This is a genomic window from Elioraea sp. (assembly GCF_022842375.1).
Classification (GTDB): Bacteria; Pseudomonadota; Alphaproteobacteria; order Acetobacterales; family Acetobacteraceae; genus Elioraea_A.
The window spans coordinates 57,672-264,582 of record NZ_JALHPR010000004.1 but is presented as its reverse complement, the minus strand read 5'-3'; the positions used below and the strand labels follow the sequence as shown (position 1 = coordinate 264,582).

The 206,911-nt window shown below is 69.8% G+C and carries 183 protein-coding genes, 3 tRNA genes and 2 pseudogenes (1 of these 188 running past the window's edge); 97 read left to right on the top strand and 91 right to left on the bottom strand.

The genetic code is table 11. From position 1 onward, the window contains the following. Nucleotides 1-84 (top strand): VPLPA-CTERM sorting domain-containing protein, encoded by an 84-nt coding sequence (locus Q0C38_RS23240; protein WP_366937241.1) that lies wholly within the window; start codon nucleotides 1-3, stop codon nucleotides 82-84. Nucleotides 85-135: 51 nt separating this feature from the next. Here the strand turns inward: Q0C38_RS23240 and Q0C38_RS06070 are convergent, their stop codons facing one another. After that, on the bottom strand, nucleotides 136-327 hold the full coding sequence (locus tag Q0C38_RS06070; protein WP_291296170.1) for a hypothetical protein: 192 nt from the start codon (nucleotides 325-327) through the stop codon (nucleotides 136-138). Nucleotides 328-481: 154 nt separating this feature from the next. Between Q0C38_RS06070 and Q0C38_RS06065 the strand changes: the two genes are divergently transcribed. Next, a complete protein-coding gene (locus tag Q0C38_RS06065) occupies nucleotides 482-1,099 on the top strand; it encodes a VPLPA-CTERM sorting domain-containing protein (protein ID WP_291296169.1) in 618 nt (205 codons plus the stop codon). A 51-nt stretch (nucleotides 1,100-1,150) separates the two neighbouring features. Here the strand turns inward: Q0C38_RS06065 and Q0C38_RS06060 are convergent, their stop codons facing one another. Then, nucleotides 1,151-2,266, bottom strand: a complete 1,116-nt coding sequence (locus Q0C38_RS06060; protein WP_291296168.1) for an NADH:flavin oxidoreductase/NADH oxidase — start codon at nucleotides 2,264-2,266, stop codon at nucleotides 1,151-1,153. A 70-nt stretch (nucleotides 2,267-2,336) separates the two neighbouring features. Here Q0C38_RS06060 and Q0C38_RS06055 point away from each other — a divergent pair, with 70 nt between their 5' ends. Then, entirely contained in the window at nucleotides 2,337-3,140 is an 804-nt protein-coding gene (locus Q0C38_RS06055; protein WP_291296167.1) for a putative hydro-lyase, read from the top strand. 456 nt (nucleotides 3,141-3,596) lie between these two features. On the opposite strand, the gene Q0C38_RS06050 is transcribed toward Q0C38_RS06055, so the two are convergent. The 6 genes from Q0C38_RS06050 to Q0C38_RS06025 form a co-directional block, all read right to left on the bottom strand. Next, entirely contained in the window at nucleotides 3,597-4,259 is a 663-nt protein-coding gene (locus Q0C38_RS06050) for an ABC transporter ATP-binding protein (protein ID WP_291296166.1), read from the bottom strand. Continuing rightward, entirely contained in the window at nucleotides 4,246-5,028 is a 783-nt protein-coding gene (locus tag Q0C38_RS06045; RefSeq protein WP_291296165.1) for an ABC transporter ATP-binding protein, read from the bottom strand. The genes Q0C38_RS06050 and Q0C38_RS06045 overlap by 14 nt, the downstream gene beginning before the upstream one ends. Beyond that, nucleotides 5,025-5,966 carry a branched-chain amino acid ABC transporter permease gene (locus Q0C38_RS06040; protein ID WP_291296164.1) on the bottom strand — a complete coding sequence of 314 codons (942 nt, stop codon included), beginning with the start codon at nucleotides 5,964-5,966 and terminating at the stop codon, nucleotides 5,025-5,027. The genes Q0C38_RS06045 and Q0C38_RS06040 overlap by 4 nt, the downstream gene beginning before the upstream one ends. Continuing rightward, nucleotides 5,966-6,868, bottom strand: coding sequence for a branched-chain amino acid ABC transporter permease (locus Q0C38_RS06035; protein WP_291296163.1), 903 nt, complete (start codon nucleotides 6,866-6,868; stop codon nucleotides 5,966-5,968). The genes Q0C38_RS06040 and Q0C38_RS06035 overlap by 1 nt, the downstream gene beginning before the upstream one ends. 58 nt (nucleotides 6,869-6,926) lie before the next feature. After that, nucleotides 6,927-8,246 carry an ABC transporter substrate-binding protein gene (locus Q0C38_RS06030; RefSeq protein ID WP_291296162.1) on the bottom strand — a complete coding sequence of 440 codons (1,320 nt, stop codon included), beginning with the start codon at nucleotides 8,244-8,246 and terminating at the stop codon, nucleotides 6,927-6,929. A gap of 159 nt (nucleotides 8,247-8,405) precedes the next feature. Next, nucleotides 8,406-11,096, bottom strand: a complete 2,691-nt coding sequence (locus Q0C38_RS06025) for an HAD-IC family P-type ATPase (protein ID WP_291296161.1) — start codon at nucleotides 11,094-11,096, stop codon at nucleotides 8,406-8,408. Nucleotides 11,097-11,240: 144 nt separating this feature from the next. On the opposite strand from Q0C38_RS06025, the gene Q0C38_RS06020 reads away from it, so the two are divergent. The 3 genes from Q0C38_RS06020 to Q0C38_RS06010 all read left to right on the top strand — a co-directional run bounded on the left by Q0C38_RS06020 (nucleotide 11,241) and on the right by Q0C38_RS06010 (nucleotide 15,363). Then, complete coding sequence (locus tag Q0C38_RS06020) at nucleotides 11,241-12,242, top strand: TAXI family TRAP transporter solute-binding subunit (RefSeq protein ID WP_291296160.1); 1,002 nt, start codon at nucleotides 11,241-11,243, stop codon at nucleotides 12,240-12,242. An 80-nt stretch (nucleotides 12,243-12,322) separates the two neighbouring features. Further along, on the top strand, nucleotides 12,323-14,248 hold the full coding sequence (locus Q0C38_RS06015; RefSeq protein ID WP_291296159.1) for a TRAP transporter fused permease subunit: 1,926 nt from the start codon (nucleotides 12,323-12,325) through the stop codon (nucleotides 14,246-14,248). Then, on the top strand, nucleotides 14,245-15,363 hold the full coding sequence (locus tag Q0C38_RS06010) for an enolase C-terminal domain-like protein (RefSeq protein WP_291296158.1): 1,119 nt from the start codon (nucleotides 14,245-14,247) through the stop codon (nucleotides 15,361-15,363). The genes Q0C38_RS06015 and Q0C38_RS06010 overlap by 4 nt, the downstream gene beginning before the upstream one ends. Before the next feature lie 34 nt (nucleotides 15,364-15,397). Here the strand turns inward: Q0C38_RS06010 and Q0C38_RS06005 are convergent, their stop codons facing one another. Next, a complete protein-coding gene (locus Q0C38_RS06005) occupies nucleotides 15,398-16,555 on the bottom strand; it encodes a hypothetical protein (RefSeq protein ID WP_291296157.1) in 1,158 nt (385 codons plus the stop codon). A 226-nt stretch (nucleotides 16,556-16,781) separates the two neighbouring features. Next, entirely contained in the window at nucleotides 16,782-18,350 is a 1,569-nt protein-coding gene (locus Q0C38_RS06000) for an ABC transporter substrate-binding protein (protein WP_291296156.1), read from the bottom strand. Nucleotides 18,351-18,431: 81 nt separating this feature from the next. Here Q0C38_RS06000 and Q0C38_RS05995 point away from each other — a divergent pair, with 81 nt between their 5' ends. Together Q0C38_RS05995 and Q0C38_RS05990 are read left to right on the top strand one after the other, a co-directional pair. Beyond that, the gene (locus Q0C38_RS05995; RefSeq protein WP_291296155.1) at nucleotides 18,432-19,964 is read left to right on the top strand and encodes a M81 family metallopeptidase; all 1,533 of its coding nucleotides are present in this window, start codon (nucleotides 18,432-18,434) and stop codon (nucleotides 19,962-19,964) included. After that, the gene (locus Q0C38_RS05990; protein ID WP_291296154.1) at nucleotides 19,957-22,308 is read left to right on the top strand and encodes a xanthine dehydrogenase family protein molybdopterin-binding subunit; all 2,352 of its coding nucleotides are present in this window, start codon (nucleotides 19,957-19,959) and stop codon (nucleotides 22,306-22,308) included. The genes Q0C38_RS05995 and Q0C38_RS05990 overlap by 8 nt, the downstream gene beginning before the upstream one ends. Here Q0C38_RS05990 and Q0C38_RS05985 read toward each other — a convergent pair. Beyond that, entirely contained in the window at nucleotides 22,305-23,273 is a 969-nt protein-coding gene (locus Q0C38_RS05985; RefSeq protein WP_291296153.1) for a tripartite tricarboxylate transporter substrate binding protein, read from the bottom strand. The genes Q0C38_RS05990 and Q0C38_RS05985 overlap by 4 nt on opposite strands. Nucleotides 23,274-23,389: 116 nt before the next feature. Between Q0C38_RS05985 and ltnD the strand changes: the two genes are divergently transcribed. From ltnD to Q0C38_RS05970, 3 genes are all read left to right on the top strand, one after another. Beyond that, nucleotides 23,390-24,289: an L-threonate dehydrogenase gene (gene ltnD, locus Q0C38_RS05980; protein WP_291296152.1), complete on the top strand. Its 900-nt coding sequence runs from the start codon at nucleotides 23,390-23,392 to the stop codon at nucleotides 24,287-24,289. A 5-nt stretch (nucleotides 24,290-24,294) separates the two neighbouring features. Beyond that, a complete protein-coding gene (locus tag Q0C38_RS05975; protein WP_291296151.1) occupies nucleotides 24,295-25,371 on the top strand; it encodes a tartrate dehydrogenase in 1,077 nt (358 codons plus the stop codon). Between the two features lie 144 nt (nucleotides 25,372-25,515). Then, the gene (locus Q0C38_RS05970; protein WP_291296150.1) at nucleotides 25,516-27,354 is read left to right on the top strand and encodes a hypothetical protein; all 1,839 of its coding nucleotides are present in this window, start codon (nucleotides 25,516-25,518) and stop codon (nucleotides 27,352-27,354) included. A gap of 7 nt (nucleotides 27,355-27,361) precedes the next feature. Here Q0C38_RS05970 and Q0C38_RS05965 read toward each other — a convergent pair whose 3' ends face one another. From Q0C38_RS05965 to Q0C38_RS05955, 3 genes are read right to left on the bottom strand one after another with little or no spacing between them, the layout of a single operon-like run. After that, nucleotides 27,362-30,664 (bottom strand): error-prone DNA polymerase, encoded by a 3,303-nt coding sequence (locus tag Q0C38_RS05965; protein WP_291296149.1) that lies wholly within the window; start codon nucleotides 30,662-30,664, stop codon nucleotides 27,362-27,364. Beyond that, nucleotides 30,661-32,154, bottom strand: a complete 1,494-nt coding sequence (locus Q0C38_RS05960) for a DNA polymerase Y family protein (protein WP_291296148.1) — start codon at nucleotides 32,152-32,154, stop codon at nucleotides 30,661-30,663. Before Q0C38_RS05960 ends, Q0C38_RS05965 begins: the two co-directional genes overlap by 4 nt. Continuing rightward, nucleotides 32,147-32,860, bottom strand: a complete 714-nt coding sequence (locus Q0C38_RS05955) for an ImuA family protein (protein WP_291296147.1) — start codon at nucleotides 32,858-32,860, stop codon at nucleotides 32,147-32,149. The genes Q0C38_RS05960 and Q0C38_RS05955 overlap by 8 nt, the downstream gene beginning before the upstream one ends. Nucleotides 32,861-33,284: 424 nt before the next feature. Between Q0C38_RS05955 and Q0C38_RS05950 the strand changes: the two genes are divergently transcribed. The 4 genes from Q0C38_RS05950 (at nucleotide 33,285) to Q0C38_RS05935 (ending at nucleotide 37,352) form a co-directional block, all read left to right on the top strand. Next, nucleotides 33,285-33,710 (top strand): hypothetical protein, encoded by a 426-nt coding sequence (locus Q0C38_RS05950; protein WP_291296146.1) that lies wholly within the window; start codon nucleotides 33,285-33,287, stop codon nucleotides 33,708-33,710. Between the two features lie 65 nt (nucleotides 33,711-33,775). Continuing rightward, a complete protein-coding gene (locus Q0C38_RS05945) occupies nucleotides 33,776-34,810 on the top strand; it encodes an amino acid ABC transporter substrate-binding protein (RefSeq protein WP_291296145.1) in 1,035 nt (344 codons plus the stop codon). A 401-nt stretch (nucleotides 34,811-35,211) separates the two neighbouring features. Then, nucleotides 35,212-36,225: a hypothetical protein gene (locus tag Q0C38_RS05940; protein ID WP_291296144.1), complete on the top strand. Its 1,014-nt coding sequence runs from the start codon at nucleotides 35,212-35,214 to the stop codon at nucleotides 36,223-36,225. Then, nucleotides 36,225-37,352 (top strand): hypothetical protein, encoded by a 1,128-nt coding sequence (locus tag Q0C38_RS05935; RefSeq protein WP_291296143.1) that lies wholly within the window; start codon nucleotides 36,225-36,227, stop codon nucleotides 37,350-37,352. Before Q0C38_RS05940 ends, Q0C38_RS05935 begins: the two co-directional genes overlap by 1 nt. Nucleotides 37,353-37,498: 146 nt before the next feature. Here the strand turns inward: Q0C38_RS05935 and puuE are convergent, their stop codons facing one another. From puuE to Q0C38_RS05920, 3 genes are read right to left on the bottom strand one after another with little or no spacing between them, the layout of a single operon-like run. Next, on the bottom strand, nucleotides 37,499-38,437 hold the full coding sequence (gene puuE / locus Q0C38_RS05930) for an allantoinase PuuE (RefSeq protein WP_291296142.1): 939 nt from the start codon (nucleotides 38,435-38,437) through the stop codon (nucleotides 37,499-37,501). Further along, nucleotides 38,434-39,285 carry a pyridoxal kinase PdxY gene (gene pdxY / locus Q0C38_RS05925; protein WP_291296141.1) on the bottom strand — a complete coding sequence of 284 codons (852 nt, stop codon included), beginning with the start codon at nucleotides 39,283-39,285 and terminating at the stop codon, nucleotides 38,434-38,436. Before pdxY ends, puuE begins: the two co-directional genes overlap by 4 nt. 2 nt (nucleotides 39,286-39,287) lie before the next feature. After that, nucleotides 39,288-40,556: a M20 family metallo-hydrolase gene (locus Q0C38_RS05920; protein WP_291296140.1), complete on the bottom strand. Its 1,269-nt coding sequence runs from the start codon at nucleotides 40,554-40,556 to the stop codon at nucleotides 39,288-39,290. Between the two features lie 102 nt (nucleotides 40,557-40,658). Between Q0C38_RS05920 and uraH the strand changes: the two genes are divergently transcribed. Beyond that, entirely contained in the window at nucleotides 40,659-41,024 is a 366-nt protein-coding gene (gene uraH / locus Q0C38_RS05915) for a hydroxyisourate hydrolase (RefSeq protein ID WP_291296139.1), read from the top strand. Between the two features lie 6 nt (nucleotides 41,025-41,030). Here the strand turns inward: uraH and Q0C38_RS05910 are convergent, their stop codons facing one another. The 6 genes from Q0C38_RS05910 to ppk2 all read right to left on the bottom strand — a co-directional run bounded on the left by Q0C38_RS05910 (nucleotide 41,031) and on the right by ppk2 (nucleotide 49,103). Next, entirely contained in the window at nucleotides 41,031-42,113 is a 1,083-nt protein-coding gene (locus Q0C38_RS05910; RefSeq protein ID WP_291296138.1) for an ABC transporter ATP-binding protein, read from the bottom strand. Then, nucleotides 42,110-44,302, bottom strand: coding sequence for an iron ABC transporter permease (locus tag Q0C38_RS05905; RefSeq protein WP_291296137.1), 2,193 nt, complete (start codon nucleotides 44,300-44,302; stop codon nucleotides 42,110-42,112). Before Q0C38_RS05905 ends, Q0C38_RS05910 begins: the two co-directional genes overlap by 4 nt. A gap of 28 nt (nucleotides 44,303-44,330) precedes the next feature. Beyond that, entirely contained in the window at nucleotides 44,331-45,356 is a 1,026-nt protein-coding gene (locus Q0C38_RS05900; protein WP_291296136.1) for an ABC transporter substrate-binding protein, read from the bottom strand. A 108-nt stretch (nucleotides 45,357-45,464) separates the two neighbouring features. After that, nucleotides 45,465-46,682, bottom strand: coding sequence for a DUF1501 domain-containing protein (locus Q0C38_RS05895; RefSeq protein ID WP_291296135.1), 1,218 nt, complete (start codon nucleotides 46,680-46,682; stop codon nucleotides 45,465-45,467). Between the two features lie 2 nt (nucleotides 46,683-46,684). After that, nucleotides 46,685-47,986: a DUF1800 family protein gene (locus tag Q0C38_RS05890; RefSeq protein WP_291296134.1), complete on the bottom strand. Its 1,302-nt coding sequence runs from the start codon at nucleotides 47,984-47,986 to the stop codon at nucleotides 46,685-46,687. 127 nt (nucleotides 47,987-48,113) lie between these two features. Continuing rightward, the gene (gene ppk2 / locus Q0C38_RS05885) at nucleotides 48,114-49,103 is read right to left on the bottom strand and encodes a polyphosphate kinase 2 (protein ID WP_291296133.1); all 990 of its coding nucleotides are present in this window, start codon (nucleotides 49,101-49,103) and stop codon (nucleotides 48,114-48,116) included. 266 nt (nucleotides 49,104-49,369) lie between these two features. On the opposite strand from ppk2, the gene Q0C38_RS05880 reads away from it, so the two are divergent. From Q0C38_RS05880 to fusA, 5 genes are all read left to right on the top strand, one after another. Beyond that, entirely contained in the window at nucleotides 49,370-50,929 is a 1,560-nt protein-coding gene (locus tag Q0C38_RS05880) for an ABC transporter substrate-binding protein (protein WP_291296132.1), read from the top strand. Between the two features lie 6 nt (nucleotides 50,930-50,935). Beyond that, a complete protein-coding gene (locus Q0C38_RS05875; RefSeq protein WP_291296131.1) occupies nucleotides 50,936-51,811 on the top strand; it encodes an ABC transporter permease in 876 nt (291 codons plus the stop codon). Then, complete coding sequence (locus Q0C38_RS05870) at nucleotides 51,811-52,725, top strand: ABC transporter permease (RefSeq protein ID WP_291296130.1); 915 nt, start codon at nucleotides 51,811-51,813, stop codon at nucleotides 52,723-52,725. The genes Q0C38_RS05875 and Q0C38_RS05870 overlap by 1 nt, the downstream gene beginning before the upstream one ends. Nucleotides 52,726-52,885: 160 nt before the next feature. Further along, nucleotides 52,886-55,213, top strand: coding sequence for a methyl-accepting chemotaxis protein (locus Q0C38_RS05865; protein ID WP_291296129.1), 2,328 nt, complete (start codon nucleotides 52,886-52,888; stop codon nucleotides 55,211-55,213). Nucleotides 55,214-55,460: 247 nt separating this feature from the next. Further along, entirely contained in the window at nucleotides 55,461-57,539 is a 2,079-nt protein-coding gene (fusA, locus tag Q0C38_RS05860; RefSeq protein ID WP_291296128.1) for an elongation factor G, read from the top strand. A gap of 158 nt (nucleotides 57,540-57,697) precedes the next feature. On the opposite strand, the gene Q0C38_RS05855 is transcribed toward fusA, so the two are convergent. The 3 genes from Q0C38_RS05855 to Q0C38_RS05845 all read right to left on the bottom strand — a co-directional run bounded on the left by Q0C38_RS05855 (nucleotide 57,698) and on the right by Q0C38_RS05845 (nucleotide 59,291). Continuing rightward, nucleotides 57,698-58,210, bottom strand: a complete 513-nt coding sequence (locus Q0C38_RS05855; protein WP_291296127.1) for a DUF305 domain-containing protein — start codon at nucleotides 58,208-58,210, stop codon at nucleotides 57,698-57,700. Nucleotides 58,211-58,305: 95 nt separating this feature from the next. Further along, nucleotides 58,306-58,782 carry a DUF3429 domain-containing protein gene (locus tag Q0C38_RS05850; protein ID WP_291296126.1) on the bottom strand — a complete coding sequence of 159 codons (477 nt, stop codon included), beginning with the start codon at nucleotides 58,780-58,782 and terminating at the stop codon, nucleotides 58,306-58,308. Continuing rightward, a complete protein-coding gene (locus Q0C38_RS05845; RefSeq protein WP_291296125.1) occupies nucleotides 58,782-59,291 on the bottom strand; it encodes a flavin reductase family protein in 510 nt (169 codons plus the stop codon). Before Q0C38_RS05845 ends, Q0C38_RS05850 begins: the two co-directional genes overlap by 1 nt. 106 nt (nucleotides 59,292-59,397) lie before the next feature. On the opposite strand from Q0C38_RS05845, the gene Q0C38_RS05840 reads away from it, so the two are divergent. The 4 genes from Q0C38_RS05840 to Q0C38_RS05825 all read left to right on the top strand — a co-directional run bounded on the left by Q0C38_RS05840 (nucleotide 59,398) and on the right by Q0C38_RS05825 (nucleotide 61,665). Beyond that, entirely contained in the window at nucleotides 59,398-59,739 is a 342-nt protein-coding gene (locus Q0C38_RS05840; RefSeq protein WP_291296124.1) for a hypothetical protein, read from the top strand. A 90-nt stretch (nucleotides 59,740-59,829) separates the two neighbouring features. After that, on the top strand, nucleotides 59,830-60,288 hold the full coding sequence (locus tag Q0C38_RS05835; protein WP_291296123.1) for a host attachment protein: 459 nt from the start codon (nucleotides 59,830-59,832) through the stop codon (nucleotides 60,286-60,288). Between the two features lie 124 nt (nucleotides 60,289-60,412). After that, the gene (locus tag Q0C38_RS05830; RefSeq protein ID WP_291296122.1) at nucleotides 60,413-60,844 is read left to right on the top strand and encodes a DoxX family protein; all 432 of its coding nucleotides are present in this window, start codon (nucleotides 60,413-60,415) and stop codon (nucleotides 60,842-60,844) included. 14 nt (nucleotides 60,845-60,858) lie between these two features. Then, nucleotides 60,859-61,665: a class III extradiol ring-cleavage dioxygenase gene (locus tag Q0C38_RS05825; RefSeq protein ID WP_291296121.1), complete on the top strand. Its 807-nt coding sequence runs from the start codon at nucleotides 60,859-60,861 to the stop codon at nucleotides 61,663-61,665. Between the two features lie 12 nt (nucleotides 61,666-61,677). Here the strand turns inward: Q0C38_RS05825 and Q0C38_RS05820 are convergent, their stop codons facing one another. The 3 genes and pseudogenes from Q0C38_RS05820 to Q0C38_RS05810 all read right to left on the bottom strand — a co-directional run bounded on the left by Q0C38_RS05820 (nucleotide 61,678) and on the right by Q0C38_RS05810 (nucleotide 66,519). Next, a complete protein-coding gene (locus Q0C38_RS05820; protein ID WP_291296120.1) occupies nucleotides 61,678-63,276 on the bottom strand; it encodes an ABC transporter substrate-binding protein in 1,599 nt (532 codons plus the stop codon). 38 nt (nucleotides 63,277-63,314) lie between these two features. Next, complete coding sequence (locus tag Q0C38_RS05815; protein ID WP_291296119.1) at nucleotides 63,315-64,865, bottom strand: amidohydrolase family protein; 1,551 nt, start codon at nucleotides 64,863-64,865, stop codon at nucleotides 63,315-63,317. Nucleotides 64,866-64,927: 62 nt separating this feature from the next. Further along, nucleotides 64,928-66,519: pseudogene (locus Q0C38_RS05810) on the bottom strand (ABC transporter substrate-binding protein). Between the two features lie 167 nt (nucleotides 66,520-66,686). Between Q0C38_RS05810 and Q0C38_RS05805 the strand changes: the two are divergent. Then, on the top strand, nucleotides 66,687-67,175 hold the full coding sequence (locus Q0C38_RS05805; RefSeq protein ID WP_291296118.1) for a MarR family winged helix-turn-helix transcriptional regulator: 489 nt from the start codon (nucleotides 66,687-66,689) through the stop codon (nucleotides 67,173-67,175). A 7-nt stretch (nucleotides 67,176-67,182) separates the two neighbouring features. Here the strand turns inward: Q0C38_RS05805 and Q0C38_RS05800 are convergent, their stop codons facing one another. Together Q0C38_RS05800 and Q0C38_RS05795 are read right to left on the bottom strand one after the other, a co-directional pair. Further along, nucleotides 67,183-68,199, bottom strand: a complete 1,017-nt coding sequence (locus Q0C38_RS05800) for an LLM class flavin-dependent oxidoreductase (protein ID WP_291296117.1) — start codon at nucleotides 68,197-68,199, stop codon at nucleotides 67,183-67,185. Nucleotides 68,200-68,234: 35 nt separating this feature from the next. Then, entirely contained in the window at nucleotides 68,235-69,551 is a 1,317-nt protein-coding gene (locus Q0C38_RS05795) for a DUF445 domain-containing protein (protein WP_291296116.1), read from the bottom strand. A gap of 189 nt (nucleotides 69,552-69,740) precedes the next feature. Here Q0C38_RS05795 and Q0C38_RS05790 point away from each other — a divergent pair, with 189 nt between their 5' ends. From Q0C38_RS05790 to Q0C38_RS05780, 3 genes are read left to right on the top strand one after another with little or no spacing between them, the layout of a single operon-like run. After that, entirely contained in the window at nucleotides 69,741-70,499 is a 759-nt protein-coding gene (locus tag Q0C38_RS05790) for a metal ABC transporter ATP-binding protein (RefSeq protein WP_291296115.1), read from the top strand. Between the two features lie 18 nt (nucleotides 70,500-70,517). Then, entirely contained in the window at nucleotides 70,518-71,375 is an 858-nt protein-coding gene (locus tag Q0C38_RS05785; RefSeq protein WP_291296114.1) for a metal ABC transporter permease, read from the top strand. 11 nt (nucleotides 71,376-71,386) lie between these two features. Then, nucleotides 71,387-72,319 carry a metal ABC transporter solute-binding protein, Zn/Mn family gene (locus tag Q0C38_RS05780; protein ID WP_291296113.1) on the top strand — a complete coding sequence of 311 codons (933 nt, stop codon included), beginning with the start codon at nucleotides 71,387-71,389 and terminating at the stop codon, nucleotides 72,317-72,319. Between the two features lie 3 nt (nucleotides 72,320-72,322). On the opposite strand, the gene Q0C38_RS05775 is transcribed toward Q0C38_RS05780, so the two are convergent. After that, the gene (locus Q0C38_RS05775) at nucleotides 72,323-73,576 is read right to left on the bottom strand and encodes a DUF4010 domain-containing protein (RefSeq protein WP_291296112.1); all 1,254 of its coding nucleotides are present in this window, start codon (nucleotides 73,574-73,576) and stop codon (nucleotides 72,323-72,325) included. Between the two features lie 45 nt (nucleotides 73,577-73,621). On the opposite strand from Q0C38_RS05775, the gene Q0C38_RS05770 reads away from it, so the two are divergent. Then, the gene (locus Q0C38_RS05770; RefSeq protein ID WP_291296111.1) at nucleotides 73,622-73,975 is read left to right on the top strand and encodes a RidA family protein; all 354 of its coding nucleotides are present in this window, start codon (nucleotides 73,622-73,624) and stop codon (nucleotides 73,973-73,975) included. On the opposite strand, the gene Q0C38_RS05765 is transcribed toward Q0C38_RS05770, so the two are convergent. The 3 genes from Q0C38_RS05765 to Q0C38_RS05755 are packed head-to-tail and all read right to left on the bottom strand — an operon-like array spanning nucleotide 73,976 to nucleotide 77,795. Then, entirely contained in the window at nucleotides 73,976-74,506 is a 531-nt protein-coding gene (locus Q0C38_RS05765) for a TIGR00645 family protein (RefSeq protein WP_291296110.1), read from the bottom strand. Between the two features lie 17 nt (nucleotides 74,507-74,523). Next, on the bottom strand, nucleotides 74,524-75,144 hold the full coding sequence (locus Q0C38_RS05760) for an HAD family phosphatase (RefSeq protein WP_291296109.1): 621 nt from the start codon (nucleotides 75,142-75,144) through the stop codon (nucleotides 74,524-74,526). A gap of 50 nt (nucleotides 75,145-75,194) precedes the next feature. Further along, complete coding sequence (locus tag Q0C38_RS05755) at nucleotides 75,195-77,795, bottom strand: AMP-binding protein (protein ID WP_291296108.1); 2,601 nt, start codon at nucleotides 77,793-77,795, stop codon at nucleotides 75,195-75,197. A 107-nt stretch (nucleotides 77,796-77,902) separates the two neighbouring features. On the opposite strand from Q0C38_RS05755, the gene Q0C38_RS05750 reads away from it, so the two are divergent. The 7 genes from Q0C38_RS05750 to Q0C38_RS05720 all read left to right on the top strand — a co-directional run bounded on the left by Q0C38_RS05750 (nucleotide 77,903) and on the right by Q0C38_RS05720 (nucleotide 87,518). Further along, nucleotides 77,903-78,826 carry a potassium channel family protein gene (locus Q0C38_RS05750; RefSeq protein ID WP_291296107.1) on the top strand — a complete coding sequence of 308 codons (924 nt, stop codon included), beginning with the start codon at nucleotides 77,903-77,905 and terminating at the stop codon, nucleotides 78,824-78,826. A 17-nt stretch (nucleotides 78,827-78,843) separates the two neighbouring features. Then, the gene (locus Q0C38_RS05745) at nucleotides 78,844-80,523 is read left to right on the top strand and encodes a cation:proton antiporter (RefSeq protein ID WP_291296106.1); all 1,680 of its coding nucleotides are present in this window, start codon (nucleotides 78,844-78,846) and stop codon (nucleotides 80,521-80,523) included. 43 nt (nucleotides 80,524-80,566) lie between these two features. Then, on the top strand, nucleotides 80,567-81,622 hold the full coding sequence (rfbB, locus tag Q0C38_RS05740) for a dTDP-glucose 4,6-dehydratase (protein WP_291296105.1): 1,056 nt from the start codon (nucleotides 80,567-80,569) through the stop codon (nucleotides 81,620-81,622). Between the two features lie 2 nt (nucleotides 81,623-81,624). Then, a complete protein-coding gene (gene rfbA, locus Q0C38_RS05735) occupies nucleotides 81,625-82,494 on the top strand; it encodes a glucose-1-phosphate thymidylyltransferase RfbA (protein ID WP_291296104.1) in 870 nt (289 codons plus the stop codon). A 13-nt stretch (nucleotides 82,495-82,507) separates the two neighbouring features. Then, nucleotides 82,508-83,470 (top strand): NAD-dependent epimerase/dehydratase family protein, encoded by a 963-nt coding sequence (locus Q0C38_RS05730; protein ID WP_291296103.1) that lies wholly within the window; start codon nucleotides 82,508-82,510, stop codon nucleotides 83,468-83,470. Between the two features lie 9 nt (nucleotides 83,471-83,479). Next, nucleotides 83,480-84,625: a DegT/DnrJ/EryC1/StrS aminotransferase family protein gene (locus tag Q0C38_RS05725; protein ID WP_291296102.1), complete on the top strand. Its 1,146-nt coding sequence runs from the start codon at nucleotides 83,480-83,482 to the stop codon at nucleotides 84,623-84,625. 64 nt (nucleotides 84,626-84,689) lie between these two features. Further along, nucleotides 84,690-87,518, top strand: a complete 2,829-nt coding sequence (locus Q0C38_RS05720) for a phosphoenolpyruvate carboxylase (RefSeq protein ID WP_291296101.1) — start codon at nucleotides 84,690-84,692, stop codon at nucleotides 87,516-87,518. 73 nt (nucleotides 87,519-87,591) lie between these two features. On the opposite strand, the gene Q0C38_RS05715 is transcribed toward Q0C38_RS05720, so the two are convergent. After that, the gene (locus Q0C38_RS05715) at nucleotides 87,592-88,254 is read right to left on the bottom strand and encodes a PEP-CTERM sorting domain-containing protein (protein ID WP_291296100.1); all 663 of its coding nucleotides are present in this window, start codon (nucleotides 88,252-88,254) and stop codon (nucleotides 87,592-87,594) included. Nucleotides 88,255-88,556: 302 nt separating this feature from the next. Further along, nucleotides 88,557-88,655, bottom strand: a pseudogene (locus Q0C38_RS23315) (PEP-CTERM sorting domain-containing protein); the annotation flags it as partial. 1,036 nt (nucleotides 88,656-89,691) lie between these two features. Here Q0C38_RS23315 and Q0C38_RS05705 point away from each other — a divergent pair. Then, nucleotides 89,692-91,674: an Ig-like domain-containing protein gene (locus tag Q0C38_RS05705; protein WP_291296098.1), complete on the top strand. Its 1,983-nt coding sequence runs from the start codon at nucleotides 89,692-89,694 to the stop codon at nucleotides 91,672-91,674. Between the two features lie 8 nt (nucleotides 91,675-91,682). Here the strand turns inward: Q0C38_RS05705 and Q0C38_RS05700 are convergent, their stop codons facing one another. The 3 genes from Q0C38_RS05700 to Q0C38_RS05690 are packed head-to-tail and all read right to left on the bottom strand — an operon-like array spanning nucleotide 91,683 to nucleotide 93,836. Then, nucleotides 91,683-92,018 (bottom strand): EamA family transporter, encoded by a 336-nt coding sequence (locus Q0C38_RS05700; protein ID WP_291296097.1) that lies wholly within the window; start codon nucleotides 92,016-92,018, stop codon nucleotides 91,683-91,685. After that, entirely contained in the window at nucleotides 92,015-93,025 is a 1,011-nt protein-coding gene (locus tag Q0C38_RS05695) for a glycosyltransferase family 2 protein (protein WP_291296096.1), read from the bottom strand. The genes Q0C38_RS05700 and Q0C38_RS05695 overlap by 4 nt, the downstream gene beginning before the upstream one ends. A gap of 19 nt (nucleotides 93,026-93,044) precedes the next feature. Further along, the gene (locus Q0C38_RS05690) at nucleotides 93,045-93,836 is read right to left on the bottom strand and encodes a class I SAM-dependent methyltransferase (RefSeq protein ID WP_291296095.1); all 792 of its coding nucleotides are present in this window, start codon (nucleotides 93,834-93,836) and stop codon (nucleotides 93,045-93,047) included. Between the two features lie 160 nt (nucleotides 93,837-93,996). Between Q0C38_RS05690 and Q0C38_RS05685 the strand changes: the two genes are divergently transcribed. The 3 genes from Q0C38_RS05685 (at nucleotide 93,997) to Q0C38_RS05675 (ending at nucleotide 97,784) form a co-directional block, all read left to right on the top strand. Further along, entirely contained in the window at nucleotides 93,997-94,836 is an 840-nt protein-coding gene (locus Q0C38_RS05685; protein ID WP_291296094.1) for a MaoC family dehydratase N-terminal domain-containing protein, read from the top strand. Between the two features lie 124 nt (nucleotides 94,837-94,960). After that, nucleotides 94,961-95,905, top strand: a complete 945-nt coding sequence (locus Q0C38_RS05680) for a TAXI family TRAP transporter solute-binding subunit (protein WP_291296093.1) — start codon at nucleotides 94,961-94,963, stop codon at nucleotides 95,903-95,905. 31 nt (nucleotides 95,906-95,936) lie between these two features. Then, the gene (locus tag Q0C38_RS05675; RefSeq protein ID WP_291296092.1) at nucleotides 95,937-97,784 is read left to right on the top strand and encodes a TRAP transporter permease; all 1,848 of its coding nucleotides are present in this window, start codon (nucleotides 95,937-95,939) and stop codon (nucleotides 97,782-97,784) included. Here the strand turns inward: Q0C38_RS05675 and Q0C38_RS05670 are convergent. The 5 genes from Q0C38_RS05670 to Q0C38_RS05650 all read right to left on the bottom strand — a co-directional run bounded on the left by Q0C38_RS05670 (nucleotide 97,781) and on the right by Q0C38_RS05650 (nucleotide 106,106). Then, nucleotides 97,781-99,790, bottom strand: coding sequence for an acetate--CoA ligase family protein (locus Q0C38_RS05670; RefSeq protein ID WP_291296091.1), 2,010 nt, complete (start codon nucleotides 99,788-99,790; stop codon nucleotides 97,781-97,783). The two genes, Q0C38_RS05675 and Q0C38_RS05670, sit on opposite strands and share 4 nt — an antisense overlap. Next, nucleotides 99,787-100,944 carry an acyl-CoA dehydrogenase family protein gene (locus Q0C38_RS05665; protein ID WP_291296090.1) on the bottom strand — a complete coding sequence of 386 codons (1,158 nt, stop codon included), beginning with the start codon at nucleotides 100,942-100,944 and terminating at the stop codon, nucleotides 99,787-99,789. Before Q0C38_RS05665 ends, Q0C38_RS05670 begins: the two co-directional genes overlap by 4 nt. A 1-nt stretch (nucleotide 100,945) precedes the next feature. Next, entirely contained in the window at nucleotides 100,946-101,854 is a 909-nt protein-coding gene (locus Q0C38_RS05660) for an SDR family oxidoreductase (protein ID WP_291296089.1), read from the bottom strand. An 85-nt stretch (nucleotides 101,855-101,939) separates the two neighbouring features. Beyond that, the gene (locus Q0C38_RS05655; protein ID WP_291296088.1) at nucleotides 101,940-104,972 is read right to left on the bottom strand and encodes an AAA family ATPase; all 3,033 of its coding nucleotides are present in this window, start codon (nucleotides 104,970-104,972) and stop codon (nucleotides 101,940-101,942) included. A 3-nt stretch (nucleotides 104,973-104,975) separates the two neighbouring features. Then, nucleotides 104,976-106,106 carry an exonuclease SbcCD subunit D C-terminal domain-containing protein gene (locus tag Q0C38_RS05650; RefSeq protein ID WP_291296087.1) on the bottom strand — a complete coding sequence of 377 codons (1,131 nt, stop codon included), beginning with the start codon at nucleotides 106,104-106,106 and terminating at the stop codon, nucleotides 104,976-104,978. Between the two features lie 252 nt (nucleotides 106,107-106,358). Here Q0C38_RS05650 and Q0C38_RS05645 point away from each other — a divergent pair, with 252 nt between their 5' ends. The 16 genes from Q0C38_RS05645 (at nucleotide 106,359) to Q0C38_RS05570 (ending at nucleotide 119,971) form a co-directional block, all read left to right on the top strand. Continuing rightward, a complete protein-coding gene (locus Q0C38_RS05645) occupies nucleotides 106,359-106,832 on the top strand; it encodes an SUF system Fe-S cluster assembly regulator (protein ID WP_291296086.1) in 474 nt (157 codons plus the stop codon). Between the two features lie 81 nt (nucleotides 106,833-106,913). Then, nucleotides 106,914-108,368 carry a Fe-S cluster assembly protein SufB gene (sufB, locus tag Q0C38_RS05640; protein WP_291296085.1) on the top strand — a complete coding sequence of 485 codons (1,455 nt, stop codon included), beginning with the start codon at nucleotides 106,914-106,916 and terminating at the stop codon, nucleotides 108,366-108,368. Nucleotides 108,369-108,403: 35 nt separating this feature from the next. Next, a complete protein-coding gene (gene sufC, locus Q0C38_RS05635; RefSeq protein WP_291296179.1) occupies nucleotides 108,404-109,150 on the top strand; it encodes a Fe-S cluster assembly ATPase SufC in 747 nt (248 codons plus the stop codon). 1 nt (nucleotide 109,151) lies between these two features. After that, nucleotides 109,152-110,516, top strand: a complete 1,365-nt coding sequence (gene sufD / locus Q0C38_RS05630) for a Fe-S cluster assembly protein SufD (protein ID WP_291296084.1) — start codon at nucleotides 109,152-109,154, stop codon at nucleotides 110,514-110,516. Beyond that, nucleotides 110,513-111,766 carry an aminotransferase class V-fold PLP-dependent enzyme gene (locus Q0C38_RS05625; RefSeq protein ID WP_291296083.1) on the top strand — a complete coding sequence of 418 codons (1,254 nt, stop codon included), beginning with the start codon at nucleotides 110,513-110,515 and terminating at the stop codon, nucleotides 111,764-111,766. The genes sufD and Q0C38_RS05625 overlap by 4 nt, the downstream gene beginning before the upstream one ends. A 5-nt stretch (nucleotides 111,767-111,771) precedes the next feature. Further along, nucleotides 111,772-112,266: a Fe-S cluster assembly sulfur transfer protein SufU gene (sufU, locus tag Q0C38_RS05620; protein ID WP_291296082.1), complete on the top strand. Its 495-nt coding sequence runs from the start codon at nucleotides 111,772-111,774 to the stop codon at nucleotides 112,264-112,266. Further along, nucleotides 112,263-112,640: an SUF system Fe-S cluster assembly protein gene (locus tag Q0C38_RS05615; RefSeq protein ID WP_291296081.1), complete on the top strand. Its 378-nt coding sequence runs from the start codon at nucleotides 112,263-112,265 to the stop codon at nucleotides 112,638-112,640. The genes sufU and Q0C38_RS05615 overlap by 4 nt, the downstream gene beginning before the upstream one ends. 20 nt (nucleotides 112,641-112,660) lie before the next feature. Then, nucleotides 112,661-113,026, top strand: coding sequence for an iron-sulfur cluster assembly accessory protein (locus Q0C38_RS05610; RefSeq protein WP_291296080.1), 366 nt, complete (start codon nucleotides 112,661-112,663; stop codon nucleotides 113,024-113,026). A gap of 24 nt (nucleotides 113,027-113,050) precedes the next feature. Continuing rightward, the gene (locus tag Q0C38_RS05605; protein ID WP_291296079.1) at nucleotides 113,051-113,284 is read left to right on the top strand and encodes a DUF2798 domain-containing protein; all 234 of its coding nucleotides are present in this window, start codon (nucleotides 113,051-113,053) and stop codon (nucleotides 113,282-113,284) included. Between the two features lie 47 nt (nucleotides 113,285-113,331). After that, a complete protein-coding gene (locus Q0C38_RS05600; RefSeq protein WP_291296078.1) occupies nucleotides 113,332-113,925 on the top strand; it encodes a malonic semialdehyde reductase in 594 nt (197 codons plus the stop codon). A 188-nt stretch (nucleotides 113,926-114,113) separates the two neighbouring features. After that, on the top strand, nucleotides 114,114-115,253 hold the full coding sequence (locus tag Q0C38_RS05595) for a mandelate racemase/muconate lactonizing enzyme family protein (RefSeq protein ID WP_291296077.1): 1,140 nt from the start codon (nucleotides 114,114-114,116) through the stop codon (nucleotides 115,251-115,253). Beyond that, nucleotides 115,253-116,257: a hydroxyacid dehydrogenase gene (locus tag Q0C38_RS05590; protein ID WP_291296076.1), complete on the top strand. Its 1,005-nt coding sequence runs from the start codon at nucleotides 115,253-115,255 to the stop codon at nucleotides 116,255-116,257. Before Q0C38_RS05595 ends, Q0C38_RS05590 begins: the two co-directional genes overlap by 1 nt. After that, on the top strand, nucleotides 116,254-117,423 hold the full coding sequence (locus Q0C38_RS05585; protein ID WP_291296075.1) for a mandelate racemase/muconate lactonizing enzyme family protein: 1,170 nt from the start codon (nucleotides 116,254-116,256) through the stop codon (nucleotides 117,421-117,423). Before Q0C38_RS05590 ends, Q0C38_RS05585 begins: the two co-directional genes overlap by 4 nt. After that, nucleotides 117,420-118,559 carry a mandelate racemase/muconate lactonizing enzyme family protein gene (locus tag Q0C38_RS05580; protein WP_291296074.1) on the top strand — a complete coding sequence of 380 codons (1,140 nt, stop codon included), beginning with the start codon at nucleotides 117,420-117,422 and terminating at the stop codon, nucleotides 118,557-118,559. Before Q0C38_RS05585 ends, Q0C38_RS05580 begins: the two co-directional genes overlap by 4 nt. A 35-nt stretch (nucleotides 118,560-118,594) precedes the next feature. Then, a complete protein-coding gene (locus Q0C38_RS05575; RefSeq protein ID WP_291296073.1) occupies nucleotides 118,595-119,572 on the top strand; it encodes a tripartite tricarboxylate transporter substrate binding protein in 978 nt (325 codons plus the stop codon). A gap of 90 nt (nucleotides 119,573-119,662) precedes the next feature. Next, nucleotides 119,663-119,971, top strand: a complete 309-nt coding sequence (locus Q0C38_RS05570; RefSeq protein WP_291296072.1) for a helix-turn-helix transcriptional regulator — start codon at nucleotides 119,663-119,665, stop codon at nucleotides 119,969-119,971. Between the two features lie 3 nt (nucleotides 119,972-119,974). On the opposite strand, the gene Q0C38_RS05565 is transcribed toward Q0C38_RS05570, so the two are convergent. The 7 genes from Q0C38_RS05565 to Q0C38_RS05535 form a co-directional block, all read right to left on the bottom strand. Then, on the bottom strand, nucleotides 119,975-120,400 hold the full coding sequence (locus Q0C38_RS05565) for a GNAT family N-acetyltransferase (RefSeq protein WP_291296071.1): 426 nt from the start codon (nucleotides 120,398-120,400) through the stop codon (nucleotides 119,975-119,977). Continuing rightward, the gene (locus Q0C38_RS05560) at nucleotides 120,397-122,052 is read right to left on the bottom strand and encodes a molybdopterin-binding/glycosyltransferase family 2 protein (RefSeq protein WP_291296070.1); all 1,656 of its coding nucleotides are present in this window, start codon (nucleotides 122,050-122,052) and stop codon (nucleotides 120,397-120,399) included. The genes Q0C38_RS05565 and Q0C38_RS05560 overlap by 4 nt, the downstream gene beginning before the upstream one ends. Continuing rightward, the gene (locus Q0C38_RS05555) at nucleotides 122,049-122,771 is read right to left on the bottom strand and encodes an XdhC family protein (protein ID WP_291296069.1); all 723 of its coding nucleotides are present in this window, start codon (nucleotides 122,769-122,771) and stop codon (nucleotides 122,049-122,051) included. Before Q0C38_RS05555 ends, Q0C38_RS05560 begins: the two co-directional genes overlap by 4 nt. Beyond that, the gene (locus Q0C38_RS05550; RefSeq protein ID WP_408870007.1) at nucleotides 122,768-123,100 is read right to left on the bottom strand and encodes an XdhC family protein; all 333 of its coding nucleotides are present in this window, start codon (nucleotides 123,098-123,100) and stop codon (nucleotides 122,768-122,770) included. The genes Q0C38_RS05555 and Q0C38_RS05550 overlap by 4 nt, the downstream gene beginning before the upstream one ends. Beyond that, nucleotides 123,097-124,335 (bottom strand): vWA domain-containing protein, encoded by a 1,239-nt coding sequence (locus tag Q0C38_RS05545; RefSeq protein ID WP_408870006.1) that lies wholly within the window; start codon nucleotides 124,333-124,335, stop codon nucleotides 123,097-123,099. The genes Q0C38_RS05550 and Q0C38_RS05545 overlap by 4 nt, the downstream gene beginning before the upstream one ends. Then, nucleotides 124,335-125,261, bottom strand: a complete 927-nt coding sequence (locus tag Q0C38_RS05540) for an AAA family ATPase (protein WP_408870010.1) — start codon at nucleotides 125,259-125,261, stop codon at nucleotides 124,335-124,337. The genes Q0C38_RS05545 and Q0C38_RS05540 overlap by 1 nt, the downstream gene beginning before the upstream one ends. 138 nt (nucleotides 125,262-125,399) lie before the next feature. Beyond that, nucleotides 125,400-126,011, bottom strand: coding sequence for a carbon monoxide dehydrogenase subunit G (locus Q0C38_RS05535; RefSeq protein WP_291296067.1), 612 nt, complete (start codon nucleotides 126,009-126,011; stop codon nucleotides 125,400-125,402). A gap of 225 nt (nucleotides 126,012-126,236) precedes the next feature. Here Q0C38_RS05535 and Q0C38_RS05530 point away from each other — a divergent pair, with 225 nt between their 5' ends. Genes Q0C38_RS05530 through Q0C38_RS05515 form a run of 4 tightly spaced genes read left to right on the top strand, consistent with a single transcriptional unit; the run spans nucleotide 126,237 to nucleotide 130,224 of the window. Then, a complete protein-coding gene (locus tag Q0C38_RS05530; RefSeq protein WP_291296066.1) occupies nucleotides 126,237-127,652 on the top strand; it encodes a sodium:proton antiporter in 1,416 nt (471 codons plus the stop codon). A 28-nt stretch (nucleotides 127,653-127,680) separates the two neighbouring features. After that, complete coding sequence (gene prpB, locus Q0C38_RS05525; RefSeq protein WP_291296065.1) at nucleotides 127,681-128,610, top strand: methylisocitrate lyase; 930 nt, start codon at nucleotides 127,681-127,683, stop codon at nucleotides 128,608-128,610. Between the two features lie 10 nt (nucleotides 128,611-128,620). Beyond that, on the top strand, nucleotides 128,621-129,754 hold the full coding sequence (locus Q0C38_RS05520; RefSeq protein WP_291296064.1) for an acetoin utilization protein AcuC: 1,134 nt from the start codon (nucleotides 128,621-128,623) through the stop codon (nucleotides 129,752-129,754). Further along, nucleotides 129,751-130,224, top strand: a complete 474-nt coding sequence (locus Q0C38_RS05515; protein ID WP_291296063.1) for a DUF192 domain-containing protein — start codon at nucleotides 129,751-129,753, stop codon at nucleotides 130,222-130,224. The genes Q0C38_RS05520 and Q0C38_RS05515 overlap by 4 nt, the downstream gene beginning before the upstream one ends. 13 nt (nucleotides 130,225-130,237) lie before the next feature. Here Q0C38_RS05515 and Q0C38_RS05510 read toward each other — a convergent pair whose 3' ends face one another. Genes Q0C38_RS05510 through Q0C38_RS05480 form a run of 7 tightly spaced genes read right to left on the bottom strand, consistent with a single transcriptional unit; the run spans nucleotide 130,238 to nucleotide 136,509 of the window. Next, the gene (locus Q0C38_RS05510) at nucleotides 130,238-131,428 is read right to left on the bottom strand and encodes a Xaa-Pro peptidase family protein (protein ID WP_291296062.1); all 1,191 of its coding nucleotides are present in this window, start codon (nucleotides 131,426-131,428) and stop codon (nucleotides 130,238-130,240) included. A 14-nt stretch (nucleotides 131,429-131,442) separates the two neighbouring features. Continuing rightward, nucleotides 131,443-131,955: a GAF domain-containing protein gene (locus tag Q0C38_RS05505; protein ID WP_291296061.1), complete on the bottom strand. Its 513-nt coding sequence runs from the start codon at nucleotides 131,953-131,955 to the stop codon at nucleotides 131,443-131,445. After that, entirely contained in the window at nucleotides 131,952-132,869 is a 918-nt protein-coding gene (locus Q0C38_RS05500; RefSeq protein WP_291296060.1) for a branched-chain amino acid ABC transporter permease, read from the bottom strand. Before Q0C38_RS05500 ends, Q0C38_RS05505 begins: the two co-directional genes overlap by 4 nt. A 1-nt stretch (nucleotide 132,870) precedes the next feature. Beyond that, nucleotides 132,871-133,773 carry a branched-chain amino acid ABC transporter permease gene (locus tag Q0C38_RS05495; protein ID WP_291296059.1) on the bottom strand — a complete coding sequence of 301 codons (903 nt, stop codon included), beginning with the start codon at nucleotides 133,771-133,773 and terminating at the stop codon, nucleotides 132,871-132,873. A 7-nt stretch (nucleotides 133,774-133,780) separates the two neighbouring features. Then, nucleotides 133,781-134,977, bottom strand: a complete 1,197-nt coding sequence (locus tag Q0C38_RS05490; protein ID WP_291296058.1) for an ABC transporter substrate-binding protein — start codon at nucleotides 134,975-134,977, stop codon at nucleotides 133,781-133,783. A gap of 42 nt (nucleotides 134,978-135,019) precedes the next feature. After that, nucleotides 135,020-135,733, bottom strand: a complete 714-nt coding sequence (locus Q0C38_RS05485) for an ABC transporter ATP-binding protein (protein ID WP_291296057.1) — start codon at nucleotides 135,731-135,733, stop codon at nucleotides 135,020-135,022. Next, nucleotides 135,730-136,509: an ABC transporter ATP-binding protein gene (locus tag Q0C38_RS05480; protein WP_291296056.1), complete on the bottom strand. Its 780-nt coding sequence runs from the start codon at nucleotides 136,507-136,509 to the stop codon at nucleotides 135,730-135,732. The genes Q0C38_RS05485 and Q0C38_RS05480 overlap by 4 nt, the downstream gene beginning before the upstream one ends. Nucleotides 136,510-136,638: 129 nt before the next feature. On the opposite strand from Q0C38_RS05480, the gene Q0C38_RS05475 reads away from it, so the two are divergent. Genes Q0C38_RS05475 through Q0C38_RS05450 form a run of 6 tightly spaced genes read left to right on the top strand, consistent with a single transcriptional unit; the run spans nucleotide 136,639 to nucleotide 142,361 of the window. Next, nucleotides 136,639-137,856 carry an amidohydrolase family protein gene (locus Q0C38_RS05475; RefSeq protein ID WP_291296055.1) on the top strand — a complete coding sequence of 406 codons (1,218 nt, stop codon included), beginning with the start codon at nucleotides 136,639-136,641 and terminating at the stop codon, nucleotides 137,854-137,856. A gap of 26 nt (nucleotides 137,857-137,882) precedes the next feature. Continuing rightward, complete coding sequence (locus Q0C38_RS05470) at nucleotides 137,883-139,109, top strand: ABC transporter substrate-binding protein (RefSeq protein ID WP_291296054.1); 1,227 nt, start codon at nucleotides 137,883-137,885, stop codon at nucleotides 139,107-139,109. A 39-nt stretch (nucleotides 139,110-139,148) separates the two neighbouring features. Further along, the gene (locus tag Q0C38_RS05465; RefSeq protein ID WP_291296053.1) at nucleotides 139,149-140,015 is read left to right on the top strand and encodes a branched-chain amino acid ABC transporter permease; all 867 of its coding nucleotides are present in this window, start codon (nucleotides 139,149-139,151) and stop codon (nucleotides 140,013-140,015) included. Next, nucleotides 140,015-140,905 (top strand): branched-chain amino acid ABC transporter permease, encoded by an 891-nt coding sequence (locus tag Q0C38_RS05460; RefSeq protein WP_291296052.1) that lies wholly within the window; start codon nucleotides 140,015-140,017, stop codon nucleotides 140,903-140,905. The genes Q0C38_RS05465 and Q0C38_RS05460 overlap by 1 nt, the downstream gene beginning before the upstream one ends. After that, nucleotides 140,902-141,660: an ABC transporter ATP-binding protein gene (locus Q0C38_RS05455; RefSeq protein WP_291296051.1), complete on the top strand. Its 759-nt coding sequence runs from the start codon at nucleotides 140,902-140,904 to the stop codon at nucleotides 141,658-141,660. Before Q0C38_RS05460 ends, Q0C38_RS05455 begins: the two co-directional genes overlap by 4 nt. After that, nucleotides 141,657-142,361 (top strand): ABC transporter ATP-binding protein, encoded by a 705-nt coding sequence (locus Q0C38_RS05450; protein ID WP_291296050.1) that lies wholly within the window; start codon nucleotides 141,657-141,659, stop codon nucleotides 142,359-142,361. Before Q0C38_RS05455 ends, Q0C38_RS05450 begins: the two co-directional genes overlap by 4 nt. Here the strand turns inward: Q0C38_RS05450 and Q0C38_RS05445 are convergent. From Q0C38_RS05445 to glpD, 5 genes are all read right to left on the bottom strand, one after another. After that, complete coding sequence (locus Q0C38_RS05445; protein WP_291296049.1) at nucleotides 142,355-143,557, bottom strand: TIGR03862 family flavoprotein; 1,203 nt, start codon at nucleotides 143,555-143,557, stop codon at nucleotides 142,355-142,357. The genes Q0C38_RS05450 and Q0C38_RS05445 overlap by 7 nt on opposite strands. A 41-nt stretch (nucleotides 143,558-143,598) precedes the next feature. Further along, nucleotides 143,599-143,955, bottom strand: coding sequence for a cytochrome c (locus Q0C38_RS05440; protein WP_291296048.1), 357 nt, complete (start codon nucleotides 143,953-143,955; stop codon nucleotides 143,599-143,601). Continuing rightward, a complete protein-coding gene (locus Q0C38_RS05435; protein ID WP_291296047.1) occupies nucleotides 143,952-145,241 on the bottom strand; it encodes a sorbosone dehydrogenase family protein in 1,290 nt (429 codons plus the stop codon). The genes Q0C38_RS05440 and Q0C38_RS05435 overlap by 4 nt, the downstream gene beginning before the upstream one ends. 178 nt (nucleotides 145,242-145,419) lie before the next feature. After that, nucleotides 145,420-146,913: a glycerol kinase GlpK gene (gene glpK, locus Q0C38_RS05430; protein WP_291296046.1), complete on the bottom strand. Its 1,494-nt coding sequence runs from the start codon at nucleotides 146,911-146,913 to the stop codon at nucleotides 145,420-145,422. Beyond that, on the bottom strand, nucleotides 146,910-148,412 hold the full coding sequence (gene glpD / locus Q0C38_RS05425; RefSeq protein WP_291296176.1) for a glycerol-3-phosphate dehydrogenase: 1,503 nt from the start codon (nucleotides 148,410-148,412) through the stop codon (nucleotides 146,910-146,912). Before glpD ends, glpK begins: the two co-directional genes overlap by 4 nt. 132 nt (nucleotides 148,413-148,544) lie before the next feature. Between glpD and Q0C38_RS05420 the strand changes: the two genes are divergently transcribed. The 3 genes from Q0C38_RS05420 (at nucleotide 148,545) to chrA (ending at nucleotide 152,046) form a co-directional block, all read left to right on the top strand. Then, nucleotides 148,545-149,756: an aminotransferase gene (locus Q0C38_RS05420; protein ID WP_291296045.1), complete on the top strand. Its 1,212-nt coding sequence runs from the start codon at nucleotides 148,545-148,547 to the stop codon at nucleotides 149,754-149,756. Between the two features lie 119 nt (nucleotides 149,757-149,875). Next, nucleotides 149,876-150,703, top strand: coding sequence for a chromate resistance protein ChrB domain-containing protein (locus Q0C38_RS05415; protein WP_291296044.1), 828 nt, complete (start codon nucleotides 149,876-149,878; stop codon nucleotides 150,701-150,703). Next, a complete protein-coding gene (gene chrA, locus Q0C38_RS05410; protein ID WP_291296043.1) occupies nucleotides 150,700-152,046 on the top strand; it encodes a chromate efflux transporter in 1,347 nt (448 codons plus the stop codon). The genes Q0C38_RS05415 and chrA overlap by 4 nt, the downstream gene beginning before the upstream one ends. On the opposite strand, the gene opgC (Q0C38_RS05405) is transcribed toward chrA, so the two are convergent. Next, the gene (opgC, locus tag Q0C38_RS05405; RefSeq protein ID WP_291296042.1) at nucleotides 152,043-153,113 is read right to left on the bottom strand and encodes an OpgC domain-containing protein; all 1,071 of its coding nucleotides are present in this window, start codon (nucleotides 153,111-153,113) and stop codon (nucleotides 152,043-152,045) included. The two genes, chrA and opgC (Q0C38_RS05405), sit on opposite strands and share 4 nt — an antisense overlap. Nucleotides 153,114-153,434: 321 nt before the next feature. After that, a complete protein-coding gene (gene opgC / locus Q0C38_RS05400; protein ID WP_291296041.1) occupies nucleotides 153,435-154,565 on the bottom strand; it encodes an OpgC domain-containing protein in 1,131 nt (376 codons plus the stop codon). Nucleotides 154,566-154,576: 11 nt separating this feature from the next. Between opgC (Q0C38_RS05400) and Q0C38_RS05395 the strand changes: the two genes are divergently transcribed. Beyond that, nucleotides 154,577-154,966, top strand: coding sequence for a YraN family protein (locus Q0C38_RS05395; protein ID WP_291296040.1), 390 nt, complete (start codon nucleotides 154,577-154,579; stop codon nucleotides 154,964-154,966). Between the two features lie 8 nt (nucleotides 154,967-154,974). Here the strand turns inward: Q0C38_RS05395 and Q0C38_RS05390 are convergent, their stop codons facing one another. From Q0C38_RS05390 to Q0C38_RS05380, 3 genes are all read right to left on the bottom strand, one after another. Further along, complete coding sequence (locus Q0C38_RS05390) at nucleotides 154,975-156,489, bottom strand: YifB family Mg chelatase-like AAA ATPase (RefSeq protein WP_291296039.1); 1,515 nt, start codon at nucleotides 156,487-156,489, stop codon at nucleotides 154,975-154,977. Nucleotides 156,490-156,495: 6 nt separating this feature from the next. Further along, the gene (locus tag Q0C38_RS05385) at nucleotides 156,496-157,392 is read right to left on the bottom strand and encodes a polysaccharide deacetylase family protein (RefSeq protein ID WP_291296038.1); all 897 of its coding nucleotides are present in this window, start codon (nucleotides 157,390-157,392) and stop codon (nucleotides 156,496-156,498) included. A gap of 105 nt (nucleotides 157,393-157,497) precedes the next feature. After that, entirely contained in the window at nucleotides 157,498-158,757 is a 1,260-nt protein-coding gene (locus Q0C38_RS05380) for an EAL domain-containing protein (protein ID WP_291296037.1), read from the bottom strand. A gap of 56 nt (nucleotides 158,758-158,813) precedes the next feature. Here Q0C38_RS05380 and Q0C38_RS05375 point away from each other — a divergent pair, with 56 nt between their 5' ends. Both Q0C38_RS05375 and Q0C38_RS05370 read left to right on the top strand, forming a co-directional pair. Further along, a complete protein-coding gene (locus Q0C38_RS05375) occupies nucleotides 158,814-160,148 on the top strand; it encodes an aspartate aminotransferase family protein (protein WP_291296036.1) in 1,335 nt (444 codons plus the stop codon). Then, a complete protein-coding gene (locus Q0C38_RS05370) occupies nucleotides 160,145-160,657 on the top strand; it encodes a PaaI family thioesterase (RefSeq protein ID WP_291296035.1) in 513 nt (170 codons plus the stop codon). The genes Q0C38_RS05375 and Q0C38_RS05370 overlap by 4 nt, the downstream gene beginning before the upstream one ends. Here Q0C38_RS05370 and Q0C38_RS05365 read toward each other — a convergent pair. Next, nucleotides 160,654-162,144, bottom strand: a complete 1,491-nt coding sequence (locus Q0C38_RS05365) for a hypothetical protein (protein WP_291296034.1) — start codon at nucleotides 162,142-162,144, stop codon at nucleotides 160,654-160,656. The genes Q0C38_RS05370 and Q0C38_RS05365 overlap by 4 nt on opposite strands. A gap of 166 nt (nucleotides 162,145-162,310) precedes the next feature. On the opposite strand from Q0C38_RS05365, the gene Q0C38_RS05360 reads away from it, so the two are divergent. Then, complete coding sequence (locus Q0C38_RS05360; RefSeq protein WP_291296033.1) at nucleotides 162,311-162,604, top strand: DUF485 domain-containing protein; 294 nt, start codon at nucleotides 162,311-162,313, stop codon at nucleotides 162,602-162,604. A 3-nt stretch (nucleotides 162,605-162,607) separates the two neighbouring features. Continuing rightward, nucleotides 162,608-164,182 carry a cation acetate symporter gene (locus Q0C38_RS05355; protein WP_291296032.1) on the top strand — a complete coding sequence of 525 codons (1,575 nt, stop codon included), beginning with the start codon at nucleotides 162,608-162,610 and terminating at the stop codon, nucleotides 164,180-164,182. A gap of 72 nt (nucleotides 164,183-164,254) precedes the next feature. Here the strand turns inward: Q0C38_RS05355 and secF are convergent, their stop codons facing one another. The 3 genes from secF to Q0C38_RS05340 form a co-directional block, all read right to left on the bottom strand. Beyond that, complete coding sequence (gene secF / locus Q0C38_RS05350; RefSeq protein ID WP_291296031.1) at nucleotides 164,255-165,184, bottom strand: protein translocase subunit SecF; 930 nt, start codon at nucleotides 165,182-165,184, stop codon at nucleotides 164,255-164,257. Nucleotides 165,185-165,200: 16 nt separating this feature from the next. Next, nucleotides 165,201-166,799: a protein translocase subunit SecD gene (gene secD / locus Q0C38_RS05345; RefSeq protein WP_291296030.1), complete on the bottom strand. Its 1,599-nt coding sequence runs from the start codon at nucleotides 166,797-166,799 to the stop codon at nucleotides 165,201-165,203. Nucleotides 166,800-166,934: 135 nt separating this feature from the next. Beyond that, nucleotides 166,935-169,232 carry a fused MFS/spermidine synthase gene (locus tag Q0C38_RS05340; RefSeq protein WP_291296029.1) on the bottom strand — a complete coding sequence of 766 codons (2,298 nt, stop codon included), beginning with the start codon at nucleotides 169,230-169,232 and terminating at the stop codon, nucleotides 166,935-166,937. Between the two features lie 248 nt (nucleotides 169,233-169,480). On the opposite strand from Q0C38_RS05340, the gene Q0C38_RS05335 reads away from it, so the two are divergent. Beyond that, nucleotides 169,481-170,422 (top strand): Gfo/Idh/MocA family protein, encoded by a 942-nt coding sequence (locus Q0C38_RS05335; protein WP_291296028.1) that lies wholly within the window; start codon nucleotides 169,481-169,483, stop codon nucleotides 170,420-170,422. Nucleotides 170,423-170,426: 4 nt separating this feature from the next. On the opposite strand, the gene Q0C38_RS05330 is transcribed toward Q0C38_RS05335, so the two are convergent. From Q0C38_RS05330 to Q0C38_RS05310, 5 genes are all read right to left on the bottom strand, one after another. Beyond that, on the bottom strand, nucleotides 170,427-171,428 hold the full coding sequence (locus Q0C38_RS05330) for a tripartite tricarboxylate transporter substrate binding protein (protein ID WP_291296027.1): 1,002 nt from the start codon (nucleotides 171,426-171,428) through the stop codon (nucleotides 170,427-170,429). An 81-nt stretch (nucleotides 171,429-171,509) separates the two neighbouring features. Further along, a complete protein-coding gene (lpxB, locus tag Q0C38_RS05325) occupies nucleotides 171,510-172,676 on the bottom strand; it encodes a lipid-A-disaccharide synthase (protein ID WP_291296026.1) in 1,167 nt (388 codons plus the stop codon). After that, complete coding sequence (locus Q0C38_RS05320) at nucleotides 172,673-173,881, bottom strand: M20/M25/M40 family metallo-hydrolase (protein ID WP_291296025.1); 1,209 nt, start codon at nucleotides 173,879-173,881, stop codon at nucleotides 172,673-172,675. The genes lpxB and Q0C38_RS05320 overlap by 4 nt, the downstream gene beginning before the upstream one ends. Beyond that, nucleotides 173,878-174,762, bottom strand: coding sequence for a nitrilase-related carbon-nitrogen hydrolase (locus Q0C38_RS05315; protein WP_291296024.1), 885 nt, complete (start codon nucleotides 174,760-174,762; stop codon nucleotides 173,878-173,880). The genes Q0C38_RS05320 and Q0C38_RS05315 overlap by 4 nt, the downstream gene beginning before the upstream one ends. After that, complete coding sequence (locus Q0C38_RS05310) at nucleotides 174,759-175,388, bottom strand: GNAT family N-acetyltransferase (RefSeq protein WP_291296023.1); 630 nt, start codon at nucleotides 175,386-175,388, stop codon at nucleotides 174,759-174,761. Before Q0C38_RS05310 ends, Q0C38_RS05315 begins: the two co-directional genes overlap by 4 nt. Nucleotides 175,389-175,440: 52 nt before the next feature. On the opposite strand from Q0C38_RS05310, the gene Q0C38_RS05305 reads away from it, so the two are divergent. Beyond that, the gene (locus tag Q0C38_RS05305) at nucleotides 175,441-175,698 is read left to right on the top strand and encodes a SemiSWEET family sugar transporter (RefSeq protein WP_291296022.1); all 258 of its coding nucleotides are present in this window, start codon (nucleotides 175,441-175,443) and stop codon (nucleotides 175,696-175,698) included. Here Q0C38_RS05305 and Q0C38_RS05300 read toward each other — a convergent pair. Next, nucleotides 175,695-176,834, bottom strand: a complete 1,140-nt coding sequence (locus Q0C38_RS05300; protein WP_291296021.1) for a GTP-binding protein — start codon at nucleotides 176,832-176,834, stop codon at nucleotides 175,695-175,697. The two genes, Q0C38_RS05305 and Q0C38_RS05300, sit on opposite strands and share 4 nt — an antisense overlap. After that, nucleotides 176,831-177,259 carry a phosphoribosyl-AMP cyclohydrolase gene (gene hisI / locus Q0C38_RS05295; protein WP_291296020.1) on the bottom strand — a complete coding sequence of 143 codons (429 nt, stop codon included), beginning with the start codon at nucleotides 177,257-177,259 and terminating at the stop codon, nucleotides 176,831-176,833. The genes Q0C38_RS05300 and hisI overlap by 4 nt, the downstream gene beginning before the upstream one ends. Before the next feature lie 59 nt (nucleotides 177,260-177,318). On the opposite strand from hisI, the gene Q0C38_RS05290 reads away from it, so the two are divergent. Beyond that, entirely contained in the window at nucleotides 177,319-177,816 is a 498-nt protein-coding gene (locus tag Q0C38_RS05290) for a Fur family transcriptional regulator (RefSeq protein WP_291296019.1), read from the top strand. Between the two features lie 7 nt (nucleotides 177,817-177,823). Here Q0C38_RS05290 and metC read toward each other — a convergent pair whose 3' ends face one another. From metC to Q0C38_RS05270, 4 genes are read right to left on the bottom strand one after another with little or no spacing between them, the layout of a single operon-like run. Continuing rightward, nucleotides 177,824-179,050: a cystathionine beta-lyase gene (gene metC, locus Q0C38_RS05285; protein WP_291296018.1), complete on the bottom strand. Its 1,227-nt coding sequence runs from the start codon at nucleotides 179,048-179,050 to the stop codon at nucleotides 177,824-177,826. Beyond that, nucleotides 179,043-179,912, bottom strand: a complete 870-nt coding sequence (gene sseA / locus Q0C38_RS05280; protein WP_291296017.1) for a 3-mercaptopyruvate sulfurtransferase — start codon at nucleotides 179,910-179,912, stop codon at nucleotides 179,043-179,045. The genes metC and sseA overlap by 8 nt, the downstream gene beginning before the upstream one ends. 2 nt (nucleotides 179,913-179,914) lie before the next feature. Further along, nucleotides 179,915-180,652 carry an alanyl-tRNA editing protein gene (locus Q0C38_RS05275; protein WP_291296016.1) on the bottom strand — a complete coding sequence of 246 codons (738 nt, stop codon included), beginning with the start codon at nucleotides 180,650-180,652 and terminating at the stop codon, nucleotides 179,915-179,917. Continuing rightward, the gene (locus Q0C38_RS05270; protein WP_291296015.1) at nucleotides 180,652-181,272 is read right to left on the bottom strand and encodes an NUDIX domain-containing protein; all 621 of its coding nucleotides are present in this window, start codon (nucleotides 181,270-181,272) and stop codon (nucleotides 180,652-180,654) included. Before Q0C38_RS05270 ends, Q0C38_RS05275 begins: the two co-directional genes overlap by 1 nt. 79 nt (nucleotides 181,273-181,351) lie before the next feature. Here Q0C38_RS05270 and Q0C38_RS05265 point away from each other — a divergent pair, with 79 nt between their 5' ends. Then, nucleotides 181,352-182,272 carry a DMT family transporter gene (locus Q0C38_RS05265; RefSeq protein ID WP_291296014.1) on the top strand — a complete coding sequence of 307 codons (921 nt, stop codon included), beginning with the start codon at nucleotides 181,352-181,354 and terminating at the stop codon, nucleotides 182,270-182,272. A gap of 166 nt (nucleotides 182,273-182,438) precedes the next feature. On the opposite strand, the gene Q0C38_RS05260 is transcribed toward Q0C38_RS05265, so the two are convergent. Genes Q0C38_RS05260 through Q0C38_RS05235 form a run of 6 tightly spaced genes read right to left on the bottom strand, consistent with a single transcriptional unit; the run spans nucleotide 182,439 to nucleotide 186,951 of the window. After that, nucleotides 182,439-182,819 (bottom strand): c-type cytochrome, encoded by a 381-nt coding sequence (locus Q0C38_RS05260; RefSeq protein ID WP_291296013.1) that lies wholly within the window; start codon nucleotides 182,817-182,819, stop codon nucleotides 182,439-182,441. 27 nt (nucleotides 182,820-182,846) lie between these two features. After that, complete coding sequence (locus Q0C38_RS05255; RefSeq protein ID WP_291296012.1) at nucleotides 182,847-183,317, bottom strand: CopD family protein; 471 nt, start codon at nucleotides 183,315-183,317, stop codon at nucleotides 182,847-182,849. Nucleotides 183,318-183,330: 13 nt separating this feature from the next. Continuing rightward, nucleotides 183,331-183,975 (bottom strand): ParA family partition ATPase, encoded by a 645-nt coding sequence (parA, locus tag Q0C38_RS05250; RefSeq protein ID WP_291296011.1) that lies wholly within the window; start codon nucleotides 183,973-183,975, stop codon nucleotides 183,331-183,333. A 52-nt stretch (nucleotides 183,976-184,027) separates the two neighbouring features. Beyond that, the gene (locus Q0C38_RS05245; RefSeq protein ID WP_291296010.1) at nucleotides 184,028-185,284 is read right to left on the bottom strand and encodes a D-amino acid dehydrogenase; all 1,257 of its coding nucleotides are present in this window, start codon (nucleotides 185,282-185,284) and stop codon (nucleotides 184,028-184,030) included. A 2-nt stretch (nucleotides 185,285-185,286) separates the two neighbouring features. Beyond that, nucleotides 185,287-185,631, bottom strand: a complete 345-nt coding sequence (locus Q0C38_RS05240) for a hypothetical protein (RefSeq protein ID WP_291296009.1) — start codon at nucleotides 185,629-185,631, stop codon at nucleotides 185,287-185,289. Nucleotides 185,632-185,637: 6 nt separating this feature from the next. After that, a complete protein-coding gene (locus Q0C38_RS05235; protein WP_291296008.1) occupies nucleotides 185,638-186,951 on the bottom strand; it encodes a sulfite oxidase in 1,314 nt (437 codons plus the stop codon). Nucleotides 186,952-187,068: 117 nt separating this feature from the next. Here Q0C38_RS05235 and Q0C38_RS05230 point away from each other — a divergent pair, with 117 nt between their 5' ends. The 10 genes from Q0C38_RS05230 (at nucleotide 187,069) to Q0C38_RS05185 (ending at nucleotide 199,529) form a co-directional block, all read left to right on the top strand. After that, nucleotides 187,069-188,502: an NAD(P)H-hydrate dehydratase gene (locus Q0C38_RS05230; RefSeq protein ID WP_291296007.1), complete on the top strand. Its 1,434-nt coding sequence runs from the start codon at nucleotides 187,069-187,071 to the stop codon at nucleotides 188,500-188,502. A gap of 25 nt (nucleotides 188,503-188,527) precedes the next feature. After that, nucleotides 188,528-189,922: a malonyl-CoA decarboxylase domain-containing protein gene (locus Q0C38_RS05225; protein WP_291296006.1), complete on the top strand. Its 1,395-nt coding sequence runs from the start codon at nucleotides 188,528-188,530 to the stop codon at nucleotides 189,920-189,922. A gap of 26 nt (nucleotides 189,923-189,948) precedes the next feature. Further along, nucleotides 189,949-192,360 (top strand): transketolase, encoded by a 2,412-nt coding sequence (locus Q0C38_RS05220; protein WP_408870005.1) that lies wholly within the window; start codon nucleotides 189,949-189,951, stop codon nucleotides 192,358-192,360. A 109-nt stretch (nucleotides 192,361-192,469) separates the two neighbouring features. After that, nucleotides 192,470-192,554, top strand: a tRNA-Leu gene (locus Q0C38_RS05215). 54 nt (nucleotides 192,555-192,608) lie between these two features. Next, nucleotides 192,609-193,934, top strand: coding sequence for a trigger factor (gene tig / locus Q0C38_RS05210; RefSeq protein WP_291296005.1), 1,326 nt, complete (start codon nucleotides 192,609-192,611; stop codon nucleotides 193,932-193,934). A gap of 51 nt (nucleotides 193,935-193,985) precedes the next feature. Continuing rightward, nucleotides 193,986-194,624: an ATP-dependent Clp endopeptidase proteolytic subunit ClpP gene (gene clpP / locus Q0C38_RS05205; protein WP_291296174.1), complete on the top strand. Its 639-nt coding sequence runs from the start codon at nucleotides 193,986-193,988 to the stop codon at nucleotides 194,622-194,624. Between the two features lie 195 nt (nucleotides 194,625-194,819). Continuing rightward, nucleotides 194,820-196,079, top strand: coding sequence for an ATP-dependent Clp protease ATP-binding subunit ClpX (gene clpX / locus Q0C38_RS05200; RefSeq protein ID WP_291296004.1), 1,260 nt, complete (start codon nucleotides 194,820-194,822; stop codon nucleotides 196,077-196,079). A gap of 194 nt (nucleotides 196,080-196,273) precedes the next feature. Then, on the top strand, nucleotides 196,274-198,700 hold the full coding sequence (gene lon / locus Q0C38_RS05195; RefSeq protein WP_291296003.1) for an endopeptidase La: 2,427 nt from the start codon (nucleotides 196,274-196,276) through the stop codon (nucleotides 198,698-198,700). Between the two features lie 284 nt (nucleotides 198,701-198,984). Next, nucleotides 198,985-199,260, top strand: coding sequence for an HU family DNA-binding protein (locus Q0C38_RS05190; protein ID WP_291296002.1), 276 nt, complete (start codon nucleotides 198,985-198,987; stop codon nucleotides 199,258-199,260). A gap of 194 nt (nucleotides 199,261-199,454) precedes the next feature. Then, nucleotides 199,455-199,529 (top strand) — tRNA-Val (locus Q0C38_RS05185). Nucleotides 199,530-199,550: 21 nt separating this feature from the next. On the opposite strand, the gene Q0C38_RS05180 is transcribed toward Q0C38_RS05185, so the two are convergent. Further along, a complete protein-coding gene (locus Q0C38_RS05180) occupies nucleotides 199,551-200,396 on the bottom strand; it encodes a hypothetical protein (RefSeq protein WP_291296001.1) in 846 nt (281 codons plus the stop codon). 80 nt (nucleotides 200,397-200,476) lie between these two features. Between Q0C38_RS05180 and Q0C38_RS05175 the strand changes: the two genes are divergently transcribed. The 8 genes from Q0C38_RS05175 to nuoG all read left to right on the top strand — a co-directional run. Beyond that, nucleotides 200,477-200,553, top strand: a tRNA-Asp gene (locus tag Q0C38_RS05175). 224 nt (nucleotides 200,554-200,777) lie between these two features. Then, entirely contained in the window at nucleotides 200,778-201,143 is a 366-nt protein-coding gene (locus tag Q0C38_RS05170) for an NADH-quinone oxidoreductase subunit A (protein ID WP_291296000.1), read from the top strand. Nucleotides 201,144-201,165: 22 nt separating this feature from the next. Then, nucleotides 201,166-201,741, top strand: a complete 576-nt coding sequence (locus tag Q0C38_RS05165) for an NADH-quinone oxidoreductase subunit B family protein (protein ID WP_291295999.1) — start codon at nucleotides 201,166-201,168, stop codon at nucleotides 201,739-201,741. A gap of 2 nt (nucleotides 201,742-201,743) precedes the next feature. Continuing rightward, entirely contained in the window at nucleotides 201,744-202,355 is a 612-nt protein-coding gene (locus tag Q0C38_RS05160; protein WP_291295998.1) for an NADH-quinone oxidoreductase subunit C, read from the top strand. 5 nt (nucleotides 202,356-202,360) lie between these two features. Beyond that, complete coding sequence (locus Q0C38_RS05155) at nucleotides 202,361-203,575, top strand: NADH-quinone oxidoreductase subunit D (RefSeq protein WP_291295997.1); 1,215 nt, start codon at nucleotides 202,361-202,363, stop codon at nucleotides 203,573-203,575. After that, nucleotides 203,572-204,258 (top strand): NADH-quinone oxidoreductase subunit NuoE, encoded by a 687-nt coding sequence (gene nuoE, locus Q0C38_RS05150; RefSeq protein ID WP_291295996.1) that lies wholly within the window; start codon nucleotides 203,572-203,574, stop codon nucleotides 204,256-204,258. Before Q0C38_RS05155 ends, nuoE begins: the two co-directional genes overlap by 4 nt. Nucleotides 204,259-204,262: 4 nt before the next feature. Continuing rightward, on the top strand, nucleotides 204,263-205,570 hold the full coding sequence (nuoF, locus tag Q0C38_RS05145; protein WP_291295995.1) for an NADH-quinone oxidoreductase subunit NuoF: 1,308 nt from the start codon (nucleotides 204,263-204,265) through the stop codon (nucleotides 205,568-205,570). Between the two features lie 5 nt (nucleotides 205,571-205,575). Beyond that, on the top strand, nucleotides 205,576-206,911 hold the 5' portion of the coding sequence (nuoG, locus tag Q0C38_RS05140) for an NADH-quinone oxidoreductase subunit NuoG (protein WP_291295994.1). The gene runs 725 nt beyond the window's last position; only the first 1,336 of its 2,061 coding nucleotides appear in the window; its start codon is at nucleotides 205,576-205,578; the stop codon falls past the right edge of the window.

The following is a 206,911-nucleotide window of genomic DNA, read 5'->3' as shown; positions in this document are numbered from 1 at the left end:
GTGCCGGAGCCTGCCTCGGCGCTGCTGCTCGGCGCCGGCCTGTTCGGCCTCGTCGCCGCCCGCCGCCGCCGGCAGCACACCTGACCTGAGCGCCGCTTCCGCCTGAGGGGTGCGCGGGATCCCCGCGCACCCCCCTCACACGAAGTTCGCCCGCTCGTACCGCACCGGCCAGTCCACCTTCGCGCCCAGCGCCTTCGCTGCGCGCAGTGGCCACGCGGGCTCGGCCAGCATCGCGCGGCCGATCAGCACGATGTCCGCCCGGCCGTTCGCCACGATCGCCGCCGGCCCGCCGCCTGGGGCGATCAGGCCAAGGCCGCAGCCCGGCACCGCCGGCCCGCATGACATTTTTTGCAATCTCGCCATTGACCTGTTGAAGCCGCCGACCGGCCCCGGCTACGTTCAAATTTGATTTTGAACAAACGGGGGTTCCCGTGCTCAGCGGGAACAGGGGGACACACACATCATGATATCGCGTTTTCGCATGCTCGGCCTCGCCGCCGTTGGTGTCGCTGCCTTGTCGGTGGCCGGCCCCCGGCCGGCCGAGGCGGCCTTCACCTTCACCTTCGTCGAACAGGGCGGCGATGTCGTCGGCACAGGGGCAGGCTCGTTCAACCTGGCGGCGCTCACGTTTCTCGGCGGGCTTTCGGGGTCCGCGGTTATCTCTCCGGCCAATGCATTGCTCCGGACCGGTGGCGTCTTAAGCATCTACTTCGGTGGTGGCATCACGTTGCCGGCGTTCGGAACAGGCAGTCTCGCGTTTGGCGCGTGGACCGGCGACCCCGTCGGCTTCGCTCGGAACAGCGGCTCAGCAGGGGATTTATTGTTGGTGCCGGTTGGCTACATGTCGGGGACGCAACTTGAGGCAACGATGACGTTCACCGGCGCGACGTTCGCGTCGCTCGGAATCACGCCGGGCACGTATTCCGCGACATGGGGCAGCGGCGACACCGCCGATTCGTTCAATGTTGTCTTCCAGGAAACCGTGACGCCGCCGCCGCCGCCGCCCCCCACGGCGGTGCCGGAGCCTGCCTCGGCGCTGCTGCTCGGCGCCGGCCTGTTCGGCCTCGTCGCCTCCCGCCGTCGCCGGCAGCACGCCTGAGCTGACCGTGGCCTCCGCCTGAGGGGTGCGCGGGGTCGCCGCGCACCCCCCTCACACGAAGTTCGCCCGCTCGTACTGCACCGGCCAGTCAACCTTCGCGCCGAGCGCCTTCGCCGCGCGCAGCGGCCAGGCAGGGTCGGCCAGCATCGCGCGGCCGATCAGCACGATGTCGGCCCGGCCGTTCGCCACGATCTCCGCCGCCTGGTCAGCCGTGCCGATCAGCCCAACGGCGCCTGAGGCCATGCCCGCCCCCGCCCGCACCGCCTCGGCATAGGGAACCTGGTAGCCGGGGTGGGCCGAGGGCGGGCGGCTGTCGGGGTTCACGCCGCCGGAGGAACAGTCGATCAGGTCAACATCCCCGCGCGCCTTGAGCCAGCGCGCCACCGTCACCGTATCCTCGATCGTCAGGCCGCCCGGCAGATGATCGGCGCAGGAGAGGCGGACGAAGAGGGGGAGCTCGTCCGGCCACTCGCGCCGCACCGCGTCGATCACCTCCATCAGCAGGCGCGCGCGGGCGCGAAGGTCGCCGCCATAGCTATCCACCCGCGTGTTCGAGAGGGGGGAGAGGAAGGAGTGGATGAGATAGCCGTGCGCGCCGTGGATCTCTGCGATGCGGAACCCGGCGTCTCGCGCCCGCCGCGCCGAGGCAGCGAAGCCTTCCACCGCCGCGGCGATGCCGGAGGCGTCAAGCGGCACGGGCGATGTGTGGCCGGGGCCGAAGGGCTCGTCCGTCGGCCCGACGGGAACCCACCCGGTGGGCTGATCGGGGGGGATCGGCTTCGTCCCCTCCCACGGCACGCTGACCGAGGCTTTCCGCCCCGCATGCGCGAGCTGGATCGCCGGCACCGCCCCCATCCGCGCGATCACGGCCGTCAGCCGTGCCAGACCCGCCACATGCGCGTCAGACCAGATGCCGAGGCAGCCAGGCGTGATCCGCGCGTGTGCGGCCACATGCGTCGCCTCCGTCATCACGATGCCGGCCCCGCCCGCCGCGCGCGCGCCGAGGTGCTGCACATGCCAGTCATTCGGCATGCCATCCTCGGCCGAGTACTGGCACATGGGCGAAAGCGCGATGCGGTTGCGCGAGGTGACGCCGCGGAACTCGATCGGGCGGAACAGCATGGGCCGCGGGTCGCGCACATGCACGCGGCGGTCGGTCTCTTTCATTTCGGGTTCCTCGGCGGGCAGGTGAGGGGGTAGCGTCCGTTCTCGCGGGGCAGAGCGCAAGGGGCTGACGATGGATGGACCGATCGGGGTGACGAACGAAGGCGCGCGGGTGCGGCACGGCGTGCGCAACGGTGCGCATCGCGGCCCGACGGCGGGGCTCGCCCCCGGCTTCGTGCAGGGCAACCTCGCCGTCCTGCCGGCGGCGGAGGCGGGGGATTTCCTCCGCTTCTGCCATGCCAACCCGAAGCCCTGCCCGCTGCTGGCCGTGGGTGAGCCTGGCAACCCGATGCTGCGCGCCTTGGGCGATGTCGACATCCGCACCGACCTGCCGCGCTACCGCATCTGGCGCGACGGCGAAGTGGCCGAGGAGGTCGATGACCTGCGCGCCGTGTGGCGTGATGATCTCGTCGCCTTCGTCCTCGGCTGTTCCTTCAGCTTCGAGGAGGCGCTGATCGAGGCGGGGCTCGACCTCCGCCACATCAGCTGTTTCGGCCCCGGCGCGAACGTACCGATGTTCCGCACCTCCATCGCCTGCACGCCGGCCGGGCGCTTCGCTGGCCCCATGGTGGTGAGCATGCGGCCCTTCCGCGCGGCCGATGCGATCCGCGCCATCCAGATCACCACGCGGTTTCCGGGCGTGCACGGCGCGCCGGTGCATCTGGGCGACCCGTCGCTCATCGGCATCGCCGACGTGTTGCGGCCCGACTACGGCGTTCCGGTTCCGGTGGAGCGCGACGAGCTTCCCGTGTTCTGGGCCTGCGGCGTCACGCCACAGGCGGTGGCGGCGGCAGCGAAGGTGCCGTTCATGATCACGCATGTGCCGAGCCACATGCTGGTGACCGACCTCCGCAACGCGAGCCTCGCCGTTCTCTGACCTGTGCGCCGGCGCATCGATCGCGCCGCATCCATGCGCTCTGATCCGCGGCATGGATGGACATGCCCCACCTGTCGATGGCCTCGCCGCGCTCTGGCGCGCGGTGGACGAGGGGCGTGTCCGCCTCGAGGTGCGGCGTACGCGGGCAGAGCTCTGGTGGGTCGGCACGCTGCTGCTGCCAGGCATTGCGGCCGCCGCGATCGTCCTGATCACGCATGCCGGCCTCGCCGCTGCCGTGCTGCTGCTGCCTGGTGCGTGGGCCGCGGCACGACGCCTCGCCTTCGGAACGGACGCGGCGCGCATCGCACTGCTCCGCAGCGACCCTGTCGCGTTCCGCTATGCCTGGATCACCGGGCAGGCGAGGCTGCGCTGCCTCTCGGGCGGGGAGGGCGTGGCGCGCATCGCCGCGCATCCGGTTGACTGGCGGGCCTGGCTTGCCGCCACCGCGCCGGCGGCTCAGAGCGAGGTGGGCCTCACCTCGCCACGCTCGATCAGGAAGGCGGTGTCGACCATCGGCTTGAGCAGGTCGGGGTTGCTCTCGCTGATCAGGACGGCAAGCCCAGGCTCCGCCTCGCGCAGGCGCAACAATGCCTCGCCGTAACGTTTCGCGAGTGCGGGGGCCAGGCCCTGGAACGGCTCGTCGAGCAGCACGAGCTTCGTCCCGACCATGAGTGCGCGGCCGAGTGCCACCATCTTGCCCTGGCCGCCCGAGAGCCCGCCCGCCTTCCGGTCGGCGAAGTCCTTTATTTCGGGAAGGATCGCGTAGGCCTTCTCGAGCCGCCGCTCGATCTCGGCCTTCGGCAGCTTCAGCACCTCGGCCGGCAGGCGAAGGTTCTCCTCCACCGTGAAGGTGGGGAACAGCTTCCGCTCCTCCGGCGCATAGCCGATGCCGATGGCGGTGCGCTTGTGCGCGGCGAGCTGCGCGAGATCGTTGCCGTCGAAGCCGATGCGCCCGGCGGTGAGCGGCACGAGGCCCATGATGGCGCGGAACGTGGTGGTCTTGCCTGCGCCGTTGCGGCCGACCAGCGCCGCCCGCCCACCGGATTCGAGCGCGAGGCTGACACCGCGCAGCACGCGTGTGCCGGCGATCGACACATCCACCCCGTCAAGCGTGAGCATGGCCACCACCTGCTGCGTGCTTGACCTCGACGCCGATCACCTCGCGCAGCACGGCCGGGTCGTTCAGCACCTCGGCCGGCGGGCCGGAGGCAAGGATCTTGCCCTGGCTCCACACCGCCACGCGGTCGGCGTAGCGCTCGACCACCTCCATGTCATGCTCGACGAACACCGCCGTCACGCCGCGTGCGCGCAAGGCGCCGACGAGCGTATCCATGATGTCGAACTTCTCGGCCGAGGCGACGCCGGAGGTGGGTTCGTCCATCAGCAGCACGCGGGGTTCGAGCGCCATGGCCATGGCGATGTCGGTGAGCTTGCGCGTGCCCTCGTTCAGCTCCGTCGCCTTCGCCTCGGCAACGTGCCGGAGGCCGAACTGGTCGAGGATCGCCATCGTCGCCGCCGTCGTTGGCCTGTCGAGCAGCGGGCGGAGGCCGTGCCAGAACCCCCTGTGCGCGGCCACCTTCAGCGCGACGTTCTCGATCACCGTGTGCTCGGTGAAAAGCTGCGGGATCTGGAAGCTGCGCGCGATGCCGCGGCGCACGATCTGCCGTGGCTGGAGGCCGGTGATCGGTTCGCCGGCGAAGGTGATGGTGCCTGCCTGCGGGCGGAGATAGCCGGTGGTCATGTTGATGAAGGTGGTCTTGCCGGCCCCGTTCGGGCCGATGATCGCGACGAACTCGCCCTCGGCGATGTCGAGGTCGATGCCGTCGGCCGCCTTCACGCCGCCGAACGCGATCCTGAGCCCCCTGGCCGAGAGCAGCGCGCCACTCATGACCTCACTCCCCGCTTGGCGGTGAGGTCCTCGTAGATGCCCCAGAGGCCGCGCGAGGCGAACAGGATGATGGCAAGCAGCACCGCGCCGAGGATCATCTGCCACGCATCGGGGAAGGCCGCTGCGGCATAGACGCGAACGAGCTCGAACACCACCGCGCCCAGGAACGGCCCGAGCACCGCCCCGCCGCCGCCGAGGATGGCGATGAACACGAGCTCACCCGAATGCGTCCAGTATGCGAGGAGCGGTGTCACGTGCAGCGTCGTCATCGCGATCAGCCCGCCGCCGAGGCCAGCGAGCATGGCGGAGGCGACGTAGGAGACGAGCAGCACGCGCTTGGCCGAGATGCCGGCGAATTCGAGCCGCGTCTCGCGCGTCTTGATCGCCGGCAGCGCCTGGCCGAGCGGCGAGGCGAGGAACACGCGCGCGAGCAGGCCGAGCCCGACGGCGAGCGTGAGCGCGAGGCAAAGCATCGTCCACTCATACGGCACGCGCTCGAGCATCACGCCGGCGATCGAGGGGCGCACGACCGTGATGCCGTCGGTGCCCTTGGTGTAGGCGTAGAGCTTCTCGAGCAGCGAGTAGAACACCATGCTGAAGGCGAGGTTCAGCATGCCGAAGAAGATGTCGCGATAGCGCGTGACGAACAGCCCGACCAGCACGCCCACGGTGCCGGCCGCCAGCACCGCGAGCGGCAGGAGGATGAGCACATCGCCCGCCACCGGGCGGGTGAACGCGACCGTGTAGGCACCGACCGCGACATAGAGCGCATGCCCGAAGCTCACCTGCCCCGCGCGCAGCAGCAGCAGGATGCCGAGCACCGCGAGCCCCTTGGCAAGCGCGATGGTGAAGACGAACTTGAGCCACGGGGCCAGGAAGGAGAGCCCGAACAGCAGTGCGATGCCGAGCACCGTCGGCAGGGTGAGGTTGCGGCCCATCAGACGCGCCTCAGCTCCGGCGAGCCGAACAGGCCGTAGGGGCGCACGAGCAGCACCGCCACCATGATGAGGTAGGGGATCACCACCTCGAACTCCGGTGCGAAATAGACCGCGACCGACCGCCCGAGGCCGATCAGGAGCGCGGTCAGCGCAGCCCCCTCGATCTGCCCGAGGCCTGCGGTGGCCACCACCGCGAAGGACAGCACGATCATGTTCACGCCCGCCCCCGGAACCAGGCTCGAGGTCGGCGAGGCAAGCGCGCCGCCCAAGGCCGCGAGCATCGTGCCGAAGGTGAAGGTGAGCATGTAGACGCGCGCGGCATCGATGCCCATCGCGGTCGCCGCCTCGCGGTCCTGCGTGACGGCGACGATGACGCGGCCGGTGAGCGTCCGCCGCAGGAACCACATCAGCCCCAGCAGCGTGGTGGCGGCGACGGCGGGCAGCAGGAACAGCTGGTAGCGCGTGTAGACGATGTCGCCCACCTCGACGGGGCCGAGCGCCTTCACGGCCGCATCCTGGAAGATCGGCTGCACGCCCCAGATCAGCTTCTGCACATCCTCGAGGATCATGAAGAGCGCGAAGGTAACGAGCAGCTGCAGCACGTGGTCCTTCACGTAGATGCGGCTCAACAGCAGCTTCTCGACCACCGGCCCGAGCAGCCCGCCGACGAGGATGGCGGAGACGAGCAGCACCGGCAGCGCGAGCCAGGGGGCTGCGGCCGTCGTCGCTACCGCGCCGCCGAGCGTCGCCGCCACATAGCCTCCGATGGCGAAGAACGAGCCGTGCGCGACGTTCAGCACGCGCAGCACGCCGAACACGAGCGTGAGCCCGACGGCGACCATGAAGACGAGTGCTGCGTAGGCAAGCCCGTCGAGCACGGCGAGGAGAAGGAGAAGCGTCATGGCAGGCGAGGGGGGGCGTCGCTGCCCCCCCAACCCTTCAGTGCATCACCCCCCGCCATCAGGCGCGGTAGGCGATGGGAGCCGGCGCGCGCTGCACAGCGGCCGGGGTGAGCAGGCGCACCCAGTCGAGCCCCTTGGTGCCGATTGGGTTCATGGTCAGCTCGGGCGGGTAGAGGATCATCTGGTCGAGCACGGGGAACGGATACTCGTTCACGTGCCGCGTCACCCCCATCAGCATCGGCTCGAGGCCCTGGCCATCGTCACGGATCTTCATTGTTCCGGTCAGGTGCGCGAATTCGAGGCCGCGCATCGTGTCCATGACCTGCTCGCGCGAGGGCCAGCGGCCCCCGTTCGCCGCGATCGCCTTCTCGTAGGCGGCCTTCATGCCATAGAGCGCCTGGGCCATGTGGAACGTCGGGTAGATCGGATACTGGTTGAACCGGCGGCGGTAGGCTTCCGTGAAGTTCTTGAGGATGGGCGTGTCGCGCGCCGTCGGGTGCAGGAACCAATGGTCGCCGCGCGAGCCGACGATGACGCCCGCCGGAAGGGTCTTGCCGACGCGCTCGAGCGAGCTCTCTGCGAGCGGCAGCACGAAGGTGGACCGCTCGAACAGCCGTCGCTCAGCGGCCTGGCGCACGAAGGTGTCGAGCTCGCCGCCCCAGCTCGTGGAGAAGATCACGTCAGGCCGAAGTGCCTGCAGGCGGGTGATCTCGGTGGAGAAGTCGGTCGCGCCGAAGCGGGGGAACAGCTCCGCCACCACGCGCACGCCGGGCTTGATCGCATCCATCGCCGCCTTCCAGATCGCCCAGCTGTCACGGCCCCAGGCATAGTCCTGGTTGACGACGGCGAGGGTGCGGAAATCGGGCCGCGTGCGCATCAGGTACAGCAGCGGCGCGACGATCTCGGGCACCGCGTTGGCCTGGGTGCGCACGGCGTACTTGAAGCTGTTCTCCTCGAAGATGCGCTGGGTGCCGCAATCCCAGAGGATCGTCGGCATCCGCAGCTGTTCCGCGAGCGGTGCCACGGCAAGGCACGAGCCCGACGAGATCGAGGCGAGCATCATGTCGACGCCCTCGTTCTGTGCGAGGCGCCGGCACTCGCCGAGCAGGAAGTCGACGCCTGGCGCCTCGTCGATGACCACGCTGCGCATCGGCACGCCGCCGATGCCGCCAGCGGCGTTGAACTGCTCGATGAGCAGGTCGGCGGCGTTGCGCCCGGGAACGCCGAACACGGAAGCGGGGCCGGAGAGGAAGGTGGAGATGCCGAGGCGAAGCTCGTTCGGCCGCTGCTGCGCGATCGCGTTCCGCGGCAGGATGAAGGGGCTGGCGAGCGGGGCGGCGATCGTCGCCTGAAGGGCGGCGCGGCGTGTGATGCGCATCGTGGACTTCTCCCGTGGCTTGGTTTCTCTCGCCGCGGCGTTGGCCCCCGCGTGCGCGCCACACTGGTAGCGTGGCGCGGCCCCTGCGCCAAGGCCCCGCGGGCATGGCCACCGTCCCGGCACGCGATTCCCGTCGAGGGCGCGGACGGGGCTCGCTGACTAGCCGCGCCGTCGCAGCAGCGCCTTCTCGGCCTCGAGGATCAGGAACACCGCCGCGCCAAGCCCGGCTGCGAGCAGCAGCGGCCATGGCCCGAGCGCGCGCGTGTCGAACAGCACGTGCAACGGCGGCGCCCAGACGAAAAGGGCCTGGGAGGCGAACACGCCGATCAGCGAGGCCCAGACCGCGCGGGTGCCGAAGGCGCGCGCGAGGGTAAGCGACGTGGCGCGCAGGAAACGCACCGAGAACAGATACCATGTCTCCATGGCAACGAGCGCGCACACCGCCGCCGTCCGGGCGGCTTCGAGCTCGGCGCCAGCCGCGAGCATGCCGTGGAAGGCGATGTTGATGCCGGCCAGGAACAGTACCGAGACGAGAACGACACGCCAGAACAGGAAGCGGTCGAGCAGTGCTGCGTTCCGCGGCCGCGGCGGCCTCTGCATCAGGTCAGGCTCCTCCGGCTCGAAGGCGAGGCCCATCGCGAGGATGGCCGAGGACACCATGTTCACCCAGAGGATCTGCAGCGGCGTGATCGGCATCGTCGTGCCGAAGATGATGGAGGCGAGCACCGCGAGGCATTCCCCGCCATTGACCGGCAGCAGGAACAGGATCGCCTTGCGCAGGTTGTCGTAGATGTGCCGGCCCTCGCGCACGGCGGCCGCGATCGTGGCGAAATTGTCGTCCGCCAGCACGATCGAGGCTGCCTGGCGCGCGGCCTCGGTGCCGCCGCGGCCCATCGCGACGCCGATGTCGGCGCGCTTCAGCGCCACCGCATCGTTCACGCCATCGCCGGTCATCGCCACCGTGTGGCCGCGCGCCTGCAACGCATCGACGAGCGCGAGCTTGCCGAGCGGGCTCACGCGGGCGAACACGTCGTGCGCGGCTGCCGCGGCCGGCCTGTCCGCCACCGCGATCGCCTCGAACGCGGCCCCTTCGATCGCGCGCGGCGCCTCGGCGATGCCGACCGCGCGCGCGATCGCCGTTGCCGTGCCGGGATGGTCGCCGGTGATCATCTTCACCGTGATGCCGGCCGCGCGCATGGCAGCGACCGCCTCGGCCGCCTCCTGCCGCGGCGGGTCGATCAGCCCGCAGAGACCGAGGAAGGTGAGCCCAGATGCGGCATCCTCCGCCTCGAGTACTGCCGTGCGATGCGGCAGGCTGCGCTCGGCGAAGGCGATCACGCGCATGCCCTCGGCCCCGAGGCGCGCAACTTCGGCCACCGCATCCGCCGGCACATCGGCGCAGCGGGCGAGCACCGCCTCCGGCGCGCCCTTCAGCACCATCAGTGCCGCCCCGCCGGCATCGTGGTGCAGCGTCGCCATGACGCGCTGGGCCGGGTCGAACGGGATCGCGTCGCGCCGCGGCCACGCTTCGCGGGCCGTGGCCGCCCCGGCCTTGACGGCGAAGGCCAGCAGCGCGCCTTCCATCGGGTCGCCCGCGACCGTCCAGCCGCCGGCGTCGTCGACGATGTCGGCGTCGTTGCAGAGGGCCGAGGCGCGCGCGAGAAGCACCACGCCGCCAGGCAGAGCGAAGGAGACGTCGGCGCCTGCCTCGTCCTCGACGGCGCCGCGCGGCGCGTAGCCTTCTCCCGTCACGCCGAAGCGGCCCTCCTGCGCCATGATCGCGCGGACGGTCATGACATTGGCGGTCAGCGTTCCGGTCTTGTCGGTGCAGATCGTATCGACGCTGCCGAGCGCCTCGACCGCCGGCATGCGCCTGACGATGGCCCGGCGCGCGGCCATGCGCTGGACACCGATCGCGAGCGTCACGGTCAGGATCGTCGGCAGGCCCTCGGGGATCGCGGCAACGAACAGGGCCACCGCGGCGAACGCCATCTCAGCACCGGGGATGCCGATCACCAGCACGCCCCACGCGAAGGCGAGGATCCCGATCGCCAGCATCATCACGGTCAGGCGACGCGAGAACTCGCTCATCCTGCGCACGAGCGGCGAGACGGGCGAGACGGTCTCGCGCATCGCGCGGCCGATCCTGCCGACCTCGGTCTCGTCGCCCGTGGCGGTGACGACGCCGAGCCCCGCACCCGCCGCGACGATCGTGCCGGCGAAGGCGGCCGAGTGCCGGTCGCCGAGCGGGGCGTCCGGGGCGGCGGGCTCGGGCTGCTTCGTTGCGGCGACCGATTCGCCGGTCAACGCCGCCTCCTCGATCGCGAGCGCCCGGGTCTCGATGAGGCGGAGATCGGCCGGCACGCGATCACCCGGCTCGAGCACGACGATGTCGCCCGGCACGATCTCCTCCGCGGCGATGGCGCGGCGGTGCCCATCGCGCAGCACCGTGGCACCAGGGCTCAGCATGGCGGAGATCGCGGCGAGCGCACGCTCGGCCCGCCCCTCCTGGACATACCCGATCGCGGCATTGGCGATCACGACGAGCAGGATGACGGCGGCGTCCTTCAGGTCGCCCACGATCGCCGCGATCACGGCCGCGCCGATCAGCACGAGGATCAGGAGGTTGGCGAACTGGGCGGCAAGGCGGGCGGCAGCGCCGCGGGAAGGGGCAGCTGTCAGCCGGTTGCGGCCGGCGCGCGCGAGCCTGGCCTGCGCCTCCGCGGCCGAAAGTCCTGCCCTGGTCGCGCCAAGGGCCGCCAGCACATCATCGGTGGCGCGGGCGTGCCACGGCAGCACCGCTTCCGGCTGCGGCGCGCCGCCTCCTGGTCGATCATCCGGCAAATCCACGCGCCCCTCCCGAGCTCGAGACTACGCCGCGCCACCTTGGTCCGTGTTGCGGTGCATCAACCGGCTGCAACGGGACGTGACAAGCGCGTGATCGCAGACCATCATTGCACAAGGGAACAACACGCAAAGAATGGGGACGGTGCGATGAGCTTGGGTGCAACGGGCTTGGGACAGGTGCTGCGGCGTGGGCTTCTGGCCGGCGTGGTGGTGACCTTCGGCTTCGCCCAGGGTGCGGCGGCGCAGACCCTCGAGATGGTCGCCGGCGCGCTCGGCGGCGGCTGGTACACGATGGCGACGGGCCTGTCGGGCATCATCCAGGAGGCCAACCCCGGCATGACCATCCGCGTCGTGCCGGGTGGCGGGCTCGGCAACCCGACGCGTGTGCAGAACGGCGTCAGCCAGATCGGCTTCGGCCTCGACTTCCTGGTCTCGACGGCCGTGAAGGGTGGTGAGCCCTATCGCGCGCCGCATGACAAGATCTCGCATATCGGAGTCGGCTATTCGCCGACGGAGCATCACATGCTCCGCCGCGTCGATGGCGGGCCGGCCGACATGAAGTCGATCCTGACGATGCCGGGGCTGCGCATCGGCGCACCGCAGTCGACCTCGTCTGACACACTGACGCTGATCTACATCCTGCGGCATTTCGGCACGGGCTTCGACCAGATCCGCGCCAATGGCGGGCGCGTGGTGCAGGGCAGCTACAGCGACATCGCGGCCGCCTTCATCGACGGGCAGATCGATTATGCCTATGTCGCACTCGCCAGGCCCGCGGCGATGGTCAACGAGATCCAGCGCGGCCGGCGTCAGGCAACGCTCGTCCCCTTCCCACAGGATGTGCGTGACCACCTTACGCAGGCCTATGGCTTCAGCCAGGGAACGATCCCGGCAGGCACGTACCCTGCGCCGATGCAGACCGACACCGTTCCGGTGACGACGATGGACACGGTTCTCGTCGTGCCGACGGCGCTGCCGGACGAGGCGATCTACCGTCTGGTGCGGGCCATCATCCAGAACAAGGCGAGGCTGCCGCAGATCCACCCGAGCATGGCGGCGTTCGATCCGGCGGTGGCCTGCAAGTACCCCGGCGCGCCGCTGCACCCGGGCGCACGGCGTGCCTTCGCCGAGGCCGGCTGCACGATGTGACGCGGGCGGGATGACGGCGCGCGGGGCAATCGCCTCCCGCGCGCCGGCATCATCGCGCGATGCGTGACCTCGCGGGGCCCATGCGGGCCCTCATCCTCGGCTATGCAGCGCTCGTCGCGCTCGCCCATCTCTGGCTTGGCGGGGCGAGCGCGATCGAACTTCTCGTGCGCACCCTCGGCATGGGGAACGCGCTCCGCGGGGTGATCGGCGTTCCCGACCCCCTCGAGATGCGCGGCTTCCACCTCGCCTCGCTGCTGCCGCTCGTGTTCCTGCTGTACCCCGCGCGGCCGGGGGCGAGCCCGGCACACAGGCCAAGCGCGCTCGACTGGCTGCTCGCGGTCGCCTGCACCCTGCCGAGCCTCTACATCCTCGTCCACGCGCAGGACATCAACGCGCGAATGGAGTTCATCGACCCGCTGACCGACCTGCAGTTCTGGCTCGGCCTCGTCGCGCTCGTGCTGCTGCTCGAGGCGATCCGCCGCGCGGTCGCACCGGTGCTTGCGATCATCGTGCTGATCGCGCTCGTCTACATGCATGTCGGGCAGTACATGGGCGGCATCTTCAACACCCGGCCCTTCGACCTCCATTCCATCGTCGAGACGGCCTACATCGTGCCGATCGTCGGCGGCATCTTCGGGCCGTTGACCGGCATCGTCGCCTCGACCATCGCGATGTTCATCCTGTTCGGCGCCTTCATCCAGGGCTCGGGCACGGGGCGGCTCTTCTCCACCTTCGGCGCGGCGGTCGCCGGCCGCTACGCGGGCGGGCCGGCGAAGGTGGCGGTGATCACCTCGGGCCTGTTCGGCACGATGAGCGGATCGACGGTCTCGAACGTCGTGACCACAGGAGCCATCACCATCCCGATGATGAAGCGCCTCGGCTATCGCCCGGCGGTTGCCGGCGGCGTCGAGGCGGCGGCGAGCACGGGCGGGGCGCTGATGCCGCCGGTGATGGGAGCGGCCGCCTTCGTGATGAGCGAGATCACGCAGATCCCCTACGGTGACATCATCGTCGCCGCCGCGATCGGCGCGGTGCTGTACTATTTCGCCATCTTCGTCTCGGTGCATTTCGAGGCCAAGCGCCTCGGGCTCTCAGCGATGCCGGAGGAGGAGATCCCCTCCTGGCGCGAGGTGGCGGCGGACCTTCACCTCGTCATCCCGATCGGCGTCCTCGTCTGGCTGCTGATGGAGCGGTGGTCGGGGAATTTCGCGGCGTTCTGCGCGGTGATCGCCTCCGTTGTCGCGGCGGCGCTGAAGGCCCGTACGCGGATGAACCTCCGTGCCGTGCTCGACAGCCTCTCCTCCGCCGCCTGCACCATGGCGCTGCTCGCCGCCGCCGTCGCCGGGGCAGGAGTGATCACCTCGGCGCTCACCGTCACCGGCCTCGTCGTCGCATTCGGCGGCATCGTGAAGGGGCTGGCGGGCGGGAGCCTCGCGCTCCTGTGCGTGCTGCTGATGATCACCGCGCTGGTGCTCGGCATGGGCGTGCCGACGACGCCGGCCTACATCATCACGGCCGCGCTGGGCTCGCCGATCCTGCGCGAATACGGCGTCGACCTGCTGCCGGCGCACCTCTTCATGTTCTACTTCGCAGTGCTGGCCGATGCGACGCCCCCTGTCGCGGTCGCCTCCTACGCCGCCGCCGCAATCGCGGGGGCGAACCCGTTGACGACGGGTCTGCACGCGCTCCGCTTCGCGCTGGCCGGGTTCGTGGTCGGCTACGCCTTCATCTATGACCAGGGCGTGATGCTGCGCGGCAGCCTGTTCACCATCGTCGAGGACAGCCTCGTGCTCGCGGGAGCGCTGACGCTGATCGGCGCCGGTTTCGCCCGCCATCTGCGCGGCAAGCTCACCATGCCGGCTGCGATCGGCGCGGTCGTGGTCGGCGGCATCGTCGCGTTCGGCCACATGCTCTCGACGGACGCGCGCCTGCTGCTCGTTGCAGGGACGCTTGCCGTGATGGCGCTCGCCCCGCGCCTGTTCTCCCCTCGCGAAAGTCTTGCATGACCGACCGCATCACACGCCTTCGCATCACCCGCATCGACAGTGCGATCGGCATGGTGCGCGCGCACGGCTCCGGCGCGATCGCACGGCATGTCGGGCGGGTGATCCTGCGCATCGAGACGGCTGACGGCGTCGTCGGCCTGGGCGAGGCGGCACCCTGGGCGCCGTTCGGCAACACCGCCGACACGACGGCCGCAGCGCTCGACGGCCCGCTCCGCGCCGTGCTGATCGGCGCCGACCCGGCGCGGATTGCTGCTGCCGCCGAGGCGATGGACCACGAGCTGATGGGCCACCCGGAGGCCAAGGCAGCCGCGGAGATGGCGCTCTGGGACATCGCGGGCAAGCGCGCGGGGCTGCCGGTCCATGCGCTGCTGGGCGGTGCGGTGCGCGAGACCATTCCGCTGTCGTTCTCCATCGCCGACCCCGATTTCGCCGCCGACCTTGACCGTGCGCAGGTTTTTGCCGCCGAGGGCATCCGCCTCTTCAAGGTCAAGACCGGCTTCACCAGCGAGGCGGAGGACCGCCGCCGCCTCGAGGCGCTGCGCGAGGCCGTTCCGGATGTGGAATTGCGGGCCGACTACAACCAGGGCCTGGCACCGGCGGAGGCGATGCGCGTCTGCCGCGCGCTCGACGATTTCGGCCTCGGCTTCATCGAGCAGCCGATCCCGCGCGGGCACGAGACCGTGCTCGCCGCCCTTTCCGCCGCCCTCGCGACGCCGGTGCTGGCCGACGAGAGCGTCTATTCCGCGAACGAGATGCTTGCCTGCGCCCGCGGCGCCTGGGCCGATTGCGTCTCGATCAAGCTGATGAAGGCAGGCGGCATCCTCGCCGGTCGGGCGGCCGACGCTGTCGCTGCCGCTGCCGGCATGCCGACCTATGGCGGCACGCTCTGGGAGGGCGGGATCGCGCTTTCCGCCGCCGCGCACATGATCGCGGCAAGCCCGAACATGTCGCTCGGCTGCGAGTTCTACATGCCCCGCTTCGTTCTCGCGCGCGACATCACGGCCGAGCCTTTCCCGTATGAAGGGGGAGCGGTGCGCGTGCCCACCGGCCCGGGCCTCGGCGTCATGCTCGACGAGCACGCGCTCGCGGCCGAGACGGTTGCCGAGCGGGGCTAGAACCGCCGCCGGTTCGATCGGCTCCGGCGCTGCTCTAGCAGCCGGCGGCGTCGCGGGTCGCCACGGCGCGGAGGATGCAGTCGCCATAGCGGTCGTTGAACGCGGGCTCGGCGCCGGCGCCATGCCCGGCAAGCCCAGCCGGACGGTTGATCACCAGCAGTGGGGCGGGGCGGTCGGCAAGCCTGCCGCGCAGCATCGCGGCACTCCGTTCGGGCCAGGGCAGCAGGTGATCACCATCGAAGGCAGCGACCACGACGGGGGCGGTTCTGTCGCGCACGCGCGCCAGCAGGGCGGGGAAGTCGAGCGTTCCGTTCTGCCCCGGCGGCGGCTGGTAGAGCCCGGCACCGGCGATTGCGATCGCCCCATCGAGCAGGCCGGGCGTGTCCAGCGCCGCAAGCGCCGCCCAGCCGCCCGCTGACTGCCCGGCAGCCACCACGCGCCCATAGCCGCCCTCCCGCAGCGCCGTCGCCGCGATGCGCAGCGTCGTGTCGGCGAAGGAGAGCACGGTGTCGTAGTTCACGTCATGCACGGGGTCGCGCGCCAGCACCCACACATCCCACCCGGCATTGTTGAAGCGCTGCACGAAGGGCAGCGGCATGGGCGAGCGTTCGGGGTCGGCCTGGCGGCGCGGGTCGCTGCCGCGCCCGTGCGTCCAGAGGATCGCACCTTCCGCGGCGCGGCCGTGGCGGAGGAAGCCGGCTGGGCTCATCAGCGCCCAGCCTTCGCCCGACACGCCGGGGAAGGGGTGGTCCGACATGGCCTCTCCCTCCCAGACCACGTGCTGGTCGCGGGCGTAGAGCTTGCAGGGGCGGCCGCCATTGGCATGGCGGCACTGCGCGAGCGCTCGCCCCTCGGCCTCGGCGACGTTGCGCGCATTGGCGGCCCAGGCAAGCCCGCCATCGGCGCCGATGGCGAAGGCGCGGGGGGCGGGGAAGGTGAGGAAGCGCGCATAGCTCTGCCGCCCGGCATCCGAGAGGCCGGGCACGGCGGAGACATCGAGGACGGCCCGCGTTGCGGTTGCATCCGTCACGGTCAGCCGGGGCACGGCGGGCAGCGCCGTCACGCCTTCCGGGGCAGACATCGGCGTGCAGGCGCCGACGAGCAGGGCGACGAGCGCACCCGCCAGCCACGTCGGCGCATTCACGCCGCGATCCCTGTCAATCAGGGCCTCGTCCACAAGGGTATGTCTCATGCCCATGTCATTCGCCTCCGGCGGCCCGTCGCACCATCCGGGACGCAGCAAAGCGCGAAAACGTTTCAACCTGGTGTGCGGGCGGTCACCTTCCGCACCGCGCACGCCCATCACCCTGGCAGCGGCCACGGGGCGTGGCGCCTAGCGTCAGCACAACCCAAACGATCAGGACGATGCGACCAGTGCACCGCTGGTGTCCACCGCCCCGCGGTTGAGAATCGCCCCGCTACCCCTCGCGCCGGATCATCAGCGCGTTGAACCGACGCTCCGGCCGCGGCCTCACGACCAGCCCTTTCCGCGTCGCATAGTCCCAGGTCGGGTGGAACACCGGGATGAGCGCCTGGTCGGCGAAGGCGGCCTCAATCGCCTCTGCCACCTTCGCGATGCGCTTCTCCGGATCCATCTCAGCCAGGGCGGCGACGATCAGCGCGTCCACCGCGGGGTTCGAGTAGCGCGTGCGGTTGGCAGCCCCCAGCCCCTTCGTCGCGTCATTCGTGTGGAGCACCGCGCGCGGCCCCTCCGAGGCCTCCGACGTGCCGTATTGCGCGATGAACGCGGAGTATTCCTGCCGCGTCGCCGCGCCGAAGAACACCTGGCCCGGCACGCCCTCGACCGACACCTGCAGGCCGAGCCGCGTCCACATCTGGCCGACCGCCTGGGCGACCTGGCTGTCCTTCGGGTAGCGGTCGGTCGTCGTGTGCAGCGCGAGGCGGAAGCCGTTCGGCACGCCGGCCTCGGCGAGCAGGCGCCGTGCCTGGGCGAGGTCGAGCGCATCGGGCTTCAGGCGCTGGCTGGTGCCGGGGAATGAGGTGGGAAGGAACTGGCTGGCCGGGGTGGCGCTGCCTTCCATCAGGCGCTCGGCGATGGCGATGCGGTCGATCGCGAGGGAGAGCGCGCGGCGCACGCGGGCATCGAGCAGCGGGTTGCGGGCAAGCGGCGGCTGGCCGTCCTTCGCGCCGACATGCGGGCTCGCCTCCCGCGCGCTGTCGAGGGCGATGTAGTGCACGACGCCTGCCGGCCCTGCGAACAGCGAGAAGCGCGCATCCTGCGCCAGCCGCGGCTTGTCGCCCGTCGGCACCAGGTCGATCGCATCCACCTCGCCGGCGAGCAGGGCGGCAACGCGCGAGGGGTCACGCGCGATCACCCGTTCCGTCACCTGCGCCCAGTGCGCCGGCCCGCCCCAATGCGCGTCGTTCCGCCGGAGAACGAGGGCCTGGCCGTTCGTCCATGATGCGTAGCGGTAGGGGCCGGTGCCGTTCACGCGGCCTGCGTTGAACTCGCTCGTCGTCGCCTCGGCATCCTTCGCGGCGATGATGAACACGCGGGAGAGGTCGAGCGGCAGCAGCGGGTTCGGCGTGCTGGTCCGGATGCGGATCAGGTGATCGCCGAGCTTCTCGACCGATGCGATGGTGCGGGTGAAGGAGGTGAACAGGGCAGGGGAGTTCGGCACCGCCGGCACGCGGCGGATCGTGGCGATCACGTCATCGGCGGTGAACGGCGAACCGTCATGGAACGTGACGCCCTGGCGAAGGGTGAACTCCCACGTCGTGTCGTCGATGTTGCGCCAGGCGGTGGCGAGCCCGGGTTCGAGCGCCAGGCTGTCGCCCTGGGAGGTGAGCGTGTCCCAGATCTGGATGTGGCTCGAGGCCGGCGGGAAGCCGTTGAAGAAATGCGGATCGAGGGTGTTGAGCTCGAGCTTGGTGCCGAGGGTGAGCGACTGCGCGGCGGCAGGCGTGGCGCCGGCCATGGCGGTGAAAGCGAGCGCGGCCCCGGCCGCCAGCAGCATCCGTCGCATGCGATATCTCCCGTGCAGGTCGGATGATCATGCAGCGTTGGCCAGGTTGCGCAAGCGCCCGCCCCGTCGCACCATCGCGCCATGCCCCACACCGCACCCAGGATCGCTCTCGCCGCCTTCATGCTCGAGAGCAACGGCCACGCCGCACCCGCGCCGAAAGCCGAGTTCGAGGCGACATGCTGGCTGGAGGGAGAGGCGCTTGCCGCCGATCTCGCGAAGCCGAACCCGCGCGCGCCGTCGGGCCTCTCGGGCTTCATCGCCGGCATGGCAGGCGGCGCGTGGGAGCCGCGCTACCTGCTCGCTGCCTCCGCTGGCGCCTCCGGGCCCGTCGAGCAGGCTGTGTTCGACGAGATCGTCACGCGCATCGAGGCGGGCCTCAGGGCGGCGATGCCGGTCGATGGTGTCTATCTCTGCCTGCATGGCGCTGCCACCGCGACCGCGGAGTTCGACCCCGATGGCGTCCTGCTCGCCCGCGTGCGCGCGATCGTCGGCCCCGACATTCCCATCATCGGCACGCTCGACCTGCATGCGAACGTCAGCGAAGCCATGGTGCGCGAGGCGGATGTGCTCATCAGCTACCGCACCAATCCGCATGTCGACATGGTGGAGCGTGGCACCGACGCGGCGAACACGATGCGCGCGATGCTGGGCGGCATGCGGCCGAAGGCGGCGTTCGTGAAGCTGCCGCTGATCCCGCCCGCGACCAGCCAGAACACCGATCGCGGCCCCTATGCCGACATCATCGCCTACGGCCAATCGTTGATCGACCATGAGATCCTCGATGTCTCTGTCGTCTCGGGCTTCTCGGTCGGCGACACACCGAAGAACGGCATGAGCGTGATCGTCACCGCCAGGCGCGACCAGGCGCGGGCGGAGGAGTTGGCTAAGGGAATCGCGGCGCGCCTCTGGGCGATGCGCGAGCGGTTCTCGATAAGGCTCACGCCGCTCGATGACGCGACCGCGATGGCGCTTGCCGCCGGGCGGAACCCATCGGTGCAGGCGCTGCTGTTCGCCGACGTGGCCGACAACCCGGGCGGGGGCGGGCGCGGCAATACGCCCTTCATCCTGCGCGCCTTTCACGCCGCAGGCGTCGAGGGCGCGGTGTTCGGCATCCACAACGACGCGCCGCTCGCCGCCGCGGCACACGCGGCGGGCAAGGGGGCCACGATCCGCGCCCGCTTCAACAGTGCAGAGACGCAGGCGTTCAGCGAAAGCTTCGAGGCCGATGCCATCGTCGAGGCGCTTTCGGATGGCGAGGTGGTCGGCCGCCGCGGCATCTACAAGGGGCGCTCCGTCAGCCTCGGCCCGACGGCGCTGCTGCGCATCGGCGGCATCCTCGTCGTCGTCGTGTCTCTGCGGAAACAATGTGCCGAGCCTGCGATGCTCGAACATCTCGGCATCCACCTCCGTGCCGTGCGCAGCCTGGTGGTGAAGAGCCGCGGGCATTTTCGTGCAGGGTTCGACGACATCTTTCCGCGCGAGGCGATCATCGAGGTCGATGTGCCTGGGCTGACGGCGGTGGTGCTCACGCGCGTTCCCTACCGGAATGTTCCGAGGCCGATCTGGCCGCTTGACCTCGATATGTCCTGGACGGTGCCCGGCTCCCATGGCTGATCCCGTGGCGGTTGCAGAGGGCGGGGTCGGCGCGCCCGTCCGCCGGGTCGAGGATGCGCGCTTCCTGCGCGGCCGCGGCCGCTACACCGACGACCATCGCTTCGACGGCGCGGCGCACATGGTGCTGGTGCGCAGCCCGCACGCGGCGGCGCGCATCGGCGGCATCGATGCGCGAGCGGCACGTGCCATGCCCGGCGTCCTTGCGGTGCTGACGGGGGAGGACCTGGGCGCGCTCGGCGCGCTCGAGACCTCCGTCGCGCGCACGCTCCCCGGTGGCGCGCCGATGCCGCGGCCGCCCTATCGCATCCTCGCCACCGACGCTGCCCGTTTCGTCGGCGATCCGGTCGCCGCCGTGATCGCCGAGACGCGCGCGATCGCCCGCGATGCGGCAGAGGCCGTCGAGGTTGCGTGGGAGCCGCTGCCCGCGGTGACGGACGCGACGGCAGCGCTCGTACCAGGCGCGCCGGCGGTGTGGCCCAGCCATGCGGCCGACAATCTCTGTTTCCTGTTCACGCTCGGCAATGCGGCGGCGGTCGAGGCAGGCTTCGCCCGCGCGGCGCATGTGGCACGGCTGGCCTTCCGCATCAGCCGTGTCAGTGCGAACCCGCTCGAACCGCGCGGGGCCATCGGGCAGTGGGACGAGGGCGAGGGGCGGTGGACGCTGATCACCGGCGTGCAGGTTCCGCACAAGGTGCGCTCAGAGCTCGCGGCCAGGACGCTGCACGTGGCCGACAACAGGTTGAGGCTCATCTCGCCCGACATGGGCGGGGCCTTCGGCATGAAGGGATCGCCGACGCAGGAACACGCCCTCGTCCTCTGGGCGTCACGGCTGCTCGACCGGCCCGTGCGCTGGATCGCGGATCGCACCGAGAGCTTCCTGTCGGACTTCCACGCGCGCGACAATGACAGCGTGGTCGAGCTCGCGCTCGACGCCGAAGGAACCTTCCTCGCACTCCGCATCCGCACCACGGCGAACCTTGGCGCGTATCTCGCGTTCAACACGCCGCATTCGCCGACGAACAATCTCGGCGGGCTTGCCGGCACCTATCGCACGCCCGCGATCCTGGCCGAGGTGCGCGGCGCCTTCACCAACACGCAGCCGACCGCGCCCTATCGCGGTGCAGGCCGCCCCGAGGCGACGTTTGCGATCGAGCGTGTGATCGACCTTGCCGCAGCCGAGATGGGGCTCGACCGTGTCGCGATCCGGCAGCGCAACCTGATCCCGCCGGAGGCGATGCCGTTCAAGACGGGCCTCGTCTTCACCTATGACAGCGGCGATTTCCCGCGCGGCATGGAACTCGCGCTCGCGGCCTCGGACTGGGCAGGTTTCGCCGCACGCCGCGCGCAGTCGGCGGCGCGCGGGTTGCTGCGCGGCATCGGCATCGCCAACGCCATCGAGATCGCCGCCGGGCCGTTCCGCGCGCCGAACGAGGAGGGCGCATCCGTCCGCTTCGAGCCCGATGGCGGGGCCACGCTCATCCTCGGCAGCCACAGCCACGGCCAGGGGCACGAGACGGCGTTCCGCCAGCTCGCCGCGAGCCTGCTCGGCCTCTCCTTCGACCGCGTGCGCGTGGTGTTCGGCGATACCGACCTCGTGCCGCATGGCCGCGGCACGTTCGGCTCGCGCAGCCTCGTCGTCGCAGGCTCGGCCATGGTGCGCGCGGCCGACCGCATCATCGCGCGCGGCAGGCGCATCGCTGCCCACCTGCTCGAGGCGGCGGAAGCCGATATCGCGTTCGATTCCGGAACGTTCCGTGTGGCGGGAACAGATCGCGCGCTGCGGATCGAGGATGTCGCGCGTGCCGCCTACACCGCCGGCAAGCTGCCCAAGGGCGAGGAGATGGGCCTTGCGGCCGATGTGGTGCTGACGCCCGACGAGGCGACGTTCCCCAATGGCTGCCACGTCGCGGAGGTGGAGATCGACCCGGAGACGGGCGTGGTCCGCGTCGTCTCCTACGTCGTGGTGGATGATGTCGGCACGGTGATCAACCCGCTGCTGCTCAAGGGGCAGATCCATGGCGGCGTCGCGCAGGGGCTTGGCCAGGTGCTCGGCGAAAGCATCCGCTACGACGAGAGCGGCCAGATCGTGACGGCGAGCTTCATGGACTACCAGATGCCGCGCGCATCAGACCTGCCATCGATGGTCGTCGAAAGCAACGCAGTGCCGACGGCGGCGAACCCGCTCGGTGCGAAGGGCGCCGGCGAGGCCGGCACCGTCGGTGCGCTGCCCGTTCTCGTCAACGCCATCGTCGATGCGCTTTCCCCCTACGGCATCCGCCACATCGACATGCCTGCCACGCCCGAGCGCGTGTGGCGGGCGATCCGGGACGCACCGGCTCGCTAGCTCGCGCGGATGTTGGCACCCCGGATCACCTCCGCCTGGCCGGCGATGTCCTGTTGCAGAAACGCACCGAACTCTGCCGGGCTCATGCGCATCGGCTCGACCGCCTGCCGGCTCCAGGCAGCGACGGTCTCGGGCGCCGAGGTGACGCGCGTGATCTCGGCGTTCAGCCGCTCGACGATCGGCGCCGGCGTTCCCGCGGGTGCCATGATGCCGAGCCAGATGCTCGACGTGTAGCCCGCCACGCCGGCTTCCGACACGGTCGGCAGATTCGGCAGCAGCGGGTTCCGACGAGGCCCCGAGGTGGCGAGGCCGACGACGCGGCCCGCCTCGATGTTCTGGATCTGCGTGGTGATGCTGTCGAACATGAAGTCGACCGTGCCGCCGATGATCGCGGTGCGTGCCTCGCCCGACCCGCGGAAGGGGATGTGCTCGACCTGGATGCCGGCGCGATAGCAGAACGCGGCACCGGCAATGTGATAGGGCGTGCCCGGGCCGGAGGAGGCGTAGTTCAGCGTGCCGGGCGCTGCCTTGGCCTTGGCGATGAGTTCAGCCACCGAGGTCGCAAGACCCGTCTTGGCGACGAGTGCGTGGTTGGCGACGTTGACGGGTGCCACGGGCGTGAAATCGCGCATCAGGCTGTAGGGGCGGTTCGGGATCAGCGTCTCGTTCGCCGTGTGGGTGTTCGACATCATCAGCAGCGTGTAGCCATCCGCCCCGGCCTTTGCGGCCGCATCGGTGCCGACGACGGCCCCCGCACCAGGCCTGTTCTCGACCACGAAGCCGTGGCCGAGCGGGCCCGACAGGCGTTCGGCAAGGAAGCGGGCGTAGATGTCGGCCGGCCCGCCGGCGCCGAAGGGAACGATGATGCGCACCGTTCGCGCGGGCCACGCTTGCGCCAGCGCCGGCCGCAGCAGGGGGGCCTGCGCGAGCGTTGCGGCGGCGGCGATCAGGGTGCGTCGCTTCATCGTGTCCTCCCGAAGTTTGCGCAACGATAGTCGAATGCCGCGACCGCGCAATCGGGCCTTCGCAGCAGCCCCGCCGCGCGCTAGACCCCCTGGGTCGGGACAGGGAGGAGCATGCGGTGAAAGTCGGCGTGATCGGGCTTGGTGCGATGGGCATGGGGGCCGCCGTCAACCTCGTGAAGGCGGGGCACGACGTCGTCGGCGTCGAGCCGCGCGCTCCAGGGCGGGAGGCTTTCGCGGCGGCGGGCGGCAGGGCCGTCGGCTCCGTCGCCGAACTGCCGGATGACCGCGCGGCGGTGGTGGTCTTCGTCGTCAACGCCGCACAGGCCGAGGCGGTGCTGTTCGGCGAGGGCGGCATCGCGCCGCGTCTCGCCATGGGATCGGTCGTGCTGCTTTGCACCACCATCGCCCCAGGTGCGGCCGTGGGGATCGCGAAACGGCTTGCGCCGCTCGGCGTGCTGATGCTCGACAGCCCCGTCTCGGGCGGGGTGAAGGCAGCGACGGCGGGAACGATGACGGTGATGGGCTCCGGCGCGCCGGAGGCGTTCGCGGCGGCGAAGCCGGTGCTCGATGCGATCGCGCAACGGGTGTGGGAGCTCGGGCCCGAGGCCGGTGCAGGCAGTACCGTGAAGATGGTGAACCAGCTTCTGGCCGGCGTTCACCTCGCCGCGATGGGCGAGGCGTTCGCCCTCGGTGTCCGCGCCGGTGCTGATCCGCAGGTGCTGTTCGACGTGATCAGCGAGAGTGCAGGGTCATCGTGGATGTTCAAGGATCGCGGGCCGCGCCTGCTCGCCGGCGACGATGCGCCGCGGAGTGCCATCAACATCTTCGTCAAGGACCTCGGCATCGTGCTCGACCAGGCCCGCGCGCTCACCTTCCCGCTGCCGCTGTCGGCTGCCGCGCACCAGGTGTTCCTCGGCGTCGCCGCCGGCGGCGATGGCGACAAGGACGATGCGTTCGCCATCCGCTTCTGGCAGAAGCTCTCCGGCATTCCTGTTCCGGGTGACAAGAAGGACTAACGCGGATGACGAAACGATACAGCATTGCAGCGATTCCGGGCGACGGCATCGGCAAGGAAGTGGTTCCCGCGGGGCTTGCCGTGCTGCGTGCCGCTGCCGCGCGCGCGGGCGGCTTCGCGCTCGACGTGACGGAGTACCCTTGGGGCTCGGATTTCTACCGCGCCACGGGGCGGATGATGCCGGAGGATGGCACCGCCACGCTGCGGAAGCATGACGCGATCCTGTTCGGCGCCGTTGGCGACCCCGACCTGCCGGATGACCTCACCCTCTGGGGCCTTCGGCTCGCCATCTGCCAGGGCTTCGACCAGTACGCCAACATCCGCCCGATCCGCCTGTTCCCCGGCATCGCGAGCCCGCTCGTCGGTGCGGATGCGGCCGCGCTCGACTGGGTGATCGTGCGCGAGAACAGCGAGGGCGAGTATGCCGGCCATGGCGGGCGCGCGCATCGCGGCCTGCCTGAGGAGGTGGCGACCGAGACTTCCATCTTCACCCGCACCGGTGTCGCGCGGATCATGCGCGTGGCGTTCCGCCTGGCCGAAAGCCGGCCGCGGAAACATCTCATCATCGTCACGAAGTCGAACGCCCAGCGCCACGGCATGGTGCTGTGGGACGAGATCGCGGCCGAGGTCGCAAAGGAGTTCCCCGCGGTGCGGACCGAACGTGTGCTGGTCGATGCGATGGCGGCACGGATGGTCCTGAAGCCGCGGTCGATCGACACGGTGGTGGCGACCAACCTGCACGCCGACATCCTCTCCGACCTGGCCGGGGCGCTCGCTGGTGGGCTTGGCTTGGCACCCACCGCCAACCTCAACCCCGAGCGTCACGCGCCCTCGATGTTCGAGCCCATTCACGGCTCCGCCTTCGACATCATGGGCAAGGGCATCGCCAACCCGATCGGCACGTTCTGGTCGGGTGCCATGATGCTCGATCATCTCGGCGAGCCAGCGGCCGCCCTGATGATCACGGACGCGATCGCCCGCGTCACCGCGGCCGGGCTGCTCACGGCCGATCTCGGCGGCAAGGCAACGACGGCCGAGGTGACGGCGGCGGTGATCGCCGCGATCGAGGGGCGTAACCTCTGAGACAGCAAGCGGGGTGACATCCGCGCACGGGTTGGATATCGCTGGGCGACAAGAACGTTTCTGGTTCGGTTCGATGCGCAAGGCTTGCGCTCCCATCACGCATAGGAAGATGCTTTCCGCTGGCGGGCTGCCGGGGGGAAGCGCATGACCTGTTCCATCGTCGTTGGAGGGATCGTCGGCATCAGCGAGGCCTCGGCCACGCCGCACCGGCTTGAGGTGAGTGGAACGGCCAGCGGCTGCCCCAAGGTGTTGGTTCGTGTCATCCGCCAAGCCACCGGCGTGTCGACGTCAGAGGTGGATGCCGTTGTCGGGCCTGCCGGTGACTGGCTCGCGGTCTTCGAGGCGGCGTCAGGCCATTTCGCGGCCGGAGCCTTTGCTTGCTCGCCGGACGGAGACAAGATCGAGATCATTGCCGTCTGCGTCGACGATCCTGATTGCTCAGCCCGGCTCGAGGTCGATGGCCTGCGCTGCGTCGGCGACAGGATCTGCCCGGTCGTCACCGGCCTGTCGGCCACGCCGGGCGCCTGCAACCTGGATGGGACGCGCACCGTCACGGTCTCCGCACAGGTCGCACCGGGCGATGTCACACCCGTTTTCGCACAGTGGCGCCATGGCGAGGCGGACGGCGCCTCGGCGGTCTTCTCCGCGGCCGGCACGTTCAGCGACACCCATGCCTATCCGGCGGGACAGCACAGCTACGGCGTGAGAATTCTCCATCCGGAAGGGTGTTCCGAGACGAGTGGGATCGTCACGGTCGAGGCATGCCCACCGCCGTCCCCCACCACGATCTGCCCCAATATCAGCTTCGCAGCGCCGGTGTCCGGCGCATGCAACAAGGAAGGCGGGCGTGACGTCACGCTGTCGGCAACGCTCCAGATCGCACCGGTCGAGCCGCTTTCCGCCGTGCTTGTCCGGCTTGATGACGATGGGGAGGTTCTGGCAACGCTCGCGTCGGGTGAGAGCGGCAACGGAACGCTCGTGCTGACCACGACGACGAGCCTCCCGACCGGCAGTCATGCGATCGGCGTCCGCGTGCTCTCTCCGGCCGGCTGCGGCGGTGCGACCATTCCGGTGTCTGTCGCACCCTGCGATCCGCCCTGTCCCTCGATGACGTTCGATCCACCCTCGGTCGGTGACTGTGACGGAGACGGGCGGCGGCGGGTGCGCGTGCGGGCCCGGATGGTGGCGCAAGGGACGGGCGCGGCGAGCGCGCGGCTCGTCCTGTGGGACACGGTCGCGCAGGTGGCGCTCGAGGAACTGGCGACCGGTACGGTGGCGACACCGGGCGAGCAGGCCGTAGTTGCGGCCGAGCGAGATTTGCTGCCGGGCACCTACGCCTTCGTCGCGCAGGTGTCGTCGCCGAAGGGCTGCCCCGGGGTCTCGCAATCGGTCACGGTCGATGCCTGCTCCCCACGCGACGACGACGACGACGATGACGACGATGACGATGACGATGACGACGACGACGAGGTGACGAACGGCGGCGGTTTCAGCATCAACTGGTGCGCAGTCGCGCTGTTCAGCCTGCTTGGCATGCTCGTGGTCGGCGCGCTCGCGCTCGGCGTCGGCCTCTGCGTGGCCGGGTTCGTCGTCTCCGGCCCCGTGGCGGTCGTGGCCGGCGTCATCGCCATCATCGGCGCGGTGCTGCTGATCGTCGCGACGATCGGGCTGCTCATCTGGCTCTATGTCTGCGGAAGCTGTCGATTGAACTGTTTCCTCGTCGATCTGCTGATCGACATCCTGATCGTGCTGATGGGCTTCGCCTTCGTGCTGACGGTGATCGGCGCGATCATCGCCTTCTTCGGCCTCTCCAGCGTGTGCTGGATCGGGTGGTTCATCGACCTGCTCGATTTCGGCTTCCTGTTCGTTGTCGCCTACTGGTGGGCGCGGGTGGTCGGGTGTCGGCCCTGGCCGCGCTGGGTGCCGGACTGGGCGCGCTGGCAGCTGCCGGATGCATGGCGCATCACGTGCGGGAGGCGGTGACCGGAGGTCACCGGAAATCCCGGCTGCCGGGGATGAAGCTCCTTGGGTCCAGCGTTGCCTGGTCGCGCGGGTGGCCGCGTGGCGCCCGCGCGTCACGCTGCGGCGTCTTCACCTCGTCGGCGCGGGCGAGCGCGCGGTCCCAGACGGCGCCTCCGGCGCCATTGGCCCACACGGCCCCATCCGCCCCGCGCGCATGCAGCGTGGCGAGCAGGTCGGAGCGGTCCTCCACCCGCCTGGCGCGCACATGGATGATCGGCGCGGCGCCGTAGTCCTGCCGCTCCACCACGCCATCGACCAGCATCAGCCGCGCACCGATGATCGCCGCCCGGTAGCGTGCGAGCACGGGCGGCATGACGACGAGGTTCGCGTGCCCGTGCTCATCCTCCACCGTGACGAACACCACGCCCTTGGCGCTGCCAGGCCGTTGCCTGACGAGAACGAGGCCTGCGAGCCTGACGCGCGCCCCTGGCGTGGTTCCCGCCAGCATGCGCGTGTCGGCGCAACCAAGCGCGGCGAGGTCGGCGCGCAGGAGTGCCAGCGGGTGCGCCTTCAGCGACAGCGCGAGTGCGCCGTAATCGGCCACCACCTCCTCGCCCAGCGTCGCTGCCGGCAGGCTGGGCGCCGCTTCGGCGAAGAGATCGCCCTCGGCGGCGGCGAAGAGCGGCGACGGGCTCGTCGTGGCGGCGGCCTGCCACAGCGCCTCGCGCCGCGCGAGGCCGAGCGAGGCGAAGCCGTCGGCGTCCGCGAGCCGCTCCAGCGGTGCGGCCGCGAGGCCCGCGCGGCGGGCGAGTTCCTCGATGCTCTCGAACGGCCGCGCATTGCCGGCCTCGCGCGCCGCGGCAAGCGCGCGGCCGTCGCGCTCGGCAAGCCCCTTCACCTCGCGAAGCCCGAGCCTGAGCGCGAGCCCGCCCGTGCTGCCCTCGGCGGGTTCGAGCGTGCAGTCCCAGTCCGACAGGTTCACGTCGACGCCGCGGACGATGACGCCGTGGTTCTCCGCATCCCGCACGATCTGCGCCGGCGCGTAGAACCCCATCGGCTGGCTGTTGAGCAGCGCGCAGGCGAACACGGCCGGGTAGTGGCACTTGATCCAGGACGAGACATAGACGAGCAGCGCGAAGGAGGCGGCGTGGCTCTCGGGGAAGCCGTAGGTGCCGAAGCCCTCGATCTGGCGGAAGCAGCGCTCGGCGAAGTCGCGCTCATAGCCGCGCTCGGCCATGCCCGTGATCATCTTCTCGCGGAACTCGCCGATGATGCCGACCTTGCGGAACGTTGCCATGGCGCGACGAAGCCTGTCGGCATCCTCCGCGCTGAAGCCGGCGGCGACGATCGCGATCTTCATCGCCTGTTCCTGGAACAGGGGAACGCCGAGGGTGCGGCCGAGAACGGCCTCGAGCGCGGCGGAGGGATAGCTCACCGCCTCCTCGCCGTTCCGGCGCCGCAGGTAGGGGTGCACCATGTCGCCCTGGATCGGGCCGGGGCGGACGATCGCGACCTGGATCACGAGGTCATAGAAGGTGGCGGGCTTCAGGCGCGGCAACATCGCCATCTGCGCCCGGCTTTCCACCTGGAACACGCCCAAGCTGTCGGCGCGGCTCAGCATCGCATACACCGCCTTGTCCTCCGGCGGGATCGTTGCGAGCTCGTAGCGCTTGCCGTGATGCGTGGCGATCAGGTCGAACGCCTTCCGCACGCAGGAGAGCATGCCGAGCGCCAGCACATCGACCTTCAGCATGCCGAGCCGCTCGATGTCGTCCTTGTCCCACTCGATCGTCGTGCGGTCCGCCATCGCGGCGTTGGCGACGGGGCAGAGCTCGATCAGCGGACCGCGGGTGATGATGAAGCCGCCGACATGCTGCGAGAGATGGCGCGGAAACCCCACCAGCTCCTCGGCGAGCGCGAGCGTCATGGCAAGCCGCGGGTCGGCCACGTCGAGGTTCAGCGCTGCGGCCTGCTCCGTCAGCGAGGCTTCGCGGCCTGGTCCCCAGGTCGCGTCGGCGATCCGCCCGGTGATGTCCTCCGTCAGCCCCATCGCGCGGCCGACCTCGCGCACCGCCATGCGGTGGCGCCAGTGGATCACGGTCGCGGCAAGCCCGGCGCGGTGGCGGCCATAGCGGGCGTAGATCCACTGGATCACCTCCTCCCGCCGCTCATGCTCGAAGTCGACGTCGATGTCGGGCGGCTCGTCGCGCGCGGCGGACACGAACCGTTCGAACAGCAGGTCATGCTTCGAGGGGTCGACCGCGGTGATGCCGAGCACGTAGCACACCGCCGAATTGGCGGCCGAGCCTCGCCCCTGGCAGAGGATTCCCTGGCCGCGCGCGAAGCGGACGATCTCGTGAACGGTGAGGAAATAGGGCGCGTAGGCAAGCTGCGCGATCAGCGCGAGCTCATGCTCGATCCGCGCGCGCACATCCGAAGGCACCCCGCCCGGCCAGCACGCTGCGGCCCCCTCCCAGGTGCGGGCGATCAGGGTTTCCTGCGCCGTCATGCCAGGCTCGACGATCTCGTCGGGGTATTCGTAACGGAGCTCGTCGAGCGAGAAGCGGCATTCGCGCATCACGGCCAGCGTGCGGGAGAGCGCGTCCGGGTGGCGGGCGAACAGCGCTGCCATCGCGGCGGGGGATTTCAGGTGGCGCTCGGCGTTCGCCTCCGCGGCCAGCCCGAGCGTCTCGACAGTGCAACGAAGCCTGATGGCGGAGAGCACGTCGGCCAGCGCCCGGCGTGCGGGGCTGTGGTAGCGCACGTCACCGAGCGCGATGAGCGGCGTGCCGGCGCGGGTGGCAAGTTCCGCCAGCGCATCGAGCCGCCGCTGGTCGTCGCCCTCCTGCCGCACGGAGGCGCCGAGCATCAGCGGCAGCGCGGTGACGCGGGCGAGCGCGGCGCGGTCAGCCGCCAGGCGTTCGGCGAAGGCGCGGTCGGGTGCTGCCGGGGGAAGGGCGATGAGCACCTGGCCCTCGGCGTGGGCGAGCAGGTCGTCGCGCCCGATCAGGCACTCGCCCTTCGGTGCCGCGAGCTTGCCGCGCGAGAGCAGCCGCGACAGCCGCGCCCAGGCGGCACGGTCGGTCGGGAAGCAGAGATAGGCGAAGCCGTCGGCGAGCCTGAGCGTCGCACCCGGGATGAACCGCAGCCCCTGCGCCTTCGCCGCAAGGTGGCCGCGCACGAGGCCGGCGGTGCTGTTGACGTCGGTGAGCGCAAGTGCGGCGAGGCCGAGCGCCTTGGCCGTGAGCACGAGCTCATCAGGGTGGGAGGCGCCGTCGAGGAAGGAGAAGTTCGACAGCACCTGCAGCGCGGCGTAGCTCGCCTCGCTCATGCGAACCACCCGTGCAGGAACCATTCCGGGGGACCACCGTTCCGCAGGGCAAACACCCAGAGGCGTCGGCCATCCTCCGTCTCGACGCGCCAGTAGTCGCGCGCCCCCTCCTGCGCGGCCGGCTTCCACCAGGCGGGCAGGATCCGCTCCGGCCCCTCGGCGCTCACCACCCGCGCTGTGCCGAGCCTGACGGGAGGGCCATCGGGCAGCAGTGCCACCGCCGTGATCGGGCGCGGGCGGCGGGCGAGCCGCACCGGCCGGGGCCGCGCAGCCCAGCCCTCCGGCACCGGGCGGGGCGGGGAGGCAGGGTCGGCCGCCCGCATCGCATGCTCGGGCCAGTGGCTGGGGAAGGGATCGAGCCGCCGGACGGCGCGGGGGCCGAGGCGCTCGCGCAGCCGGTCGAGCAGGCGGGCGAGTTCCTCCCGCCGCGACGCTGTCGCCGCGGCGCTGCCGGCAAGCCCGCCCTGCAGCGCGCCGAGCGGTTCCGTCACCTCGGCGGCGAGCGTCAGCTTCTCGATGCCGAAGCCAGGGTCGATCCGCTCGATCCGCGCGGCGAGGAGGCGCGTGAGGTGGCCGTCGTCGCGGCTGGCGAGGCCGGTGCCGATGCCGATGCGCTGGAGCGTGGCGTCGGTGCGGTGGCAGGTGAGGGTGATGCGGCGGGCACCGAGGCCCCTGCGGCCAAGATCATCGCAGAGCGCCTGCATCAGCGCGGCGAGGCCGATGCCGATCGCCTCTGCCGTCAGCAGTGGGCTCGGGCAGTCACGCACCACGCGGGCAGGGGGTGGCGGGCGGATCGGCCTGATCGGCGCATCCGCATGGCCGAGCGCCTGGTCGAGCAGTGCGAGCAGCGGCTGGCCGAGGCGCCGGGCGAGAGGGCCACGCGGCTGGCGTGCAAGGTCGCCGATGCTGCGGAGGCCGAGCCTCGCGGCAGCCTCGCGCACCGCCTCGCCCGGGCGGAGGGCGGCGATGGGCAGGGCGGAGACGGCGGCACCTTGCGTGGCGGCGGTGACGATCGTCCCGCCGCGCCCCGCACGCGCCAGCGCGGCGGCGCCGAGGCTGGTGGCAGCGATCGCCCCCCGCACCGCGAAGCCTGCCGCCCCGAGGCGTTCGGTCAGCCAGGCGAGCAGCGCTGCCTCGCCGCCCTTGAGGTGCGCGCAGCCGGTGATGTCGAGCGCGATGCCGTCGGGCGGCGAGGGTGCGGCGAGGGGGGTGACGCAGAGGCACCAGGCGGCCAGCGCGGCGAGCAGGGCGGCATCGGCGGCAGGATCGGCCGGGTGGCAGAAGAGGCCGGGCGTGGCGGCCAGCGCATCGGCGAGCGACGTGCCCGGGATGACGGGAACACCCTCCACCACGGCGGTGACGAGCCGTCGCGGCCCCTCCTGTGCCCAGAGCAGGAGCGGGGTGCCGGCGAGGGCGGGGTCGCGCCTGATCAGCCTGTCGGTGCCAAGCCGGGGCAGGACCAGGGCGAGATGGCGCCGCGCCTCAGCCATGCTGGCGCACAGGCGATTCTTGTATTATCAACATATTGATGGATTGATCGAATGTCATGTCCCACACGCCGGGCCTTGCCCCGCGCGCATGCAGCAGTGCGACCCGCCAGCGCGCCGTGCCGAGCCTGTGGGCGCTGCCGCCCTGCCCGGGCAGGGAGGTGATGCGCCAGCGGGTGCGCGCCGCTGTCGGCGCCTGTTGGTCTCCCTCGCCATGCCGGTCATCGGGGCGGAGGATGAGGCCCAGCGTGCCGCCTGCCTCTGCCGCGAGTTGCAACCTCCTGGCCGCTGCAAGGTCGAGCGGCGGAAGAACGGCAGCGACGGCAGCCAGGGCGGTGGAGCGCAGCGCCTGTTCCGCTGCCCAGAGAGCATCCTGCCCGGCCACTTCGACCAGGACGAGGCAGGCAGGGTCGAGCCCCTGCGCGAGAAGGCCCGCGGGCCAGGGGATATCGGCGGCGCGGGGTGGCATGATCCAGCAGGCGAGGCCGCCGGCGCGGCTGAGAATATATCCGCAGAACGCCGTGGAACAGCCTGATTTTGCTGTAAGAATTTCATGGATTGCCCCCCGTGCCAGGCCGCCACCGGGCAGGGTGCCGTCGATCCCCTCCGCCACCGGGACGGTCCCGGTGGGACGCGGCGCATCATGCTGCGCGATGGCCCCCCGCAGGGCAGCGAGGAGCGAGGCGCGATCGGGGTGGGGCGTGGTCATCTGGGCATGCTCATGGGTGTCGTGCTTGCCAAGGATACGGGGTGCGATATGGTGTGTTCTCTATTTGTTCTTTTCCTGATGACATGAGTCAAGGAGGGTGAGTCAAGTGACGTGTATCACAGCGGTGAGTTGCATCAGGCTGATATGTTGCATAGGGTGATACGCCCGTCGGATTGAGGAGACAGTGCTTGTGCCCATCGGGCCCTATTACACTCCCCCCGACTCGCCACTGCTCGTTCCTGCGGCACGGGCCGCAGTGAACGTGCTTGCGCAGGCCCTGACGCGTGATGCCGCCCTGGCCAACCAGGGCGAGGCAAGGATCGCCGTCCTGCGCCCCGCGCCGCTTCCTCCCGCGTCCTCGTCACCTCCAGCTTCCTTGCCTGCCGCGGATGACAGGTTCCAGGCCAGCCGCGCCCTCGTCGGCATGCGTGAATCCCGCGCCATGGCCTCCCTCGCGGCTGACCTTGCGGGCGAACTCGCCGTCGCCGCGCCCGGAGAGGCGGAGACGCTGCGCACCAGGCTTCGCGAGGTCGTCGAGATAGGCTCTGCGCGCGACACGGGCGGGCCGCTCGCCGCCCTCTATGCCGCCGCGCGGCGTGACGCGGCGACGCCGCTCGCCCGCCTCCTGGTGCGTGATGGCGCCATCGATGCCGCCACCGCCGCCGAGGCGATGCGCGACCTTCGCACGCTCGATGAGCGTTTCGCCGCGCGCGACTTCGCGCTCACCCCTCAGCCACCGGCGCCTACCAAGACCCCCGCTGACCAGGCCCCCGCTGACCAGGCCCCCGCTGCCCAGGCCAGCGCGCCACCCCAGACTGCCAACCCCAAGGGTCTCGACATCACCGTCTGAGCGACCGGTAGACGGTGCCGCCCCGCGCATGCTTCGCTCCTTCACGATCGGGAAGGGGACAGGACATGACCATGCGCTTGCTCGCCGCCACCGCCGCCGCCATCGCGCTTGCCGCGGCGCCACTCGCCGAACCCGCCGCGGCCCAGACGCGCGGCACGCTCGACCAGGTGAAGGAGCGTGGCCTGCTGCTCTGCGGCGGCCATACCGGCGCGCCAGGCTTCAGCCTGCCCGATAGCCAGGGCAACTGGACCGGGTTCGACGTCGAGATCTGCCGCGCCGTCGCTGCCGCCGTGCTGGGCGACGCGAACAAGGTGCGTCTCTCCCCGCTCACCTCCCAACAGCGGCTGACGGCGCTGCAATCGGGCGCGATCGACCTCCTCGTCCGCACCACGACGTGGACGCATTCGCGCGACACCAATCTCGGCCTCAGCTTCGCCGGCGTGAACTTCTATGACGGCCAGGGCTTCCTGGTGCGCACGAGCCTGAACCTCAGGACTGCGAGGGAGCTCGACGGCGCCTCGATCTGCGTTACCACCGGCACGACGAACGAGCTGAACCTGGCCGACTGGGCGCGCACCAACCGCCTCGCGGTCCGTCCCGTCGTGTTCGAGCAGAACGAGGAGACGCGCAAGGCCTACATCGCCGGCCGCTGCGATGCCTTCACCACCGATGCGAGCCAGCTTGCCGGCATCCGCACCGCGCTGGAGAAGCCGGACGAGCACGTCATCCTGCCCGACATCATCTCGAAGGAGCCGCTCGGCCCGCTGGTGCGCAAGGGCGATCCGCAGTGGTTCGACATCGTGCGCTGGACGCTGTTCGCCCTCGTCGAGGCGGAGGAGCTCGGCGTCACCCGCGCCAATGTCGACCAGATGCTCGAGAGCCAGAACCCCTCCGTGCAGCGGCTTCTCGGCCGGACCGGCGGGCATGGGCGGATGATGGGGCTCGACGATGCCTGGGCCTACCGGATCGTGAAGCAGCTCGGCAACTATGGCGAGCTGTTCGAGCGCAATCTCGGCCAACTCAGCCCCTTGAAACTGCCGCGCGGCCCGAATGACCTCTGGACGCGCGGCGGGCTGATGTACGCCATGCCGATCCGCTGAGACCGCGCGCGGGATAGGGCTGCGGGCGCAGCCCTATCCTGCCGCCAGCGTCAGCGTCTGGCCTGCCGCGCCGATCCGAAGCAGCAGCGCGGCGATACCGCCGATGAGGCCGATGACGATCGCACCCCGTGGCGTCAGAACCGGTTCTCGCATCGCGGCTTCTCCCGTCTGGTGTGTCGTGTCGGTACCGGGGAGAACGAGCATCGCGGCCGATTATTTCCGGCCGATGCCAGTTTCGTGGGGCGCTCTGGATCGCGTGCAGCGGCCCATCGCGTCTCGGCGGGCGCCGTTAACCGTCGCTTTGCCCAGGCCGTGCACCATCCGCACAAGGTGGTGATCTCCTTGGGCGGGTGATGGATCAGGCGTTGGCGAGGGCGATCGGAAGTGGGCGGCCTCACTGGGTGATGACGCTCGCCCTGCCGCCGGAGGCGCGCATCGCCGCAATCCGTGCCGCGTTCCGCCGCCTCGGCGACCGGACGCTTGTCGAGTGCACCGTGGCCGACACCGCGCAGGGCCTGGTGTGGTGGGGACCTGACGAAATCGCGCCCGCGTCTGCCTTTCGCCTCGCGACACGGCTTGGCGAGTTGCTGCCCGAGGCTGCCTCCCCCGTTGGCCATTTCGTGCTTCCCGATGACGCCGCCGCCCTCGAGGCGCTTGGCGGGGCGGACGCCACCTGGCCTGACCTTTCGGTCACGGAACCTTCCGGCGAGGCGCTGGTCGCGCTGCGCCGCTCGCTGCTCGCCCTGCCACCCGAGGGATGGATCAGGCAGGCGGCGATCGTCTCCGTCAGGCCGGGGGTGAAGGCGCGGGTGGTGGCACGGCGCCTCCTGCCCGACCATGGCGTGGTGGCCCGCGCGCTCGCCGGTGCCGCGGGCCCGCCGGGCGTGACGGATGAGGCGACGCTCGGCCTGCTCGATCCGCTGCTCCTGTCCCATGCCGCGCGGCTGCTCGCCCCGGGCGAGGGGGAGGGGCGGCTGTTCGTGCCGCTCGCGCCCGCAGTGGCGCTTGGCGGCGACTATGACGCGCTGGAGGCCGTGGCGGGGCGGCAGGGCATCGCCCGCCTCGTTCCCGCGCTCGCGCTGGCCGAGGCGGTGGCGGCACCCGCGCATCTTACCACCGCCCGCGCGCGCTTCGCCGCGGACGGCCAGCGTCTGCAGATCTGCTGCCCAGGCCCCGAGGCGCTCGCGCTGCTCGCCTGCCTGCTCACCCCATCGGACATCCTCGGCCTCACGGCCGAGACGGCGCGCGCGGCGGCTTCGGCGGGCGTGCCGCTCGCCACGCTTGGGCCGGAGCGGATCATCCTCTCTGCCTGCGCGGCGGAGGAGGACATCGTCTTCGGCCTCGGCCATGGCATCGGCCTCTATGAGGGCCGCGTGGTGGAAGCGCTGCTCGCCTCCCGCAGGGCGGCTGCCTGATGATCGTTGCTGTCTCCTTCGGCCCGGCAGTGCGGCACCTGACGACGCCGGCCGAAGCCGCGCGCTTCTTCGCCGCCGCCGCCGAGAACGGCGCGGCGCGGCGCGTGCTGCTGCTGCGGCCCACGAAGCTTCCCGGTTGGCCCGCCAGCGTCGAGGCCATCACCTCCCTCCGCCGCACGCTCGAGCCTGTGCTTGCCCTGCCCGGTCTCGTCTGGAATGACCTGCCGGACGGCGATGGGCTAGCCATCTGGCGGCGTGGCGGCGAGGCGGAGGTCGGCTCCGTCCAGGCGGCGATGGCGGCGACGCCTGGCGTGGCGGCGGTGTTCGACGTGCCGGAAGATCTCGCGTCCCTCCAACTCGCACTCGCCGCGATCGCTGCCGAGCATGGCCACGCGCCGCCTGCGGTGGTGAGCGGCAGGCCCGCCAAGCCGGTGACGCTCGACGACATTGCCGCGGTCGAGCGCGTTCTCGAACGCACCGAACTGCTCGACCGCCTCTCGGTGCAACCCGTGTTCAGCTTCGGCGAGGGTGGGGAGAAGACACTGGCGATGCGGAGCCTCAGGCTCGACCTCCAGGCACTGCTCGACGCGCTCGTGCCTGGCCGTGCCCTCTCGCCGGAGCCGCGGCTTCGCGCGCGCTTCGCCCGTGCCGCCTGCCGGCGCCTGCTCGCCCAGCTCGCGCAGCGCCATGAGATCGCGTCCAACGGCACGATCGCCGTGCCGATGGATGTCTCGACCATCCTCTCGCCCGGCTTCGGGCGGTTTGACGATGCGCTGCCGGCGCGGTTGCGCGGGCGGATCATCCTGAAGCTGTCGTTCGAGCAGGCGGTGGCCGATGTCACGCGCTTCACCGCCGCCGCCCGCATCGCCGCTGCTGCCGACGTGCCGGTGTGCCTCGCGCGGATCAGGCCCGAGCATCTGCCCGGCGTCGCGCCGCTCGCGGCCGGCGCGACGTGGATCAGGCTGTCCGGCACGGCGGCATTGGCGCCGGAGACGGTGCGCGCGGCGATCCCGACCGAATTGCTGCCGCGCGTGATCATCGCCGACGTGGCCGCCCCCGCCTCGCTCGCCGTCCTGCGCGCCGGCGGTGTCGGGATGTTCAGCGGGCCTGCGGCGGACGCGGCCTGATCGCTCAGAGACCGTTTGGGAATTCGCTGCCGTGAGTCGGATGGCAATGGCCCCGAGATCCGGAGCGGAGCGACCCTGAGGGCCGAGAACAGCGGAACGCAGGGGCCGCGCCAGACGTAACGGCAGCAGAACGATCAGACGCTCCCTCAGCCGGGCGGTGGGAAATGCGCACGCCAGTGACGCGCGATGTCGGCACGGCGGCAGAACCAGGCGTCCCCGTGCATCTGCGCATGGTCGAGGAAGCGGGCTAGGCCGGCGAGCCGCCCCGGCCTTCCGACCAGGCGGCAATGCAGCCCGATGCTCATCATCTTCGGCGCGCCGGCGCGGCCCTCGGCAAGCAGCACGTCGAACGCATCGATCAGGTAGCGGGCGAAATCCTCGCCGGTGTTGAAGCCCTGCTGCGTGCCGAAGCGCATGTCGTTGTTGTCGAGCGTGTAGGGAACGATCAGCTCCGTCCGCCCGGGTGCCACCTCCTCCCAGTAGGGCAGGTCGTCGGCGTAGCTGTCGGCGAGGTAGAGGAACCCGCCCGCCTCCGAGACGAGGCGCTTGGTGTTGGCGCTGAAGCGCCCGGTGTACCAGCCAACGGGGCGTGATCCGGTCACCGCCTCCTGCAGGGCGATCGAGGCCGCGATCTCGCGCCGCTCCTCCTCCTCCGGCATGTCGCGATAGTCGATCCAGCGCATGGCGTGCGAGGCGATCTCCCACTCGGCCGCGACCATCGCCGACGCGGCGTCAGGGTTGCGGGCGAGCGCCATCGTGACGGCATAGACCGTGAGCGGAATGTTCCGCTGCGTGAACAGCCTGTGGATGCGCCAGAACCCTGCGCGCGCGCCGTACTCGTACTGGCTCTCGACCGAGAGGTTGCGCATTCCCGGCCACGGGGCCGTGCCGACGACCTCGGTGAGATACGCCTCCGACGCCGCATCGCCGTGCAGGATGGAGTTCTCGCCCCCCTCCTCGTAGTTCAGCACGATCTGCACCGCGAGCTTCGCATCGTTGGGCCAGCGCGGATCGGGCGGCGTCGCGCCGTAGCCCACGAGGTCGCGCGGATAGCGGCTCGTGCGCGGATCATAGGGGTTGGTCATCGGATGCGCTCCGGCGTGAAGAGTTGGGAGGGGGATACGAGCTCATCCTGGGCAGCGATCAGCGCCATCTCCTCCCGCCCTGCTGCGATCGTCGCGCGCAGGATGCCGTGCAGCGACGAGACGGCGCGCGCGAGACAATCGGCGAGCGGCAGGCCGGCGAGCGTGTGGGCGAGGAAGAGGGCAGCGATCACGTCGCCCGTGCCGCGGCCGACGATGGGCAGCTTCGGCGTGCGCACGCGCCATGCCTCGCCCGGGCCGAACGCGGCGATGTCGACCGCATCCTCGGGCGTTCCTTCGACCGTGAGCGAGGTGACGAGGAGTCGCTTCGGCCCGCGCCCCACCAGCGACGCCGCCGCCGCGCTGGCCGCGGCGAGGGTTCGGCTCTCTGTGCCGGTGAGCAAATCGAGCTCGAAATGGTTCGGCGTCATGATGTCGGCTGCCGGCACGCAGGCATCGCGGAAGAACTCGGCGATGCCGGGGCGGACGAACACGCCGCGCCCGACATCGCCGATCACCGGGTCGCAGGCCCAGATGGCGCGCGGGTTCGCAGCCTTCAGCGCCGCGTTGGCCTCGAGCACCGCAGCACCAATCGCGGCATCGCCGAGATAGCCAGTGAGCAGCGCATCGGTTGCCGGCAGCACGCCGCGGCGGGCAACACCCGCCATCACCTCGCCGACCATTGCGGCATCGAATACACGCCCGCCCCAGTCGCCATAGCCGGTATGGTTCGAGAACAGGACGGTATGGATGGCGATCACCTCGATCCCGAGGCGCTGCAGCGGGAACACCGCAGCAGCGTTGCCCGCATGCCCATGCGCCACCCAGGACTGGATGGAGAGGACGCGCATCCTCAGGAATTGGCCAGGGTGAGCAGCGCCTGGACGAGCACGCGCGCGCCGTTCGCACACGCCACCGGCTCGGCATACTCGGCCGGGTGGTGCGAGACGCCGCCGCGGCAGGGAATGAAGATCATCCCCGTCGGGCAGAGTGGCACCATGAACTGCGCATCGTGGAACGCACCCGACGGCATGGTGATGGTGCTGAGCCCCTGCGAGGTGGCGGCGGCGGCAACGGCGCCCGGCACCGTTGCGCCGAAATCGACGGGCAGGGCGTGGAACCGCTCATGCACGGTGGCCGTGCACGTCGTCATCGCCGCCTCCACCACGCCCGTGATCGCATCGCCGCGCTCGATCAGCACGGCCTTGTCCGGGTGGCGGAAATCGATCGTGAACACGACCCGCCGCGCGATGCTGTTCGACGTGTCAGGCTCGACCCTGATGGAGGCGACGGTGAAGCGCAGCACATCGTCGGGGTCATGCATCAGCGCGTTCAGCGCGGTGATCGCGCGCACCATGTCCTGCACCGCATCGCGGCGGAGCCCGAGCGGCGTGGTGCCGGCATGGTCGCTCCGCCCCTCGATGGTGACGGTGAACCAGCGCGAGCCCTGGATGCCGGAGACGACGCCGATCTCGCGCCCCTCCACCTCGAGCCGCGGCCCCTGCTCGATATGCGCCTCGAGATAGGCATGCGGGGTGTAGCCGAGTGGGCGCGTCGCCAGATCACTCTCCGACGCCATCTGTTCCGCCAGCGCATCGGCGTAGCGGATGCCGGCGGCATCGACGATGTCGTCGAAATCGCTCATCGGCCGGAAGTCCGCGAAGCTCATCGAGCCGGTGCAGCCAGGCGCGTAGCGGCCGCCTTCCTCGTTCGTCCAGGCCACCACCTCGATGGCACGCTTCGGCCTGATGCCGGCAGTCGCCACCGCCTCGATCGCCTCGAGCCCGGCGATGACGCCGTAGATGCCGTCGAATCGCCCGCCCTGTGGCTGGCTGTCCATGTGGCTGCCGGTCAGCACCGGCGGCAGCGACGGGTCCTCTCCCTCCAGCCGCAGGAACAGGTTGCCGGCAGGGTCGATCGTCACGGATGCACCGATGCGCTCGGCCCAGGAGATGAGCAGGCGCCGCGCGGTCCGGTCGAGCGTGGTGAGGCAGGGGCGGTTGACGCCCGTGTCGCCTTCCTCGCTGACGAAGCCGCCGATCTCGGCCATCTCCATCAGGCGCTGCCACAGCCGCGCCTCGCTCACCGCTGCCACTGCGTTCGGCGCCACGGACACTGTCATCACCCCTGTCTCCCCGCTTTCGGAGGCGCGATCTGGCCCAGGGGCGGCCGTTCCGTCAACGCGTCACTTGCGCGATCGTCGCCGGCGGGGGAGCCTCGGGGGATGGGGAAGCACGAGCCTGGCCTGACCACGCATGCGCTCGACACCGTCCGCGGCAAGCCTGCCGCCGGCATGGCGGTCGAGCTCTGGCACATCCCGCCGCGCGGCGAGCCCGTGCCGGTGGCAGCGACAATGCTGAATGTGGACGGCAGAACGGATGCGCCGCTGCTGAGCGCCGAGACGTTCCTGCCTGGCACCTATGAGCTGCGCTTCTTCGTGGGCGATCATTTCCGCCGCCATGGCCTTGCCGCCGATCCGCCCTTCCTCGATGTCGTGCCGCTGCGCGTGACGCTCGTCGAAGGGGCGGGGCACTACCATGTGCCGCTGCTCGTCAGCCCGTGGAGCTACAGCACCTACCGCGGATCGTGACGCCGCTCAGTTGGGCAGCACCGCAAGCCCGCGCGGGCGGATCGCGAGGCCGACCGTCTCGCCCACGCGGCGCGCCGCATCCGTGTCGGGGCAGACGATGAACATCTCGCCCGCTTCCGTCGCCACCACGTATTCCATGAACGCGCCAAGGTAGGCGGCGGACAGCACCTGGCCTGTCAGCGCCGCCGCCTCACCAGGGGCAGCAACCCGCACCGCCTCTGGCCGCACCGCGAGCGTGATCTCGCCGACCGCGGCGCCATGGTGGGGCAGCGCGAACTGCGCCTGGCCGAGCGCGACGGTGCCGCTGTCGCCGTCATGCGAGACGAGGCGGGCCTGCACGCGGTTCGATTCGCCGATGAAGCCGGCGACGAAGGCGTTCGCCGGCCGCTCATACAGGTCGCGCGGGCCGCCCTGTTGCGCGATCACCGCGTTGTTCATGACGATGATGCCGTCGCTGATCGCAAGCGCCTCGCTCTGGTCATGCGTCACATACACGACCGTGAGGCCGAGACGCTGCTGCAGCGCGCGGATCTCCTCGCGCATGTGGCGGCGGAGGCGCGCATCGAGGTTCGACAGTGGCTCGTCGAACAGCATCACGCCAGGCTCGAGCACCAACGCGCGCGCGACCGCCACGCGCTGCTGCTGCCCGCCCGAGAGCTCCGACGGCAGGCGCTCGCCGAACCCGGCAAGCCCGACCTGCTCGAGCGCGACATCCGCCGCGCGATCGGCCTCGCGCTTGGCTTGGCCGGAGACGACGAGGCCGTAGCGCACGTTCTCGCGCACCGTCATGTGCGGGAAGAGGGCGTAGGACTGGAACACCATCGACACGTCGCGCTCGGCCGGCGGCATGCCGGTGACATCGCGCCCGCCGATCAGCACGCGGCCCTCGGAGGGCTGCTCGAGGCCTGCGATCATGCGCAGCGTCGTCGTCTTGCCGCAGCCCGAGGGGCCGAGGAGGGTGACAAGCGTTCCGGGTGCGACGGTGAAGGAGACGTCGCGCACGGCGACCGCGTTGCCGTAGCGCTTCGTCACGTTCTCGAACCGGACATCGAGCGCCTTTCGTGCCCCGTTGATGCGGTCGGGCTTCATGCCGGTGCTCCCTGGACGGCGGGCGACGCGCGGCGGCGGATCTTTCGCTTGCCGACCACGAGCTGGATGAGGGCGAGCACCGCGCCCATCATCACGATCAGCGCGGCGGAGGTGGTGATCGCCACGCCATAGTCGCCGTTGATGACGCGGTTGATGATGAACACCGTCGCGAGCTCGTACTCGGCCGAGACGAGGAAGATCACCGCGCTCACGGTCGTGACCGCGCGCACGAAGGAGTAGGCCAGTGCTGCGATGATCGCCGGCCGCAGCAGCGGCAGGATGACGCGGCGCAGCGCATCGAGCCCGCCGCCGCCCAAGGTGAACGAGGCCTCGTCGAGGCTGCGGTCGATCTGGCTCATCGCCGCCATGCCAGAGCGCAAGCCCACCGAGAGGTTCCGGAACATGAAGCAGAGCACGATGATGATGCCCGTTCCGGTGAGCTCGAGCGGCGGCACGTTGAACGCATAGACATAGGCGACGCCGATCACGGTGCCCGGCACCGCGAAGGAAAGCATCGTCGCGAACTCGAGCGCCCGGCGGCCGAGGAAGCGCTGCCGCGTGAACAGCCAGGCTGCGACGATGCCGAGGGCGGCGGTCAGAGGAGCCGCGATCGCGGCGAGCTTGATCGTCGTCAGCACGCTGTTCCAGGCAACGCCCGTCCAGATGATGCCGTTGGGCGTCCATTCGAAGTCGAAGGCGCGGATGAGGTGCCGCAGCGTCGGCGTATAGTCGCGCCCCCAGGTCTCGACGAACCCTCCCGTCAGCGCCATCGCGTAGAGGATGATCGTCAACCCGGCCCACGGCATGGCGATGCCGAGTGCAAGGCGCCTCACCCAGGTGGGGAGGGGAGGGTGGATGCCGCCATCGCCCTTGCCGGCGATCGAGACGTAGCTGCGCTTGCCGGTGATGCGCGACTGCGCCCAGAACGCGCCGAGCGCGAACAGCAGCAGGATGAGCGCCAGCGTCGCCGCGCGCCCCGCATCGGCCTGCGCGCCGACGACGGCGAAGAAGATCTCGGTCGAGAGCACGCCGAAATTGCCGCCCAGCACGATCGGGTTGCCGAAGTCCGCAATGCTCTCGACGAAGGCGACGAGGAAGGCATTGGCGATGCCCGGCCGCATCAGCGGCAGCGAGACGGTGGAGAAGGTGTGCCACGGGTTGGCGCGCAGCGTCTGCGCGGCTTCCTCCATCGTCGGGCTCACGCCCTCGACCACGCCGATCAGCACGAGGAACACCGTCGGCGTGAAGGCGAACATCTGGGCCAGCCACACGCCCTGCAGCCCGTAGATCCAACGCCCGCCCTCGATGCCGAACACGGCGAAGAGCGCCTGGTTCACGAGGCCCGAGCGGCCGAACAGCAGGATCAGCCCGAGTCCGATGACGAAGGAGGGCGTGATGATCGGCAGGATGGTGAGTGCCCTGAGCGCACGCGGGAACCGCGTTCCGCCGCGCGTGACGAGCAGCGCGAAGGCGAGCCCGAGCGCGGTGGTGCCGACCGCCGTCATGGATGCGAGGAGCAGCGTGTTCCACGCCACGCCGCAGCGCGACCCGCCCGCGAGGCAGGCGAGCCCCCAGGTGCGGTCATCGCCGAGCCTGCGGAACAGCGCACCTGCCGCGAGCGCGCCGGTCTGGTCGCGGAACGCGTCGGAGAGCAGGTTCACGATCGGCAGGAAGGTGAAGAGGGCAACCGCGAGCGCGATCGTGCCGACGGCGCCGGCCGTGAACGGGTCGCCCCGGAAATAGCCGAGGCCAGCGAGCCCCGCCGTCAGCATCCAGAGCAGCGCGAGGCCGGCAAGCAGCCCGCCGATGCCAAGGCCGAACTGCCGGTCATCCAGCACGCCGAACAGCGCCTCGAGCCACGGCGCCGACCAGCCGCGCAGCCCGATCGCGTTGCCCTGCGCGACGAGGGCGGCGAGGCCGATGCCCCCCGCGAGCACCAGCACGCGGGCGAGCGCGCGGCGGCTGGGCAGGAGGAGGGCAGCCGCGGCGGCCGCGCAGCAGGCGATGACGGGCCACAGCCACCAGCGCCCGAACAGCAGCGCCTGGGCGAAGGCTGGCGCGTGGTCAGGTTCGGCGAGCCACCCGCCGGACCAGTCGAGATCGGCCAGCCTGTCCTGCGTCAGGTACCAGGGCGGCAGCGCGATCCCGACAAGCCCGAGGGCTGCGAGCCAGAGGGCGGCACGGCGCATCGCCGCTCAGCGCGGTCCGATACGCCGCTCAGCGCGGCAGGGCGTTCACCTCCCGGTCCCACCGCTCGATCAGGCGGCGGCGCTCGGCACTCTGGCCGTACTTCGCGAAGTCGTACTCGATCAGCTTGATGTTCTCGAAGCGCGGCGCGCCCTCGGGGATCGGGGCATTGCGGTTGGAGGGAAGCTGGAACTGCTTCGTTTCCGCGCCGATCCTCTGCGCCTCGACCGTCAGTGCCCAATCGTAGAAGCGGCGTGCGTTGCGCTCGTTCCGCGTGCCGCGGATGATCGACATCGAGCCGATCTCGTAGCCCGTGCCCTCGCACGGCGTGGCGTTCCCGACAGGGAAACCCGCCTGGCGCTCGGTCACGGCATCATGGACGAAGCTGATCGACACCGCCGTCTCGCCGCGGGCCACCGCCTTGATCGGGCCCGTGCCGCTGCGCGGATAGGCGTTGATGTTGCGGTGCAGCCCCTTCAGGAACTCGAAGGCGGGCTCCTCGCCCATCAGCTGGACCAGCGTCGCGATCATGACATAGGCCGTGCCAGAGCTGTTCGGGTTGGCCATCTGGATCTCGTTGCGGTAGCCCGGCTTCAGCAGGTCGGCCCAGCAGGCGGGCGCGGGAAGGTTGCGGCGGGCGATCAATTCGGTGTTGTAACCGAAGCCGAGCGCGCCCGCGTAGATGCCGACGGTGCGATAGCGGCTGTCGGCTGCCTGCTTCTGTGCCCAGGGGTGCAACTGGTCGAGGTTCGGTGAGCGGTACTCGGCGGAGAGATTATCCTCGGCGGCCTGCAGATGCGGGTCACCCGTGCCGCCGAACCAGATGTCGCCGCGTGGGTTCTGCGCCTCGGCGCGGATCTGGGCGAGCACCTCGCCAGACCCCTTCTGCGTCATCGCGACCCTGATGCCCGTCTCGCGCTGGAACGCGTTGGCGACGGCCTGGCACCATTCCACCTGCGCGCTGCAATAGACGTTGAGGGAGCCCTGCGCCGCGGCAGTCCCCGGCATTGCAAGCGCGCACACCATCGCGGCGGCGGCCATCGACCGACCAAACATCCTCGTCTCCTCCCGATCCTGCGGATTGCGGCTTGAGTATCGCCTTCGCCGCCTGTCCTACTGGGAGTGACATAAAACCGCAACATACCTGTCACGATCGAGTGCGGCTCAGCCGCGCCGCAGCCCCGCCATGGGGGTGACGGCGGCGCTCGCCGGGAACACCGCCCCGTCCAGGCTGGCGCGCGAGACGCCGAGCTGGCCGGCGAGCAGTGCCTTGGCGATGGCGCGGAGGTCGGTCGTTGGCGCGAGGTCACGCCCCTCGTGCAGGGCGGCGGGGGAGAGGCCGGGCCAGGTTCCCGCCACCTTGCCGCCGGCCACGGCGCCGCCGGCGAGGAAGGCAACGCCGCCCGTGCCATGGTCGGTGCCGCCGGTGCCGTTGGCTGCGACGGTGCGGCCGAACTCGGTCATCGCGAGGATGGCCGTCCTGCCCCAGACGGGGCCGAGGCCCTCGCGGAGTGCGGCGATCGCATCGTCGAGCGTGCCGAGAAGCCCGGGCAGGCGCTGGGCTTGCATCGCATGCGTGTCGAACCCGCCGAGTTCGAGTGCCGCGACGCGCGGGCCATCGGCGGTGGCCAGCAGCCGGCCAGCGGCGAGCGCGAGGCTCCGGAAGGCGGCACGATCACCGGCGGCGTTGGCGGCAGGGCCGTGCATCGGCCCGAGAGCGCCATCGGCGAAGGCGCGGCCGGCACGCGCATCGGCCACTGCCGGCCCAAGCAGCGTGTCGGCCGCGTAGAGGGCGGCGAGGCGGCGGAGCGCATCCTCCGGCACACGCCCGAGATTGCGGGGGGCATGGTTGGCGATGTGCGCCGGCCCCTTCATCAGCAGCGGCACGGCTGGGCCCGCGACGAGCGCCTTGCGGCTCCTCCCCTGGTTCGTCCCTTGGGGCGCCGCCGCCTCGGCCGGCCAGGCGGCGATCACGGCGCGGTTCAGCCAGCCGCCGGAGAGGCGCTGCTCGGCGCCCGATTCCATCCAGTCCTGCCCGTCGAAATGGCTCCTCCCACGATAGGGGCCGGCGACGGCGTGGACGATCGCCGCCTCGCCCGAGCGGTACAGCGCCGCGAGGCGGGGCATGGCGGGAGAGAGGCCGAACCGGCCGCCGAGGTCGAGCGCGCCGCCCTCCTGCCCAGGCTCCGGCATCGCGAGGGGGCCGCGCAGGCTGCGGTATTCGGCGTCGCCATAGGGCGCGACGGCGGCGAGGCCGTCGAGCGCGCCGCGGAGGATGATGACGACGAGCCGGTTCTCCCCCGGCGTCGTGGCGAAGGCAGCGCGGCCGCCAAGCGTCGCGGCGGCGGACAGGCCGAGCAGGAGCGAACGGCGCGCGATCATGCCTACCTCCTCTGGAACGCGGGCGAGGCGAGCAGCACCATCAGCCCCTCGCGCCGGCTCTCCGCGCCCTCGACGGCGCGGCGGGTGGCGGCATCGGCGAGCGGGCCGAGCGTGTCGGCGAGCACCGCGCGCGGGTCCGGCGGGTCGGGCATGCGGGCCGCCACGCCGCCTGCCCATTCGATGCGGCGCATGATCGCCTCTGGCCCCGTCCACGCCTCTGCCGTGTCGGGCCAGCCGTTGGGCGCGGGTGCAGTGAACAGCGGCTGGCCGAGAGCGCCGAAGGCACCGACCAGGCGTTCGGGCGGCAGCGGGGCGTCGAGCGCGCGCACCGTGGCGATCACCACGTCCGACGGCGTGCGGAGCTTCGCGAGGGGCCGTGCCCAGGTGGTCTCGAGGCCGATCACGGACGCTGCCGCTGCACCAAGGTCGCCGCCCGTAAGGCTGAGCGTGCGCGTCAGTGCGGCGACGGCGGCCTCGGGTGGCGTGTCGGCGATGAAGTGCCGCGCGATCTTTCCAGCCAGGAAACGATACGTTGCCGGATGGGTGCCGAGGTAGCGGAGAGCTGCGACGCCGCCCGCCTCGCCCTCGGCGAACACCCGGCCGAGCAGCACCTTCTCGCCAGGTTCATGCGCGTTGGCGCGGAACACGAAAGGGCTCGGCCCGGGGGTACCGGACGACCAGCCGGTGATGATGCGCGCGAGCATTGTCACGTCAGCCTGCGCATACCCGCCGGCGGGCGATAGCGTGTGCAGCTCAAGGATCTCGCGCGCCAGGTTCTCGTTCAGCCCCCGCCGCTGCCGCTGCCCCGCGATGCTGCCCGGCCCGACCGAGATGGCGTTGTCGAGATAGCGCAGCATCGCCGGGTGGCGGATGGCGGCGAGCAGCAGCGCCTCGAACCGCCCGGTGACATGCGGGCGGATGGCGGCGAGATGGTAGTCGGCCAGCAGCGCGCCGGTGTTGCCGCCGCGGATGCTCACCGTCAGATGATTGGTCCAGAACAGCGCCCAGCGTTCGAGGAAGGGCCGGTCGGTCGCCACCCAGTGTGCAGCGAGCGCGGCCATCGACGTGCGGTAGGCCTCGCGCACGGGGTTCGGCTCAGGCTGGCGACGCTGCTGGTCGAAGGTGATCTCGAGGGCGGCAGAGGCTTCAGGTGCCGCGGCGCGCACCGGGTCCGGCACCGGCGGAATATCTGCGACCTGGGCGGCAAGCCAGCCGCGCGGATCGCGCGCAGCACGCGCCACCTCGCCCGGGCGTGGGCCGAGTCCGAAGCGGATCGCGGCATGGGCTGCATCGCGCTGGCTCATGGCAGACAGGCTTGCGCACGAATATGGCCAAGACGTGAACGCCCGGGGCCGCCCCGCCGTGCGGAGGCAAGGCGGAGCTCATGCGTTTGAGTAGTCAGGCGTTTGAGTAGTCAGGCGTTTGAGTAGGTCAGGCGTTCCTGCGCCGGGCCTCCGGGTGCAGCGACTTGCCGAGGATCCCGCCGCTCGCCCCGATCACGTGCGCGGTCGTGCCGACGATCAGCGGATCAGGCTCGTGCACCACGGCCTCATCCTTGCCCCTGTAGGGAATGGAATGGAGGAAGTGGCGCATGGCCTCGAGGCGTGCGCGCCGCTTGTCGTTGGACTTCACGATCGTCCAGGGCGCATCGGCGGTGTCGGTGTAGAAGAACATTGCCTCCTTCGCCTCGGTGTAGTCATCCCATTTGTCGAGGCTCGCCTTGTCGATCGGCGACAGTTTCCATTGCTTCAGCGGATCGGTTCCCCGCGCGGTGAAGCGTTGCACCTGCTCCTCGCGCGTGACGCTGAACCAGTACTTGCGGAGCCTGAGTCCGGTGCGGGTGAGCATGCGCTCTAGCTCAGGTGTCTGGCGCATGAACTCCAGATATTCCGAGGGCGTACAGAAACCCATCACCCGCTCGACACCCGCGCGGTTGTACCAGGAGCGGTCGAAGAACACGATCTCGCCCCCCGCTGGCAGGTGCTCGACATAGCGCTGGAAGTACCATTGCGACCGCTCCCGGTCGGACGGCTTCTCGAGCGCGACGATCCGCGCGCCGCGCGGGTTCAAATGCTCCATGAACCGCTTGATCGTGCCACCCTTGCCGGCGGCGTCGCGCCCCTCGAACAGAACGGCGATACGCTCGCCAACCGCCTTGATCCAGCTCTGCGCCTTCAGGAGCTCGACCTGGAGCGGGAGGATGCGCCTGAGATACTCGCGCTCCGTCAGCCGTGTCGCGTAGGGATACTCGCCCGTCTCGAAGCTCCGGCGGATCGCCTCGGTATCGTGGGTCGGCCGGGTGCCGCGGCGCTTCGGCTCCGCAAGGGCCGCGGCAGCGCTGCTGATCGAGCGGGCCCCGTCTGTGCTGGCCTCGCCGTCAGGGCCGGGCTCGGGTTGGCCACGGCTGGTGTCGTCAGTCATCGGGCGCAGGCCTCCGCTCTCATCCTTTGGCCGTCATGATCTGGCCGTCATCATTCTGTCACAGAATCCTCCCTGCAAAGGCGTTCGTCGTTGCGTTGAATCAAGGTGTCGGGCGGAGAGGCAGTCGCTGGATGCATCCCGGTCAGCATCCTGGGTCCGGACGTGTCCCGGATTGGTCGGGCGGGACACCGGAACGTCACGCATCTGTCCTCAGACCGTAATGATGGACGCCTACGGTCTGGTCCTCCAAGGCAGGAGGACGCTCGATGACCGACCATGGCATGCCAACGCGCCGCGCACTGATGGGTGGCGCACTCGCCGCCGCCGGGCTGCTCGCGCATCTTCCCGCGCAGGTGGCACGGGCCCAGGTGGCACGGGCAGAGACGCCGCGGCGGCAGGGAACTGTGAAGATCCACCTGCTCGGCCTCGACACCTCCGACGCGCATCGCCACACCGGCTCGATCGCGGTGCAGCAGGTCTATGTCGAGGCGCTGACCTCGATCGCCGACGATGGCCGCGCGCTGCCCTACCTCGCCGAGAGCTGGGACATCCAGGACGGCGGCAAGCGCTACGTGTTCCGCATCCGCGACAACGTGCGCTTCCACAATGGCCGCGTCCTGACGGCGGCCGACGTGAAGGCGAACGCCGAGCGGGTGCGCGACAAGGTGCGCGGCGGCTGGCTCTCGGCGCCGATGCGGCTGGTCGAGGGGCTCGAGGCGCCGGATGCGCGCACCTTCGTCATGACGATGAAGGAGCCCTACGGCCCACTGCTGAACCTTCTCTCCGAGCTCTGGATCCTGGCACCCGAGAGCGAGGGGTGGGATGGAACGATCCGCACCCCGATCGCCACCGGCCCGTTCCGCTGGGGCCGCTGGGTGCCGAACGAGGTGTTCCACGCCCCTGCCTTCGAGCAGTACTGGCAGGCAGGGCTGCCGCGGGCGGCAGCCGTCGAGTTCTCGCTGCGCGACCTCGATGACCCGACGCTCGCACTCAGGGCCGGCGACCTGCACATCGCGCGCGCCCGCGCCGCCGCACTGCCAGAGCTCTCGCGAGATCCGAATATCGAGGTCCAGTTCATGAAGGACACGTCGTGGTTCTTCTGGTCGTTCAACAACCGCTCGCCCCGCGCCCCGTTCGACCGCATTGGCGTGCGCCAGGCCATCACCTTCGCGATGGACAAGCCCGGGATCATGAAGCTGGTCGCAGGCCAGGCAGGCGTGGTCACCAACCAGATGGCGGCCCCGGGCCAGTTCTGGTTCGACCAGGCGACGCATGACGCCGACCCCCATGCGAAGCCGGACCTTGAGCGCGCGCGGGCGATGCTGCGGGCCGAGGGGGTCGACCCCGCCCGTACGCCGCTGCGCATCGTCTCCTGGCAGCAGGACTACGCGCAGGCAGCAGCCCAGGCGATGCGCACGCTTGGCTTCCAGGTGGAGCACCTCGCGCTGGATGACCTCGGCGCGCAGCGGCGCCTCAACGCGTATGACTGGGACCTCGCCCCGTTCGGCTCAGGCCCGCGGGCCGACATCTTCCTCCGCTTTGTGCGGATGATGTCGGATGGGCCCAACGTCGGCCTCTGGGGCGGCGTGCGCGATCCGGAGTTCGACCGGCTGGTGCGCGGCGCCGTCGCGTCGGTTGACCTCGCCGAACGCAAGCGCCTGTACCTCGATGCCTGGAAGCGGGCGATGGACGGGTACTACACCGTCGTGATCGGCCATGCGGCTGAGGCGATCGCCAATCGCCGCGACGTCAGGAACTGGTCGCCTGGCTTCACCTGGGGGGCGAACCGCGTCGATGGCGGGGCGGGCTTCGCCTCGCTCGGCTGATCCCCGTTGCCCGAGGCGCCTGGCCCCGGTGTCGCTTTCGCCCTCGGCCATGAGGTGGCCGGGGAGGATGCGCCCCCACGCCGGGCGCCCGACTGGCTGCTGCTTGGCGCCGCCCTGCTGATCGCGCTGCTGCTCGCCGCACCGCTGCTGCTGGGCGCCGATCCGCTGGCGCAGGAGCTCGGCGCGCGGAATGCCCCGCCATCGCCGGACCTGTGGTTCGGGCGCGACAATCTCGGGCGTGACGTGTTCGCCCGCATCGTCGCCGGCGGGCGGATCACGCTCGTGATCGCCGCGGGTGCAGCGCTGCTGTCGCTGCTGCTGGGCGCGGGGCTTGGGCTTGCCGCGCTCACCCTGGGCCCCTGGGCGGCGGGCCCCGTGTACGCGCTGTTCGACCTGGTGCGCGCGATGCCCTCGATCCTGCTTGCCCTCTCGCTGCTGGTCGCCCTCGGCGGCGGGGTGGGGCCGGTGATCGTGGCCCTCGGCCTGTCCTTCGCGCCGATGATGGCGCTGCTCGCCCGTGCCGCGTGGCTGCGCGAGCGCGAGGCAGGCTATGTCGAGGCAGCGATCGCGGCGGGTGGCGCGCCCTGGATCGTGCTCAGGCGGCATGTGCTGCCGAACGTCACGGGCGTGCTGGTGACGCAGATGGCGATCGTGCTGCCGCGCTGCGTCACCTCCGAATCGGTGCTGTCGTTCCTCGGTCTCGGCGTGCCGCCCGAGGTACCGACCTGGGGGCGGATGATCGCCGCCTCGCTACCCTTCGTCGAACGCGCCCCGCATGCGATGGCCGCCCCCGCCATCGCGCTCGGGGTGTTGACCCTCGTGCTGGCGCTGGCCGGCGACAGGCTGCGCAAGCGCCTCGACCCCTACAGGAAAGGGACGTGATGGGGCGCGCGCTGCCCGTCATCCTGCGCCAGCTCGGCACCGCGCTCGCCGTCGTGCTCGTGGTGTTCGTGCTCGTGCGCACGATCCCGGGCGATGCGATCGACGTTCTCGGCATCGAGGGCGACCTGACGGAGGAGGAGATGGCCGACCGGCGCTCAGAGCTCGGGCTCGACCGGCCCTGGCTCGCGCAGTTCCGCCTCTGGGCCGGTGCGGCGCTCGAAGGCGACCTTGGCCTGTCGCTCCGCTTCAACAGGCCGGTCTCGGAGATGCTGCTCTACGCCGCCCCCTCGACGCTGACCTTGGCCTCGCTCTCGCTGCTGCTCGGGGTGACGCTCGCGCTCGTGCTCGCCGTGGGCGCGGCCGTGTTTCCCTCAGGCATCCTTCCGGGCCTCGTGCAGGCGGTGAATGTCTGGTCGATCGCGGTACCCACCTTCGTGGTCGGGCTCGCATCCATCCTCGTCTTCTCCGTGTGGCTCGGCTGGCTGCCGGTCAGGGGGCAGATGCTCTCGCCGGTGCTCATCCTCGCCCTCGACATGGCGGGGCAGATCGCCAAGCCCCTGCATGAGGAGCTGAAGGAGGTGGCGGCCAGCCCCTTCATCCGTACCGCGCGCGCCAAGGGGCTCGGCCGCCTCGTGATCGTGCTGCGCCACGTGCTGCCGAACGCGGCGGGCGTGCTCGCCTCCATGACGGGCCTGGTGCTCGGTGGGCTGGTCGGCGGGGCGCTGACGATGGAGGTGCTGTTCGGGCTGCCGGGCCTCGGCACCATCGCGTTCCAGGCGATCGCCGGCCGTGACTACCCGGTGGTGCAGGCGGTGATCGCGGTGTTCGCGGTTGGCGTGATCGCAGCCAACCTCGCCGCCGACCTCGCCCACCGGTGGGCCGACCCGCGGGTCGGGCGTGACGGGGTGGGCTGACCCGCCGGTCCGGCTGCGCGCTTCACCTTTGGTCAACCCCTCGCTGGCACATTATCGGACTTTGTATCGTCACCGCCGAGGATAGAGGTCGATCATGCTTCGGACCATTCGTTCGCGTATTGCGCTGAGCGTCTTCGTTTTCGTCTGTCTTGCGGTCGCAATGGCAGGCGAGAAGCTGATCGTCGCAGTGGCGGAACGGCGTGACGCCATCTCCCTCGGCCAGGTCGCGGTCTCGCGCGAGAAGGTGGCGGCGGCTGGGATCGCCCTGTCGCTCGAGCGGAGCGTGACGCAGGTGTCTCTCGCGTTGCCGGCCCCGCCGCCCGAGGCACTCCGCAACCTGCTCACGCAGGCGCGCAGCGCGGTCGATCGCGCGCTTGCGGAGGTGAACGCGTCCGTTTCCAACCTTTCCACATCTAGCCAGATCGACACGTTCAGGAGCCGGCGCGCCGCCTGGTCCGGGCGCCGCGCCCACGCCCGCGCGGAGGCAGACCGGCTCCTGGCGCGGCCTCTGGAGGAGCGAAATGCCGCGCAGGTCAGCGAACTGATCGAGACGTTGAAACAGGCCAGCGCCGATATCGCCCAGGACATGGTGTTGCTGCGCGGGCCTGGATACAGGATCCGCACCGAAGAGGATCTGCTGGAGCGGCTCGCAGCGTCAGCACTGCAACTGCGGGAGTTTGCGGGACTTGAGCGGACGTACCTCGTGATCGTCGCCGCCACTGGCAAGCAGTTCACGCCGAGCGAGCGGGAAGCGGTGCAACAGTACAGCCAAGTGCGTGATGCCGCGATGGCCGAGGTACGCAAGCTTGGCGCCTTCGCGGGCGTGCCTGGTGAGATCACCTCGCAGGTGCGGCGGATCGAGGAGACCTATTTCGGCGCCTATGCCCGCACCCGCGAAGCGATGTTGGCCGAGGCAGCGAAGCCTGCGCCCGCCTATCCGCGCACCATGGGGGAGATTTTTGCCGAGTCGAACGCGGCGATGGCCGAGATCGAGGCGCTGCTGACGGGCGCAAGCCGAATCGTCGTCGAGGCGTGGCAGGCGGAGGCAAGGCGGGCGCTTGGCAATGTTCTCACCACGGCGGGCTTCAGCCTGGCGTTGCTGGCCGTCGCGGCTGGGCTGCTGTGGGTGGTGCTCGGCCTCGGTCTCTCCCGGTTCGACCGCGTGCGCCAGGCAATGCAGGCGCTGTCCGAGGGCAAGCTCGACACCGACATCCCCTTCGCTGGCAGGCCGGACGAGGTGGGTGCGATGGCCGGCGCGCTGGCCGTGTTCCGCGACCAGGCGCGCGAGAACACCCGCCTCGCCGCGGAGGCCGAGCGCGAGGAGCGGGAGAAGCGCCGCCGCCACGAATTGATGGAACGCTTCACGCGCGACTTCGCCGCCTCCGTCGGTGGCGCGATCGAGGCACTCGGCGCCAACGCGCAGGCGATGCGTGGCCATGCCGAGGAGATGCACGGCGTGGCCGACAGGACGCAGGCCGAGGCAGGCGACGTCGCCGGCGCGGCCGATCGCGCGGCCGGCAGCCTTGCCGAGGTGGCGAGCGAGGCCGAGGCGATGGTCGGGGCCATCTCGCAGATCACCACGGAAATCGGCGCAGCGAGCCGGGCTGCGGCGGAGGCGGTGGCCGATGCGGCGGCCGCGGGCAACCTGATCGGGCAGCTTCGCCAGTCAGCCGATGAGATCGGCGGCGTGCTGTCCATCATCGACGACATTGCCGGCAAGACCAACCTGCTGGCGCTCAACGCCACGATCGAGGCGGCGCGGGCCGGCGATGCGGGCAAGGGGTTCGCGGTGGTCGCGTCCGAGGTGAAGGGGCTGGCTGGCCAGACGGCGCGTGCGACCGACGACGTCGGCCGCCGCATCACCGCCGTGCGCTCGACCACCGCCGAGGTGGCCGGTGCGCTGGGGCGGGTGGCGCAGGCAATCGGTCGCGTCGATCGCATCTCGGCCGCGGTGGCCGATGCGATGGGCGCGCAAGGGCACGTGATCGCGCGGATCGTCTCCGAGGTGCAGGCCGCCTCGGCCGAAACGCGCAGCACCTGTGGCAGCATGGGTTCGGTGCGCGCGGCGGCGGAAACCGCGGCCGACCGGGCGCGCGCCATGACAGGCGCTGTCGACCGCGTGGCGTCGGGGACGGAGGCGCTGAAGCACGACATCGATGCCTTCGTGGCGCGGACCGAACAGGGCGAGCGGCGCAGCTTCGAGCGCTTCGCCTATGGCGGCGAGGTCGAGGTCGTCGGGGCGGGCAGCACGACGCGGCTCGCGGCGGTCGACATCGGCGTGGGGGGGCTCGGGCTCAGCGGCCAGCTTTCCTGCCGCGTCGGCGATCGGGTGACGCTGCGCCTGCCGCGCGGAGAGGGCATGGTCGAGGCCCGGGTGGCGCGGGTGTCCGGCAACGAGGTCGGTACGCTGTTCCTCGATGACGAGACGACGGTCGGCACGGTGCGGCGGGTCATCGCTGCTCTGGACGCGCTGCCCAAGGCAGCCTGACCGGCCTTCGGGACCGCCCCGGCGCGTCGCGCATCCGTCGTGTCTGGTGTGTCGTCTGTGGGGTTGCATTCCGGGCCGGTCGCGGGCAGATAGTGCGCGGTTCCGGAATGCTTTGGCGCGGCAGCGGCGTGGGCGAACGATCGTCCACCTCTGTCGCGTCTGTCCATGGATGCGCCGGCGCTCGATGCATCCTTGGGAACGTCCGACCGAGTTTGCCAAAGACACTTTGCAAGATACGGAGGCCCACGTGCCGCGCAACACACCGATCTCGAAGATCCGCAACATCGGCATCACCGCGCATATCGATGCCGGCAAGACGACCACGACCGAGCGGATCCTCTACTACACCGGCCGGTCGCACCGGATCGGCGAGGTGCACGAGGGCAACACCACGACCGACTACATGGAGCAGGAGCGCGAGCGGGGGATCACCATCACCTCCGCTGCCGTGACCGCCCAGTGGAAGGACCACCAGATCAACATCATCGACACGCCGGGGCACATCGACTTCAACATCGAGGTGAACCGTTCGCTCCGCGTGCTCGACGGCGCGATCTTCATCATCGAGGGTGTCGCCGGCGTCCAGCCGCAGTCCGAGACCAACTGGCGCCTGGCTGACCGCTACGCCGTCCCGCGCATCATCTTCATCAACAAGATGGATCGCACCGGGGCGGATTTCTACAAATCCGTCCAGTCGCTGATCGACAAGCTCGGCATCACCCCGCTCGAGCTGCAGCTGCCGATCGGGGCGGAGGACCAGTTCCTCGGCGTGATCGACCTCATCGAGATGAAGGCGATCGTGTGGGACGGCTCCGAGCTCGGCGCCGCCTTCCATGACGAGCCGATCCCGGCCGACATGGTCGAGAAGGCCAACGAGTACCGCCAGAAGCTGCTCGATACCGCGCTGTCGATCGATACGGTCGCGATGGAGGAGTATTTCGACAAGGGCGACGTTTCGGTCGAGACGCTCAAGCGTTGCCTGAAGAAGGGCACGATCGACGGCACGTTCCGCCCCGTGATGTGCGGCACGGCCTTCAAGAACAAGGGCGTGCAGCCGCTTCTTGACGCAGTGCTCGACTATCTCCCGGCCCCCAACGAGGTGCCCGGCATCCGCACCGTCGTCGAGGAGGGATCGGAGGAGCTGGGCCGCGTGATCGAGATCACCGACGAGGCCAAGTTCTCCGGCCTCGCCTTCAAGATCATCAACGACAAGTACGGCACGCTGACCTTCGTGCGGGTCTACTCGGGCGTGCTCCGCTCGGGCGACCAGGTGTTGAACACCACGAAGGACGGCAAGGAGCGCATCGGGCGGATGTTCCAGATGCACGCCGACAAGCGCGAGGAGATCAAGGAGGTCTACGCCGGCGACATCGCGGCGTTCATCGGCCTGAAGGATACCCAGACCGGCGACACGCTCGCCGATCCGTCCGACCCCGTGGTGCTGGAGCGGATGGTGTTCCCGGTGCCCGTGATCGACATCTCGGTCGAGCCGAAGACGAAGGACAGCGTCGAGAAGATGACGCTCGGCCTGCAGAAGCTCGCCTCCGAGGACCCTTCGCTCCGGCTCAAGACCGACCAGGAGACGGGCCAGACCATCCTTTCGGGGATGGGCGAGCTTCACCTCGAGATCATCATCGACCGCCTGAAGCGCGAATTCGGCGTCGAGGCGAACATCGGCGCCCCGCAGGTGGCCTACCGCGAGACGATCTCCAAGACCCACACCGAGATCTACACCCACAAGAAGCAGACGGGTGGCTCCGGCCAGTACGCCGAAGTGAAGGTGGTGTTCGAGCCGCTCGAGCGGAACGCGGGCATCGTGTTCGAGAACGGCGTGGTCGGCGGCTCGGTGCCGCGCGAATACATCCCCGCCGTCGAGAAGGGCATCAAGGTGCAGGCCGACACCGGCGTGCTCGCCGGGTTCCCCACGGTCGACTTCAAGTACAGCCTGATCGACGGCAAGTACCATGACGTCGACTCCTCGGCGATGGCCTTCGAGATCGCGGCCAAGGCCTGCTTCCGCGAGGGCATGAAGAAGGCCGGCCCGGTGATCCTCGAGCCGATCATGGACGTCGAGTGCACGACGCCGCCCGACCATGTCGGCGACGTGGTGGGCGACCTCAACCGCCGCCGCGGCATGATCCAGAGCCAGGACGTGATCGGCACCTCCGTCATCGTGCGCGCGCACGTGCCGCTGTCGGAGATGTTCGGCTACATCAGCGACCTGCGCTCGATGACCAAGGGCCGCGCCTCGTTCACCATGCAGTTCCACCACTACGACCCGGTGCCGCGGAACATCGCCGAGCAGATCATGGCGAAATCCGCCTGAACCTTTACGTTGTCCTGAGCCTCTACGGCGTCCTGAGCCTCTACGTCGTCGTCGTGACCTGATCCGGCAACGCCGGCGCCCCTGGCGCCGGCGTTGTCCGTTTCGCCCCGGTGTGGTGATCCGGGTTCTGGCGCCCCGGCCGCCTCGCCGCCGCGACCTTACGGCGCCGGCGGAGGGGCACCGCGTTCGCGATAGGAGCGCAGGTCCACCGCGCCATCCCCCACAGGGCTCCGTTCCAGCGCGGCGAGGAGCGTCTGCATCTCGTCGATCTCGCGCATCTGCGCGGCGATGATCCTGTCGGCCAGGTCACGGACGCGGTGGTCGCGGATGCGGGCGCGTTCGCTCGTCAGGACCGCGATCGAGTGGTGCGGGATCATCGCCCGCATGTAGGCCACGTCGTCGACCGTCGTCTGGCTGCGCACGAGCCAGAGAGCGGCCGCGAACACGCCGATCGCCGCGACGACGATGGTGATGTTCGCCAGCCTGTTCGGGTACATGCCCCACATGAAGCCGAGCATCACGAAGGCCATGGTCGCGCCCATGACAAGCGCCATCCAGGCCCGCGTCTCGCTGAAGAAGACGTGCTCGACGGCGTAGGTGTTGAGATACATCAGCCCGAACATGATCAGGGTCGATGTCACGATCATCGCCGCGAAGCGAGCATAGCTCATGGCGCCTCTCCCGCAGGCCCTCCCGCCCGGGGAACGCGGCCAGCACTGTCGGGTTGCACCTGGCTGGGGTCCGCTGCGGCAGGAGGGCGGCGCGATCAGCCCCGGAGCACGGCGACCCACACGGCCGACAGCATCGCCACCACGGCGAGCGTCAGGCCGCGCCTCAGCCAGAGATAGGATGCGCTGATCCTGCCCGCGCGTGCCGCCCCTTCCTCCGCCATCCAGGTGGCGGCGAAGCCGGCGACGAGGATGCCGAACCCGGCCCAGAGCGGGGCCAGCAGCGCCGCCCAGGCGACGAGCGAGGGCAGCACCCCCATCGTCAGTCGCGCGCGGGCGGCCACGGCGTCACCTGGCGCGGCCAGCGCCAGGCCCCAGTGCACGGCGCCGAGGAAGGCGAGGATCACCGCGCCGTAGGCAAGCACGGCATCGACTGCGAGCCCGCTCATCGGCCCGCCACCAAGGGCAATGGCAGTGCCGGCGACGAAGGGGATGAGGCCGCCGAGGCCGAGCCAGAGGGCAGGGAAGGGAAGCCCCTTCAGGGGCTGTCCTCCCTCTCCGTGGCCATCCGGCATCAGGCTGCCTCGTCCGCCGCCACAGCCTCGAACCGCCCGCGGAAATACAGCAGCGGCCGGCCGGCCGGCTGCCAGTCGAGGCCGATCACGCGGCCGATCAGGATCGCATGGTCGCCGCCATCGGCCACGCGCTCAACCCGGCAGCGAAGCCTGGCGAGGCAGCCCTCGAAGGCTGGCAGCGCATCGTCATCCTCCGCCCATTCAAGGCCCGCCCAGGGGTCGGCCGCCACCGCCTCGTGCCGGCGGCGGGCGAAGCGGCGGGCGAGGTCCTGCTGGCTGTCGGCGAGCACATGGATCGCCCACGCCCCTGCCTCGCCGAAATGGGCGAGCGCGCTGCCGCGCCGGTCGAGGCAGAACAGCACGAGTGGCGGGTCGAGCGAGACGGAGGCGAAGCTGTTGACGGTGACGGCCGCCGGCCGCCCATCCTGCCCGCGCGACGAGACGACGCACACGCCGGTGGCGAAGGCGCCGAGTGCGGCGCGGAAATCCGAGGGGGCGACCAGATGCATCGCAACGACATGGCCCCATCAGCGCGCGCCGGCAAGCCTGATTGCTGCACTGCCCGCTGTGTCGGGGGCGGTTGAACGCGACCGCGCGCAGGCACATGTGACTTGGATGCAGGACGAGCGTCATCGCGTACACGAGGTCGAAATCATCCCTCCCGGCGCCGACAGGCAGCGGGCGGGCGCCGACAGGGAGCGGGCAGGGGCCGAAGGGCAGCCGGGGCTCGGGGGAGACGGGTTCAGCCGGGGCGCACCCGGGGTGAAGCCGCTGCCGCCGATGCTGCGGTCGGCGATCCTCGTCGCCGCCCTTGCGGCGGGGCTCGGGCTTCTCGCGCTGCTCGTCGTGTTCGCAGCGACCATCGCGCTCATCGCCATTCCGGCAGCGCTGGTTGCCGGTGTTGCCGCCTGGGCTGGGATGCGCTGGCGGGCGTGGCGGGGCGGTCGCGTGAAATAATCGTCACATCCTGCGGTAGCTTGCCGCAGGTCAATGCACGCACCTCCGCCCGCGGCCAGGATGGCTGAAAGCATTGGGGGAGGATGCAGGATGACCAGAAGGGATGAGGTTCTCGTTCTCGTCGCGGATGCGTCGCGGGCGGAGCTGTTGCGGCGGCTCAGGTCAGGCCCGCCGTTCGAAACGATCGCCGTCTTCGACAATCCGGACGCACATCTGCCCGATCGTGCGCTGGGCGAGGACAGGCCAGGGCGGACGCATGAGAGCGTTGGCCCGCGTCGGAGTGCGATCGCCCCGCGGACCGCGCCCCGCACCCGCGTTCTCGTCCGCTTCGCCGCGGCGCTCGCCGCCGAGGTCGAGGGGCGGGTGGCTGCGGTTCCGGGAACGCGCGTGGTGCTCGCCGCCCCGCCGCGGCTGCTCCGCATGATCGAGGCGCGGCTCAATGTCGTGGCCGCGTCCGCGGTCACGCGGACCGTACCGAAGGACCTGACGAAACTGCCGAAGCTCACGCTGCAGGCGCGGCTGGCCGATACGCTGTCGGCGCCCGGCTGAGGTGCATCCATCCGTCATACGGATTCACCGAATTGGAAGTCGATATTCGCCACGGATGGAAGGGAGACGCACCTTCACCTCGACAGCGGGCCGATCGTGGCCCGCAACGCGAGGAGAGACCCCGATGATCGACCGTGACACCCAGGTGTCGACCGCTGCGTTCCTGCTCCGCGTGAGCATGGGCGTGATGTTTCTGGCCCATGGCCTGCTGCTGAAGGTGATGACGTTCGGCGTCGGCGGCACCGCCGGATTCTTCCAGTCGATCGGCTATCCGGCAGCACTCGCCTATGTCGTGATCGGGTTTGAGATCGTGGGCGGCCTCGCGCTGATCCTCGGCGCCTATGTCCGCGTCGTGAGCCTCGCCCTCATCCCTGTCATGGTCGGTGCCACCCTCCAGCACCTGTCGAAGGGCTGGGTCTTCAGCGCCCAGGGCGGCGGCTGGGAGTTCCCGGCATTCTGGACCGTCGCGCTGGTCGCCCAGGTCCTGCTCGGCGCCGGCCGCTGGGCGCTGGTTGAGAACCGCCTGCCCGCGCGGCTCTCGCTGAAGACCGCCTGATCGAGGAGGGGGCCGTGGCCGCGCTCATGCCAGCACTGTTCCTGAGCCACGGCGCCCCCGACTTCTCCGCGCGGCCCTCGTCCGCGCGGGAGGTGCTGTCCTGCCTCGGCGCGACCCTGCCGCGACCAGCGGCCATCCTGGTCGCGACCGCGCACTGGGAGACGGCGGAGCCCTCGCTCGGTGGGGCGGAGCGGCCGGTGACGCTGCATGATTTCGCGGGGTATGACTGGCGCGTCCGCCGCCGTCGCTACGCTGCCCCCGGCGCCCCGGGGCTGGCGGCGGAGGCGACCGCGCTCCTCCGCGATGCGGGGTTCCCGGCCATCAGCGACGTTTTCCGCGGCCTCGACCAGGCGGTCTGGGGGCCGCTTTCCGTGCTCTACCCGGAGGCCGACATCCCCGTCGTGCCGCTGTCGGTGCAGCCTTTCGCCGATGCCGCGCACCACCTCGCCGTCGGCCGCGCGCTCGCGCCCCTGCGCCGCCGCGGCGTGCTGATCATCGGCACGGGCGCGCTGACGCATGACCGGCGCCACATGGCGGCAGAGCCTGACGTTCCGGGCGAATGCCCACGCGCGGCGCGCTTCGCCAACTGGCTCGGCCGCGGGCTTGCGGCGGGGGACACCGAGGCGCTGCTGGCCTGGGAGGAGGGGCCCAACGCCTGCACAAGCCATGCGACGGCGGAGCATCTCTGGCCGCTCTTCATCGCCTATGGCGCGGCCGAGGGGCCCGGCACGTGCCTGCATGCGTCCGTCCAGCACGCGACGGTGGCGATGCAGTTCTGGCGTTTTGATGGCGTATCGGCGGGGGCATCCGCCCCCGCCTGACGGAGGCGATGCTCAGTCTATCCTGACCCAGTTCAGCACCAGCGCATCATCGGGGCGCTGCACCACCTGCACGTTGCTGCGCACCGCCCACGCGAAAGGCTGCTGGTGCAGCGGGATGTGGCCAACGTCCTCCTTGTGGATCCGGAACGCTTCCGAGATCAGCGCCTGGCGCTTCTCCTGGTCGATCTCGGTGCGCACCATGCGGGTGAGCTCGTCGAACCGTGCGTTCGACCAGCCGGCCGGGTTGTAGGTTCCCTGGCCACCCATCGCCTGGCCCTGCGGCAGGAAGCGGCCCGGCGTTCCCATCACCGTGAACATCGGCGAGAGGCTGTCATAGGTCGAGGGCTGCCACGCAAGCATGTAGAAGCTCGTGTTGAACGACAGGATCTTCTCGAAGAACCTTGTCCGCGTCTGCGCGTTCAGCCGGACGGTGACGCCGATGCGCGCGAGCATGGCCACGATCGCCTGGCAGATCTGCTCGTCGTTCACGTAGCGGTCGTTCGAGCAGTCGAACCCGACCTCGAACCCATCCGCGTAGCCGGCTTCGGCCATCAGCGCGCGGGCGCGCGCGGTATCGTAGGGAAGGCGCGTGTTGAGCGCTGCATCGAAGCCCTGGATGCCGGGGGCGACCATCAGCCCTGCCGGCACCGAGGCGCCACGCATCACGCGGGAGCGGATCGCCTCGATGTCGATGGCGCGGTGGAAGGCCTCGCGCACGCGCCGGTCCTTGAACGGGTTGCGGCCCTTGATGTTGCTGTCGATCAACTCGTCACGGTGCTGGTCCATGCCGAGGAACAAGGTGCGAAGCTCCGCCCCCGTGAGCACGCGCGAGCCGCCGGCGGTGATGCGCGCGGCGTCCTGCAAGGGGGCCGGATACATCATGTCGACCTCGCCCGAGAGCAGGGCCGCGACCCGCGTCGGGTCTGACCTGATGGGCGTGAACACCACCTCGGTGAGGTTGTGCCGCACCTCGCCCCACCAGGCGGGGTTCGGCACGAGCACGGTGCGCGTGTCGGGCTGGCGGCTGCGGATCATGAACGGGCCGGTGCCGTTGGCGTTGCGGCTTGCGTAGTTCTCGATGTTGCCGCGCACCGAGGATGGGGCGGCGGCATTATTCTTTTCCGACCACGCTCGGCTGAAGATGAACCAGGTGGTGATCTCCTGCGGGAAGATCGGGTTCGGCGTGCGCATCAGGAACTCGACCGTCAGCGGGTCGACGACGCGGATCTCGCGCACGGTCGAGACCTTGTTCGTGACGTCGCTGTTCGGCGCGATCGCGCGCTGATAGCTGAACACCACGTCATCGGCGGTGAACGGCGTGCCGTCATGGAAGCGCACATTGGGCCTGAGGTGGAACCGCCAGGTGGTGGCATCCACCGCCTCCCAGCGCGTTGCGAGCGCGGGGATGAGCTTCAGGTCCTTGTCGCGCTCGATCAGCGGCTCGTAGATGTTGGCCTGGAACGAGTGCGAGAAGGTCTCGTTCAGCGCGTAGGGGTCGAGCGAGTTGGCATCATTCTGGTAGGCGAAGCGGAAGGTCTTGGCCTCCGCCATGCCGCCCGCGAGAAGGCTCGTTCCAAGCAGCAGCGTTGCGGCCAGCAGTGTTCGTCGCATCGTTGGTCTCCCGGTCTCGTTGGCCGTGGTGGTGCGCCTCATTGCGCCGCCTTCGGATGGGCAGCGTCTCCCCATTCGTTGTGTCCGCGGATCGGGATCGATCGCGGGAACACCTCGTCGGCGCCGCGCTTCGCCCAGTCACGCTCATGCACGGTAGCGAGCGCGCGCTCCTGCCCGGCGGCGAGATCGGGCAGGGTGGAGGTGACGTCGATGGTCGTGACCGCGAAGTCGCGCACGATGTGCCGTCCATCGACGAACACGTCGCGGATCGCGCGGTCCTGCGAGCAGAACAGCAGCGTCTGCAGCGGATCGCGCAGCGGGTGCAGCGAGGGGTGGGTGAGGTCGACCAGCACAAGGTCGGCCTTGGCCCCCGGGCTGAGCCTCCCGATGTCGTTGCGCCCAAGGGCACGCGCGGCCCCGATGGTCGCCGCATGGAACACCTGCGCGACCGAGGTGGCCGCGACGTCGCGCCGCGACACCTTCGCGAGGATGAGCGCCCAGCGCATCTCATCCAGCATGTTGTGCGGGTTCGTATCGGTGCCGATCGCGACATTGATGCCGGCCTCGATGTAGCGGCCGAGATCCTCGAGCAGCACGCCGCCGCGTGAGAACTGCACCGGGCAATGCGCGACCGACACGCCGGCCCTCGCCATCCGCCCGATATCGTTCCGCTCCGGCCAGTTCACCCAGGAATGATGGTCGCCGAAGATGGCGTGCCCGATCGTCAGCCGTGGCGAGAGAACGCCCAAGGATTCGAGCCAGGCGATCGGCGTCATGCCGTGGCGGCGCAGGATCTCGCGGAACTCAACCACCGCCTGGGCGGCATGGATCGTCCACGGAACGTTGCGGCGCTCGGCTTCGGCGGCCGCTGCCTTGATCAGCTCCGGCGCGCACGTGTCGATCTGGCCTGGTGCCACCAGCGCGTTGAGCCTGCCGCAGGGGTGCGCGACGGCCTGGTCGAGCAGCGCGAACGCCTCGGCCATCGCGCGTTCGCCGGCGGGAATGTCCCACTCCCACATCACCTCGCGGCCATTCGGCGTGTACCAGGTGCCCGAGCGGAACGAGGGCGCGATCCAGGTGCGGATGCCGGTCTCGGCCACCTCGTCGAGCCAGTTGGCGCGGATCGGCGTGTAGTCGACGAAGCTCGTCGTGCCGCTCTTCAGCATCTCCCACACCGCCAGCCGCGCGGCGGCGGCGCGTGCGGGCTCGTCCGAATAGACGCGGCCGTCACCCTGGCCGGCGGCAACCTCCGCCAGCGTGCGTGTCTTCGAGGATCGCCCGACGAGCTGGATGTATTCGTAGAGCGTGCTCATGCCGAACTGGCGGCTTTTCCGCTCCTCGATGATGCCGCGCAGCAGCGGCTCGCCTGTCGGGTGGGAGTGGATATCGATCAGGCCTGGCATGACCATGCGGTCGCGCCCGTCGATCGTCGTCGTTACGATCCCCTGCCGATCCTCGAAGCCGTGGCCGACGAAGACGAGGTCAGGCCCGTCGAACACCACGTCTGCATCGCGGAGATAGACATGCGCGCCGGCCGCCCCGTCCCAGGCAACGACCCAGGCGGCGCGCTTGATCCATGTTGCGGTCACATCGTTCTCCCGGTCCGTCCCGCGTCATTCCGGGACGGATGCAGAACGATGTCAAGCTGGGGTCAGGCGCGGCGGACGTTCCAGAAATAGGGTGCCGTGCCCTGCAGGATGCCGGTGAGCGACCGGCGGAAGGCCGTGCGGATGAAGAAGCGGCCCAGTGGCACCGTCGCCGCCTCGCTGCTCGCCACGCGGCCGATCTCGGCCGCCAGCCTCTGGCGCGCCTCCGGGTCGGGTGCGTCGAGCCAATCTCCCGTCAAGCGTTCGACCGTCTCGCTCGCGTACCAGCCGAACCAGCCCTCCGCGCCCTGGCCGCGCGTCAAGGGATTGACCGCTGGATTGATGAAGTTGCCAGCCTGGCCGAAGGAGTGGAACACGCTCCACCCGCCACGCTCCGGCGGTTCGCGGCTGGCGCGGCGCTGCACCACGCTGCCCCAGTCGGTCTGCACGAGGTCGGCCTCGAGGCCGATGCGCTTGAGCAGGTCGGCCGTGATCTCGCCCATCGGGCGGATGATGGGGAAGTCGGTCGGGTTGATGATGACGGCGCGTGCGCCCGCGAGCCCCGCCGCAGCGAGGGCCGCCCGCGCACGCTCGACCGACCGTGGCCCCTCGAGGCGTTCGGCGCCGGCGGTGGTGGCATAGTCGGTGCCGCAGGGAAACAGCGAGACGCAACGCTCCCACAACGACCGGTCCGGCCCGTTCACGGCCGTCATGTAGTCGTCCTGGTCGAGTGCGGTCTGCACCGCCTGGCGGGCGCGGATGTCGTTGAACGGCGCGTGCAGGTGGTTGAAGCGCAGGAACCCGAGATAGCCCGTCGGGTCGGCGACGAGGGTGTCGATCGCGCGGTTGCGCACGAGGGTGGGCATCAGGTCAGCCAACGGCTGTTCCCACCAGTCGACCTCGCCGGCCTGGAGCGCGGCCCCGGCGGTCGCGGGGTCGGGGATGATGTGCCACTCGATGCGCTCGAAATGCGCGACCTTGCCGCCGGTTCCCCATTCCGGCGCCTCCTGCCGCGGCACGTAGCGGTCGAACTTCGCGTAGGCCGCGCGGCTGCCCGAGACGAACTCGTCACGCAGGAACCGGTACGGGCCGGAGCCGACGACCTCGGTGATCTGCGTCGCGGGGTCGGTGCGGGCGATGCGCTCTGGCATGATGAACGGCACCTGGGCGAAGCTTTTCGCCAGCGCATCGAGCATCGCGGGGAAGGGGCGGGTGAGGCGGATCTCGACGGTGCGGTCATCGGCCGCACCCCAGGAGGCGACGCGTGCATTGACGATCTGCCCGAACGCATCGCGCCGTGCCCAGCGCGAGAGGCTCGCGGCGCAATCCTGCGCGCGCACAGGTTCGCCGTCATGGAAGCGAAGCCCCTCGCGCAAGCGGATGCGCCAGGTGAGACCGTCGGCCGACACCTCGTGGCCCTCGGCCATCTGCGGCCGCGGGCGAAAGCGGCTGTCGACGGCGTAGAGCGTGTCATACACGGCGAAGCCGTGGTTGTCGTCACCGTCGCCGTCGTCCAGATCGGGTCGAGCGAGGTGAGGTTCGCCTGCGGAACGAAGCGCAGCACGCGCGGATCGGCGGCACGCTGGGCGCGGGCGCGGCCAGCTCCCACTGCGAGTGGCGCCGTGGCGGCGGCGGCAAGAAGCGAGCGGCGCTTCATCGGCATGCTGGTTCTCTCCCCTGTCGGTCTCTCGTTGCCGCTGGCGGCTTTCGCCGCCGCGTTTGGAACCCGATAACAACGCTACGTCATGATGGTCCCACATGGAACCATTTTCGGGCGGGGCGTTTTGCGCCACTGTGGCGGCATCCAGGGCGGAGGCGAAGGCGATGGCGCGACAGGGTGACAATCGACGTGCCGCAGCGCTCGGCATCCTCGACCGCAATGAGATCAGGCTCGCCTACCGCCTCTCATGGCTGGCGAATTTCTACTCGGGGCCGATCTATCGCCGGCTTGAGCGCAGGCCCGGGCTGACGCGGCCGGAGTTCATCGTGATGTTCTGCCTCGCCCACGCGCCAGGCATCTCGGCGGCCGAGATCTGTGCCGCGACCGGCCGGCCCAAGAACAGCATCAGCCGCGCGGTGAACCGGCTGATCGGCGATGGCCGCATCCGCCGCCGCGCCGACCCCGAGGATGGCCGCGCCGTGATCCTCGATCTCACCGAGGCGGGGCGGACGCTCTATGCGAAGCTGATCCCTGAATTCCGCACGCGCGAGGCGCGCATGCTGGCCCCGCTCACGCCAGCGGAACGGTCAGAGCTTGACCGCCTGCTCGGCAAGCTGGTGCATCGCGAGGATGACTGGGCCGAGGTGTTCTGAGGCCTGCTCAGGCAGCTTTGGCGAGGCCGGATGCATCGGCGAGCGCGGCGTACGACGCGCGCCGCGCGGCTGGGTCGTGGCAGGGCGTCAGCACCGCCACCTCGTCGGCCCCGCACTCTGCCGCAAAGCCGGCAAGCCGGGCCTGCACGACAGGCCCCGTGCCGATGAACCCTTCCGCGCCGAGGCGGTCGACCAGCGCACGCTCGTAGCCATCGAGTGCTGCGATCTCGGCCGCCGCGCGCTCGGGCGCGGGCAGCGGGGCGTAGACGCCGCGGTCACGCCAGATGCGCCAGAGCAGGCGCGACGCAGCGTGGTACTGCGCCTCCGCTTCCGTGCGCGCGGCAAGGGCGAACACGGCCACCGCGGCGCGGGGTTCGGCGAGCCAGGGCGAGGGCTTGAAGCGGCCGCGATAGAGGCCGATCGCGTCTGCCGCCCCTGCATCGGTGATGAACTGCGCAAACGCGTAGGGCAGGCCGAAATGCGCCGCCACCTGCGCGCCGTAGGCCGACGAGCCGAGGATCCACACCTCCGGCCGCGTCGGGCCTTCCGGGTTGGCAATGATGCGCGCATGCGGGTGGTTCACCGGCAGCCCATCGCCGAGGAAGCCGAGCAGCTCGGCGAGCTTCTGGGGAAACCGATCCGCCTCCTCGCGCGCCAGCGGGTTCAGTGCAAGCGCCGTCAGCCCGTCGGAGCCGGGCGCACGGCCCAGCCCGAGATCGATCCGCCCAGGGGCCACGGCCTCGAGCGCGCGCGCCACCTCCGCCACCTTCAGCGCGGCATAGTGCGGCAGCATGATGCCGGCGGAGCCGATGCGGATGCGCCGCGTGCGTGCGCCGATCGCGGCCATCACGATCTCGGGAGCGGCACCCGCGTGCGCCCCGCTGTTGTGGTGCTCGGCGAGCCAGTAGCGCGCATAGCCCATCGCCTCCGCCGCTTCGGCGAGCGCGATGGTCTCGCGGATCGCCTCCGCCGGCGTGCGGCCTTCGGCGACGGAGGACTGGTCGAGGATCGAGAGCGGGATCATGAGGTGATGATGCGTCCTGGCATGGCGTGCTGCAACTAGATCGGCACACGCCCGAACAACGCGGTGAGTAGCCCGTAGAGCAGCGCGCCGACCGCCGCACCGACCAGCGTGCCGTTGAGGCGGATGAGCTGCAGCTCGCGCCCGACCTTGAGCTCGATCCGCTCGATCAGGTCGGCATCCGACCAGCCGGCGACCTTCTCGGCCACGAACCCCTCGATCCGCGCCTGGGCCGAGGGGGCGAGGGCTGCCACCGTCTCCTCGAGCAGGCGGTTGAGGCCCGCGCGCGCCGCATCGTTCTCGGTGAGCATGCGGCCGAGATTGCCCATCAGCCCCGTCAGCGCCGCGACGATGCGGCCGTCCTCACGCTCCGCATCGAAGCGTGCCATCTGCGAGAGGCGAAGCACGGCGTCCTCAAGCCAGAGGGCAACGGCTGGGTGGGAGGCTGCACGGCGCAGGACGTCGCCGATCTCGGCTGCCCGGGCCGGGTCCTTCTCCAGGCGATCGATCTCGTGACTGACCCACGCATCGAAGGCGGCGCGGAGGTCGCTGTCATCGGGCTCGACCTTCGAGAGCTCGGCATTGGCGGCGGCAAGCACCTTCTTGGCGATCCAGGCACCGGCGACCCATTTCACCATCGACCCGCCCTGTTCGGCGACGCGCGCCTCGATCGCCGACTTCAGCTTGTCCTCGTTGTTGGCCAGCGTGATCTTGATCCGCGTGAGCGCCTGGCTGAACACCTCCTGGTGGTGGCTGCCATCGAGGAACGAACGCAGCAGGCGCGCGACCACCGGCCCGGCTTCTGGCCCGGACACGAGCCGCGGCAGCACGCGGCGCAGCGCCTTGCGTGCCCGGCCATCGGCGAGCGCCTCGAGCAGTTGCGGCACGAAGGGGGCGAGTGCGATGGCCGCCCGCCGCGCCGAGGCGGGATCAGACAGGAACCGCCCCGCCGCCGCCCCGACATCGACGCCGTCGACCGCGCGGCGGATGCTCTCGGGCGTGAAGAACTGGCGCGCGACGAAGCGGCCCATGCCGCCGGCCAGCCGCTGCTTCTGCCGCGGCAGCAATCCGCCCAGGCCCGTCCACCGCCCGAACGGGTAGCGGAACAGCGCGTTGACCGCGAACCAGTCAGCCACCGCGCCGACGAAGCCAGCCTTGGCGGCAGCGTGGAGCATGTCGAGCCAGAACGGCCGCGGGGCTGGGATGGCGTAGAGGCCAATGGTCGCTGCCAGCGTCGCTGCCATGGCAAGCCCGGCATAGAGGCGCCAGCGGGTCAGGGTGGCGCGATCATCGGCGCGCTCGCGCTCGCGGATGAGGTCGCCTGGTGGGGTCTGGGGAAGGTCGCGTTGTGACATGGGGCGGAAACTAGCAGGGAGCCGCGGCGCGGTCGCGACCTTGTCCGATCACAGGCGTGATGTTATAGAATAACGTATCATGAAGCCGCGAAACCCGCTGTCCCTGTCCGCCGGTGTTGGCGAGCGTGTCGTGCTCGCTCTCGGGCTCGCCGCGCTGCTGTGGCTGGGCGTCCTATGGGCGGTTGGCTGATGCGCCGGCCCCTGGTGCGATCCCCGGCGATACGGCTTGCCGACGTGACGGTCACGTATGACCGCCGGCCCGCCGTGCACCATGTCAGCGGCGCGTTCGCCGCCGGCAGCCTCACCGCCATCGTCGGCCCGAACGGGGCGGGCAAGACGAGCCTTCTCCGCGCGCTGACCGGCGCGCAGCGGCTCGATGCGGGAACCCTCGACCGTGGCGGGCTTGCTGCCTCCGACATCGCCTACCTGCCGCAGCAGGCGGTGCTGGACCGCAGCTTTCCCATCTCATGCGGCGAGGTGGTGATGATGGGCCACTGGCGCCGCACCGGCCCGTTCCGCGGGATGGGCGAGGCGCAGCGTGGCGAGGCCACCCAAGCGCTCGACGCGGTTGGTCTTGGTGGCTTCGGCGCGCGGCAGATCGCGAGCCTGTCGGCCGGGCAGTTCCAGCGCGTGCTGTTCGCGCGGATGATGCTCGAGGATGCGCCGGTGATCGTGCTCGACGAGCCGTTCAATGCCATCGATGCCCGGACCACGGCCGATCTCCTCCGCCTCGTCGCGCGCTGGCATGGCGAGGGGCGGAGCGTGATCGCGGTGCTGCATGACCATGACCTGGTGCGTGCGCATTTTCCCCAGACGCTGCTGCTCGCGCGTGAGTTGATCGCCTGGGGGCCAACCGAGGCGGTGCTCACCCCCGCCAACGGTCTGCGCGCCCGCATGATGGCCGAGGGCTGGGACGAGGATTCCGGGACCTGCGCCCAGGCCGCCTGAAGGGGGCGAGATCCGCCGATGCTGCTCGACCCCTTCCTCGAATTCGCGTTCATGCGCCGCGCCCTCGTCGGCTGCCTCGCGCTGTCGCTCGCCGCGCCACCGCTCGGCGTGTTCCTCGTGTTGCGCCGGCTGTCACTGATCGGCGATGCGCTCGGCCATGCGATCCTGCCGGGTGTCGCGCTCGGCGCGACGGTGGGCGGCCTCAGCCTTGTCGCAATGTCAACCGGCGGGATCGTGGCCGGTCTCGCCATCGTGCTCGCCGCAGGGCTTGCCACGCGCGGCACGGGCATCCGCGAGGATGCCTCGCTCGCCGGCTTCTACCTGGTGGCACTCGCCGCGGGGGTTGTCATCGTCTCTGCCGGCGGCAGCGGTGTTGACCTGCTCGACCTGCTGTTCGGCGCTGCCCTCGGCGTCGATGACGGCGCGCTGCTCTTCATGGCCGTCACCACCACGGTGACGCTGCTCGCCCTCGCAATCATGTGGCGCCCGCTGGTGACCGAGACGTTCGACCCGGGCTTCCTCCGCCATGCCGGCGGCGGCGGGGCGCTCTGGCATCTCGGCTTCCTCGGCCTCGTCGTGCTGAACCTCGTTGCTGCGTTCCATGCGCTCGGCACGCTCATGGCGGTCGGGCTGATGATGCTGCCGGCGACGGGGGCGCGGTTCTGGGCAGCCTCGGTCGGCGGGCAGGTGGCGGCTTCGGTGGCGGCCGCGGTCGTCGCCTCGTTCTGCGGCCTGCTCGTTTCATTCCACGCCGACCTGCCGACCGGGCCTGCCATCATCCTCGCGGCCGGCGTGATCTGGGCCACGGGGCTCGTTGCCGGTCCGCAAGGATCCTTGCTGCGGCGGCTGGTCCGCCGTCCCCATCTCGCCGGATAGAGGAGAGATCCATGCCATCCATCACACGCCGCGCGGTGCTTGCCGCCCCACTCGCCGCCCCGCTCGCCGCCATCGCAGCACCGGCCCGTGCGCTCGACCCGCGGCCGGCGGTCGCCTCCTTCTCCATCCTCGCCGACATCCTGCGCGAGGTCGGCGGACCGTTCCTCAGCATCGACACGATCGTGGGCGCCGAGAAGGATGCGCATGGCTTCCAGCCGGCACCGTCGGATGCGCAGAAACTCGCCCGCGCGCGCTTCATCGTCGTCAACGGCCTCGGCTTCGAGGGGTGGATGCCGCGGCTGATCCGCGCCTCGGGCTTCAAGGGGACACAGATCACGGCAAGCCGCGGCATCGCCACGATCAAGCCCGCGCAGGGCCACGGACACTCCCACGGTCACAACCACAGCCATGGCGACGAGGCCGACCCGCATGTGTGGCAGGACCCGCGCCGGGTGCAGCAGATGGTGCGCACCATCGCCGAGGGGCTTGCCGGGGCTGACCGCGAGGCCGCGGAGGCCTATCGCGCCAACGCAGCGCGCTTTGTGGGCGAACTCCAGGCCCTCGACACCTGGGTGGCGGAGCAGTTCGCCACCATCCCGCGGGCGCGTCGCCGCGTCGTCACCTCGCACGATGCGTTCGGCTATTTCGGCGCCCGCTACGGCATCGATTTCCTGAGCCCGCAGGGCCTCTCGACGCGGAGTGAACCGTCAGCGCAGGGAATCGCACGGCTGGTGCAGCAGATCAGGCGCGACCGTATCACCGCATTGTTCATCGAGACGGGGGCGAACCCGCGCGTGCTCGAACAAGTGGCGGCGGAAAGCGGCGCGCGGATCGGCGGCAGGCTGTTCGCCGATGCGCTGAGCAAGGCCGACGGGCCGGCGCCGAGCTACGTCGCGCTGATCCGCCACAACACGCGCGCGATCGCCGAGGCGCTAGCAGGCTGATCCCTACCGCACCATCAGGGCGACGGCGAAGCCTGCCGCGGCGATCACCGCCAGCACGGCGCCTGGGAGAAGGCCGCGCCCGCCGCCGAACACGGCCGCGTAGCCTGCCTTGACGAGGTTGTTGCTCGCGCAGGCGAGCAGGATCGCACCAACGGCACCGGGCTGCGGCGTCGTCGCCAGGCTGATCGTGAAGGCATCGAGATCGCCGAGGCCGACGATGGCAGCGACCGCGTAGAGCCCCGCCGTGCCGAACCGGCCGCCCAACAGCGCCATGGCGGCCGAGATCACCACGAACAGCGCGGCGAAGGCGATCGCGGGCGCGATCCGCAACGGGTTGCCCGTTGGCGGCGGCGGGGCCACGCCCTGGCGGGTGCCGCGCGCGAGCAGCAGCCCCGCGGCGATCGCGGTCACCGCCGCGAAACCCGCGAGAAAGGGGGCGAGGGCGAGGGCCAGCGCGGTGTCGAACACACCCGCGACCAGGCCGACGCGGGCGAACATTACCGCCGTCGCCGCGACGATGCCGGCCTCCGTCGCCGGCTGGCGCGTCTGGGCGCCTTTGAGGTCGCGCGCCAAGGCCACCGTCACTGCAGTCGATGACCAGAGCCCGCCGAGGATCGCGCCGATCAGTGGCCCGTGGCCCGTCGAGACATAACGCTGCAGCAGGTAGGTGCCCCAGGAGATGCCCGACATCGCGACGACCGCGAGCCACACCTCGAACGGCGTGACGGGAAGCCACGCGGCTATCGGCTCGCGCGGCACCACGGGCAGGATGACGCCGGCGAGCACGATGAAGCGCGCGGCCGTGGTGATTTCCTCTCCCGGCACGCGGGCGGCGAGGCTGTGCAGCGAGGTGCGGGCGCGCAGCAGCAGGACGAGCGCCATGGTGAGGCCGAGCGGGATCCAGGATGGCAGCGCGACGGATGCCGGCCCGATCGCCGCGGCGGCAAGGCCGCAGGCAGGCACCATCAGCCCGCCGCGGAGTCCGGGTTGCCCATCGGCCTGGACGGCGATCCAGGCGCGCCAGTAGAGCAGCCCGGCCGCGGCGACGAACAGCAGCAGCACGAGGAAGGCGAGCCCCGAGCGTGGTTCGAGCAGCCACAGCACCGCACCGGTGAGCGAAAGCGTCGGGTAGGTACGGACGCCGCCGGGGCGGCGCACGCCGTCCTGCCCGTAATGCTCCTCGAAGGCGAGGCCGAGGAACAACCCAAGCCCGAGCGCAAGTGCAAGGCCAACCGCGGTGGAGGGCGCGCCATCCATCGCCACAGGTTAGCATCGTGCGCGACTCGTCACGAGGAGGAACCCATGCTGCGGCGCATCGACATCGAGAATGGCCGGCTCTGCAACGCCGTGGTGCACGGCAACGTCGTCTACTGCGCGGGCCAGATCCCGGTGGACCCCACCGCGGATGCCGCCGGGCAGACGGCAAGCGTGCTCGCGGAGATCGACGCGCTTCTGGCATCCGCCGGCAGCGACAAGTCGCATATCCTCCAGGCGCTGGTCGTGCTGGCCGATATCCGTGACGCACCGGCGATGAACGCGGCCTGGGATGCGTGGGTCGATCGCGAGAACCCGCCGGCGCGCGCGACGATCGAGGGCAAGCTGGTCGACCCCCGCTGGAAGGTGGAGATCGTCGTGACGGCGGCGGTGAAGCGCTGACTACTTCCCGCCTTTCTCGCCCGTGCTCGGCCAGATCACCGTCAGGCGGTCGAGCACGCCGAGGAACAGGGCCGAGGCGATGAACACGATGTGGATGACGACCTTCCAGTAGATGTCGTCATTCGTGAAGTTGGCCGAGTTCATGAAGATCTGCAGCAGGTGGATCGAGCTGATCGCGACGATGGCCGACGCCACCTTGATCTTGAGGGAGCCGGGGTCGAGCTGGCTGATCCAGGTGATGCGGGGCGCATCCTCGTCGCCGTTGTCGAGGCGGGAGACGAAGTTGTCGTACGAGGAGAGCATCACCATCACGACGAGGCCGGCGACCAGTGCCTTGTCGATCAGCTGCAGCATCGCCAGCAGCACCTCGGTCTCGTCGCGCGCGGGGAATTTCATGATCACGTCGGTGATCTTGAGCACGAACTGCCCGGCGAACACGAGCAGCGCCACGGCAAGCCCGACATAGAACACCACGAGCACGTAGCGGCTTGCGAGGATGGTGCGCTCGATGATCTTCTGGAGACCGTTCACGGCGTTTCCCCCGCTGCTCAGGCGGCGACGGGAAGGCCGAGTGCCGCAAGGTCGCGCGCCAGCGCCTCCGGCCCGGTATAGTGAACGGCGCGAAGCCCCGATGCCGCGGCAGCGGCGACGTTCTTCGCGCTGTCATCGATGAACACGGTGCGTGCCGGAACGACGCCGAACCGCGCGATCGTGTGGCCGTAGATCGCGGCGTCGGGCTTCACCAGCCCGATCCGGCCGGAGACGACGACGCCACGGAACCGGCCGAGGAAGTCGTAGAGCTCCTCGGCGTAGGGGTAGGTCTCTGCGGACCAGTTGGTCAGGGCGTAGAGCGGCACGCCGGCCGTGTGCAGCGCCTCGAGGATCGCGACAGTGCCGTTGATGGGGCCGGCGAGCATCTCGTGCCAGCGGCCACGATAGGCGGCGATCAGCTCAGCCTTGTCGGGGTGGACGGCGGAGAGCTCGGCGATCGCCTGGGCCCAGGGGCGGCCGCGGTCCTGCTCGAGGTTCCAGGCGGGCGCGCACACATCGCGCAGGAACGCCTCCATCTCGGCCGCATCGTCGAACATCTTGCGGTAGAGGTGGCGTGGGTTCCAGTCGATCAGCACGCCACCGAGGTCGAAGATCACGGTGTCGACGGGCTCGCTCATGAGGGGCTCCTGTTGCGGCGGGCGCAGAGAAGGGGCCGGGTGGGCAGCCGTCAAGCGCCTTCGAGGGCAGCGACCGCGGCGCGAAGCCGCCGTGCCACTTCGGCAGCGTCCGCCGCCCCCTCGGTCAGGGTCGCGGCCGGGATGGCGGGGCCGAACACGACGCGCACGGGGTGGGGCTTCGGGAACCGGGCCGTGCGCGGCATCGCCTCGAACGTGCCGGTGATCCGCGCCGGCACCACCGGTGCACCTGTGGCGCGGACGAGCTCGCCAATGCCAGGCATGAAGGTCTGGAGCCTGCCGTCGGGGCTGCGCCAGCTCTCCGGGAACCAGACCAGGCAGTCGCCCCGCTCAAGCGCTGCGCGGGCGTAGGCCAGCGTGGTGCCGGGCGCGCGCTCATCCACCGGGAAGATGCGCGCCGCACGGGCAAGGAACCGCCCGGCCTTGCTGCCGAACAGCCGCCCGCGATCGCCGGCCCAGCGGATCCGCGCAAGCGCTGAAGGCGGCAGGGCAGCACCGACGATCGTCGGGTCGATGTCGGACAGGTGGTTGGCCGCGATGATGACGGGCCCGTCTGGGATGTTCGCCCGCCCCTCCGTGCGCAGGCGGAACATCAGGGCCATCAGCGCGCGGTTGACGACGGCAAGCACGCGCCCCGCGAGCCGTGGCCACGGCCCAGGCGGGTCGAGCCAGCCGAGGTCGGGCGGCGCCTGCACGGCCGGCGCGGCGGCAGGCCGGTCGATCACGAGCCGCAGCAGGTCGGCCAGCGTGCCGACCGTGCCGAGCTCCTCCTCCCCGAGCGCGATGCCGAGCCGCGCCTCGATCTCCATCGCGAGCGAGAGGAGGCCAAGGCTGTCGAGCCCGAGGTCGAGCTGCGGCGACTGGGCGGGCGAGACGACGCGGCCCGGAAAACGCTCCCGCAGCAGCGCCCAGAGCGCATCGGCAGGCGGCGTGGCGATCAGCGCGCGATCCTCGTCGGTGAGCGCGGCGCTGGCCGGCGCGCGGCCCGCGGCCGCTTCCTCGTACAGGCGTGGCAGCAGGAAACGCTGGATCTTGCCGAGCCGCGTGCGCGGCAGTTTCTCGCGCGTGATCGCGAAGCCGGACAGGCGCTGCCAGCTGGGCAAGCCCTGCGCCGTCGCGGTGAGGGCAACGCGCACGGCATCCTCGATCCGCGGCGTGCCCGAGGCGGCGATCGCCGCCTCGTCGGGCACCACGAGGCCGACGAGCGATCCCGCCTTCTCGACCAGCCCGATCTCGGCGATCGCGGGGTCGGCGGCGAAGGTCTTCTCCAGTTCCTCGGGGAAGATGTTCTTGCCCCCGCCGAGCACGATCATCTCCTTCACGCGCCCGACGATGTGGACATACCCATCGCCGTCGACGAAGCCGAGATCGCCCGAGCGGTACCAGCCATCCTCGGTGAAGGCGGTTGCGTTGGCCTCGGGGTTGTCGAGGTAGCCCGCGAACACCGACGGGCCCTTGGCCTGGAGCTCGCCCACGCCTTTGTCGTTCGGTTCGAACACACGCAGCGTAACGCCAGGCAAAGGGAAGCCCTCGGCGCCGATGCGCGCCCGGTCCTTGTGGTTGTTGGTCAGGATCGAGGCGGTCTCGGCCAGCCCCCAGCCCGACAGAACCTGCCAGCCGAGCGCCTCGAGCGGCCAGATCGTCGCGGCATCGAACGCAGCGCCGCCCGACGCCATGAGCCAGAGATCGGGCGCGAGGCTGCGGTGGATCGACCCGAACACCCGCTTGCCGATGCGGATGCCAAAGCGACGGCGGAGGAACAGCGAGAGCGAGAAAAGGGCATTGAAGATCAGTCGCTTGGGCAGGGGCTGCGCCGCGACGCGGCCCATCAGCCCCGCCAGCAGCGCGGCGTAGAGGCGCGGCACCGCGACCATGACCGTGCACTGCCCGGCCTTCAGCGCAGCGACCAGGAGGGGGCCCGTCACGCCCTCGGGCAGCACCACGGTCGCGCCGATGGCCAGCGGGGTCAGCACGCCGACGGTGAGCGGATAGACATGGTGCAGCGGCAGCGGCAGCAGCGCGCGATCGGCAGGGGTGACGATGCCCTGCGCGGCAATCGTGCGCACGTTGTGCAGGATGTTGGCGTGGGTCAGCAGGAAGGCCTTCGGCCTGCCCGTCGTGCCGCTGGTGGTCACCAGCATGGTGGGCTCATCGGGCGCGATCGGGGGCAGGGGAGCGCCTGGCTCACCCGCCCAGTCGTGCCAGTGCGCCAACCCCTCGGCGGCCTCGAGCGTGGCCAGGACGAGCGTCGCGTCGACCGCGGCAAGCCGTGGGGCGAAGGTGGCATCGACGAAACCAAGCCGCGCGCCCGAGGCGGGAACCAGGACGGCAAGCTCCGCGTCGGACGTCGTCTCGTCGAACGCGACCGTGACGGCGCCAAGCGCGCCGAGGGCGAGGCGGACGGTGATCCAGCCGGGCCCGGGCGCGCCGAACAGGATCACCCGCTCGCCGGTCCCGACCCCGCGCGCGGCAAGCGCGCCGGCAAGTGCAAGTGCATCGCGTCCCAGCGTGGCGTGGCTGGTCGCCTCGCCGCCGCCGCCGCGCACGGCGAGCAGCGCAGGGTGGCCCCCGCGGGCAGCGAGCGCGGTGACAAGGTCGCGCGTGGTCAAGAGCGGTGTCGTATCCGGTGCCATGGCATGGAAGATAAGCGCCCCGGGCCGGGAATGCGAACGTGCGCGCCCACCGGCGCTACACTCGGGCGCAGTGATTGAGCCGACTCGGAAGGAGGGCCAGGCTAAGGATGCGCGCGCAGCGGATGGACCGCGCCTGGTGGCGCGCAGTCATGTTCACGGCGGGCCTGCTGCTGCTCGTCGGCCTTGCCGCGCGCGACCATGACCGTGGCTTCATCGCGCTGCTAATCGCGGTCGCGGTCGCCGGATCGGGGTTCTTCTACCTGCTGTTTCCTGGCAGCCTGCACTTTGCGCTGGCCCTGGCGAACTTCCTCGCCGTGTACGCGACGCTGTTCGTGTTCTTCAGCGAGACCAATTTTCCAAACGTCTCGCGCCTTGTCTCCTATACGGGCTTCGTGCTGCCGGTCGCGGCGTTCCTCAGCGCAGCGTGGCGACAGCGCGTGCTGATCGGCGGCCTCGTCTCATCGGAGCGGATGCGAGGCGCGGCGCATTTCGGGCGGCTGGCGCGCTGGCTCGTGCCGGTCGCGCTGGTCGGGGTGGCCAGCTTCTCGCTCCCCGAGTTCGGTGTCTCGCGCGCCTCGGAGGAGGCCGCCTTCCTCGTTGCCATGGCGGCAATCGCCGTCGTCGTCGCATTTGCCGAGCGTGACGTGGTCGCCTTCCTGATCGATATCTCGCTGATCTTCGAGGCGTTTTTCGTGCGGATCCGCCACCTGATCATCCCCGCCCTGGCGTTCCTGACCTTCTATTCGCTGCTGGTCATCGTGTTCGCCTGCCTCTACAGGATCGTCGATGGCGCGGTCGCCGAGCCGATGTTCGCCTTTGCAGGCATCCGCCGTGCCATGTCGTTTCCCGATGCGCTCTACTTCTCCGTCGTCACGCTCTCGACCATCGGCTACGGCGACGTTGTACCGGTCGGGCCCGCAGCACGGATGCTTGCCTCGATCCAGAGCGTGATGGGCCTGCTGCTGCTGCTGTTCGGCTTCAATGAGATCCTGCGCGTCGGGCGCGAGCATGACGGGGACAGGCTGCGCTGACGCCGCGGGGACGCTGAATGGACGAGGATATGCCGGTCTTCATCGAGATCACGATCGTGCTGGGGCTTGCGGCGGTTGTGGGGCTTGCGGGCGTGATGCTGCGCCAGCCGCTGATCGTCTCGTTCATCGCCGTCGGCATCATCGCGGGGCCGTCCGGCGCGGGTTTCGTCGATGGCGGCATCGTGGTCGAGACGCTGTCGCGTCTCGGCATCGCGCTGCTGCTGTTCCTGGTCGGGCTGAAGCTCGACCTCGGCCTCATCCGCAGCTTCGGTCGTGTCGCGCTCGCAACCGGCCTCGGGCAGGTCGCGTTCACCTCCGTCGGCGGGTTCGCACTCTGTCTCGTGCTGGGCCTGGGGATGGTCGAAAGCGCCTATGTCGCGGTGGCGCTGACATTCTCCTCGACGATCATCATCGTGAAGCTGCTCTCCGACAAACGCGAGATCGATGCCCTGCACGGGCGCATCGCGCTCGGGTTCCTGATCGTGCAGGACATCTGCGTCGTCGTCGCGATGATCGCGCTGTCGGCCTTCGCGGTGGCCGGGGAGGGCGGGTTCATCGCACTTGGCCGCGCGATCGGCGGCGGGGTCGTGCTGATCGGCGCGGCGGGGCTTTTCATGCGCTACCTCGCCGAACCCCTGCTGCAACGCATGGCGCGCGAGCCGGAACTGCTCGTCGTCTTCGCGATCGGCTGGGCAGCGCTCGGCGCCACGGCTGCGGATTCCGTCGGCCTGTCGAAGGAGCTCGGCGGGCTCGTCGCCGGGGTCAGCCTCGGTTCCGTCTCGGTGCGGGAGGCGATCGCGTCTCGGCTCGCGCCGCTGCGGGATTTCCTGTTGCTGTTCTTCTTTCTCGAACTCGGCGCGCTGTTCGATTTCTCGGCTGTGGCGAGCCGGCTGGGCGAAGCGGCATTGCTCTCGGCCTTTGTCCTCATCGGCAATCCCATCATCGTCATGGCGATCATGGGGGCGATCGGATACCGGCGCCGCACGGGGTTCCTCGCCGGGCTGACGGTCGCGCAGATCAGCGAGTTCAGCCTTGTCTTCGTGGCACTCGGCCAGGGCCTGGGGCATATCGGCGCGGAGGCCGTGGGGCTGACGACGCTCGTCGGCATCATCACCATCGCACTTTCCACCTACATGATCGTCCATTCGGCCACGCTCTATCGCGTGTTGGCGCCCTGGCTCGGCGTGTTCGAGCGCCGCCATCCTTCCCGGGAGGACCATCTGCCCGAAAGCGGCGAGGTGGAGCCTCGCCCGATCCTGCTGCTCGGTCTCGGCCGGTACGGCACCGCGATCGCCGAGCGGCTCGCCGCACGCGGCATTGGGTTCCTCGGCGTCGATTTCGACCCCGAAGCCGTGCGCGCATTCCAGTGCCGCGGCTGGCCCGCCCTCTATGGCGACGCGGCAGACCCCGGCTTCGTGGCCGGCCTGCCGCTGGCCGAGGCGCGCTGGATCGTCGCCGCCATGCCGCATGTTCCGGTCGTGCTCGGCCATGCCGCGACGCGGGGCGCGCTGCTCCGCGCGCTGGCCGAGGCGGGGTTTTCCGGCCGGATCGCGCTCACCGCCTCGCGACCGGAGGAGGCGGACGGGCTGCGCGGCCTCGGGGTGGCCCTGGTTCTCACCCCCTTCGCCGATGCGGCTGACGAGGCCGTCGAACGGCTTCTTGCGGCCGGTGACCTCGGCGCCACTTTTCGGCCATAGCGCGGCTTGCGCCCCGCCATGAAGCGGGGCCACCCTCCGCCCCATGAAGATCCTTCTCACCGGCGGCATGGGTTTCATCGGATCCGCCGTCATCCGGCGGCTGCTGCGCACAACCGATGCCCGCATCGTGAACGTCGACTGCCTGACCTACGCCGCCAGCCCAGAGGCGATCGAGGAGGCAGCGTCCGACCCGCGCCACGTGCACGTGAAGGCCGACGTCGCCGACACGGCGGCGATGCGCGCGATCTTCGCCGCCCACGACCCTGACGCGGTGATGCACCTTGCCGCCGAAAGCCATGTCGATCGCTCGATCGATGGGCCTGCCGCGTTCGTGCAGACGAACGTCACCGGCACGCTCTCGGTGCTGGAGGCAGCGCTCGCGCATTGGCGCGCGCTCACGCCCGAGCGTGCGGCCTCGTTCCGTTTTCATCACGTCTCGACCGACGAGGTGTTCGGTCATCTCGAACCCGGCGATGCGCCCTTCACGGCAGCGACGCCCTACGCCCCGCGCAGCCCCTACGCAGCGTCCAAGGCGGCATCCGATCATCTCGTGCGCGCCTTCCACGCGACCTACGGGTTCCCGGCCTTTGTCACGAACACCTGCAACAACTACGGGCCCTGGCAGTTCCCCGAGAAGCTCATCCCGCTCACCATCGCCAATGCCGTCGAGGGCAAGCCGCTGCCCGTGTACGGGCGCGGCGAGAACGTGCGTGACTGGATCCATGTCGACGATCACGCCGCCGGCCTGGTCGCGGCACTCGGGCGTGCGAAGCCGGGTGAGACGCACCTGCTCGGCGCGCATGCAGAGGCGCGGAACATCGACGTGGTGCGCGGCATCTGCGCAGTGCTCGACCGCCTGGTGCCCGACCCGGCCGGCCCGCGCGAGCGGCTGATCAGCTTCGTGACGGATCGTCCGGGCCATGATTTCCGCTACGCGATCGATGCAGGACCGGCGATGGCGGCACTCGGCTGGACGCCGGCGTACAGCTTCGAGACCGGGCTCGAGGCGACGGTGCGCTGGTATCTCGAGAATGCCGCGTGGTGGCAGGCCATCCGCGCGCGGAACTACGCCGGCCAGCGCCTCGGCACGGCGGCCTGAGCATGAAGGGCATCCTGCTCGCCGGCGGCTCCGGCACGCGGCTTCACCCAATGACGCTGGCGGCGTCCAAGCAGTTGCTGCCCGTCTACGACAAGCCGATGGTGTACTATCCGCTGTCGACGCTCATGCTCGCCGGCATCCGCGACATCCTCGTCATCACCACGCCGGCCGACCAGGCAGGCTTCGTCCGTCTGCTCGGCGACGGCTCGCGCCTCGGGCTCGCCATCAGCTACGCCGTGCAGCCGAGCCCGGATGGCATCGCCCAGGCCTTCACCATCGGCCGGCAGTTCCTCGGCGGCGCGCCGTGCACGCTGGCATTGGGTGACAACCTGATCCACGGCGAGGGCATGGGCACGATGCTCTCGCACGCCGCCACGCGCGGCACGGGGGCCACCGTGTTCGCCTACCAGGTGCGCGACCCCGAGCGCTACGGCGTGGTCTGGTTCGACGCCGAGGGGCGGGCGACGGAGCTCGTCGAGAAGCCGCGCGAGCCAACGAGCAACTGGGCGGTGATCGGCCTCTACGTCTATGACGGCCAGGTCTCCGACATCGCGGCCGCGCTCAAGCCCGGCGCGCGCGGCGAGCTCGAGATCACCGACGTGAACCGGGTGTATCTCGCGCGGAACGAACTGCACGTGGAACGGATGGGGCGCGGCTATGCCTGGCTCGATGCTGGAACGCCGGCCTCGCTGCTCGCCGCTGCGACCTTCGTGCAGACGCTGCAGGAACGCCAGGGGCTGATGATCGGCTGCCCCGAGGAAGTGGCCTTCCGCATGGGCTTCATCGATGCCGAGGCGCTCACGCGCGAGGCGGCTTCCCTCGGCAAGACCGATCTCGGCGCGTACCTCGCCCGGATCGCGCGCGAGGCGTGATGGACCTCCCAGCATGAAGGAATTGGGGGGCGTACGCTGCATCGTCACCGGCGGGGCCGGGTTCCTCGGCGCGACGCTCGCCGCCGCGCTCGCCGCGCGCGGGGCGGAGGTCGTGGCCGTCGATGCGCTGCTGCCGGGGACGGGGGCGAACCACGCCAACCTCGACGGCATCCGGGCGACGCTGGTCGAGGCCGATCTCGCGACGGCCGATCTCGCGCCGATCGTTGCCGGTGCTGACGCGATCTTCCACCTCGCCGCGCACACCTCGCACATGGGAAGCCAGGCCGATCCGCGGCACGACCTGGCGCAGAACGCGGACGCGACGCTGCGCCTGGTCCTCGCCGCCCGCGCGGCGGCACCAACCGCACGTGTGGTGCATGCCTCGACGCGCCAGCTCTACGGCCGCCCCCGCGCACTGCCTGTCGCCGAGGATCACCCCGTCGATCCGCCGGATGCGAACGCAGTGAGCAAATGGGCGGCCGAGCAGTACTGGCTGCTCGAGAACAAGGTGCATGGGCGCCCCGTCGTGTCGCTGCGCCTCACCAACTGCTATGGCCCGCGGTTGCGCATCGCCGATGCGAAGCAGACCTTCCTCGGCCTCTGGATCCGCCGCGTGCTGGAGGGCGAGGCCTTCGAGGTGTGGGGCGGCGAGCAGATGCGCGACCTTGCCTTCGGCGAGGACGTCGCAGCCGCCTTCATCGCCGCCCTCGATGCACAGCCCGGCGCCTACAATCTCGGCGGCAGCCCTGCCGTCAGCCTGCGCGAGCTTGCCTCCGCCCTCGTCGCCGCCAACGGCTCGGGCGAGTTCCGGGTCGAGACCTTCCCGGCCGACCGTGCCAAGATCGACATCGGTTCCTATGTGGCCGACGATCGGGCGTTCCGGGCCGCCACCGGCTGGGCGCCCGAAGTGACGCTGGCCGACGGGCTTTCCCGCACGCTCGCCTGGTTCCGCCCACGCCTCGCCCTCTATGTGTGAGACATCGCCATGAACGCCGCCTCGCCTCCCGTGACCGTTCCGCAGGCCGACCCGGGCGCCAGCTACCGCGCGCAGAAGGCCCAGATCGACGCCGCGATCGCGCGCGCGCTCGACAGCGGCTGGTACATCCTCGGCAAGGAATGTGCCGCCTTTGAAACGGAATTCGCTACCTGGCAGGGGGCGGCGCGCGCCGTCGGCGTCGCCAACGGCACCGATGCGCTCGCACTGATCCTGCGCGGCCTCGGCATCGGCCCTGGTGCCGCGGTCGCGACCGTCAGCCACACGGCGGTGGCGACCGTTGCCGCGATCGAGATGGTTGGGGCGACGGCGGTGCTGATCGACATCGACCCCGCCACCTACACGATGGACCCGGCTGAGCTCGCCACCGTGCTGGCGAGCCCGCCGCCCGGCCTGCCGCCGATCCGCGCCGTCGTCCCCGTGCACATCTACGGCCAGCCGGCATCGGTGGCCGAGATCATCGCCATCGCCTCTCGCCACGGGGCGGTGGTGATCGAGGATTGCTCGCAGAGCCATGGCGCGCTGGTGGGCGGCCGGAAATGCGGCACGCTCGGCATCGCCGCTGCCTTCAGCCTCTATCCAACCAAGAACCTCGGCGCGCTCGGCGATGGCGGCGTCCTCTCGACCGACGACGAGGCGCTGGCCGACCGGATCGCCGCGCTGCGCCAGTATGGCTGGCGCGAGCGCTATGTCTCCGACATGGCGGGTGTGAACAGCAGGCTCGACGAAGTGCAGGCGGCGGCACTGCGCGTGAAGCTGACGGCGCTCGATGCAGTCACGGCGCGGCGCCAGGCGATCGCGGCGGCGTATGATGCCGCGCTCGCCGGCGGGCCGCTCAGCGCCCCCGCGCGACAGCGGGGCACGAGCCACGTCTTCCACCAATACGTGCTGCGCTGCGGCGACCGCGCGTCGGTGCAGGCGTTCCTGCGTGCCCGCGGCATCGCCACCAATGTGCACTACCCCGTTCCGGTGCACGCCCAGGGCGCCTATCGCGGCCGCATCGCGCTCGGCCCGGCCATGTGCCGGGAAACCGAGGTGGCGGCAGGGCAGGTGCTGTCGCTGCCGATGTTTCCGGAGTTGACCGACGGGCAGGTCGAGGCGGTATGCGCGGCGCTGCGGCAGCTTCCGGGCGCCTGATCGACGTCTCTCCGCGCAACGTTTCTGTGGCGCAGCGGCCCTTCGCAGGTGCACAATTGTCTGCATGCTTGATGCAGCAGGCTCCGACCTTATTCCAGATGCAGCCGACGCGGCGATTGCTGAACTGACCGGCACGGTCGCGCGCCTGCTCGAAGCCGCCGCGACCGACCCCTTCGCCGACCCTGTGTCCTCGGCCGCCCTGGCCATCTCCCGTCGCCTCGATGACGGAACCCTCGACCTCCCCGGGCTGACGGTCGTCCTCCGCCGCCTCGGCGCCGCTGCGTTCCGGGCGCGCGCGGGCAGGGTGGCGGCCTATGTCGGTCCGCCGGGGGAAGCGGCGTTCGATACGCTGGCCGCACGCCTTGTCCGCCCCGATCCGGACGACAGCCCGGTTCCCTTCGCCGCCTATCGCCTGCTGGTCGAGCATCCGCGCTATGCTGCCGTATTCACCGCTCACCCGACCTTCTCGATGCCCGGGCCGACGGCAGCGCTGCTCGCGGAATCAGCCTCGGCCGGGACCGCGCCCGGGCGTGCCGTACTGGGCGCGATCGACCCGATGCATCTCCGCCCGAGCCCGATCACCCTCGTGCAGGAGTTCGAGGCGGCAGGGGTCGCCATCGCCCATGCGCGCGATGCGCTCGACCGGTTCGCGGAAGCCTTGTTCGGGGCGGCCCGTGCCGCCTGGCCCGATCGCTGGTCGGTGCTGGCCCCTGCGCCGGTGATCATCTCCACCTGGGTGGGCTACGACACCGACGGCCGCACCGATATCGGGTTCGCCGACACGCTGAAATTCCGCCTGCGCATGAAGGCACTGCAGCTTGCCCGCCTCGATGCAGCCGTCGGCGAAGCGGGGGCCGGCCCGCTCGCCGCGCGCATCGCGATCGCCGCCGATGCGGTCGCGGAACAGATCGCGGCCTGCCCGGAAGGCACGACGCCGGAGCCGGAGGCGGTGCAGCGCTTCGCCCATGCGCTGATCGACCGTGCATCCGATGCGTTGACCGAGCCCACGCCACTTCTGCCGCTGTTCGCCGAGGCGATCGCCGCCGCACCTGACGATGCGGCGCGGATGCGTCTTGCCGTCGCGCGCGCTGGCCTCGTCTCGCACGGGCTGGCACTCGCCCACACCCATGTGCGGCTGAACGCCACGCAGGTGCACAACGCGCTCCGCCATCGCCTCGGCTTCGATGGCGGGCCGGAGGATCGCGCCCGCCGCCGCGGCCTGCTTGCGGCGATCAACGCGGCGCTCGACAGCGTCGAGACGGTGGCGGTCGATTTCGGCGCGCTGCTGACGGAGGGTGCTTCGGCCGCGCGGCTGATGATGACGGTCGCGCAGATCGTCAAGCACATCGACCGGTCGCAGAAGATCCGCTTCCTGATCGCCGAGACCGAGACGGGCTATACGCTGCTTGCGGCGCTGTGGCTCGCGAAACGCTTCGGCATCGAGAACCAGGTCGAGATCAGCCCGCTGTTCGAGACGGCGGAGGGGCTGGAGCGCGGCGCGCGGGTGCTGGAGGAGGCGCTGCGCAGCCCGCATTGGCGCGCCTATCTGCGCGCGACGGGCAGGCTTTGCATCCAGTTCGGCTATTCGGATTCAGGGCGCTTCGTCGGCCAGCTCGCGGCCAGCTACTGGATCGAGCGGCTTCGCCTGAAGCTCGCCGAGACGCTCAGGCGGTATGACCTCGCCGGCATCGAGCTCGTGCTGTTCAACACCCATGGCGAGAGCATCGGCCGTGGCGCGCATCCAGCCAGCCTGGCCGACCGGTTCGAGTATCTCGCTCCCGCCGCCTCGCGCGCGCAGTTCGGCGCGGCGGGCTTGAGCGTGCGGGAGGAAAGCAGCTTCCAGGGCTCCGACGGCTACCTGCTGTTCGGCACGCCATCGCTCGCCGCCGCCACGATCGCGCGGATCGCCGAGCATGCCTTCGCCCCCGAGCCCGAGGAGGCGGTGTCGGACCCCGTGTACGCCGAGGCTGACTGGGCGGCGGAGTTCTTCGGCACGGTGCGGTCGGAGATGGAAGCGCTGGTCGAGGACCCGGGCTACGCCGCGCTGCTCGGCGCCTTCGGGCCCAGCCTGCTCGACCCCACCGGATCGCGGCCGGCAGCGCGGCAGCGCGACGGGCTTGGCGGGCCGGCGATGATCGCGCACCCGTCGGAGCTGCGCGCGATCCCGAACAACGCGATCCTGCACCAGATGGGGTGGCTCGCGAACACGCTGCACGGGCTCGGCAAGGCGGCCTCCCGCAGCCCCGAGACCTTCGCGGAGCTGCGCGCCAGGTCACCCCGTTTCGGCAGGGCGATGGCAATGGCCGAAGCCGCGCGGCGTGCCGGCGCGCTCGACATCCTCCGTGGCTACGTCGCCACGCTGGACCCCGGAACCTGGCTTGACCGTGCGGCGCGCACGCGGCGGCCGGGCCGCGCGGCGGCGCTGACGGCGGTGGCAGAGGCGCTCGAGGAATTCGGCCTGTCGGAGCCCGTGCGGCGGATGTTCCGCCGCCTGCAGCAGGATGCGTTGGCGCTCGAGGCCACGTGGCCTGCCGAGCGCCCGCCCGAGCGGCTCGTGCTGCTGCACGCCATCCGGCTGGCGCTGATCCACCGCATCTGGCTGCTGGCCACGCGCATCCCCGATTTCTCGCCGCGCCACGGCATCACGCGCGCGGCGCTGGTCGCCCGCGTGCTGCGGCTCGACGTGCCGGGGGCGGTGGCGGTGCTGGAGGAGGTATTCCCGCGCAACCGCGATGCGGCGCTCTCGCTCGACTTCGCCGAGCCGCCGGGAACGGCGGAGGCAGCGACCTACGAGCAGGAGCACGCCGAGGTGTTCGGCCCGATGCGCACGCTGTTCGGCCTGGTGCGCGAGGCCTCCGCCGCCATCACCCAGGACGTCGGCGCCCACGGCTGAGGACCGCACAAGCGAAGGGCGGTGCCGTTGCCGGCACCGCCCTGGTCAAGCCGCCTTACTCAGTTGCGAGCGATCAGGCCTTGCGGCGCCGCCGGGCGAGGCCGAGGCCGAGCAGGCCTGCGCCGAACAGGGCAATCGTGGCCGGCTCGGGGATCGGGAAGCCACCACCGCCATCGTCGACGCCACCGATGCGCACCTGCTTCACGTCCGACACCAGGTCGACGCTGGTGACGCCGACGGTGGTGACGAAGGAGAGGGAGGTGAAGTCCTCCCCCGCCGTGCCGATGACGTAGAAGCGGTTCACGCCGTTCTCGTCCAGGGCGAGGGGGCCGCTCGAGACGTTCTGATCCTGCACCGTGAAGACGACCGTGCCATCGGCGTTCGTGTCGATGTTCAGCTCTAGGATCGCGAAGGTCTGACCGGGATCGAGGCTGATCTCGAGGTAGCTGAACGCGCCGTCCTGCGAGACGAGCTGGGCCTGGCCGCCGCCTTCCGTCAGCAGCAGGTTCTCGTCGCTCGTGAAGTTGACATCGGTGGTCTGGCTCGTGTTGAGGCAGCCGGTGACCGTGAGTGCGGGGCCCAACACGGGGCTGGCGCAGGCGTTGACGATGACGTTGTCGGTCGATCCGGGCGCCGGCCCGGTTCCGAAGACGATCGCCGCGTTTGCCTGCGTCGGGACTGCAACGGCGAGCATCGCCGTCCCAGCCACTACCCCGAGCCATGATAGTCTGTTCATGGTCTCTTCCTTGCGTCGCGTGGCCCCCTCCGCCTACCGACGTATGCAACACGTGTGCAACATGAGGGACATCAAAGGCTTACGGCCTTTCGCCCGTCTGCTGTCGCAGAACTGTAAAGAGTTTCGACCGCATTGGCGGGCGCGTTGCGTGCAGACTCGTGCCGCTGGCCGCTGTCGTTGACCGCCGCCCCCCGTCGCCGCAGGGCAAGCCCTTGTTCCCGCTTGGATCCAGGAATGCGAAGGGCGGTGCCGTTGCCGGCACCGCCCCCCTGTCAAGCAATCCGACGCAGTGGTTTCGGGCGTCAGGCCTTCCGACGGCGCCGACGGGCCAGGCCGAGGCCCAGCAGGCCGGCACCAAGCAGGCCGAGTGTCGCAGGCTCGGGAACGGGGAACCCGCCGCCGCCGTTGCCCGGCTCGCTGACCCCGCCGATGCGGACCTGCTTCAACTCGATACCTACGACCCGCCCATTGCCCGTGACGTCAAACGACACGGAGGCGAAGTCCTCGCCAGAGATGGTGAAGAAGTTGTTGCCGTTGCCGAGTGAGAACACGAAGGGCCCAGCCCCGCTGTTCGGGTCGGCGGTGAATGTCACAGATGCGCTGGCCCCTGCAGGAGAGCCAGGCGTGATGTCCCACTGGATGTCCAGCACCAGCGTGCCAAAGGTCAGAGCCTCGGCGGTCGGGTTGTAGTAGGCGGAGATGGTCAGCTGGTTGATGATGTCATCGACCGCGGAAAGCGTCGCCTGACCGCCCGTGATCTGGAGCTGGTCGGTGCTGCTCGCGAAGTTCACGAACGTGTCGTTGTCGCTGTTGAGGCAACCCTGGACCGACGAGGCCGGGCCGGTGACGGTACCTGTGCAGGCATTCGAGATGACGTTCTGAACGGAGCCACCACCAAGGTTTCCAGACTGGACGATGAAAGCAGCGTTTGCGGTGCCGCTCACGCCCAACAATGCGGCTCCTGCCAGAATACCCAGCCACGTGTTCCTGATCATTCGTACCAGCCTCCGATGCGATAGCACCATTCTCCAGGTGCGCCCCCTGTCAAGCAAGCGTCGTGCCAGTCTATTTGACCAAATTATATCAGAGGGTTGCACGGGTAGAAGAGCCTCTGGAGGCACAGCTGTAAGCTTTTCCGACAGGTGCCGGCACGGCTTTATGCAGCTACGCGACGGCGAACCCGCTGCTGATGCGCGTGTCCTCTGCCGTGATACCGATTGCGTGAGGCGACGGGTGGGTTGATTTCGGCAGCTTCTCACCAGTCGGTTGCCGCGTTATCTACCGATGAGAGCTTGTCTCAGAATACTCGTGCGCCCAGCGCCTGAGCGCCCCGTCCGCCCGCTTCCCTACCTGATCCGCTGCTCCAACCTCCCCCGTTCAACACGCGTTTACGCGCGACCCACACCATAAGGCGTTCGCCCGTCGCAAGGAGACACCATGTCCGCCGATCGCCGTGCCGCGTCCGCGCGCCCCCTCCTGTCCGACAATACGCCGCTGTCGTTCGATGCCGCGTCCGCCACGGGGCTTTTCAGTCATGGCTTCGTGGGCTTCGCCACCGGTTTCCGCACCGAGGACGAGGGGCACGGCTACAAGCTCGGCGCCGGGGCGAAAGGCGGCGGGAGCACGCGCAACAGCGCGCCCACCGCGAGCAACGACAGCGCGACGACAGGCGAGGCAACACCGATCCGCCTCGCAGTTCTCGCCAATGACCGCGACCGTGACGGCGACGCTCTCTCGATCACGCATCTGAACGGCATCGCGGTCGCGCCTGGCGCAACGGTCACCCTCTCGTCCGGTGCCGTGGTGCGGCTCAATGCCGACATGACGGTGAGCTACGAGCAGGGCAGCGTGTTCACGAGCCTGAACACCGGCCAGTCAGCGCTTGAGAAGTTCACCTACAAGATCGCCGACGGCCGCGGTGGAACGGCGCAGGCGACGGTGAGCGTCACCGTCACCGGCGTGAGCGCGCAGACGTCGAACAGCGCGCCGGTCGCCGTCAACGACGCGGCCGCGACGGACGAGGCGACGGTGCGCACCGGCAACGTGCTCGCCAATGACAGCGATCCGAACGGCGATGCCCTCACTGTCTCGGCTGTCAACGGCGTTGCGACCTCCGTCGGCAAGGCAGCAACGCTGGCCTCCGGCGCCAAGTTCACGCTGAACGCCAACGGCAGCTACAGCTACGATCCGAACGGCGCTTTCAACGCACTGACCTCCGGCCAGGGCGCGACCGACCGAATCTCCTACACCGTCAGCGACGGGAAGGGCGGCACCGCGACCGCCTCGCTCACCGTGTCGATCGCGGGCCTCGACAACGCGCCGGCCAGCAGCGGGCCGGCCTACTATGTCGAGGACCTGCTGCTGTCGTCGTCGCAGCGATGGAACGCTTCCCAGCCCTATGGCAGCGCCGTGACGGTGAGCTTCGCCTTCCTCGATGCGACGCCTGGGTACTACGCCTCCGGCGACTGGGCGTACTCCAACTTCAAGAGCTTCGGCACGACCCAGCGCGACCAGGTACGCCAGACGCTCGACTACATCGAGACGCTGGCCAACATCACCTTCGTCGAGGCCGCGAGCGCGAGCACGGCGGCGATCACCTTCGGCTTCGCCAGCATCCCGAACTATGCCGGCTACGCCTACTATCCCTCCGGCACCGGCACGAACAGCAAGCCCGGCGACGTGTGGCTGAACACGAACTATGCCGGGGCGAGCTTCTCGCCCGGCAGCTTCGAGACGATGCTGCTGCTGCACGAGACCGGCCACGCGCTCGGCCTCGACCATGTCGGCGCGCTGACGGGTGCCGAGAACAGCCGCATGTACACGGTGATGTCGTACAACGGGCACGCGACGTATGCGGGCGAGCCATCGACCTACCAGCTCTACGATATCGCGACGCTCCAGTACCTGTACGGAACGAACACGACGACGCGCACGGGCAACGACACCTATCGCTTCGCCGATCTCGCCAACAAGGTCACCACGATCTGGGACGGTGGCGGCACCGATACGATCGACCTCTCCGCCGCGACCGCCAAGGTCACGCTCGATCTCCGGGGAGGATCGTTCAGCACAGTGGCAAGCAGCGGGGCCAACAACCTGGCCATCGCGCATGGTGTGGTCATCGAGAATGGCATCGGCGGCGCGGGCGCTGACGTCATCATCGGCAATGCGGCCAACAACCGGCTCGACGGTGGTGCCGGGGCCGACATCTTCCGCTTCTTCGCCGATTGGGGCCAGGACGTGATCGGCGACTTCATCCGCGGCCAGGACAAGCTCGATCTCGCGCCGGCGGGTCTCGGCTTCGCCGATCTCGCGATCGCAGCACTCTCGGACCGAAGCGTCGTTTCAGCGGGCGACGATACGATCACGCTGCTCGGTGTGACAGGGCTGAGCCAGAGCGATTTCCTGCTGATCGCCTGAGCCGGCGCTCACGCCGTGGCGAGCAGCAGCACCCCGGCGATGATCAGCGCCAGCCCGCCGATCTGCTGCAGCCCGACAGGCTCCGCCCAGATCAGCCAGCCGACGACGGCGACCACAACGTATTGCGAGGCCGCCGAGGGGAAGGCGACCGAGACGGGAATGCCGCGCAGCGCGAACAGGTACAGGAACGCCCCGCCGCCGTAGAGGGCGAGGCCGGCGATCGTCGTCGGCCGGAACACCTGCTCGATCACCGATCCTCCGGCCGCCGCGCCGGTCTTGAGCAGCAGTTGCCCCGCCACCCCGACGATAAGCGCGCCGATCAGCGCCGCCCAGTGCGGGTTCACGCCGCACCCTCCGATGACGGATGCGCAGCCGCGCGTCGCCCGCCGCCCTCGGCCACCGCGCGCACAATGCCCTGCGGCTTGCGGTTGCCGGTGAGGAAGGTGCGGCCGAGATACTCGCCAAGGATGCCGAGGATGACGAACTGCACCCCCGACAGCAGCAGGATCACCACCATCGTGCTGGCCCAGCCCTGCGGCTGCTCGCCCGCCAGTGCCGAAAGCACGACGACCAGCGCGCCGATGGCGCCAAGTGCCCCCATCGCCACCCCGGCGAACACCGCGAGCCTGAGTGGCAGCAGCGAGAAGTTCACGGCAAGGTTCAGCCAGAGCCGCACGAGCCGGCGGATCGTGTAGTTGCTCACCCCCTCCGCGCGCGGCAGGTGCATCACCTCGAGCGAGCCGAGCCGCTGCGTCACCTGCATGATGAGGCCGTCGACATAGGGGTAGGGACCTTCGTAGCGGGTGATGCCGTCGACCACGAGGCGGCTCATGCAGCGGAACGAGGAGAGGTAGAGGCCGCGCGGCTTGTCGAGCAGCATGTCGGCCACCCGGTTGGCGAAGCGGCTGCCAAGGTTGCGCCACCCCTCGTGCTTCTTCTCGGCATAGCGGGTGTAGACGACGTCATACCCCCGGTCGCGCGTGTGGAGGAACAGCCGCACCACCTCCTCCGGCGGGTTCTGGAGGTCGTCATCCATCGTGATGACGAAGGCGCCGCGGGCGTGGCGTAGCCCGGTCATGACCGCGTTGTGCTCGCCGTAGTTGCGCGCATGCTCGACATAGGTCAGCGGCACGGCCGAGGTGTGGAGCAGGGCGCGGCACACATCGCCGCTGGTGTCGGGGCTGCCGTCATTCACCAGCACGATCTCGAGCCCGCCGGGCACCTCGAGCGCGCCGAGGGCAGCGACCAGCGCGCCCACCGTCGCCGCCCCGTTGTAGACGGGAACGACCACCGAGAGAGCCGGGGCGTCGTGCAGCGGGTCGGCCAGGCGCTGCGCGGAGCCGCTTGGCATGTCCATCATCGTCATCCGGTCAGGGTTTCACGGCAACGGCGAGAACGGAACCACCCACCGGGAAGCGCACCCCGGCGCCGATCAGGGCCCGCTCGACCGCCGTCACGGCCCGGAACATCGCCTCGATCGGTGGCGGGAACGCGGCGACATCGCTGCGGTCCTGTGGTGCAGCATCGCCCTTGCCCGATCGCGTCAGCAGCTTGCGCTGCACGACCATCAGCGGGAACAGCAGGCTGTTCCAGTGCAGCACCTCGATCGGCCGGAAGCCTGCGGCTGCGAGGCGGGCGCGCAGCACGTCGCGGCTGTAGCGCTCGCGCGTGTGCACGCGCCTGTCATGGGCGGAGACGAGCCAGGCATGGGCCGGCATGTTCAGCACCACGATCCCGCCTGGTGCCAGCACGCGGTGGAGCTCGCCCAGCGCGCGCCCCTCGTCCACCGCGCGATGGCAGAGCACGTCGCAGGAGACGGCCGCGGCGACGCTGCCGGTGGCGAAGGGAATGTCGTTGGCAGAGGCGCGGACCAATCGGGCCTTGGGAATCTTGGCGTGCGCGCGGCTGACCGCCTCGGCCACGATGTCGAACCCGGCGAGTGGCCGTGCGGCAACCCGCCCCTCCTGCATCGCAGCGTCAAGGCGGCGCAGCAGGCCACCGGTGCCGCAGCCGACATCGAGCAGCGGCAGGGTGGCAGGGAGCGGCAGGCTGGCAGGTGCCGCGTGGCGGGCGAGCGCGCGGATCACCATCGCGTGCAGCCCTGCGTACCACCACATGCGGTCCTCGACCGCATCCATCAACTCGTATTCCTCGGCTTCCATCTCGCCCCGATGCAACCCTGGCCGTGTCACTGTCCGGAATGGTGCAATGCGATTGAGCCGGTTTCACGGCGGCTCCGATGCACCTGAGGTCTGGCCGGCCAGCAATTTCCACATTACGCAGGCACGAGACTCGGCAGGCGCGGCAAGGGGGAAACGGTCAATGAGCGAGTGGGATGCCTGGGTCGGGCGCAGCGAAACGGCAGAGGACACGGTCGATCACGGGCGCATGGCAGCACTCGCGGCAACACTCGACCGGTCCCTGGCTGACTGCGCCCCGGATGGGGCGCTTCCCCCCCTCTGGCATTGGACGCAGTTCCAGGCCTGGGTTCCCGCCTCGGCCATCGGGCCTGACGGGCATCCGAAGCGCGGCGGGTTCCTGCCGCCGGTGCACGACCTGCCGCGACGGATGTTCGCCGGCGGCAGGCTCGGCTTCCCGGGCCAGTTGTTCCCGGGCGAGCGCATCGTCCGCACCAGCACCATCACGAAGGTGTCCGAGAAGACCGGCAGCACGGGGCAGCTCGTGTTCGTCACCGTCCGCCACGTGATCGAGGGCCCGCGCGGGGTGGCGATCACCGAGGAGCACGACATCGTCTACCGCGGCCTCGAAGGGGCAGCGGTGAAGACAGCGCCCCCCCCACCACCGCTCCAGGCTGCCGCCACGCGTCGCGACGTGGTACCCGACCCGGTGTTGCTGTTCCGCTACTCCGCGTTGACTGCCAATGGGCATCGCATCCATTACGATCGCAGCTACGTGACGGAGGTCGAGGGCTATCCGGGCCTGATCGTGCACGGGCCGCTGCAGGCGACGCTGATGGCAGGCCTCGCCCAGCAGGTCGCGCCAGGGCGGCGCATTGCGTCCTTCTCGTTCCGCGGCCTCCGCCCACTGTTCGACCTGGCACCGTTCGCCGTTCTCGCGGTGGCGGGCGAGGGGGCGGTCACGCTCGAGACGCGCGACGCCGCCGGGTATCCCTGCATGCAGGCAGAGGCCGTGATGGCCTGACCGTCAAGGCCTCGCCTCTCCGGAACGGGTTGACCAAGCAGGGGGCGCGCCTTTCAATGCCGGCCTCGGGCGGCCGGGAAACCCTGAGACCAGGGTGATGCCGTCATCGATGGGGAGAACGTTCATGACGCCGGGACTCCGTCTCGCGGCCATTGCTGCCGCCATTGCCACGCTGCCACTTGCCACCGCAGAGGCCCAGACGCTCCGCATGATGACGGGGCCGCAGGGCGGCGTGTGGGTGCCGATCGCCGGCGCGCTGAAGAACATCTGGGAACAGAACATCCCGGGCGTGGCCATCCAGACGCTGCCTGGTGCCGGTGTCGCCAACGTGCGCGGCATCGACGAGGGCCGTGCCGAGATCGGCTTCGGCAACTCGATCACGACGGTGGACGGGCTGAACGGCGCTGAGCCGTTCCCGCGCAAGGTGACCAAGGTCTGCAACCTCGGCAACCTGTATCCGCAGTATTTCCAGGTCGTCACCCTCGCCGACGCGAACATCCGCCGCATCGAGGACCTGCGCGGCAAGTCGATCGCGATCCAGCCGCGCGGCAACACGGCCGAGGTGGTGACGCGCCACATCCTGCAGGCCGCTGGCATGCAGTACAGCGACGTGCGCGCCAACTTCCAGGCGAGCTACACCGACGCCGTCGGCCTCATGAAGGACGGCCACGCGGTTGCCTTCACCCTCGGCACCACCATCCCGGCCTCGTCGGTGATGGACCTTGCGTCCGCGCGGCAGATCCGCTTCGTCGACCTCACGCCTTATGGGGAGGCGATGAAGAAGATCAACGCCGGCTACAACCTCGGCCCCGTTCCGGCCAACACCTACCCGCAGCAGACCGAGGCGGTGCCGCAGATCGTCTACTCCGCGCACCTGATCGCTGCCTGCGACCAGCCGGAGGAGCGCATCTACCGCATGGTTCAGCTGATGTTCGCCAACCTGAACGCGCTGACGCCGATCAACCGCGCGCTGCAGGGGCTGACGCCAGCGGCGGCGGCAGAGGACATCGGCGTGCCGCTGCATCCGGGTGCTGCGCGCTTCTACCGCGAGCAGGGCGCGCGCGGCTGATCACGTCAACGGGCGCGGCGGGAGAGAACGCATGACCTACCGCCGCGCCATCGGCCTCCTGGCCGGGCTTCTGGCCGCGGCGATGGCCCTGTTCCACATGTGGGCCATCGCCGTCTCGCCGCCGGAGGCGGTGATCTTCCGCGGCATGCACCTGCTGTTCGCGGTCGTGCTCGTGTTCCTCACCTTGCCGCTGCGCACGTCGCGCGGCGGCACCAATCCCGGGATCGAGGACTGGGTTCTCCTCGTCGTCGCCTGCGCGCCGATCCTCTACCTGTTCGCAACCTACCAGGAGCTCGTGAACAGGATCCCGATGATCGACGACCCGACGCCGATGCAGGAGCTGATGGGCTGGGCCTGCGTGGCGACGGTGCTCGAGGCGACGCGCCGGGCGATCGGCTGGGCGCTGCCGGTCACGGCGCTGGTGTTCCTCGCTTACGCCTTCTTCTTCACCTCCGTCACGCCGCTGATCATCCTCGACCAGCTCTACCTGACGACGGACGGCATCTTCGGCTCGACGCTCGGCGTCTCGGCCGGCTTCGTCGTCATCTTCGTGCTGTTCGGGTCGTTCATGGAACGATCCGGCACCGGCAAGCTGTTCATGGATTTCGCGCTCTCCCTGACCGGCCGCTCCACCGGCGGGCCCGGCAAGGTCGCGGTGCTGTCCTCGAGCCTGTTCGGTACCGTCTCGGGCTCGGCGGTGGCGAACGTGATGGTCACCGGCCAGGTGACGATCCCGCTGATGCTGCGCACCGGCTTCCGCGCGCCCTTCGCCGCGGGCGTCGAGGCGGTGGCGTCGACCGGCGGGCAGATCATGCCGCCGATCATGGGTGCTGCCGCCTTCGTGATGGCCGAGTACATGGGGGTCGCCTACCTGCAGGTGGTGCAGTGGGCGGCGCTGCCGGCCATCCTCTACTACGCTGCCACCTTCGCCGCGGTGCATTTCGAGGCCAAGCGCGCGCGGCTGGCTGGCCTCCCCGACCATGAAGTGCCGCGGTTCATGCATACGATCACGACGAACGGGCATCTCTTCATCCCGATCTTGCTGATCCTTGGCGGCCTCTTCGCCGGATACTCGGCCCCGCTCGCCGCCCTCGTCGGCACGCTGGCCTGTTTCCCGGTCGCCATGCTGCGGGCAAGCTCGCGGGGCAACGTCTCCTTCACCGCCGTGTGGGAAGCGCTGCTCGATGGCGCCAAGGGCGCTCTCGGCGTCGCCATGGCCTGCGCCTGCGCCGGCATCGTCATCGGCATCATCTCGCTCACCGGCGTCGGCATCACCTTCACGCAGGTTGTCGTGAACGTGGCGCAGCAGAGCCTGATCGTCGCGCTCGTGCTGACGATGATCGCCGGCATCATCCTCGGCATGGGCATGCCGACGACGCCGGCCTACATCGTCATGGTGTCGCTGCTCGTGCCGGCGCTGATCAAGCTCGGGGTGGTCGAGCCTGCGGCGCACATGTTCGCCTTCTACTTCGCGATCCTGTCTGCCATCACGCCGCCAGTCGCGCTCGCGGTGTTCGCCGCCGCGGGGCTTGCCAAGAGCGAGCTCTGGAGCTCGGGCTGGGCCGCGGTGAAGATCGGCGCTGCCGGCTTCATCGTGCCGTTCATGTTCGTGTACGAGCCTGCGCTGCTGCTGATCGGCGACTGGCCCACCGTCCTGCACGCGAGCGTGACGGCGACGGCTGGCTGCCTGCTGCTCGCCGGGGGTCTGCACGGGTTCCTGTTCACCGCGACGACGACGTGGCAGCGCGTGGCGCTCATCGCCTCCGCGTTCTGTCTGATCAAACCGGGCATCGTCACCGACCTCGCTGGCTTCGGTCTCGCCGGTGCAGTGATCCTCGCACAGCTCGCAACACGGCGGCGCGAAGCCACCGCGAGCTAGCCGCGCACGACCAGGGCATCGAGGGCGACAACGCCTTCGCCCGCGGGCTTGACGAGAAGCGGGTTGATTTCCGCTTCCGCAACGTTCGCCAGCGCAGCAATGCGCGAGAACGCAACGACCGCGTCTGCAAGTGCTGCGAGGTCTCCCGCCGGCCGCCCGCGGAACCCGTGCAGCTGCGCGAGGGGTGCGCCCGCGACCATCGCCTCGGCTTCCGCACGCGACAGGGGGGCCGCGCGGACCACTGGCGGCGGCAGGAGCTCCGCGAGCACCCCGCCTGCGCCGAGCACGACGACGGGCCCTGCCTGCGGATCACGCCGGAAGCCGAGCAGCACTTCGCCAACCCCGCGCTGCATGGGTGCGATCAGAAGCCCCGCAAGCGCCGTGTCGCGGAACCGCGCAATCATGTCACGCGCCGCGTGCCTGAGCGCGCCGCGATCAGGGACATTCAGCACGACGCCGCCCGCGTCCGTCTTGTGCGGCAGGGCGGCCGAGACCGCTTTGAGCGCAACGGGGTACTCGATCGCCCATGGAATGCCTGCGAGGCCGGCGAGGTCCGTGATGAGATGCGCGGGTGCGAGCGGAACGCCGAGGGCAGCGAACACCGCGCGTGCCTCGGCTTCGTCGAGCACCGCGCCGCGCGCGGCGGCGAGTGCGGCGGCAGCGACCGTCACATCACCCGCGTCGATGGCGGGGGAGGGGGGGCGCCAGGCGAGAAGCGCCCTTATCGCATCGGCGGCGGCTTCAGGCGTGCGGAAACAGGCGATCCCGCGCGCGGCGAGGTGGCGCGTGCTTTCGGGCGCGTCGGGGGCGAGGAACACGGCAAGGGGCTTCGTCATCCGATCCGCTGCCGCAACGACACCGGCGACGCTCGTCTCCGGCCTGAACTGGGCCGAGCTGCCGATCACGGCAAGCACGGCATCGGTGCCCGCATCCGCATCCATCGCGGCGAGCTCTGCCGCGATGCGGGCAGGCTCGGTGCCGGCGAGCGTCATGTCGCGCACCACGGGGGCCGCGATGCCGGCCAAACCGAGGCGATCGACCACAAGTGCCGCGGCACCGCCCGTCGTCGTCAGCACCGACACGGCACGACGCGGCCCGGCGATCGGCCGCGCATGGGCGAACAGGGGTGGTGCCTCGATCAGCGCCTCGAAACTGTCGAGGCGCGCGATGCCCGAGACGCCGAGCAGCGCATCGACAGCGGCATCCGAGCCTGCCACCGCGCCCGTGTGGCTGACGGCCATCGCAGCACCTGCGTCGGACCGGCCGAGCTTGTAGGCGAGCACGGCCTTGCCCGCCGCATGCGCTTTCGCTGCCGCCTCGCGAAGACCGATCGGATCGCGGATCGTTTCGAGGAACAGCAGGATCGTGTCGGTTCCCGCATCGTCGGCGAGCAGCGCCAGAAGCTCCACGACACCGAGATCGGCCTCGTTGCCGGTCGCTGCCAGCACGGAATAGCCGAGCCCGCGCGCCGCGCCGCGCGAGAGCATCGCCCCGATCATGCTGCCCGAGTGCGAGAGCACGGCCGTGCGGCCGGGCGGAAGCGGCGGTTCCATCGCCAGCACGGCGTTGACCGACAGCGCGATGCGCGCGGCGACGTTGATCACCCCGATGCAATTCGGCCCCATCAACCGCACGCCACCGGCGCGTGCGGCGGCGAGCAGCCTTTCCTGCCGTGCCGCCCCCTCCGGCCCTGCCTCGGCAAAGCCATCGGCCAGCACGGTCGCGACCGGGATGCCCTTCGCCGCACAGTCCTCGACCGCCGTGATCGCACGGTCTGGCCCGAGCAGGATGAAGGCGTGGTCGATGGGGCCGGGGATGTCGGCGATGGACGCATAGGCACGCTCGCCCATGATCTCGCCGGCGTTCGGGTTCACCGGGAAGAGTGCACCGTCGAAGCCGTGGCGGCGAAGGTGGATCTGCGCGCGCGCTGTCAGCTTCGCAGGATCGGCCGATGCACCGACGAGTGCGATGCGCCGTGGCGCAAAGATCGCCTCGGCCAGCGTCATGGGGCGCGCGGCGGGCGCTGCGGGAAGCTTCGCCCGAAGATGCCCTCCGCGATGCGGTTCTTCATCATCTCGAGCGACCCGCCGGCGATCATCCAGCCGCGCGACTTCCTGAGGCAGTATTCGAGCAGAACGTCATTGGAATACCCTGTGCCGCCCATCACCTGCATCGCCTCGTTCACCGCAAGCCAGCCTGCCTGGTTGCAGGCATGCTTGGCGATTGCGACCTCCTGCGCATCCGGCAGGCCAGAGCCAGCATTGCTCGCTGCGCGGTAGAGCAGCAGCTGCGCGGCATCGAGCGCGATGCGCATCTCCGCGAACTTCCACTGCAGGCCCTGGAACTCCATCAGCTTCCGGCCGAACTGCACGCGCGTCTCGGCATGGTCCTTCGCGAGCCGGAACGCGCATTCACCGACGGCACGCGAGCGCGCCGAGTTGCCCACGCGCTCGACATTGAACCCCGCGATCTGGCGGCGGAACCCCCCCTCCTTCAGCAGCACGTTGCCTGGTGGCACGAACACGTTGTCGAAATGCAGCGGCCGCCAGGTCTCGCCGTTGAGGTAGCGGCGCACCTCGCCCATCGAGAACCCGTCCATCCCGCGTTCGAGGATGACGCTGCCGATGCCTTCCGTGCCGGGGCCGAAACGGCAATAGATCAGGAAGATTGACGCATCATCGCTGTTCGAAGTGAACACCTTGCCGCCATTGAGGCGCCAGCCGTTACCGTCGGCCGTGCAGGTCGAGCGCAGGTCGGTGAGTGCCGAGCCTGCCTCGGGCTCGGTCATGCCCACGGCGCAGATCGCTTCGCCCGCGAGCAGGGGGGCGAACCAGCGTTCCTTCTGCTCAGGCGTGGCGTATTCGGCGAGCGTTCGGAACGCGCCGAAATTGCCGGCCTGGAGCACATCGGCGCTGCGCGGGCACACCTCCGCCACCGCCTCGGCCGCGAGCACCGCATCCATCAGCGACCCGCCCTGGCCGCCATCCTCTTCCGGCAGCATGATCGCGAAGAGGCCGTTCGCGGCCATCAGCTTCGCGATGTCCCACGGGAAGCCCTCGTCATGCGCGCGGGCCACGGCACTTGCGGCGAGGTTGTTGGCGGCGAACCGGCGCACGCTGTCCTGGAAGGCGCGCTGCTCCTCGGTCAGGCGGAAATGCATCTCAGACGGGGTCCCACGAGAACACGTCGGCCGAGCGGTCGAGCGGGTAGAAGCTCGCGCGCAGAGCCGGCATCGCGTGTTCGGCGATCGCCTCCGCCGTCCAGCCGCCCTCGCGCTGCAGGCCGCGCAAGGGTCGGCTCTGGCCCATCAGGAAGATCTCGTTGTTGCGCACGGCGAAGATCTGGCCCGTCACGTCCTTCGCCGCATCGGAGGCAAGGAACACTGCCATCGAAGCGATCTTGTCGGGCGTCATCTGCTGGAGCTTCGCCACGCGCGCCTTCTGTTCCGGCGTGTCGGTCGGGATCGCGCCGATCATGCGGCTCCACGCGAAGGGCGAGATGCAGTTCGAGCGCACGCCGAACCGCACCATGTCGAGCGCGATCGACTTCGAGAGCGCGGTCATACCGAGCTTGGCGGCGGAGTAGTTCGCCTGGCCGACATTGCCGATGAGGCCGGAGGTGGATGTCATGTGCACGAAGGCGCCGGAGCCCTGCTCACGGAAATGGGGTGCTGCCGCGCGCGAGACGAAGAAGCTGCCGTTGAGGTGAACGCCGATGACGGAGAGCCAGTCCTCCGGGCTCATCTTGTGGAAGATCACGTCGCGCAGGATGCCGGCATTGTTGACGACGACGTCGATGCGCCCGAAACGCTCAAGCGCTGTCTGCACGATTGCCTGCGCGCCGTCCCAGTCGGCGACGGAGTGGGTGTCGAGCACCGCCTCGCCGCCTCCCTGTTCGATCAGCTGAACAGTCTGGCGGCCAGGGGTGTCATCGCCTCCGGCCCCTGTCACCGAGGCGCCGATGTCGTTGACGACGACCTTCGCCCCCGCCTTCGCCATGGCGGTGGCAACCTCGCGGCCGATGCCGCCGCCCGCGCCCGTCACCACAGCCACCTTGCCCGCGAGCAGCATTGCCGTTCCTTCCGTGTTGTCGTGCCGGGATGGTTCTAGAACCGTTGGCGCCCCCGGCAAAGGGCCAGGGGGCCGTCGCGCGGGATCATCCGATGACGAAGCGCGCCGTGCTGCCGCGCAGGCCCGGTGTGACCTCGAGCCGCGCTGGGATGCGCGCCTTCAGCTCCCCCACATGGCTGATCAGCCCGACGAGCCGGTCCCCGCCAGGCAGGCCGGCGAGAACGTCCATCGCCTTGTCGAGAGCCTCCTCGTCGAGGCTGCCGAACCCCTCGTCGATCAGCAGCGCGTCGATCCGCCGCGCCCCGGCATGCGCCTGCACCGTTTCGGACAGGCCGAGCGCGAGGGCGAGTGCCGCGCAGAACCCCTCGCCACCCGAGAGCGTGCCGGCCGGCCGCGCCTGACCCGTCCACTCGTCGAACACCTCGATGTCGAGGCCGATGGCAGCGTTCGCACGCTCAGGCTCCGCGCGGCGCAACAGGCGGAAGCGGCCATCGAGCATGCGTGCGAGATGCGTGTTGGCGGCAGCGAGCGCCTGGTCGAGCAGGCTCGAGAGTACGAAATCCTCGAGCGACATGCGGAACCGGTTCGTGCCCCGCGTGAGGGAGGAGACCTTCGCGACGGTCGCGTGCCGCGCGCGGGCCTCGGCAAACCCCGCCTCCGCCGCATGGATGCGCACGAGCCGCGAGGTCGCTGTCGCCGCACGCTCGCGCGCCATGCCGTCCTCGCGCCCGGCTTCCTGCGCCGCGGCGCGGTGCTGCTCCGCAGCGGTGGCGAGTGCGGCGAGGTCAGGCGTTGCAAGCCCCGCGGCGGCCTCGGCCGCGCGTGCCGCCTGTTCGCGGGCCGCGGCAAGAGTTGCGTCATGGGTGCGGATGGCGGCCGACAGCGCCGCGATCGTTGCGGGGGCGAGCACCGCTGCACGGTAGGCGGCGATGCCAGCGAAGCCGAGGCGCGACGCAGCGTCGGCGAGGCGCCGCTCGGCGTCGGTTGCCCGTGCATCGGCATCGGTCACCGCAGCTGCTGCGCGCTGCTCCCCCTCGCGAGTTGCGACGAGCGCAGCGTCGGCTGCTGCCTTCGCATCGCGCTGGTGCGCCAGCGTGGTGCGGAGGGCCTCCGCCGATGCCGCAGCGTCGGCGATCCGCGCCGCGAGTGTTTCGGCATCGCGTGCCTCCTCCGGCACGGCGCCGAGCAGGGCGGCGTGCGTCGCTTCCGCCGCGGCGAGACGTTCGCCGGCCATGCGTAGCGCATCACGCGCATGCAGCGCTGCCGCAGCCGCCGTCTCGGCGGCCGTGACTGCGTTGGCCGCGCGCGCGGTGAGCGTGGGCAGCGCTGCCTCTGCCGCCTCCGCCTCCGCCAGTGCTGCCTCTGCGGCGGGCAGCGCCGCATCGGGTGTTCCAGGGTGGGCGGCGAGCCTGGCCTCGAGCCTGTCACGCTCACGCGCGGCGGCGTCACGCGCGGCATCGGCGCGCAGCAGTTGCGTCTCGGCCTCGCGCGCGGCCACCGCAGCGTCATCCTCTGCCGCGCGTGCGGCGGTGACGTCAGCGCCCGTCCCGCCTGCGTGATGGGCGGGGGATGGGTGATGACGGCTGCCGCATACGGGGCAGGCCTCACCCTCGGCGAGCGCCGCGGCGAGCGCGGCTGCGCCTGCCTGCAACGCGGCGCGCTCCGCGGCGATGCGTGCCTCGCGCGCTTCATCGAGGCGGGCGGACGCAGCAGCATAGCGCGCCATCGCTCTCTCATGCGCGCTGGCCTGTTGTTCCGCCGCGGTGCGGGCACCGGCAAGCGCGCGTGCGTCCTCGGCCAGCGATCGGGCGAAGACCAGCGCGGTACCACGCTCCGCCGCACGCTCGGCGAGCGCGCCGGACGACGCGAGCGCATCGGCTGCCGCACGCGCGGTTGCTGCCGTCGCGGCTGCATCCGCCTCGGTGCGCGATGCCTGCGCCATGGCGACCGCATGCGCAGCGGCGGTGGTGTGGGTCTCGCGTGCAGCCGTTGCAAGGCCTGCTGCCTGCCCCTGCAACGCCTCGAGCCGCGTCGCTTCCGCCGCTGCCTCGTTCGCCCGCTTGGCGCGGGCAGCTTCGTCTGCGAGGGCGCGTGCTGCCGTCTCGCACAGCTTCTCGGCGTCCGCCACGCGGTGCGTGGCCTCGGTGGCAGCGGCGCGTGCGCGTGTTGCCTCCGCGAGGGCGGCGGCGTGGTGCGCCTCATCCGCCGCCACGTCCTGCGCACGCCGTGCCGCTTCGAGCCGGACACGATCGACCTCGACCGCCGCACCGTGCTGTTCGCACGCAGCGAGCCGTTCCGCGGCTGCGCGGGCATCGCCGAGCAGGCGGGCAACGTCGCGGCCTGCGGCCAGGTTGTGTTCCGCCGCTTCCGCCGCGCGTGCCGCCTCGGCGGCGGCGCGCGCGCTTTTGATTGCTGCATCGGTCAGCGCTGACGCAGCCTCCTCAGCCGCCGCGATCGTCTCAGCACCTGCCTCCGTCAGCAGCGTGCGCCGATGCTCCTCGGCCGATGCGGCTTCCGCCTCCGCCATCTTCTCCATTTCGCGCAGCTGTTTCTCGATGCGGCGATAAAGGGCGGTGCGGAACAGGGTTGCGAGGATCTGCGTGCGCGCGCCACGGTCCGCCACCAGCAGCTCGCGGAACCGGCCTTGCGGCAACAGCACCACCTGGCGGAACTCGTCGGCCGTGTAGCCGAGCAGCTCCGCCAGCGCATCGCGCACGGGTGCGGCCTGTTCGGCGAGCACACGCTCCGCGGCATCCTCGCCGCGGCGCCACAGCGTCACGTCACCTGCGCGCTTCACCTCGCGGCCACCGCGGCCGAGCGCGGTCTGCGCCGGGGTGCGGCGGATGCGGTAGTGGTCCGGCCCGAGGGCGAAGGCGAAGTCGACGAAGGTCGAGACCGTTGCGGGTGCGTGATGGCTTCGGAGATCGGCCGCCCCACGCTCATCGCCGCTGCTCTCGCCGAAGAGAGCGAAGCAGATGGCATCGAGCAGCGTGGTCTTGCCAGCCCCCGTCGGCCCGTGGATCAGGAAGATGCGGTGCGCGCCGAGGGCAGAGAAATCGATCACCTGTTCGCCCGCATAGGCGCCGAAGGCGGAGAGGTGGAGGCGTTCGGGGCGCATCGCTCAACCCTCGTCGCGCGATGCTGCCGCGATTGCGCGCGTGGCGAGGGCGCGTTCCTCCGGCGCGAGGGGGCCCGCGCCGATCCTGTCCCAGAACGCCTCGAGCATCGCGAGCGGATCCGCGCCCAGGCCATGCTGCGGTCGCTCCCGCCCTGCCGCCGATGGTGCGATATCGAACCGGAGATCGAGAACGGAGGGGTAGCGCTCGTTGAGCAGGGGCTTCGCGCCGAACGCAGGTTCGGTCAACGTCACCTGCAACCAGTCCTCGCGCCCCGGTCCATCGGCGGTCCTGAGCACGTCATCGAGCGTGCCGCGGAGCGTGCGCAGCCGCCGGCGGGGGACGAGCGCGATCGGCTCCGACGTGACGGCACCGTCACGGCCGATGGCGACAAGGCTGACGGATTTCCCGGCCCCCGCTTCCGAGAACGAATAGGCAAGGGGGGAGCCGGAATAGGCGATGCGCCCGCCATCCATCGCCTGGCTGCGGTGCAGATGGCCGAGTGCGACATAGTGGAACCCATCGAGATGCGCGGCCGAGACGGCGCCGGAACCGCCGACCTGGAGCACACGCTCGCTCTCGCTGGTCAGGCCGCCCTGGACGAAGGCGTGCGCGACGAGGACCGAGCGTGATTGCGGGCGGATAAGGGCGCGCGCCCGCGCGGCGATGGCGGAAAAGGCGCTGTCATGGTCACCGATCGCAGACCCATCCCCGAGCAGTTCCGACACGAGCGCGGGCGAACCATAGCCCGCGGCGACGATCGAGACCGGCCCGTGCCTGTCCTCGAAGGGGAACACCTCGGCGAGCGCGCTGCGGGCGACATGCAGGCCCGCACCGGCGAGCAGCGCCGCGCCGAAGGACAGGCGGCGGGGGTCGTCATGATTGCCGGCGATCATCACGACGGGGGTGCGCAGGCCGCGCACGATGCGGCCGAGAACGTCATCGAGCAGTTCCACCGCATCGGCCGGTGGCACGGCACGGTCATAGACGTCCCCCGCGATGATCACGGCATCGGGGCGCGTGTCCTTCACCAGGTCGAGGAACGGGCCGGAGAGCAGCCATTCCTGCTCCTCCTGGAAGCTCTGCCCGCAGAGGGTGCGGCCGAGATGCCAGTCAGCGGTATGCAGCAGGCGCATGCGACCCCCACGTCATTGGTTGGTGCTGAGATGAGCACGATCTGATGATCGGTGCGTCCGTGCCGCCGCGAAACCCGGGCGGGGCCGGAATTCGCTCCCTCGGCGCCACGCCACGCCAGGATTTGTCGTCACATGGCCGTTCCGCGAGCCTTGACATGACCCTGCCTCGGGCGCATCTCCCGATACAGGACAAGCGCGGTCCGGATTGTTGAGCCCCGCCTTGGGGAGGCCCCGGTTTCGTGAGGCTTAAGGATGTTCAGGCTCTCGAAGATGTCCGACTACGCCGTGGTCGTGCTCAGCGAACTTGGGCGTGACGGGACTGTCGACAAGCGCAGCGCGACCGACCTCGCCGCCGCCACGGGCGTCGCCGAGCCGACGGTCGCCAAGGTGTTGAAGCTGCTGGGCGCTGCCGGTCTGGTGACGAGCCAGCGCGGCGCGCAGGGCGGCTACAGGATCGCCAGGCCGCTCTCGCGGACGCCGATCGCCGACGTGATCGTGGCGATCGAAGGGCCCATCGCACTCGCCGCTTGCGTCGACGGCGCGACAGGCGGTTGCGAGGCGGAGGCGTGCTGCCCAGTGCGTGGGCGTTGGGACCCAGTGAACAGCGCGATCCGCCGGGCGTTGACTGACATCACGCTCGCCGACATGCAGTGCCCCGCCTGGGCGACGCCGATGCCTCAGGCCCGCATGGCCGAGCCGCGTGTGACGCTTGCGGTGGCCGAATAGGCGCCAGGGACCACATGCCAAGGACCATATCGGGCCCGAAGCAGAGATGATCGAGACGAGACAGAGGCAACAGGGAACACCATGCCAGCGGTAGCCGAGACGATCGATACGGTCCGCGATGTCACCGAAGCCGGCTACAAGTGGGGCTTCGAGAGTGACATCGAGCAGGACATCATCCCAAAGGGTCTCGACGAGGATGTTGTCCGGCTGATCAGCGACAAGAAGGCCGAGCCTGCCTGGCTGCTCGAGTGGCGTCTGAAGGCGTTCCGCGCCTGGCAGGCGATGGAGGCCCCGCACTGGGCGGCCGTGTCGTACCCGCCGATCGACTTCCAGGAGGCATCGTACTATGCCGCCCCGCGGCAGACCGTGGCGCCGAAATCCCTCGACGAGATCGACCCCGAGCTGCTCCGCACCTACGAGAAGCTCGGCATTCCGCTGAAGGAGCAGGAGCGTCTGGCGGGCGTCGCGGTCGATGCGGTGTTCGACAGCGTGAGCGTCGCGACGACGTTCAAGGACAAGCTCGCCGAGAAGGGCGTGATCTTCTGCGCGTTTTCCGAGGCGGTGCACAACCACCCGGAGCTGGTGAAGAAGTATCTCGGCTCGGTCGTTCCGGCGGGCGACAATTTCTATGCGGCGCTGAACAGCGCGGTCTTCTCCGACGGCTCCTTCGTGTACATCCCGAAAGGGGTGCGCTGCCCGATGGAGCTCTCGACCTATTTCCGCATCAACGCGCGGAACACCGGGCAGTTCGAGCGCACGCTGATCGTCGCCGAGGAAGGCTCCTCCGTCTCCTATCTCGAGGGCTGCACGGCGCCGATGCGCGACGAGAACCAGCTGCATGCCGCGGTGGTCGAGCTCGTCGCGCTCGACGAGGCCTCGATCAAGTACTCGACGGTGCAGAACTGGTACCCCGGCGATGCCCAGGGCCGCGGCGGCATCTACAATTTCGTCACCAAGCGCGGCGCCTGCCGCGGGGCGAAGAGCAAGATCAGCTGGACGCAGGTCGAGACCGGCAGCGCCATCACTTGGAAGTACCCGTCCTGCATCCTGCAGGGCGAGGGCTCGGTCGGCGAGTTCTATTCGGTGGCGATCACCAACAACCGCCAGCAGGCCGATACCGGAACGAAGATGATCCACCTCGGCAAGGACACGTCATCGACGATCGTGTCGAAGGGGATCAGCGCGGGTTTCGGGCAGAACACCTATCGCGGCCTCGTGCGCATCATGCCGAAGGCACACAACGCGCGGAACTTCACGCAGTGCGACAGCCTGCTGATCGGCGACAAGTGCGGCGCGCACACGGTTCCCTACATCGAGAGCCGCAATCCGACCGCCAAGATCGAGCATGAGGCGACGACGAGCCGCATCGCCGAGGACCAGCTGTTCTATTGCCGCCAGCGCGGGCTGTCGGAGGAGGAGGCCGTCGGCCTCATCGTGAACGGGTTCTGCCGCGAGGTGCTCGCGGTGCTGCCGATGGAGTTCGCGGTGGAAGCGCAGAAGCTTCTCGCGATCAGCCTCGAAGGCAGCGTTGGGTGAGTGAAGGAATGAATGCGATGGCGACGAGCGAGGCAATGCTTGCAATCGAAGGTCTGGCCGCGACGGTTGACGAGAAGCCGGTGCTGAAGGGGATCGACCTTTCGGTGCCGGCCGGCGAGGTGCATGCGATCATGGGCCCGAACGGCTCGGGCAAGTCGACGCTCGGCTATGTGCTCTCGGGCCGCGAGGGCTATGACGTGACGGGCGGCAGCGTGTCGTTCCGCGGCCAGGATCTGCTGGCGATGGAGCCCGAGGATCGGGCCGCGGCTGGCCTCTTCCTCGCCTTCCAGTATCCCGTGGAACTCCCCGGCGTCGGCAATGCGAACTTCCTGCGCCAGGCACTGAACGCCGTCCGCCGCAAGCGCGGCGAGGCGGAGCTCGACGCGATGCAGTTCCTCAAGCTCGTGCGCGCCAAGATGAAGGTGCTCGGCATGAGCGAGGAGATGCTGAAGCGCTTCGTGAACGTGGGCTTCTCCGGTGGCGAGAAGAAGCGCAACGAGATCCTGCAGATGGCCGTGCTCGAGCCGGCCTTCTGCGTGCTTGACGAGACCGACAGCGGCCTTGACATCGATGCGCTCAAGATCGTCGCCGATGGCGTGAACGCGCTGCGTGGTCCCGAGCGCGGCATGCTGGTGATCACGCATTACCAGCGGCTGCTCGCCTACATCGTTCCTGACCGTGTGCATGTGCTGCTCGGTGGTCGCATCGTCCGCTCCGGCGGGCCGGAACTTGCGCTCGAGCTCGAGGAGAAGGGCTATGGCGAGCTCCAGCAGGCGGCGTGAGATGACGACCGCCGTCATCGACGCAGCCGTGCAGCCGGCAGCGCTCGTCCATCCCGCCGTCGCTGCCGCTCTCGCGCGGCACGAGGCGCTGGCAAAGAGGCTGCCCGGCCATCGCCATGGCTGGATCCGGGAGATGCGCGAGGACGCTGCCGCGGCGTTCGCGCGGGCGGGTTTCCCGACGCGCCGGAACGAGGAGTGGCACTACACCGACCCGCGCGCGCTTGTCGACACGCGGTTCGGCGAGCCGATCGTCGCGGCCGACGGCGCCGTCACGCTGCCGGGAGGCATGCCCGATGCGGGTGCGCCGAAGCTCATGTTCGTCGACGGCCGCTTCCGGCCCGACCTCTCCGAGCTCGCCGCACTGCCGGATGGCGTTCGCGTCGAGAGCCTCGCCGCACTCCTCGAGGCGGGCGACGAGGCGCTGAGCCTGCGGCTCGGGTCGCTGGCGGATCGTTCCAGCTTCGTCGCGCTGAACGCGATGCTGGCCGAGGATGGCGTGGTGATCACATGCACCGCGGCGCCCGACGCAGGCGCGCGTGTGCATCTCGTGTCGATCGCAACGGCATCGGGTGACCGCCCCCTGGCGTTCCATCAGCGGCACGTTGTGTCCGTCGCCGAGGGGGCTTCGCTTGCGTTGTTCGAGAGCGCCCACGCCGCGGGCGCGACACCCTATTTCAACAACACGGTGGCTGAGATCACGCTCGGTGCGCGCGCACGGATGACGCATGTCCGGCTCCAGGCAGAAGCGCTCGGTGCGTTCCAGGTGTCGACCGTGTTCGCGCACCTGGCTGCAGGCGCCGAGTACGACAGCTTCGTCCTCGCCGCCGGTGCGAGGCTCGCGCGGAACGAGGTGCATGCCCGGCTCGAGGGCACGGGGGCGATCGTGCACCTGAATGGCGCGCAGCTCGGCGACGGCGTGCGGCACGTCGATACCACCACGGTGATCACCCACGCAGCACCTGCGTGCGCCAGCCGGCAGACCTTCAAGTCGGTTCTTTCCGGCCGGTCGCGTGCGGTATTCCAGGGCAAGATCCACGTCCATCAGGTCGCGCAGAAGACCGACGGCTACCAGATGAACCAGGCGCTGCTGCTGAGTCCCGAGTCAGAGATCGACGCGAAGCCGCAGCTCGAGATCTACGCCGATGACGTGAAGTGCAGCCATGGTGCGACGGTGGGCGAGCTTGACGCCAACCAGCTCTTCTATCTGCGCAGCCGCGGCATCCCGGCACCGGAGGCACGCGCGATGCTGATCGAGGCCTTCCTCGCCGACGCGCTCGAGGCCGTGCGTGACGAGAGGCTGCGCGCCGCGCTCGCCGATGCGACGGCACTCTGGTGGGCGCGGGCGCATGCGGAGGCCGGCGCATGAGCGACGCATCCACACTCGACAGGGCAGCGGTACTCGACGTCACCGCGATCCGCCGCGAGTTCCCGATCCTCTCCGAACAGGTGCGCGGCAAGCCGCTCGTGTTCCTCGACAGTGCGGCCTCGGCGCAGAAGCCGCGCGCGGTGATCGCGGCGATGGTGCACGCGATGGAGCACCAGTACGCCAACGTCCATCGCGGCCTGCATTGGATGAGCGAGCGCGCGACGGAAGCCTATGAGGCAGCGCGCGATGCCGCGCAGGGCCTGCTCGGTGCGGCCTCGCGCGACGAGATCGTCTTCGTGCGCAACACGACCGAGGGCATCAACCTCGTCGCGCACAGCTATGGCCGTGCGATGCTGAAGCCGGGCGATGCGGTGCTGATCAGCGCGATGGAGCACCACAGCAACATCGTACCCTGGCAGATGCTGCGCGACAGCCATGGTACCGAGCTTCGCGTCGCCCCGGTGACCGACCAGGGCGAGCTCGACATGCCGGCCTTCGAGGCGCTGCTCGCCGATGGCCGCGTGAAGCTGGTTGCCATCACGCACATGTCGAACGTGCTCGGCACCTATACGCCGGTGGAACGTGTCATCGCGCTCGCGCATGCCGCTGGGGCGAAGGTGATGCTCGACGGCAGCCAGGCGGTGGTTCACCGCAGGGTCGACGTCCAGGCGCTCGGCTGCGATTTCTACGTGTTCACAGGCCACAAGCTCTACGGCCCGACCGGCATCGGCGTCCTCTGGGGCCGGGCAGAACTGCTCGAGGCGATGCCGCCCTTCCTTGGAGGCGGCGACATGATCTCGTCGGTCTCGTTCGAGCGGAGCGAGTGGGCGCGCGTGCCGCACAAGTTCGAGGCGGGCACGCCGGCGATCATCGAGGGCATCGGCCTCAGGGCCGCGATCGACTGGACGCTCGCGCTCGGCTGGGACCGGGTGGCCGCGCACGAGCAGGCGTTGACCGACCATGCGCTCGCGCGCCTCTCGGCGATCGAGGGCTTGCGCATCATCGGCAGCGCGCAGGATCGCGGCGGGGTAGTGAGCTTCACGCTCGATGGCGTGCACGCGCACGACGTGGCGACGATCCTGGATCGCCAGGGCATCGCGGTGCGCGCCGGCCAGCACTGCGCCGAGCCGCTGATGCGGCGCTTTGGGCTCGACAGCACCGCGCGGGCGAGCTTTGCCGCCTACACGACATTGTCGGAGATCGACTACCTGGCCGAACAGCTCGCGCGCGTCCGCGCCTTTTTCAGGTAGGCACGATGGCAAGCGAGGCGGCCTTCGACGAGCTGCGTGACCTCTACCAGGAGGTCATCCTCGATCACGGCCGCCACCCGCGGAACCACCGCCGGCTCGATGATGCCGATCGTTCCGCCAAGGGTGACAACCCGATGTGCGGCGACCGTGTCGAGGTGTTCCTGCGGCTCGCGCCTGACGGGCGGATCGCAGAGGCCAGTTTCGACGGCCGCGGCTGCGCGATCAGCCAGGCTTCGGCGAGCCTGATGACCGAGCTGGTCGCGGGTCGCACGCCGGCCGAGGCATCGTCGATCGGGGCGGCGTTGCGGATTCTCGCGCGCACCGGGTCCTGTCCGGTGTGCGAGGGTGAGACCCGGGCTGCGATGGAGCGTCTGGCCCCGCTCGGCGGCGTGTCGGAATATCCATCGCGGGTGAAATGTGCCACGCTCGCGTGGCATGCGCTCGATGCCGCCCTGACAGAAGACGGGCTGGCGGGAGAGGGGAGGGCGAGCACCGAATGACCGTTGAACACGAGAGTGGGGCCATCCACACGGCCTGGACGCCGGATGGCGAGGTTGCGCCGGCGCCCGCGCGGGTGAGCGAGGATGCGGTGATTGCCGCCTGCGCCTCCGTGTATGATCCCGAGATTCCCGTGAACATCTACGAGCTCGGCCTGATCTATGCGATCGAGATCGAGGATGACGGGCGCGTGCATATCGAGATGTCGTTGACAGCCCCCGGCTGCCCCTCGGCACAGGAACTGCCGGAGCAGATCAGGGGTGCCGTGCTTGCCGTGCCCGGCGTCACCATGTGTGATGTCGACGTCGTCTGGGACCCGCCCTGGACGCCGGAGCGGATGAGCGAGGACGCACGCCTCGCCGTGAACATGTTCTGACCAGCCAGGATGACGAGGCCATGAGCACGCTTGCAGAACCGAAGAAGTCCCGCGCCCTGCCGCCGCTGATGGCGTTGACGGATCGCGCCGCGGAGCGGTTGCGCGCGCTCTACGCACAGCCAGGGGCCAAGGCCTATCTCCGCATCTCCGTTCGCACCCGCGGCTGCTCCGGCCTCTCCTACGACATGGCCTATGTCGACGAGCCAGGCCCAGGCGACGAGGTGGTCACCGACCAGGGGCTGACCGTGCTGGTCGACCGCAAGGCCAGCATGTTCCTCATCGGCACGACGATGGACTACACCTCGGATGCGCTGACCTCGGGCTTCACCTTCACCAATCCGAACGAGAAGGGCCGCTGCGGCTGCGGCGAGAGCTTCCACGTCTGAGGTCCGAGATCCAGGGACGGACCGATGCGCCTGCCAGGCCGCTATGCGCCGATCCTGTTCGGCTTCCTTCTCTCGGGCATGATGAGCTTCCTCGTCTCCGGCATCTCGACGTTCAAGGCTCTCGGCGTCGCCCCTGATTTCATGGCGGCATGGCTCTCGGCCTGGGGCTTCGCCTGGCCCGTCGCCTTCGCCAGCGTGCTTGTCGTCGCACCGTTTGTTCGACGGATCGTTTCGCGGGTGACGGAACCCGCGCGGTGACCACGTTGCCGCGCGCCGTCACCTGACCCTCGCCATGGAGATGCCCGATGGATTCCGCCATTCCAGCCGCCGCGCTCGATACCCTGTTCCGCGATGCCCGCACGCAGAACGGATGGCGCGACGAGCCCGTGCCGCGCGAAACGCTCGTCGCCCTCTATGACCTGGTGAAATGGGGCCCGACCTCGGCCAACATCCAGCCGATGCGGCTGAAGTTCCTCACCACGCCGGCGGCGAAGGAACGGCTCCGGCCGCATCTGTCCGCCGGCAACCTCGAGAAGACGATGGCAGCCCCAGTCGTCGCCATCCTCGGCAACGACATGGCGTTCTACGAACACCTGCCGCGCATGTTCCCGCACAACCAGACCGCGCGGACATGGTTCGAGGGCAAGCCCGAAGCCATCGCGGCGGCGGCGATGCGCAACGGATCGTTGCAGGGCGGCTACTTCATCCTCGCCGCGCGCTCGCTCGGCCTCGATTGCGGGCCGATGTCGGGCTTCGATGCCGACGGCGTCGACGCCGCGTTCTGGGCCGGCACGGCGGTGAAGACGAACTTCCTCTGCAATCTCGGCCATGGCGATCCAGCGAAGGTGCTCGGCCGCCTGCCGCGCTTTCCGTTCGACGAGGTGTGCGAGATCCTCTGACCGACGCTTCCCTCCTCCAGGCAGCCCGCTTCACGGCGCATGACAGCGTCACGGCATTGATGCATCGGCAGGGTTGAGCGGCGAGGAATCGCGTGCCAGCATCGATCCCTCAACGCTCCGGCAGCGACATGGAGCGGGTTCGGGAAGGGAATGATCATGCTGGGACGCGCGCTCGCGCCGCTGTGGCGATGAAGGTCACTGCCGTCAGGACGCATATCGTGTCCTGCCCCGTCGAGCGGCCCTTCACCTCCGCGCGCGGCTGGCTCTACACCACGCGCGCCTCCTGCCTCGTCGAGATCGAGACGGACGAGGGCGTCACCGGATGGGGCGAGTGCTACGGCCCCGCCGCTGCCTGCAAGGCGGTGGTCGACACGATGCTCAGCCCCCGCGTCATCGGGCGTGATCCGTTCGACACGTCGGTGGTGTGGGAGGATCTCTACAACCGCGTGAAGGACTATGGGCTTACCGGCCTCTCGATCGCCGGCATCAGCGGCATCGACATCGCGCTGTGGGACATTGTCGGACGCGCGCTCGGCAAGCCCATCCACAAGCTCATCGGCGGCGCGCACCGAACGGCGGTGACGGCCTACGCCACCGGCCTCTACTTCATCGACACCAACCGCCTGGTCGAGGAAGCGGTGGAGGAGGCGGAGAAATACGCGTCGCAAGGCTTCCGCGCCATCAAGATGAAGATCGGCCTCGGCGACCTGAAGCTCGATGCGCGCCGCGTCGCTGCCGTGCGCCAGGCGATCGGGCCCGATATCGCGCTCGCGGTCGACGCGAACCATTGCTTCTCCGTGCCGAACGCCATCCGCCTCGGGCGGATGATGGAGGCCTCCGACATCCTGTGGTTCGAGGAGCCGATCAGCCCCGAGGACCATGACGGGTACGTCGAGGTCACGCGCGCGCTCGACATGGCCGTGGCGGGCGGGGAGAACGATTTCACCCGCTGGGGCTTCCGCGACATCATCGCACGCAAGGCGATGGACATCGTCCAGCCCGACCTGTGCGCGGCCGGCGGATTCAGCGAGTGCCTGAAGATCGCGACCTTGGCCTCGGCGCATGGTGTCGAATGCGTGCCGCATGCCTGGGGCAGCGCGATCGGGCTTGCAGCGACCGTGCAGTTCATCGCCGCGTTGCCTGACCAGCCGCCCGCCTGGCGGTCGATGCCGCCGATGCTGGAGTTCGAGCAGACGCCGAACCCGCTCCGCGATCATCTCGCTCGCGAACCGATCGTGCAGCAGAACGGCATCGTCTCGGTTCCGGACGCGCCGGGCATCGGCATCGAGGTCGATCGCGACGTGCTCGCGAAGTTCAAGGTGGCCTGATGGCAGCCCCCGTCGTCGTGCTGACCGACCCGATCGCCCGCGAGGGCATCGCGGTCCTCGAGGCGGCCGGGTGTGCAGTGACCCTCGCCGCTGATCGATCGCCGGCGGGCCTTCGCGCTGCCTGCGCGGGGGCGGACGGCGTGATCGTGCGCAGCTGGCTGCCCGAGGATGCTTTCGATGATGCCGCGCGGCTTCTCGTCGCCGTTCGCCATGGCGCGGGGGTCGACATGATCCCGCTGCCGCCGGCAACGCGGCACGGTGTGCTGGCAAGCCGGGTGCCAGGCGCCAATGCCCAGGCCGTTGCCGAATTCGCGATCGGCCAGATGCTGTGCGCGGCGCGCAGCCTGCATGTGCTTGACCATGCGCTGCGCTCCGAGGGGTGGGACAAGGCCCGTGCGCGCACCGGTGCGGCGACGGAGCTTGGCGGCCGCACGCTCGGCCTCGTCGGCGTCGGCGATATCGGGATGCATCTCGCGCGCATCGCCCATCACGGCTTCGGCATGAACGTTCTCGGCTTCCGGCGCGATGCGGCGAAGCTGCCGGCCCATGTCGGCTTCGCGGCCCTGCCGGAGCTGTTTGCCGTGTCTGACTACATCGTCATCGCCTGCCCGTTGACGGACGAGACGCGCGGCCTCGTTGGCGCGCCATTGATCGCGCGCATGAAGCCGAATGCCTGGCTGGTCAACGTCGCGCGCGGGCCGATCATCGACGAGGCTGCGCTGGTCGCCGCGCTGCGTGACCGTCGCATCGGTGGTGCGGCGCTTGACGTGTACGCGACGCAGCCGCTCGCGCCCGACCATCCGCTGCTGTCGCTGCCGAACGTGGTGCTGACGCCGCATGGTGCCGGCATCTCGCGCGAGAGCGGCGTTGCCCTTGCCGTACGCTCGGCCGAGGAGGTGGTGCGCGTGCTGCGGGGCGAGCGGCCGGCAGCCCTCGTCAACGCGGAAGCGTTGCCGAAGCACAACGAACGGCGCTCAGCACTTGGGCTTGGAGCCATCGCATGAAGATCACGGCTGTCTCGGCAACCTGGTGCCACGTACCGATCCCGTATGAGCGGCAGCACGTCTCGGATTTCGGGCGCGTCACCTCGTTCGACAGCGTGATCGTGCGCATCGACACGGATTCCGGCCACACCGGTTGGGGCGAGGCCAAGGCCGGCGTCGGCAGTGCCGCTGCCTGCGCCGGGCTCGCCGCCATCATCAATGACGATTATGCACCGCTGCTGCTGGGCCAGGACCCGCGCGACATCTCGCGGCTGTGGGACGTGATGTACAACACCCCGCGCGAGGGCTACGCCGTCGCGCGGGGCCATGCGTTGCCGCAACTCGGCCGGCGGGGGCTCTCGATCAGCGCGATCGCTGGCGTCGATGTCGCGCTGTGGGACATCCTCGGCAAGTCGCTCGGCGTGCCGGTCTGGCGCCTGCTCGGCGGCAGGCGGGCGGAGCGTATGCCGGCCTATGCCTCGGGTGGGTGGGCGGATGCGTCCGCGATCGGTGCACAGCTGAAGGGCTATGTCGAGAAGGCAGGCTTCCGCGCGGTGAAGATGCGCGTCGGCGTGATGGACGGCACCGTCGCCGCCTCGGCCGCGCGCGTGAAGGCGGCACGCGCAGGCCTCGGGCCCGATATCGGACTGGCGGCGGATGCGCATGGCACCTGGACGGTCGCCGAGGCGAAGGCCTTCGCGCGCATGGTCGAGGATTGCGACCTGATGTGGTTCGAGGAGCCCGTCAGCGCCGACGACAAGGCCGGCATGGCCGAGGTGCGGCGATCCTCCGCCGTGCCGATCAGCGCGGGCGAGAGCGAGTTCACCCGGCATGATTTCCGCGAGATCTGCGAGCTGCGCGCCGCCGATGTGCTGCAGCCTGACCTCGCGATCGCCGGCGGCATCAGCGAGGCGGTGAGGATCGGTGCGCTTGCCTCGGCCTATAACCTTCGCCTCGCGCCGCATCTCTGGTCGGGCGCGCCCGCCTTCGCCGCGGGGCTGCATGTCGCTGCGTCATCGAGTGCCGGCTTCATCCTCGAATACAGCCTCGGGCACAACCCGATGCTGCATGAGCTGGTCGAGGAGAGCTTCCCGGTCGTGGACGGTCATGTCGCGGTGCCGGACCGGCCTGGCCTCGGCATCACCGTGCGCGAATCGTTCCTCAAGCAGTACGGACGCTCACGATGAAGATCCGCTCGGTCGAGGCCTTTCCCGTTTCCTTCCCCGTGCCCGAGGGGGAGCGTGTCTCGCTTGGCATCGGCACCGCGATCAAGCGCGATGCGGTGATCGTGAAGGTGACGACGGACGAGGGCCTGGTCGGCTGGGGCGAGAGCCACCATGGCCGCGCGCACGGCGCGATCGCGCACCTCATCAACACCTCGCTGCGCACGCTGATCACGGGCCAGGATGCGCTCGATGTCATTGGCGTCTGGGCGAAAATCTACAAGTTCCAGCTCGGCTCCCACGGCATGGGGGCGGGCACGGCGATGGCGATGAGCGGCATCGACATGGCGCTGTGGGACATCCGCGGCAAGGCGTGTGGCTGGCCGCTCTACCGCCTGCTCGGCGGCCGGTCGAAGCCGATTCCGGCCTATGCGGGCGGCATCGCGCTCGGCTACCAGGAGCCCGCCAGGCTGGTCGACGAGGCGCGCCCCATGATCGAGGCGGGGTATCGCGCGCTGAAGCTTCGCGTCGGCGACACGCCCGCGCGCGACATTGCGCGGATCGAGGCCGTGCGCCAGGCGTTCGGCGACGACATCGCGATCCTGACCGATGCCAATACCGGCTACACGATTGCCGATGCGCGTGCCGCGATGCCGGCGATGGAGCGGCTTGGCGTCGGCTGGCTCGAGGAGCCGTTCCCCGCGCATGACCACCGCACCTATGCCGAGGCGAAGGCGTTCAGCCTCACCCCGCTCGCGGCGGGCGAGAACCACTACACCCGCTTTGAGTTCCACCGCGTGATCGAAGACAGGGTGCTCACCATCCTTCAGCCCGATCTCTCCAAGGCCGGCGGCATCACCGAGGTGCTCAGGATCGCGGCGATGGCGAGTGCCTGGAAGCTGCCCGTCCACCCGCACAGCTCGATGACCGGGCTGAACCAGGCAGCCTCGATCCACCTCCTCTGCGCCATCGACAACGGCGGCTACTTCGAGGCCGATCTCTCGCGCAACAACCTGTTCCGCGACACGCTGGTGCCGACCCCCTGGGCGATCGGCAAGGACGGGTGCGTGCTGCCGCGCGAGGAACCTGGCCTCGGCGTGGAGGTTGACGAGGGGTTCATCAGGGCCCATCCGGCGATCGAGGGGCCTGGATACGTGTAGACGCGACCCAACGAATTCATAAGGGAGGAAGAACGATGCATCGTCGTACCGTCCTGCGTGGCGCATCCGCTGCCGCGCTTGCTGTCGCTGCCGGGCCCGCCCTCGCGGCATTCCCCGAGCGTGACATCCGCATCCTCTGTGGCTTCGCCGCCGGCGGCACGGCGGACCTGCTGAGCCGGCTGATCGGCGAGTTCGTCGGCCCGGTTCTCCGCCAGAACGTCGTGGTCGAAACCCGCACCGGCGCGTCCGGCATGATCGCGGCCGACACGGTGGCCAAGGCCCCGCCCGATGGCCATGCGGTCAGCCTGGCCACCATGGCGATGCACAGCATCCTGCCGGTGATGCCAGGCGTGCGCATGCCCTTCGACATCGACCGTGACCTGACGTCGATCACCAACGTCGCCAACATCTACAACATCCTGGTGGCGAGCCCCGCCTCGGCGGCGAACTTCAAGACGATCCCGGAACTGATCGCCTACGGCAAGGCGAACCCGGGCAAGCTCACCTACGCCTCGGCCGGCAACGGCACGAGCCAGCATCTCTCGGGCGAGTTGTTCAAGAAGCTCGCCGGCATCGACATGCTGCACGTGCCCTATCGCGGCGGCGCGCCGGCCATCATCGACATCACCGCCGGCCGAACCGACATGATGTTCGGCAACATGCCCGAGTTCCTTGGCCAGATCAGGGGCGGGGGATTGCGTGCGATCGCGTTCGGCGCGCCGAAGCAGAGCCCGCTGTTCCCCGACCTGCCGCTGATCAGCGCCACGCTGCCCGATTTCACCGTGCGTAACTGGTTCGGCCTTGCCGGCCCCGGCAATCTCTCCGCCGAGATCGTCGGGCGCTGGAACGCGGCACTGCGCCAGGTCGCGGCGAATCCGGAATTCCAGAAGCGCATGACCGAGAACGGCATGGAGATCATCATCGGCTCGCAGGCCGAGTTCCTCGACACCGTGCGGACCGACAGGGCCCGCTGGGGCGCGGTGATCCGCGAGGCTGGCATCAAGGCTGACTGACGGATGCGGCGCTTGTAGCCTTCGAGAAAATGAATATGCTGGACTTGATCTTTCGGAGGCTGCAAGGGCTCGCGCATGACGCACGCCGAGATGACCATGGATGCAGCCGCGCTCGATGAGCGGGCGGAGGCTGCCGCGACGCTGCTGAAGTCGCTCGCCAACCCGGTGCGGCTCAAGATGCTATGCGCGCTGGTCGACGGCGAGCTTTCGGTCGGTACGATCGCGGGCCAGGTCGGCGTCCGGGAAACGGTGATCAGCCAGCATCTGATGCGGCTTCGCGCCGAGGGGCTCGTGACCAATCGCCGGCAGGGGACGACGGTGTTCTACGCCCTCGCGGATGGGCCCGCCCGGCCTGTGCTGCGCACCCTTTACGATGTGTTCTGTCGCGGGCTGCGCTAAGGCCTACAAGCGCTTTGCGTAGTGGATCCGCGCATGGCCGGCGGGAAGCCCCTCGAGCCTGCCGAAAGCGACGTAACCCTGCTTCTCGTAGAAGCCAGGCGCCTGGAAGCTGAAGGTGTCGAGGACCACGCCGGCGCACCCCCGTGTGCGTCCCTCGGCCTCCGCGCGCTGGAGCAGGCCGGCGCCAATGCGCCTGCCGCGCCACGCCTCGTGAACCCAGAGCCACTCGACGCTGATCCAGCCCCAGGCGACGCGTGCCTTGATGCCGCCGATGACGGCGTCGTCGTGGTTGCGCGCAACGAGCCAGAGTGGTTCCGGCGCGAAGGGAATGCCGCTTGCCGCGAGGTTGTAGGCGATGAGCCCATCGGCGATGGCGGCGATGGTTGCCTCGTTGGGTGCGGCGAGCGCCTCGATCTCGGTCTCGCTCATCGGGTGCCGAACAGGTCAGGTGCGGCGGCGAGCGATTCGGGTGTATCGAAGTCCGTCAGCGCGGCGTCATCCTCCATCGCCACCTCGTGCACCGCCTCGGTGTTCTCGCCGACCAGATGCCGCGCCCCGACATCACCGGTGACGGCCCGCATCGCGGCGAAGAAGCGGCGGTCCCACAGCACCGGGTTGCCCTGGCGTCCAGCTACCGTCGGCACAACGATGGCGCGCCCTTCTTCCGGATCGTAGGCAGCGATCAGGCGCCCGAGCAGGGCAGCGGAGACGAGCGGCATGTCGCCAAGGCACACCAGCACGGCATCCACCTCGTCGCCGAGCGCATCGATCCCCGCGCGCAATGACGAGGAGAGCCCCTGCGCGAAGGCGGGGTTGTGCACGAAGCGAACGTTCCGCCCCGCGAGAGCGCCCTGCACCGCCTGCTCCGCATGGCCGGTGACGACCATGACGGGCCGCGCGGGGGAGGCGAGAACGGCTTCGACCACGCGCGCGACCATCGGCACGCCTTCTGCATCCGTGATCAGCAGCTTGTTGTTCGGCGCCATGCGGCTTGATCGCCCCGCGGCGAGAACGAGGGCGCCGATCCGCCGACCCGGCTTCTCGCGAAAGTGGGGTCTCTCGCGCCCCTGGTCAGGTGCGCGGGCGCGCGGCAGGGGCCGCGTCTCGATCTCCTTGAGCAGGCCGCCCGCACCCATCGCCATGATCTCAGGCCGTCCGATCGGCAGGTCTGCCATCAGCCGTTGCAGCACCCAATCGAACCCGTTCAGCTTCGGGCTCCGCGCACAGCCGGGCAGCACCACGGCAGGGATGTCGCCGAGCGTTCCGAAGCAGAGGAGGTTGCCGGGGTCGACCGGCATGCCGAAATGATCGAGCGACCCGCCCGCCGCGACGATGCCGGCGGGGCACACGTCGCGCCGGTCGACCACGGCGGAGGCGCCGGAGACGAGCAGCACGCGGGCACCTTCCGCCGCGAGTGCCGCGAGGGCTGCTGCCACCTCCTCCTCCGTGTGCCCGACGCGGCGCGCGGGCAGCAGCGTTGCGCCCAGCGCCTCGATGCGCGCGCGTGTCACCGCCTCGGTGCCGTCGAGGATGCTTTCCTTCATGCCCGGTAGCCTGGTCATGACGAGGCCGACGGGCCGTGCCGCGAAGGGGTGGAGCGAGAGCAGCGCCCCACCCTCGGCCGCGATCGCGGCGGCGTCAGCCACGGCCGCTTCGGGGGCGGCGAAGGGAATGATCTTGATCGTGGCCAGCATGTCGCCGGCCTCGACCATGGCGTAGGGCGGCAGGGTGGCGACCGTCAGCGCCTCGTCGACGCGGTTGAGCCTGTCGAGCCGCACGGCATCGACGGCCAGTACGCCTGCTGCCTCCGCCACCAGGTTCACGCGCCCCGTTGCTGCCCGCGTGGCGCGGATCGCAGCGCCGCGGCAGGCCTCGGCGATCCGCGCGGCGGCCTCGTCCTCTCCGAGGTCGCCGGGCTCGAGCCGCGCCGCGACGATCATCTCGATCCCGGCCGCGGTGAGTTCCGCGATGTCGTCATCGGCAAGCGCGCGGCCTTTCTTCAGCGTGCGCTGACCGGCCTTCAGCGTGTGGGCGAGGATGGCGCCCGCGGCGTCGGCCACCCGCATGCGCCCGAAGATCACGCAGCCGCTCCCGCCACCTGGGCGACGAGTGCGGCGCCGCGGCGGACCGCGACGATCTCGGCGAGGATGGAGAGCGCGATCTCGGGTGCCGTCGTTGCCTCGATGGCAAGCCCGACAGGGCCGCGGATGCGCGCCAGAGATGCTGGCCCATGCCCGAGGGCGGTGAGGCGGGCCAGCCGCGCGGCGTGCGTCTTCCTGCTGCCGAGGGCGCCGATGTAGTACGCGTCGGATTTCAGCGCGCGGTCGAGAGCGGGGTCGTCGAGCTTCGGGTCGTGGGTGAGGGTGACGATGGCTGTGCGGCGGTCGGGGCCAAGCGCGTCCATCGCCTCGTCCGGCCAGTCGCTGGAGACCGTGACGCCCGGAAAACGATCCGCCGTCGCAAAGGCACGTCGCGGGTCGATCACCGTGATGCCGAAGCCGAGCGGCAGCGCCATCGGCACCAGCGCCTGGGCGACGTGCACCGCACCGACGATGACGAGCCGCTGCGGGGGGTTGTGCGCGTGCAGGAACCAGCGCACGCCCTCATGCTCGACCGTGCGGCTCTCGTCATCGGCAAGTGCCGCGAGCGCCTGATGCACCAGCGCCTCGGGCAGCGAGGCACCGTGGGTGCCGTCCTCCGCCAACAGCGCCTGGGTGCCGTCGTCGAGCCTGGTCGCGAGCACGACGGGCTTCTTCGCCGCGCGCGCTGCCGTGAGTGCGGCGAGCAGCGTCGGCGTCATCCGAGCCTCTCGACGAACACGCTGACCTTGCCGCCGCAGGCGAGCCCGACTTCCCAGGCGCGCTCATTCGTGACGCCGAAGGAGAGGAGCTGCGGCGCGCCGCTCTCCATCACGGCCTTCGCGGCATCGGCCACCGCGCCCTCGATGCAGCCGCCGGAGACGGACCCTGCCATGCGCCCTGCCTCGCTCACCGCCATCTGGCTGCCGGCAGGGCGGGGGGAACTGCCCCAGGTCTCGACCACGGTGGCGATCGCCACACGCTCGCCGCCAGTGGCCCAGCTGGTGGCAAGGCCGAGGATGTCCTCGGCACCCGTCATCATGTCGCTCATGCTGCCTTCCTCACGCTTCGCTGCGGCGCGGGGCCCGACAGGGCGTGCACCAGCGCCTTCAGGCTGTCGATATTGTGCACGGGGCGGAAATCGTCCACGTGCGGCAGGATCGCGCGGATGCCTGCCGCCTTCGGCTCGAACCCGTCCCAGCGCAGCAGCGGGTTCAGCCAGACGAGGCGGCGGCAGGATTTGCGCAACCGCTCCGCCTCCTCGGCGAGGCCGGCGCCGCCATCGCGGTCGAGGCCATCGGTGATCAGCAGCACGGTAGCCCCCTGGCCAAGGACGCGGCGTGACCAGTCACGGTTGAAGCGGTGCAGCGTCTCGCCGATGCGCGTGCCGCCAGACCAGTCGGGCACCAGGTTCGACACCATCTGGAACGCCACCTCGGCATCGCGATGCTTCAGCGCGCGCGTCACGTTCGTCAACCGCGTGCCGAACAGGAACACGTGAACGCGGGAGCGGTCGTTCGCGACCGCATGCAGGAAGGCGAGAAGCACCGAGGCATAGCGCGCCATCGAGCCCGAGATGTCGGCCAGTGCGACGAGCGGCGGGGTGCGCGTGCGCCGGCGGCGGCGAGCGATCTCGACCAGGTTCCCGCCCTCGCGGAGGGATTGGCGCAGCGTCGCGCGCAGGTCGGCGCGCGGGCCCATCGGGTCGGGACGGAAGCGGCGCGTCGGCACCTCGTCGAACGGCAGGCGAAGACGGGCGATGGCGTTTCGCGCGGCGCGCGATTCCTCCTCGCTCATCGCCTCGAAATCCATCTTGCGCAGCCGTTCCTCGGCCGAGACGATCATCGCGGCGTCGAACTTCTCGGGCTTCTCCGGCGGCGGGGGCTGGGGCTCCTTCCGCTCGCGCGGGGCCATCGCCTCGGCCGCGCGGCGCGAGCCTGCCTTGGGCTTCTGCGGTTCCGCCGGCTTGCGCATGCCGTCGATCGCAGCCATCGCGGCCTCGGCGACCTGGCGGTCAGGGTTGCGCCAGAACATGGCGAAGGCAGCGTCGAACACCTCGTGCTGCTCGCGCCGCGTTGCCATGACCGCGCGCAGCGCCGCACGCACATCGGCCTTGGCGGTGAGGTCGATATGCAGCAGGGCCGATTGCGCATCGATGATCTGGCCCGGGCCAACGGGGATGCCGGCGCGGCGCAGCATCCGCCCGAAATGCATCAGGTTGGCGGCGAGATACCCGGCCCCCTCCGATCGGGCCACTGGCAGAGGCGGTTCCGCCGTTGGCACCATCAGGGTGCCGCCTTCGCCTCCGACACGAGCGCCGCGGCCTCGGCGCCGCGGATGCGCGCGATGTCGTCCTGGTACTTGAGCAGCACGCCGAGCGTCTCGTCCACGCGGGCGGGGTCGAGCTCGACCGCATCGAGATGCGACAGCGCACCGCACCAGTCGATCGTCTCGGCAACGCCCGGCATCTTGAAGAGGTCCATCTGCCGGAGCTTCTGCACGAAGGCGACGACCTGGTGCGAGAGCTTCTCGGGCGCGCCTGGCGCCTTCAGGCGGAGGATGGCGCGCTCACGCTCCGCATCGGGGAAGTCGACCCAGTGGTACAGGCACCGACGGCGCAGCGCGTCATGGATCTCGCGCGTGCGGTTGGAGGTGAGGATCACCACCGGCGGCGTCTCCGCCTTGATGGTGCCGAGTTCGGGGATCGTCACCTGGAAATCGGCCAGCAGCTCGAGCAGGAAGGCCTCGAACGGCTCATCCGCCCGGTCGAGCTCGTCGATCAGCAGCACGGCGGGCCCGCCCTCCGGCGTGATCGCCTGGAGCAGCGGCCGTTCGATCAGGAAGCGACGGTCGAAGATGCCCTTCGCCAGCGCTTCCTTGTCATGCTGCCCCGCTGCCTCGGCCAGGCGGATCTCGAGCAGCTGCCGCGTGTAGTTCCAGTCATACAGCGCAGAGGCGAGGTCCAGCCCATCGTAGCACTGGAGGCGAACGAGGCGTCGGCCGAGCGTCTTGGCCAGTACCTTGGCGATCTCGGTCTTGCCGACCCCTGCCTCACCCTCGAGAAACAGGGGCCGGTGCATGGCGAGTGCGAGGTGCACCGCGGTGGCAAGCGCCCGGTCGGCGACATAGTCGCCGCTGGCAAGCAGCGCGACGGTCTCGTCGACGCTGCGCGGACCCGTGGTGGCGGGGATCGTGGTGGCGGTCGGTGTCATGGCATCCATCGGACAAGTCTAGGCCCGTACAGGGCACGCCGTCACGCGAGCAGGCGTCATGACAGGGATTGGCCGAGCCAGAGGAACAGCGCAGTGAGCGCGACCAGCCCCGCCACCCAGGCCGGCAGGGCCATCGGCTCAGAGCACCATCAGCGCGACGATCACGATCCAGATCGCAAGCCCGCCCCAGAACACGGTGGGAAGCCCGGCGATCTCGGCCGGCGGCGGGAAGCGGAGGAGCCTGCCGAGGCCAGCGGCAGGGCTGGGTGAGATGGTGGCGACGACGGGGGCAGGGGCCTCGGCGCCCGCATCGGTCGCGACCCGGGCGGCGAAGCGATCGAAGAACTGGTCGGCCATCGAGCGCGCCGTGCTGTCGATCAGCCGCGCGCCGAGCTGCGCCATCTTGCCGCCGACCTGCGCCTTCACGTCATACGTCATCAACGTGCCGGGCCCGTCATCGACGAGCTTCACGGTGGCCCCGCCCTTGGCGAAGCCGGCAACCCCGCCCTGGCCCTCGCCCGAGATGGTGTAGCCGTTCGGGGGATCGAGGTCGGACAGCTGGACCTTGCCGGCGAAGCGGGCATTCATCGGCCCGATCCGCAGCGCCACGCGGGCCGACATCTCCGTGTCGCTGTGCTTCTCGATATGCTCGCAGCCTGGGATCGAGGCCTTCAGCACCTCGGGGTCGTTCAGCGCCTGCCAGACCATCTGCCGCGGCGCGGGGATGCGCCGCTCGCCCGTCATCTCCATAGGGTCACTTCCATCGTGTCTCGCCCCTTGCGTGCGGGGCGCCGTGGCAGCCCCGGGGTGGTCGTTCAATAGCAACGTCTTCCCGGACCTTACCCGTGCGGGTCGGCGGCGCAAAGCCCGCGTGCCGTACGCCCGCATGCGGGCCGCGGCCAGGGGTTTGCCGGGGCTTCGGTGCGGGAGTATAGCGGTTCGCTCTCCTCGTCGCGTCACCCGGCGGTCATCCCAATGAACTCGAAGCCCTGGCTGTTCCTCGCCGCGCTCGCCGCCGTGGGGCTGTTCGCCCTGCCCGCGCAGGCGGCCGATGTCGATGCCTCGAAACTCTCGCTGTGGTGGACGCTGCCCTTCGTGGGCGTGCTGCTGTCCATCGCCATCGTGCCGCTGGTGAGCGGGCATTTCTGGCACCGCTTCTACGGCCTCGTGATGCTCGGCTGGGCGCTCGCCTTCCTGGTGCCGGCCTCAGCCCGCCTCGGCATCAGCCCTGTGTTCGACCTGCTGATGCATACCGCCCTGCTCGAATACGTTCCCTTCGTGCTGCTGCTGTTCGCGCTGTTCACCGTGGCGGGCGGGGTGCACATCGCCGGCACGCTGCGCGGCACGCCAGGCACCAACACCGCGATCCTCGCCCTCGGCACGGCGATGGCGAGCCTGACCGGGACGACGGGAGCCTCGATGCTGCTCGTCCGGCCGATGCTGCGCGCCAACGAGGGGCGGAAGCACCGGGTTCACACCATGGTGTTCTTCATCTTCCTCGTGTCGAACATCGGTGGCTGCCTCACCCCGCTCGGCGATCCGCCGCTGTTCCTCGGCTTCCTCAAGGGGGTGGCCTTCTTCTGGCCGACGGAGCACCTGTTCGCCCCGCTGCTGCTCGCCTCCGCGCTGCTGCTGCTCGTCTACCACCAGATGGACAGCCGCTACTTCAGGCGTGACGCGGACGAACTGCGCGAGGAGACGGGCAGGATCGAACCGCTGCGCATCCAGGGCGGGGTGAACATCCCGCTCCTGATGCTCGTCGTGCTTGTGGTGCTGATGGAGGGCATCTGGCACCCCGGCGCGGTCACGTTCCTGAAGCAGGAGCTTGCCGTCGAGGTGGTGATCGGGGACTTTCTGCTGATCGCCATCGCCGCCTACTCGATCTGGGCGACGCCGCCGCTGGTGCGCAACGCCAACGGCTTCACCTGGGGGGCGATGATCGAGGTGGCGAAGGTGTTCGCCGCGATCTTCGTGACGATCATTCCCGCCATCGCGATCCTGAAGGCAGGCCGTGACGGCGCCGCCGCCCCGCTCGTCGATCTCGTGACGAACGACGCGGGACAGCCGATCCCGGCGATGTATTTCTGGCTCACCGGCCTGCTGTCGTCCTTCCTCGACAATGCGCCGACCTACCTGATCTTCTTCAATCTCGCGGGTGGTGACGCGCAGCAACTGATGGGCGAGGGGGCGAGCATCCTGGCCGCCATCTCGGCGGGCGCGGTCTTCATGGGCGCGAACTCCTATATCGGCAACGCGCCGAACTTCATGGTCCGCTCGATCGCCGAGGAGCAGGGGGTGAAGATGCCCTCCTTCTTCGGCTACGTTCTGTGGGCCGCCGTGATCCTGCTGCCGGTGTTCGCGCTGATGACGGTAATCTTCTTCCGGAGCTAAGCTCCGCGTCCCAGACGGAGGCGACGCCATGCCCTATCTCGACCACGCCGACCTGCCGACCACCCCTGCCGGCGAGCGGTTCCGCTCACTGCTGGCCAGACCAGGCATCGTCGAAATCCCGGGTGCGCATAACGGCATGGCGGGGCTGCTCGCCAGGAAGGCGGGGTTCGAGGCGGTGTATCTTTCCGGCGCTGCGATGACTGCCTCAATGGGCCTGCCCGACCTCGGCATCATCACGGTCGACGAGGCGTGCTTCTTCATCCGCACCATCGCGCGCGCGACGGGCCTGCCGATCCTGGCCGACGGCGACACGGGTTATGGCGGCGTGCTGAACGCGATGCACATGGTGCGCGCCTTCGAGGACGCGGGTGCCGCGGCCGTGCATCTCGAGGACCAGGACCTGCCGAAGAAATGCGGCCACCTGAACGACAAGAAGCTCGTCGCCCCGGAGGAGATGGCCGCGAAGGTTGCGGCGGCAAAACGGGCCGCGCGGCATCTCTTCATCATCGCGCGCACCGATGCTGCCGGCGTCGAAGGGTTTGAGGCCGCGGTCGCGCGCGCGAAGCTCTACCGCGAGGCCGGGGCCGACGCGATCTTCCCCGAAGCGCTGACCACGCGCGAGATGTTCGAGCGCTTTGCCCGCGAGGTGCCCGGCATCCCGCTGCTCGCGAACATGACCGAGTTCGGCCGTACGCCGTATTTCACCGCAGCCGATTTCGCCGCGATGGGCTACCGCATGGTGATCTGGCCCGTGTCGTCGCTCCGCGTGGCGGCGAAGGCGCAGGAACTTCTCTACGCCGCGATCAGGCGCGACGGCGGAACGATGAACCACCTCCCGCACATGCAGACGCGGGCCGAGCTCTACGAGACGATCGGGCTCGGCGCCTACGAGGCGCTCGACAACTCGATCGTCGCGACCGTGGTGCCGCCCGACGTTCGCACGAAGGCGGCTGAGTAGCGCCCGCACCGTGCCGCCACGGCTGATCGCGAGCGAGATCTACCGCGGCTCCACCTACGGGCCGAAGCATCCGCTCGCCATCCCCCGTGTTCCCGCGACGCTCGACCTCTGCGCGGCCCTCGGCTGGCTGCCCGCCGCACAGGTGCTCGAGAGCCCGCGCGCGAGCCCGGAGGCGCTGGCGCGCTTCCACGATCCTGCCTACATCGCGGCACTCCAGCGCGCCGAGGCCGACCAGGCGGTGGACGAGGCGACGCGCTCACGCTTCGGCATTGGCGCGAACGGCAACCCCGTCTACCGCGAGGTGTTCCGCCGCCCGGCCACGGCCGCCGGCGGCACGCTGCTTGCCGCGGCACTCACCGGCACCGAGGGCGGCATCGTCTACAACCCTGGCGGCGGGACGCATCACGGCATGCGCGCCCGCGCCTCCGGCTTCTGCTACGTGAACGACCCTGCACTCGGCCTGCTGGCCTGGCGTGACGCCGGCCTCGCCCCGCTGCTCTACGTCGACATCGACGCGCATCATGGTGACGGGGTCGAGGCCGCCTTCGCGAATGACCCTGCCGTGTTCACCCTCTCGGTGCATGAGGCGGGGCGGTGGCCGCGCACCGGCGCGGTGGAGGACACCCATGGCGGTGGGGCGATGAACATTCCCGTGCCGGCGGGGCTCAACGACAGCGAGATGCGCTTCATCCTCGAGGCGGCGATCCTGCCGGTGGTCGATGCGCTGAGGCCCGCGGCGATCATGCTCCAGGGCGGGGCCGATGCGCTGGCGGAGGACCCGCTGGCGGACCTCGCGCTGTCGAACAACGCGCACTGGGCGACCGTCGCCGCTCTCGCGCGCGCCGCACCCCGCTTCATCCTGCTCGGCGGCGGCGGCTACAACCCGTGGTCGGTCGCGCGCTGCTGGTCGGGTGCGTGGGCGACGCTGAACGGCTGGGACATCCCAGACCGCCTGCCTGAGACGGCCGAAGCCGTGCTGCGGGCGCTGACGCTGAACCGCGCCGCCGGCCGCAACCCCGCGCCGCACTGGTTCACGACGCTGCGGGATGCCGCGCGCGAGGGGCCCGTGCGCGAGGATGTGCGCGATGTCGTCGCCCGCGCCATGGCGCTGTTCCGCCCCGCCATGCTATCGGCGTGGGCATGACATCACGCCTGACCCGCCGGCTTCTCGTCGCCCTGCTCGGCACCGCCGCGCTGCCTGCGCGCGCACAGACCGGGCCGCAGCCGGAACTGCCGAAGGAGCGCCTCGTCATCGTCACGCGCGACGGCAGGCGCCATGCGTTCGATGTCGAGATGGCGTTGACGCCGGAACAGCAGGCGGTGGGGCTGATGTTCCGCCCGACCGTGCCCGCCGATGGCGGCATGCTGTTCGACTGGGGCAGCCCGCGCGAGTCGACGATGTGGATGCGCAATACCATCGCCTCGCTCGACATGCTGTTCATCACCGTCGATGGCCGCATCCACCGCATCGCCGAGCGCACGGTGCCCTATTCGCTGGCGACCATTGCCTCGAACGGGCCTGTGCGCGCGACGCTGGAACTCGCCGCCGGAACGGCGGAGCGGCTCGACATCCGCTCAGGCGACAGGGTGCTGCACCCGATCTTCGGGCCGTAGCCGGAACGTTGCGCTACCCCACCGTTTGGCTTTTGAGGTCCTTCGGCGCATTGGTCAGAACCTCGGGCGTCGGCCCGACGACGACGGTGTCGTCCTGTCGGAACCCGCCGACACCCCAGATGTAGATGCCCGGCTCACAGGAATAGACCTCGCCCGCCAGCAGGGGCCGGTGCACGAAGGCCGTGTCGTCGGGGAATTCGTGGCCGAGCGTTCCCATGCCGTGGCCGGTGCGGTGCAGGATGTTGGCGCCGAAACCGGCTGCCTCGATCACCCCTTGCGCCGCCGCATCGAACGCCGAGACGGGATTGCCTTCGACGAGTGCGGCGATGCCTGCCTCGTTCGCCGCCGTCGCTGCCTCGTAGGCCTTCACCTGGATGTCGGATGGCGCGCCGCAGAACCACGTGCGCTCATTCTCGACGACGAGGCCGTTCAGCCGCGCGACCACGATGTTGACGAGGCCATGGCCCTTGGCGATGCGCGCACCCGTCGGCTGCCCATCGCCATGCGGGGCAGCGGAGGCGGGGCCCGACAGCGTCCAGCACCGCATCACCTCCATGTTCTGGCCGGGGAAGCGCCGCCCGGCCTCCTCGACCATCTGCGCTGCCATCGCCATGTCGAGCTCCTGCACCAGGCGGCCCTCGCGGATGTTCTCGCGGTAGCGCTCCTGCACCCAGTCGGTCAGCGAGGCTGCCTCGCGCATCACGGCGAGTTCCTCCGCGCATTTCACGAAGCGAAGCGCGCGGCACTCGGCAGTCGCTGGGATCAGCTTCGCCTCGGGCAGCAGCGCGATCGCGCGGGCCAGCGGGCCGCCGGCGGCATCGGCCGCGATCCGCGCGTGCCCAAGCCCCTTCGCCTTCAGGAGTTCCGCCACCATCTCCGGCCACTGCGGATAGAGCGGCAGCCTCGCGCCGACGCGCGGATGCTCGGCGTACATCGTGATGTCGTCCACCCACATGCGCTGCGCCTCGCGCGCGAAGCGGATGTGGTTGGTGGAGAGCTCGTGCATCACCGCGAAGGGCTCGCCGTTGCGCGGCACGACGAGCAGGACCGGGCGTTCCCACGGCAGCACGTCGGTGTGGAAATTGGTGCCGAACTGGAAGAAATCGCCGGAGACGAAGGCGATGGCGTCACAGCGCATCCTGTCCATCATCGCGTCCATCAGGCTGCGGCGATAGGCGGCGACGGTGCGGCTGAGGAACCCCATGTCTGTCTCCCTTCTCAGCGATTGACGAGCATCAGGTAGGCTGGCACGGCCAGGGCCGCGATGGTACGCGCAAGCGGAATGTCATCCTTCCGGTACCAGCCTGCCTCGTGCAGCAGGTTGATGGTGCCGAGCGCGCGGCCGTTCCAGACCACGGGAATGTTCAGCACGCTCTCGCAGCCGAGGCTGCGGATCAACTCATGGTCGAAGAACACCGCCTTCACCGCCTCGTAGTCGTTGCCGAGATAGGGGCGCTGCTGCTTCAGCACATGGTCTGTCCAGAACGTCGGGTTCAGCGGCTTGCGGCCGCCGACGGGGTATTCCTTCGGGTGGCTGGTCCAGAACCGTTCCGCCTCACCCGTCGCCTCGTGGCGGAGCAGGACGGTGAAGAGGATGTGCCCGAGCGTCGCCGCACAGGTGCGTTCGAGCGCGGCGAGGGAGGGGGTTGGCTGGTCAGCATCGCGCATCGCATCGGCGAGTGCGGCGAGATAGGGCGCTGGGTCGGCGAGGGGGCCTTGGGGGCGTGTCATGGTGTCGTGTCCGGGGTTGCGTGGCGTGCGTGGCGTTCGGGGAACAGCCCCTGCGGCCGGTAGCGCAGCACGAGGATGAGAAGGGCAGCGATCATGAACTCGCGCACGGCAGCGACCTGCACCGCGGCGAGGCCGGGAATCTCGGCGACGACAAAGCGCGTCCCTTCCATGAAGGCGACGACGAGCGCTGCGCCGACGACGGCACCCGCGTTCGTTCCCGTGCCGCCCGCCGTGAGCGAGAGCACGATGTAGATCGTGATCAGCGGCACGAAGCCTTCCGGCGCGATATAGGCGTTGTAGTGGCCATAGAGGGCGCCCGCGAACCCGGTAATGGCTGCACCGATCGCGAAGGCCTCCGTCTTGAAGCGCAGCACCGGCTTGCCGGCAACCGACGTCACCTGGTCATCGTCACGGATCGCGCGCAGCACGCGGCCATACGGTGAATGCCGCAGCCGCTGGCAGAGCAGGTAGACGACGAGCAGGGCCGCGGCGACGATGCCGAGATAGATCAGGTTGAACGTCGCGGGCGCCACCTCGCCACGGAATGGTCCCGGGATGGCGCTGATGCCATCCGTTCCGTTGGTGAACCGGATCTCGTTGGAGGCGACGAGGCGCACCACCTCGGAGAAGCCCAGCGTGACGATGGCCAGGTAGTCGCCCTTCAGCCGGGCGGTGATGCGCGCGACGACAGCGCCCGCGATGCCGGAAACGATCGTCGCCGCGATCACTCCCGCCCACATCGGCCAGTGCGCGTGGCGGACGGTGAGGAGCGCCGAGGTATAGGCACCGACCGCCATGAACCCCACGAGGCCGAGATTGATCATCCCGGTCATGCCCCAGATCACGTTGAGGCCGAGCGCCATGAGCCCGTACAGCCCGGCGAACACGGCCATCGCGACGAGGTAGTTTTCCATTTCAGTACGCTCGCTCGCCAAGGATGCCGCGCGGGCGGAAGGTGAGCACGACGATGATCGCGATGAACCCGACCGCCGTGCGGTAGGAAGCATCGAGCACGAGGAGCGACAATTCCTCGCCGATGCCCACCACCATCGCGCCAACGACCGCACCTGGAATGCTGCCAAGTCCGCCCACCACGGCGGCGGCGAACACCGTCAGCACGGCGCGGAAGCCTGTCAGCGGGTCGATCGAGGTGTCGAGGCCGAGCAGCATGCCCCCCACGCCGACAAGCCCCATGCCGATGAGCGAGGCGAGCCGTGCGACAGTCTCGGCGTTGATGCCCTTGATGCCGGCGAGTGAGGGGTTGTCGGCCACCGCGCGCATCATCTTGCCCGTGCGCGTGAAGGCCAGGAAGGTGAACACGCCCGCCATCACCACCACCGAGATGATCGCGTTCTCCACCTGCTGCGGCCCGACGCGGAGGAAGGCGAAGCCAAGGTCAAACCGCCAGTCACGGTAGACAGGCAGGTCATAGCCGCGCAGGTCGTTGCCGAACACGAAGCGGATGACGTTCTCGAGCGCGATGGTCAGCGCCACCGCCGCGATCGCCGCTGCCATCGGCCCGGTCGCTGCCGAGGTGCGGCGCAGCGGCTTCAGCACGTATTCGTCGCAGGCAAGCCCCGAGAGGGCAGGCACGATGAAGGCGAGGGCGAGGCTCGGCACGATCGGCAGGCCGAGCCAGACATTCGCCACGAACCCCGCATAGGCGCCCATCGTCGCGTGGCTCGCCACCGTGAAGTTCGGGAAGCGCAGCACGGCGTAGATGGCGGTGAAGCCGATGGCGGGCAGCGCGAGGATCGTGCCCACCACCAGGCCGTTGACGATGAGCTGCGGCAGCTCCTCGATCACATGCGACAGCACCGGAACGTTACGAGATGCGGATCGTCTTCAGCTTCGCCCCTTCCGCCTGCTCGTAGCGGAACGGGCAGGTGAGGATGTCGCCGTTGTCGGTGAAGTCGCACGCGCCCGACGCACCGGCGTAGTTGATCTCGCGTCCAGCGGCGAGCAGGCGCAGGCCCTCCGTCACCTCCGTCACGCGCTCGCCAGCCCCTTGTGCGATCTTTCGCACGTTCTCGCGGATGGCATCGCCCGTCGCGGCACCCGCCTTGGCGATGGCGAGCGCGGCGAGCGCGGCATGGTCGTTCGTCTGGCAGGAATAGGGATCGGGATCATTTGTGCCCAGCAGGGCCTGCAGCCGCTTGAACGCCGGGCTCTCGATGTCGGGCGAGGGGGCCCAGGTGACCGCGCCGTTCGTCACGTCCGCCGGCAGGCTGTCGAGCAGGCGCTGGTTGATCGCGTAGGCCGGCGCAACCTTGCCGCCCGTCCAGCCGGCGCGGAACAGCTCGCGCAGCAGGATGGTCACGTCAGGCGTGTAGCCGTTGAGGAAGATGTAGTCGGGCCGGGCGCGCAGGGCCTGGTCGACCTCGGAGCGGAACACGGTCTTCTCCCGGTCATAGATCGTCTGGCCGAGCACCTGGCCGCCGTATTTCGGCATCTCGCGCTCGAGGATCTCCTTGTTCGACAGCGCGAACGGCGTCTGCGCCGCCAGGATGAAGATGCGCTTCGCCCCCTGCTGGCCAAGGAACTCCGAGAGCTTGGTGATCTGCAGCGTCGAGTTCGGCTGGGTGCGGATGATGTAGCCGCGATGCGGCAGCTGCGTGATGCTGTCGGCCCCCGACACGGTGAAGAGCATCGTGCGGCTCTCCCACGCCAGCGGCGCTACCGCGGTGGTCACGGCACTCGCCCAGGTGCCCATGATGGCCGAGACGCGATCGACGTCGATCAGCTTGCGGGCGGCGCGCACTGCGGCGTCCGGGTTGGTCTGGCTGTCCTCGCCATAGAGCTGGATGCGCCGCCCGCCGATGCCGCCGGCGCTGTTGACGGACTCGACGACGCCCTCGACCGCCTTGCGCATCGAGGGGCCATAGGGCCCGCCGGCGCCGGTGAGCGGCATGAGCGTGCCGAGGCGGATCGGCTCACCCTGCGCGCGGAGCACCGAGGGGGCGAAGAGCGGCGACAGGGCAAGGCCGGCGGTAACCGCGCGGCGCGTGGCGAGGAACGTCATCGTTGGTCTCCCGTTGCGCGTTTGCATCAGCATGGCGCGGTTTCAGCCGCCGAGGAAGATGCGCCGCACGTCGGGGTCGGTGGCGAGCTCCGCAGCCGCCCCCTCGCGCGCGTTGCGGCCATCGACGAGGATGACGCCCCGATGCGCGATCGCCAGCGCCTCGAGCGCGTTCTGCTCCACCATCGCGATCGCTGTGCCTTCGGCGTGGATGCCGCGGATCGTGTCGAACAGCTTCTCCGCAGCGATCGGCGAGAGCCCGGCCGAGGGTTCGTCGAGCAGCAGCAGCTTGGGTGCCACCATCAGCGCCATCGCCATCGCGAGGATCTGGCGCTGCCCGCCCGACAGCGTGCGGGCGGCCTGGCGGCGCTTCTCGGCCAGGATCGGGAAGCGGACGAAGATTTCCTCGATGCGCTGCCTGGTTTCGCGCGGCTGCACGAAGCCGCCCATCTCGAGGTTCTCGCGCACCGACATGGTCGGGAACACGTTCGCCTCCTGCGGCACGAACGCCAGTCCTGACGCGCAGATCTCGCGCGCGGGCCGGCCCTGGATCGGCGCGCCTGCCAGCGTGATCGTTCCGGCCGAGGGGGTGAGGATGCCCGCGATTGCCTTCAGAAGCGTCGATTTGCCCGCGCCGTTCGGCCCGATGATCGCCACCACCTCGTGCGGCGCCACAGCAAGGTCGACGCCCTTGAGGATCATGTCGGCGGCCGCATAGCCGGCGACGACGCCGCGCGCCTCGAGCAGGTACTCCGTCATGGCGTGGCGGCGGCCAGGTGCCCGGCGCGGCGGCCCATATAGGCTTCCTGCACGGCATGGTCGGCGGCGATGGCGGAGAACGGGCCTTCCGTCAGCTTCCGGCCTTCGGCCATCACGATCACCGGGTCGCACAGCCGCGCGATCGCATCCATGTGGTGCTCGATGATCAGGAAGGTGATGCCCTCGTCGCGCAGCGTCAGCAGGTGTTCGCCGATCTGGGCCGAGAGGGTCGGGTTCACCCCGGCGATCGGCTCGTCGAGCATGATCATCCTCGGGTCGGTCATCAGCGCGCGGCCGATCTCGAGCAGCTTCTTCTGCCCCCCCGAAAGGTCCGACGCCGCATTGTTTGCCACCCGCAACAGGTTCAGGCGCCTGGCCGTTGCCATCGCGCGCTCGCGGAGCTCGTCCTCCCGCGCGGCCCACGCGCCGAACAGCGCAACGGGAAGGCTCTCGCCGGGTTGCCGCGCGCCGTAGAGCATCAGGTTCTCGAGCACCGAGAGGCGCGGAAAGCCGCGCGCGATCTGGAACGTGCGGACGAGGCCGCGCCGCGTGATCTGGTCGGGCCTGAAGCCGGTGATGTCGGTCCCGTCGAAGGTGACGGTGCCCGCATCGGGCGGCACCAGGCCGGAGATCACGTTGAAGGCCGTGGTCTTGCCCGCGCCATTCGGGCCGATGAGCCCGGTGATGGTGCCGCCCGACACGTCGAGGTCGAGCCCGGCGATGGCGCGGACGCCGTAGTAGGAGCGGGCTAGGCCGCGGACCGAGAGAAGCGCCATCATGAGGACCGGTGCTGCATCACGCAACGGTAGGGCTGCCGGGCGGCGACCGCAATCGGGAGACGTTTGGCCGCTGCAACGCGGCCTGCTAAGGAGAAGCCCCCAAGCCCCAAGGCACGAGGACCGCGCGTGATCCTGCTCAAGAATGCCCGCATCGTCGACGGCAGCGCACCTGCGCCGTCCGATCCCGTTTCGGTCCTGGTCGAGGACGGCACGATCCGCGAGGTGGGCCCGGCCGTCGCCTCCGCCTCCGCCGAGGTGATCGACCTCGGCGGGCGCACCCTGATGCCGGGGCTGATCGACGCGCATGTGCACGTGGTGGCCTGCAACGCCAATCTCGGCATCAACGCAGCGCTGCCCGATGCGATCGTGGCGCACCGGGCGGCCAAGATCATGCATGGGATGCTGATGCGCGGCTTCACCACCGTGCGCGATGTCGGCGGCGCCACGCATGCGCTGCGGATGGCGCGTGACGAGGGGCTGTTCGATGGCCCGCGACTCAACATCTCCGGCAAGGCGCTGTCGCAGACGGGCGGGCACACCGATTTCCGCGGCCGCTACGATGACCGTCCGCAGCCGCACTGGCGCCTCGGCGCGATGGGCCGGCTGTGCGATGGCGTTCCCGAGATCCGCCGCGCGGCGCGCGAGGAGATCAAGAACGGCGCCGACTTCATCAAGATCATGGCAAATGGCGGTGTGGCGTCACCGACCGACCCGATCCACTTCCTCGGCTTCTCCCGCGAGGAGCTGCGCGCGGTGGTGGAGGAGGCGGAGGATGCCGGCACCTATGTCTCGGCGCATCTCTACACCGATGTGGCGATCGCGCGCGCGATCGAGTGCGGCGTGCACAGCCTCGAGCACTGCAACCTGATCGAGCCCGCAACGGCGCGTGCCGCTGCCGCTGCCGGCTGCTACGCCGTGCCGACGCTCGTCACCTACGAGGCGCTCGCGAACGAGGGCGCCGCGATGGGCTTCCCGCCCGACAGCGTGGGCAAGATCGAGACCGTGCGTGGCGCGGGCATGCGCAGCCTCGAGATCATCAAGGCGGCCGGCCTCACCATGGCCTTCGGCACCGACCTCCTCGCCGAGATGCACCGCCACCAGTCGGAGGAGTTCGTGATCCGCGGCCGCGTGCTGCCGGCGCAGGAGGTGATCGCGTCCGCCACCTTCGTTGCCGCGAAGCTGCTGCGCATGGAGGGCAGGATCGGCGCGGTCGCGCCTGGCGCCTTCGCCGACCTCGTGGTGGTCGATGGCAATCCGCTGGCCGATCTGGCACTGCTGACGCGCCAAGGTGCGCACATGCCCGCCATCATGCTCGGCGGGCGCTTCGTGAAGAATACGCTGTGACAACGACCAGGAAGGGGAGTTCCGGGATGACGACGATGAATCGCAGGACGCTTTTGGGTGGCGTTGGTGGCGCGCTGGCGCTCACCGCGGTGCCGGTATCGGTGAACGCGCAAGCCGCGACCTTCCGCATCGGCGCGCTGAACCCGGTCACGGGGGCCGGCAGCCCCTATGGCAGCGGTATGCAGAAGATGATCCTCGCCGCCGTCGAGGAGGTGAACGCGGCGGGCGGTGCGGGCGGCCGGCGCATCGAGGTGTTCGCCGAGGACAGCCAGACCTCGCCCCAGGCAGCGGTGCTCGCGGCGAAGAAGCTGATCGAGGTGAACAACGTCCGCGCCATCGTCGGCACCTGGTCATCCGGCGTGTCGCTCGCGGTCGTTCCGCTGACGAACGACGCGAACATCCTGCTGCTGAACACCTCCGGCGCGCCGGCGCTGTCGGTGCCGCCGGCCAACGCCAAGGGCCTCTCCTACCGGTTTCAGGCGACGAATGACCGTTTCGGCCGCGCCTTCGCCGAGATCGCCACGCGCGAGGGGTTCAAGCGCGCAGCGACCATGGCGTTCAACAACGCCTCGGGCATCGGCAACACCAACGGCTTCAAGCGCGCGTGGGAGGCGAAGGGCAACCGTGTCGTCGCGGAGGTTGTTTACGAGCCGAACCAGCCCTCCTACCGCGCCGAGCTGCAGCGCGTCCTCGCCGCGCGGCCGGACGTGATCGTGATGGGATCGTTCCTGCCCGACACGACCATCATTCTCCGCGAATGGTTCCAATCGGGCGAGAACACGCGCTGGATCATCCCGGGCTGGGCCGCGAACCCGCAGCTCATCCAGGCGCTGGGTGCGCAGGTGACGGAGGGCATCATCTCGGTCGACAGCGTCTCGAACGAGCGTGCGCCCTCCTTCGCGCATTTCGACCAGGTGCATCGCCGCGCGATGAACCAGCCGGGGGCGAGCAACGTCTATGCCGCGATGACGTGGGACATGGTGATCACGCTGGCGCTCGCGATGGAAGCGGCAGGGCCGAACGCCGACATGGCGGCGATCAACGCCAAGATGCGCGAGGTGGCCAACCCGCCCGGCGAGGAGGTGTACACCTTCGCGGCCGGCAAGGCGGCGCTCGCCGCGGGCCGCGCCATCAACTACCAGGGCGCGTCGTCGGTTCTCGACTTCGACCAGTTCGGTGACGTGACGCCCGATTTCGGCGTGTTCTTCATCACCAAGGGCCAGCTCGAGCGACGCTACGTCGTGTCGATCTGATCTTTCCGGGGCGGTCCTCCGGGGCCGCCCCAATCGCCCATGGTTTTCTGGATCGAACTCCTCATCGCCGGCCTTGTGTCGGGGCTCGTCATCGGGCTCGTGGCGCTGTCGATCACGCTCGTCTTCGGCATCGCGCGGTTCCCCAATGCCGCGACCGGCGACACGATGACCCTCGGCGCCTATGGCGCGCTGGCCGGGCATGCGGCGACGGGCTCCATGCTGATCGGGGGCGCGATCGGAGCACTCGGCGGTGCCGCTGTCGGGCTGGCTGCCTACGCACTCGTTTTCCGCAGGCTGTCCAACCGCTCTACGGTGGCGCTCCTCGTCGCCTCGATCGGCATCGGCTTCATCATCCGCGCAGGCCTGTCGCTCGCCTTCGGCCATACGCAGCAGGTGTTCCAGGTGCCGCTCGTCCGCCCCTGGCGGTTCCAGGGCGTGCGCATCCACCCGAACGACCTCAGGCTCGCCGCGACGGCCATTGCCTCGCTCGCGGTCGTGTTCGCGACCCTCTACCTGACGCCGATCGGCCGGCGGATGCGCGCGGTGGCCGACGACCCGGCGCTTGCGCGCGTCTCGGGCATCTCGCCGGTGCGGGTCATGGTGGCGCTGTGGCTGCTCGCCGGGGCGGTCGCGGCCGTCGCCGGCGTCATCCTGGGCCTTCGTACGGTCGTGTCACCCGAGATGGGGTGGGAGATGCTGCTGCCGGGGTTCGCGGCCGCCATCCTCGGCGGCATCGGCAACCCGGCGGGTGCGGTGGTCGCTGGCCTCATCATCGGCATCGCGCAGGAGATGGCCACCCCCGTGGTGGGCTTCACCTACAAGATCGCGCTCTCCTTCGTGGTGATGCTCGTGGTGCTGCTGGTGCGCCCGCGTGGGTTGTTCGGGCGTGTCGAGGGGGTGCGCTGATGGAGGCCTATCTCGCGGCGATCGCGGCGATCGCGCTGATCTACGTGCTGCTCTCGCTCGGGCTGACGCTGCACTACGGCCTCACGGGGCTGATCAATTTCGGCCATGTCGGGTTCTTCTGCATCGGCGCCTATGCCGCGGCGATCCTCTCGACCACAGGGGGCATGCCGATCGTCGTCGGCTTCGTCGCCGCCGCGGTGCTCGCCGGCCTCGCCGCTTGGCCGATCGGGCTCGTCTCGCTTCGGCTGCGGGATGATTACTTCGCGATCGTGACGCTGGGCTTCAGTGAGACGGTGCGCCTCGTCGTCACGTCGGAGCGATGGCTGACCAACGGTGTGCAGGGCATTCCCGGTATCCCCCGCCTGTTCGAGGGGCTTGGCGTCGGGATGCCCTCGGCGCTTGCGATCCTCGGCGTGCTGCTGGCCGTCAACGCCGCCGCGGTGTGGCTGTTCTTCCGCCTGGTGAAGAGCCCGTTCGGCCGGATGATCGAGGCGATCCGCGACAACGAGGAGGCGGTGCGCGCGCTGGGCAAGGACCCAGCACGCTTCAAGATCCGCGTGCTCATGCTCGGCGCGGCACTTGCCGGCATCGCGGGGGCCTTCTACGCGCACTACATCGGCTACATCGTGCCTGACCAGTTCATCCCGCTCGTGACCTTCTATGTGTGGATGGCGATCATCATGGGCGGTGTCGGGCGCATCTCGGGTGCGATCGTCGGCTCGCTCCTGCTGATGCTGTTCCTCGAGGGCAGCCGCTTCCTGCGCGATGTGGTGCCGTTCATCTCGGCCGTCGACATGGCAAGCGTGCGGATCGGAGCCGTCGGCCTCGCACTCGTGCTGTTCACGCTCTACCGGCCGCAGGGCCTCATGGGCGACTACACGCGCAGATGAGCCTCGTTCTCGCCGATCTCGCAAAGTCCTGGGGCGGATTCTGTGCCGTGGATGCCGTCAGCCTCACGGTGCCGAAGGGCGGCCTCGTCGGCATCATCGGGCCGAACGGGGCGGGCAAGTCGACGCTGTTCTCGCTGGTCAGCGGTTTCCTCGCGCCCGATGCCGGCAGCGTGACGCTCGATGGCGCCGACATCACCAGGCTTGCGGCACATGAGCGGGCGCGGCGCGGCATGGTGCGCACCTTCCAGGTGCCGCGCGAGTTCGCCCACCTGACCGTGCGCGAGAACCTGATGGCCGCCGTGCCGGGGCAGAGCGGCGAGACGCTGCGCGGCCTGTTCCTCCGTCCCGCGATGGTGCGGGTCGAGGAGCAGGCGGCCGCCGCGCGCGTGGCCGACACCATCGCCTTCCTCCGCCTCGACCCCGTGGCCGATACGCCAGCCGGCAAGCTCTCCGGCGGGCAGAAGAAGCTGCTGGAGCTCGGCCGCGCGCTGATGACGGACCCGGCGCTGATCCTGCTCGACGAGCCCTTCGCCGGGGTGAACCCCGTGCTGGTGGAGGCGCTCTCGGCCCATATCAGGGCGCTGAACGCGCGCGGCATCGGCTTCCTGATCATCGAGCATGACCTGCCCGCACTGACACGCCTCGTCGGCGACATCCACGTGATGGATCGCGGCCGGGTCATCGCCTCCGGCCCGCCTGCCGCGGTGCTGGCCGATGCCGCGGTGCGCGAGGCCTATCTGGGAGGCAGCGCGTGAGCCTTCTCGCGATCGGCGATCTTCGCGGCGGGTATGGCGAGGTCGACATCCTCAACGGCATCGACCTGACGCTCGAGGCCGGCGAGATCCTGACCGTCGCCGGAACGAACGGCGCGGGCAAGTCGACGCTCGCCAAGGCGCTGGTGGGCCTGCTGCCGCGCGTGGCGGGGACGATCACGCTCGATGGCGCCGACATCACCGGCGTGCCGACGGAGGGTCGCGCCAGGCTCGGCATCGGCTACGTGCCGCAGGTGTCGAACGTCTTCCCCTCCCTCTCGGTCGTCGAGAACCTCGAGGTGGTGGAGGGTGTGGCCGCGCCGCGGGCGCGCATCGCCGAGCTGATGGCGGCGTTTCCCGCCCTGGCAGAGCGCAGGCGCGCGCGCGCCGGCTCACTCTCGGGCGGGGAGCGTCAGATGCTCGCCTTCGCGCGTGCGCTGATGACGCGGCCGCGCCTGATGGTGCTCGACGAACCCACCGCCGCGCTCGCGCCAACGCTCGTGGCCGGTGCCTTCGCGCGCATCAAAGGATTGCCCGCCCTGGGTGCGGCCGTGCTGCTGATCGAGCAGCGTGCGCGCCAGGCGCTGGCCATCAGCGATCGCGGCGCGATCCTCGATGGCGGCCGCGTCGCGCTTGCCGGCCCGGCGGCGGCGTTGCTCGCCGATGATCGTGCGGCGGCGCTATACCTTGGCCAGGCTCACTGAGCGTCCAGGTAGGCGAGAACGCCGCTTCCCGCCGCGACGCCGGTGGCGAAGCAGGCCTGCAGCAGGTAGCCGCCGGTCGGTGCCTCCCAGTCGAGCATCTCGCCGCAGACGAACACGCCCGGCAACTGGCGGAGCATGAAGTGCGCGTCGCACTCCTCCGCCACGATGCCGCCGGCCGAGGAGATCGCACGCGCAAGCCCCGCCATGCCGGTGATGGTGAGCGGCAACGCCTTGATCAGTGCCGCGAGATCAGCCCCCGTGCTGCCTGCATGCAGTGCCTCCTGCACCAGCCCGATCGCGGGCGGCGAGAGCCCCGCGGCCTTGCGCAGGAAGGTCGAGAGAGACTGCCCGCGCCGTGGTGCGGCGACACGCTCGGCCAGCGCGGCGCGGGGCAGGTCCGGGCGGAGATCGAGTGTGAGCGTCGCACCGTCCTCGACCGCAAGGCCATCGCGCAGCGCGGCTGAGAGGGCATAGATGGCGCCGCCCTCGAGGCCTGTCTGGGTCACCATGGCTTCGCCGCGCACGGTACGGCCGCGGAAGGTGATGGCGATGCGCTTGAGCGGCATGCCGGAATGGCGCGCTCGGAACATCTCCGACCACGCGACCAGCATGCCGCAATTGGCGGCCACGAGTGGAGCGATGCGGATGCCCGGCAGCAGCGCCTGCCAACCGCCGTCCGACCCGAGCCGCGGCCAGGAGGCTCCGCCGAGCGCGAGCACGGAAGCGGCAGGGTGGACCGCGACGAGGCCTGATGGCGTGTCGAATCGTAACATTCCGTTTTCGTCACGGCCGATCCAGCGGTGCCGCGTGGCGATGCGCACCCCTTGCGCGTCCAGCCGGGCGAGCCAGGCGCGGAGGAGGGGAGAGGACTTCATCGCGCGGGGAAAAACCCGCCCGCTCGAGCCCGTGAAAATCTCCTGCCCGAGCCCTTCCGCCCAGGCGATCAGCGCCGCGGGTGGAAAAGCCACGATCGCCGGCGTGAGCCAGCCCTCGGCGCCGCCGTAGCGGCCGAGGAAGGCATCGCGCGGCTCGCCGTGGGTGAGGTTCAGCCCGCCGCGCCCGGCGATGAGCAGCTTCCGCCCGACCGACGGCATGTGGTCGAACACCACGACGCCACGGCCCGCGGCGGCGATCGTCTCCGCCGCCATCAGCCCTGCCGGCCCGGCCCCGATCACTGCAACGATGTCATTGTCCATCGCCGCATCATGCACCGCCAGCGTGGATCAGTCGCGCCCCGTCAGTCTCGGCCGGGGATCCGCACCGCCTCGAGCTCGATGGCGCTGTAGTAGGCGACCAACGCAAGAATCTGATCGTCCGTGAGCCCCTCGGCGGCGATGCTCATCTGTTCCTGCCGGCGCGTGCCGTCGCGATACGCGCGAAGCTGGTCGATCAGGTACGCCTCCGGCTGGCCACCGATGTTTGGCGCGTTCGCCTGTTTCGAGAGCCCGTCCATGCCGTGGCAGGCCTGGCATGATCGGGCGGCGAGCAGCCGCCCGGCGCGCCAGTCACCGGCCTGGGCGAGGGCGGGCAGCGAGAGAAGCAGGCCGGCCGCGAACGCCGCGGCCGGCCCCAGGACGGAAAGCGTGATCCTCACCGGCGGTACGAGATCCGGTAGATCGCGCCGGCCGTGTCGTCGCTGACGAGCAGGCTGCCATCTGGCAGCTGCGCGACATCGACGATGCGGCCGTAGTACTCGCCCGTCTCGTCATCGAGCCAACCCGCGGCGAACACTTCCGGCTCGCCGGCCATGCCGCTACCGTCGGGCTTCATCGGCGTGAACATCACGCGGGCGCCCACCGGCGTGGTGCGGTTCCAGCTGCCGCGCTGGGCACTGAACAGCCCGCCGCGGAAGCGCTCGGGGAACTGCGTGCCGGTGTAGAAGTGAAGCCCGAGGTCGGCCGCATGCGCGACCATCTCGGCCTCGGGGTGCGTCACGCGCGGAAGTTGCGCATCTGGAACGTCTTTGAACTCGACGGTGCGCACGCGGCCGCCGCCGAAATACGGGTGGCCGAAATGCAGGCCCGGCCCCGTCGCGCGGTTGATCTCGCCTGGCGGCGTATCGTCGCCCATGCCGTCGACCTGGTTGTCGGTGAACCAGAGCTCGCGCGTGCGCGGGTTGAAGGCGATGCCGACGCTGTTGCGGATGCCGCGTGCATAGACCTCGCGATTGGAGCCGTCGCGGTCCATCCTGATCACGCCGCCGATGCCGACCTGGTTGTAGAGCTCAAGCTTTGCGGCCGGGGCGACGTTGAACGGCTGGCCGAGCGAGACGTAGAGCTTGTTGTCAGGCCCGATGCGGCAGACGCGGTGGCCGTGGTTGAAGCTCTCCTCCGCGGGCGGGATCAGCTTGCCCTGTTCCACGACCGTGGCGACCGCGACGTCCGGCCCCTCGAAGAAGAACTCGGCTGCAGGGAACACCAGCACCCTGTTGTGCTCGACGACGTAGAGGAACCCGTCGGGGCTGTAGCAGGGGTTGGGCTGGGTGAAGCGCACGGCGGGTGCGAAGCGCTTCACCTCGTCGGCGATACGGTCCTTGTCGCGGTCGACCACGACCCACATCTGCGACTTCCGCGTGCCGACGAAGACGTTGGCGTTGTTGCGCGAGACCGCCATGTGCCGCGCATCGGGCACCACGGCATAGAGCTCGATCTGGAAGCCCTGGGGCAGGCGGATGCGCTGGAGGTTGCGGCGGATCTGGTCGGCGCGGCGGCCTGTCTGCGGCACCAGCTCCATGTCGAGGGACTGGCCGGTCGTCTGGAAGTTCTGCATGCGCTGCAGGGCCTGCGCATCGGTCGGTGCCTGCTGGGCGATGGCGCCCTGGGTGATTGCAAGGGCGCCGAAGCCGAGCGCCATGGCGGACGCAAGAAGCATCGTTCGCATCAGGATGGTCCTCCCCACGCGGTTCGGCCCCGTCGTTTTGAGCGTGAGGCGGCCGCCACGGTGTTGTTTGGTCGGCCGACGATACGGCCGCGCAAAGTGTGCGCGCGGGGAATTGCCCTTCTCAAGCGAAAAAACAGCGGCTCGGCACGGAATGCGTGCAGGCCGGCCGGGGCAGCGATCACGTCAGCGTGCGGCGAATGGCATCCCGCCAGATCGCGTGCCGCCGTGCGCGTTCATCCTCCGCCATGGCTGGAACGAAGCGCCGATCGAGTGCCCAGGTGGCGGCGAAGGCATCGGGTCCGGCGAAGATCCCGGCATCGAGCCCGGCAAAATAGGCCGCCCCCAGCGCCGTCGTCTCGTTCACGCGCGGGCGGTCGACCGGGCAGGCGAGGATGTCGGCGAGGAACTGCATCGTCCAGTTGCTCGCCGCCATGCCGCCATCGACGCGTAGCACCGTCTCGGTCGCGCGCTCGCCCCAGTCCTTGTGCATCGCGTCGATCATGTCGCGCGTCTGCAGCGCCACGCACTCCAGCGCGGCGCGGGCGAGTTCCGCCCGCGTGGTGCCGCGCGTCAGACCGAAGATCGCCCCGCGCGCGTCGGCGTCCCACCATGGCGCGCCCAGGCCGACGAAGGCCGGGACGAGGGTGACGTTCTGTGCCGGATCGGCACGTTCCGCGAGCGCTCCCGTCTCGGCCGCGTGCGCGATGAGGCCGAGCCCGTCGCGCAGCCATTGCACGGCAGCACCTGCGACGAAGATGGCTCCTTCGAGGGCGTAGGTGCGCCTGCCGCCGATCTGCGCGGCGATGGTGGTGAGCAGGCGGTGCGATGACGCAACGGGCGTCTCGCCGGTGTGCAACAGCGCGAAGCACCCCGTGCCGTAGGTCGATTTCACCATGCCGGGGGAGAAGCAGGCCTGGCCCGCGAGCGCTGCCTGCTGGTCACCGGCCATGCCGCGGATCGGGATGGCGGCACCGAGATGCTGCGCCTCGGCGATGCCGAAGAGCCCTGCCGTGTCGCGCACGTCGGGCAGCACCGCGGCGGGGATGCGGAACAGCCGCAGCATCGCGGGGCTCCACGCGCCGGTGTGGATGTCGAGCAGCATGGTGCGGGACGCGTTGGTCGCATCCGTCGCGTGAACCGCGCCCCCCGTCAGCCGCCAGAGCAGGAACGTATCGATCGTGCCGAAGGCGAGTTTCCCGGCCTCCGCGTCCACGCGCGCGCCCGGAATGGTATCGAGCAGCCAGGCGAGCTTGGTGGCGGAGAAGTAGGGATCGAGCAGCAGCCCCGTCGTCGCCGCCACCTCCGCCTCGTGGCCCTTCGCCTTCAGCGTGGCGCAGAGAGGGGCCGTGCGCCGGTCCTGCCAGACGATGGCGTTGTACAGCGGCCGCCCCGTCCCGCGGTCCCACAGCACGGTGGTCTCGCGCTGGTTGGTGATCCCGATCGCGGCGATGTCGGCGGCCGTGAGGCCGGCGTTGCGGATGGCGGCGCGGGATGTCTCGACCACGCTCTGCCAGATCGCGTCGGCATCGTGCTCGACCCAGCCGGGCTCCGGATAGGCTTGCGGGAATTCCTGCTGCGCCATGCCCGCCACCGCGGCCCCGGCATCGAACACGATGGCGCGGGAGGAGGTGGTGCCCTGGTCGATGGCGAGGATGTGTGTGGGGCCGCTCATGCCGCGACCCGCTCGTGCATCGCCGCGGCCACCGCCGCGCGCTGTGTCTCGGTCAGGCGAAGCCCGAGCTTGGATCGGCGCCACAGCACGTCATCGCCGGTGCGCGCCCACTCGTTGCGTGAAAGATACGCCAACTCCGCCTCCGTCAGGCCAGCGCCGAAGTCGCGGCCGAGATCGGCCATCGTCGCAGAACCGGCGAGCAGCGCCTCAGCCCCCGTGCCATAGGCGCGGGCGAGGCGCCGCGCGAGAGGGTGGGGGAGCCAGGGCCGCGCGGCGGCAATCCGGTCCACCAGCGCATCGAACCCGTCGCGCGGGAAATCGCCGCCCGGCAGCGCCGCGCTGCCTGTCCAGCCCACCGGCTTGCCCGTGCGCTGCGGCAGATGGTCGCCGAGCTTGGCGAGCGCGGCTTCCGCCAGGCGCCGGTAGGTGGTGATCTTGCCGCCGAACACGGAGAGCGCCGGTGGCTGCCCCGTGGGTGCGTCGAGCGCGAGGACGTAGTCGCGCGTCGCTTCCTGTGCGGCGGAGGCACCGTCATCATAGAGGGGGCGGACGCCGGAATAGGTCCACACCACATCTTCCGGGGTGACAGCCTGTTTCAGGTACGCGCTGACCGCGTCGCAGAGATAGGCGATCTCGCTTTCGCTTGCCGCGACCGACGCCGGGTCTCCCTGCCAGTCACGGTCGGTCGTGCCGATCAGGGTGAAGTCGGTCTCGTAGGGAATGGCGAAGACGATGCGCTTGTCGGTGTTCTGCAGGATGTAGCAACGGTCATGCGCGAACAGGCGGGGGACGACGATGTGGCTTCCCTGCACGAGCCTGACGGCGGCCGGTGCATTCGCCCCCATGACGCCGCCGAGCACGGACGACACCCAGGGTCCGGCTGCGTTGACGAGCGCGCGGGCGCGGAACGTGCGGCAATTCGTGCCATCTGCGTCGGCAAGCGTCAGCGTCCACGCGCCTTCCTCCCGCACGGCGGAGAGGCAGCGCGTGCGCGTCTCGATCACCGCCCCGTGTGAGGCGGCATCGCGCGCGTTCAGCACCACGAGCCTGCTATCCTCGACCCAGCAATCGGAATACTCGAACCCACGCCGGAACCGCGCGGCGAGCGGTGTGCCGGCGGCATCGCGCGCGAGGTCGAGGCTTCGCGTGCCGGGAAGGGCCGTGCGCCCGCCGAGATGGTCATAGATGAACAGGCCGAGGCGCAGCATCCACGCAGGCCTCAACCCATCATGGTGCGGCAGCACGAAGCGCAGCGGCCAGACGATGTGCGGCGCGATCCCCCACAGCACCTCGCGCTCCTCCAGCGCCTCGCGCACCAGGCGGAAGGCCCAGTGCTCCAGATAGCGCAGGCCACCGTGGATCAGCTTGGTCGAGGCGGCCGAGGTCGCGCCGCCAAGATCGCCCTGCTCGACGAGGTGGACGGAGAGGCCACGCCCCGCGGCATCGCGCGCGATGCCCGCGCCGTTGATGCCGCCGCCGATGATCGCGAGATCGACCATCCCATCCTGTGCCACGCGTTTTCCTTCTTCGCCGCTGAAGCCGGACGCTACGGCCGCGGGGCCGTGACCGTCCAGGCCCCGGATGGATCAGCCCCGATGGACCATGGAGGGGCGCAATGACAGAGTGCGGCCATGCCGACCGACGCACCCCCGCCCGCCCGCCCCGACACCCTCCTGCCGCCCCCCGCGGCGACCGTCGCCGCGACCGATGCGCCGCCCATCCCCGCCGCGCGCGCCTGGGCCGCGAGATACGACGGCCGCGCTGGCCCCGCGATCGACATGACGCAGGCCGTGCCCGGCTATCCGCCGCCGCCAGCGCTGCTCGCACGCCTGGCGGAGGCTGCGGGCTCCCGCGCCGCGTCAGGCTATGGACCGATCCTTGGCGACGGGGTCTTGCGCGAGGCGCTCGCGGCCGACATCGCCACGACCTACGAGGCGGCGATCGGGCCTGGCGATGTCGCGATCACGGCCGGCTGCAACCTCGCCTTCGCGATGACGATGGCCACCATCGCCGCACCTGGCGATGCGGTGATGCTGCCCGCCCCCTGGTACTTCAACCACCGCATGGCGCTGTCGCTCCGCGGCGTCGCAGCCGTGCCGCTGCCCTGCCTGGCGGAGGACGGCTTCATCCCCGACCCCGACCGCGCCGCGGCACTGCTGCACCCGGGCGTGCGGGCGATCGTCCTCGTCACCCCGAACAACCCGACGGGCGCGGTGTATCCGCCGGAGACGATCGCGCGCTTCGCGGCCCTTGCCCGCGCGCGCGGCCTCTGGCTCGTGGTCGATGAGACCTATCGGGATTTCCTGCCAGGCCATGCACCGCCGCACGCGCTCTTCTCTGATCCTGCATGGCGCGACACGGTCATTCACCTTTACTCCTTCTCGAAGGCCTATTGCGTCCCTGGCCACCGTGTCGGCGCGGTTGCCGCCGGAGAGCGCTTCATGGGCGAGTTCGCCAAGGCGGTCGACACGCTGCAGATCTGCGCGCCACGGCATGCGCAGGCGGCCCTTGCCTGGGCGATCGAGGGCCTGCGGGACTGGCGCATCGGCAACCGCGCGATCATGGCCGGCAGGGCAGAGGCGTTCGCCCGCGCGCTCGCCACGGCACCCGATTGGCGCATCGATGCGCTCGGCGGCTACTTCGCCTATCTCCGCCTGCCCGATGCTGCGCCCGATGCGCTGGTGGTGGCAGAACACCTCGCCGCCGCGCGCGGCCTGCTCGTCCTGCCCGGCCCCTTCTTCGGTCCGGGGCAGGAGCGGCATCTCAGGCTCGCCTTCGCCAATGCGGAGGAGGCGGTGATCGATGCGGTTCCGGCACGATTGGCCCTCGCTGGCAACCGTTGACGCACCGAGCCGCGTCTGCGACCGTGCTCCCTACGGCGCCTGTCGCGGGCGCGCCGTCAGACGCCACGCGTCCAAGCCTGCGTTTCCGCTCCGGCCTCGCCGGACGACAGGAGACGCTCATGGACGCCGACCAAACGGTCACGACGCAGCTTTCGGTGCCGATCACGGCTGAGCGTGCGCTCGCGCTCGCATCCAGCTTCCCCGGGCCGCAGCTCCTCGATGTCCGCCGCGGGCCGGTGTTCGCGGCAGCCACCACCTCGCTCCCTGGCGCGATCCGGCGCGACGCTGAGGCGGTCACGTCATGGATCGGCACGCTCGACCCGCATCGCGCCGTGATCGCCGCCTGCGTGTGGGGCCACGGCGTGTCACAGGGTGTTGCCACCGCGCTGGGGCGGAGCGGGTTTGCCGCGTTCCACCTCGCTGGCGGCATCGCCGAGTGGGAGGCGCTCGGCTTCCCGCTCGCGCCCAAGCCGGGCCGCCCGCGCGTGTTCGTGACGCGCGCGCGGCCTAAGATCGACCGCATCGCCTGCCCCTGGTTCATCCGCCGCTTCATCGACCCCGATGCGCGGATCGTCTATGTGCCGTCGCCCGATGTCGCTCGCATCGCGGCTGAGACGGCTGCCACGGAATTCGACATTCCCGGCGCGCCCTATACGCATGAGGGCGAGCGGTGCAGCTTCGATGCGTTCGTCGCGCGCCACCGGCCTGACGATCCGGCGATGGCCCTGCTCGCCGGGGTCGTGCGCGGCGTCGATACCGGGAGACCTGAACTCAATGCCGCCGGACCTGGCCTTCTCGCGCTGTCGCTTGGCCTTTCCGCGCTCCTGGCCGATGACGATGCGGCCGCACTCCGCCACGGCATGGTGATGTACGACGCGCTCTACCTCTGGTGCCGCGACTGCCAGGGTGAGCAGCACCGCTGGCCGCCGAGGGTGGACCGGACATGAACGATGCGACGCTGACGGCCGCACGCGCCTTCCCGACGCTGCGCGAGGCGCTCGCGGTGTGGTTCCGCATCGGCTGCCTGTCCTTCGGCGGGCCTGCGGCGCAGATCGCGCTGATGCACCGCGAGGTGGTGGACCAGCGCGCCTGGGTGTCGGAGCGGCGTTTCCTGCATGCGCTCAACTTCTGCATGCTGCTGCCGGGGCCCGAGGCGCAGCAACTCGCCACCTATCTCGGCTGGCTGATGCATGGCGTGCGCGGCGGGCTCGCGGCGGGGCTGCTGTTCATCCTCCCCGGTGCGCTCGTCATGCTCGTGCTCTCGAGCATCTACGCGGTGGCGGGCGACGTGCCGCTCGTCGCGGCGCTGTTCTTCGGCCTGAAATGCGCGGTGCTCGTCGTCGTCGTCGAGGCGCTGATCAGGGTGGCGCGGCGCGCGCTGAAGGGGCGCGCGGCGGTGGTACTCGCGGTGCTGGCGTTCGTCGCCCTCTTCGCGTTCTCGGTGCCGTTCCCGGTCGTCGTGCTCGCTGCCGCGCTGGTGGGCTATCTCGCGCCGGGGCATTTCTCTGCCGGCGGCCACGGTGCTGCGAACGGCGACCGGCCGGCGCTGCTCGACGCGCTGCTCGAGGCCGATCCGGGCCGGATCGGGCGGCTGACGGCGGCGGCACGGCAGGCGGGGCTCGTCGCCATCGCCGTGTGGCTCGTGCCGGTGGTGCTGCTCGTCGCGATTGATGCCCCCGGCGTGTGGGCGCAGATCGCACTGTTCTTCTCGAAGATGGCGGTCGTGACCTTCGGCGGCGCCTACGCGGTGCTCGCCTATGTCGCGCAGGAGGCAGTCGAACGCCAAGGCTGGCTGACGGCGGCCGACATGCTGGCCGGGCTGGGCCTGGCCGAGACGACGCCCGGGCCGCTGATCCTCGTGCTGCAGTTCGTCGGCTTCCTCGCCGGGTTCGCCGAGGGCGGGCTCGCCGCCGGAATGCTCGGCGCGGGGCTGACGCTGCTGGTCACGTTTGCGCCGTGCTTTGCGTGGATTTTCCTCGGCGCCCCCTTCGTCGAGCGGCTGCATGGTGCGCGCAAGCTGGCTGGGGCGCTCGCCGCCGTCACCGCGTCGGTGGTGGGCGTGATCGCGAACCTCGCCCTCTGGTTCGGGCTTCGCGTGCTGTTCAGCGAACTGGCCGTCGTCACGTTCGGGCCCGTCACGCTCGACCTTCCCGTGCCGGCGAGCGTCGATCCAGCGGCCCTCGTGCTCGCGCTGTTTGCTGCCGCGCTTCTGTTTGCGCTGAAGCAGGGCATCGTCCGCACGCTGGGGGCAAGCGCGCTGGCGGGGCTCGCGCTGCGGGCGGTGTTCTAGCTGACGACTTCCAGGGCCCTGACGCTCGCCACGTACAGTATCAGCCCTGCGGCCAGCACCAGCACATAGGCAACGACCCCGCCCCCGAGGGCGAGGAAGGCGGTTCCCATCAGCAGCGTCATCACGACGCCGACGCAGAACATCTCGAGGCTGAGCGCGCCCGAGCGCGCAAGCAGGTCGGCGAGCCAGGGAATGGCGCGTTCCAGCCACGCGACGGCGAGGATGAACAGGGGCACCAGGCAAATGAAGTTGGCGAGCCGGAGCGGGCCAAAGGCGGCCTTGTTGGCAAGCGGCAGAACCCACCCGGCGAGAGCGGGCGAGACGCGGATGCCCGTGCGCAGCGCGAAGAACGAGACGCATGCAGCCGCGAGCAGCCAAGCTTGGCTGCGGCTGAGCGACGCGATGATCGTGTCGAAGCCGCGCTGCATGCCGAGGAACACGCCCATCGCGAACAGCGCCTGCCAGCCGAACGGATTGAAGCTGTGCATCCCTGCCCAGGTGCTCGTCATCGCCAGCGGGCCGGCCTGGACCGCGAGCCAGACGGCGAATGACGCCGCACCCGTCGCGGCGACGCTGCGGCGGAAGCCCCACAGCATGACGGGGGCCGTGGCAAGGAGGAGCAGGTAGAGGGCGAGGATGTTGATGAAGAGGGCCGAGTGCACGAGCAGGACGAGGTCCGCGAGCGCCTTTCGGCCATTCTCCTCGAAAACCAGGAGATCGAGCGTGCGCAGGACGCGCGGGTCATCGATCAGCAGCCATGAGAGCGCGGCGCAGAGGGCGATCGTGAACACCATCGCGCGGAAGATCTGGGCCATGCGCCGCAGCGTCTGGCGGATCACGGATGCGTACCCGTCGCGAACGGCACGATGCCCGTAGACGAGCCCGTATACGTACCCCGACAGGAACACGAAGAAATCCGCCGGGTCACAGAATTGCAGGTCCGACAGGTAGGGGGCGCGAAACCCGCCGAGCGTGCCGAGGGCAGCCGCGACCTGCGAGAAGTGGGGATGCAGGATCAGCAGCAATGCGATGCCGCGGGCGATGTCGATCGCGCTGTCGCGGCGCATCGGGCGGCTTGCGCATCGCTCCAGGAACGCGGGTTGGCGAAACACGATCGGAGCGAGCGCTCGGCCTTCATCGGTGATCATGGTACAAGACCGGTATAAAATTGGCCAATACGTCACAGTAATCATGCCCGGTGCAGAGCGGGATGATATTACCGTGTGACGCAGCATGGCTAATTCGCCATTCCTAGGTATTATTGCTTATATGCCGACGGTTAGGGCAAGTTCATGAGACGAAATATCAGCTCATGAGCAAGCTAATGTTTGGCGAGCTATTTCATCCACTTGCGAGCAGTTGGCGAATTATTGCGAGCGGATATTGCTCTAGCTCAAGAGCTCCATCAGCTTCACGCCGAAGAGATAGGCCGCAAGCCCGGCCGACAGGACCGCGAGATAGGCTGCCACCCCGCCGCCGAGGGCGAGGAAGCCCGCCGCCATCACGAGGCTCAGCACCACGCCCGCGGCGAACATCTCGAGGCTGAGCGCGCCAAGCCGCGCGAGCCAGCCGGCTAGGAACGGCAGCGCGCGCTCGAGCCAGCCCACGAACAGCACGAACACCGGGGCGAGGCAGATGAAGTTGGCGATCCGCACCGCTGCAAGCTCCGCCTTGCCCGAGAGCGGCGTCAGGGCCGCATAGGCCTCGGGCGAGAGCTTCATCACCATCCGCACGACGAAGAAGCCGAGGCAGGCGAGCGCGAGGCCGAGGGTGGCGCGGCGCGAGAGCGTGGCGAGGATCGTGTCGAAGCCGCGCTGCATGCCGAGGAAGATGCCCATCGCGAACAGCAGCTGCCAGGCGAAGGGATTGAACGAGTGCATCCCCGCCCAGGTGCTGGTGATCGCCAGAGGGCCTGCCTGCACCAGGAGCCACACCACGATGCTCACGCCGAAGGTCGCGGCGAGGTGGCGCCGGAAACCCCACACGAGGAAGGGTGCGGCGATGAGCAGCAACACGTAGAGGCAGAGGATGTTGATGAACAGCGGCGCGCTGGTGAACGAGAGCAGGTCGTACAGCGCGAGCCTGCCATTGGCCTGGAACTGCCAGACGTCGAGCCTGCGCAGCGCGCCGGAGTCACTGATCAGGATCCAGGACAAAGCGACGGCGATGGCAGTGGCGGTGATCATCGCGCGCATGATCTGGCCCATGCGGCGGATCGTCTGGCGGATGACGGAGGCAAGCCCGTCACGCACGATCCTGCCGCCATAGACGAGGCCGTAGACATAGCCCGACAGGAACACAAAGAAATCTGCGAAGTCGGGGAACTGCACGTCCGAGAGGAACGGCACGCGGACCCCGCCGAGGCTGCCGATGTCACGCGCCATCAGCGAGAAATGCGTGTTGAGGATGGCCACGAGCGCGATGCCGCGGGCGATGTCGATCGCCCGGTCACGGCCCGTGCCGCGTGCGGCGAGGCGGGCGAGGAAATCGCCCTGGGTGAGCGCGATGGGCGACGTCATGGCGACATGCGATGCTGCGGGCGATGGATGCGAGGCGACAGGGACGCGGCCGCGCGGCAGAAGCGCGCGGCCTTGCGGCAGAGGCGACATGCGCCGCGGTGCTCGTGCGCGCGGGGTTCGCCGTGCTCGGCCGGCGCGTGCGAACCGGCGCGGGGGAGATCGACCTCGTGGCCAGGCACGGCGATCTCACCATCATCGTTGAAGTGAAGGCGCGGCCGGGTGCAGCCGAGGCAGCGTTCGCCATCAGCCCGCGTCAGCGCACGCGCCTTGTCGCCGCAACGGAAGCGTTGATGGCGAAGGAGCCTGGCTGGTTCGGCGATGGCCTGCGGTTCGATGCGATGTTCGTCGCAGGCGATGGCGCTGTGCACTGGCTCGAGGACGCGTTCCGCCCCGGTGATTGACGGGGTCATCACGCAGCCTCGCGGATCGCGCGTGCGCGCCAAGTGAGCGCTTCGGCGACGTGCAGCCGTGCGACCGTGGCACTCCCCGCAAGATCGGCCAGCGTGCGCGCGACCCTGAGGGTGCGCGCATAGCCGCGTGTCGAGAGCCGGAGCCGCGTGGCGGCCTGCTCGGCAAGTGCGAGGGCCTCCGGCTCGGCCATGAGGGTGTCGCGCAGCAGCGCGCCGTCGGCCTCGGCGTTGCAGGCAGGCCCCCCCTCGCCGTAGCGCGCACGCTGGCGCGACCGTGCGGCGGCAACACGGGCAGCGACCACCGCGGTGCTCTCGCCAGGACCGACGCGGGTGAGCTCCGCCGGGGCGATCGGCTGGATCTCGACGAACAGGTCGATGCGGTCAAGCAACGGGCCGGAGAGCTTGCCCTGATACTCCTCGCCGCAGCGCGGCGCCTTGCCGCATTCACGCGAGGCATCGCCGAGATGGCCGCACCGGCAGGGATTCATGGCGGCGACGAGCTGGAACCGTGCCGGGTAGGTGACGTGCGCCGAGGCGCGCGCGACCGTCGTCCGCCCCGTCTCGATCGGCTGGCGCAACGCCTCGATCGTCTGGCGCGGGAACTCGGGCAGCTCGTCGAGGAACAGCACGCCGCGGTGCGCGAGGCTGATTTCCCCGGGCTTCGCGCGATGCCCGCCACCGGTGAGCGCGGGTTGCGATGCGGAATGATGCGGTTCGCGATAGGGCGGGCGGCGCAGCAGCCGGCCACCGGAGAGCATGCCGGCAACGGAATGAACCATGCTGACCTCGAGCGCCTCGGCCGCCGTCAGGTCAGGCAGCAGGCCGGGGAGGCGCGAGGCGAGCATGGATTTGCCCGCACCGGGCGGGCCGATCAGCAGCAGGTTGTGCCCGCCTGCCGCGGCGACCTCGAGGGCACGCTTGGCGGTTTCCTGGCCCTTCACGTCGGCGAGGTCTGGCCCTGGCGGGGTCGGTCCCAGCTCGGGCACGGCGGGCGGGCCGATCACCTGCTCGCCCTTGAAGTGGTTGATGAGCTGCAGCAGCGAGGCGGCGGCCAGAACCCGCGCATCGCCGGCCCACGCGGCCTCCGCCCCCTGCGCCGCGGGGCAGATGAGGCCAAGCCCGCGCGCGGCAGCGCCGATCGCCGCCGGCAGCACGCCCGCGACCGGCGCGATCCGCCCATCGAGGCCGAGCTCGCCGATCGCGGCATACTCGGCCGCATCCTCGCGCTGGATCACGTCCATCGCGGCGAGCAGGGCGAGCGCGATCGGCAGGTCGAAATGGCTTCCCTCCTTCTGGAGGTCGGCCGGGGCGAGGTTGATCAGGATGCGCTTGGGCGGCAGCGAGAGGCCGAGGGCGGTGAGTGCCGCGCGAACACGCTCGCGGCTTTCCCCCACCGCCTTGTCCGGAAGGCCGACGATCGCGAAGGCCGGCAGTCCGGGCGCGATCTGCACCTGGATCTGCACGGGCACGGTCTCGATGCCCTGGAAGGCGAAGCTGGCGATCTCTGCGAGCACGCGCGGTCAGTATTCGGAGCCGGGAACGATACCGGGTGGCAACGAGACGATGTGGTCGAAGATCTCGCCCGCGGTGGTGAACCACACCTTGCCGCGCGCACCGGCGATGTGGGCGAGCGCGCGGCGAAGCTGCCTGAGCCTGTGCGGCTGGCCGACGATGTAGGGATGGAGCGCGATGCCCATCACCAGCGAGAGGTGCTGCGACTGGCCGAGCATCTCGTCGAACGTGTCAATCACGATGTCGGCGAACTGGGCCGCGCCATCCTTCCGCGCGATGATGGAGGGAATGTCGTTCGCCTCCTGCGGATAGGGGATGGAGAGCAGCCTGCCGCCACGCGTGCGCATCCACACGGGTTGGTCGTCCATGCACCAGTTCAGCGTGTAGCGGTAGCCGGCCTCCGCCAGCAGGTCGGGTGTCGTTGCACTCTCGGCGATCCAGGGGCTGAGCCAGCCGCGCGGCGGGCTTCCCTCAGCCTCGGCGATCACCCGTGTGGCCTCGGCGATCAGCGCGCGTTCCTCATCCTCCGGCAGCACAGACTGCCGCTCGCTGTTCGTGCGGCCATGGCCGACAATCTCGTCTCCGCGCGCGCGGATCGCCGCCATCAGGCTCGGCGCATAGGGGTACATCGCGCTGTTGACGAGCATGGAGGCAGGCACGCGAAGGTCATCGAGCAGCTCGATCAGCCGCCAGGCGCCGACGCGGTTGCCCCAGTCGCGCCAGGCGAAGTTCAGCACGTCCGGCTGTGGCCCGCCCGGGGCGAGTTCTGCGCCGAGGCCCTGGCCGAAGGCGAAATGCTCGAGGTTCACGCCGAGATAGACGGCAAGCCTCGCCCCGTTCGGCCAAGTGTAGTCGGCGCGTTCGGCGATCCCGCTGTAGTCGTATCGCCCGTGGCTCGGCAGCATCCAGCTCCTCCGTATCGCGCGATCCGCTTCGCGATGACGGGGAGTAGCAGGCAGAAGCCTGGGCTGCCAGCGCCGCGGCGATGGGCCCGGGCTAGGCGCCGAAGATCATGATCCGAAGGCGGGGCTTGCGGGGGCGGCGGCCGCACCGGTGGCCACCGCCATCTCCCAGGCAGCCATCCAGGCCGGAACGGCGACGGCGGGCATCGGGCGGCCGACCATCCAGCCCTGGGCGAGGTCTGCGCCGATGTCGCGTGCCATCTGCCAGGTCGCCAGCGTCTCGATGCCTTCGGCAACGATCAGCAGGCCGAGCCCATGCGCCATCCGCACCACGGCACCGAGGGCACCGCGCGCGGCACGATCCTCCCGCGCGGCGATGACGAGGGAACGGTCGAGCTTCATCTCGCTGAAGGGGAGGGAGACGAGCCCTGCCTGCGCGGCCGAGAGGCTGAAATCGTCGATCGAGACGCCGAAGCGCTGGTCGCGCAGCCTGAGTGCGGCGGTACGCACTGCCGCGAGGTCATGCGCGATCTGGCTCTCGGTGAGCTCGATCGTCAGCGCCTCGGCCGGCAGGCCGGAGGCGGCAACGGCTTCCGCCAGGCGCTCCGCCGTCGCCGCGTGCAGCAGCACGTCGAGCGGCAGGTTGAACGCCATGCGCAGCGAAAGCCCGCGACGATGCAACGTGCCGAGATCGGCGACCGCGCGGCGCATCACCCGGTCGGCCAGCGCGACGGAGAGGCCGGAGGCTTCCGCCAGCGGAACGAACTCGCTGGCGCCCAGCAGGCCGTGGACAGGGTGTTCCCACCGCGCCAGCGCCTCGAGCGCGAGCGGTCGCGCATCCGACAGGCGCACCTGCGGCTGGTAGCGGTTGACGATGGCGCGCGAGGCGATCGCTGCCGCGAGTGCGTCGGCCGTCAGTCCTGCGGCCGCGTTGCTGCGCGGTGGCAGCGCGCGGAGGGCGCGCGTCACTGTGTCCGCGTCGGCCTCAGGCCCGACGGCGCAGGCGGTGAGGCCGAGCCGCTCCGCGGTGCCCACCGCGCGCCTGTGCAGCGCCGTCGGCAGGCGGAACAGGATCGGCACGGCGAGGTCGGGATCAGCCATCGTGCGCAGCAGCGGCACCAGGCTTGCGCCGAGCGCGGTTGCATCGGCCAGCACCAGCCGCGGCGGCGAGGAGGCGCGCAGCAGGCGGACAAGGGCGATGTGATCGTTCGGCACGACGACGACTTCGGCGAAGCCCGAATCGGTGGCGGCGGCGGCGAGTACGCCTGCCGCCGCGCCGCGCGCAATCACGAGCGCCGAAGGGGCATTGGCTGCCACGCCGTGGGCTGTCGCGTGCCGGTCCGTGGCCGGCGCGGCTTTATCAGGCATGGGTCCTCTGCTAGCGTTGTCCAACAAATAGACCCGGGCGCGAAGGTTGTAAACAAATGCAAGACAGGTCCCGAATCCTTCACCGAACTTTGCGCGCCCGCCCGCCCGTCGCCGTCAGCGCCTCTGGCCTTTGGATCGAGGATGATCAAGGAAATCGCTACGCTGACGCGTGCGGCGGTGCTGCGGTGTCATGTCTCGGGCACGCGCATCCCGCCGTGGTGGAGGCCGTGCGCGACCAAGTGGGTCGTCTCGAATATGTGCACACGGGCTTCTTTTCGAACCAGCCGGCAGAGGACCTGGCTGACGTCCTGCTGACCGACGCGCCGGCCGGGCTCACCCACGCCTACTTCGTCAGCGGCGGATCGGAGGCAGTCGAGGCGGCGCTGAAACTCGCCCGCCAGTACTTCGTCGAGCGCGGCGAGACGGGGCGGACGCACTTCATCGCCCGGCGGCAGTCCTACCACGGCAACACGCTCGGTGCGCTCGCGGTCGGCGGCAACATGGCGCGGCGGGCGATCTACGCGCCGATCCTGATGCAGGCGTCGCATGTCGACCCGTGCTTCGCGTACCGCTTCCAGGAGCCTGGCGAGACGGAGGAGGAGTATGGGCTGCGGGCAGCGCAAAGCCTCGAGGACGAGATCCTGCGCCATCCCCCCGGCACGGTCGCGGCGTTCCTCGCCGAGACGGTCGTGGGCGCGACGGCTGGATCGGTGCCACCGGTGGCCGGCTACTTCAAGCGCATCCGCGAGATTTGCGACCGCCACGGCGTGCTGCTGATCCTCGACGAGGTGATGTCGGGCATGGGCCGCTGCGGCAGCCTGCATGCCTGCACGCCGGAGGGCATCGCGCCCGACATCCTTGTCGTCGCCAAGGGGCTCGGGGCGGGGTTCCAGCCGATCGGTGCGCTGCTCGTCGCCGGGAACATCATCGCCGCGATCCGCGATGGGTCTGGCAGCTTCCAGCACGGCCACACCTATCTCTCGCACCCCGTCGCCTGTGCGGCGGCACTCGCGGTGCAGCGGGAACTCCGCGAGGGCGGGCTCGTCGCGCGCGTCGGCGCGATGGGGGAGGTGCTGTCCGATCTGCTGACGGAACGTTTCGGCAACCACGCGCATGTCGGCGACATCCGCGGCCGTGGCCTGTTCTGGTCGATCGAGCTCGTCGAGGACCGCGCTTCGAAGCGCCCGTTCGACCCCGCCCGCAAGCTGCACGCGCGCGTGAAGGAGGCGGCGATGGCGCGCGGCCTGCTGGTGTATCCGATGGGCGGCACGATCGACGGCACGGTGGGCGACCATGTCACGCTCGCCCCTCCCTTCACCGTGACGGAGGAGGAACTCGCGATGATCGTGGCGCGGCTCGGCGAGGCGGTCGAGGCGGCGCTCGCCTCGTGAGCGGCGACCCCGCGCTCGACCGGGAGGCGATGCTCGCCTTCCTGGTCCGCGAGTTTCCCCATGCCGGCTTCGGCGATGGCCGCCTGGTGCTCGATCGCTACGCGCGCGGGAGTTGCCGCGTCGTGCTGCCGCTCGATGCGCGCAACATCCGGCCTGGCCCCTCCGTGTCAGGCCCCGCGATCATGGGGCTCGGCGATGTCGCGGCGTGGGTGGCGCTGCTCTCGGTCATCGGCCAGGTGCCGCTCGCCGTCACCTCGAACCTCACCGCGACGTTCCTGCGCCCGGCGGGAGAGGCCGATCTTGCGTGCGACTGCACCGTGCTACGCGCAGGGCGTCGGCTTGCCGTGATGCTCGCCGACGTGTCGCGCATCGCCGATGCGCGGGCCGTCGCGCACATGACGATCACCTACGCCATCCCCGACGGCACTCCCCGCTCATCCGGGGCCCAGTCCGGGGCCCAGTCCGGGGCCCAGTCCGGGGCCCAGTCCGGGGCCCAGTCCGGGGCCTAGTCCGGGGGCGGGCGCCAGACATCGGCGCCCCAGGCCTGCATCGCCCAGACGAGATCGACCGGCATCTCAGCGACGCGACGATAGCCGGCGGCCTCGACATCGCGCGCATGCACGAGCCCGCCATTGTTGCGGTTGACGATCACGAGGTCGTATCGGCGTTGCAACAGCGCCGCCGCGATCGCTTCCCGCGTTGCTTCCCGCCCCTCGGGGCCGAGCGCGTATTCGCTGTGGCCGGTCTCGACCGGAACGTGGCCGGCTAGCGCCGCGAGGGCCGCGAACTCCGTTGTCACGAGCGGCGCGCGCGCCTCGGCGATCAGCGCGCCCGCGATCGCAAAGCGTGCCTCTGCGGGAGCGAAACGACCCGGATCGTAGACGAACCAGTGGGCATTGAGCAGCACCGCGGGTGGCAGGGCGAGCACGAGCGCGCGCGTCACCGCCGCGTGACCTCGCGCCGCCGCGACAATGGCGATGGCCAGCGGCGGTGTCAGCAGGTGGAAGAAATACGTCATGTGCGCCCCGCCATGCCCGCCGAGGGAGGCGAGCAGCACGGCAAGGCCGCAGACTGCCGCGAAGGCCCAGAACCCGGCCTCGCCACCCCAGCGCGCGCGCGGCAGGACGATGACGGCAGCGACCCCCGCGGCGATGATCGGCAGGCTGAACACCAGCCAGTCGAGCCCCTGCCGCAGCAGGTGGCCGACTTCGTAGCTGGTCGCCCCGAGATTGGCGCCGAGCACGAGGCTCGCCCACACCGGCATGGTGAGCGCGAGCAGCCCGGCCCAGAGAACGAGCGCCGCGAGCGACGCGAGCCCAAACACGATGCCGCGACGCCAGCCGACGAACAGGAACACGAACGCCGCCACGATCATCATGCCACCAGCGAAATAGATCTTGGCGGCGAACCCTGCGAGCGAGAGGGCAACGGCGAACGCGAAGCGGCGTGGCGAGCCAGGATCGGGTGCCGCGACCGCAAGTGCGCCGATCAGGCACGCCAGGCCGACGCCATCGGGCCGCACCGTCGGCCCCACCCAGTAGAGCCAGCCGGCGAGCGTGAGCAGGGCCGCCAGCAACGCCGGAACCGCCGCGGCACCCGCCCGCCGCGCGCTCTGCCAGACGATCACGGTCGCTGCCAGGATGCCGAGGGCGGCAACGATGCGGTGTGTCGCGAGACCCGGCCCGAACACGAGCGCGGCAGGCGTGACGAGCAGCGGATAGAGAATGCCGTAGAGGTTCGCCGCTCCCGTTGCCTCGCCGACCGCATAGGGGTTTCGGCCGTCGAGCAGTGCGAGCGTGGTGAGCACCAGCGCGCCTTCGCGCATCTCCTGCGGTGCTGGCGAGACGAGCATGCGCAGCGTCACCACGATGAGCCAAGCGAGGGCGGCGAGCCCGAAGGCAAGGCAGGCGGCCTCTGCCACACTCCCCCAGGGCGAATGCTGCGACGCAGCGGAATGCGGCGCCGGCTTCAGCGAACCGGCAGATGAACTGATCATGAACGCGCTGTCATGTTGTTGCGCTGCATCAATGCGGGCGGTTGCACGCAAGCGTAACGGAACCCGCGGCGCTGGTGGTCACGCGTGGCCTCCTCCGGCTGCAACGCCCCCGTCGCTCATGTGCCAGGGCGACGATGCAACCAACAACGGACAACGGAGAGGGACAATGCACCGCGATGATGGTCGTGCCGAGGCACTGGTGAGGCGGCTGACCACCGCACGGCTCAAGGTCGCTGCCGTGCTCACGGCATGCATGGTGGTCGCCTATTTCGGCTTCGTCGGGCTCGTCGCCTTCGCCAAGCCGGCGATGGGAACGCTGATCGTGCCCGGGCTTTCGGTCGGCATACTGCTCGGTGCCCTCGTCATCGTCTCGGCCTGGGTGCTCACCTTCATCTATGTGCGCTGGGCCAACGGCACCTACGACAGGCGCGTGGCCGACGCCATCCGCAGGGGGGCCTGAGCCATGCCCCCACTCGGGACGACGCTTGGCCAGCCCTCGCTGCTGGCGATCGGCCTCTTCTTCGTCTTCATCTCGATCACCATGGCAATCACCTGGTGGGCGGCGCGGCGTACGAAAAGCACCGAGGATTTCTATGCCGCCGGCCGCTCGGTCACGGCGGGGCAGAACGGGCTGGCGCTGGCCGGTGACTACATGTCGGCCGCCTCCTTCCTCGGCATCGCGGGCCTCGTCGCGTTCAACGGGTTCGATGGGCTGATGTACTCCGTCGGCTGGCTGGTCGGCTGGCCCGTGGTGCTGTTCATGATCGCCGAGCCACTGCGCAACCTCGGCAAGTACACCTTCGCCGATGTCGTGGCCTACCGGCTGAAGCAGACGCCGGTCAGGATCGCGGCCGCGATCGGCACGCTTTCGGTCGTGCTGTTTTACCTGATCGCGCAGATGGTCGGCGCGGGCAACCTGATCCGCCTGATGTTCGGCATCAGCTACGAGACGGCGGTGGTCATCGTCGGCTGCGTCATGCTCGGCTACGTGCTGTTCGGCGGCATGCTGGCGACGACGTGGGTGCAGATCGTCAAGGCCGTGCTGCTGCTGGGCGGGGCCGCGATCATGGCCGTTCTCGTGCTCGCGAAGTTCGGGTTCAACCCGATCGCGCTGTTCCAGGCAGGCGTCGACAAGTACGGCGCTGGCGTGCTCGCGCCCGGCAGCCTGGTATCGAACCCGTGGGACACGATCAGCCTCGGGCTTGCGCTGATGTTCGGCACCGCCGGCCTGCCGCACATCCTGATGCGCTTCTACACCGTGCCCGATGCCAAGGCCGCGCGGCTCTCGGTGTTCTACGCCACCGGCTGGATCGGGCTCTTCTACCTGCTGACCTTCATCCTCGGCTTCGGCGCGATGGTGCTCGTCGGCCACGACGCGATCCGGGCGGTCGACCGCGGCGGCAACATGGCGGCCCCGATCCTGGCCGAGGTGCTGGGGGGAGAGGGGTTCCTCGGCTTCATCTGCGCCGTGGCGTTCGCGACCATCCTCGCGGTGGTGGCCGGCCTCACGCTGTCGGGTGCGGCAGCGCTCTCGCATGACCTGTGGGTGAGCGTGGTGCGGAAGGGACGCGCCGATCCGAAGGAGCAACTGCTCGTCGCGCGCATCGCCACCGTGATGCTCGGCATCGTGGCGATCATCCTCGGCATCACCTTCAAGGGCCAGAACGTCGCCTTCATGGTCGGGCTCGCCTTCGCGATCGCCGCCTCGGCGAACTTCCCGGCACTCCTGCTCTCGGTGTTCTGGCGGCGGACGACCACCGCCGGCACGGTCGCGAGCATGATCGCGGGAACGGTTGCCGCCCTCGGCCTCATCTGGGCGAGCCCCACGGTGCAGGTCGACATCCTCGGCGGCACGCTTGCCGATGTGTGGGTGACGCTGAAGAACCCCGGGATCATCTCGATCCCGCTGTCCTTCGCCGTCGGCATCGTCGTCTCGCTGCTGACGACAGATGCGGCGGCCGATGCGGGGTTCCCCGGGCTGTCGCGCCGGATGGTCCTCGGCGCCGACGAGGACAGGGTGCCGGCAGCCGCCGACTGACCGGAGCGGCGTGACAGGGGGGGCCGGGTGCGGCGACGCGCCCGGCCCTTTCGCGTCAGATCGGCGCGTCCGTCAGGCGGGTGCCTTCACCTCTTCGGCCGTCTTGCGCAGCCGCCGCTCGCCGAGGAACAGCAGGATCGGGGCTGCGATGAAGATCGAGCTCGACGTGCCGACGACGATGCCGAACAGCATCACCCAGGCGAAGTTCGCGACCGGCCCCGTCGCGATCAGCGCCAGCGGCAGGCAGGCGAGGAAGGTGGTGCAGGATGTGCCGATGGTGCGGTTCAGGCTCTCGTTGATAGAGAGATCGATCACCTGGCGCAGCGGCATCGTCTTGAACTTGCGCAGGTTCTCGCGCATCCGGTCATACACCACGACCTTGTCGTTCACGCTGTAGCCGATGATCGTCAGCACGGCGGCGACGGTGGCGAGGTCGAACTCGATGCGCGTGAGTGCCAGGAACCCGATCGCCTTCGTCACGTCGAGGATGAGGGTGACGACGGCGCCGACGCCATATTCCCATTCGAAGCGGAACCAGATGTAGAGCAGCATCGCCAGGAGCGCGATGCCGAGCGCCGTCATGCCCGCGGTGAAGAGTTCCCCCGACACGCGCGCGCCCACGGCCTCCGTGCGCACGACGCGCGAGCCGGGCACCTCCTGGTCGAGCCAGGCGCGCACGGCGGCAACCGCACGCTGCTGCGAGGGCTCGTCGGGCTGCTGCTGCAGGCGGATCAACACTTCCGTCGGGCTGCCGAATTGCTGCAGCGCGACCGAACCGAGGCCAAGCTCCTCGATGCCCTCGCGCATCGCCCCGAAATCGGCGGGCTGCTCGGTGCGCACCTCCATGACGATGCCGCCCTGGAAGTCGAGCCCGTAGTTCAGGCCTGGCGCGAAGAACAGCACGACGGAGGCGAGCGAAAGCACAGCCGAGACAACGAGGCCGGCGATCCGGCCTTTCATGAACTGGACGGTCGTTCCGTCACGGACGAGGCGAAGTGGCATGGTCGTTTCCCTCCGCTCAGACCGGCAGCGCCGCGGGGCGGCGTGAGCGGTACCAGGTGACCATGATGAGCCGCACGAGGACGAGGGCCGAGAACATCGAGACGACGATTCCGATGGTGATGGTGACGGCAAAGCCGCGCACCGGCCCGGAGCCGAAGGCGTAGAGCATGGCCATCGCGAGCACGGTGGTGAGATTGCTGTCGAGGATGGTGGTGAAGGCGCGCTTGAAGCCCGCCTCCATGGCGTTCAGCGGCGTTCGCCCGCGCTTGGCCTCCTCGCGGATGCGTTCGTTGATCAGGATGTTCGCATCCACCGCCATGCCGAGGGTGAGCAGGATGCCGGCGATGCCGGGCAGGGTGAGTGTTGCTTCGAGCAGGCTCAGCACGGCGAGCAGCAGCACGATGTTCACGACGAGCGCGACGTTCGCGAAGATGCCGAACAGCCCGTAGAACGCCACCATGTAGACCATCACGAGCACGAAGCCGATGGCGAGTGCGATCGTGCCGGCCCTGATCGCATCCGCGCCGAGATCGGGGCCGACGGTGCGTTCCTCGATCACGGTCAGCGGTGCCGGCAGCGCGCCGGCGCGCAGCAGCACGGCGAGGTCGTTGGCCGAGCGTGCGTTGAAGCTTCCCGAGATCTGCCCCCGCCCGCCGGTGATGGGCTCGCGGATCACCGGGGCGGTGATGACGCGGTCATCGAGAACGATGGCGAAGGGGCGGCTGACATTGGCGCGGGTGATGTCGGCGAAGCGGCGCTGGCCGATGCTGTCGAAGGTGAAGTTCACCACCCATTCGCCGGTCTGCGGGCTCTGGCCCGCGCGCGCATCCGTCAGGTTCGCGCCGTCGACCTCGACGCGGCGGCGGACGGCGTAGCGCTGTTCCCCCTGCGGGCCTTCGCCGCGGAGGAACTGCACACCTGGCGGTGGCGCGGGGGCGGCGAGATTGGCGTTCTCGTCGAGCAGGTGGAAGGTCATGCGCGCGGTCTTGCCGATCAGCTGCTTGATCCGCTCCGGGTCCTGCACGCCGGGAAGCTGCACGAGAAGCCGGTTTGCGCCCTGCCGCGCGATGATCGGGTCGACCACGCCGCTCTCGTCGATGCGGCGGCGGACGATCTCCATCGACTGCTCGACCGCCTGCGTCGCCTTGTTGCGCAGCAGCGGCTCAGACAGCGCGATCGTCACCAGGCCTTCTGGCGTTGCCTGCACGTCGAGGTCGGGCTGGCTCTGGCCCATGCCGCCCGTGTTGATCGGGTTGGCGAGTTCGCGCAGCAGCCGCACCGCATCGGGCCCGCGCGACGGGTCGGCGAGGCGGAGCGTCACGGCACGGTCGCGCGCGGCGAGGCCGGTATAGTTCATGTTCGCCCCGCGCAGCCGCGTGCGGGTGCTGTCGAGCAGGTTGTCGAGCCGTTCGCGCACCACGGCCTCCATGTCCACCTCCATCAGGAGGTAGGAGCCGCCCTTGAGGTCGAGGCCGAGCTGGAACTGCCGCCACGGCAGGTGCTCGCCCACCGTGCCGAGGCTCGCGCGCGGGACGAACGAGGGGATGCAGAGCAGTGTCGCGAGCACGATCACGGCCCAGATGCCGATCACTTTCCAGCGGGCGAAATACATCATGGCGACGCGGAACTCTCCGTGGTCCGGCGAGCATGGCCGGGCTGCCGGGGCGCTGCCCCGGCCATGAATCGGGGCCGGAGAATGCCTCTCATGCCCGCCGGGAGCAACCGCCCTGGCCTCTCGCGTGCGTCGGCCTCAGCGGGGCGTGACCATCGCGGCGCCGCGGAGCGTGTTGTTGAGGTAGAACTCGTCGCGGGGGAAGAGGTCGGTGTTCACCTCGTCGGGGCCGCCGCGCGGTGTCTCCGGGCGCCAGATGCGGGGCGGATCGGCGAAAAGCCCTGGAAAGCCGGAGATATCGACGCCCGCCCGCGCCGCCCAGGCCTTGAACGCGGGTTCTCCGAACCGTGCCTTCAGCGCCTCGGCGTCGAACGGGATCGGCTGGTCGCTGCCGATCACCAGCGAGATCGGCTGGAGCATCAGCACATGCGGGAAGGCCTGGAGGAAGCTGCGCGCCACGCGCTCCGTCGGCGCCCATTGGACGAACAGCCCGCCAGGCTTCAGCGCCCCGCGCACCAGGGCGAGGAACTCGACGGAATAGAGCATGCCGCTGTGGGAGGTCTGCGGCAGGATCGCGTCGGCCTCGATCACGTCATACCGCGCACCGGAGACGAAGATCTCCCGCCTGCCATCGCCGACCACCAGGTCGAACCGCTTGTCCTCGGTCAGTGCTGCAAGCGCGCTGCCGGGCTTGGTCACGGCATAGTCGCGGATCACGTCGTACACCGGGGCGATGAGCTCGATCGCGCGGATGTGCCGCGTCTCCGGGTTCCAGCCCGCCGCGAAGGGCGTGCCGCCGGAGCCGGAGCCGATCACCAGCACGTCGCGCGGGCTCGGGTGCAGGGCGGGGCCGAGCGCGCCGAGGAAGTAATGGTGCGGCCAGAAGGGCAGGCGGCTCTGCGTGTGGCCGGTGATGAACATCGGCCCCGAATCGTCCTGGAGCCTGAGCACCACGACGCCCGACCGATCCTCCGCCACGAAGGCGGTCTGGCCGGGGCCGACGCCGTGGATGCGGCTCCACCACACCGTGTTGGTGGGAAACAGCGCGACCGCGACCGCGAGCCCGGCGGCCAGCGCGGCACCCCTTCGGTCGTGCACGCCGCCGCGCGCGGCGAGCACGAGCCAGAGCACGAGCATGCCAAGCGCGAGCAGCCCGACCGCACGCGCCGTTCCCGCCGTACCGAGGAGGTGCAGCAGCACGAGCCCGCCGATCAGGCTTCCCGCGGCGTTGCCCGCGATGTTGCCCACCTGCACCAGCCCGACGCGGAAGCCGACGGAGGCGAGGTCACGCTGCACTGCCTTCTGCACGACGGGAAAGCTCATCCCCAGCAGGAAGGCGGGCGGGCCGATCAGCACGAGCCCGAGGCCGGCAATGATGCTGATCTCGACAGGGCCGTGGCGGAACGTCTCCATGCCCAGGAAGGCATCGAAGGCAGGCCAGCCATAGAGCTGGCGGAACCCGAGCAGCGTGACGAGCGCGTAGAGCGCGGCCCAGGACTGGAGGTGGAAGAATGCCGCCCGCGTATCTGCGACCCGCTTCACCCAGCGCGCGCCGACAACGACGCCAAGCCCGTCAGCGGCCAGGAAGATGCCGAGGATGAGCGAGAAGGAATAGGCGTTCGCCTGGCCGGCGATGCCGAGCACGCGCACCCAGAGGATCTCGAGCGCGATGATGAAGAAGCCCGAGAGGAAGACCAGGAACGTCCAGGCCGGCAGGCCGAGCCCGTCGTCACCGGCACTTTCCGTCGCCGGACCTGTCGCCGCCGGGGTAACCGCCACCGTGCGCGGCAGCGACCCGAGCACCGCGAGCGTCACGGCTGCGGCGAACAGGTTCAGCCCCGCACCCACCCAGAGGGCCGCCTCGAACCCGACCGTGCCGACCAGCCAGAACCCGCCGAGCAACGTTCCCGCCGCGGCCCCCAGCGTGTTGATGCCGTAGAGCCAGCCGATCCGCCCGGCCGCCGTCTCAAGCCGCGCCACCACCGCGCGCGCGAGCAGCGGCAGCGACAGGCCCATCAGCAGCGTCGGCGCGAGCAGGCCCAGGAAGCACACGGCGAAGATCTGCCAGCCCTCGGTCATCATCGGGCCGAGGCGCTCGACCACCACGTCGTAGAAGAACGGGCGGCTGGCGAGTGCGAACAGCGCGATGCCGACCTCGCAGCCGATGAAGGCCCAGGCCGCGCGGCGCGGGTTCAGCTTGTCGGCGATGAAGCCCGCGAGCAGCGAGCCGAGCCCGAGACCGGCAAGGAAGGCGCCGACGACGAGTGCGGCCGTGACGGCATCGGAGCCGGCGAAGAGGCCGAGCATGCGCTGCCAGATCACCTGGTAGAGCAGAGCGGCAAAGCCCGAGGCGAAGAAGCCGGCCGAAAGCATGGCCAGCACCGTCGTCTCGCCGGCCACCCTGCGCTGGCCGCCCATTTCCGCTACACCGTGCATCGAACCCCTGCCCTGAAGCCCCCGCGTGACAGCACCGTGACACAGGAAGATCGTCAACCCCGCTTTTATGGGTTGGATCGCCCGCCAAGGTGTCGGAATGAAGGCGCGCGTCGGGCAGTTTCGGCCGGCCAAAGCGGGGGGCCAGAGCAGATCGCCTCCGGCTGGTCACGGCGGTATGCGCGAGGGTGCTCGCAAGACATGGGGAAGCGGTTTCCACCGATGCGGAAACACCTTTCGGGGAGCGTAGGATGGCAGGCGTCAGGATCGCGATTGTCGGGGCAGGGCATTTCGGGCGCTTCCACGCGCAGAAGGTCGCCGCCTCGCCCGAAGCCGAGCTCGTCGGCGTGCTGGACCAGAGCGCCGAGCGCGCGGGGATGATCGCGGCCGAGGTCGGCGCGCCGGTCCTGCCCTCGCTCGACGCAGCGATCGTGGCGGCCGATGCGGTGATCATCGCAACCCCGACAGGGGCGCATCACGGCGTGGCGGCTGCCGCGCTCGATGCCGGCCTCCACGTGATGGTGGAGAAGCCGATCACCGCGACGCTGGCCGAGGCCGATGACCTGATCGCCCGTGCCGCACGGGCGGGCCGTGTCCTCCAGGTCGGCCATCTCGAGCGGTTCTCCGCCGCGCGCGGGGCGATCACGCGGCACATCTCGCGGCCGCTCGCGCTCGAATGCGTGCGTGTCGCCCCGTTCCGGCCGCGGGGAACCGATGTATCCGTCGTCCTCGACCTCATGATCCACGACATCGACCTCGTGCTGATGCTCGCCAGCGCCTCGCCCGTTGAGATCGCGGCGACGGGGGCGGTGGTGATGTCGGAGACGATCGATGTCGCGCTCGCACGCCTCACTTTTGCCGATGGCCGCGCGGCGAACCTCTCGGCAAGCCGCATCGCCCCGGCGACGACGCGCACGCTCCGGCTCGCCGGTGCCGACGGCACGCTCGAGGCCGATCTCGTCGGCCGCACCCTCCGCCATTTCGCTGTCGCCGATGGCAGCGTGGCGGAGGAGAGCTGGATCGACGCTGATTCGCTGAGTGCGCAGCTTGCCGGCTTCGTCTCGGCGATCCGTGGCGAAGCGCCAGTGGTGGTCGATGGCACTGCCGGCCGCGCGGCGCTTGCCGTCGCGCGCGAGATCGAGGCGCGGATCGAGGCAGCCGGCGTAGCGGCGCGGGCGGCCGGGCTGCTGTAGGGCGCTACTCGACGCGGAGGCGGAACTGCGCGACCAGCGGCTGCACGGCGGCCGACTGCGCGCGCAGAACGGCGTCGAGCTCGGCCGGGTCCGAGCCCACGGGCTCGGCGGCGACCTCGCGCATCCGCCGTGCCGCATCGGGCTGTGCGATCGCCGCGCGGATCGCCGTGCCCAGCTGCGCGATCACCGCCGCCGGCGTTCCGGCCGGGGCGAAGAACCCGTTCCAGCCGGCGATGGCGAGGTTCGGGAATCCCTGCTCGGCGACGGTCGCCACATCGGGCAGCGCCTCGGTGCGGCGTGACGCCGTGGTGGCGAGCGCCTTCAGCGCGCCGCTGCGCACATGGCCGAGCGCGGTGGAGATCTGGTCGCCGCCGAACTGGATGCGGCCTGCGAGCATCTCCTGCACCAGCGGCGCCGCACCCCGGAAGGGGATGTGCTCCATCGTGATGCCGGCATCGCGCTTGTAGACTTCGCCCAGCAGATTCATCGTGCTGCCAGGGCCCGTCGACCCATAGTTCAGCGCGGTGGCAGGCTGCGTCCTGGCCCAGGCTGCGAACTCCGTGAGGTTGCCAGCCGGGACATTGGCCGCACCCAGGAGCAGGAACGGCACGTTCGCGGCAAGTGATACGGGAGCGAAATCACGGAACATGTCGTGCGGCGCGCGCCCGGCGTCGGCGAGCGCGGCCGAGGTCGTGGTGAAGGTGAGGTTGTGGAAGAGCAGCGTGTAGCCATCGGCCGCTGCCTTGGCGACCACGTCGGCCCCGATCGCACCGCCGCCGCCGCCGCGGTTCTCGACGACCACGGGCTGGCCGAGCGTCGTCGTCATGCCCTGTGCGATCAGGCGGGCGAGCATGTCGGTCGTTCCGCCGGCGGGGAATGGAACGACGATACGGATCGACCGCGAAGGGAATGCCTGCGCGCGCGCCGGGCCGATCGTTGCGGCCAGGATCGGTGCTGCGCAGAGCGGTGCTGCCGCGCCAAGCAGCGTGCGACGACGAAGCTGCATCGAACCATCCTCCCATATCGGCCCATGCATGCCGGGCATCTTTGTCTTGCTGCCGGACTGTTCTCGTGCCTGACCCGGCCGTCAAGCCCGCCCGTCAAGCCCGCCCGTGAAGCCCGTTTTTTCGTCGATCGCGGCGAGAACGGCGTCCGCTGCCGCCTCGCTTGGCTGCTGGCCACCTGGCGGGGACAGCGCGGCGCGGGCCTCCGCGTAGGCCGCGTGCTGCGCCGCGGCGGCGGCAGGATCAGCGAGCAGCGGTGCGAGCGTGGCGGCGAGCGTCTCGCCCGTGCACGCCTCCTGGATCAGCTCCGGGATCGCGGGCGTGGTGGCGAGGATGTTCACAAGCGAGGCGTGGCGGACCTTCACCAGCCGCCGCACGATCGCTGCCGTGATCGGGTTCACCTTGTAGGCCACCACCTGCGGCACGCCGGCGAGCGCAACTTCGAGGGACGAGGTGCCGGATTTCACGAGTGCTGCCGTCGCCGCGGCAAGCGCATCGCGCTTCTCGCCATCGGCGGAAAGAACGGGAATGCGAGGCCACGCGGCTTCGATGCGCGCGACATGGCGCGGCAGGGCGAGCGCTACGGGCGCGAAACCCGGCACGGCCTCGCGCAGCCGGTCGATCGCTGCCCCGAACACGGGCAGGTGCCGGTTGAGCTCGCCGCCACGGCTTCCCGGCATCACCACCAGCACCTTCGCATCGGCTGCGATGCCATTGCGTTGACGGAACGCATTGGCGTCACCCGCGACGGCGCCTTCCAGGATTGGGTGGCCGACGAAGCGCGCATCGATGCCGGCCTTGGCGAAGAACGAAGGCTCGAACGGCAGCAGGCAGAGCAGCCTGTCGACCGAGGCGGCAATGCGCTTCACCCGCCACGGCCGCCATGCCCAGACCTGCGGTGCGACATAGTGCACGACGCGCACGCCCTTTGGCCGCACGCGCGCGGCCAGCCTCAGCGTGAAGGAGGGCGCATCGATCGTCACCAGCGCCGCGGGTCGTTGCGTGAGGATATCGGCCTCCGCCTCGCCCATGCGGCGGATGAGGCGGGCGAGCGAGGGCAGTACCTCGGCGAGCCCCATCAGCGACAGCTCCTCCATCGGGAAGAGCGAGACGAGGCCCTCCGCCTGCATCCGTGCCCCGCCGATGCCGGCGACGCGGAGATCGGGCCGCCGCGCGCGGAGTGCTGCGATCAGCCGCGCACCGAGGATGTCGCCCGAGGCCTCGCCGGCAACCAGGTAGACGAGCGTCATGCAGCGGCAAGCTCCCGCACCGCGACGGCGAGCGCATCGGCGATGGCGTTGAGCTCGGCGAGCACGACGTTCTCGTCACCCCCGCCCATGCCGTGCGGCGTCGGGCCGAACACTGCGGTGGGGATGCCGGCGAGGCGAAACAGCCGCGCATCGGAGGCACCGACGCGCATGTTGAGCACGGGCCGCGCGCCGAGGATCGGCGTCGCGGCACGCGCGAGCGCGTCGAACATCGGGTGCGTGGGTGGCGTGACGGTCGGTTCCCACACCACATCGGTTTTCAGCGTCACGCCCGGCAGATCGGCGATGGCCGCGCGTGCGGCAGCGATCACCGCCGCGGTGGTCACGCCTGGCGGCAGGCGGATGTCGCAGCCAGCCATGGCCGTGTCGGGGATCAGGTTCGGGCTCGTTCCGGCAGCGATCCGCCCGAGATTCACGGTGATCCGCGACAATGTGTCTGCCTCGCCAGCGCCGCCGAGCGGTTCGCTGACGGGCTTCGCCGCGGCGATCGCGGCGGCGACGTCGTCGGGCAGCGTCACCTTCGTGTCGCGGAGTGCAACGATCCGTCGCGCGGCTTCCATCACCGCCTCGGCCGCGTTCGTGCCGCGATGGACGTGCGCGCCATGCGCCGCACGGCCCTCGGCGGTGAGCGTCAGCCAGACCATGCCCTTCTCGCCGAAGCGGATCACGGCAGGGCTTCCCGCATCGGTGACGATGCAGCAATCGCCGCGCATCGCGGGCACCGTCTCGAGCAGGAAGGCCGTGCCGTCGCGCCCCATGCTCTCCTCGTCGCCGGCGAGTGCCAACACCACCTCGCCTGCCCAATCGCGGTTTGCGGCAAGGGCTGCGAGGACGGCGATGGCAGCGGCGATGCCGCCCTTCATGTCGGCTGCCCCGCGCCCATAGAGGCGACCGTCACGCACGGCGGGCGCGTAGGCGGGCGTGGTCCAGCGCGCCGGATCGCCGGCGGGGTAGGTGTCGAGATGGCCGGACAGCACGATGCGCCGGCCGGGCCGTGCGCCTTTCAGGACGGCGACGATGTTGTGCACCGGCTCGCGCTTCACATGCCGAGTCGCGACGACGCCAGGGATGGCGGCGAGGAGCGCTTCGGCCGCATCGGCCACCGCGCGCGTGTCGCCCGGCGGTGTCTCTGACGGCACGGCGATGAGCGCCATGGCGGTGCGGAGGATCAGGTCATGGTCGGTCATGCGGAACGGTCCGGACAAGGAATGATGGGGCAGGGGGGAACGGCAGGCTGCGGCCAGTCGGCGTGGTTCGTCACCGCACCCTCGCGGCGCACGCGCGCGATCGCGGCAGGGTCCAGCGTGGCAACCGCAAGGCCGGGTGCGTCTGCTTCCTGCTCGGCGACGATGCCGGAGGCCGCGAAGCCATGGTCGGCGGGGCCGTAGAGGCCGGCGGTGCCGCGATTGACGTCGAGGCTCTCGCAGCCAGGCCTTTCGCCAACGGTGGGTGCGACGGCGACGAAGCACTGGTTCTCGATCGCCCGCGCGCGCGCCGAAAGGGTGATGCGCGCCGCGCCGTGGGGGCTGTCGGTGCACGCTGGAACGAGGATGGCCCAGGCCCCGGCAAGCACCTGCGCGCGCACCAGCGGCGGGACCTCCGCGTCGTAGCAGACGGCGATGCCGATCACGCCCCACGGCGTGGCGAACACCGATGGCAGCCCGCCCGGCGAGAGACCCCACGCCTCGCGCTCGAACCGCGTGCGGCAGTGCTTCTGCTGCATCCCGACGAGTCCCGAGGGTGCGACGAGCGGGCACGCATTCACGATACCGCTTCCCGCCTGGCGCAGCAGGACCGTTCCACCGGCGATCCAGATCCCGTGCCGCGACGCCGCGCGCTCCATCGCCGCGACCAGCGATGGTGCCGCGTCAGCCGCGGCATCACGCTCGGCCGCCGCATCGCCGCCGGCGCTGGCGAAGGCGTCCTCGCAGGGCGCGTATTCAGGCAGCAGCAGGAGGTCGGCGCCCGCGGCGCGCGACGCCTCGCACCATTGGTCAAGCGATGCCGCGAACCCCTCGCTTTGGCCGACGGGCCAGGCGAGGGCAGCCAGCCTGAGCGGGGCGGTCACGGCAGGGGCGTGTCCGACAGCGGGCGGATCCAGAAGGACAGGTCGTGGCGGCACGCCGCCGCATCGCCGATCTCGCGCCAGGCCATGTGGCAGACGAGGTCCGGGTAGGGAACGTAGCCGCGGCGGCGCCAGAACCCGTCGAGTGACCGGTGGCCGTCCGGGCGGCGAGGGTCATCGCCCGGCCGCACGACGGCACAGAAGCAGGCATGCGCGACGCCGGGCCAGGTGGCGGCGTGGGCCTCGCGCGCATCGAACAGCCTGTGCCCGATGCCGCGGCCGCGATAAGCGGGCAGCAGCACCGATTCGCCGAAATAGAAGAACCGCGCGGGGTCGAGCCCATGGTCCTCGAACGGTTCGCGGATCACGTCGTTCTCCGCCGCAAGCGGCAGGCAGGTGGCGGCCCCCACCACAGCGGCGCCGTCACGCACCAGCACCACCGCCCCGCCATCGCGGCAGTAGCGGGCGAGGTAGCTGGCCTCGTAGGCGGCATCCCCTTCGTAGAGGTAGGGGTACTCGCGGAACACGGCGATGCGCAGCCGCGCGAGATCCTTCAGGTGCGGCAGCAGCGCCGGGCCTGTCAGGGTCTCGATCCGCAATGCGTCCAGCTTGGGCGTCTCGCCTTCCATCCCCGAATGCTTAGAGTGCGCCGCGCGGAACGGCAACGAAGGGGTGACGCTGGTGGACTGGACAGAAGGGGTCGGCGTGGTCGCCGGCATCCTGACAACGGTGGCCTTCGTGCCCCAGGCCTGGAAGACGCTGAAGACGCGGAGTGCGGGGGATTTCGCCCTGCCGATGCTGCTGCTGTTCTGCACGGGGGTGGCGATGTGGCTCGCCTACGGCCTGCTGCGCGGTGCGCCCGGCCTGATCATGGCCAACGGCGCGACGCTGTTCCTGGCGCTGGCCATCCTCTGGGTGAAGCTCCGCGAGAAAAGCTAGACCCCGGCCCGCACCGCCGCTTCCTTCGCCGCGGCGAGGTTGAAGGCGCGAAGCCCGTCCTCGACCACCGCCCGATCGAGGTCACGTACGATGAAGACGATGCGTGAGCGGCGGTCGTCAGACCCATCCGCATGCTTCGGCCAGGCCGGCAGCGGGGCAGGGGGGTGCAGCAGGTGCTGCACGCCGTGGATGGCGATGGGCCGCTCCTGCCCGGCGATGTCGAGGATGCCCTTGATGCGGAGCAGGCTGTCGCCCCGCGTCACGATCAGCATCTCGAGCCAGGTGGCGACGGCCTGCCAGTGCAGCGGCTCGTCGAAGGTGAGGCAGAAGCTCCTAATCCGCGCATCGTGGCGGTTCACGTCATGCGGGTCCTGCGCCTCGCCCGCCCCATGGTCCTGGTGGTGATGATGGTGATGGTCGTGGTGGTCGTGGTGGTCGTGGTGGTGCTCGCGGCTGGCATAGGCCTCGGCGTTCAGCCAGGCGGCGACGTCGGGGATCTTCCGCGCCGGGTCGAACAGCCCGGCATTGAGGATCGCGCCGGGCTCGACCGCGCCCATCGTCGCCGTGATCCGCCGCGCGCCCGGGTTCAGCCGGCCGAGCCTGGCCGAGAGATCGGCCAGCACCTCGGCGCCGGCGAGGTCGGTCTTGGTCAGCACGATGCGGTCTGCGACGGCGGCCTGCTTCACGCTTTCCGGCTGTGCGTCGAGCGTCGCCGCCCCGTTCACGGCATCGATCGTGGTGACGATGCCATCGAGCCGGTAGCGCGCGACGATGTCGCCCTCGGCCATCAGCGTGTGCAGGATGGGTGCCGGGTCGGCCAGCCCCGTCGTCTCGATGACGACGCGATCGAACCCGAGCTCACCCGCATCGGCGCGTGCGGCGAGGCGGCGCAGGCTGTCGACCAGCTCGCCGCGGACGGTGCAGCAGAGGCAGCCGGAGGAGAGCAGAACGATGTCGCCATCGACCTTCTCCACCATCAGATGATCGAGCCCGATCTCGCCGAACTCGTTGATCAGCACGGCGGTGCGGGCAAGCTCTGGGTGGCGGAGAAGCTGGTTCAGCAGCGTCGTCTTGCCGCTGCCGAGGAAGCCTGTCAGCACGGTGACAGGAATTGGCACGGGGATGGGCGCGCTCATGCCCGTGTGCCGTAGAGGGCGTTGGGGTCGGCGATGCGCTCAGCGATGCTGGTCACGGCACCGTCGCGGATCGCCTGGAAGAAGCAGCTGCGCCGTCCGGTGTGGCAGGCGACGCCCGTCTGGTCGACCAGGGCGAGCAGCGTATCTCCGTCACAGTCGAGCCTCAGCTCGATGAGGCGCTGGACCTGGCCGGAGGTGTCACCCTTCCGCCACGGCGCCTGGCGGCTCCGGCTCCAGTAGCAGACGCGGCCGGTGGCCAGCGTCTCGGCCACCGCGTCGCGGTTCATCCAGGCCATCATCAGCACCTCGCCGGTTGCTGCATCCTGCGCGATCGCGGGAACGAGGCCCGTGGCATCGAAGCGGATCGCGGCGATCAGCGCCTCGCGGGCGGCTTCGGGCGGTGGGGCATAGGGGTCGATGGCCACGGTGCGTCCTTCGCGTTTCTCTCGTCACCGTATATTATAACGCAGAGAGGAGCGTGACCATGGCAGCGCAGAGACCGGGAGTGGCGGATGTGGAGGCGGCACTCGACCGGGCGGAGGCGCACTGCGCCGCGCGCGGGGCGAAGCTGACGGAGCTTCGCCGCCAGGTGCTGTCACTGGTCCTCGAAAGCCCCGTGCCGCTTGGCGCGTACGCGCTCCTCGACCGGCTGAAGCCCAACCATGCCGGCGCGGCACCGCCCACCGTCTATCGCGCCCTCGAGTTCCTGACCGAGCATCGCCTCGTGCATCGGATCGAGCGGCTCAATGCCTTCATCGGCTGCAACGTGGGCTGCGCCCATGCCTGCGACGAGCACGGCCATGCGCATGACCATGCCCACGCCGCGCAGTTCCTGATCTGCGGCCGCTGCGGCGGGGTCGAGGAGATCGAGGATGACGGCGTCCGTGCCGCGCTGGCCGCCGCCGCGCGCCGCGCGGGGTTCCGCCCCGCGCATGCCACGGTCGAGGTCGAGGGAACCTGCCGCGCCTGCTCGGCCCAGTAAGGCGGCGCTACCCCTTGAAGCCGCGCAGCACGGCGAGGCCTGCCTCGAGATCGGCGATGATGTCTGCCGTGTCCTCCAGCCCGATATGCAGCCGCACCGTCGGCCCGCCCGTGTCGCCGCTCGTCGCGGTGCGGGTGACGAAGCCGGTGGTCGGCAGCGCCAGGCTCTCATAGCCGCCCCATGACGCGCCGATGCCGAACAGGCTGAGGCTGTCGACGAAGGCATGGCTCGCGGCGACGCTGTACTCGGGGCGGAGCACGAGGCCGAACAGGCTGCACGCGCCGGTGAAGTCGCGCTTCCAGATCTCGTGGCCCGGCGCTCCCGGCAGCGCGGGATGGAGCACGCGCAGCACCTCGGGCCGCCTGGCAAGCCAGGCGGCGACCGCAAGCGCGCTCTCGGCCTGCTGCTTCAGCCGCACCGGCATCGTCCGCACGCCGCGCAGTGCCAGCCAGCAATCATCCGGCGAGGCGTACTGCCCGAGCTGCAGCGACGCCCAGCGCAGCGCCTGCCAGTCCTCCTCGGAGCCCACCGTGATGGAACCCAGCAGCACGTCGGAATGGCCGACGACGTATTTCGTCAGCGCCTGGATCGAGACGTCGACGCCATGGCGGAAGGGCTGGAAGTGATGGATGCCCCAGGTGTTGTCCATCATCACCTTCGCCCCCTTCGCGTGCGCCGCGCGCGCGATGGCGGGGATGTCCTGCATCTCGAAGGTGTGGCTGCCCGGGCTCTCGGTGTAGACGACCTTGGTCGCGGGCCGGATCAGCGCCGCCATGCCGGCTTCGTCGACGGCTGGGTCGTAGTAGCTCGTCTCGATGCCCAGGCGCGCGAGCATGCCGTCGGCGAAGCCGCGCGCGGGGCCGTAGACGCTGTCGGGCAGCAGCAGGTGCTCGCCCGTCTTGAGGAAGGCGAGCAGCGGCACCGTGACGGCCGCGAGGCCTGTCGAGACGATCTGGCAACGATGTCCGCCCTCGATCTCGCAGATCACGTCCTCGAGCGCGTGGTGGTTCGGCCCGCCACCCGTGCCGTAGGTGAGCGCCTGGTCGTAGCGCTTGGTGGCCGATGCCATGCGGTCGGCGCAATTGGCGAACAGCACGGTCGAGCCGCGCACGACGGGCGGGTTGACGAAGCCGTGGGCGCGCGTGCCGGCGCGGCCCGCATGGCTCATGCGCGTCGAGAAGCCGTGGCCCTGGTGCTTCGAGCCAGCGCCCTTGGGCGCGCTGTCGTCAGGCATGGGTGGTGGTCTCCACGGGGGTGTCGGGATGGCCGCCCCACTCCGTCCAGCTTCCGTCATAGACGGCGACGTCAGGGTGGCCGACGAGATGGGCAGCGAAGGCGATGGCGCACGCCGTGACGCCGGAGCCGCAGGAGGCAATCACCGGCCGCGTCCCGTCCACCCCAGCCTTGGCGAGGATGGCACGAAGCTCCGGTGCTGCGCGGAACGTCGCGTCCGCGTTCAGCAACGTGAGATGCGGGACGTTGGACGAGCCCGGGATGTGGCCGCCCCGGAGCCCCGCGCGCGGCTCAGGCACCGTCCCGTCGAACCGGCCGGCGGGCCTGGCGTCGACCACCTGTTCCGCCCGCGTGGCCACATTGCCAAGCACGGCGGAGCGATCGCGCACGAGCCAGGGCCGGAAGGCAGGGGCGAACACGGCCTGCGCCGGCGCCGCTGGCGCGCCGCTCTCGGTCGGGCGGCCTTCGGCGACCCATTTCGGCAGGCCACCATCGAGCACTGAGGCCGCGTCGTGCCCGAAGGCGCGCATCATCCACCAGCCGCGCGCAGCTGACGCCATGCCCTTCTGGTCATAGAACACGATGCGGTGCGCGTTTGCGATGCCGAGTGCCTCCATCGCCGCAGCGAAGCCGGCGGGGTCGGGCAGCATGTGCGGCAGGTCGGATGACCGGTCCGCCACCGCATCGATGTCGAGATACCGCGCGCCCGGGATGCGCGCGTTGAGGTACTCGGCCTTCCCATCCTTCGGCTCGTTCGGCAGGTACTTGGTGATGTCGACCACCACGATCGACGCGTCACCGAGATGGTCGGCGAGCCACGCGGTGCTCACCAGCGCATCGGGGTTGGCGTAGCTCTCGGTCATCCTCAGCCCTCCAGCACGAGTGCGATGCGGCGGTTCTGCCGCCCCTTGTTCTCGACCTTGGCGACGACGACGCGCCCGACGGCCCCCGTCGATGGCACGTGCGTGCCGCCGCAGGGCTGGAGGTCGATCGGCGCCGCCTCCGGCCCGATGCGAACCAGCCTGATTCGACCCGACCCGCGCGGCGGCTTCACCGAGAGCGTGCGCACCATCCCGGGGTTGGCGTCGAGCTCTGCGTCGGTGATCCAGGAGGTCGTGATCGGGTGATCCTCCGCCACCAGGGCGGCGAGGCCCTGGTTCAGCCGTTCCTTGTCCGGCGCCTCGGGCAGGTCGAAATCGAGCCTGCCCTTGCCGTCGCCGATCGACCCGCCGGTGACGGCAGCACCAGGGATAAGGCTGCACAGCAGGTGCATGGCGGTATGGACGCGCATCAGCCGCAGGCGACGGTCCCAGTCGAGCACGGCCTCGATCGTTTCGCCGACGGCCGGCAGCGCCGCATCGGCCGTGACGCGATGCAGGATCGCGCCCCCCATCCCTTTATCGGCTTCCCCCTTCACCGTGTCGGTGACGGGAAGCGTCGTGCCATCGGGGCGGCGGAGCGTTCCCGTGTCACCCGGCTGGCCGCCGCCCTGGGCGTAGAACACGGTGCGGTCGAGAACGATGCCGTCAGGTCCAGCGGCAAGAACCGTGGCGGTGCACGACCGCAGCGAGGCATCGTCGCGGAACAGCGGGTCTGTCGTCATCAGGTCCAGTCTCTCCGAAGGCGGTCGCGGTTGGCCTGGAGCCAGAGCAGCGCGAGTGCCGTGGTGATGTTGACGATGCGGCCCTCTGCCAGCATCGCGAAGGCCTCCTCGGCCGGGAGCGCGAAGACGCGGATGTCCTCATGCTCGTCCGCGAGCCCGGCATGACCCGCCTCGCCGGCAGGCGCCTCGACGCGGCCAGCGAACACCGCGATCGTCTCGTCAGCGACCCCCGGGGTGAGCATGAAGCGGCCTGCGGGGGCGAGCGCGGTGACGACAAGCCCCGTCTCCTCCATCGTCTCGCGGATTGCCACGTCCGCGTCGGTCTCCGACCCATCGGCCAGCCCTGCCGCGACCTCGATCAGCCAGGGGTCGAGGCCGGCGGCAAGCGCGGGAAGGCGGAACTGCTCGATCAGCACCACCGTGTCGCGCGCCGGGTCGTACGGAATGACGGCGACGGCGCGGCCGCGGCGGAGCAACTCGTAGGTCGCCGGCCCGCGCGTCTCGCCGCGAAAGCCCTGGAAGGTGAAGGTGACGCGCTGGAAGCTGTTGTGGCCGCGCCAGATCGTCTCGACGGCCTCGATGGTGACGCGCGGATCGGCGGGGAGGGTTTCGTCTCGCATGCGGGGGGGAAACTAGACCCTCGGCCCTGGCCGGGCCAGGGGGGAGCGCCTAAGCTTCGTTGAGGAGAACGCCCGTCCCGTGCACAGTCTTTCCCCCGAGCGGCAGGACGACGCCCCCGCCGCGCTGGCGAAGCGTCGCGCACGGGCGATCGCTGCGATCATCGCTGCCTCCGCCACCTTCGCGCTCTCCGCGACGCTCGTGAAGCTTGTCGGCCCTGCGATCCCGACGGCGCAGATGGTGCTGTTCCGCTGCGCCGTCGTCCTCGCTGCGCTGAGCCCGCTGATCATCCGCGCCGGCGGGATCCGCACGCTGCGGACGCGCCAGCCGCTCTGGCATGCGATGCGCACGCTGGCGGGCTTCGGCGGGATGATGACGGCGTTCTACGGCTTCGTCACCCTCCCGCTGGCGGAGGTGACCGCGCTCGGCTTCACCATGCCGTTGTTCCTGACGATTCTCTCCATCCCGCTGCTCGGCGAGAAGGTGGGGATCCGGCGCGCGGGGGCTGTCGTCGTCGGCTTCCTCGGCGTGCTGCTGATCCTGCGCCCGGGTGCGTCGGCCGTGCCGCTGATCCCCGCGCTGGTCGTCGTGTTCGGTGCCGTGTGCTGGGCGCTTGCGATGATCGCGATCCGCCGGATGGGCAAGCTGGGCGAGAGCAACGTCACCATCGTCGCCTGGTTCTCGATCGTCGGCACCGTGCTCGCCGGTGTGCTGGCCATCCCCGTCTGGGTCACGCCGACGCTGTTGCAGTTGGCTGCACTGGTCGGCGTCGGGCTGACGAGTGCCGTCGCACAGTTGCTGATGACGGATGCCTACAGGCGTGGGGAGCCCTCGATCGTCGCCCCCTTCGAGTACAGCGGCATCCTCTGGACGGCGCTGATCGGCTTCCTGCTGTTCGACGAGCAGCCATCGCCCACGATGTTCGCGGGCGTTGCCGTGCTCGTGGCGTGCGGCGTCTACATCCTGCACCGCGAGGTGGCGGTGGGACAGCGCGGACACTGAGGGGGGAGGGGTCATCGGAGGCCCCGGTTCCGAACGATTCAGCAGGGAACCGGGGGTCCGACCCGCGGCAGTACCTTCTCGCCGCGCCTGAGAATGCTCGCATATGACGGTTTCAGCGGGGTTAACGCGGCAAGACAGTTTCGTGTCGCTCGCAGCCCCCGCCTCGTCAGCGGCGCCTCAGACCCAAGATATAAGTAACCAGGTCGTCGGTTTCCTCCCTCGTCAGGCTGAGGTCTGGCATGCGCGCGTGTGGTGTGCGGAGGAAGACCGAGAGCGACATCACGGTGGTGGAGGGGCGATCGGCGACGGATTGCAGCGTCGGCGCGCCATCGGTCGCTGGTGTCCCCGATCGACCGACGGCGTGGCAGGCGGTGCACCACCGCTCGGCGATCATGGCGCCGGACACCGCGTCGCCCGTCGGCACCTGTGCGGCGCCAGGGGATGACGCAAGCACCGGCAATGACGCAAGCAGCAGAAGGGCGACCAGGGGAGCGCGCATCCGATCCTCCATGTGATGGTGGAGCAACGATGCGCCGCGCACGATCACGGCGCCTTGACGGGGATCAACCGGGCTTCACAGCCCCCAGCGCCCGAACCCTGCCACGATCGAGGTGATGAGCCCGAGCACGAGGTTGAGCGTGATGAGCAACCGCACACGGTTGGCCGCTGCCGCCGCCGCCGGCCCGTCGCCACGGTCCATCGCCGCGCGGAACGCGGCATAGGGGCCGAACCAGATCACGAGGAACACCACGGCCATGATCACGCCGGTGAGGTTCATCACGTGCACGTGCACGCCTGCGTCGCGGAACCCGCCATACCAGCCGAACAGCAGCGCCCAGCCGGTGACGAGGATGATCGGCATCGCGTGCCAGATGATCATGAAGAAGCGGCGAAACACATGCGCGTGGAGCAGGAGCCGCTGTGGTGGTTCGAGAACGGCGAGAGAGGGGCGGAGTACGAGGATGGCAAAGGCCATCCCGCCGACCCAGACGATCGCGGCGAGAAGATGCAGCACGAACAGCGTGGTGGGCATCGTTGTCGTCATCATGGCATGACCCTCATCGGCGGCGCCCCAGCCATGGGTCGAGTGCGGCGACGAGGGCGCGCACCTCGTCGGCGGCGAGCGTGCGCGGCGCGCTCTCGGTCACGCCGAGCCCCGCTGCCATCGCCATGGCGTAGGCGGAGCGGTTGCCGAGGGAGGCCTCGAGGGCTGGCGTGCCGCCGCGCGCGATCTCGGCCTCCGTCGCCTCCAGAAGCTTCCCGCGGGCGGGAGCGCGGTTGAGCACGATGCGCGCCTCGCGCTTTTCCGCCTTCGCGAGATCGAGCGTCGGGCCTGTCGCCCAGAGGTCGAGCGGGCTCGGCTGCACCGGCACCAGCACGAGGTCGGCCGCGCGCACGGCGAGCCGCGCCTCGGTTTCGGCATGCGGCGGGCTGTCGATCAGCACCACGTCATGGTCGCGCTTCAGCCGCTCGATCTCGGCGGAAAGCCGCCAGCCGGCGGTGTCGGCGAAGCTGAGGCCAGCGGCCGCGGCGCGTGCCTGCGCCTTGCGGACGTCATGCCACCGGGTGAGCGATTTCTGCGGGTCGATGTCGAGCACCGCGACGCGGCGTGTCTCGGCCAACGCCGCTGCCAGTTGCGCGGCAAGCGTCGTCTTGCCTGCCCCGCCCTTCTGCTGCGCCACCGTGAGAACGATCGCTGCCATGGAGGCAGGCTAGCTGACCGACTCGCGCGCCTCCAACCAACTCAATCGCGATCTATCTGAACCGGTCTGGCGCGTAGGGGGCCGGGTCGAGCGGGGGTGAGCCGCCCGTCATCAGCGCCGCGAGCAGACGCCCGCTGCCCGCCGCCATGGTCCAGCCGAGCGGGCCGTGGCCGGTGTCGAGCCAGAGATTGCGCAACGCTGTGCGCCCGATCAGCGGCCTGCCATCGGGTGACATCGGGCGAAGCCCTGTCCAGTGCGTCGCCTGCGCGAAATCGCCGCCCTCGGGGAACAGGCGCTTGAGCGTCGCCACCGTCGCAGCGGCCCGCGTCGGCGACGGCGTCTTGTCCCAACCGGCGAGTTCCAGCGTACCCGCGGCGCGCAGCCTGTCGCCGAAGCGTGCGACATAGATTTTGGCATGCTCATCCACCACCGCCATCTGCGGCGCGCCGTTTCGCCCAGATATCGGAACGGTAGCGGAATAACCCTTGCCGGGATAGACGGGAATCCTCAGCCCCGCCGCCGCCGCGAGCTGGACCGACCAGCTTCCCGCCGCCAGCACCACCGCATCGGCGGCAAGCGTCTCGCCACCATCGAGCGCCACGCCCGTGACCGCGCCCGACGCGGTGGCGAGTCGCGCGACCTTCGCGCCGTAGCGGAAGCGAACGCCCGCCCGTTCGGCGGCATCGGCGAGGCCCTGGGTGAACTTCCAGGCATCGCCGGTCTCGCCATCCTTGGCGAAAAGGCCGCCGGCATAGCGCGGCGCGGCATCAGCCAGCGCGGGTTCGGCGGCGGCGATCCCGGCACGGTCGAGCAGCCTGGCCTCGAACCCGGAAGCGACCAGGCGCTTCTCCTTCGCCGCGGCAGACGCCATCTCGCCCGGCGTGGTGCAGAGCGTCAGCGTGCCGGCGAGCGAGTTCTGGTCATCGATGGCGAGCGTGTCGCGCAGCCGTGCGGTTTCCGCCGCCGAGAAGCGGCAGATGGCGCCGATCACCGCGGCGTTGGCGGCATAGTCGCGGGCGTTGCAGTTGGCGAGGAAGCGAACGCCCCACGACCACAGCGCCGGGTCCCAGCGGAAGGGGCGGAGCAGCAGCGGCGCATCCTCGCGACCCAGCCATTTCAGCATCTTCCCCGGCACGTCCGGTGCAGCCCACGGGCCGGAGGCAACCGAGATGTGGCCGCCATTGGCGAACGAGGTCTCGAGCCCCGCGCCCTCGCGCGCCTCGACCACCGTGACCTCGGCACCGGCCTCGCGCAGGAACCAGGCAGCGGAGACGCCGACGATGCCGGCGCCGAGGACGATGGCGTGCACGCTCAGTTCGTGGCGAAGGGGTTGTTGAACGCAGGCGGCCGTGTCCGGCGCGGCGGGAATGCGCGGGCGAGGTAATCGACGATCAGCTTCCGTTCATCCGCCTCGAGCGGGTTCATGTTCTGCTTCTCGACCATCCAATCCATCAGATCATCCCATTGCTGCCGCGTGAAGCCCGAGCGGCGGATCAGGGCGGTGGAGTGGCAGGCCGTGCAGGAATAGAAGGTCTCGTCGCGGCCATCCCCGTCGGGAAGCGCCGAGGGGTCCTCGGGCGCTTCATCGGCGGCGAGCGCGGGGAGGGGGGATGCGAGCAGCATCCCCCCGATGATCATGGCAAGCAGCGTCCGCATCGCGCCTCAGCCCACCAGGATCGCGGCACGGCTGACGGGGTTGCCGCCATAGCCCTGCGGGTTCCAGTTCGGTGCCGTGTGCGGCTGCATCCGGCCCCTGCTGTCGGTCGCGCGGTACCACACCTCGAAATACCCGTCCGACGGCAGGGCGACGTTGCCCTCCCAGCGCTGCCAGGCAAATTTGTTGGCGGGAGCGGCGACCCGCATCGGCGACCAGGTCGCGCCGAAATCGACGGAGGCGTGGACGGCGGAGACGGTGTCGTCCCCCGCCCACGCAGCGCCGCGGAGCGGCACCTGCCGCGTGCCGGCCGGCAGCCGAGATCCGTTGCCGAGGTTCGTCAGTACCGAGCGTACGGGCATCGACGTCATGTCGGTGAACGTCGCGCCGTTGTTGTTCGAGCCCGGAACGATCGGCGTGACGGGGATGCGATAGCTCGTGCCGCCCATGCCCTGGCCGGTGTGCGGCTTGTCGAGGATGACGATGCGCGTCAGCCATTTCTGGCTGAGCGAGCCTGGCCAGCCCGGAACGATCATCCGCACCGGCGCGCCGTTGATGTGCGGGATCGGCCCGCCATTGACGGCGAAGACGATCAGCGTGTGCTCCTCCATCGCTTTCGCGATCGGCATGCCGCGGCTGATCGCGGCACGGTCAGTCGCGCCCGAGAGATGCGGATCGGCGCCGTAGTGGCCGGTGTAGCGCGCCGAGGGCTTGAGCCCTGCCGCGGCAAGGACGTCCTTCAGCCGGACGCCGGTCCAGGCGGCGTTGCAGATCGCGCCGTTGCCCCACTGGTTGCCGCGCGTCTCGGGCACGTAGAAGCTGCGGCCGTTGCCGCCGCATTCCATCTGGAGCTGCAGCGTCACGTTCGGAAAGCGCGAGCGGAGCTCGCTGACGCTGAGTTCGAGCGGGGTGTTCACCTCCCCCTCGACCTTCACCTTCCAGGCATCGGCGTCGGCCGGAGGCTCGGGGATCTGGCCGTTGTTGCGGATGAAGATCCGGTTGTTCGGCGTCACCGCATCGTCGAGCAGCGTCTCCGGCGCCTCGCCGACCAGCGGGCGATCGCCCAGCAGGATCAGCGGGTCCTTGCCGGGGAACTCGAGCATGCGCGGGCCCGCGGGCGCGCCTTGCGCGAGGGCCGCGGGGATCAGGCCGCGCGGCATCGTGCCGGCGAAGGGGATCGCGGTACCGACGGCAGCGCCCATCGCGGCGAGTGAGGCACCCTTCAGCGCGCCACGGCGGCCGAAGGCGACCGCATCCGCCCGCTCGGCGTCATCGGCATAGAGTTCGGCGAGGCTGCGCTCGCGCTTTCCGAACGTCGTCATGGCATTCTTCCCTTGGAGTGTGTTTCCCGGCATTGGCGGCGACGATCATGCCAGCCGCAAGGGGAGTGAACCATCGTTTTTCCGAAGATAGCAATCGCCGACGTTGGGCCTGTCGCCGTGTTGACGCCAGCAGAGATGGGCGCTGCCGACCGTGCCGCGATCGAGGGCGGCATCGACGGGGGCGCGCTGATGCGCAGCGCCGGCCGCGCGGTGGCGCGCGAGATCATGCGCCGCTTCACCCCCGGCCGTGTCGTGGTGCTCTGCGGACCAGGAAACAACGGCGGTGATGGCTTTGTTATTGCAACATATTTGGAGCGGGTGGGTTGGCCCGTCACGGTCGCGCTGCTGGGCAGGGCCGAGGCACTCGCGGGGGATGCGGCCCAGGCAGCGCGGCTCTGGCGCGGGCCGATCGCTCCGCTCCTGCCCGCCGCGCTGGACGGGGCGAGGCTGGTCGTCGATGCGCTGTTCGGTGCGGGACTCGCGCGGCCGATCGCGGGCGATGCTGCCGCCACGCTCGCCGCCGTGCGCGTCCCACTCGTTGCGGTCGACCTGCCCTCCGGCGTCTCCGGCCTGACGGGGCAGGTGCTGGGCACCGCACCGCAGGCCGCACTCACCGTCACGTTCTTCCGCCCGAAGCCCGGGCACCTGCTGCTGCCCGGACGGCTCCTCTGCGGCGAGACGGTGGTAGCCGATATCGGCATCCCCGAGGCCGTGCTCGGGCCGATGGCGCCGCGCCTTTTCCTGAACACCCCGGCGCTCTGGCGCGAGGACCTGCCGCGCCGGCATGCGCGGGACAGCAAGTATGCACGCGGCCACCTCACCATCATTGGCGGCGTGACGATGACCGGCGCTGCGCGGCTCGCCGCCGCAGCCTCGCGTCGGGTTGGCGCGGGGCTCGTCAGCATAGCGGCGGGCGATGCCCCATCGGCCGCGATCTACCGTGCGGCAGAGCCTGGCGTGCTGGTGACGGAGGCCAGCATCGCGACGCTGCTCGCCGATCCCCGCCGCAATGCCTGGCTGGTGGGCCCTGGCCTCGCGCAGGGGGAGAGGACCAACGCGGTGCTCGCCGCCCTGCTCGCCTCGCTGCACGCCTCACTGCACGCCTCTGGCCGGGCGGTCGTGGTCGATGCCGATGCGCTCTCCGCCTGCGCCGGTGCGCCCGAACGTCTCGCCGGCGCGGCGCTGCTCACGCCCCACGCCGGCGAGTTCGCCCGCATCTTTGGACCCGTGGGCGATGACAAGGTTGCTGCGGCGCGCAGGGCAGCCGCCGCCACCGGCGCCGTCGTGCTGCTGAAGGGGGCGGACACGGTGATTGCCGCGCCTGACGGGCGGGCGGCGATCGACGCCAACGCCCCGCCCGACCTCGCGACTGCCGGCACGGGTGACGTGCTGGCCGGTGCCGCCGCCGGCCTGATCGCGCAAGGGATGAACCCGTTCAAGGCTGCCTCCGCCGCGGCCTGGGCGCTGGGCGAGGCAGCGCGCGAAACCGGCGCCGGCACGATCGCGGAGGATCTTCCCCCCCTCCTGCCACGCGCCCTGGCTGGTCTATAGTGCGGTGGCAGACGCAGGAGCTGGAATGGACACGGCGACATCAGGCGGTTTATTCGACCGTGCGCTCAAGCGGCTTCTGGAAGCATGGCGTGACGTCGCTGGCGGGGCGGAGGATGGCGACATTGCCGCCCAGATGCGCGATTGCCTCGAGGCCAAGGGCGGCGAAGTCTCCGCCCGCGCACGCTCGGCACGGCTGGCCAAGGCCTATCTCGCGGCGGATGCCGACGGCAAGGCGGAGTTCCTGCGCATCCTTGCCAGCTTCGACAGCGACCCTGCCGCGGTGGCCAAGGCCGTCGCGGCATTCCAGGCGGCGGGCGATGATGCCGCCGCTGCGGCACGGGCCCGGATGCAGCTTCGCCGCGCCCTCGAAGCCCCCCGCGCGCGGCTGGTCACGCAGTTCACCTCGATCCCGGAAGGCGTGAAGTTCGTCGTCGAGCTCCGTGCCGCCCTGCTTCAGCTTGCGAAGAAGGACCCAGCTCTTGCCGCGCTCGAGGCCGACATGCGCGCGCTGCTCGCTGCCTGGTTCGATGTCGGCTTCCTGGAACTGCGCCGGATCGACTGGCACAGCCCGGCGAACCTGCTCGAGAAGCTCGTCGGCTACGAGGCGGTGCACGAGATCAGGGGCTGGCGCGACCTCAAGAACCGGCTCGACAGCGACCGACGCTGCTACGCCTTCTTCCACCCGCGGATGCCTGACGAGCCGCTGATCTTCGTCGAGATCGCTCTGGTCAAGGGCCTCTCCGGCGACGTGCGCGCGCTGCTCGACGAGAAGGCCCCGGTGCAGGACCCGGCGGCGGCTGACACGGCGATCTTCTACTCCATCTCGAACTGCCAGCAGGGGTTGGCCGGCATCAGCTTCGGCAATTTCCTGATCAAGCGCGTTGTCGGCGAGCTCTCGTCAGAATTTCGCAATCTCAAGGCTTTCGCGACATTGTCTCCGATTCCGGGTTTCCGCCGATGGCTCGATTCAGTGGCGGTTGACGAGGCGTTGCTGAGCCCTGACGAGAAAGCGTCCCTCGCCGCCGCCCTGGGCGCCGACGAGAGCGATGTGCAGCCGGTCGCGAGGCTGCTTGCGAAACGGTCATGGCATCGTGACGCCGCAGTGGCGGAGGCGGCGAAGCCGATCCTGACGCGACTCTGCGCCCGGTACCTGGTCGCCGAGAACGCGGAGGGAAGGGCCGGGGAAGCAAAGCGTGCCCGTGACCCCGTCGCGCATTTCCACCTCACCAATGGCGCGCAGGCGGAACGGCTGAACTGGCTGGCGGACCGGTCGGAGAAGGGCCAGCGCGAGAGCCTTGGCCTGATGGTGAACTATCTCTACGACCTCGACGCGATCGAGGCGAACCACGAGGCCTATGTCGGGCAGGGCAAGCGGGCGGCATCGACCACGCTGAAGCGCCTCGCCCGCGGCTGGGCCTGACCGAGGCGGGACGGGAAGGAACGACAATGGCACCGGAAGGCATCGTTGGCCGTGCGGCGGCAACGCCCGCCGAGGATGCGGCGCACCTGGCGATGCTGCGGCGCCTCGAACAGCGCATCCTCTGGCTCGCGTCCTGGACGATCCATCACGCCAACCACGTCCGCCCCTCGCGCGACGGGTTGAAGGTCGGCGGCCACCAAGCCTCCTGCGCCTCGGTCGCCACCATGATGACGGCGCTCTACCTCGACATCCTCAAGCCCGAGGACCGCGTCGCGGTGAAGCCGCATGCGGGGCCGGTGTTCCACGCCATCCAGTACCTGCTGGGGCGTACGACGCGGGAACGGCTCGAGAGCTTCCGTGCGTTCGGCGGCACGCAGCCTTACCCCAGCCGCACGCGCGACGGGCTCGACGTCGATTTCTCCACAGGCTCCGTCGGCCTTGGCGTCGCGATCACGAACTTCGCCGCGCTGATCCAGGACTACGTCAGGCTGAAGGGAATGACGCCCGTGGGCTCGCGCCCCGGCCGGATGGTGGCGGTGGTGGGCGATGCCGAACTCGACGAGGGCAACATCTACGAGGCCCTGCTGGAGAGCTGGAAGCACGACATCCAGGATGTGTGGTGGCTGATCGACTACAACCGTCAGAGCCTTGATTCCATTGTTCCAGACAGGCTGTTCCACCGGATCGAGGGCCTGTTCCGCGACATGCGCTGGGATGTCGTGACCCTGAAATATGGCCGGAAGCTCGAGGCTGCCTTCGCCCAGCCCGGCGGCGAGGCGCTCCGGGCCTGGATCGATGACTGCCCGAACTCGGTCTACTCCGCGCTCACCTTCCAGGGCGGCGCTGCCTGGCGCGAGGCGATCACGGGCGACCTTGGGCGCAACCAGCGCATCCGCGCCCTGATCGACCCGATGAGCGACGACGTGCTCGCGGGGCTGATGACCAATCTCGGCGGCCACGACATGGAGACGGTGCTCGCCGCCATGCGCCAGGCTGCCGCGGCACCGCGCCCGACCGCCTTCATCGCCTACACGATCAAGGGGATGGGGCTGCCGCTTGCCGGCCACAAGGACAATCATGCTGGCCTGATGACCGTCGAGCAGATGGAAGGTTTCCGCGCGCAGCTCGGCATTGCACCGGGCGAGGAGTGGGAGCCATTCGCCGGCCTCGACGCCGAGACGACCGTGGCTGCGAAGCACTTCCTCGGCCAGGTGCCTTTCGCCGCGCCCCTGGCGGGCGAGGGAGAGACGCGGGGGCGCCGGCGCGTGTCGGCCGCCATTCCGGTGCCCGATGCGCTGCCGGCCCCGCGCCGCGCGCCGGGGCGGAAGATGTCCACCCAGGAGGCGTTCGGCCAGATCCTGTCGGAGATCGGCCGCGGGCAGGGGGATCTTGCCCCGCTCGCCTCCCGCATCCTGACCACCAGCCCGGACGTGACCGTCAGCACCAGCCTTGGGCCCTGGGTGAACCGGCGTGGCGTGTTCAGCCGCCACCGCCGCAATGACGTGTTCCGCGACCAGAAGGTCGTTTCCGCCCAGAAATGGGTGATGACGCCCGATGGCCAGCATGTCGAGCTTGGCATCGCCGAACAGAACCTGTTCCTGCTGCTCGCTGCGGCAGGTCTTTCCCATGATCTCAACGGCGTGCGGCTCATTCCTGTCGGGACGGTGTATGACACTTTCGTCCAGCGCGGCCTCGATGCGCTGTTCTATGGCTGCTATCAGGATGCGCGGTTCCTGCTGGTCTCGACGCCATCGGGCATCACGCTCGCGCCCGAGGGGGGGCAGCACCAGTCGATCTACACACCGCTGATCGGCATCGGACAGGACCGCCTCGCCTTCTACGAGCCCGCGCATGTGGATGAGCTCGGCGTCATCATGGCCTGGGCGTTCCGGCACATGCAGGCCGAGGGCGGGTCGTCCGTGTGGCTGCGGCTCTCGACGCGCCCGCTCGCCCAGCCCGAGCGGAATTTGACCGACGCCGAGAAGGACGCGGTGATCGCTGGCGGCTATTGGCGCATTCCCCCCTCGCCAGGCGCACAACTCGCCATCGCCTACGAAGGCCCTGTGGCGGAGGAGGCGGAGGCTGCGCACGCGGCACTGGCCGACGAGGTTCCCGGGCTGGGGCTTCTCGCCGTCACCTCGCCCGACCGGCTGCATGCCGACTGGCTGAGGGCCGAGCGTGCGCGGCGGACTGGCGGGCCAGCGACGGCACATATCGAGACGCTGCTGGCCCCGCTCGACCCGCGCGCCGGGCTCGTCACGGTGCTCGATGGCCACCCGGCGTCGCTCGCCTGGCTCGGCGCGGTACGGGGGCAGCGTGTGCAGGCGCTGGGGGTGGACCGGTTCGGCCAGACGGGCGATATCCCCGCCCTCTACCGCGCCTATGGCCTCGACACCGACGCGATCCTCGACGCCGCCGCGGCGGCACTGCTGGGCTGAGGGGGCGGCTGTTGCACCAATGACCGATCGGGGCTACATGCGCGCCCTCTCGGGCGGCTCCGCCGCACCGTGGCGGTCGTGCATGCGGAACGCCCCGCACTGGCCTGTCGCGGGCGTGGCGGAACTGGCAGACGCGCCGGATTTAGGTTCCGGTGACGCAAGTCGTGGGGGTTCAAATCCCTCCGCCCGCACCAGGCTCATTTCACGCCGCCCAGCCAGGGCAGCGGCAGACGGAAAGCAGACGGACGATGCAGGTCACCGAGAAATCAGCCGAGGGTCTCAAGCGCGCCTTTGCGGTGGTGCTGCCGGCCGAGACGCTTGCCGCCAGGCGCGATGCGCGGCTCGCCGAGATCGGGCGCGAGCTTCGCCTGCCGGGCTTCCGCCCCGGCAAGGTGCCGGCCGCGATCGTCAAGCAGCGCTTCGGCGGCTCCATCATGGGCGAGGTGCTCGAGAAGAGCCTCGACGAGGCAGCCCGTACGCTCGTGACCGAGCGCGGGCTCAAACCGGCATTGCAGCCCAAGGTCGAGATCGTGAACTGGTCGGAAGGCGCTGACCTCGAGTTCAACCTCGATGTCGAGGTGCTGCCCGAGATCGCGCTGCCCGACCTCGCCGCCATCACGGTCGAGAAGCTCGTTGCCACCCCGGCCGAGGAGGAGGTGGAGAACCGGCTTGGCGAGTTGGCCAAGCGGCACCGCAGCTCGGAGCCTGTCGAGGAGGTTCGCCCCGCGGTGGCCGGCGACCTGCTGGTGGTCGATTTCGTCGGCAAGATCGACGGCAAGCCCTTCCGCGGCGGCTCTGCCACCGACATGGAGGTCGAGGTCGGCGGCCCGGGCTTCGTGCCGGGCTTCACCGAGGGTCTGCTCGGCCTCTCCGCCGGCGAGACGCGCGACAACGACGTGAGCTTCCCGCCCGACTATGTCGCGACCGACCTTGCCGGCAAGACCGCGACCTTCACGGTCACGGCGAAGGCGCTGAAGCGGGCGCTGCCGGCGGAGCCGAATGACGAGCTGGCCACGAAGCACGGGTTCGAGACGCTGGTGGCGCTGAAGGACGCGATCCGCGGCGCGATCCAGCGCGAGTACGATCAGCTGTCGCGCATGCGCATCAAGCGCACCCTGCTTGACCGGCTGGCCGAGCTCGCGACCTTCCCGGTGCCGCAGGGCATGGTGGATGGCGAGTTCGGCGCCATCTGGGAGCGGGTGGAGCAGGACCTGAAGGCTGGCCGCCTCGACGATGCCGACAAGGGCAAGGACGACGAGACGCTGAAGGGCGAGTACCGCGCGATCGCCGAACGGCGCGTGCGGTTGGGCCTCCTCCTTGCGGAACTGGGCAGGGCCAACAACCTGTCGGTGAGTGATGATGAGCTCAAGCGCGCGGTGATCGCAGAGGCGCAGCGTTACCCGGGCCAGGAGCGCAAAGTGGTGGAGTTCTACCAGCAGAACCCGCAGGCGATCGATCGCTTCCGGGCGCCGCTGTTCGAGGAGAAGGCGATCGATTTCGTGCTCGAGCTCGCGAAGGTGGACGAGAAGCCCGTCACGCCCGAGGAGCTCGCGAAGGATCCCGAGGCGGCCTGATACCGCCCTGGTCTTGTGAGGCCAATGGCCTGAGGAAGGAACACGGTGACGATGTCCGAGCGCAGCCCGGTCGAGATCTACGCGAATTCGCTGGTGCCGATGGTGGTCGAGCAGACCGCCCGCGGCGAGCGTGCGTTCGACATCTACTCCCGCCTGCTGAAGGAGCGGATCATTTTTCTCACCGGTGCCGTGCATGACGGCGTCGCGAGCCTGATCTGCGCCCAGCTGCTGTTCCTCGAGAGCGAGAACCCCAACAAGGACATCGCCTTCTACATCAACAGCCCCGGCGGGGTGGTGACGTCGGGCCTCGCGATCTACGACACGATGCAGTACATCCGCAGCCCCGTGAGCACGGTGTGCGTTGGCCAGGCCGCCTCGATGGGCAGCCTGCTGCTGGCGGCCGGTGCGCCCGGCAAGCGCTACTGCCTGCCGAACAGCCGGGTGATGGTGCACCAGCCCTCCGGCGGCGCGCAGGGCCAGGCGACGGACATCGAGATCCAGGCGCGCGAGATCCTCGCCGTGCGGGCGCGACTGAACCAGATCTATGTCAAGCATACCGGACAGGCGCTCGAGCGTGTCGAGCAGACGCTGGAGCGTGACCGCTTCATGTCCGCCGAGGAAGCCAAGGAGTTCGGCATCGTCGACCAGGTGGTCGACAGCCGGCCTGTTCCCGAGGCGGAGAAGAAGTAGCCTCGTCTCCGTGCCCCGCGTGCCGGTGCAGCCCGAGGCGGCGCCCCCGGTCAGGTCACTGATCCGATCGGGAGCAGGATCGGACGCACGATCACTGGCAGGACGCGCGCATGCCGGGAGGCGGCTCGCTTGTGCACCCCCCTCATGGGGCGTAGACTGTCACACTTGGACGCCGCACCGAGCGCGGGAGCGAGCATGAGCAAGTCAGGCGACTCAAAGAACACCCTCTACTGTTCGTTCTGCGGCAAGTCGCAGCACGAGGTCCGCAAGTTGATTGCGGGTCCGACCGTGTTCATCTGTGACGAATGCGTCGAACTCTGCATGGATATCATTCGCGAGGAGCACAAGACGCACCTCGTGAAGACGCGTGACGGCATCCCCACGCCGCGCGAGATCTGCAAGGTTCTCGACGATTACGTCATCGGGCAGGATCACGCCAAGCGTGTGTTGTCGGTGGCCGTGCACAACCACTACAAGAGGCTGTCGCACGCCCAGAAGAACAACGACGTCGAGATCGCGAAGTCGAACATCATGCTGATCGGGCCGACGGGCTCGGGCAAGACGCTGCTCGCGCAGACGCTCGCCCGCATCCTCGACGTTCCCTTCACCATGGCCGACGCGACGACGCTGACCGAGGCCGGCTATGTCGGCGAGGATGTCGAGAACATCATCCTGAAGCTGCTCCAGGCCGCCGACTACAATGTCGAGCGGGCGCAGCGCGGCATCGTCTACATCGACGAGGTCGACAAGATCAGCCGCAAGTCCGACAACCCCTCGATCACCCGCGACGTGTCGGGCGAAGGGGTGCAGCAGGCGCTGCTCAAGATCATGGAAGGCACGGTTGCCTCCGTGCCGCCGCAGGGCGGGCGCAAGCATCCGCAGCAGGAGTTCCTGCAGGTCGACACCACCAACATCCTGTTCATCTGTGGCGGCGCCTTCGCCGGGCTCGAGCGCATCATCTCCTCGCGCGGCAAGGGCACCGCGATCGGCTTCGGCGCGGATGTGAGGAGCCCCGAGGATCGCCGCACCGGCCAGGTGCTGCGCGAAGTCGAGCCCGAGGACCTGCTGAAGTTCGGCCTGATCCCCGAGTTCATCGGCCGCCTGCCGGTGGTCGCCACCCTCGAGGACCTCGACGAGGGCGCGCTGATCGACATCCTGACCAAGCCCAAGAACGCGCTCGTGAAGCAGTACGGACGCCTGTTCGAGATGGAGGGGGTGAAGCTCACCTTCACCGACGATGCGCTGCGCACCGTCGCGCAGCGGGCGATCAGCCGAAAGACCGGCGCGCGCGGCCTCCGCTCGATCATGGAGTCGATCCTGCTCGGCACCATGTTCGACCTCCCCGGCCTCGATGGGGTGGACGAGACGGTGATCAACCGTGAGGTGGCCGAGGGGCGCTCAGCTCCGCTGTTCATCTACGGTGAGCGGCGCGGCGAGGGGACCACGAGCGCCTGAGCCAGCCCGCGCGCCTTCCGCTGCATGCGGATGCGCGCCGGGCCCTGTCGGATATGCCGGGGCGAGGATGCGGGGTTGATCGATCGGGGTTGATCAGCGGGGCCGCATCCTCATTTGACCAGAACGCAATCGGGGTCTTCGGGACAGGGCATGGTGCATGACCCGGAGGCTGCCGGAACAGGAAGCCAGAACCCATGAGTGACGAGCAAGGCAAGGCGGAAGGCAAGGCCCCGGTTCCCGGCGATGTCCTGCCCGTGCTGCCACTGCGCGACATCGTCGTGTTCCCGCACATGATCGTGCCGCTTTTCGTCGGCCGCGAGAAATCCGTCCGCGCCCTCGAGGCGGTGATGAAGGAGGACAAGCAGATCCTCCTCGTTGCCCAGAAGAACGCCGCGCAGGACGACCCCGGCGTCGACGACATCTTCCATGTCGGCACCGTCTCGACGGTGCTGCAGCTGCTGAAGCTGCCCGATGGCACCGTGAAGGTGCTGGTCGAGGGCGGCCGCCGCGCGCGCATTTCCGGCTTCAAGGAAACCGAGCAGTTCTTCGAGGGCTTCGTCGAGCCGCTCGAGGAAGCGCCGGGCGAGGGTCGCGAGGTCGAGGCGCTGGCCCGCACCGTGGTCGGGCAGTTCGAGCAGTACATCAAGCTCAACAAGAAGATCCCGCCCGAGGTGCTCGTCTCGATCAACCAGATCGAGGATGCCTCCAAGCTCTCCGACACCGTCGCCTCGCACCTGGCACTCAAGATCCCCGAGAAGCAGGACCTGCTGGAGACCGCCTCCGTCGCCGAACGCCTGGAGAAGGTGTTCGGGCACATGGAGAGCGAGATCGGCGTGCTGCAGGTCGAGAAGCGCATCCGCAACCGCGTGAAGCGCCAGATGGAGAAGACCCAGCGCGAGTACTATCTGAACGAGCAGCTGAAGGCGATCCAGAAGGAGCTGGGCGAGGGCGAGGACGGCAAGGACGAGGCCGCCGAGCTCGAGGACAGGATCCGCAAGACCAAGCTCACCAAGGAAGCGCGCGAGAAGGCGCTGGCCGAGCTCAAGAAGCTGCGCACCATGTCGCCGATGAGCGCCGAGGCGACGGTGGTGCGCAACTACCTCGACTGGATGCTCTCGATCCCCTGGAAGAAGAAGACCAAGATCAAGGCCGACCTGCAGGCCGCCGAGGACATTCTCGAGGCCGATCATTACGGCCTTGAGAAGGTGAAGGAGCGCATCCTCGAGTACCTCGCCGTGCAGGTGCGGAGCCCCAAGATCCGCGGCCCCATCCTGTGCCTGGTCGGGCCCCCGGGCGTGGGCAAGACCTCGCTCGGCAAGTCGATCGCCAAGGCGACGGGGCGGAACTTCGTGCGCATGTCGCTGGGCGGCGTGCGTGACGAGGCCGAGGTGCGCGGCCATCGCCGCACCTATATCGGCTCGATGCCCGGCAAGGTCGTGCAGGGCATGAAGAAGGCGAAGAGCTCGAACCCGCTGTTCCTGCTCGACGAGATCGACAAGCTCGGCGCCGACTGGCGCGGCGATCCGTCATCCGCGCTGCTCGAGGTGCTCGACCCCGAGCAGAACTCGACCTTCGCCGATCATTATCTCGAGGTGGACTACGACCTCTCCGACGTGATGTTCGTGACCACCGCGAACAGCCTTCGGATGCCGCAGCCGCTGCTCGACCGGATGGAGATCATCCGCATCCCGGGCTACACCGAGGACGAGAAGGTCGAGATCGCCAAGCGCCACCTGCTCAACAAGGTGAGCCTGGCGAACGGGCTGAAGGACAAGGAGTGGTCGCTGTCGGACGAGGCGATCCGCGACCTCATCCGCTACTACACGCGCGAGGCAGGCGTTCGTAACCTCGAGCGCGAGATCGCGGGCCTTGCCCGCAAGGCCGTGCGCGAGATCGTGCAGAAGAAGTCGACCAAGGTCGCGATCACGCGCAAGAACCTCGAGAAGTTCGCGGGCGTCCGCCGCTTCCGCTACGGCGAGGCGGAGCTCGAGGACATGGTGGGCGTCGTCACCGGGCTGGCGTGGACGGAGGTCGGCGGCGAGCTGCTGTCGATCGAGGCGGTGCTGATGCCTGGCAAGGGCAACGTGAAGCACACCGGCAAGCTCGGCGACGTGATGCAGGAGAGCGTACAGGCGGCGATGAGCTATGTCCGCTCACGCGCCATTACCTTCGGCATCAAGCCGACGCTGTTCGAAAAGCGCGACATCCACGTGCACGTTCCAGAGGGGGCGACGCCAAAGGATGGGCCTTCCGCCGGTGTCGCGATGGCCACTGCCATCGTCTCGGCCTTGACCGGCATTCCCGTGCGCCGCGAGATCGCCATGACGGGCGAGATCACGCTGCGCGGCCGCGTGCTGCCGATCGGCGGCCTGAAGGAGAAGCTGCTGGCCGCCATGCGTGGCGGGCTCACCACCGTGCTGATCCCGCAGGAGAATGAGAAGGACCTCGCCGAGATCCCCGACAATGTGAAGAAGGGGCTCAAGATCATCCCAGTCGCGTCGGTCGATGACGTGATGCGCGAGGCGCTGGTGCGCAGGCCCGAGCCCATCGTGTGGGAGGAGCCCGCGGAGCCTGCCGCCAAGACGGTGGCCGAGGCCGAGGCTGCCCGGCTGGCTCACTGACCGCCGCGACTCGGCGTGATGCATGAAGGGGCGCCCCGGCAACGGGGCGCCCCATTTCGTGGGGGCCACCGAGTCGGTGGCATGGTCAAGCGCGGTGGCGGGGCGTTTCGTTGCGGGTTGGCCGAAAACGCACGGATTCCTTGGGGAAAACGGGCAGCGACGCATTGACTGCGGAAAATCGCACTGCCTAGAGTGCACGCGTGCGTTGCAGCCCTGTGGCGGAACTCCGCGGCGAGGCGGCACGCAATCCTTTCAGCTCCAGTCACGTCAAAGAGGGCAATCCCGTGAACAAGAACGACCTGGTGGCCGCCGTCGCCGACAAGACCGACCTGCCGAAGGCCAAGACGTCCGAGGTGCTCGATGCGGTGTTCGATGCGATCACCGCAGCGCTCAAGAAGAAGGACGGCGAGGTTCGCCTCGTCGGCTTCGGCACCTTCTCAAAGTCCAAGCGCAAGGCGGGCGTCGGCCGCAACCCGCGCACGGGTGAGCAGATCAAGATCGCCTCGTCCACGTCGGTCCGCTTCAAGGCGGGCAAGGCGCTGAAGGACGCGGTGAACTGATTTCCGCTGCCATCGCGTGATCGGAAGGGCCGGGGTGGCAACGCCTCGGCCCTTTCCCTTTCCGGATCCATCTCCGGGTCCCTGTTCTGGTTCCATCTCTGGTTCGCGTGTGGCGTTCGCCCCGGATGCCGTCGGCGGTTCGCGTTGCGCTCTTGCCGATTCCATCCGCGCGCGATCTGCCCTATGTCTCACGCGGGCGATTAGCTCAGCGGTAGAGCGCCTCGTTTACACCGAGGATGTCGGCGGTTCGATCCCGTCATCGCCCACCAGCGCATGAGCCGAATGCGGCCCTATCCCGCTCCGACGAGGCGTCGCGCGGCGTTGGTCAGCCGCACCCGCCGCGACGGCGGCTTCACGGGATGCCACAGCATGTCGGGCTCGTCCCCCGGCCCCTCCATCGGCGGGCGGTAGCGGAAACTCTCCTTGGTGCAGACCGGCTTTCCGGGAAGCGACTGGATATCGGCGATCGTGAGCCCGGCGCGGAGTGCAAGCGTGGGCCAGGTCACCTCGTGATGCCCCGCCCACCCGGCGCGGTAGGCAGCATCGATGACGGCGATGGCCTGCGCGCTGATGCGGTGGAACGGCAGGAAGGTCGAGACCAGCCCTGGGTCGGAAAAGACGTTGCCGTCCGGGTCGCGGAGGGAGGACCACCAGAACCAGCCAGGCTCACTCACCAGGGTACGCCGGCCGACGCTGAGAACGTCTGCCTCCACCGCGCCGAGTCGCGCGAACAGTGCTGACCATCGTCCCGTGAACCGCACGTCATCCTCGATCACCCACAGGTTCGAGAAGGGCGGCTCCTGGCGCCACGCCAGGAGGTTCAGGAGGTCGAGGTTGCCGGGCATGATGCCCCAGCCTTCCGCCGTCTGCGGCCTGAGCTTGCCGGGATAGGGAAGCGCCTGGATGGTCGTGCGGTCATGGATGTGCCAGGGCACGCTGCGCGCGCCGACGAGCACGCGACGTTCGGTCGCGGGTCCTTCGTCCCTGTAGCTGATGATCGCGATGCGCCAGCCGCTGGGCAGGGATGCGGCAATTCGTCCGACCTCACGGCGAACCGTCCATGACGGGCGCCGTGCGAGGTAGAGGACGAGGTCGCCTGGAGGCGCTTCGTTGGGGCCGTGGCCACCCTCCGTCACGGCGAGCGCCTCAGGCCGGGTACCGCGCCGCGCATGCTTGACACGATCGGGGGGCGCGACCTATGACCGCTTCGCTTTGCGCGGGTGTAGCTCAGTTGGTTAGAGCGCCGGCCTGTCACGCCGGAGGTCGCGGGTTCGAGCCCCGTCACTCGCGCCATTTCCACTCTTTCCTGGCCTGTCGACGTCGCGGCACGTCCCGGTTCATGGTACGGGCATGCCACGGCAGAGACCGGCGCACAACCACCGCACCGCATCGTGTCATGCTGTCGTCGCGATGGCGACCAACGATCAAGCTTGGTGGAATCGCAACACGATCGCGGATAATGTCGCACCGCAGCGAGCCCGGGCGACAAGCCCCGGCCGGACGGAGCGTGTGCCCAGATGCCAACCATGCTGGCAGAGTACTTCCCGATCCTGGTGTTCATCGGGATCGCCGCCGCCATCGCGCTGGCGATGGTCGGCGCCTCGTTGATCCTTGCCCGCCAGGCGCCAGACCCCGTGAAGCTCTCGGCCTATGAGTGCGGGTTCGAGCCGTTCGACGATGCGCGCCGGAAGTTCGACGTGCGGTTCTACCTCGTCGCCATCCTTTTCATCATCTTCGACCTCGAAGTGGCCTTCCTGTTCCCCTGGGCCATCAGCCTGGCCGAAATCGGCTGGCTCGGCTTCGGTTCGATGATGGGGTTCCTTGGCGTGCTGACGATCGGCTTCATCTATGAGTGGAAGAAGGGCGCCCTCGAATGGGAGTGAGCGCGGCTTCGGAGAAGCGAGCATGACCCTCCAGACCCAGGCCGGCACCAACCAGCCGGCGATCGCCTGGAACCGCGAGGCGCTGGAACCCGGGCCCGCGCAGGACGCGCTGCTGCGTGACGTGACGGGCCAGATGCAGGAAAAGGGCTTCGTCGTCGCCCAGCTCGACAAGCTGGTGAACTGGGCGCGCACGGGCAGCCTCTGGCCGATGACGTTCGGGCTTGCGTGCTGCGCGGTCGAGATGATCCACGCCTACATGAGCCGCTATGACCTGGATCGGTTCGGCATCATTCCGCGCGCGTCGCCGCGCCAGTCCGACGTGATGATCGTCGCCGGCACGCTGACCAACAAGATGGCGCCTGCGCTGCGCCGCGTGTACGACCAGATGCCGGAGCCGCGCTGGGTGATCTCGATGGGCAGCTGCGCGAATGGCGGCGGCTACTACCACTACTCCTACTCGGTGGTGCGCGGTTGCGACAGGATCGTGCCGGTCGACATCTACGTTCCCGGCTGCCCGCCGACGGCAGAGGCGCTGGTGTACGGCATCATGCAGCTCCAGAAGAAGATCCGCCGCACCGGCACTGTGCTGAGGCGCTGACGATGAGCGATGACACGGTCACCATCGACGCGACGGCGGAAGCCCTCGCCGACGCCTTCGGCCCGGCAATCCTCGAACAGGGCGTGGCGCTGGGCGAGCGCGAGATCGTCGTCTCGCCGGCCGCACTCATCGCCGTGATGGCGGCGCTGCGCGACGATCCACGCTTCGGCTTCGTGCAGCTGATGGACCTCTGCGGCGTCGACTGGCCCGAGCGGCCTGAGCGATTCGACGTCGTCTACCACCTGCTTGCACCGGCGGCGAACACGCGCATCCGCGTCGTCGTTCCGGTTTCGGAAGGTGTCGCCGTTCCCTCCGTCGTGTCCCTGTTCCCCGCTGCCGGCTGGTTCGAGCGCGAGGCATGGGACCTCTACGGCATCCCGTTCGAGGGAAACCCCGACCTCCGCCGCCTGCTGACCGACTATGGGTTCGAGGGGCATCCGCTGCGCAAGGACTTCCCGCTCACCGGCCATGTCGAGCTTCGCTACGACGAGGAGCAGAAGCGCGTGGTGTACGAGCCGGTGAAGTTGACGCAGGAGTTCCGCAACTTCGATTTCCTCTCGCCCTGGGAAGGCATGACGACGCTTCCCGGCGACGAGAAGGCGAACAGGGGCTGACGCCGATGGCCGACGGATCGCTGCCGACCGAGGCTGTATCCGGGGGCAAGCCCCCGATCCGCACCCACACGATGAATTTCGGGCCCCAGCACCCGGCCGCGCACGGCGTGCTGCGCCTGGTGCTTGAGCTCGACGGCGAGGTGGTGGAGCGTGCCGACCCGCATATCGGGCTGCTTCACCGCGGCACCGAGAAGCTGATCGAGTACAAGACGTACATGCAGGCGGTGCCGTATTTCGACCGCCTCGATTACGTCGCGCCCATGTGCCAGGAGCACGCCTTCGCGCTGGCTACGGAGAAACTGCTCGGCATCACCGTGCCGCCGCGCGGGCAGTATGTGCGCGTGCTGTTCGCCGAGATCAGCCGCATCCTGAACCACCTCCTGAACCTCACCACCTACGCGATCGACGTCGGTGCCATCACGCCGGCGCTCTGGGGCTTCGAGGAACGCGAGAAGCTGATGGAGTTCCACGAGGCGGTCTCCGGTGCCCGCCTGCACGCGAACTATTTCCGCCCCGGTGGCGTGTCGAAGGACATGCCGGCGGGGCTCGCGGACAAGATCGGCGAGTGGGCCGAAGGCTTCCCGAAATTCATCGATGACCTTGAAACGTTGCTGACCGAGAACAGGATCTGGAAGCAGCGCACCGTCGATATCGGCATCATGCCGCTCGAGGAAGCGCTTGCCTGGGGCTGGTCGGGCCCGTGCCTGCGCGCCTCCGGTGCGGCGTGGGACCTCCGGAAAAGCCAGCCCTACGATGTCTATGGCGAGATGGAGTTCGACATCCCCATCGGCCGCAACGGCGATTGCTATGACCGCTATCTCGTGCGCGTGGCCGAGATGCGCGAGAGCCTGCGCATCATCCGCCAGTGCCTCGCGCGCATGCCCGAGGGGCCGGTCAAGACGCAGGACAACAAGATCACCCCGCCCTCGCGGGGCGAGATGAAGCGCTCGATGGAAGCGCTGATCCACCACTTCAAGCTCTACACCGAGGGGTATCACGTGCCGGCGGGCAGCACCTACACCGTGGTCGAGGCGCCGAAGGGCGAGTTCGGCGTGTATCTGATCGCGGACGGAACGAACAAGCCCTATCGCTGCAAGATCCGGGCACCTGGCTTCGCGCACCTGCAGACGATGGACCATCTCTCCAAGGGCCACATGCTGGCCGATGCGGTGGCGATCATCGGCAGCCTCGACATCGTGTTCGGGGAGATTGACCGGTGACAGATCGTTCCTCGCCGGCGTCGGCCTATGACGGCGGCCCCGAGAGCTTCGCCTTCACCGAGGCGAACCGCAAATACGCCGAGAAGCAGATCGCGAAATACCCCGAAGGCAAGCAGGCCTCGGCGGTGAAGGGCCTGCTCGACCTTGCGATGCGGCAGATGGAGGCCGAGACCGGCGCGCGCTGGCTTCCCCGTGCGGCGATGGACCATGTCGCCGGCATCCTCGGCATGGCGCCGATCCGCGTCTACGAGGTCGCCTCGTTCTACACGATGTTCAAGACGCGGCCGGTGGGGAGGCACCATCTCCAGGTCTGCACCACCACCCCGTGCTGGCTGCGCGGCTCCGACGCCGTTCTCCACGCCTGCCGCCTTGCCGCCGGCAATGTGCCCGACGGTACGGTGAGCGCGGATGGGCTGTTCTCGGTCGAGGAGGTCGAGTGCCTCGGCGCCTGCGTGAACGCGCCGGTGCTCTGGGTCGGCGACCATTTCTACGAGGACCTCGATGGTCCGGCAGCGCAGCGACTGATCGAGGCGCTGAAGCGTGGCGAGCATCCGAGGCATGGGCCCCAGACCGGGCGGCAGAACGCCGCGCCAGCTGGCGGGCCCACGACGTTGACCGAGGTTCCGCCGCCCGTGCCGTATCGGCCGGAAGCGGCGACACCAGAACCCGCGGCAGGAGAGTAGACCCGTGCTGCATGACCGTGACCGCATCTTCACCAACCTCTACGGCATCCATGACTGGGGCCTCGAAGGTGCCCGCGCGCGTGGCGACTGGGACAACACCGCCGCGCTGATTGCCAAGGGGCGTGACTGGATCGTCGAGGAACTGAAGCAATCCGGCCTGCGCGGCCGCGGTGGGGCAGGGTTCCCGACGGGCCTCAAATGGTCGTTCATGCCCAAGGCCTCGCCCGACGGGCGGCCGTCATACCTCGTCGTGAACGCCGACGAGAGCGAGCCCGGCACCTGCAAGGACCGCGACATCCTGCGGCATGATCCGCACAAGCTGGTCGAGGGCTGCCTGATCGCCGGCGTCGGCATGGGCGCGCATGTCGGCTACATCTACATCCGCGGCGAGTTCCACGCCGAGTACAAGAACCTCCAGGCCGCGATCGACCAGGCCTACGAGGCGGGGCTGCTCGGGAAGAATGCCTGCGGCTCGGGCTTCGATTTCGACCTCTACGTCTCGCGCGGCGCGGGTGCGTATATCTGCGGCGAGGAAACCGCGCTGATCGAGAGCCTCGAGGGCAAGAAGGGCATGCCGCGGATGAAGCCGCCATTCCCCGCCGCCGTCGGCCTCTATGGTTGCCCAACGACGGTGAACAACGTCGAGAGCATCGCGGTGGTGCCGACCATCCTCCGCCGCGGTGCCGGCTGGTTCGCGGGCCTCGGGCGGCCGAAGAACACGGGCACCAAGATCTTCTGCATCTCCGGCCACGTGAACAGGCCCTGCAACGTGGAGGAGGAGCTCGGCATTCCGCTCAAGGAACTGATCGAGCGCTATGCCGGCGGTGTGCGTGGCGGCTGGGACAACCTGCTCGCCATCATCCCGGGTGGCTCCTCCGTGCCGCTGCTGCCCAAGGCCACCTGCGACACGGTGCTGATGGATTTCGACAGCCTGCGCGAGGTTCGCTCCGGCCTCGGAACGGCCGCGGTGATCGTGATGGACCGCTCGACCGACGTGATCGCCGCGATCGCGCGGCTGTCGAAGTTCTACAAGGTCGAGAGCTGCGGCCAGTGCACGCCCTGCCGCGAGGGCACGGGCTGGATGTGGCGGGTGATGGAACGCATGGTGCAGGGCCGTGCCGAGGTCGAGGAGATCGCGGTGCTCGAGCAGGTGACGCGCCAGGTCGAGGGCCACACGATCTGCGCGCTTGGCGATGCCGCCGCCTGGCCCATCCAGGGGCTGATCCGCCATTTCCGCCCGCTGATGGAAGAACGGATTGCTGCCTACAAGGCAGCCCGCACGGCGCGGCCCCTGCCGATCGCCGCGGAGTAGCAACGATGCCGAAGCTGACGGTCGATGGGATCGAGGTCGAGGTGCCGGCGGGCACCACGGTGCTGCAGGCGTGCGAGGCGGCGGGGAAGGAGATCCCGCGCTTCTGCTATCACGAGCGGCTCTCCATCGCCGGCAATTGCCGGATGTGCCTGGTCGAGCTCGAGAAGGCGCCGAAGCCCATCGCGTCCTGCGCCTATCCGGTCGCCGACAACATGGTGATCCACACCGACACGCCGGGCGTGAAGGCCGCCCGCCGCGGGGTGATGGAGTTCCTGCTGATCAACCACCCGCTCGACTGCCCGATCTGCGACCAGGGCGGCGAATGCGACCTGCAGGACCAGGCCGTCGGCTACGGGTTCGACCACTCGCGCTACGAGGAGAACAAGCGCGCGGTCAAGGACAAGAACCTCGGGCCCCTGATCAAGACGGCGATGACGCGCTGCATCCACTGCACGCGCTGCGTCCGTTTCGCCACCGAAGTGGCCGGTGTCGCCGAGCTCGGTGCGACGGGCCGTGGCGAGGCGATGGAGATCGGCACGTATGTGGAACATGCGCTGACGTCCGAGCTCTCGGGCAACATGATCGATCTCTGCCCCGTCGGCGCGCTCACCTCCAAGCCCTACGCCTTCGTCGCCCGGCCCTGGGAGCTCTCGCGCACCGACGGCATCGACGCGACGGATGCGGTGGGGTCGAACATCCGCATCGACAGCCGCGGGCCGCAGGTGCTCCGCATCCTGCCGAGGCTGAACGAGGCGGTGAACGAGGAGTGGATCAGCGACAAGACGCGCTTCAGCAATGACGGGCTGACGAGACGGCGCCTCGACAAGCCCTGGATCAGGGAAGGGGGCAAGCTTCGCCCCGCGAGCTGGAACGAGGCCTTCGCCGCGATCGCCGCCCGCACCAAGGGGCTGGCCGGCGACAGGATCGCGGCACTGGCCGGCGACATGGTCGATGTCGAAGCCATGGCAGCCCTGCGCGACCTGATGGCGGCGCTCGGCTCCGGCAACATCGATTGCCGGCAGGATGGCGCGCGGATCGATGCGTCGCGGCGCGATTTCTACCTGTTCAACACCACGATCGCCGGCATCGAGCAGGCCGACGCCGCGCTGCTGATCGGCACCAACCCGCGGCGCGAGGCCGCGGTGCTGAACGCGCGGCTGCGCAAGCGTTCGCTCGCCGGCCGCTTCCCCATCGGCTTGGTGGGCGAGGGGGCTGATCTCACGTACCCGTACGCGCATCTCGGCGACGGGCCGGCTGCGCTTGCAGCGCTCCTCGATGGCTCGAGCCCGTTCCTCGAGGCGCTGAAGGGGGCCTCGCACCCGATGGTGATCATCGGCCAGG

What these genes read in the sequence shown, in the direction of transcription:
- Q0C38_RS06065 (WP_291296169.1), top strand. Translation starts at nt 482, where the DNA reads ATGCTCGGCCTCGCCGCCGTTGGTGTCGCTGCCTTGTCGGTGGCCGGC.
- Q0C38_RS06060 (WP_291296168.1), bottom strand. Translation starts at nt 2,266, where the DNA reads ATGAAAGAGACCGACCGCCGCGTGCATGTGCGCGACCCGCGGCCCATG.
- Q0C38_RS06055 (WP_291296167.1), top strand. Translation starts at nt 2,337, where the DNA reads ATGGATGGACCGATCGGGGTGACGAACGAAGGCGCGCGGGTGCGGCAC.
- Q0C38_RS06050 (WP_291296166.1), bottom strand. Translation starts at nt 4,259, where the DNA reads ATGCTCACGCTTGACGGGGTGGATGTGTCGATCGCCGGCACACGCGTG.
- Q0C38_RS06045 (WP_291296165.1), bottom strand. Translation starts at nt 5,028, where the DNA reads ATGAGTGGCGCGCTGCTCTCGGCCAGGGGGCTCAGGATCGCGTTCGGC.
- Q0C38_RS06040 (WP_291296164.1), bottom strand. Translation starts at nt 5,966, where the DNA reads ATGGGCCGCAACCTCACCCTGCCGACGGTGCTCGGCATCGCACTGCTG.
- Q0C38_RS06035 (WP_291296163.1), bottom strand. Translation starts at nt 6,868, where the DNA reads ATGACGCTTCTCCTTCTCCTCGCCGTGCTCGACGGGCTTGCCTACGCA.
- Q0C38_RS06030 (WP_291296162.1), bottom strand. Translation starts at nt 8,246, where the DNA reads ATGCGCATCACACGCCGCGCCGCCCTTCAGGCGACGATCGCCGCCCCG.
- Q0C38_RS06020 (WP_291296160.1), top strand. Translation starts at nt 11,241, where the DNA reads ATGAGCTTGGGTGCAACGGGCTTGGGACAGGTGCTGCGGCGTGGGCTT.
- Q0C38_RS06015 (WP_291296159.1), top strand. Translation starts at nt 12,323, where the DNA reads ATGCGGGCCCTCATCCTCGGCTATGCAGCGCTCGTCGCGCTCGCCCAT.
- Q0C38_RS06010 (WP_291296158.1), top strand. Translation starts at nt 14,245, where the DNA reads ATGACCGACCGCATCACACGCCTTCGCATCACCCGCATCGACAGTGCG.
- Q0C38_RS06005 (WP_291296157.1), bottom strand. Translation starts at nt 16,555, where the DNA reads ATGAGACATACCCTTGTGGACGAGGCCCTGATTGACAGGGATCGCGGC.
- Q0C38_RS06000 (WP_291296156.1), bottom strand. Translation starts at nt 18,350, where the DNA reads ATGCGACGGATGCTGCTGGCGGCCGGGGCCGCGCTCGCTTTCACCGCC.
- Q0C38_RS05995 (WP_291296155.1), top strand. Translation starts at nt 18,432, where the DNA reads ATGCCCCACACCGCACCCAGGATCGCTCTCGCCGCCTTCATGCTCGAG.
- Q0C38_RS05990 (WP_291296154.1), top strand. Translation starts at nt 19,957, where the DNA reads ATGGCTGATCCCGTGGCGGTTGCAGAGGGCGGGGTCGGCGCGCCCGTC.
- Q0C38_RS05985 (WP_291296153.1), bottom strand. Translation starts at nt 23,273, where the DNA reads ATGAAGCGACGCACCCTGATCGCCGCCGCCGCAACGCTCGCGCAGGCC.
- Q0C38_RS05975 (WP_291296151.1), top strand. Translation starts at nt 24,295, where the DNA reads ATGACGAAACGATACAGCATTGCAGCGATTCCGGGCGACGGCATCGGC.
- Q0C38_RS05970 (WP_291296150.1), top strand. Translation starts at nt 25,516, where the DNA reads ATGACCTGTTCCATCGTCGTTGGAGGGATCGTCGGCATCAGCGAGGCC.
- Q0C38_RS05965 (WP_291296149.1), bottom strand. Translation starts at nt 30,664, where the DNA reads ATGAGCGAGGCGAGCTACGCCGCGCTGCAGGTGCTGTCGAACTTCTCC.
- Q0C38_RS05960 (WP_291296148.1), bottom strand. Translation starts at nt 32,154, where the DNA reads ATGGCTGAGGCGCGGCGCCATCTCGCCCTGGTCCTGCCCCGGCTTGGC.
- Q0C38_RS05955 (WP_291296147.1), bottom strand. Translation starts at nt 32,860, where the DNA reads ATGACCACGCCCCACCCCGATCGCGCCTCGCTCCTCGCTGCCCTGCGG.
- Q0C38_RS05950 (WP_291296146.1), top strand. Translation starts at nt 33,285, where the DNA reads ATGCGTGAATCCCGCGCCATGGCCTCCCTCGCGGCTGACCTTGCGGGC.
- Q0C38_RS05945 (WP_291296145.1), top strand. Translation starts at nt 33,776, where the DNA reads ATGACCATGCGCTTGCTCGCCGCCACCGCCGCCGCCATCGCGCTTGCC.
- Q0C38_RS05935 (WP_291296143.1), top strand. Translation starts at nt 36,225, where the DNA reads ATGATCGTTGCTGTCTCCTTCGGCCCGGCAGTGCGGCACCTGACGACG.
- puuE (WP_291296142.1), bottom strand. Translation starts at nt 38,437, where the DNA reads ATGACCAACCCCTATGATCCGCGCACGAGCCGCTATCCGCGCGACCTC.
- pdxY (WP_291296141.1), bottom strand. Translation starts at nt 39,285, where the DNA reads ATGCGCGTCCTCTCCATCCAGTCCTGGGTGGCGCATGGGCATGCGGGC.
- Q0C38_RS05920 (WP_291296140.1), bottom strand. Translation starts at nt 40,556, where the DNA reads ATGACAGTGTCCGTGGCGCCGAACGCAGTGGCAGCGGTGAGCGAGGCG.
- uraH (WP_291296139.1), top strand. Translation starts at nt 40,659, where the DNA reads ATGGGGAAGCACGAGCCTGGCCTGACCACGCATGCGCTCGACACCGTC.
- Q0C38_RS05910 (WP_291296138.1), bottom strand. Translation starts at nt 42,113, where the DNA reads ATGAAGCCCGACCGCATCAACGGGGCACGAAAGGCGCTCGATGTCCGG.
- Q0C38_RS05905 (WP_291296137.1), bottom strand. Translation starts at nt 44,302, where the DNA reads ATGCGCCGTGCCGCCCTCTGGCTCGCAGCCCTCGGGCTTGTCGGGATC.
- Q0C38_RS05900 (WP_291296136.1), bottom strand. Translation starts at nt 45,356, where the DNA reads ATGTTTGGTCGGTCGATGGCCGCCGCCGCGATGGTGTGCGCGCTTGCA.
- Q0C38_RS05895 (WP_291296135.1), bottom strand. Translation starts at nt 46,682, where the DNA reads ATGATCGCGCGCCGTTCGCTCCTGCTCGGCCTGTCCGCCGCCGCGACG.
- Q0C38_RS05890 (WP_291296134.1), bottom strand. Translation starts at nt 47,986, where the DNA reads ATGAGCCAGCGCGATGCAGCCCATGCCGCGATCCGCTTCGGACTCGGC.
- ppk2 (WP_291296133.1), bottom strand. Translation starts at nt 49,103, where the DNA reads ATGACTGACGACACCAGCCGTGGCCAACCCGAGCCCGGCCCTGACGGC.
- Q0C38_RS05880 (WP_291296132.1), top strand. Translation starts at nt 49,370, where the DNA reads ATGACCGACCATGGCATGCCAACGCGCCGCGCACTGATGGGTGGCGCA.
- Q0C38_RS05870 (WP_291296130.1), top strand. Translation starts at nt 51,811, where the DNA reads ATGGGGCGCGCGCTGCCCGTCATCCTGCGCCAGCTCGGCACCGCGCTC.
- Q0C38_RS05865 (WP_291296129.1), top strand. Translation starts at nt 52,886, where the DNA reads ATGGCAGGCGAGAAGCTGATCGTCGCAGTGGCGGAACGGCGTGACGCC.
- Q0C38_RS05855 (WP_291296127.1), bottom strand. Translation starts at nt 58,210, where the DNA reads ATGAGCTATGCTCGCTTCGCGGCGATGATCGTGACATCGACCCTGATC.
- Q0C38_RS05850 (WP_291296126.1), bottom strand. Translation starts at nt 58,782, where the DNA reads ATGCCGGATGGCCACGGAGAGGGAGGACAGCCCCTGAAGGGGCTTCCC.
- Q0C38_RS05845 (WP_291296125.1), bottom strand. Translation starts at nt 59,291, where the DNA reads ATGCATCTGGTCGCCCCCTCGGATTTCCGCGCCGCACTCGGCGCCTTC.
- Q0C38_RS05840 (WP_291296124.1), top strand. Translation starts at nt 59,398, where the DNA reads ATGCAGGACGAGCGTCATCGCGTACACGAGGTCGAAATCATCCCTCCC.
- Q0C38_RS05835 (WP_291296123.1), top strand. Translation starts at nt 59,830, where the DNA reads ATGACCAGAAGGGATGAGGTTCTCGTTCTCGTCGCGGATGCGTCGCGG.
- Q0C38_RS05830 (WP_291296122.1), top strand. Translation starts at nt 60,413, where the DNA reads ATGATCGACCGTGACACCCAGGTGTCGACCGCTGCGTTCCTGCTCCGC.
- Q0C38_RS05820 (WP_291296120.1), bottom strand. Translation starts at nt 63,276, where the DNA reads ATGCGACGAACACTGCTGGCCGCAACGCTGCTGCTTGGAACGAGCCTT.
- Q0C38_RS05805 (WP_291296118.1), top strand. Translation starts at nt 66,687, where the DNA reads ATGGCGCGACAGGGTGACAATCGACGTGCCGCAGCGCTCGGCATCCTC.
- Q0C38_RS05800 (WP_291296117.1), bottom strand. Translation starts at nt 68,199, where the DNA reads ATGATCCCGCTCTCGATCCTCGACCAGTCCTCCGTCGCCGAAGGCCGC.
- Q0C38_RS05795 (WP_291296116.1), bottom strand. Translation starts at nt 69,551, where the DNA reads ATGTCACAACGCGACCTTCCCCAGACCCCACCAGGCGACCTCATCCGC.
- Q0C38_RS05790 (WP_291296115.1), top strand. Translation starts at nt 69,741, where the DNA reads ATGCGCCGGCCCCTGGTGCGATCCCCGGCGATACGGCTTGCCGACGTG.
- Q0C38_RS05785 (WP_291296114.1), top strand. Translation starts at nt 70,518, where the DNA reads ATGCTGCTCGACCCCTTCCTCGAATTCGCGTTCATGCGCCGCGCCCTC.
- Q0C38_RS05780 (WP_291296113.1), top strand. Translation starts at nt 71,387, where the DNA reads ATGCCATCCATCACACGCCGCGCGGTGCTTGCCGCCCCACTCGCCGCC.
- Q0C38_RS05775 (WP_291296112.1), bottom strand. Translation starts at nt 73,576, where the DNA reads ATGGATGGCGCGCCCTCCACCGCGGTTGGCCTTGCACTTGCGCTCGGG.
- Q0C38_RS05770 (WP_291296111.1), top strand. Translation starts at nt 73,622, where the DNA reads ATGCTGCGGCGCATCGACATCGAGAATGGCCGGCTCTGCAACGCCGTG.
- Q0C38_RS05760 (WP_291296109.1), bottom strand. Translation starts at nt 75,144, where the DNA reads ATGAGCGAGCCCGTCGACACCGTGATCTTCGACCTCGGTGGCGTGCTG.
- Q0C38_RS05755 (WP_291296108.1), bottom strand. Translation starts at nt 77,795, where the DNA reads ATGGCACCGGATACGACACCGCTCTTGACCACGCGCGACCTTGTCACC.
- Q0C38_RS05750 (WP_291296107.1), top strand. Translation starts at nt 77,903, where the DNA reads ATGCGCGCGCAGCGGATGGACCGCGCCTGGTGGCGCGCAGTCATGTTC.
- Q0C38_RS05745 (WP_291296106.1), top strand. Translation starts at nt 78,844, where the DNA reads ATGGACGAGGATATGCCGGTCTTCATCGAGATCACGATCGTGCTGGGG.
- rfbB (WP_291296105.1), top strand. Translation starts at nt 80,567, where the DNA reads ATGAAGATCCTTCTCACCGGCGGCATGGGTTTCATCGGATCCGCCGTC.
- rfbA (WP_291296104.1), top strand. Translation starts at nt 81,625, where the DNA reads ATGAAGGGCATCCTGCTCGCCGGCGGCTCCGGCACGCGGCTTCACCCA.
- Q0C38_RS05730 (WP_291296103.1), top strand. Translation starts at nt 82,508, where the DNA reads ATGAAGGAATTGGGGGGCGTACGCTGCATCGTCACCGGCGGGGCCGGG.
- Q0C38_RS05725 (WP_291296102.1), top strand. Translation starts at nt 83,480, where the DNA reads ATGAACGCCGCCTCGCCTCCCGTGACCGTTCCGCAGGCCGACCCGGGC.
- Q0C38_RS05720 (WP_291296101.1), top strand. Translation starts at nt 84,690, where the DNA reads ATGCTTGATGCAGCAGGCTCCGACCTTATTCCAGATGCAGCCGACGCG.
- Q0C38_RS05715 (WP_291296100.1), bottom strand. Translation starts at nt 88,254, where the DNA reads ATGAACAGACTATCATGGCTCGGGGTAGTGGCTGGGACGGCGATGCTC.
- Q0C38_RS05705 (WP_291296098.1), top strand. Translation starts at nt 89,692, where the DNA reads ATGTCCGCCGATCGCCGTGCCGCGTCCGCGCGCCCCCTCCTGTCCGAC.
- Q0C38_RS05695 (WP_291296096.1), bottom strand. Translation starts at nt 93,025, where the DNA reads ATGCCAAGCGGCTCCGCGCAGCGCCTGGCCGACCCGCTGCACGACGCC.
- Q0C38_RS05690 (WP_291296095.1), bottom strand. Translation starts at nt 93,836, where the DNA reads ATGGAAGCCGAGGAATACGAGTTGATGGATGCGGTCGAGGACCGCATG.
- Q0C38_RS05685 (WP_291296094.1), top strand. Translation starts at nt 93,997, where the DNA reads ATGAGCGAGTGGGATGCCTGGGTCGGGCGCAGCGAAACGGCAGAGGAC.
- Q0C38_RS05680 (WP_291296093.1), top strand. Translation starts at nt 94,961, where the DNA reads ATGACGCCGGGACTCCGTCTCGCGGCCATTGCTGCCGCCATTGCCACG.
- Q0C38_RS05675 (WP_291296092.1), top strand. Translation starts at nt 95,937, where the DNA reads ATGACCTACCGCCGCGCCATCGGCCTCCTGGCCGGGCTTCTGGCCGCG.
- Q0C38_RS05670 (WP_291296091.1), bottom strand. Translation starts at nt 99,790, where the DNA reads ATGACGCTGGCCGAGGCGATCTTTGCGCCACGGCGCATCGCACTCGTC.
- Q0C38_RS05665 (WP_291296090.1), bottom strand. Translation starts at nt 100,944, where the DNA reads ATGCATTTCCGCCTGACCGAGGAGCAGCGCGCCTTCCAGGACAGCGTG.
- Q0C38_RS05660 (WP_291296089.1), bottom strand. Translation starts at nt 101,854, where the DNA reads ATGCTGCTCGCGGGCAAGGTGGCTGTGGTGACGGGCGCGGGCGGCGGC.
- Q0C38_RS05655 (WP_291296088.1), bottom strand. Translation starts at nt 104,972, where the DNA reads ATGCGCCCCGAACGCCTCCACCTCTCCGCCTTCGGCGCCTATGCGGGC.
- Q0C38_RS05650 (WP_291296087.1), bottom strand. Translation starts at nt 106,106, where the DNA reads ATGCGCCTGCTGCATACCGCTGACTGGCATCTCGGCCGCACCCTCTGC.
- Q0C38_RS05645 (WP_291296086.1), top strand. Translation starts at nt 106,359, where the DNA reads ATGTTCAGGCTCTCGAAGATGTCCGACTACGCCGTGGTCGTGCTCAGC.
- sufB (WP_291296085.1), top strand. Translation starts at nt 106,914, where the DNA reads ATGCCAGCGGTAGCCGAGACGATCGATACGGTCCGCGATGTCACCGAA.
- sufC (WP_291296179.1), top strand. Translation starts at nt 108,404, where the DNA reads ATGCTTGCAATCGAAGGTCTGGCCGCGACGGTTGACGAGAAGCCGGTG.
- sufD (WP_291296084.1), top strand. Translation starts at nt 109,152, where the DNA reads ATGACGACCGCCGTCATCGACGCAGCCGTGCAGCCGGCAGCGCTCGTC.
- Q0C38_RS05625 (WP_291296083.1), top strand. Translation starts at nt 110,513, where the DNA reads ATGAGCGACGCATCCACACTCGACAGGGCAGCGGTACTCGACGTCACC.
- sufU (WP_291296082.1), top strand. Translation starts at nt 111,772, where the DNA reads ATGGCAAGCGAGGCGGCCTTCGACGAGCTGCGTGACCTCTACCAGGAG.
- Q0C38_RS05615 (WP_291296081.1), top strand. Translation starts at nt 112,263, where the DNA reads ATGACCGTTGAACACGAGAGTGGGGCCATCCACACGGCCTGGACGCCG.
- Q0C38_RS05610 (WP_291296080.1), top strand. Translation starts at nt 112,661, where the DNA reads ATGAGCACGCTTGCAGAACCGAAGAAGTCCCGCGCCCTGCCGCCGCTG.
- Q0C38_RS05605 (WP_291296079.1), top strand. Translation starts at nt 113,051, where the DNA reads ATGCGCCTGCCAGGCCGCTATGCGCCGATCCTGTTCGGCTTCCTTCTC.
- Q0C38_RS05600 (WP_291296078.1), top strand. Translation starts at nt 113,332, where the DNA reads ATGGATTCCGCCATTCCAGCCGCCGCGCTCGATACCCTGTTCCGCGAT.
- Q0C38_RS05595 (WP_291296077.1), top strand. Translation starts at nt 114,114, where the DNA reads ATGAAGGTCACTGCCGTCAGGACGCATATCGTGTCCTGCCCCGTCGAG.
- Q0C38_RS05590 (WP_291296076.1), top strand. Translation starts at nt 115,253, where the DNA reads ATGGCAGCCCCCGTCGTCGTGCTGACCGACCCGATCGCCCGCGAGGGC.
- Q0C38_RS05585 (WP_291296075.1), top strand. Translation starts at nt 116,254, where the DNA reads ATGAAGATCACGGCTGTCTCGGCAACCTGGTGCCACGTACCGATCCCG.
- Q0C38_RS05580 (WP_291296074.1), top strand. Translation starts at nt 117,420, where the DNA reads ATGAAGATCCGCTCGGTCGAGGCCTTTCCCGTTTCCTTCCCCGTGCCC.
- Q0C38_RS05575 (WP_291296073.1), top strand. Translation starts at nt 118,595, where the DNA reads ATGCATCGTCGTACCGTCCTGCGTGGCGCATCCGCTGCCGCGCTTGCT.
- Q0C38_RS05570 (WP_291296072.1), top strand. Translation starts at nt 119,663, where the DNA reads ATGACCATGGATGCAGCCGCGCTCGATGAGCGGGCGGAGGCTGCCGCG.
- Q0C38_RS05565 (WP_291296071.1), bottom strand. Translation starts at nt 120,400, where the DNA reads ATGAGCGAGACCGAGATCGAGGCGCTCGCCGCACCCAACGAGGCAACC.
- Q0C38_RS05555 (WP_291296069.1), bottom strand. Translation starts at nt 122,771, where the DNA reads ATGACGCCGACGCTGCTCGCCGCACTCACGGCAGCGCGCGCGGCGAAG.
- Q0C38_RS05550 (WP_408870007.1), bottom strand. Translation starts at nt 123,100, where the DNA reads ATGAGCGACATGATGACGGGTGCCGAGGACATCCTCGGCCTTGCCACC.
- Q0C38_RS05545 (WP_408870006.1), bottom strand. Translation starts at nt 124,335, where the DNA reads ATGGTGCCAACGGCGGAACCGCCTCTGCCAGTGGCCCGATCGGAGGGG.
- Q0C38_RS05540 (WP_408870010.1), bottom strand. Translation starts at nt 125,261, where the DNA reads ATGACACCGACCGCCACCACGATCCCCGCCACCACGGGTCCGCGCAGC.
- Q0C38_RS05535 (WP_291296067.1), bottom strand. Translation starts at nt 126,011, where the DNA reads ATGGAGATGACGGGCGAGCGGCGCATCCCCGCGCCGCGGCAGATGGTC.
- Q0C38_RS05530 (WP_291296066.1), top strand. Translation starts at nt 126,237, where the DNA reads ATGAACTCGAAGCCCTGGCTGTTCCTCGCCGCGCTCGCCGCCGTGGGG.
- prpB (WP_291296065.1), top strand. Translation starts at nt 127,681, where the DNA reads ATGCCCTATCTCGACCACGCCGACCTGCCGACCACCCCTGCCGGCGAG.
- Q0C38_RS05515 (WP_291296063.1), top strand. Translation starts at nt 129,751, where the DNA reads ATGACATCACGCCTGACCCGCCGGCTTCTCGTCGCCCTGCTCGGCACC.
- Q0C38_RS05510 (WP_291296062.1), bottom strand. Translation starts at nt 131,428, where the DNA reads ATGGGGTTCCTCAGCCGCACCGTCGCCGCCTATCGCCGCAGCCTGATG.
- Q0C38_RS05505 (WP_291296061.1), bottom strand. Translation starts at nt 131,955, where the DNA reads ATGACACGCCCCCAAGGCCCCCTCGCCGACCCAGCGCCCTATCTCGCC.
- Q0C38_RS05500 (WP_291296060.1), bottom strand. Translation starts at nt 132,869, where the DNA reads ATGGAAAACTACCTCGTCGCGATGGCCGTGTTCGCCGGGCTGTACGGG.
- Q0C38_RS05490 (WP_291296058.1), bottom strand. Translation starts at nt 134,977, where the DNA reads ATGACGTTCCTCGCCACGCGCCGCGCGGTTACCGCCGGCCTTGCCCTG.
- Q0C38_RS05485 (WP_291296057.1), bottom strand. Translation starts at nt 135,733, where the DNA reads ATGACGGAGTACCTGCTCGAGGCGCGCGGCGTCGTCGCCGGCTATGCG.
- Q0C38_RS05480 (WP_291296056.1), bottom strand. Translation starts at nt 136,509, where the DNA reads ATGGCGCTTCTCTCGGTCCGCGGCCTAGCCCGCTCCTACTACGGCGTC.
- Q0C38_RS05470 (WP_291296054.1), top strand. Translation starts at nt 137,883, where the DNA reads ATGACGACGATGAATCGCAGGACGCTTTTGGGTGGCGTTGGTGGCGCG.
- Q0C38_RS05465 (WP_291296053.1), top strand. Translation starts at nt 139,149, where the DNA reads ATGGTTTTCTGGATCGAACTCCTCATCGCCGGCCTTGTGTCGGGGCTC.
- Q0C38_RS05460 (WP_291296052.1), top strand. Translation starts at nt 140,015, where the DNA reads ATGGAGGCCTATCTCGCGGCGATCGCGGCGATCGCGCTGATCTACGTG.
- Q0C38_RS05455 (WP_291296051.1), top strand. Translation starts at nt 140,902, where the DNA reads ATGAGCCTCGTTCTCGCCGATCTCGCAAAGTCCTGGGGCGGATTCTGT.
- Q0C38_RS05445 (WP_291296049.1), bottom strand. Translation starts at nt 143,557, where the DNA reads ATGGACAATGACATCGTTGCAGTGATCGGGGCCGGGCCGGCAGGGCTG.
- Q0C38_RS05435 (WP_291296047.1), bottom strand. Translation starts at nt 145,241, where the DNA reads ATGCGAACGATGCTTCTTGCGTCCGCCATGGCGCTCGGCTTCGGCGCC.
- glpK (WP_291296046.1), bottom strand. Translation starts at nt 146,913, where the DNA reads ATGAGCGGCCCCACACACATCCTCGCCATCGACCAGGGCACCACCTCC.
- glpD (WP_291296176.1), bottom strand. Translation starts at nt 148,412, where the DNA reads ATGGTCGATCTCGCGATCATCGGCGGCGGCATCAACGGCGCGGGCATC.
- Q0C38_RS05420 (WP_291296045.1), top strand. Translation starts at nt 148,545, where the DNA reads ATGCCGACCGACGCACCCCCGCCCGCCCGCCCCGACACCCTCCTGCCG.
- Q0C38_RS05415 (WP_291296044.1), top strand. Translation starts at nt 149,876, where the DNA reads ATGGACGCCGACCAAACGGTCACGACGCAGCTTTCGGTGCCGATCACG.
- chrA (WP_291296043.1), top strand. Translation starts at nt 150,700, where the DNA reads ATGAACGATGCGACGCTGACGGCCGCACGCGCCTTCCCGACGCTGCGC.
- opgC (WP_291296042.1), bottom strand. Translation starts at nt 153,113, where the DNA reads ATGCGCCGCGACAGCGCGATCGACATCGCCCGCGGCATCGCATTGCTG.
- opgC (WP_291296041.1), bottom strand. Translation starts at nt 154,565, where the DNA reads ATGACGTCGCCCATCGCGCTCACCCAGGGCGATTTCCTCGCCCGCCTC.
- Q0C38_RS05395 (WP_291296040.1), top strand. Translation starts at nt 154,577, where the DNA reads ATGCTGCGGGCGATGGATGCGAGGCGACAGGGACGCGGCCGCGCGGCA.
- Q0C38_RS05385 (WP_291296038.1), bottom strand. Translation starts at nt 157,392, where the DNA reads ATGCTGCCGAGCCACGGGCGATACGACTACAGCGGGATCGCCGAACGC.
- Q0C38_RS05380 (WP_291296037.1), bottom strand. Translation starts at nt 158,757, where the DNA reads ATGCCTGATAAAGCCGCGCCGGCCACGGACCGGCACGCGACAGCCCAC.
- Q0C38_RS05375 (WP_291296036.1), top strand. Translation starts at nt 158,814, where the DNA reads ATGCAAGACAGGTCCCGAATCCTTCACCGAACTTTGCGCGCCCGCCCG.
- Q0C38_RS05365 (WP_291296034.1), bottom strand. Translation starts at nt 162,144, where the DNA reads ATGATCAGTTCATCTGCCGGTTCGCTGAAGCCGGCGCCGCATTCCGCT.
- Q0C38_RS05360 (WP_291296033.1), top strand. Translation starts at nt 162,311, where the DNA reads ATGCACCGCGATGATGGTCGTGCCGAGGCACTGGTGAGGCGGCTGACC.
- Q0C38_RS05355 (WP_291296032.1), top strand. Translation starts at nt 162,608, where the DNA reads ATGCCCCCACTCGGGACGACGCTTGGCCAGCCCTCGCTGCTGGCGATC.
- secF (WP_291296031.1), bottom strand. Translation starts at nt 165,184, where the DNA reads ATGCCACTTCGCCTCGTCCGTGACGGAACGACCGTCCAGTTCATGAAA.
- secD (WP_291296030.1), bottom strand. Translation starts at nt 166,799, where the DNA reads ATGATGTATTTCGCCCGCTGGAAAGTGATCGGCATCTGGGCCGTGATC.
- Q0C38_RS05340 (WP_291296029.1), bottom strand. Translation starts at nt 169,232, where the DNA reads ATGCACGGTGTAGCGGAAATGGGCGGCCAGCGCAGGGTGGCCGGCGAG.
- Q0C38_RS05335 (WP_291296028.1), top strand. Translation starts at nt 169,481, where the DNA reads ATGGCAGGCGTCAGGATCGCGATTGTCGGGGCAGGGCATTTCGGGCGC.
- Q0C38_RS05330 (WP_291296027.1), bottom strand. Translation starts at nt 171,428, where the DNA reads ATGCAGCTTCGTCGTCGCACGCTGCTTGGCGCGGCAGCACCGCTCTGC.
- lpxB (WP_291296026.1), bottom strand. Translation starts at nt 172,676, where the DNA reads ATGACGCTCGTCTACCTGGTTGCCGGCGAGGCCTCGGGCGACATCCTC.
- Q0C38_RS05320 (WP_291296025.1), bottom strand. Translation starts at nt 173,881, where the DNA reads ATGACCGACCATGACCTGATCCTCCGCACCGCCATGGCGCTCATCGCC.
- Q0C38_RS05310 (WP_291296023.1), bottom strand. Translation starts at nt 175,388, where the DNA reads ATGGAAGGCGAGACGCCCAAGCTGGACGCATTGCGGATCGAGACCCTG.
- Q0C38_RS05300 (WP_291296021.1), bottom strand. Translation starts at nt 176,834, where the DNA reads ATGAGCGCGCCCATCCCCGTGCCAATTCCTGTCACCGTGCTGACAGGC.
- Q0C38_RS05290 (WP_291296019.1), top strand. Translation starts at nt 177,319, where the DNA reads ATGGCAGCGCAGAGACCGGGAGTGGCGGATGTGGAGGCGGCACTCGAC.
- metC (WP_291296018.1), bottom strand. Translation starts at nt 179,050, where the DNA reads ATGCCTGACGACAGCGCGCCCAAGGGCGCTGGCTCGAAGCACCAGGGC.
- sseA (WP_291296017.1), bottom strand. Translation starts at nt 179,912, where the DNA reads ATGACCGAGAGCTACGCCAACCCCGATGCGCTGGTGAGCACCGCGTGG.
- Q0C38_RS05275 (WP_291296016.1), bottom strand. Translation starts at nt 180,652, where the DNA reads ATGACGACAGACCCGCTGTTCCGCGACGATGCCTCGCTGCGGTCGTGC.
- Q0C38_RS05270 (WP_291296015.1), bottom strand. Translation starts at nt 181,272, where the DNA reads ATGCGAGACGAAACCCTCCCCGCCGATCCGCGCGTCACCATCGAGGCC.
- Q0C38_RS05255 (WP_291296012.1), bottom strand. Translation starts at nt 183,317, where the DNA reads ATGACGACAACGATGCCCACCACGCTGTTCGTGCTGCATCTTCTCGCC.
- parA (WP_291296011.1), bottom strand. Translation starts at nt 183,975, where the DNA reads ATGGCAGCGATCGTTCTCACGGTGGCGCAGCAGAAGGGCGGGGCAGGC.
- Q0C38_RS05240 (WP_291296009.1), bottom strand. Translation starts at nt 185,631, where the DNA reads ATGCGGACGCTGCTTGCCATGATCATCGGGGGGATGCTGCTCGCATCC.
- Q0C38_RS05235 (WP_291296008.1), bottom strand. Translation starts at nt 186,951, where the DNA reads ATGACGACGTTCGGAAAGCGCGAGCGCAGCCTCGCCGAACTCTATGCC.
- Q0C38_RS05225 (WP_291296006.1), top strand. Translation starts at nt 188,528, where the DNA reads ATGGACACGGCGACATCAGGCGGTTTATTCGACCGTGCGCTCAAGCGG.
- Q0C38_RS05220 (WP_408870005.1), top strand. Translation starts at nt 189,949, where the DNA reads ATGGCACCGGAAGGCATCGTTGGCCGTGCGGCGGCAACGCCCGCCGAG.
- tig (WP_291296005.1), top strand. Translation starts at nt 192,609, where the DNA reads ATGCAGGTCACCGAGAAATCAGCCGAGGGTCTCAAGCGCGCCTTTGCG.
- clpP (WP_291296174.1), top strand. Translation starts at nt 193,986, where the DNA reads ATGTCCGAGCGCAGCCCGGTCGAGATCTACGCGAATTCGCTGGTGCCG.
- clpX (WP_291296004.1), top strand. Translation starts at nt 194,820, where the DNA reads ATGAGCAAGTCAGGCGACTCAAAGAACACCCTCTACTGTTCGTTCTGC.
- lon (WP_291296003.1), top strand. Translation starts at nt 196,274, where the DNA reads ATGAGTGACGAGCAAGGCAAGGCGGAAGGCAAGGCCCCGGTTCCCGGC.
- Q0C38_RS05170 (WP_291296000.1), top strand. Translation starts at nt 200,778, where the DNA reads ATGCCAACCATGCTGGCAGAGTACTTCCCGATCCTGGTGTTCATCGGG.
- Q0C38_RS05165 (WP_291295999.1), top strand. Translation starts at nt 201,166, where the DNA reads ATGACCCTCCAGACCCAGGCCGGCACCAACCAGCCGGCGATCGCCTGG.
- Q0C38_RS05160 (WP_291295998.1), top strand. Translation starts at nt 201,744, where the DNA reads ATGAGCGATGACACGGTCACCATCGACGCGACGGCGGAAGCCCTCGCC.
- Q0C38_RS05155 (WP_291295997.1), top strand. Translation starts at nt 202,361, where the DNA reads ATGGCCGACGGATCGCTGCCGACCGAGGCTGTATCCGGGGGCAAGCCC.